Origin of the sequence: Achromobacter sp. Marseille-Q4954 (genome assembly GCF_943737025.1) — a bacterium.
Lineage (GTDB): Bacteria > Pseudomonadota > Gammaproteobacteria > Burkholderiales > Burkholderiaceae_B > Achromobacter > Achromobacter bronchisepticus_A.
The window spans coordinates 965,466-1,191,792 of the sequence record NZ_CALSFQ010000001.1; the positions used below are offsets into that span (position 1 = coordinate 965,466).

Below are 226,327 nucleotides of genomic sequence, written 5' to 3' on the forward strand. Positions count from 1 at the left end.
GACGAGGCCGTAATCTCCGAATAATGATATCCAAACGGGTTGATGAGAAATGAATCCTCGCCCGGCACTCTGGCGGAAATGTGGTTGTAGATCATGTCCAGCATTCCGAACATGTCCACCAGGCGATAGCAGGCGGCCAGATCGACTCGCAGTGCCCACTCTTCATCAGAGAACGTATGCATTGTGCCTCTCCCTTTATCGAGCCACGTTCATCGTGGCCAGCAACTTCTCGATGCGCACTTTCTCGCTGGCCTGCAGTGCGGCCATCTCCTGCGGAGTCGACCCGACCGGCTCGCTGCCCTGAGCGATCAGCCGCTCACTGACCTCCTTGTCCCGCAAGGCATCCTGGACCGCCCGGGACAGTACGGCCGTCCGTTCATCCGAGACATCGGCCCGCACCGCGATGCCGAACCACAGCGGCAACTGATAGCCCTTCAAAGATTCACTCATTGTGGGTACGTCGGGCAGCACGTCCGACCGGACATTGGTGGTCACGGCCAGTGGCCGGACATTGCCTTCCTTGACCTGGCCGACCACCTCATTGATGGGCGAAAAAACGAAGTCCAGCTGGCCGCCAAGAAGATCCGTCAGCGCCGCGGCGCCGCCTTTATAGGGAATGTGCGTCATCTCGACCGACGCCATATCGGCCAGCAGGCTCGCGGACATATGTTGAACGGTGCCGTTGCCGGCGGAGCCATAGTTCAGTTTTCCGGGATTCTTCCTGGCGAATGCGACGAGATCGTCGACCGACTTGAAATCCGATTTCGCATTCACGACCAGCACGATCGGAAGATTCGTCAGCTGCGATACGGGACGAAAATCGCGCTGCATATCGTAGTCCACGGATTTGTCCATGACTTTATTCACGATATGAGATGCCGACGTCACCAGCATGATATAGCCGTCGCTGGGCGCGCGCTTGACATACAGAGCCCCGATCCCGCCGCCGGCCCCTGGCTTATTCTCGACGATGACGGGCTGACCGATCTTCTTGCTCATGCCTTCGGCAACGAGGCGCGCGGTGGCGTCCGTGCTGCCTCCCGCGGAATAAGGAACAACCAGCGTCAGCGGCTTCTCGGGGAAATTCTGAGCCTGGGCGCCGACGGAAACGCCAAGCATGGACACCATAAAAACAAGGGAAGAGAACGGCACTTCCATGGACCTGTCTCCTATTTTCTATGTTCACTCGCAACGGAATCCGGTATTCCGGTAAGCGTGCGTCGACGTATCGGCTATTTCTTCCGACAGCTCTCCTTACGTCGAACCGCAGTCTGGTCAGTCCAGCTTCTCGAGTTCCGAGCTTTTTATGACCTCTGCCCAGTGGTCCTGCTGCGCCTTGATGTAGTTGCTGAAATCCTGGCCTGAACCCAGGAAGGGATACTGGCCGTGCCCCAGCAGGGTCTTCTGCGACTTTTCGGTTTTCAGGATTTCCTGGACGGCCGTCTCGATTTTCCCGGCAATCGCGGGATCCATGCCGGCCGGGCCCACGATGCCGTTCCATGGCCCGATGAGGAAATCAGCTTGGCCAGTGGCCTCGATGACCGTCGGGACCTCCGGCAGAAAAGACACGCGTTCCTTTGTTCCCACGCCGATGGCGCGCAGCTTGCCCACCTGCACCTGCGGCAGCGCCACGGCGCCGCTGATCAGGGCCATATCGATGCCTCCGCTCAGCATGCCATTCACCAGGGCGGCGTCTCCCCCGCTATATGGCACGTGCAACAAGGGCACCCCCATTCTCTTGGCGAACCACTCCCCGGCCAGATGATTGTCCGCCCCCATGCCGGCGGAACCGAACGTCAGCGGCTGTTTGGCCGCCTTTCCGGCCGCGACAAGATCGGGGATGGATTTGACGCTCGACTGGGCATTCACCGCCATCACATACGGATACTGCGCGACGGGAGCAATGATCGTGAAGTCCTTGAAGACGTTGTAATCGATCGATTTGCGGTACATGGGTTCGATAGCCAGGGACCCGCTGCTCGCCAACAGCAGGGTGTAGCCATCCGGTTTGGCCTTTTTCACATACTGCAGGGCGATCAGGCCATTCGCGCCCGGCCGGTTCTCCACCACCACGGCCTGCCCCAGCTTGTCGCCAAGCTGCTGCGCCACATACCGGCCAATCACGTCCGTGGGGCCACCGGCGCCAAACCCGATGACGAGCGAAACGGGACGAGCGGGATAGTCAGCGGCCATGGCCTGGCCGCCGCACATGGCCACCGACATCGAGGCCAGCAGCAAGAAGTTTTTGATCTTTTTCATTTGTCTTCCTCACCCTGGGAATCGCATCAGCGAATGATGCTTTCGAGGTAGTCCTCGCTCAGGCCCACGCTCTTGTAATGGGCGCGACATTTCTCAACACGATCGAATACGTCCGTGTAACCGGTCTGTTTGCCGTTCTCGTCCACGTATATCAAGGCGCCATTGACCAGAAACCACGTCAGCATTTCGCCTTCCTCTTCCGATACCAGCGTATGGGTCTCGCCAGGCGGCTCGAAGACATAGCTTCCTTCCTTAGCCGTCCAGTCATGCTCCAGATAGCGCCACGACCCCTTCAGCACATATCCATGCACCGTCGCGGGATGGCGATGACAGCTGACGACGCCCTTGCGCCGCACTCGCAGGACGCTGGTCCAGTACCCGTGCGTGATGTTGAGCAACAGCGGCTTGAACCACACGTTGTCATGAATCGGAACCCACAACCGGTCATCGCCTTCCAGCACCGGCGTCACGATCTCCTGGCGTATGCCCTTGGGTTGAAGTTCTTTCGGGAATGGCAAGACTGAGTTCATGGTTTTTCCTTCGGTTTTCCGTTTGGATGAAATTTCAGGCGGTGCGACGCTCGAGTTCGAGCATCGCCTGCACGATGTCGTCTTGGAATATCCGCTGCGCTCCACCCGCCAGATAGGGCGCGGTCAATGTCTGCGCCGCCACCTCCGACAGCCGCTCCTTCGAGATGTCCGACACGCCGAAATCCCGCAGGCAGGAGGGCAAGCCGACTGCCTTGACCACTCCCAGCAGTTCGTCGAATTCGTCGCGCTGGCGCTGGCAGGCCAGCACCTGGACCAGGGAGCCATAGGCCACCAGTTCGCCGTGCAGGAAGCGTTCGGTTTCCGGCATGCACGTGAGCCCACGAAGCAAGCCATGCGCCAGCGACAGGCCGCCTCCCTCGAATGCCAGTCCCGAGTACAGGACACAGGCCTCCACCAGTCGCTCGAAGTTCTCGCCCGGCCGTTGCGCCTCGCATTCGCCAATGGCGCTTATGGCGTGGAGGCGGATCAGTTCATAGCATCTGTCGGCCAGCGTCCGCGAAAGCAGCAGGCTTTGCATGCCGAAGGTATTCGGGACGGAATTCGCCACCGAGCAATCCACTTCGAATTTCTTGGACAGGGCATCCCCGATACCAGCGACAAGCAGCCGCCTGGGCGCCTCGGCCAGGATCGACGTATCCACGAGCACCAAGTCCGGATTTCGCGCCAGCACCCTGGAATGCTTGAAGACATGTTCTTCGTAGATCGCAACCAGGCGGCTCGTCGGAGCATCGTTCGAAGCCGCCGACGGCATGATCACCATGGGCAGATTCAGGTTTGCCGCTACGGCCTTGGCGGTATCCAGCGTTTTCCCCCCGCCGAAACCGATCACGCAATCCACGGCAATATTCCGGGCAGCTGCGGTCAGGTCATCGATGGCAGCATCGGAACAGTTTCCCGGGAAGATGAAGGCATGGATCGCCACGCCGGACTGGTTGAAACGAGGCATGTATTGCTCAAGTGCCGCGTCGTAGATCAATAGCGCCGAGTCCGCGCCCAGGCAGTCCCGAAGTATGCCTTTCAGTTCGTTCAACGCGGCAGGCCCCTGCACATATCGCGCAGGAAAGCCCGTCCCATATAGATTTGAGTATGTATTGGCCATGAGTAACGGAAGCAATGGTGTTCCGGGGCGCCTGCGGCCCGGCATCCACTTGGCTCTGGGTTCGCGACGAAACGCGCCTAGCCGAGCCTGGGTTTGGGGCAGTCGTTGATTTCGGCCCAGAAGTCAGTCAGGCTGGACGTGTCCTGCCCTGCCTTGCCCGCCGCCAACGCCATTCTGAAGATGTTCCTGGTCGTGTCGCACACGGGCAGAGCTACCCGACTGCTGGCGCCCGCGTTGGAAGCCAAGGAGATGTCCTTGTATCCCAGCGCCAGATCGAAGCCCGGCGACAAATCTCCTTTCAGCACTTTGTTCGGCCATTTCTCTTTCAGTTGACCGTTGCTGGCAGTCGTGCTGGTGAGCACATTGAACGTATTGTTCAGATCCAGACCCAACGATTGCGCCAACACCAAGGCTTCGGAATTGATTTGGCAATAGCAAAGGACCATCATGTTGTTGATCAGCTTGGTACGCGTGCCGTGGCCCGCCGCACCGCAGTGATAAACGGTGGTCCCCATCTTGTACAGAACGGGCTCGACCTTTTCGAGATACCGCGCGTCGATGCCCAGCATGAACAGGGATTCTCCCTTGTCCGCATGTGCGGCCAGCCGACCCACGGGAGCATCGCCGAACACGATTCCCTTTGCCGTGAACGCCTGGAACAGCGCATCGACGGTATCGACATCGACAGTACTCATGTCGATGTAGATGGCTCCGGGGGCAAGGTTTTCGAGGATGCCGCCCGAGCCGAGCGCCACCTCCTTGACTTGCCTTGGGCCAGGCAGCATCGTGAAGACGATATCGGCATTTCTGCACAGATCGGCCACGTCCGCCGACATATGCGCACCTTCGGCCTGGAGTCTTTTCGCTACCTCTTCATTCAGGTCGAAAACCCAAACCTGCTCGCCCTTGCCGACCAGCGAACGTGCCAGCGAAAGTCCCATCCTGCCCAAGCCAATAAAACCGATCCTCATAGCCCACTCCTTTAGACGGGCAAAGTATATCGACGATCAAAAATGCCAGAGGACGACATTTTTTCTGGCAGATAGTCGTTTTAGGCATACATCCGATCACGCTCCAGCCGCCTGAAAAACAGTCGCGTTGATAGTCGAAAAACGCATGTTTGCCAGAGAAAAAGTGGACGCTCCGCACAGTCGTTGGTTGATAGACTGCGACGAACTCCCGCCCCGCGTTCAATCAGCTGGCCTGCTCGCGCAGATTGCCGGTGCGGCGGCGGGCAATTCCAAAAAGCATATCGAGACGCGGAGATTGAGACATGGAGTATTCGCAATACATAGACGGCGAGTTCCGCGCAGGCACCGGCCAGGCAGAGCTGGTCCTGGTGTCGCCTGCAACGGAAGAGGAACTCGGACGCTACCGCGCCGCTTCGCCAGACGACGTCGAACGGGCGATCGGCGGCGCGCACCGCGCCTACGGCACGTGGCGCAGGACCAGCCCCACGCTCAGGTCTGAACTGCTGCGCAAAGTGGCGCAGGAAATGCGCGGAGACAGCGACAACTTGTCTCGCCAGATCACCCTCGAGCTTGGCAAACCCCTGTCCGAGGCGCGAAAGGAGGTCGACACCGCCGCGGAAATGTTCGAATGGGCCGCGGAGGAAGCGCGGCGCCTGTATGGCCGCCTGATTCCGGCCAGGACGCAAGGCGTGCAGCAGCTGGTCAAACTGGAGCCATATGGCGTGGTGGCAGGGTTTGCAGGATGGAACGCGCCTGCCATCACCCCCGCTCGCAAGATCAGCGGAGCCCTCGCCGCTGGCTGCACGATCGTGCTCAAGCCCTCCGAGGAAACAGCCGGCGTCGCCTTGTTGATTGCGCAGGCCTGCGAACGCGCGGGCCTGCCGCAAGGCGCCGTGAACATGGTGTTTGGCGACCCCGCGTCCATTGCTGATCAGCTGTGCGCCTCGTCGCGGGTGTCCATGATCACTTTCACTGGCGGAACCGAGGTGGGCAAGCAGCTGGGCGCAAAGGCGGCCTTGCACATGAAGAAAGCAACGCTGGAGCTGGGCGGCCACGCCCCCGTCGTGGTCTGGCACGATGCCGATATCGACGAGGTAGCCGCGGCAGGCGTCGCAGCCAAGTTCCGCAACGCCGGCCAGGTATGCACTTCGCCCACGCGCTTCCTTGTGCACAAGAACATCTTCGATGACTTCTGCGAAAGATTCGTCGCGCACACCCGCGCCTTGGCCGTAAGGGACCCTTTCGATCCCCAGTCGAGGATGGGGCCGCTGAAGAACAAGCGCCGCCTGGCCGCCATCGATGCCCTCGTGCGCGACGCGGTCGAATGCGGCGCCACGCTGCTCGCCGGGGGCCGCGCAATCGAGGGGCGCGGCCATTTCTATCAACCCACCGTCCTGGCGCTGCGAGACAGGCGCGCGGAAGTCAGCCGCATGGAGCCTTTCGGTCCTGTGGCCCTGATGATGCCCGTGGAGGACGCCGACGAGGCCATTGCCGAGGCAAATGCGCTGCCCTTTGGGTTGGCCGCCTATGCGTTCACCAACGACATGAAACTGGCGCACCGGCTGGTCAACGAGATAGAGAGTGGCGTCGTCTGCATCAATGATCTGCAGGCCTCGCTGCCGGAAACGCCATTTGGCGGCTTCAAGGACAGTGGATTGGGATCTGAAGGCGGCGAGGAAGGACTGCGGGAATTCCTGCGCGTGAAGTGCGTGCGTCAAGGCGGGTTGGCCTGACGCCTGATATGTTTTTTTGGCATGTTTGTCGGCGCGATTGGAAAAACTGCGCGCACATGCCCCGACTTAAGATCCCCGCACTAAATAGAAACCATTGGGACCGTCATGAATTTCAACCTTTCGGAAGAGTACCAGGCGTTTGCAGATAGCGTCGCGCGATTCGCGCAGGACAAATTGGCTCCTGGAGCGCTGGAACGGGCCCACTCCAATCAGTACCCCTGGGAAACCGCGGCGCTGCTGGCGGAACAGGGTTTGCTGGGCATTGTTTTTCCCGAGGAGGACGGAGGCCAGGGCGGCACCTTGATGCACGCCGTGCTTGCGATCCAGCAAGTGGCGCTGGCGTGTCCGAAAAGCGCGGATATCGTGCAGGCGGGCAACTTCGGACCTATCCGCACCTTCGTCGAGTATGCCAACAAGGAACAGAAGGCCCGCTTTCTCCCTGACCTGCTGTCTGGGAAGAAACTGATTTCGCTAGGCATGACGGAGCCGGGCGCCGGCTCCGCGGTGACCGACTTGAAAACATCGGCGGCGCTCGAGGGAGACCACTACGTCGTCAATGGCAGCAAGGTTTTCTCCACCCACAGTCCCGATGCGGAGCTCTTTCTTGTCTATGTGCGGTTCGGCCCTGGCGTGGAAGGCATCGGGTCCATCCTGATCGAACGAGGCGCGCCGGGTTTCGAGATAGGAAAGCCCTCAAGCTTCATGAACGGAGAGCAGTGGTCTCAGCTTTACTTCGAGCAATGCCGGGTGCCGAAGGAAAATCTGCTGTTGGGTCCGGGCGGCTTCAAGAAGCAGATTTCCGGATTCAACGTGGAACGGCTGGGCAATGCCTCGCGCGCGCTGGCCCTGGGAAGGTACGCCTTCAACATGGCCAGAGACCATGCCACATTGCGCAAGCAGTTCGGCCGCGAGCTGTGCGAGTTCCAGGGCTTGCAGTGGAAGTTTGCCGATATGTGGATGAAGCTCGAGCAAGCTCAGCTGCTGCTCTACAAGGCCGCTCTCGAAGGCGAGCAAGGGCTGCCCTCGGCGCAAAGCACCGCCATGGCGAAACTCGCCTGCAATATGGCAGGCTGGGACACATCCAATGATGCCATGCAGATCATGGGTGGAATGGGTTTCAGCCAGGAAGCATTGGTAGAGTATTGCGTTCGCCGGACCCGCGGCTGGATGATCGCGGGCGGGTCCATCGAAGTACTGAAGAACCGAATTGCCGAGGGTATTTTTGGCCGCTCGTTTTCCCAGCGCGCGCCCAGAGCCTCGCATCAATGAGAGTACGCATGTCCATCATCGAGCATTCCGAGCAGTTGATCAGCCAGGCACTTTTGCATCCGCGCAGCATCGCATTGGTGGGCGTATCGGATGATCCCGGCAAGACGGGCGGCCGCCCCCTGCAATTCCTGCGCCGCTCGCGGTTCGCAGGAAAGATCTACCCCATCAATCCGAATCGCGATCAGGTCCAGGGTGAACAGGCTTGGCCCAGTCTCAGTGCCTTGCCAGAGGTGCCGGAGCATGTCTTCATCCTGTCCTCCACCGATACGGTGCTTCCCGCCGTCAGGGAATGCGCGGAACTCGGCGTGAAGCAGGTGACCATCCTGGCGACGGGTTTCTCGGAATCCGGAGAAGAAGGCTGCCAGCGCGAACGGGAACTTCGCGACTTTGCGCAAGCCTCGGGCGTCAGGATCCTGGGGCCAAGCAGCCTGGGCGTCGTCAATCCCCACAACGGCCTGGTCCTGACCGCGAACGCCGCGTTCGCGGAACCTGACCTGCCCAAGGGAAACCTGTTCGTCGCCTCGCACAGCGGCAGCATGATCGGAGCCCTGGTTTCAAGAGGCAAGGCGCGCGGCGTGGGTTTCGCCGGCCTGGTGTCCGTCGGCAGCGAAGCGGATTTGTGCGTGGGAGAGATTTGCCAGGCGACACTCGACGATCCGACGATCGCGGGCTACGTGCTCTTTCTTGAAAGCCTGCGTCACGGAGACAAATTGAGAGCATTCGCCGCCGAGGCCGCCCGCCGGGGCAAACCCGTGATCGCCTATAAATTGGGCCGTTCGAACGCCGCGGCGGAAATGGCCGCCACGCACACTGGCGCCTTGGCGGGCGAGGACGACATTGCGGACGCGTTCCTGAAAGACCTGGGCGTGGTCCGCGTCGAGATGCTGGAAACCCTCTTCGAGGCTTTGCCGCTGGCAAAAAGAATGCCCGCGCCTGATTCCCGCGCCAAACGGGTGGGCGTGGTTGCCACGACGGGCGGCGGCGCCGCCATGGTCGTCGATCAACTGGGTATTCGGAACGTGACCGTGCAGCCGCTGTCCGAAGCCACGCAGCGCAAGTTGAAAGAGGCACAGATTCCCGGCTCCGCCGGCCGCGTGCTGGACCTGACCTTGGCAGGAACGAAGTATGAGGTCATGAAGAAGGCGCTGCAGATCATGCTGGAAGCGCCGGAGTTCGACCTGGTGGTCGCGGTCGTGGGCTCATCCGCAAGGCTGCAGCCTGAACTGGCCGTCAAACCCATCCTGGAATTCACCAGCGCGGACAAGCCTCTAGCCGTGATGCTGGTACCCGACGCCCCCGAAGCTCTGGGCACGCTGACGCGTGCAGGCATCCCCTGCTTTCGCACGCCAGAGACGTGCGCTGACGCCATTTCCTCGGTGTTTGCCCGACGGAAACTCTCTACCGCCGCCGCAGCCGGATCGCCCCAATTGGCGCAAGCGCAGGCCCTGAGCGAGGCGCAAGCCTATGACGTGCTGGACCGCTTGCAGGTGCCTCATGCCGACTACGCAATCTTCCCATTGAACGGCCAGATCCCGACGCTGCCTTTCGAGTATCCAGTGGTGGCCAAGCTCTGTTCGGCGGAAATTCCCCACAAGACAGAAGTAGGCGGCGTCGTGCTCAACATTCAGGATCCCGCGCAGCTGTCCCGGGCCTTCGAAACGTTACGCACGAATCTGCGACAGAAAGCGCCGCAGCTCGTGTGCGAGCACGTGCTGGTTCAACCTCAGTTGCAGGGAATGGCAGAGGTATTGATCGGCTACCGGGTCGACCCCGATGCAGGGCCCATCGTCATGTTGGCCGCCGGAGGCGTCTGGGCTGAGGTCCTGCGCGACAGGAGCATCCGCCTGGCGCCGGTATCGGTCGAAGGCGCACGGGAAATGATCGAAGAGATCCGAATCCTGAAAACCGTATCGGGTTTGCGCGGCAAACCAAAGGGTGACCTGGAGGCCCTGGCACACGCCATCTCCAAGCTGTCCATGCTCGCGCAACGACCCGAATTGAAGCTACGGGAGGCCGAAGTCAACCCGATGCTGCTGTTGGCCGAAGGACAAGGCGTCCTGGCCGTGGACGCCCTGGTCATGCAAAGCGCGTGACCAGCATGGATCGCCGTCAGCAATCCGGCAACAGGGGCCGGGTCGCTGCGGCTTCCGACAGAATCCAGTCCCGGAACAAAGTTATCTTCCGGGCTTCGCGACGGACCTTGGGTCGCAGCAGGTAGAAGGAAAGGCCTGTTCTTACCGGCTGCTTGAACGGATACAGCAGGCTCCCTTCTTCGATGTCCCCCATCAAGAGCGCCACCTGACCGATCGCCACGCCCAGGCCGTCCATGGCGGCCTGCCACGTCAGCACCGAGCTGCTGAAATTCATCTGGTGGGTATCGGCAATATCGGCCAAGTGCCCGTGCGCCTTTGCCCACATCTTCCACTCCCCCTTGGGCCGATAGTGCGAAACCAGTAGCCGCGTGCGCAGGATGGCTTGGGGATACGCGGTTTCCGGAGCATGCTTTCTCAGAAACGCGTTGCTGCAAACCGGCTCGATGATGTCGTCGAACAATAGATCGGCTTCGGTGTCGGGGTTGCCGCCGCTACCCAACTGGATGCTGAAATCAATGCGGTCCCGCTCGAAATCAATGTCCTTGACCAGATTGATGATCAGGACTGAAAACTCTGGGTATTTCTTCTGGAAGCTTTCCAGTCGCGGGATCAGCCACTTCGCGGCAAACGTCGTATAGGTATGCACGCGTATCTTGTTGTCGTTGCCCTGCTCCATGATGCTATGGGTCGCATCCGCGATCTGGTCGAAGGCCGGAATGATCCGCTCTCCGAGCTCTTCCCCGATATCCGTCAGACTGATGCCCCGCTGTTCGCGCCGGAACAGCTTTACCCCCAGATACTTCTCCAGCACGTCCAGCTGCTTGCTGATCGCCGACTGGCCGACGTGAAGCTCCTTGGCGGCCTTGGTCAGACTCTTGGTGCGCGCGACGACATAGAACGCGCGCAGAGGATTCATGGGGGGAATTTTCTTTGACATGGAATGACTACTGACGATTCACATGGAATGGACGGCCCGCCCAGCTATCGTGAAAAGGTCAGAGACGCGCATGCGATCCGTACCGGCCATGGAGCGCGTTGCGCCCGGCACTTTGCGAGTGGTTCGCATTTTGTCTCCGTGAGTTTTGTTTTGCATGGCGAGCACGAATCATACACAGGGGCCCGGAGTCTTTCGTCGTCTCCCCTCTTGAGGTCCGCCCCATGACTTTCCGGCGCAGGTGCGCTGCCGCCAGCAAGCGTGCAAATGCAACATTCTTGGCTCGCTGCCTGTCCACGATCGGATGAAGCAAGCGACAAAAAGCCCGTAAGAAATGGATTCTTACGGGCTTTTTACTTTCCAGGCGTATGCCTGGAACAAATTCTTGGTGCCGACGGCGAGACTCGAACTCGCACAGCTTTCGCCACTACCCCCTCAAGATAGCGTGTCTACCAATTTCACCACGTCGGCTAACTTCAACCAGAAAAGCGTGCTTTCCTGGAAAGTCGAACATTCTATCACGCAAATCAGGAATCGGGTGGTTCCGTGCTGCTTTGTCGCTGCAACGCCACCAATCCGTCCCCAAGAACGCTTCTGAGGGGCCGCGGACGGCCCCTTCCCCAGCCTATCAGTTGATCTGCAGGTTGGTCGCCTTGACGACCTCGCCCCACTTGCGGGTTTCGCTTTCCATGAAGGCCTTGAACGCTTGCGGCGTGTTGGGCGGCGGGGGCATGAGGAAGCCGTTGGTCTGGTAGCTGGCGGCCAGCGCGGCGTCGGAGGTCAGGGCCTTGTTGATGGCGGCGTTGACCTTCTGGACGATTTCGGGCGGGGTGCCAGCCGGCGCATACACGCCGAACCAGGCCGCCACGTCGAAGCCTTCCACTCCGGATTCGGCGATGGTGGGGATTTCCGGGGCGAACGGCACGCGGCTGCCGGTCGTGACGGCAAGACCCGTCAGCTTGCCCGCGCGCACGTGCGGCAGCAGCGGCGGCAGGTTGTCGAAGATCGAGTCCACTTGTCCGCCCAGCAGGTCGGCCACGGCCGGGCCGCTGCCGCGGTACGGAACGTGCAGGATGTCGATGCCGGTCTTCATCTTGAAGAGTTCGCAGCCCAGGTGCGCGGACGAGCCGTTGCCGGGCGAGGCGCAGGTGAGCTTGCCGGGGTTCTTCTTGGCGTAGGCGATGTATTCCTGCACCGACTTGACCGGCACGCTGGCGTTGACGGCCAGGATGTTGGGCACCACGTTCAGCAGGGCGACGGCGTCCAGGTCCTTGAGCGCGTCATAGGACATCTTGGAATAGAGCGACTGGTTGATCGCGGTGGAAATCGATCCGACGAACAGGGTGTAGCCGTCGGGCGCCGAACGGGCGACGGACTCGGCGCCGATGTTGCTGTTGGCGCCGGGCTTGTTCTCGACCACGAAGGTCTGGCCGAATTCCTTGCCCAGCACGTCGGCGATCATGCGCGCGCTGATGTCGGTGGTGCCGCCCGGGGCGTAGCCCACGACCAGCCGCACCGGCTTGGTCGGATAGGCGCCGGCCTGGGCCTGCGCCGGTCCGCTGGCGATGCACGCCAGCACTGCCGCCACGCCGGCCAGTTTGGTATAGATCTTCTTCATGTTTCCTCCTGTCGAAAACGGATGGGCGCGCATGGAAATGCGCGCCGTTTTTTTGTTGTTGTGCGGGTGCTCCTGCCCGGGGCGGCTGGCGCCGCCCGCGTCAGGCGGTCGCCGCCGGCCGCAAGGGCGCGATCAGGTCCGGGGTGAGGTCGGCCAGCGTCGCGCAGCCGAGCAGCGCCATGTTGGTCGAGATCTCGCTGCGGAATATGTCCGCCACTTTGCGGATGCCGGCGCTGCCGGCCACGGCCGCGCCGAACAATTGGGGCCTGCCGGTGAAGACCATGCGCGCGCCCAGGGCCACGGCCTTGAGCACGTCGGAGCCGCGGCGAAAGCCGCCGTCTACCATGACCGGGAAGCCCGGCGGCACCGCGGCCACCACGTCGGGCAGCGCCTGCAGGGGCGAGATGCAGCCATCCAGCTGGCGTCCGCCATGGTTCGACACGATCACGCCGTCGGCGCCCGCCGCATAGGCCAGGCGCGCATCGTCGGGATGCATCACGCCCTTGAGCACCAGCTTGCCGGGCCAGTTCTCGCGGATCCAGCGGATGTGCTCCCACGACAGCTTGTCGCGTTCGCCGCGAAAACCGTTGGGCGGGTCTTGCGTGATGGGCGGGCCGATTTCTTCGTACAGGTTCGAGAACCTGGGGATGCCGCTGCCCAGCAACGTGCGCAGGAAGACGTTGAAGCTCCAGCGCGGATGGCGCATGCCGTCCAGCATCACGCTGGGGCTGAGCTTGAAGGGCACGGTGAACGAGAGCTTCTGCAGGTTCTCGCGGTTGGCGCCCACGCAGGTGTCGATGGTCACCACCAGCACCGGGATCTCGGCCTGGCGCAGCCGCGCCAGCAGCTTGGCGATGCGCTCGGTATTGCCTGGCAGATAAGCCTGGTACCAGCAGCGCTTGCCGGTGGCTTCCTGCAAACGTTCCAGCGGTACGCTGGAAGCGCCGCTGATGATGAACGGAATCTCGGCCTGCTGGGCGGCCTGCGCCAACGCCAGGTCGCACTCATGCATGACGATGGCGGAGAACCCGGTAGGCGCGAACCCCAGCGGCATGGCGTAGCGCTGTCCGTAGAGTTCGACCCGGCTGCTGCGCTGGTCGACCACGCGCAGGCCGCGCGGCCGGAAACCCACGTCGCCCAGCGCGCGCACGCTCTCGGCAAGCGAAGCGCCGTCCTCGGTGCCGCCGCAGACGTAGCCTTCGACGCAGCGCGGCATGATGCGCCGCGCCTCGCGTTCGAAGTCGCGCATGGACAGGCAACGGTCCAGACGGCTCATGCGGCCACCGGCGAGCCGGCCTGCTCGCGCAGCGCCTGCATGCAGGCGGCCAGCGAACGGTCCTGCGTATCCTGGTAAAGCGCCAGTTCGTCCTGCACCTTGGCGCCCAGGGCCTGCTCGAAAGCGGCCTGGCTGGCGTTCTGCGCGTATTCGGCCTGGGCCTTGTCGCCCAGGTTCGACTGGAAGATGCCGGCCGCGCTGACGGGCAGGAAGTCCTCGTACACCAGCGGCTCGAAGCGGATGTGGCCCTGGGCGATCAGGTCCTGCAGGCCGGCCTCGGGATCCGCGCCTTCCTTGCCGGTCAGGAAATAGCGGAAATAGGCCAGCCCCTGCGCATGCAGCGCGTCGTAGTCATCCGGGAAGGCGGCGAAACAGTCCTGCAGGTTCTGCATGTAGGCCGCTGCATTGCCTTCTTTGGGCGCGCCGCTGATGCGGCTGCGGGCCAGGTCCAGCAACTGGTCGTACAGCGCCCGGCCCTTGCGGGTCAGCGCGACGCCGCGCTGCTCGATCTCGCCGAAGCGCGCCGTGTGGCTGCCGGCCGCGGACTGGCCGTCGGCGCCGGCGAACAGGACCGCTTCCTCCAGCGCCTTGAAGCTGGTCTGGCGCAGCAGGATCGGGCACCTGCGCGGCGGCGGGCCTTCGATCACGGCCTTGGCGGACACGCCGCGGCGGGGCATCTCGGCCTGGGCTTCATCGATGTCCAGCGTGCGCGGGGTCAGGTGGTTGATGTGCGGGCCCTTGAAGGCCACCACGTCGGCGATCAGGCGATGCTGACCATGCAGTTCCTCGTAGTCTTCCAGGCTGACGGTGGCCTCGCTGTGCCAGCGGAAGGTATGCAGGGCTTCTTCCACGAATTCGCGGGCCGCGGCTACATCCAATCCGCCCTGCGCCTCGAAGCGGGCCGCGAGTTCCAGCGTGCGCGCGGTGAAGATCTGGCGCGCGGCCAGGATGCGGGCGGCCTTCTCGCGCAAGGTCTCGTCGGCGATCAGTTCCAGCCGCAGCAGCGAGGTAAAGACGCGGAACGGGCTGGCCTGCAACGAGGCTTCGTGGGTGGCGCGAAAGGCGGTGGAATGCACCGGCACGCCGGCCGGCGACAGATCGTAATAGCCCACCGGCTGCATGCCCATCACGGCGAACACGCGCCGCAGGTTGGCCAGTTCCTGCGCGGTGCCGACTCGGATCGCGCCGTGGCGCTCGATGTCCAGGCGCTCGATCTCGCCGGTGCGCGCCAGCTGCGTGGCCAGCTCGGGCTGCTCGGCCAGCGTCTTGGCGTTGACCTGTGCGACCAGGTCCAGCAGCGTGTCGTACAGCGGCACTTCCGACTTGTACATGTCGGACATGGCGCGGGAGAACCAGGCGCGGATCTGGTCCGGATTGACGAAATTCTGACTCATGGCGGGCTCGGCACATCGGTAAACAAGGATGGCCGCATGAAATCATGCGCTGCGCGCGCAATCAAATGAAAAAAATCGGTTTAATCAGTCCGTTTTTTCATGGATCGCGCGCGCTGGGCGTCGCGCTCGCGCTTGCGTGCGGCCTCTTGTTCCACCCAGGCGACGAACTGCTTGATCTTGGGCACTTCGGCCGAATGCTCGGAGTAGGCGACGAAGTACGCGCCGTCGCTGGGCTGCACATAGTCCCAGGGAATCACCAGCTTGCCGGCCTGCAACTCCTCTTCGGCCAGCAGGCGCGGCGTCAACGCCACGCCGCAGCCGCCCTCTGCCGCACGCACGCACATGTAGAAGGTATCGAAGCGGGGACCGTGGTAGCTGCGGTCGGACTGGAACTGCTGACGCGAGAAGTAGTCGTGCCAGGCTTCCGGGCGCGAAGCGCATTGGATCAGCGCCTGCGCGCTCAGCGCATCCAGGCTGTCGACCCTGTCACCCGGAAGAAAGCCGGGCGCGCACACCGGCACCACCTCTGCACCGAACAATTCCCGGCACTGGGCGCCCGGCAAGGTGCCATGCCCGAAGAAGAAGGAGATGTCGATCTTGGCCTGCATCAGGTCGAAGGGCCGGGTTTCGCTGCGCACCTTGACCTGGATGTCCGGATGCGCGGCCATGAAGCCTTGCAGGCGCGGGATCAGCCAGCGCGCGCCGAAGGTGGGCTGGGTGCCGATGGTGAGCACCTGGGTCTCGCTGCCGTAGGTCAGGATGTAGCGCGAGGACATGTCCACCTGGTTCAGGATGGCCCTGACCTCGGACTGGTACAAGGCTCCCGCAGGCGTCAGTTGCAGGCGCCGCCGCACCCGCAGGAACAGCGGGTTGCGCAGCAGCGCCTCCAGCTGCGCGATCTGCTTGCTGATCGCGCTCTGGGTCATGTGCAGTTCCTCGGCGGCGCGCGTGAAGCTCATGTGCCGCGCCACCGCCTCGAAACATTGCAGCGCCATCATCGATGGCATCAAACGCTTTTCCATGGGGCCGATCCGGGTATGCCTGTGCTGGCCGCGGCCGGCGTCCCATCGCCGGCCGCAGCGCTTGCGGCATTATCGCAGGCCCAGGCTCACCACTGGTATCCGACCCCCGCCGCGCCGCCGAAATCACCGCGGGACGTGCCGTTGGCCGATACCTTGTAGACCCAGCGCCCGCCGCTGGAAACGCGCGACAGGCCCATGGCGTAGCCCGATTCGCCATTCCAGGTGCCGCCCGCCATGGACAGCATGTTGCGGCCCGGCAGATAGGCCTGCGGCAAGGAAGCCGTCGCCATGGCCGCGGCCACGCCCGCGCTCAGCATGCGCTCCTGGGAATCCAGGTCATTGCGCAGGTTCTGCACGGAATGCTCGACGGCGCCCACGCGCGCCTCGCTTGCGCTGCTGGCGGCGCGCAGCTGACCCACGTTGACGGCATCGGTGTCCTCGCTGCCCGCCGCCACGCCCGTCATCTGGCGTCCGCCCACGTTCACCTCGCCGGTGGAGTTTTGGGGCCGCGCCATGCCGTAGGCCTCGTAGCCTTCCTGCGCGCCGCGCGCCGCCGAGGACCCAGCCCCCAGCGCCACGCTGTTGCCCGCGCTGGCCACCGCGCCGGCACCGACCGCGACGCTCTGCGTAGCCGCGGACGAGTCCGCGCCCACCGACACGCTGCGGTCCGCCACGGAACCGCGTCCGGCATTCGAGCCTATCGATACGTTGTCGCTGCCGCGCACGCCCGACCCGGCGGCCGTGCCCTGCGCCACGTTGTTGTTGCCGACGACGTCGCGGCCGGCGGCCAGCCCGCTAGCCGTATTGCCATCGCCCTGCACGCCGTAGCCCGCGTAGGCGCCGGCAGCCATGTTGTTGGCGCCGGTCACGTTCTGCCCGGCATTCTTGCCCTGCGCCAGGTTGCCCTCGCCCTCCACGTTCTGGCCCGCGTTCTGGCCCAGCGCCAGGTTGCCGTCGCCGACGACATTGCGGCCCGCTTCCTGGCCGAATGCCGAGTTGCCGTTGCCGGTGACGTTGCGGCCGGCGTTGGTGCCATAGGCGGCATTGTTGTTGCCCACCGTGTCCGTGCCGGCCCAGAAGCCAAAGGCATCGTTGTAGTCGCCCGTGACGTTCTGCCCGGCGCTGCGGCCGAACGACTGGTTCCAGCCGCCCTGCACGTTGGTGCCGGCGTAATAGCCGATGGCCTGGTTGGCGTTCTTGCCGCCGACCTTGGAGCCCGCGCCTTCGCCGATCGCGAGGTTCCAGTTGGTGCTCACGTCCTGGCCCGCGCCATTGCCCAGGCCGATGTTGTTGCTGCCTTTCACGTTGACGCCGGCGTTCTTGCCTATGGCGTGATTACCCTTGCCCGTCACACCCTGGGCGGCGCCCGGTCCATAGCCGAGATTGCTGCCGTCCCACATCACGGGCGGCGCGGTCTGCGCCTGCGCGGCCGATCCCCCGGCCAGCGCACCCACCAGAACCGCCACCGACAAGCCGTTGGCGGCCAGAATTGCGTATGTGTTCTTCATGATCATGTTGGTAGTTTTTTGTTGCGGATGGCCAGGCGCGCACCCCGATGCGCGCCTGGCCCGCTCATGCCTGGGCCATCACAGATGCAGCGCCATGGCGGGGTCGCTGACGCTCGCGCGGCCGTTCTCCATGCGTCCGGCGAAGCGGCGTTCGAAGCCTTCGGCGGTGACGGTGAAGTCGTACCAGTTGCCGCTTTCCTTGATGGACCAGTGGTGTTCGGCGACCTTGCCCGGCTCGACCGTCAGGGTCCAGGGGCCGTCCTTGCGGTAGGCGTTGGATTGCAGGTTCGCCTGCAGGCTGGCCGTGCCGCGGTTGGACACCTTCACGTAGAGCGCGCTGCCGGCCGGCTCGTAGCAGACCTGCACTTCCAAAGCCGCGCCGCGCTGCGTGTTGCCGGAGAAGGTCCGCACGAAGCCGTTGCTGCTGTACACCCACAGGTCATAGTCGCCGCCGGTCCAGGTGTCCGACAGCGTCTTGCCGGCTTCGACGGTGTAGCGCCGCGGGATCAGGTCCAGGTTGCGCTTGTCGTACACATGGAACACCGCGCCCGCTTCGCCCGTGTTGCTGAACAGCAGTTCGACGGCGCCGTCCGCGCCAAGCCGGGCGCTGGTGTGCAGTTCATAAGGCAGCGCGCGCGACAGCCGCGTGCCGGTCTCCTGGAACAGCGGCTGGGGGATGGCGGGCGCCTGCGTCACGGCAGTGGTGGGCAACAGCTTCTGCGCCGCGTTGATCGCGGGATAGTTGCTGGTGTCGGGCAGCGTGGGCACGCGGGGATCGTTGGGGCTGACGAAGTCGAAGCAGGAGGTCAGGTCGCCGCAAACCGCGCGGCTCCAAGGACTGATGGCGTCGACCTTGATGTCGAAGCGCTGCTCCAGGAACCGGCCCACGGAGGTGTGATCGAACACCTGCGAATTGACCCAGCCGCCCTTGCTCCACGGCGACACCACGTACATGGGCACGCGCGAGCTCAGGCCCCACGGCCGGATGTTGCCGGTGATCTTGTCATCGGCCTTCAGGTAGCTGCCCACCGAGGCATCGAAGTACTCGCCGTCCAGCGGCACGGTGGACTTGCCCATCAGCACGCCGTTGGCGTCATAGGACGGCACTGCCGGCATGGCGGCGTGATCGAAGAAGCCGTCATTCTCGTCGAAGGTCACGAACAGCGCGGTCTTGCTCCAGACTTCCGGATTGGAGGTCAACGCGTCCAGCACGTCGGCAATGAAGTCGGCCGCGCCGGCCACGCCTTCGCTGCTGCCCGGATGCTCGGCCAGCGCCTGGGTGGGCAGCACCCAGGACACCTGCGGCAAGGTGCCGTTGGCCACGTCCTGCTTGAGCTGCGCCAGGAAATTGACGGCGCCGTCGTTCTTCTCGGGGCCGCCCGTCAGGCCGTGTTCATAGATCGGCGAACCCGGCTGCGCGGTGCGGAAGCTCTTGAAGGCCAGGCAGCCATGCATCGCGCCCGTCCAGTTGTTGTTCATGTTCTGGTAGATGTGCCAACTGACCCCGGCGCGCTGCAGCAGGTCGGGCAAGGTGTCCCACTTGAAGGCGCTGTTCTTGTACTTGTAGTTGTAGACGCCCGTCACGGGGTCGACCTGGCCCGAACCGTCGGCCAGTTGCGCGCGGCCCGCGACCCAGTTGGACGGGCTGGGCCAGCAGCGCGAGTTGACGGGCTCCGAATCGGTATCGGTGCTGTTCACGCCCAGCTTGCGCAGTTCGGGATTGGCATTGGCGCCCGACCAGAACACGATGCGGTTGGGATCGGTGCCGGTCAGGATGGAACAGTGATAGCCGTCGCAGACCGTGAAGGCGTCGGCCAGCGCGAACTGGTACGGAATGTCCTCGCGCATGAAGAAGCCCATGGTGGCCTGGTTCTTGTACTGGATCCACTGGTCCATCTTGCCCTGGTTCCAGGCCGCCTGCTGGTCGGGGAAATTGTGCGGCGTGCCCGATCCGATCAGCGCGTTGCTGGTCCTGGAATCGCGGCGGAAGGGCTGGATGTCCTGGCCGCCCTTGGGGTCGGGCTGGAAGAACACCGACTTGCCGCTGGCCAGCGGAATCGGGAAGCGGTCGCCGAAGCCGCGCACGCCGCGCATGGTGCCGAAATAGTGGTCGAACGAGCGGTTCTCCTGCATCAGGATCACGATGTGCTTGATGTCCTTGATGGTGCCGCTTTCGACCGCCGCGGGAACCGCCAGCGCGCGCTGGATCGAGGCGGGCAGCAAGGCCATCGCCGACAGGGCGCCGGCCGCCTGGGCCGAGGCGCGGAAGAACTGCCGGCGGCCCGGCAAGGCCGGGGACACGCTGGCGGAATGCGAGGGGTAGGTCTTGGTCATGGGGCTACTCTTGCGTTGGGTTGAGCGGATCGGGCGTTCAGGGCGCGCAGCGCAGTTGCGGCGCGGGCGGCGGCGTCTCGGGCTGTCCGGTCTCGGGCGGCGCGGTCGCGCCGTCATCCGAGTCGTCATCGCCGCCGCAGGCGGCAAGGGTCAAACTCAAGGCGATGGCCGCAACAAGGGCGCGGCCCAGTGCAAAGTACGGGGTCATGAAAACTCCTGGTCAGGGAACGTTGCCGGGTCCGTCCGGCAGAAAACCTATCGGGGCGCGGCGGCCTGGCTGGCCGCCGCGCCAGCTCAGCTCAAGCGGCGCCGCAAGCGGGCGGCGACCTGGTCCAGCAAGAACACGGTGATGAAGATCACGACGAGAATGGTCCCGACGTGGGCGTACTGGTACATGTCGTAGCGGCCTTTCAGCTCCTGGCCGATGCCGCCCGCGCCCACCAGGCCCACGACCGTGGCCATGCGCACGTTGCGGTCCAGGATGTACAGGGTGTAGCCGGTGAACTTGGGCATGACTTGCGGCAGCACGGCATAGGCCAACACGCGCGGCTTGCTGGCGCCGATCGCGGCCAGCGCCTCTTGCGGCTTGGCGTCGGCCGTCTCGATATCCTCGGCGTAGAACTTGCCCAGGAATCCCATCGAATGGATGGCCAGCGCCAGCACCCCGGCAATCGGGCCGAAGCCGTAGGCCAGCACCAGGAACAGCGCGCAGATCAGCTCGGGCATCGCGCGGAACATGCTGACGATGGCCCGCGCCGCCACGTACAGCAGCCGGTTGGGGGCGTAATTGCGGGCGCTGCAATAGGCCAGCGGCACGCTGCCCAGTACGGCCAGCAAGGTCGCCCAGATGGCTATCTCGAAGGTCTCGACCATCTTCACCGCCACCCGCCACAGATAGCCCAGCGGCTCGACCAGATAGGTCTGCGTGGACACCTCGTCTTCCATCTTCAGCGTGTGCGGATTCAACCGGTTTTCGGTCACCTGCAGCGTTTCCACACGGGCCAGCCACGGCAACTTGTCCGGATCGAATCCTTCTATGCGCGAGGTCTCGGTGCGATAAGAGACCTGCAGCGGGAACAGGTTGTCGGCCAGGGCGCCCAGGCCCGCCGTGACCTGGGACTGCTGCTTCAGGCCCACCGCCGCCAGCGCGCCGTCCAGGGTCAGCGCCGCCATGCGGCCCATCTCGACCCGTTGGCCGGTGTAGAGGAACAACATCAGCGCCGCGATCACGATCAGCAGCGCGCGGGCGCCGTAAGGCGGATCCAGGCGCCAGGCCGCGTTGTCGGCCGGCGTTTTCAATGCCTGCGTGTTCATTGCGCGCCTCCCGCCGACAACACCGCCGGCCGGATCGGCCTGGCCGCGCGCGGCTCGACATGGCCGCGGCCCGCAAGATCGGCAGCGGCGATGCCGCTCTCCGGCTGCGGGGCCCGATACAGGGCGCGGGCGGTGGCCTCATCGAACGCGCCCGCCGGTCCGTCGAACACCATGACGCCATGGCGCAGCGCCACGATGCGGTCGGCGAACTCGCGGGCCAGATCGACCTGGTGCAGGCTGCACAGGACGGTCGCGCCGCGTTCCCGCGCCTGATTGCGCAACAGCTCCAGGATGTCGCGGCTGATGCGCGGGTCCAGGCTGGCCACCGGCTCGTCGGCCAGCAACAAGGCCGGGGCCAGCATGAAGGCGCGGGCGATGCCCACGCGCTGCTGCTGGCCGCCAGACAATTCGCTCACGCGGCGTTGCAGATGTTCGGGCTGCAGGCCGACTTCGCGCACCAGCTTGCAGGCCCGTTCGCGCAATTCCGCGGGGAAGCGCATCAGATAGGCGCGCCATGCCGGCAAGCCGGGCAGCGCGCCCGACAGCACGTTGGTCGCGACCGTCGCGCGCGACACCAGGTTGAAGTGCTGATGCACCATGCCGATCCGTGGCCGCACGGCAGCAAGCGTCGAAGGCTGCACCTGCGTGCCATCGACCCACACTTCCCCTTGGGTCGGCACGGTCAAGCCGTTGGCCATGCGCAGCAAGGTCGATTTGCCCGCGCCCGAGGCGCCGAGGATGACGCAGAACTGGCCGCGCGGCACCTGCAGCGACACCGAGTTCAGGGCCGCGGTCCCGTCGGCGTAGCGCATGCCGACGGCGTCGTAGCGCAGCATGTCCATTTCGCTTGCTCCGGCGATCACCGCTGTGCCGCCTTCTGCAGGATTTCGCCCTTGATCTCGTCGGTCAGCAGGGCCATCTTCGAAGCCGGGCCAGCGAACTGCGCCTCGGAGAACTCGGTGTCGAAGCGATCCAGCTTGGCGCCGCCGTAGCCGCGCACCATGTCCGGGGTCACGCCGGGCGCCTGATGCACCTTGGCAAATGCCTGCTTGAGCGTCGCCTTCAGCGACTCGGGCAGCTTGGTGTTCATTGCCAGCGGCGGATACGGGATGGGTTCGCTCTTGAAGATCACCTTCACGGACTTCGGGTCCACCGCGCCCTGGCGCACCGCCTTGTCGAAGGAATCGAACGACAGCGCGGCCGCGTCGACCTGGCCCTGCACCAGCGCGGCCAGGCTGCTGGCGTGGCTGCCGGTCAATTGCAGCGCCGCCAGGTCCTTGGCCGGGTTCATGCCGTCCTTGATCATGGACGCCACCTGGAAGGTGAAGCTGGAAGCCGAGTTCACGTCGCCGAACGCGGCGCGCTTGCCCTTCAGGTCGGCCAACGTATTGATCGGCGAATCGGCCCGGGCGAACATCGCGGCGTAGTAGGCGGACTCGCCTTTCTGCACGCCCACGGCCAGCAACTGCGCGCATTGGCGCTCGTGCGCCTGCACGTACGAAACCGGTCCCAGGAACGCGACCTCGGCCAACTGGTTGCACATGCCTTCGACCACGGCGCCGTAGGATTGGCCCACCGTCAGTTGGAAATGCAGCCCGGTGCTGCGCGTGATCGCATTGAAGATCGGCGCGTAGTCGGCCTTGGTGCCCGATTCGGTGCCGCCATCGGCAGGTATCAGCAGCACGCGCAACGGACGCTGCTGCGAGCCGTCGGCCAGGGATTGGGCTTGCGCGAGGGGTGCGGCGGCCAGCAGGGAAACCAGCGCCAGGGCGGGCGCGCAATTGCGGATCTTCATTTTTCTGTTCCTAGTCTTGTTGAGGTTGCCATCGGGGCGCTGCGTGCTCGGCCCTGATTCCGGACGCAGATTAGTGATGGCACATGACAGGAAAATGAAAATTGCTCAAATCAAAAAAATGAATTTTTGAATTTTGTTCAGATAGAATCACAGCCGCCGGGCAGGCCCGAACCGTAGCGGGCGCCCACTCCTTTCAACCCTGCACGCGCTTCGACGCCACCACGCCGATCCATGACCCGCATTGCCTGCACTCCTCTCGCTTCCCATTCCCAAGCCCCGACGTCGGAACCGCCCTGGACCGCCCGCTCGCGCGGCCTGATCCTGGATCTGGACGGGACATTGATACGGGGCCATGAAGTGATACCGGGCGCCAGCGAGCTGCTGACCCGCTGGGCGGGACGCTGCGTCATCGTGTCCAACAATTCCACTGACACGGCGGCAGGCCTGGCGCCGCGCTTGCGGGCGATGGGCCTGCCGGTGCAAGCCGAAACGCTGATCCTGGCCGGCGAGCAGGCCGTGCGCCATATCGCCCGGCAGCATCCGCGGGCCGCGGTGCTGCTCTGCGCCTCGGACGCATTGCGCGGCTTCGCCGCCAGCCTGGGGCTGGCGCTGGTGGACCGCGATGCGGACATCGTGCTGCTGGCGCGCGATCTGTCGTTCGGCTACGGGACGCTGCAGACCCTGGCAGGCGAGCTGGCGCGCGGCGCGGCCTTGATGGTCAGCAACGGCGATCTCACCCATCCCGGCCCGCAAGGCGCCATCGTCCCCGAAACAGGCGCGCTACTGCAGTCGGTGCTGGCCTGCGCGCCTGGCGTGCGCCCGCAAATACTCGGCAAGCCGGGAGCCATGCTGTTGGAGGAAGGATTGCGCCGGCTGGGCCTCGCGCCGGCGGACGCCACGGTCATCGGCGACAACGTGCGCACCGATGCGCTGGGCGCGGTGCGCCTGGGCATCGGCTATCTGCTGGTCGGCACTGCGCCTTACGCGGATGCGCCGGACGTGGCGGGGCTGCTGGATGGCGCGCGTCCGCGCAGGCATGCGCTGCCGGCGGACATCGAAGGCGATCAGTAGCGCTTGTTCGACAGCACGTCGAAGGTGCTGCGCAGCGTGGAGACGGCCTTGTCGTAGTCGGACAGGGCCAGGCAGGCGATGAGCGTGTCGATGATGGCCAACTGCGCCAACCGGCTGGTCATGGCCTCGGTGCGGAAACGGGTCTCGCGCGACATGGTGTGCAGCACCACGTCCGCGTGTTCCTGGATCGGCGATTTGCCGAAATTGGTGATGCAGATCGTGCGCGCCCCGGCTTCCTTGGCCAGCCGCGTCGCCAACACGGTTTCATGGGTGCTGCCGGAATGCGAAATGGTCAGCACGGCGACGTCCGGCCCGGTCAGCGACGCGCTGATGGCCTGCACGTGGGAATCGGTCACTGCCGTGGCATGCAGCCCGATGCGCAACATGCGGTAGTGCGCGTCATGCGCGATGACGGCCGAGCTGCCGATGCCGTAGATTTCCACGCGGCGGGCGCCGCGGATCAGTTCCACGGCCGCCGACAGCGCGGCCACGTCCAGCACCGATTCCGTTTCCTGCAGGGTCTGGATATTGCTGTGGAAGATCTTGCTGACGACCTGCTCGGGCGTGTCCTGGGCCGCCAGGTCTTCATGGATGTACTGCACCGGCTGCACGATCTGCTGCGCCAGCGCGATCTTCAGCTGTTGAAAGCCCGTGGCGCCCAGCAGCTTGCAAAAACCCACCACGCTGCCTTCGCTGCACTGGGTGCGCTCGGCCACTTCGCTGACCGACATGTGCACCACCTCGGCCGGGTTGCGTATGACGAACTCGCCGATGCGCTGCGAGGCCGCCCCCATCGAGGGCAGCAGGCTCTGGATGCGCGCCAGCATGGCCTGCGGCGAGCCCCGCTGCTGATCGGCGGCGGTCGGGGTTCGGGGAGTGCGTTTGGATGTGGCCATGGCAGAGATCGAGGAACAGGAACCGGATGCGCAGGCAACGATACCCTACCCGCTGCCGGCGCGGCGACGGCGCATGCTAACGGCCGCCGATGACAGGATATCCGGGCAGCCGCAAGCCGCCCATGAAAAAGGCCGGCATGTGCCGGCCTTTCCGTTTGCTGTGGCTTACTTCGCCGGCGCCGCGGGCGTTTCGGCGGGCTTGTCGCCTGCGGCCGGTGCGGCCGGGGTGGCGGGTGCGGCCGGGACCGAGGGCACCGACGCGTCGGGCTTGGCCGGAGCGGCGGGCACCGAACCCGCGCCGGGAACCGACGAACCAGCGGGAGCGGGCGCTGCGCCCGGCACTTGCGGCACCGAACGGTCGGCCGGGAAGCTTTGCATCACGCCGGAGTCGACGGCAGGGCCGCTATTGCCCTTGTGGCTGACATAAGCCAGGCCGGCGGTGGACGCGAAGAAGACCACGGCGGCCCACTTGGTCGCGCGCGACAGGAAGTTCGCCGCGCCGGTGGCGCCGAACAGGCTGCCGGCCGAGCCACTGCCGAAGGCGGACCCCATGTCGGCGCCTTTGCCCTGCTGAAGCAGGACCAGGACGATGATAGCCAGCGCCGAGATCACTTGGACGGCCAGCAGGATTTTGAGCATCAAGGGCATTACAGACTCCGGAACGGAAACTTAGATAGCGGCGATTCGCAAAAATTCTTCGGCCACGAGCGACGCGCCGCCGACCAGGGCACCGTCGATATCAGTCATGGCGAACAAACTGGCGGCATTGGCAGCTTTGACGCTACCGCCGTACAACACTTGCACCTGCGCCGCGCCCAGCGCGCGCAGGGCGGCGCGGATGGCGCCATGGACTTCCTGCGCCTGCTCGGGGCTGGCGGTGCGGCCGGTGCCGATGGCCCAGACGGGCTCATAGGCCAGGACCATGCGCGAAACCGCCTCGGCGCCCAGCGCCAGGACGGGCTTCAACTGGCGTTCGATCACGGCCAGCGTGTTGCCGGCTTCGCGGTCGGCCAGGGATTCGCCCACGCACACCACCGGGGTCAGGCCGGCAGCCAGCGCGGCCTGGGCCTTGGCGGCCACGGCCTCGTCGGTCTCGCCGTGCAGCACGCGGCGCTCGGAGTGACCGGCCAGGACCCAGCGGCAGCCGAATTCCTTCAGCATGGCGCCGGAGACTTCCCCGGTGTAGGCGCCCTTTTCATGGGCGCTGACGTCTTGCGCACCCCAGGACACGCTGCTGCCGGTCAGGGCCGACGCCGCTTGCGCGAGGTAGGGGAACGGCACACAGATGCCGATTTCGCAGTGGCTCGCAGCATCCGCGGCGCGCAGCTCGGTCAGCAACGCGGCGTTCTCGGCCAGGTTGCCGTGCATCTTCCAGTTGCCCAGCACGAGGCGGGCGCGGTTTTCGACTGAAGTCATGGCGAGGTATCTGTATCGGTTGGACTGGGGCGAGCCAAGGGCTGCGTAGCAACCGCCCACGGGCCTGCCTGGAAAAAATTCCAGGCGAAACCCGTGATTGTATCCTGTTGCGGGACGCTACGCCGAGCGCCCCCCATTTCTTACATGGTCAGGATGATTTTGCCGATGTTTTCACCGCTTTCCATCATGGCATGGGCGCGCGAGGCCTCGGCCAGCGGGAAGGTGGCGTGCACGATGGGCTTGATGGCCCCTTTTTCCAGCAGGGGCCAGGCCTGCTCGCGCAGGGCGCGCGCGATGGCGCCCTTGAAGGCGACCGGACGGGGACGCAAGGTCGAGCCGGTGATGGTCAGGCGGCGGCGCATGACCTGGGCCGTATCCACATTGGCGTGGGAACCGCCCAGCTGGGCGATGATGACGATGCGGCCGTCGTCGGCCAGGCACTGCATGTCGCGGCCGATGTAATCGCCGGCCACCATGTCCAGGATCACGTCCACGCCGCGTCCGCCGGTGGCGTCCAGCACTTCCTTCACGAAATCCTGGGTCTTGTAGTTGATGCCGCGCTCGGCGCCCAGCGCTTCCACGGCGCGGGCCCGGTCGTCGCTGCCGACGGTGGCATAGACCTTGTGGCCCATGGCGCGGGCCAGCTGGATGGCCGTGGTGCCGATGCCGCTGGCGCCGCCATGCACCAGCAATGCCTCGCCTTCGGACAGGCGGCCGCGGTCGAATACGTTGCTCCAGACCGTGAAATAGGTTTCCGGCAGGCCGGCGGCCTCGATGTCGGACAGGCCCTTGGGAATCGGCAGGCATTGCGCCGCGGGCGCGACGCAGTATTCCGCGTAGCCGCCGCCCGCCACCAGGGCGCAGACTTTGTCGCCCAAGGCAAAACCGCTGCCGGCCAGGTCGCCGCCGACGATCTCGCCGGCCACTTCCAGGCCCGGCAGGTCCGAGGCGCCGCGCGGCGGCGCGTAGTTGCCCTTGCGCTGGAACACGTCGGGACGGTTGACGCCCGCGGCGCTCACTTTGATCAGGACTTCACCCGCGCCGGCTTCCGGCGTGGGGCGCTCCACGGGGACCAGGACCTCGGGGCCACCAGGGCGAGAGATTTCTACGGCGTGCATCGCGTGCCTCCTTTGCAGCAAATGGATTATTATTGCGCCCTTTACGGCATATCGTGTTCCCGGCCCGGCAGATTGTTTGCCTGATGGCCGGATCGCCGGAATATACGCAATACCAGGAAGCGTGGCAGAGTGGTCGATTGCACCGGTCTTGAAAACCGGCAACGGGCAACCGTTCGTGAGTTCGAATCTCACCGCTTCCGCCAAGACACCCATGAGTTTCAAAAGGGTTGGGCGGCAGGTTTCATCTACTCCTGAATAGCCAACGACAGGCGATAGGTGCGCTATCCAAGTAGCGATACGCCTCTTCTCCGCACACCTCAATGCCTTGCCGCGATAGCTCGGAGTTGCCGCAGAGCCGCGTCCCGAAGGCCATTCAACGGCCACCTGACCCGTGCACCCAAGTCTGACCATCGGCCAGACCATGGATCCCCACAAAGGGAGTCTGCAAACTGTGTGGCGAGTGGAACACACCCACCCCGCGGACCTGCACCGCCGATCACAATGCCATGCCCCAAATCGCTGTGCGATTCTGCGTGACGAACTATCAGACCAATGGACGCACAACCGCCTGTTACATAATGTTATAACCCAAGCAAGCTCTTTATCTATCGACGTAAGAGTTCCACATCGATTCGTTGCTCATGAACTGAGCCAAGGACACAAACGATGACTTGCGAGTTGGTAGTAGCAAACAGGCTGGGAATAGCGCTAGCAGCTGATAGCGCTGTGACATTTAGCGATTCCAATGGTCAGAGCACATATGCCTCGGGTGCAAACAAGATTTTCCAACTTGCCGTAGATCATCCGATTGCCGTGATGATCTACAACAATGCAAACCTGCATCAAGTTCCATGGGAGCTGATTCTCAAGGCGTATCGGGAAGAGCTAGGAAAGAAGTCATTCCGCAAAGTGGGAGACTATGCAACGGACTTGGTCCGCTTTCTAAATCAGCACGTAGGGCTGCTCCCTCCTGCAATGCGGTACGAGTCCACGCTCGCTGCGTATCGCAAGTTCGTCATTCGCATCTTGCACTCTGCCTTTGAGTCGGCAGACTCGTTGAAAAATGTGCAGACGCCAGCAGTCACCCTCCAAGCGATCTGGACTGCCTTCTTCGCAAAAGTCTGCGCCGAGATTCAAGCTGCCCCGATTCACGCGAATCTATCTTCGGCTGATCGTTGGAAGGCGCTGGAGCGGGATGTCGATGTTCTCAAGACAGACATCATTGAATATTTACAAGCGGAGCATCAACATCTTCTGCCGATCATCAACCCAGTCGACTTGGCTTCCACTGCAATTGAAGCGGCATATTGCGATTGGGAAGATGCCCTGTCATTGGACTACACAGGCGTGGTAATCACGGGTTTCGGATCCGATGACTTCATGCCGAGCTTCCAGAATATTCACGTCCACAGCTTCGTCGGCAGCAAGCTTCTCTGGTCCAAGATCAAAAGCGACGAAATCACATTCGAGGCCAACAAGGGTTCGATGATTCAACCATTCGCTCAAAGAAGCATGGTCGAAACATTCACGCAAGGAGCCAGCCCAGAAGTTTGGCGCACAGTCCGCGAGTCGTACGGCAAACATGCGGCAGATGCTTGCAGGCAAGCGGCAAAAGCCGCCGGGGTAGCGATTCCTGAGGCCGATATTGAGGCTGCCATCGCTCAAAGCGTCCCCGCCTTTACAAAAGGATGGGCCTACGCAACCTTCAACGCACATTTGAGACCTCTCCACTCTGTCGTATCGGGCCTTGCCATCCCCGAGATCGCGGAGTTGGCGGAAACCTTGGTGATGCTAGAATCTTTAAAAGAGAAGGTAACGTCACGCACCCAATCAGTAGGTGGGCCGATTGATGTAGCAGTGATTACGAAGGCTGAAGGACTGGTATGGATCAAGAGAAAGCACTACTTTGAACCGAAGCTGAATTCTCGCTACTTCAACCGCCAGATACGCCCCAATTGAGAACGCTATGTCCCTGACCCACTTCCCCCCGCCTGTAGTCGCTGCGAAGCCGGTGCCAGCTTTGAAGCGCGTCGAAGACGCACAGGTTCAAGAGCACGATCTCAATGCTCTGGAGCAGGCAGGCCTTTCCCAATCGGACATGCGCCTCTATCTTGCTCAGCGAGAAGAATTTGAACGGAGGCAGTTGCCTCAATCGCCAAGCCTTATGGCGATGCATACCCGCCGCTGACACAGCATCATGCCCTTGCACACGCAAGGGCTTCTTATTTTCCTCGCCGGATTCGGACACGGCCCCCTCCCCTAATCTAGATACTGTTCACTGCCCGATCGATGAGTCGCTCGACCGCCTGCGGCATAGCCGCCATGCCGATGTGGCAAAGCCGGCGCGATTCAGAATCTTTGCTGCGGGCTACAGGCTGCCGTACGAATGCAGCCCCGACAGAAACATGTTCACCCCCAGAAAGGCGAAGCTCGTCACCACCAACCCGGCGAGCGCCCAGTAGGCCGCCACCTCTCCTCGCAGCCCCTTGAGCAGCCGCATGTGCAGCCAGGCGGCATAGTTCAGCCATACGATCAGCGCCCAGGTCTCCTTGGGATCCCATTGCCAATACGCGCCCCAGGCGTCGGCGGCCCACAACGCGCCCAGCACGGTGGCCACGGTGAAAAAGGCGAAACCCAGCGCGATGGCCCGGTACATGATGTCCTCCAGCACCTCCAGGGACGGCAGCCGGCGGGCAATGGGACGGCGCAGCGCCAGCACCGCGCCCACGACCATGGCGCCCCCGCCGAAATACAGCATCCACACAGGCGACAGCCGCCGCGAGCCGAAGATCATCGGCTCGGCGCATAGCAGCGCGCCCAGCAGGAAAACTGGAATCAGGCGCTTGCCCGCTGCGCTCTGCCCGTGCAGCTTGACCAGGTAGGCGAAGCCCACCGCACCCGCCAGCGAGAACGTGCCATAGCCCACGAAATTGGCCGGCACGTGCAGCTTCATCCACCAGCTTTGCAGTGCGGGCACCAGCGGCTGGATCTGATGGGCGCCGCGCGTGAGCGAATACCAGGACAGGAACAGGACCATCGAGGCAACCACCAGCATGACGAAGCCGCCCAGCGCTCGCGTGGCGTAGCGGGCCTCGTAGTAGAGGTAGAACAGCGCCGTGACCAGTGCAAAAAAAACGAACACCTCGTACAGGTTGCTGACCGGAATGTGTCCGACATCCGGTCCCAGCAAATGTCCTTCGCGCCAGCGCACCAGCAGGCCGGTCAGCCCCGCCCATACCCCGCCCCAGGTCAGGACCGTGCCCAGCCAGGCGATCGCGGGCCGGGCCAGCCCCGCCCAATAGCAAAGCGTGCCCAGCACGAACAGGCAGCTCATCCAGAGTATGGCCGACTGCGACGACAGCAGATACTTGAGCAGGAAGACGTTTTCGGCGCGCCCCAGGTTGCCCTGCAGCAGCCCTGCCCCGCCCGCATACAACCACGCGGCCAGCAGCGCGCTGGCGCCGCTGGCCAAGAACAGAGGCCGCAAGGGGCGCCACAGCCATCCCAGCCAGGCCAGGGCAGGCACCGCGCCGATCAGCATCGCTTGCTCGTAGCCGTTCAGGAACTGGCCGAACTCCCCCAGCGCATAGGCGCAGCCGGCAAGGCAGATCAGCAGGAACCCGGCGTCGGTCGGGTTCAAGCGCCTGCCGGTCCGGGCAGCGGCATTCGAAACGTCCGACACGGACCGGCGGCAAGTCGGCGGGACGGACCCGGTGGCGGTAAGCGGCATCGCAGCATCTCCATGCGTAACCGTGCGGCCCAGGTTGCCCGCAGGCCGAACGAATCGGATTTTGTCATAGGACAAATTCATTCTAAGAACGACGCGTCCGCGCTGCATAGCGACGGCGCCAGCCCCCACGCTGCGCCGCCATCCCTACCGGAAACGCGGCAACCGTGCTAGACGCCCGCGCAGCGCGCTTCGTCCAGGGACAGGCGGGACGCTGTCCGCTCCGGACAGGATTCCTGCAATTGCCTGCAGGCCGCGTGCACGCGCGCCATGGCCAGGGCGATTTCTCCGGTTTCCAGGCCGGCGTAGCCGAACAGCAGATGCCGGGACTCGACGCCCTCACCCGCGCTGGCGGCGGCCTGGGCCAGCGGATACAGCCTCACGCCCTGCGCCAGTGCGGCCGCGGCGACCGCGTCGGCGCCGGGGCTGTCCGCCGGCAGTTCAAAGGCCAGGTGCATCCCCGAATTCTGTCCGCTGATCCGGCCGCGTCCGCCCCAGACTTTACGGATGCCACGCAGCAGTTCGTCACGCTGCGCCTGGTAGCGCCGCCGCAAGGTCTGCAGGTGGCGGGCGAAACAGTTCTCATCGAAGTAGCGCGCCAGCACGGCCTGCGTCAGCCATGGGCTGCCGTTGTTGAGCAAGGCCTTGCGTTCGGCAAAATCGTCGACCAGCTCAAGCGGGCAGACCATGTATCCCAGCCTCAAGCCGGGCCCCAGCGTCTTGGAGAACGTCCCCAGGTACACGACCTGCCGCGGACTCATCGCGGCCAGCGGCATGGGCAGCACGGACTCATAGCAAAAGTCGCCGTCGTAGTCGTCCTCGATGATCAGCGCGCCGCTGCGGGCCGCCCATTCGAGCAATTGCCGGCGCCGGGACAGGGACATGGCGTAGCCCAGGGGGTACTGGTGCGAGGGCGTCACATAAGCCAGCCTGGCCGGGCCTTCCGGCAACAGGTCGGTGCGCAGTCCCTGCCCGTCCACCGGAACCGGCGCCTCCTGCGCGCCATGCCGCCGCACCAGATTCCTGAACCCCGCATAACAGGGCGACTCGAACACCGCCCGGCCGTGGCGGTCCAGGAAATGCGAGGCGATCAGGCTCAAAGCCTCCTGGCTGCCGGCGGTGATCAGCACCTGTTCGGGCTCGACCTTCAGCGCCTTGGCGGCCGACAGGTAATCGGCAATCTGCACGCGCAAGCCCCACAGGCCGGCGGGCGGCGCATATTCGGCCATGGCGCAGCCCGCATGCCGTAGCAGCTGGTTCGACAGCATGATGAACTGGCGCAACGGAAAGGCGTGGACCGAGGGACGGCCGACCTTGAAGTCATAGCGCGGCGGCATGGGCGGCGACTGGCCGCAGACGCCGCTGGAGAGGGCCTGGCTGACGGCGTCGGCGTAGACCGGCGGACGGTCCTGGACGAAATCGGGACAGCGCGGATTGATGACCAGGCTGCGGTTCAGCGTCACGAAATAGCCGCGGCTGGGCCTGCTCTGGATCAGGCTGGAATCGATCAGCAGTTCATATGCGCCCAGCACGGTGTTCTTCGATACCTGCAGCAGCGATGACATGCGGTTGATCGCCGGCAGCCTGTCTCCTTCCTGCAGCCGTCCGGCGCGTATCAGCGCCTCGATCTGGTCGGCGATCTGCTGCTTGTAGGGTTTTGCATCCTGGCGGGATAGGGAAAGCGGGAGTGAAAACATGGCGGACAACCACAGGACAAAAATGGCGCCGGCCTTTCGAAGCGGCGCGGGCCGGCCGCGCTCCGTTTGCTATCACGGTAGTGCTTTGGCCACATCATTACTTTGTCCTATGTCAAAAAACAAATTGGACCGTAACCATCGCGCAGGCGTGAGCCGTGCCTTATCGGTCCAGTGCCGCGATGACACAGTGCATGTGCCGCAGTTTCGGCAAGAACTTTACGGGAGAGATCGACATGCACACCAAGCTATTGAGCGCGGCCTTGCTGTTCGTCTCGGCCGGCGCCGCCTGGAGTGCGCCGACCGAGGAGTACCTCAAGGCGAATCAGCTGTTCCAGCAGAACTGCGCCGTCTGTCATGGCGCCGACCGCGGCGGCTACATCGCGCCGGGCCTGACCAGCGACCGCCTGGTCCAAAGCGAGGCGGCGCTGCGCGGCACCATCATGACCGGCATCCCCGACACGCTGATGCCGCCCTTCGTGGGCCGCCTGTCCGACGAAGAGATCCGTGCGTTGGCCCGCCTCATCAAAACGCAGACGGCAGACGATCCAAAATGGGGGCTGGACCAGATCCGCGCCAGCGTGCAGGTGGTGGTCGATGAAGCCACCCTGCCCGCCAAGCCGAACTACGCCATCGACACCGTCTACGACCTGATGGTGGTCATGGCGCGCGGGCGCTATGGGCGCGGCGATACGGGCAACAATGCGCGCACCGTGTTCCTGGACGGCAAGACCAACAAGGTGGTGGGCGAGATCGCCACGCCGGTGGCGCCGCACATCATGGATTTCAGCCCCGTGGCGGAACGCTGGGCCTGGCTCAAGAGCGACGACGGCATGGTCTACAAGATCGACCTGTACTCGCTGCAGATCGTGCGTAAGGCCAAGGTCGGCCTGACCGGACCCGGCATCGCCCTGTCCAACGACGGCAAGTGGCTGGCCATCAGTTCGTTCGTGCCCAAGAGCGTCGCCATCCTGAAGGCGGACACGCTGGAACCGGTCAAGTACATGGATCTGGAGGGCGAGGATCCGGACGGCAAATTCGTCAAATCGGCCGGCGGGCCCGTCATCGGCAGCCGGATCAACAACAAGTTCGCCCTGACGCTGCGCCAGGCGGGCCAGATCTGGATCATCGACCCCGACAAGCCCGACATGCCCGTGACCAAGCTGACCAAGGTCGGCCGCATGCTGCATGACACCTTCCTCACGCCCGACGGGCGCTACTCCATGGTCGCGTCCTATGACGACAACAAGATCGTCGCGATCGACTTCAAGGACGACAAGGTGGTGCGCGACATACCCGCCGGCTGCCAACCTCACGTCGGCTCGGGCGCGGTGACCGAAGTCAACGGACGCTTCCTGGCCTTCGGCACCAACATCGGCACCTGCGACAAGGGCTCCGTGGTCACCGTGTGGGACACCAAGGACTTTTCCGTGGTCAAGCAGATCCCGGTGGCGGGGGCCACCGAATCGCCCGCCGCCCATCCAAACGCGCCCTACGTGGCGGTGGACATCATCGACAAGGACAAGCGCGCGGCCTGGATCCAGCTGATCGACAAGAACACGCTGGAAGTGGCCAAGACCCTGGACGTGGGCGGACATGCCTTCTTCCCGGACTACAACCGCACCGGCAATTACCTCTATGTCAGCTCGGGCTACTGGGGCGACCGCATCAAGATCTACGACAGCAAGACCCTGGAACTGGTGGCAGAGCACAAGATGGAAAGCCCCTCGGGCATTTTCTCCCGCGCCCGCACCCGCTGGCTGACCATCGGCCTGTCCGAAACGCGCAAATTCTGAGCCGAGGAACCGACACATGAAAACGCTATTCCGCATACTCACGGCGCTGCTGCTGTCCCAGGCCGCCGCCCACGCGCTGGCCGCCGACGGGCAGCCCGCCCTGGTCGCCGGCGGCAATCCTGACACGCTCTCGCCCCGCGTCTCCGCCATGCTGCCGTTATGCGCCTCCTGCCATGGCGCGGACGGCATCAGCGCCGTCGGCCTGTACCCCAATCTTGCGGGGCAGAAAACCGAGTATCTGGTTAAACAGCTCAATGCCTTCAAGACCCGGGAACGTAATGACCCGGTCATGAGTTCCATGGCAGAGCCCTTGAGTCCCGAAGCCATCCAGGAGCTGGCCCAGTACTTCTCCAGCCGCAAGTAAGGGAGCAGAGCGCCATGAATACGCCATCCGCGATGCTCTTCCCGGTGTACTTCAACCTGGCCGGCCGGCGGGTGGTCGTGGTGGGCGGCGGGGCGGTGGCCGAACGCAAGATCAGGCTGCTGCTCAGGGCCGGCGCCGCCGTTGCCGTGGCGGCGCCGGCCCTGACGTCCTGGCTGCGTGCAGCCGCGGACCAGGACCAGTTCCAGCATGTGCCGGAGGTCTTCTCGCCGGCCTGCCTGGACGGCGCCTGGCTGGCGGTGGCCGCGACCGATCACGGCGGCACGAACCAGGCGGTTGCCGCGGCGGCGGTTGCGCGCCGCATTCCCTGCAACGTGGTCGACGACCCCGTTCTGTCGACGATACAAGTGCCCGCCATCCTGGACCGCTCCCCGCTGGTGGTGGCGATTTCGTCAGGGGGCTGTGCGCCCGTGCTGGCGCGGCGCATCCGCGAACGGCTGGAAGCCTTGCTCGACGAAAGCACTGGAGATCTGGCCCGGCTTGCGGCGCGCTACCGCAACCGCATCGTTGCGCGCTTCCGCAACCTGGACCAACGCCGCGACTTCTACGATTGGATGCTGGACGGTCCGCTGCCCTCGTTGCTGGCGGCGGGAGACGGCAGGCAGGCCGGTCTGGCCCTGGAAGCCGCGATGCAGGCCGATACCCTGCCCCGCGCAGGCAGCGCGACGATACTGGCGGCCGCCGACGGCCCCGCCGACCTGTTGACCCTGCGCGCCTTGCGCCTGTTGAACCAGGCCGACCTGGTTGCGCACGTGCCGGCGGTCAATCCGGCCATCCTGGACAAGGCGCGGCGGGACGCGACGAGGATCGAGTTGAAAGGTCTGGGCCTGCAGCCCGACGCGACCGTAGCCACGGGCACGGGACTGGACTGGCTGGCCCGTCAGGTGCGGGCGGGCCAACGCACCGTCCTGCTGCTGGGAACCGCGCATGACCCGAAGCTGCTGGTGCGACGAATGCTGGCTTGCGGCGTGGCATGCAGCGTACTGTAGCCATCCGGCCCCAGACCAGCGCCGCGATCAGGAACTTGCGTTCCCGGCCTCCTCGCCGCCCGCCAGCGCAGCCGCCAGATAAGCCTGGCCCCGCTCGCTGAAGGACAGCGACGCGGCCGCCTGCCGGCCGGCTTCGTCCATCTTGTGCCAGGTCTTCTGCAGCACCGCGACGACCTTGTCCGGATAACGCTCGCAGAATTCCTCGTACTGGTGCTCCAAAAACACCAAGCACAGCGCGTTCTCCATGCATTGCACGTCGGCATCGCGCTTGATGCCCTGCTTGCGGATGATCTTCAGCACCGCCTGTATGGTTTGCGCGTCATGGCCGGCGCTGGCAAGCAGCCTGGCAGCGACGTCCGCGTGATGTTCCTTGAGCGCATTGCGCCATTGCAGATAGCCTGTCCTGCCGGCCGGACAGGCCTCGCGCGGGACCTCCCAGCGGCCGATGTGCTGGCAGCGGGCGGCCAGGCGCAAGGCAGCGCCGGCCCGCGGGGCCAGCTTCGCCACCCAGCCCTGGAGGAATTGGGCGTGCAGCCATTCGCGCGGCTGCATCGCGCCATTCCAGGCGACCAGATTGGGATCGCGCCGGTTGTACCCATCGAACAATTGCCAGGCGCGTTGCAGCGATGCGTCTTCCGCATTCACCGGGTTGGGCGGGAATTCCATTCACACTCCTGTCTCGTCTTCGGTCAGATAACAGCCGGGATCCTCGGCCCAGAGGTCGCCCGACTGCTTCTGCGCACGGATACGGGTGTTGCCGTTGCAGATGTCCAGGTAGGCGCAGCCGGCGCAGCGTCCCTTGACGGGCCGCGGCCGCAGCCGCAGCAGCTTGAGCAAGGGTTCGGCGGGATCCGACCAGATCTCCGAGAAGGGCCGCAGGCGCACGTTTCCCAGAGTGTAGTGCCACCACATGGTGTCGGCGTGGACATTGCCCCGGTTGTCGATGTTGGCGACGTTCATGCCGCTGGCGTTGCCGCCCCACAGGCGCAGCCTGGCCTCGATATGCGGCGCGCGCTGCGGGAACCGTCGACGCACCCAGTGCAGGAAGAACACGCCGTCGGCATCGTTGTTGCCGGACGTGAACTCACGGGGTTTGCCGGCCACGGCATGTTCCAGGCAGGTCTCGAAGATCCGCTCCATGGCCGCCCGCGTCATGCGGTGGTGACTGTCCTCGCCCCGGTTGCGGCCGCCGCGGCCCGCGTAGTTCAGGTGTGAAAAGTAGAAGCGGTCGACATTCTCGGCGTCCAGCAATGCCAGCAGCCCAGGAAGATCGTCGGCGTTGCCCTGGGTCATGGTGTAGCGGATGCCGACCTTCAGGCCGCGGTCCCGGCACAGCCGGATGCCTGCCAGCGAGGCATCGAACGCACCCGCCTCGCCCCGGAAGCGGTCGTGCGTCGCGCCCAGGCCGTCCAGTGAAATGCCCACGTAGTCGAAGCCGCAGCCGGCGATGGACTCGATGTTGCGCCGGTCTATCAGGGTGCCGTTGGACGACAGGCCTACGTAAAAGCCCATGGCCTTGGCCCGGCGCGCAATCTCGAAAATGTCCGGCCGCAGCAGCGGTTCGCCGCCAGACAGGATCAGCGCCCTGACGCCGTGGGCATGCAGATCGTCCATGACCGCGCAGACCTCGGCGTAGTCCAGTTCGCCGGCAAAGTCCCTGTCGACCGAAGCGGAGTAGCAATGCCGGCAATGCAGATTGCAGCGCCGGATCAGGTTCCAGATCACCACGGGTCCGGCCGCCCCCCGGCGAGGCGCGAGCGGCGTGGGGCGCAGCAGTTCGGAGACGAAGGCAGAGATGCGGAACATGCGGAATTCCTCGCTATGCGTCCGGCCCACGGCCGTCTTTCAGGCGCAGGCCGGTCTTTTTCAGGATGGCCGAGGAAAACAGCACGTCGCGCGCACGCAGGGCGTCCGGAAAGCGCGCTTCCAAGGCCTCGGCGACTTCATCGATGCGCGCCAGCACCGCCGCGCGGTCGGCGCCGTGCAGCATGGCGTAGAGGTTGTAGCGCCACAGCGGCGGATGCCGGGGACGCCGGTAGCAATGGCTCACTTCCGCACGCTGGCCCAGCCAGGCTCCCACGGCGTCGATCTGGCCGTCGTCCACATCCCAGACCGTCATGCCGTTGGCCACGAATCCCAGCGCGTAGTGGTTGGGCACCACGCCGATGCGCCGTATCACGCCGCGCGCGAGCATGTCGCGCAAATGCGCCATCACCTCGGCTTCGGTGACGCCCAGCCGCTCGGCCACGGCCCGGTACGGATCCCGCCGGATCGGCAGCCCGTCCTGCGTGGCGTGGACCAGGGACAGTTCGAACGGAGTCAGGCCGGCTGCGTCCATCTCAGACCTCCAGCTTCATTTCAAGGAAGTACTCGCGTTCCTTCGGAAACGCCAGCACGGGCAGGCCGGTCTCCTGTTCGATGGCGCGCAAACAGGCGGCCACATCGGCGGGATCAGCCGCCGCCAGCACGAACCACATGTTCAGCGCATGCTCGCGGCGGTAGTTGTGCGCAACCTCGATCCGGCGGTTGACCAGGGCCACGACCCGCTCCCATTGCGCCTGCGGTACGGCCATCGCCGCCAGGCAGTACGCACCGCCAGCGCGCTCGATCTGGAACAGCGGGCCGAAACGGCTCAACGCGCCGCACTCGCGCAAGCGGGCCACGCGCGCGATCACGGCGTCTTCGTCCAGCCCCAGCGCCCGCGCGACGTCCGCGAACGGACGCGGGCTGATGGGAAAGCCGCCCTGCAGGCGGTTGATCAGCTTGCGGTCGGCAGCGCCCAGCGCCAGCGGCACGCTCGCGGCAATGTTCTTGGGCCTAACCATGCGCCGCCTCTTCCGGCACGAACCTCGCGCCGCGCTGCTTGAAGCACCTGGTCGAAAACAGCACCGCATGCGGCCAGGCATCCAATCCGAGCCGGCCGGCGATGGCATCGCGCAGCGCCCGCACCGCTTCCCGCTCCTTGCCGTGGATCATGCAGAAAAGGTTGTAGGGCCACTGCGGCAAGCGCCGCGTGCGCCGGTAGCAGAGTGTGACGCCGGGCTCGGCACCCAGCCGCTCCCCCAGCGCATCCACCCGCGCGTCGTCCACGTTCCAGACGCACATCGCATTGGCGCGAAAACCCAGCTGGCGATGCCTGAGCACCACGCCGAAGCGACGGAACAGGCCTGCACGCAGCCAGCGCTCCAGCAGGCGCAGCGTCTCGTCTTCATCCAGCCCCGCCGGCAGTCCCAACCGGCGATAGGGTTGCGCGCAAAGGTCCAACCCATTCTGCACGGCGTGGAGCAAGACCTCTTGCGCGCTGCCGGCGGGCGGCAGCGCGGCTGGACTGCCGCCGCGCTGCGGCGCTGCGCGTTGTTGTGGCGTACTCAGGCTGAAACCCAAGTCGATGTGGTACTCGGCCTCCATGGGCAAGGCCAGCGGCTCGCAGCCGGTGTCTTGCCCGATCCGCGCCAGCAAGCGCTCCAACGCGCCAGGCGTGCGGCAGGCGGCCACAAACCACAGGTTCAGCGCATGCTCGCGCTCGTAGTTGTGATTGACCTGCGGCAGACTGCTGACGTAGGCGGCGACCTGATCCACGCGGCCGGCCGGCACCTGCATGCCCACCAGCGCGCTGGCGAAACAGGACTGGTGTAGCACCGGGCCGATCCGGCTCACCACGCCCGCTCGCTGCCACAGGCGAAAGCGCGCCAGCACCGTGTCTTCATCCAGGCCGACGCGCTCGGCCAGCAAGGCGTAGGGGCGCGAGACCAGCGGGAAGTCGCGCTGCCAGCCATCGAGCAGACGCAAATCTGTAGCGGACAGCTCAGAATCCAATGCGGCCGCTCCTGTTGGTGAAGAAAATGCCGCTGGGCTTGGGAATGTCGAGCGTGGCGCCGCGTTGCAGCGTCCGGGTGTCGTACACCACGACCCGGTCATCGTCGCGTGCCGACAGCCATACCGCCTCTCCGCGCGGCGTGAACTCCATGTGCAGCACGCCGCGGCCCGGCGCCAGCGTCCGGACCACGGCCAGGGTGTCGGTGTCGATGACCTGCACCTGGCCGTTGTCGGGCACCGCGAAGTTGACCCAGACACGGCGGCCATCGGGCTGCGCCATGACGAACACCGGCTGGCCCAACGTGGCGATGCGGCCGGTTTCCTGCCAGGTGGCGGTATCCACCACCAGCACCTCGTGCCTGCCGATGGCGGGCAGGAACAGCCGGCCGCCCGCCGCGCTCCAGCCTCGCAGATGGGGCATCTTGTAGACCGGCAGCGCTTCCTCGCCGCGCCCATAGCCCTGCAGGATCTTGCGCACGCCAGCCTCCGGATGCCAGAGGTCCATCATGGCCAGCGCATCCTCGCCAAACAGCCCGGCGATGTAATAGCGGCCGTCAGGGGTGACGAGCGCATCGTAGGGTTGACGGCCAGCCTCATAGCGCTGCGTGGCCGGGCGGGCGGGGTCCGACAGATCGGTGATCCAGATCTCGCCCGCGTCGAACAGCGCGTAGGCGAACTTCTGTCCGGGCAGGTCCGCCAGGCCGACCACTTTGGAACGCTTGCCCGGCGCATACTCGGCCGGCACTTCGCTGATCTGGCGCAAGGTCTGGGCATCGAATACCTTGATGCCGCCAGGCGTGTAGTTCTGCACCACGATCAGCCGGCCGTCCTGCGAAATGGCGCCGCCGATTGCATTGCCGGACTGGATGATGCGGCGGTCCACGCGCCTCCGCAGCAGATCCACCTTGCTCAGCCCGCCGTCGCGGCCGAAGACGTAGCCGTAGCGGCCATCGCGGGAATAGGCGATGTGCGCGTGGGAAAGATCGCCCAGCCCTTCGACCCGCGCCAGCCGGGTCTGTCCGCTGGTTTCGACGATGGAGACGGCGCCATCGGCACGCTCGATCACCATGCCCAGGTCATTGGTGCCGCGCGGGTCAGTAGCCGCTGCGCAGCCGGCCAGCGCAACGGCGGCCAGGACAAGCAGGAGTTGCAGTTTCATGAACCTTCTATTCCTCAGGAAAGCCTTGGAGCAGGCGCGCGGCGATCCAGGCGGCTTCGTCGGGCGCAAGCATGCCGCGCCACCCGGGCATGGCGGTGCCGGGCAGCCCGTGCAGAATCGCCTGTTCGAGATAGGCCGGCGGCTTGCCGGCAAGCGCTTGCGGCGTCAGCGCCGGCCCCAGGCCGCCACTCAGGCGCAATCCATGGCAGGAGCCGCAGTCCTGCCGCACCAGGTGGATGAGCCGCTGCCGATCGGCGGGATCGAGGTCCGGCGCCGCCTGCACCTGGCCCGCCGCCGCGCCCAGCCCCGTGCAACAGGCCAGCGCCAGGCATGTCAGGCCGCGACCGGGGCGCATGGCTCGGCCGTGTCACGCAACAGCAGCTGTCCCGCCGCGGCGGCGGACCATGCCCGCTGCGCCAGACGTACCACGTCGCCGACCACCAGCAGCGTGGGCGGCTTGAAGCCGGCCACCAGCTGCGGAATCTGGCGCAAGGGGGCCACCGTCCAGTCCTGGGCTTCGGTGGTGCCGGAATGAACCAGCGCGGCCGGCGTATCGCCGCCACGCCCATGCCGCTGCAAGGACGCGACGATCTCGGCGGCGTTGGCAACCCCCATGTAGAACACCAGGGTACAGGTGGGATCGACCAGCGAACTCCAGTCCAGTTCAAGACCAGCATCGTCCCGCAGATGGCCCGTGATGAAACGCACGCTGGCCGCCACGCCCCGATGCGTCAAAGGAATGCCCAACGCTGCCGCGCAGCCATTGGCGGCGCTGATGCCCGGCACGACCTCAACCGGTACGCCATGCCGGGACAGGAACAGCAGTTCTTCGCCGCCCCGGCCGAAAATGAACGGATCACCGCCCTTCAAGCGCACGACGCGGGAGCAAGACCCCGCCAGCGCCAACAGCAACTGATGGATGTCTTCCTGCCGATGCCGGCAGTCGCCCACCATCTTGCCGACGTCATGGAATTGTGCGGCGGGATTGATGAGGGGCAGAATGCCGGCGCCCACCAGCCGGTCACAGACCACGGCATCGGCCTGCTGCAACAGCCGCAAGGCGCGCACCGTCAGCAGCTCGGGATCGCCCGGACCGGCGCCAACCAGGTAAACCGTTCCGCTCACTACTCCCTCCCTTGCAGCCGCGCTGCGCAAATAAGGCTTCAGGAGGAAGTGTAGGTAGCGGGATGACGACGCAGTAGGTACGGTCCGTGCCGCCGCCATGGGTGCGCCGGCCGCGCCCAGCGTATTTTCCTCGCGATTCGCCGAGAGCCGCCACAAGGCGTAGTATGAGGACAGCCGCTGTTCACGCTCCTAGGGCCGCGCGCACTCGCGCCGCCCTCCCCACCCTCAGGAGGTAGTCATGTACAAGCACATACTCATCCCCATCGACGGATCCGAACGCTCATATGCCGGCCTGGCGCAAGGACTGGGCCTGGCCAGCGCCCTGGGCGCAAGCGTCACGGTGCTGACGGTGTACAGCGCCTACCGCCCCACTTCCATGGAAACGGTGCATCTGGAAGGGGTGCATACGGAGTATGAGCGCGAGGCCAAGGAGCTCGCCAGGTCGTACCTGTCGCAAGCGGCCGCGCAGGCCACCGCCGCGGGCGTGTCCTGCACCACCGAAATGCGCGAAAGCAATAACCCGGCGCAGACCATCATCGATATCGCCATGACGCAAGGCTGCGACCTGATCGCCATGGCCTCGCGCGGCCATGGCGGGCTGGCGGCCGTGCTGCTGGGCAGCCAGACGCAGAAGGTGATGGCGCATTCGACGCTGCCGGTGATCGTCTACCGCTAGCGCCGCCCCCTTTCCCGGACTTGCGCTAGACCGGGACGCGCGCCCGGTAGGTCTTCGGTATGCCAGCGGCGGCCACGCCGCTGCGCAGGCTTTCCTGCGGCAGCGCCTGGGCCAGCAAGGGCCGCGCCTGCAACAGCCGCGACAGATCCACGCCCGTGCAGTAGCCCATGCTTTCCAGCATGAAGACCAGGTCTTCGGTAACGATGTTGCCCGACGCGCCAGGCGCGAAGGGGCAGCCGCCCAAGCCGCCCAGGCAGGAATCGAAGGCGCGGATGCCCTCGTCCAGCCCGGCCAGCGCATTGGCCAGGCCCAGTCCCATCGTGTCGTGCAGATGCAGCTTGACCAGCCGCGCGCCCACGGCGTCCTGCGCGGCGCGCACCGCATCGCGCACCAGCGCCGGATGGGCATAGCCCACGGTGTCTGCCAGCGCGATCTCGTCTGCGCCTGCCAACGCGGCGGCGGCGGCCACCTGCGCGACACGGCGCACCGGCACCGCGCCTTCGAGCGAACAGCCGAAGGCGGTGGCGACCGCCGCATCGATGCGCATGGGCCGCGGCTGTGCCCGCGCCCAATCGACAATGGCGGCCATCACCTCCACCTGCGCGTCGGTGCCCTTGCCCACGTTGGCGCGGCTATGCGTGTCGCTGACCGAGACGGGAAACGACAGCGCGTGCGCGCCTGCCTCGTAGGCGGCAATGGCGCCCTTGAGGTTGCAGACCAGAGCGACGACGGTCAGCCCGTCGATCTTCAGGACCTCGGGCAGGACGGCGCCCGTATCGGCCATCTGCGGCACCAACCGCGGCGACACGAAGCTGCCCGCCTCGATCTCGCGCAGGCCGGCATCGGCCAGTTGCCGGATCCAGCGCAGCTTGTCGGCCGCGGACATCATGCCCTTGGCCATCTGCAGCCCGTCGCGCGGACCCACTTCGCAAAGCCTGATTTCCTGGTTCATGTGCTGTCCTTTTCCCGGCCCGCCTACTGCTGCACCACGATGCCCGCGCTTTCGATGGTCTGGCGCGCCTTGGCGATATCCGAATTGATCAGCGCGGCAAACCGTTCGGTGGACACCGGATCGGTTTCCAGGCCTTGCGCGGCCAGCGCCTCCTGCACGTCCTTGCGCGCCAGCAGCTTGTTGAAGTCGCTGTTCAGGCGCGACACGATGGCGGGCGGCGTCTTGGCCGGAGCCAGCACGCCGTAGTAGGTCACCCCGCTGAAATCCTTGTAGCCCAGCTCCGCGACCGTGGGCACCTCCGGCAGCGCCGGATTGCGCTTGGGCGAGGTGACCGCCAGCGCGCGCACCTTGCCGGACTTGATCAGCGTGGCCGCCGACGAGATCGAAGAGCCCGCAAACTGCAGATGCCCGCCCATCAGGTCCGCCAGCGCCGGCGCCGAGCCCTTGTACGGCACGTGCTGCATCTTGAAGCCGGCCGCGTGCTGCAGCATTTCGATGGCGATGTGCACGCCGCCGCCCGTGCCCGAGGTGCCATAGGAGATCTTGTTCGGATCCTTCTTGGCGGCGTCGATCACTTCGGGCAGCGTCTTGTAGGGCGAGCTGTCCGACACCAGCAGCACCATGGGCGTGGTGGCCACCAACGCCACCGGGGCCAGGTCCTTGACCGGGTCGTACGACACCTTCATCAGCAGCGGAATCAGGGTGACGTTGTCGGACTGGCCGATCACCAGGTCGTAACCCTGGGCAGGCGAACGCGCCGCTTCGGCCAGGCCCAGCGCCGTGCCCGCGCCCGGCTTGTTCTCGGGGATGACGGACCAGCCGTTGAGTTCATGCAACTTGGTGCTCATCAGGCGACCGATGTAGTCGGTGCCCCCGCCCGGCGTGGACGGGATGATGATGCGGATGGGCTTGCTGGGGTAGTCCTGGGCGTGTGCGGCACAGGCGACGGCCAGCGCGGCCACCGCGAACAGTTTGCGGATCATCTTGTCTCCTCTTCGATGGAAGTCTTGGCGGTCTGCGCCGCCTCGACCGATATCGGGCGCTACCGCCCGTTCATGCAATGACGCCTGCGCTGCGCAGGGCCTCGATGCGCGCGGCATCCCAGCCCAGACCCTGCAGGATGGCCTGCGTGTCGCCGCCCTGCCGCGGCGGATCGGAACGCTTGCCGGCCTTCAGGCCGTCGAACTCGATAGGCAACGCCGCCGCGGATATCTCCCCGCCGTCCGGCAGCCGGGTCTTCAGCAGCGCGCCGCCGGCGTTCAGATGCGCGTCGTCCAGCAGGTCGTGCGGCTGGCGTATCGGGCCGTACGACAGACCGGCGGCTTCCAAGGCCGCGCACAGTTCGTCGGTCTTCCAGGTCTTCAGGATCTCGCCCACGCCCGGCACCAGCCAGGGCCGCGCCGCCTCGCGGTCGACGGCGGTGGCCAGGCGCGGATCGGCGGCCCATTCGGGCGGCAGGAATTTCTGCGCGAAGTTGCGCCATTGCGCATCGCCCACCACGGCGACGAACACGCGGCCGTCGGCGGTCTCGAACACGTCGTACACGCCCCAGGGCGGCCGGCGTTCCGCCCCCATGGGCTTGGGCGCCGCGCCCGTCAGCTGGTACTGCGCGATGAACTGCGCGACCAGCAGCAGATTGTTCTCGAACAGGCCGGAGCGCACGTGCCTGCCGCGCCCCGTGGCGTGGCGGTCGTGCAGCGCCGCCAGCGCGCCCACCACGCCGAAGGTGCCGCCCAGGATGTCGTTGACCGAGGCCGCCACGCGCTGGGGCGAGTCCGCGCCGCCGTTGATGTAGGCCAGCCCGCCCATCATCTGCACCACTTCGTCGAGCGCGGTGCGCTGCTTGTAGGGACCGGACAGAAAGCCCTTGAGCGACACGTAGATCAGCCCGGGGTTCTCGGCCGACAGCGACTCATAGTCCAGCCCGTACTGGGCCAGGCTGCCGTCGCGAAAATTCTCCACCACCATGTCCGCCTGCAAGGCGAGCTGGCGCACCACGGTCTGCCCTGCGCTTGCCTTCAGGTCGATCGCCAGGCTTTGCTTGTTGCGGTTGAAGACCGGGAAGTAGCCGCTGCCCGAGCCTTTCAGGCGCCGGGTGCGGTCGCCTTCGATCGGCTCCACCTTGATGACTTCGGCTCCCAGGTCCGCCAGCGCCAGGCCGGCCGCCGGGCCCATGATCATGTGGGACAGCTCCAGCACCTTGATGCCGCGCAGCGGCAACTCGGAGTGGTCCATGAAGGGTGAAGCCGGTGTTGCTGCCATCTGCATATCCTCGGGCCTGATGCGCTGAAAAACAGGCGGTGGCAAGATCGATGCATGCCGCCGCCCCATGCCCCCATCATCGGCGGCAAGCCGGATCAGCGGGTAGCGCTCTTTCAGCACGGGGGCATTCTCGTTTGGGAACGTCCGGGAAAGCCCTGAGCCCTGTCGTTTCAGGCGGCGTCCGCCACGCCCAGATGGGCCAACAGCACGCGGGCCGCGGGCGGCAAGGCGTCCAACCCCAGCACGGCGATGCACAAGGAAGTGCTGGACCAGGCTCCAGAAAGCGGAATGAAGCGGATGTCCAGGTTGGCGTGGCGCGCCTTGAGGTACATGGGCACCACGGCCACGCCCATGCCGCGCGCCACCAGCATGCAGATGGTTTCGTGCGAGCTGACCCGCGCGCTGATGCGCCGCGCCACGCCCGCATCCTGCGCCGCCTGCTCGAACACCGCGCTGATGCCGTTGTCGCGGTTCAGTTCGATCTGCTCGAAGGGCAGCAGCTGCGCGTAGTCCAGCGTGTCGCGATCGGCCAGCAGATGCTGGCCAGGCACCACCGCCGCCAGATCGCAGCGGCCGCAATTAAAGACCTGCAAACCGTCATGGCCGAAATCGGAACCCACCGCCACGTCGGCCTGACCGTCCAGCACCGCGCGGAACACCTCCTGCGTGGTGCCTTCTTCCAGCGAGATATCGATCTGGGGATAGGCGCGGCGAAAGGACTGGATCTGCGCCGGCAGTTCGCCGGACAGCGCCGCCACGCTGACCGCCAGCCGGATGCTGCCGCGCACGCCGGTCGCAAAGCCCGCCATTTCGCGGCGCATGCGGTCCATGCTCTGCAGCACCATGCGCACGTGCGTGGCCAGGGCATTGCCCGCGGGCGTGGGCTGCACGCCTTTGACCCCACGCTCCAGCAGTGGCACGCCGAAGGCGTCCTCCATTTCCGACATGCGTTTGCTGACGGCGGAAGGGACGATGTTCTCGCGGGCGGCGGCGCGCGCCAGGCTGCCCTCCTCCAGCGCCGCGAGGAACAGGCGCAGGGAGACGGGATCGATATCGCGAGGATGCGGCGAAAGGGGCTGGACGGGCTTCATGGCGGGAAGTGTCGTGCTTAGTGGCAGCGTCCTGGGATCGGGGTTTTCCCGGTAACATCCGCACTCCCCACGCTCTTGCGGCATTTCCAGGCCGCCACCGCCGCCCATGCAATGCCCCCGCTGCAACTGGCAGAATCCGGCCTCCAACACCCAGTGCTTCAGCTGCAATGCGCCGCTGGCCGCCCCCACAGCGGCCGCGCCTGCCGCGAAGGCTGCGAAGACCGCCAAGGCCGCCCCGGCCCGCGCCGGCAATGCCCCGGTCTTCCCCGGCATCTGGCCGCGGCTTGGCGCCACCGCGATCGACGCCGTCGTGATGGTCACGGCCATGATCGGATTCAGCACCGCCGCCAATCTGACCTACGAATCCCTGGCCGGCGCTGCGCGCCCCGTCCTGCTGGCCATGGCCGCCGGTTTCATCGGCCTGATGCTGCCGGCCCTGATGGACGCCTGGGCCGGCGGATCCCCAGGCAAGCGGGTGCTGAAGCTGCGCGTCGTGAACCGCAATGGCGATCACCCTGGCGTCCTGCGCGCCAGTTGGCGGCACCTGATGAAGTACGTGCTGAACATCGCGCTGCCCGGCATCTTCTACCGCATCCAGAGGACCATCTTCGGCGAACGCGCCATGCACAACTGGATCTCCGGCACCTACGTGGTCTCCAGCCAGGCGGACCCGCGCGCCATCCGGCCCGCCATCGCCAAGACCCGCTCCATCACGGGCGCGGGCAAGTTCATCTTCATCGTGCTCGGCGTGCTGGCGCTGGTCGCGGGCGGCATGATCGTCGGCGCCATCGTCATGGAGCCCAAGCAGGAAGACAATCCCCTGCGCGCCGAGGTGATCCGCCTGGACCTGGTGTCGCAACCCGTGCGCATGCTGGCCGAAAACCACTACCGGCGCACCGGGGCCTACGCCCCGGACATGGCGGCGCTCGGCGTCACCCAGGAATCGTTGAACAGCAGCGGCTTCAGCGCGTTAAGCCTGAATCCGGTCAACGGCGTGCTGCGCTTCACCATCGCTGGCGACCCCGGCGCCGCGGACGGGCCCACGCTGGGCGGCAAGCATCTCGTCTACCTGCCCGAACTGCGTTCCGAAAGGAAAGGCGGCGGCATCCGCCGGTGGCAGTGCGGCAGCGACGACATCCCGCGCGCCGACCGTCCCTACAGCTGCCGCCACGAAGCCGGCGCCTCGGCGCCCTAGCCCTACCCCACGGAATCCCGCGCATGTCCGCCCTGATCGAATCCATCCATCGCGCCGACGACGGCGACGAGCACGCGCAAATGCTGGCGCTGTGTGAACAAGGGTTGCGCGAACAGCCCGCCTCGGCCCTCCTGTGGGCGCTGCGCGCCCGGTATCACGACAAGCGCGGCGCCCACGCTGCGCGCCAGGCCGACCTGGACCGGGCGCTGACCCTGGACCCGCATTGCGCCGACGCCATCCGCGTCCAGGCCACCGCGCGCTACAACGCCGGCGAACGACAGGAAGCCTGGCGCGTCCTGCGCGATGCCCTGCAACGCACGCCTTCGCACTTCGGGCTGCTGATGGCGCAGGCCTATCTGCTGATCAACGACCGCCAGCTGGATGAGGCCATCCAGTGCTGGACCCGCGCCGCGCAGCTGCGCCCATCCGCCGGCGCGCCGCATTGCTATATCGCGTCCAACCTGGCCAACGCCGGGCGACACGCCGAAGCCGAGCCGCATTTCCGGCGCGCGACCTCGCTGGCGCCGGGCAACGGCATGTTCCTGTACGACGCCGGCAACACTTACCGCAGCCTGGGCGACCTGCACAACGCCATCGCAATGTTCGACCGCGCCCGCGCCATCCTGGGCGAGCAGAACGCCATCCAGCACAACCGCGCCTCGTGCCTGCAGGCGCTGGAACGCCACGCGGATGCCGTCGAGGAATGGACCAGCCTGCTACGGCGCGAGCCCGACTGGGACTGGCCCCTGGAAGGCAAGGCGCGGTCCCTGCACCGGCTGGGCCGCGCGGACGAAGCCGCGCCGTTGTGGCATCATCTGGACGCGCTGTCTGACAGCGGCTGGGAAGGCCGCAGGGAACAGGCCCGCGAGTACGTGCGCAGCGGCGATCCGGAGCTGGCCGAGCAGGCGCTCCGGGAGCTGGACCCCATGACCAGCGGCGACGCCCAACTGCTGTTCGTGGCCGGCAACGCGCAACGCGACCAGCGCAACTGGGATGAGGCGCTGGCGTACTACCTGCAGGGCTACGAGCTGGCGCCCGACAGCGACTTCCTGCCCGGCAACGCGGCCGACATGCTGAACCGGCTGGAGCGCCATGAGGAAGCCCTGCCGCTGTCCGAAGTGGCGATCTCGCTGGATCCGGACTGGCTGAAGTGGCGCCGCGCCCGCATCGAGGCGCTGATCCATCTGGGCCGCGCGGACGAGGCTGTGGCCGACGCCGACCGCGCCATGGCGCGCTGGCCGGATGACGGCGCCCTGCACGCCGAGCGCATCAACGCGCTGATCGCCGCCAAGCGCCACGAAGAGGCGCAGGCCGCCTGCGACCGACTGATCGCGATCGATCCGGACTACCGCAGCTGGGCGCTGTTTTCGCGCGGCCAGGCCTACGGTGAAATGGGGCGTCACGCGGAATCCGCCATGGCCTATCGCCAGGCCGCCGCCTCCTATCAGCAGAACGGCAAACCCCAGTACCAGGAACTGTCCTTGAACAATGCCCTGGCCGCGGAACAGGCCGCTGCGGCGCCGCGCGGCTTGCTGAGCCGGTTGTTCCGGCGCAAGTAGGCTGCGCGCCTAGGCGGCACGCTCCCATTCATAGCCATTCAGCAAGGTCAGCAACCCGCGCCTGACCACGACCACCGCCTCGTCGCGCAAGGCGTCGGCGCGCCAGCCCATTTCGATGGCGTACCCCGGCATGGCGACCGGGCAAGGCAGCATGCGCAGGCCGGAAGCGGCGGCCAGGCCGCGCGCCGCGTGCGCTGGCAAGGTCGACAAGGCATCGCTGCCCGGCAGCAAGAAGGCCTGCGCCGAGAAATGCGTGGTCGATGCCTGCACCCTGCGCGTCAGTCCCAGCCCGTGCAGTACTTCATCCACCACGCCGATGAAGCCGCCGGACGACACCAGGATGTGCTGGCGGCGGACGAATTCCTCCAGCGACAGCGAGGTCTGGCCCGGCGCCAGGCTGGCGGGGTCCAGCAGGCAGGCATAGCCGCCCTGTCCGACCGTCACACGCTGCAAGGCCTGCGTGGTCAATCCGCCCGAGGCGATCACCAGATCGGCCTCGCGCGCCATCAGCATGTCGGCGGCCAGGCGGCTGTGGGTCTGCCGGAAAATGATACGCAGGCCCGGCGCGCTGTCCGCCAGGGCGCGGATCGCGTCCCTCCCTAGCGCGATCTCAAAATCGTCCGACAGGCCCAGCGTGACCGAGCGGCCGACGAAGCCCGCCGCGCCCGGCCACGCCAGCGACAGGCTCTGCCGGCACTTGTCCAGGGCTTCGCCGATGACAGGCCGCAGTTCGCGCGCCCGCAGGCTGGGCGTCAGCCCTCTGCCGGTGCGCGTGAACAGCGGATCGCCGTAAAGCGCGCGCAGGCGGCCCAGCGCGGCGCTGACCGCCGACTGCGTTACGCCCAGGCGCAGCGCGGCGCGCCCCGCGCCGCCCTCGTCATAGATGGCCTCGAAGACCTTGAGCAGGTTGAGGTCGGCCGACTCGATATCAATCTGATTCATATCATTTATCTCTGACCAGGATTGATTGATTTTAGGGCCGGCCGGACACTGAAGCCCCGTTGCCACGTTCCCGAGACCCTCGCCATGACCACGAAAATCGTCGCCGCCCTGCAGATCGGCTCCTCCCCCGAAGGCCGCGCCCGCACCCTGGAAAACATCCTCGCCTACGAAGGCGAGATCGCCGCCTCTGGCGCCTCGCTCGTGGTCATGCCCGAAGCGCTGCTGGGCGGCTATCCCAAGGGCGAGATCTTCGGCACCCGCCTGGGCTACCGCCTGCCCGAAGGCCGCGAAGCCTACGCCCGCTATTACGACAACGCCATCGATGTGCCCGGTCCCGAAACCGAGGCGCTCGCCGCCCTGTCGCAGCGCACCGGCGCCAGCCTGGTGGTCGGCGTGATCGAACGGGGCGGCAACACGCTGTATTGCACCGCCCTGTTCTTCGAACCTGCGGCCGGCCTCGTCGCCAAGCACCGCAAGCTCATGCCCACCGGCACCGAACGCCTGATATGGGGCCAGGGCGACGGCTCGACGCTGCCGGTCGTCGACACCGAAGCCGGCCGCATCGGCGGCGCCATCTGCTGGGAAAACCACATGCCGCTGCTGCGCACCGCCATGTACGCCAAGGGCGTGGAAATCTGGTGCGCGCCCACGGTGGACGAGCGCGACATCTGGCAGTGCTCGATGCGCCACATCGCGCATGAGGGCCGCTGCTTCGTGGTCAGCGCCTGCCAGGTGCAGCCCTCGCCCGCCGAGCTGGGCCAGGACGTGCCTGGCTGGGACGCCAACCGTCCGCTCATCAACGGCGGTTCGGTCATCGTCGGCCCGCTGGGAGACGTGCTGGCGGGTCCGCTGCGCGGCAAGGCCGGCCTGCTGACCGCCCAGGTCGACACGGCGGAACTGGTGCGCGCCCGCTACGACTTCGACGTGGTGGGCCACTATTCGCGCCCCGACGTCTTTTCCCTGACCGTGGACGAACGCCCGCGCCCCGCCGTGCGCTTCGTCTCCTGAACGCCCCGTCGCCAGGAGTCCGTAATCCAGGCCTCTGGCCCCGGGATGGTATAGTCTCGCCCGCTGCCGGCCCTTCCGGGGCCGTGCAACGCCCGAGTGGTGAAATTGGTAGACACAAGGGACTTGAACTAATTTGAGCCCTTTGGGGGAAACTCCAAAGGTGTAGCCCGTCAAACTCGGCGAATGCCCTGGACCCGTTCCGAGCCAACGCCGAGCCAAGCCCAGGCCGCATGGCCGGGGAAGGTGTAGAGAGCAGACGGCGGGCACCTAAGGCCGCAAGGCTATGGTGAAGGCGTGCTCCAGACCACGAACAGCGCATCCGCGCTGGCGGCGAAAGCCGAAGTGGTAAGAAAATCCCTCGGCCTCGCGGCCGTACCGGTTCGATTCCGGTCTCGGGCACCACCCCGCCACAGGACAGGCGTCCCCCCTTCGTCGCAAACCGGCGAACGCCTGCCTCGTCAAACTGAAGCGCGCAAAATTCGTCCCGCCGATCTAATCTAGTCCGGTAATCAGGGAGCGCGCCATGATCACCCTCTATTCGTACCCCGGACTCTATGGGCTGGAAGACAACAACCCCTACGGCCTGAAGATCTACGCCTTCCTGAAGCTGTGCCGCTTGCCGTTCGACCATCGGCATACGCTGGACGTGCAGTCCGCGCCGCGCGGCCAACTGCCCTATATCGCCGACGGCGATCTGCGCATCGGCGACAGCGACGCCATCATCGCCCACCTGAAGCGCCAGTACGAACTGACCATCGACGGTTCCCTCACGCCCGAGCAGCAGCGGCAGGACCTGCTGGTGCGCCGCGCGCTGGACGATCTGTACTGGGTCATGTCCTATTCGCGCTGGCGCGACGACCGCTATTGGCCAATCTTCCGCAAGGCGCTGCTGGACGCCCATCCGGACGTCAAACCCGAGCAGTTGGAAGCCGCCCGCCAGTACAACTTCCAGCGCTATCACTACCAAGGCATAGGCCGTTATGCCCCCGAAGACGCCTATGCGCGCGGGATCGCCGACCTGGAGGCTATCTCCAGCCTGCTGGGCGACAACGGCTTCATGTTCGGCCCCAATCCGGGCAGCGTGGACGCGGGGCTCTATGGCTTTCTCGCCAATATCTATTTCTACGCCATCGATACCCCGCTCAAGCAGTGCCTGGTGTCGCGGCGCAACCTGGTGAGCCTGTGCAATGCGGTGCGCGCCGAACTCGGTTAGAGCCTGCCGCCCCTCTTGCGCACGGCAGCCGGCCCCGGGCCGCTTCCAAAAACGTTATTCTTGCGCCTCGTTTTCCACGTTTCCGCCCTGCCTGCCGTGCGCCGGCGGGGCTTCAGACCCCACTTGACCGCCGCTTCCTCCCCCCCGCCCTTCATCGTCCTCGACGCCTGCGTCCTCATGTCCGGCATCCTGCGCCGCCTGCTGCTCAGGCTGGCCGAGGCCGGCGTGTACACGCCGGTCTGGACCGACCGCATCGGCGAGGAATGGCGCCGCAACGCCTCGCGCATCTGGGAGATCCCGCCGGAGGTGATGATGGAACTCTGGGACGACATGAACGCGCGCTTTCCCGGCGCCCGCGAAACGGACACCCAGGTCTACGAGGCGTCCTTGCGCTACAGCGATCCCAAGGACTTCCACGTGATCGCGGCCGGCCTGGCGCGGCGCGCGCGCTGCGGCCTGCAGCAGCCGCCTGTGGTGCAGGTGCTGACCTGGAATCTGAAGGATTTCAATCGTTCCGAACTGCGGCGCCAGGGGCTGGACGTCTACAACCCCGACCGCATGCTGACGCAGTGGTGGCAGGCCGCGCCCGATGCCATCCGCGCGGCGGCGGCACAGGTGCCCGCGGACTATGTGGCGCTGGGGCGCGAGCCCGAGCCGCTGTCGGCGACGCTGCACCGCGAGCGCCTGTACGGCCTGAAGAACCTGCTGGCGCGCGACGCCGCGCAGAACGGCGCCGCCTGAACCGCGCCGGCGCGCTCAGTGGTCGTGGTTGCTGGCGGCAAAGCCCGCCGCGTTCAGTATGTCGATCACTTCCTGGATGTGCTCGTGGCCGCGCGTCTGCAGCACGAAATCCACCTCGACATTGCGCACCGGCAATGACGTGAACGCGCGCTGGTGGTGCACTTCGGTGATGTTGGCCTGCGCGTCGGCGATGAGCTTGGTGGCGTGTGCCAGCGCGCCCGGCAGGTCGCGCAGGTCCACGCGGATACGCGCCAGGCGGCCTGCGCGCACCATGCCGCGCTCGATCAGTTCGCCCAGCATCAGCGGGTCGATGTTGCCGCCCGTCAGCACCAGGCCGATGCGCTTGCCCTTGTAGCGGTCGCTACCCTCTTCCTGCGCGCGCAGCAGCGCGGCCAGGCCTGCGGCGCCCGCGCCTTCGACCACCGATTTCTCGATTTCCAGCAGCACCACGATGGCGTGTTCGATATCGCTTTCGCTGACCAGCTCCAGGCGATCGACCAATTGCGTCACGATGGGCTGGGTCAGCGCGCCCGGCGACTTCACCGCGATGCCTTCGGCAATGGTGTACGCGCCCTGCGGCATGGACACGCCCTTGACGGCCGCGTACATGGACGGGAAGCGTTCGGTCTGCACACCGATGATCTCGATGCCGGGCTTGAGCGCCTTGGCCGCGGTGGCGATGCCGGAGATCAGGCCGCCGCCGCCGATGGCGACGACCAGAGTGTCCAGCTGCGGTTGGTCTTCCAGCATTTCCAGCGCCACCGTGCCCTGCCCGGATATGACCGCCTCGTCGTCGTACGGGTGGATCATGATCAGGCCGCGCTCCTGCGCCAGCTCGTAGCCGCACGCCTTGGCGTCGTCGAAGGTATCGCCGGCCAGCACCACCTCGGCGCCGAAGCGGCGCGTGTTGGCGATCTTGACGGTGGGGGTGAAGCGCGGCATCACGATCACGGCCGGCACGCCCATGCGCTGGGCATGGTAGGCCACGCCCTGCGCGTGGTTGCCGGCGGACACTGCGATCACGCCCTTGGCGCGTTCTTCTTCCGACAGCGTCAGCATGCGGTTGAGCGCGCCGCGCTCCTTGAACGAAGCCGTGAACTGCAGGTTCTCGAACTTCAGCCAGATCTCCGCGCCGAAGATGTCGGACAGCGTGCGGGACAGGGTAAACGGGGTCTTCAGCACCTGGCCGCGCAGGTTCTCGCGGGCGGTCTGAATGGAGGCGATATCGATCACGATGGAAATCCTGTTAGCGCACCGGCAGGAAATTGAACAGCAGCAGGCCCTGCGCGTAGTTGATCCCGATGCGCCGCGTGTTCTCGCCCAGCAGATTCGCGATCAGATCCAGGCGGCCGATGATGGCGCCGAATTCGCGTTCAAAGCTGAGGTTGGTGGCGTTCTGGGACATTTCGTTGGCCAGCAGCAAGGGTTCGCCCTGGGTATTGCGGCGCGACGCCAGCAGCCAGGCGGCTGCCTCGACGTTCCGTGCGGCATTGTAGACCCGCTGCCCGTCCAGCGCGTCGGTGGCGTACAGGCGGGTTTTGCCGTTGTGGGCCGCGATGATGGTGTCGGCCAGGCCGTAGATGAAAGCGCCGACCCGGTCGCCGGAATAGTTGGGGTCCAGGGACACGGCCAGGATCTGGATATCGCGCAGCCCCGCCAGGTCCTTGGGCGGGACGCGGACCTCGATGGAATGCTTGACCAGCGACACCGCCTTGGCCAGATCGGGCGCGCCGGACTTGCGCCACTCGCGCGGATTGCGGCGGTAGAGCTTGTCCAGCAGGACATACAGGCTGGCCAGGTTGTCGCGCACCTCCAGCGTGACGGTGCGGTTGAAGTCGGTCTGGCCGAACTGGTCGGCGGACATGTCTTCGCTCTTGGGACCGCCCTTGCCCGGCGCGGGGCTGCTCATGCAGCCGCTCAGCAAGGCCGCAAGCAGCGCCGCGGCACTGGCGGATCTGGCCCACGCCGTCATGCCTTGCCCATCCGTTTCCCCCTTCTTTGCCACGTCGCGCGGGCCATCCTCCGTGGTCGGGGGGCCGCGCTCTCGCGCAAGACTTTACAGGAAGGTAAGCGCAGTTGGGAGATGTCCGGGGTCTGAAGAAGCAAGAAGATGAATCAGGACCGGCCGTCGCGGCCCAGGCCGGCGCATGAAAAACGGCGCCCGAAGGCGCCGTTTCATACTACCGGTCAAGCAGGCTTATTCAGCTTGCGGTTCCGATTGCGGGGCGGCTTCGGGGGCCGCAGCGGATTGCTGCTGCTCGATGCCGCCGATGGCCTTGATGGACAGGCGCAGGCGGCCCTTGTCGTCGGCCTCGATGACCTTGACGCGGACTTGCTGGCCGACCTTCAGCACATCGTTGATGTTGGCGATGCGGTAGTTGGCGATTTCCGAGATGTGCAGCAGGCCGTCGCGGCCCGGCAGCACTTGCACGATGGCACCGAAATCCAGCAGGCGCAGCACGGCGCCTTCGTAGATCTGGCCCACTTCGACGTCGGCGGTCAGTTCGACGATGCGGCGCTGGGCTTCCTTGGCCTGCGCTTCGTCGACGCTGGCGATCACGATCGTGCCGTCGTCGGAGATGTCGATCTGCGTGCCGGTTTCTTCGGTCAGCGCGCGGATGGTGGCGCCGCCCTTGCCGATCACGTCGCGGATCTTCTCGGGGTTGATCTTGATGGTCAGCATGCGCGGAGCGAAAGCCGAGAGCTCGCCGCGCGAACCGTCCAGCGCTTCCTTCATCTTGCCCAGGATGTGCAGGCGGCCTTCGCGGGCCTGAGCCAGCGCCACTTGCATGATTTCCTTGGTGATGCCCTGGATCTTGATGTCCATCTGCAGTGCGGTGACGCCGTTCTCGGTGCCCGCAACCTTGAAGTCCATGTCGCCCAGGTGATCTTCGTCGCCCAGGATGTCCGTCAGCACGGCGAACTTGCCGCCGTCCAGGATCAGGCCCATGGCCACGCCGGCCACGTGATCCTTGACCGGCACGCCGGCGTCCATCATGGCCAGCGAGCCGCCGCAGACCGAAGCCATCGACGACGAGCCGTTGGACTCGGTGATTTCCGAGACGATGCGGATGGTGTACTGGAAGTCTTCCGGAGCCGGCAGCAGCGGGATCAGCGCGCGCTTGGCCAGGCGGCCGTGACCGATTTCGCGGCGCTTGGGCACACCGATGCGGCCCGTTTCGCCGGTGGCGAACGGAGGCATGTTGTAGTGCAGCATGAAGCGGTCGCGGTACTCGCCCATGAGCGCGTCGATGATCTGCTCATCCTGCTTGGTGCCCAGCGTGGCCACGACCAGCGCCTGGGTTTCACCACGGGTGAACAGCGCGCTGCCGTGTGCGCGGGGCAGCACGCCCAGACGCACGCTGATGGGACGCACGGTCCGGGTGTCGCGGCCGTCGATGCGGGGCTCGCCGTTCAGGATCTGGCCGCGCACGATGGCGGATTCCAGCGAGAACATGATGTTGTCGACAGCAACGGCGTCCGGCGCCGCTTCGCCCTTTTCGGCGGCGGCGGCAGCCAGCTTGGCCGACACGTCAGCCGACACTTCGCGCAGCTTGGTGGTGCGAGCCTGCTTTTCGCGGATCTGGTAGGCGGCGTTCAGGCCTTCCTGGGCAGCGGCGGTGACCGCGGCGATCAGGGCTTCGTCCTTGGCGGGCGCTTGCCAGTCCCAATCGGGCTTGCCGGCGTCCTTCACCAGTTCGTGAATGGCGTTGATGACGGCCTGCATTTGCTGGTGGCCGTAGACCACGCCGCCCAGCATGATTTCTTCGGACAGCTGGTCGGCTTCGGATTCCACCATCAGCACGGCGTTTTCGGTGCCGGCGACGACCAGGTCCAGCTTGGACGACTTCAGCTGCGAGGCGGTCGGGTTGATGGCGTACTGGCCATCGATGTAGCCCACGCGCGCGGCGCCGATCGGGCCGTTGAACGGGATGCCCGAGATGGCCAGCGCGGCCGAGGCGCCGATCATGGCGGGGATGTCGGGATCGATTTCAGGATTGACCGACAGCGTATGGATGACCACCTGGACTTCGTTGTAGAAGTCTTCGGGGAACAGCGGACGCAGGGGACGGTCGATCAGGCGCGAGGTCAGCGTTTCCTTCTCGGAGGGCTTGCCTTCGCGCTTGAAGAAGCCACCCGGGATGCGGCCGGCGGCGTAGGTCTTCTCGATGTAGTCAACGGTCAGCGGGAAAAACGTTTGACCCGGCTTGGCCTTCTTGGAAGCCACGACGGTGGCCAGGACGACGGTGTCCTCGATCGACACCACAACGGCGCCGGAGGCCTGGCGAGCGATCTCGCCAGTTTCCAGGACGACCGTGTGCTGGCCGTACTGGAACGATTTTGTCACTTTGTTGAACATGACGATTATTCCTTACAAATGAAAAACCGTGGCCGTCGCGACATACGTCGCACCGACCACGGTTGCGTCATGGGGAGCCAGCCCCGTCGATCACTTGCGCAGACCGAGTTTTTCGATCAGTGCGCGGTACGAATCGGGATTGCGGCCCTTGAGATAGTCGAGCAGCTTGCGGCGACGGCTGACCATACGGAGCAGACCGCGGCGCGAGTGATGGTCCTTCATGTGTTCTTTGAAGTGACCGGTCAGTTCGTTGATGCGGGCGGTGAGCAGAGCCACCTGAACTTCGGGGGAGCCGGTATCGCCTTGAGCGCGTTGGAATTGCGCGACGATATCGGATTTCTTGATGTCAGCTACAGACATTTATGACCTCTTCGGACATGCGACAGGGCCGAGGCGCCCTGACGTGGTTTGGAAAAATTTTGCGCGAACCTGGCGGAATTCGCTTTCTCACTGCTGCCATTGATGACTCAAACAGAAGCCTGGAACCCGGGTGTGGACGCGGTGTTTCGACACCGGGGCCTGGCACCTGGACCAGCTCTGCGGCCAGCGCAAAGGATGTTGCAAGATCAATACACTTGATAAAGCTCGATGATTATAGCTGATTCGCTAGAATTACCCCAATGAGGGCCGCCTGCCCCGCTGCAGGCCGCGATGCCACATAAGGAGCAAGACATGTCTAAATATTACAAAGGCGCCCGCCTGGCGCTGGCCGCCGCCGCGTTGGCCGGGCTGGCCGCCTGCGCGAACATGGCCCAGATTCCTCCCGGCACGCCCTACGCCGACGTGCTGACCCAGTTCGGCCAACCCAACTTCGAATGCCCGCAAGCCAATGGCGGACGGCGCGTGATCTGGACGCAGCAGCCCATGGGCCAATATGCCTGGGGTACCAATGTCGGCACCGATGGGCGCGTGGGCCAGGTGGTGCCGCTGCTGACGGATGCGCATTTCAAGGTGCTGAGCGAAGGCGAATGGGGTCCCGACCGCGTGCGCTGCGAATTCGGCCCGCCCGCGCGCATCGAGGAAGCCGGCCTGGGCGAGAAGCGCGAGGTGGTCTGGTCGTACCGTTACAAGGAAAACGGGGTCTGGAACTCGCTGATGTACGTGTACATGAGCCGCGACGGCAACAGGCTGACGCACTTCCATCCCGGCCCGGATCCCATGTACGACGACGACCGGTTCATGTGGCGCTGATTCCCCCGCCCTTGAAAGACAAAACCCGCCATCCGGCGGGTTTTGTTTTTAAAGACTGCCGCCAATCACGAAGATTGGTTACGGCGTTCCTGCGTCAGGCGGCGCGCGCGGTTCCAGCGCCAGGCCCACATGATCCAGCCCGACAGGCCGTACAGCACGAACAGGCCGAACAGCACGACCGGAGGATCGCTGGACACGAAAACGAATACGGCCACTACCAGCAGGATGCCCCAGAACGGCACGCTGCGGCCCAGGGCGAAGCTCTTGCCGCTGAAGAACGGCGCGTTCGACACCATGGAAATGCCCGCGTACATGGTCAGCGTGAACGCCGCCCAGGCCATCAGGCTGTCATGGATGGGCAGCTTGTTGTCCACGGCCAGCCAGACGAAGCCCGCCACCAGCGCACCGGCCGCCGGGCTGGGCAAGCCCTGGAAGTAGCGCTTGTCGACCACGGCGATGTTGGTGTTGAAGCGCGCCAGACGCAGCGCGGCGCCGGCGACATAGACGAACGCGGCCAGCCAGCCCCAGCGGCCCAGATCGTTCAGGATCCATTCGTACATGACCAGCGCGGGCGCGACGCCGAAGGAGGTCATGTCGGACAGGGAGTCGTATTGCTCGCCAAACGCGGACTGGGTGTTGGTCAGGCGGGCGACCCGGCCGTCCATGCCGTCCAGCACCATGGCCGCGAAAATGGCGATGGCGGCCACTTCGAAGCGGTCGTTCATGGCCTGCACGACGGCATAGAACCCCGCGAACAGTGCGGCGGTGGTGAACGCGTTGGGCAGCAGGTAAATGCCGCGGTGGCGGTTCTCGGAATCGCGCATGGAAAAATTGGGCATGGTCTCAATAACTTACAACGAACACTGAAAGGTTAACCCATCTGGCCCCGCTTGCGGGGCGAAGCAAGCCGCGTGCCCGGCCGATCGACGGGAAGCCTGCAAAAAAAAGCGGCATGCCCTCGCAGGCATGCCGCTTCGACCCTGATTGCGCGGGGCAAGCCCCGCGCAGTGGCATGGATCAGTTCTTGGACTTGTCCACCAGCTTGTTGGCGGCGATCCAGGGCATCATGGCGCGCAGCTTGCCGCCCACTTGCTCGATCTGCGATTCCGCGTTGATGCGGCGGCGCGAGGTCAGCGTCGGAGCGCCGGCGGTGTTTTCCAGGATGAACTTCTTGGCGTATTCGCCGGTCTGGATGTCCGTCAGGCACTGGCGCATGGCCTTGCGGGTTTCGTCGGTGACGATCTTCGGACCCGTTTCGTACTCGCCGAACTCGGCGTTGTTCGAGATCGAGTAGTTCATGTTGGCGATGCCGCCTTCATAGATCAGGTCGACGATCAGCTTCAGTTCGTGCAGGCACTCGAAGTACGCCATTTCGGGCGCGTAGCCGGCTTCCACCAGCGTGTCGAAACCAGCCTTGATCAGTTCGACGGTACCGCCGCACAGCACGGCCTGTTCGCCGAACAGGTCGGTTTCGGTTTCTTCGCGGAAGTTGGTTTCGATGATGCCGGCACGGCCGCCGCCGTTGGCGCTGGCGTACGACAGGGCCACGTCACGCGCGGCGCCCGACTTGTCCTGGTACACGGCCACCAGATGGGGCACGCCGCCGCCTTGCTTGTAGGTGTTGCGCACGGTGTGGCCCGGGGCCTTCGGGGCGATCATGATGACGTCGATGTCTTCACGCGGCACGACTTGGCCGTAGTGCACGTTGAAGCCGTGGGCAAACGCCAGGGCGGCGCCGGGCTTGATGTTGGCGTGCACTTCCTTGTTGTAGACCGAGGCGATGTTCTCGTCGGGCAGCAACATCATGACGATGTCGGCGGACTTGACGGCGTCGGCGACTTCCTTGACTTCCAGGCCGGCGTTGGCGGCCTTGTTCCACGAGGCGCCACCCTTGCGCAGGCCGACCACGACCTTCACGCCGGACTCATGCAGGTTCTGCGCGTGCGCGTGGCCTTGCGAGCCGTAGCCGATGATGGCAACAGTCTTGCCCTTGACCAGGGAGAGATCGCAGTCTTTGTCGTAGAAAACTTTCATGGTTGTGCTCCAGATTCCAGTATTTTGGATATTTGTTTAATTCAGATGTAGGGTGCGGCTTGGCCTGGAAGGCCGGTCAAATCTTCAAAATCCGTTCACCGCGTCCGATGCCGGACACGCCGGTGCGCACGGTTTCAAGGATTGCACTGCGGTCCAGGGCCTCCAGGAAGGCCTGTACTTTTTCCTGCACCCCGGTCAATTCGATGGTGTAGGACTTGTCGGTCACGTCGATGATGCGGCCGCGGAAGATATCCGCCATGCGCTTCATTTCCTCGCGCTCCTTGCCGACCGCGCGCACCTTCACGAGCATCAGCTCGCGCTCGATGTGCGCGCCTTCGGTCAGATCGACGACCTTGACCACATCCACCAGGCGGTTCAGGTGCTTGGTGATCTGCTCGATGATCTCATCGGAACCGGTGGTCACGATGGTCATGCGCGACAGCGTGGAGTCCTCGGTGGGCGCCACGGTCAGGGTCTCGATGTTGTAGCCCCGCGCGGAAAACAGGCCCACCACGCGCGACAGCGCGCCGGGTTCGTTTTCGAGGAGGACGGAAATCACGTGCTTCATGGGTGGCCTCCTTACAGGTCTTCAGAGCCAAGCAGCATTTCGGTCAGCCCGCGGCCGGCCTTGACCATCGGCCACACGTTTTCGGTGCGGTCGGTGATGAAGTCCAGGAACACCAGGCGATCCTTGTGCTTCTTGAACGCTTCGCGCAGCGCCGGCTCGACGTCCGCCGGGCGTTCGATGCGCAGACCCACGTGGCCATAGGCCTCGGCCACCTTGACGAAATCGGGCAGCGAATCCATGTAGGATTCGGAGTAGCGCGAACCGTAGTCGATCTGCTGCCACTGCCGGACCATGCCCAGGAAGCGGTTGTTCAGGCAGATGATCTTCGGCGTCAGGCGATACTGATGGCAGGTCGACAGTTCCTGGATGTTCATCTGGATGGAGCCTTCGCCGGTGATGACGGCGACGTCGTGTCCAGGATTGGCCATCTGCACGCCCATGGCGTACGGCAGGCCCACGCCCATGGTGCCCAGGCCGCCGGAGTTGATCCAGCGGCGCGGCTTGTCGAACTTGTAGTACTGCGCGGCCCACATCTGGTGCTGGCCCACGTCGGAAGTCACGAAGGCGTCGCCGCCAGTCACTTCCCAGAGCTTTTCCACCACGAACTGCGGCTTGATGACTTCGTCCGAGTTGGCGAACTTCAGGCATTCCTTGCCGCGCCAGGACTCGACCTGCTCCCACCACTTGGCGATCGGGGCGGGCTTGTGCTCGGCTGCAGCAATGTCGTACTGCGCGCTGAGGTCGGCCAGGACGTCCTTGACGTTACCGACGATCGGGACATCCACGCGCACGCGCTTGGAGATCGACGAGGGATCGATATCGATATGGATGATCTTGCGCGCGTTCTGGGCGAAGTGCTTGGGGTTGCCGATCACGCGGTCATCGAAACGGGCGCCGATGGCCAGCAGCACGTCGCAGTGCTGCATCGCCATATTGGCCTCGTACGTGCCGTGCATGCCGGGCATGCCGACGAACTGGCCGCTGCTGGCCGGGTAGCCGCCCAGACCCATCAGGGTGCTGGTGCAAGGCGCGCCCAGTTGCGACACGAGCTTGTTCAGCTCGGGCGCGGCGTTCGACAGAATGACCCCGCCGCCCGTGTAGATCATGGGCCGCTCGGCGGCCAGCAGCATCTGCACGGCTTTCTTGATCTGCCCCTGGTGGCCCTTGTTGACGGGCGCGTAGGAGCGCATCGAGATCTCGCCCTTGGGCGGCGTGTACTTGCACTGCGCGATGGTGATGTCCTTGGGGATATCCACCAGCACCGGGCCGGGACGGCCGGTGCGCGCGATGTAGAACGCGCGGCGCATGGTTTCGGCCAGGTCCTTGACGTCGCGCACAAGGAAGTTGTGCTTGACGCAGGGACGCGTGATGCCGACGGTGTCGCATTCCTGGAAGGCGTCCTCGCCGATGGCCGCAGTGGGCACCTGCCCGCTGATGATGACCATGGGGATGGAATCCATGTAGGCGGTGGCGATGCCGGTGACGGCATTGGTCACGCCCGGTCCGCTGGTCACGAGGCAGACGCCGACCTTTTGCGACGAGCGCGAATAGGCATCGGCGGCGTGCACGGCGGCCTGCTCGTGACGAACCAGGATATGCTGGAATTTGTCTTGCTTGAAAATCGCGTCGTAGATGTAAAGCACCGCGCCGCCGGGGTAGCCGAAAACGTGTTCCACGCCTTCATCGGCCAGGCAGCGCACGACGATATCGGCGCCATTCAGTTCCATGTTGTCATTCCTTTCAGTACCGGCCCTGCAACCCTGACTGCTGCTCGCCCGGATACGGCGGCAACTGAACCCATACCGGTCCCGACAACATGATCCGGCGCTTTGCGGCTCACGGAGCCACGCCACCCGGACACCTTGCCGACCCGGCACACGCTCGACAGAACGCAGTGCAAACGCCCCTTGGGGACGCTGGAGGTCGAAATGGAAGCCTTGGCAACACACGCTTGTGGCGCGGCCAACGGCAGGTGTAACTGCTGCGGGATGGCTGGGAGGTGACCCTGGCAATCCGCCTCAACGCACCGGTTTCGGATAGGCAGACCGATGCAAGTGGAGCAATTTACCGCGTTGCGTCAAAGGTAGCAAATCGACCTTTCCCGCAGCGTTGCGCGGAAGGTTCGGTAACCATCTGGCCCCGGAAAAACCCCCACGCTGCGCGCTACGCGCTTGCTGCCCCCCAAGGGGGCGTTTTTTGCCTTGGGGCGGCCGGGCGGCAAAAAATATGGGACAGTCTCTCTATACTTGTTTCGTCGTCCTGAACCGAGCCCCTGCCCATGGATTTGCGCATTGCCAGCATCCGCCGCTTCCTCTACAGCCACTACTTCTTCGGAGGGGTGCGTCAGGGAGTGGGAATGCTGTTGCCCGTGCTGGTGCTGGGCGGCCTCTTCGGCAACTACACCACCGGACTGGTCGCGACCTTCGGCGCGCAATGCCTGGCCATCATCGACCAGCCGGGCGGGCCGCAACGCCACCGCACCAACGAGATGCTGGGCGGCGCGGCGCTGGGCACGCTGACGGTCGTCATCACCGGCTTCGCATCCTCGCACCCCGTGCTGATCTGGCTGGCGGTCATCGCGCAGTGTTTCGTCTATTCGATGTTCACGGTGTTCGGCAAGCGCGGCGGGCTGATCGGCTTTGCCGGCCTGCTGCTGATGACCCTGACCATGCACTCCCCGCTGGCGCCGCACGAGGTGTTGGCGCACGCCGCGGCCACCCTGGGCGGGGCGCTGTTCTATGTCGCGTTCAGCCTGGGTTTCTCGCGCCTGTTCTGGCTGCGCGAAGAGCAGCAGGCCATGTCGGTGGCGCTCTTCGCCACCGCCGACTACGTGGCGGCGCGCGCCACTTTCTACGATGAAACCGCCGACCTGGACGACGCCTACCGCGAGCTGATCCAGCGCCAATCCGTCATGACGGAAAAGCACCAGGCGGCGCGCGACATGGTGCTGCGCGCCCTGCCCCGAGGCAAGGGGCTGGGCGACCGCCAGCGCGTGATGATCTGGAACATGTTCGTCGACATGCTGCAGCTGCTGGACACGCTGGTGGCCACGCACACCGACTACGCGGCGCTGCGCCGCGCGCTTGCCGGCAGCGACTGCCTGATGTTCATGCGCGACGCGCTGGTGAAGATGTCGCTGGAGCTCAACCGCATCGCGCTGGACGTGTCGCGCGGGCGCAAGGTGCAGTACCGCAGCAGCGCCAAGGCCGAACTGCGCGCCATCGAATACGAGATCGAACAGCTCAAGCAGCAGGGCCTGGGCGAACGCGAGCCCGAGATGCTGGCGCTGATCGTCCAGGTGCTGCGCCGGCTGCGCAATTCGGCGCGCATCGTCGACCGCCTGGCCGACCACACCGCCGCCTCGCCCGACGCCAAGCCCACCGACGTGCTGCGCATCAACAAGTCGCTGACGCGCTTCATTTCGCGCCAGGAATTCCGCGTGGGGCTCCTGACCAGCAACCTGCGCCTGGACTCGCCGCACTTCCGCTACGCGCTGCGCGTCACGGCGGCCGCGGCCATCGCGATGACGCTGGCCAGCCAGTGGCTGTCGCCGGCGTTCTCCGCGCACAACTACTGGATCATGCTGACGATCGTCATCATCATGAAGCCGGGCTTCGCGTTGACGCGACAGCGCAATAGCTGGCGCCTGACGGGCACGCTGATCGGCTGCATCCTGGCCTTGCTGCTGTTCAACCTGACCGACCGGCCCGAACTGCTGTTCGCCGCGCTGCTGGGGGCCTGCATCATGGGCAACAGCCTGGTGCAGCTGAACTACATGGCCAGCGCCACCTTCAACACGCTGTTCGTGGTGCTGGTGTTCCACTTCGTGTCGCCGGGCACGGTGTCCATGTCGGTGATCGGCGAACGCGCCATCGACACGCTGATCGGCTGCGCGCTGGCGCTGATCTGCAGCTACATCCTGCCCTGGTGGGAAGCCCGCTACCTGAAACCGCTGGCGGCCGCGGCCACGCGCGCCAACCGCGAATACCTGATCGCCGGTCTGCGCTACGTCGAGGCCATGCAAGCCCACGGCGCGCCTGTGGGCGCCGCCGCCGGCGAGACTCCGGCGGTCACGGACGCCGACCTGGCCTGGCGGCTGGCGCGCAAGAACGTGCACATCTCCTTCAGCAATTTCGCCGAGGCGTTCTACCGCATGATGAGCGAGCCCACCTCGCATCAGGTAAGCGTGCCGGAGCTCAACAACCTGCTGATCCAGAACCACATCCTGGCCTCGCAGATCACGGCGGCCATCCCCATTCTGGCCGGCCTGCCGGCCACGCCCGAAGCCGTGCAGCGGGCGCTGACCGGCATGGTGGACCTGCTGGACGAGAATCGGGTGCAGGCGCCCACCGGTCTGCCGACCCAGTTCGACACCGAAGGCGAACAGGCCGCGCTGGTCTATCCGGTCAAGCAGATGCTGAAGGCGACGCACATGATCCGCCAGGAACTGCACGCTCTGGCCGATCCCACGCACGCGCCGCCGGTGGCGGCGGCTGCGTGACTGCCGCCGCTTGATCTGGCGGAATGGGAAGAATCCGGGCGCGAGGCCCGGGACCGGATCAGACCTTGCGGCGGAACACCAGCTTGTCTTCCGACGAGGCGGAGGCGTCGAACTTGTAGCCTTCGAGGTCAAACCCCTGCAGGCCTTCGGGCTTGGACACCTTGTGCAGGATCGCGTAGCGCGCCATCAGGCCGCGCGCGCGCTTGGCGTGGAAGCTGATGACCTTCCAGGCGCCGTTCTTCCAGTCCTGGAACACGCATTGCACGACACGCGCCTTCAGCGTCTTCAGGTCGACCGACTTGAAGTATTCCTCGGACGCCAGGTTGACGATCACGGGCGCCTTCTGGCCGGCCTGCCGTTCGTTGAGATAGTCGGCGATGGCCGGGCCCCAGTACTCGTACAGGTTCTTGCCCTTGGGCGTGGCCAGGCGCGTGCCCATTTCCAGGCGGTACGGCTGCATCAGGTCCAGCGGACGCAGCACGCCATACAGGCCGCTCAGGATGGCCACGTGCTCCTGCGCCCAGTCCAGCTGCTTGGCCGACAGGGTGGCGGCCTCCAGCCCTTCGTAGACGTCGCCGTTGAAGGCCAGCACCGCCTGGCGCGAGTTGGCCTGCGTGAAGCTGCGCTTCCAGTGGGCGTAGCGCTGCACGTTGAGTTCGGACAGCGCCGGGCTCAGGCTCATGAGCTCGGAGATATCCTCGGCCGACTTGGTTTTCAGCACCTTGATGAGGCCGGCGGCCTGGTCCACGAACAGCGGCTGGGTATGCGTCTCGATGTGCAGCGGCGAGTCGTAATCCAGCTTCTTGGCGGGAGAAAGCAAAAACAGCATTCCGGAATTCCTTTTTAGCGTGCCGTCCAGCCGCCATCGACCGAGACGGACGTACCTGTGATTTGCGCGGCGGCATCCGAAGCCAGGAACACGGCGGTGCCTCCCAGTTGCTCCGGCGTCACGAATTGCAGCGACGGCTGCTTTTCGCTCAGCAGTTCGCGTGCGGCGGTTTCCTGATCGACGCCATCCTTTTCCGCCAGCGCGGTGATCTGCTTTTCAACCAACGGCGTACGCACCCAGCCCGGGCAGATGGCGTTGGCGGTGATGCCCTGGCCGGCCGTTTCCAGCGCGGTCACCTTGGTGAAGCCGACCACGCCATGCTTGGCGGCCACGTAGGCCGACTTGTTGGCCGAAGCCACCAGGCCATGGGCCGAGGCGATGTTGATGATGCGGCCGAAGCCCTGCTTCTTCATGTGCGGCAAGGCTGCTGCGGTGCCGTGGAACACGGCCGACAGGTTCAGCGCCAGGATCGCATCCCATTTTTCGGCGGGGAAATCTTCGATCAAGGCGGTGTGCTGGATGCCGGCGTTGTTGACCAGGATGTCGATGCGGCCCAATTGGCGCACGGCGTTCTCGACCAGCTCGCGCACGGCCGCGCCCTTGGACAGGTCGGCGCCGTCGTAGATGACCTTCACGCCATGCTTGTCAGCCAGGCTGGCGCGGAGCTTTTCGATTTCGGCGGCATCGCCGAAGCCGTTCAAGACGATATCGGCGCCTTGCTGGGCAAAGGCAGTGGCAATACCCAGGCCGATGCCGCTGGTGGAACCGGTGACAAGGGCGACTTTTCCTTTAAGCATGAGCATTCTCCTGTGGTCGGGCACATTGGACGGGCCAAGCAAGGGTCAAGTGTAGCTGCCCGGCATGACGGCAATCATGCCATGCCCGCACGGCCCGCAGGGTCAAGCAGCGGGCGGAGTGTCGCGCGGCGCAGGAGGTTTCGGCGCCTCGTCCTGGGCCGATTCCGCCGTTGGCAGATCGGCCATGCCGCCCCGGTTTTCGGGTATGCGTTCCAGCAGCTTGATCAGCATCGGCACCACGCCCATCGAAATCGCCACGATGACGGACAGCACGTCGCGCTGTTCCAGGTTCACCAGATTGTTGTCCCAGGCTTCATTGAAGATGGCAAAGCTGAACTCGCCGCCCTGCGCCAACGCCAGCGCAAACAGCAGCCGGTGATAGCGCGGCAACCCGAGAAAGCGGGAAAATCCATAAAGAATCAAGGCCTTGACCAGTAGCAGCGCGAGTACGCCCGCGGCGATGAACGGCCAGTGGTTGGCCACCACCTTCAAGTTCACGGACATGCCGATGGCCACGAAGAACAGGCCCAGCAACAAGCCCTTGAAGGGGTCGATCGCCTTTTCCAGATCGTGCCGGTAGCGCGATTCGGCCATCAGCACGCCCACCAGGAATCCCCCCAGGCCCGCGGACAGGCCGGCGAAGTCGAACAATTGGGCAGCGCCCACCACCATCAACAAGGCGGCGGCAGTAAACAATTCGTTCAGTTGCGCCTTGGCTGCCCAGCCCAGCAGGCGCAGACGGTAAGCGGCGGCGACCACCAGCACGGCGATCAGCGCCTCCTTGAAGGACGGCGCCGAGGTGCCGTCGGAGCCCAGCAAGCCCGCCGCCACCAGCATGGGGATCGCCGCCATGTCCTGGAACAGCAGTATTCCCAGCGCCGACCTGCCCAGCGGCGTGCGCGTCAGCACGCGTTCGTCCAGCAGCCGCAAGGCCACCGCTGTGGACGACAGGGCCAGCGACAGGCCGCAAAGGATCGCCGCCTGCCACTCCATGCCGGCCAGGTGCCGCAGCGCCGCGCCGAACACCACCGCCAGCAGCAGCCCGCAAGCCAGCATCTGCAAGGAACCCAGCACGAAGACTTCGTTGCGCATGGCCCACAGGCGTTTCGGCGAAAGCTCCAGCCCGATGATGAACAACATCATCACCACGCCCCACTGGGACACATTGATCATGGTGTCCACATTGGTGACGAGCCTGAGGCAGGACGGCCCCACCAGCACGCCGGCCAGCAAGTATCCCGGAATGGCGCCCAGGCCCAGCAGCTGGGTCAAGGGCACGCACAGCACGGCCGCAAGCAGAAGGATAAGGATGAGATCCATGGGACTAGCGGTTCCGGGATGAGCGCCGAGACGAGAAGAGTGCCGGGCAGGGACGCCGGGCAAGTGGAATTCTGGGCAAAGATCGCAGCCACTGAAAGCCAGTTGAAACCCGCTGTGGGGGACTTTCAACTACCCCCTTTACACAAACAAAAAAAATCCTGTAGAATTGCGGGCTTCGCTGCTTCGACAACGAGATCCTTCCGACCAGGGGTCTTTAGTGGAAGACCCGGCTCTGGGGCAACCCGGCCAGGACAACCGCCGTTACGAAACCCAGCAAGGAGAGGTGGCAGAGTGGTCGAATGTACCTGACTCGAAATCAGGCGTACGGTATCCCCGTACCGTGGGTTCGAATCCCACCCTCTCCGCCAGTATTCAAGCACTGATGATGAACTCAAAAGTGCGACTCAAAAGCCCCTTTCGAGGGGCTTTTGTTTTTCTGCGCCAGCCCCTTTCGAGGGGCTTTTGTTTTTTCTGCGCCAGCCCCTTGAGAGGGGCTTTTTTCGCGTTTCCCGGCTAGTAGGCCGCGAGCTGCAAGGCCGCCGGCGCCGCAACGGCGACGCCCGCCCGGCTACTCCCCGGCAACTTGAACGCACTGACCGCCCGGGTCAGTTCCGCCGTCTGATCCTGCATGGACCCTGCGGCAGCGGCGGCTTCTTCCACCAGGGCAGCGTTCTGCTGCGTCACCTCGTCCATCTGCGACACGGCCAGATTGACGTGCCCGATGCCATCGGCCTGCTCGGCGGAGGCCGCGGCAATCTCACCCATGATGTCCGTCACGCGCCGCACCGCGCCGACGATCTCCTGCATCGTCGAGCCAGCGCGCTCCGCGCTGCCGGAGCCCTGCTCGATCTTCTGCACGGTGTCTTCGATCAGGGTCTTGATCTCCTTGGCGGCCTGGGCGCTGCGTTGCGCCAGGGTGCGCACCTCGGCGGCGACCACGGCGAAGCCCTTGCCCTGTTCGCCCGCGCGCGCCGCCTCCACGGCCGCGTTCAGGGCCAGGATGTTGGTCTGGAAGGCGATGCCCTCGATCACGGAGACGATGTCGGCGATCTTGACGGAACTGGCCGAAATCGCGCTCATGGTGCTGACGACTTCGGTGACCGTCGAGCCGCCCAGCGCCGCGGTTTCAGACGCAGCCGAAGCCAGCTGGTTCGCCTGCACGGCGCGGTCGGCGTTCAGCTTCACGGTGGAAGACAGCTGCTCCATGGACGCGGCGGTTTCCTCCAGGGACGCAGCCTGCTGCTCGGTCCGGGAAGACAGGTCGGTGTTGCCCGCGGCGATCTCGCCTGAAGCGGACGCAATGCTGTCCACGCCCGCCCGTATCCTGGCGACGGTGCCGGCCAGATTGGCGTTCATGGATTCCAGCGCCCGCATCAATTGCCCGATCTCGTCGCGCGAAGTCACGCTTATGGCACTGGTGAGGTCGCTGGCGGCCACCGTGCGCGCCACGCGCACCGCCTCGGACAGCGGGCGCGTGATGCTGCGCGTCAGCAGGACTGCCAGCAACAGCCCGCTGATTACCGCAACGGAGCCGATGATGATCATCCAGAGATTGGCCGTGCCGTAGGCGCCTGCTATGTCGGCCGCGCGGGCGTCGATTTCCGCGCGCTGCAGACTGGACAGACGCGTGATCTGATCGATGAACTGGCGCGTGGCCGGCAGGAACTCCCGATTGAAAATCGTGTCGGCCGCCTGCACATTGCCTTCCTGCTTGGCCTTGAATATGCCGTCGCGGGTGCGCAGGTAGTCCGCCCGGGATTTCCGGATGCCTTCCCACAGCTCCTTTTCCTGATCGCTCTGGATCAGCGGCTCGATCTGCTGCTGCAGCGCCGAGGAATTACGGGTGGAGGTCGCCGCTTCTTCCGCGAAGAAGCCGGCCAGACTCGCATCGGCGCTCTTGGCGATCGCAGTGGTGCGGGTCACCCCGGACTGGATATTGCGGGCCCAATCGTTGATCAGGCGTTCCTTGATCAGGGAACGCTGCGTGACGGTCTCGACCGATTCGTTGATGTTGGCCAGACTGACCAGACCCACCACGCACATGACGATGATCATGGCCAGCAGGATGGCGAATCCACCCGCAAGACGGGTTCCAAGCTTCATGTTGTTCATATTGCTCCCGGCTACTCCCGGAGCAAGCACGGATACGCACCCAGGCAGAAGCTCGGCGCCGGGCAGTCCCCGCCGCCAATGCAAGCCAGATGCCCGTAAGCCCCTGGATATCCGCCCCCAAATTTATGTCCGTTGTATATGAAAAATGCCGCCGAAAGCCTCGGTTGCGAGAGCAGACGAGACAGCCGGCGGAATGCTAACAGCGCGGATTTGGCCCGCATCGGGAGAAATGAAGAGCGAATTGACGCAAGCTCTTCCCTTTGCGTCGCCGGCGCCAGGCTGCCGGCCATCAATCTCGCATCCTTAGCGGTGCGCGGCCTTGACGCCACGCAAACGGACCGCCGGGAAGCCTGTCTCTTTCAGCTCGTCGTCCATAAAAAAAGGCGGCTCAAACGAGCCGCCATTTTCCTCAGCAATCCTGGCGTGTCACAACGGCGCCGTCGGCCGCGCCAGCTGGAACAGGTCCGTGCTGCGCGCGTACCAGCCGCCGCCGTGCATGCGCGCGATCAGCCCCATGGCCGGCGTGTCCATGTAGCCGCGTTCGGCGTCCAGCACGTAGGCATCATCGACATGCGCGCCCAGCACCCGCCCGATCACCACGAGCTGGCGCGGGCCGGTCACGATGGTCGCCTGGCTGACGCATTCCAGCGACACCGGGGAGCCCTTGATCAGCGGAGGACGCACATGGGACGCCGGCAGCGCGGTCAGGCCGGCCGCGGCCATCTCGTCCACGTCCGCCGGGTAATCGGCGCAGGTCTGGTTCATCTGCGCGACCAGCGACTCCGGCACCAGGTTCACCACGAACTCGCCGTTCTCGATGATGTTGGCGCCGGAGTCCTTCAGTTCTCCGCTGGCATGGCGCATCAGGCCGATGGCGACCGTCGGCGGCTGATGCCCCATGACGTTGAAGAAGCTGAACGGAGCCGCGTTGACAACGCCTTTGCCGGAAACCGTGGTGAGCCATGCGATCGGGCGCGGGGTGACGGTCGAGGTCAGCACGTTGTAGACCGTCTGCGCCGGCAAGGCGCTGAAATCGAAATGCATGGATCAGGCCTCCTGCTGCCCGGCATTCAGCGCCGACACGGCGCGCTTTTCGCGCGTGTCGACCTGCAGCTGGAACACGTCCGGACGGGCATAGTGGCCGGAAACGTCGAAGTCATACTTGCCGCGCAGGACCTGGTTGGGATTGATGTCGGCGTACAGGATGGTTTCGGCGGAAAAATCCGGACCCGCCAGCACTTCGCCCAGCGGATCGATGATGGCGCTGCCGCCGCGCATCAGCACGGTATCGGGCGCATCGCCCAAGGCGCATTCGAAATCGTCGGGATAGGCATCGCGGCGCAGGTGCTGGCAGGCCGTGAGGACGTAGCAGCGGCCTTCCAGCGCGATGTGGCGCATGCTGGGAATCCAGGAATCGCGGTCATCGGCGGTCGGCGCGCAATACAGCGCCACGCCCTGGCTGTACATGTACATGCGCAGCATGGGCATGTAGTTTTCCCAGCAGATGACGGCGCCGATCTTGCCATAGGGGGTGTCGAAGACGGGCATGGTGGAGCCGTCGCCGAAACCCCAGATCAGGCGTTCGCCGGCGGTGGGCATGAGCTTGCGGTGCTTGCCCGCCAGCCCTTCGCGGCCATTGAAGTACAGCACGGTGCAGTACAGCGTGCCGCCGTCGGCTTCGATGCAGCCCATGACCACGAAGCTGTCGGTGTCGGCCGCGGCCTGGGCCACCAACGCGACTTCCTCGCCGTCCAGCCGGATGGCCTGGTTGTGATAGCTGGCGAAGGCGTCCCGGCCTTCAGGCTTGCGCATGCCGATGGGCGCGCCGAAGGAGTTGCCCTTGGGGTAGCCGCCCAGGAACGCCTCGGGGAACACCAGCACGCGGGCGCCCTGCTCCGCCGCCTGCCGGATCAGGGCTGCCGCTTTCTGGGCGCAGGCGACGCTGTCGGTGGGAATGGACGCCGCCTGGATGACGGCAGCCTTGAAGCTCTGTTGCGTGGACATGTCTCTCCTTTTTTCTCAGTGTGCAGCGTCTTCGTCGATGGCGCGGGCACGGGTGTTCGGCAGGAACAGGCTGCCGATGACGCCGACCACCGCGGTCACCACGACCGGATACATCAGGCCGCCAAAGATATTGCCGCTGGCCTGGGCCAGATAGGTGGCGGTAAAGGGCACGATGCCGCCGAAGATGCCGGCGCCGATGTGGTACGGGAAGGATAGCGCCGTATAGCGGATGCGGGCCGGGAACAGTTCGACCAGATAGGACGCCACCGGGCCGTAGACCATGGCGACCACGGCCGTCATCAGCACCAGGATCAGGATGATGGTCGTGCGGTCGACGCGCGCGGGATCGGCGCGCTCCGGATAACCGGCGGCCGTCAGCGCGCTGGTGTAGGCGGCGCGGTCAAAGCCGTTGACGGTCGTGCCGCCCACGCTCATGGCGATGCTCTGGCCGGGCAGCGGCGCGGCGTATTCAAAGTTGATGCCCTTGCCCACCAGGAATTTCTTGGCCTGCACGCAGACCTTCTTGTGGTCGGCATGGCTGCCGATCATGGCGGCCTGCAGCCCGAAGTCGCAGGCGCCGCCGCTGGTATCGGCATGCACGCGCACCGGCGTGCTCTGCATGGCTTGCGCCAGGGCCGGGTTGCCCGCCTTGAGCAGCACGTCGAACATGGAGTGGTAGCCGATGGCGGCAACGAACAGGCCGACCATCATGATCCACTTGCGGCCGATGCGGTCCGACAGCCAGCCGAACAGCACAAAGGTCGGCGCGCCGATGATGAAGCCGATCAGGATCAGCGTGTAGACGCTGGTCTGGTCCAGCTGCACGGCCTGCTGCATGAAGATCATGACGTAGAACTGGCCGGTGAAGTAGGTGGCGCCCTGGCCGGCGGTGACGCCGATCAGCGCCAGCAGCACCAGCCGCAGGCTGGACCATTGGCCGAAGGTCTCCTTGACCGGATTCTTGGACAGGCGGTTCTGCTGCTTCATGCGGGTGAACACGGGCGACTCGTGCAGCTTGGCGCGCACGTAGATCGAAATCGCCAGCATCACGATCGACAGGATGAACGGCAGGCGCCAGCCCCACTGGCGGAAATCCTCGGCGCTCATGGACGCCTGGGTGCACAGGATCACGATCAAGGACAGGATCAGGCCCGCCGACGAGGTGATCTGGATCCAGCCCGTCAGCAGCCCGCGGCGCTTGGGTTCGCAGTGTTCGGCCACGTAGATGACCGCGCCGCCGTACTCGCCGCCCACCGCCAGCCCCTGCACCACGCGCAGGGTCAGCAGCAGGATCCACGACAGGTGGCCGGCTGATTCATAGGTGGGCAGGCAGCCGATCAGGACGGTCGCGCCGCCCATCATCACCACGGTGATGAGGAAGGTGTACTTGCGGCCCAGCTTGTCGCCCAGGTAGCCGAACATCACCGCGCCCAGGGGCCGGATGATGAAGCCTACCGCCAGCGCGCCCAGCGCGGCCAGCAGCGCCACGGTGGGGTTGTCCTGCGGGAACAGCACCTGGCTCATGAAGACGGCCAGGGTTCCGTAGATGAAAAAGTCGTACCACTCGAACAAGGTGCCCAGGGTCGAGGCCACCACCACCTGGCGTTCCTCTTTCCTGCTGAGCGTCGGACCGGCGTCGATCCGCTGCATTGCCACATTCGCTTCCATGCCTGCTTTCCCCAATCGCTTTAGATTGATAATGCTGTAGTCATTAACTATTATCAAACTTAAACCAAGGCCTGAAAAAGCTAGGGAAAACCCGGCGCGACGGTCGCGCCTCCTGGCCGGAAGCGCGGCGCCCCGCTGCTACACTCGCGCCAGAAAAACAGTGGAGGCAGCAATGGCAAGGCCCGCCGGCAAGATGGAAAAGAACGCGGAACAGGCGCCTGCCGCCGCGCGCAGGGGCATCCAGTCGATCGAAGTGGGGTTCCGGATCCTGGACGTCATCCGCAAGGCCGGCCGTCCCCTGCCCCTGAAGGAAATCGCGGACGCCTGTGAATTGACGGTGCCCAACGTCCACTACTACCTGGTCAGCTTCCAGAAGGTGGGCGTGGTGCAGCAGCACGCGGATACCGGCCACTACGGCCTGGGGCCCTATGCCCTGCGGCTGGGCCTGGCGGCCCTGGAACAGTTCGACGTATTCACCACCGCCCGGCCCATCATGGCCGAAGTGGCCGCGATCACCGGCCACACCGTATTCCTGGGCGTGTGGGGCAACAAGGGTCCGACCATCGTCTACCGCGTCGAAGGCGCCCGCAGCCGCCCCCTGCTGGAACTGCGCGTGGGCAGCGTGCTGCCGCTGCTGTCCTCGGCGCTGGGCCGCAACTTCCTGGCGCACCTGCCGGAAGCCAGCACGCGCGAACTGCTGGAACAGGAAATGGCCTCAGCCGGCTCGGACGGGTACGGCGGCAAGTCCTATACGCAAAAGGACGTGCAGGCCATCCGCGAGGAAGTGCTGGAGCACCACCTCAGCCGTTGCCGCGACGCGCTGCTGCCGCACTTCACGTCGCTGTCCGCGCCCATATTCGACATGCTGGGCGAGATGAAGGCCGCCATTACGCTGATGGGGCCGGTGGGCGCCATCGACGACGACCTGCAATCCGATACCGCGCGACTGCTCAGCGAGAAGGCGCGCTCGATCTCGGCGACGGCGGGCTGGGTGGAGCCGCAGGCGCGCTGAGCGGCGTGCGGCAGGTGTCGCCGCCGCACCTGACACAAGGGCTCAAAAACAAGGGCTCAAAATCGTTGCGAGATGCCAAAGGCGAGCGTCGTGGTCGTGGCGCCCATCTCCCGCGGAACGTTGGCGGCGATGCCAAAAGCGGACCCTGAGCTATTCAAGAAGCCCGCCATCCGCGTGTAAACGCTAACCCGCTTGGACAGCTGATAGTCGTAGCCGAGCACCCCGCCAAAGGTGCGATCTGATCGGCCATTGATGGTCCGGTACAAAAGCAACGCTCGAAACACGTGCGGGCCTTGCAGCAGCAAGGAGCCGACCGACATCATCTGAGCGCCGTATGTGCCGGGCACGTTGGAACTGATCCTGCCGTATCCAATGGATGTCTGCAGCGCGCCCGTCGTATGGGCGGCGCTGATGGCGATCACATCGGTACGGGACGAATCCAGCGGAACCTTGTTACGCCCCACAGGATTCGCCGGCCTTATCGCACCGTAGGATGCGCCAAGCGACCACGGACCGCGCGAGTAGTTCGTCTGGATGCCCGCATAGCCATTGACGAACTTGTCGCTATTGCGGCTGATTTCGCCTGTGCCTACATTCCCGGAGTACCGCGGGGCATACACCGCATATATGACTACCCCGTCCATCGATGGAGTCTGGTAGGAAATCGCATTGTCGATCCGCTGCGGCAGCGGGGCGATGCCTGCCCCAAGATCTGTCACGAGCTGGGGGAAGAACGCCACTGGCGAGAACCGTTGAACGAAGAAGAACGGGTCCACCGACACGGGTAGCGCGGCGGGATATTGCCTGCCCAGCCTGAGCGTGCCCCAGGCATCCGAACTGACCGCTATGTTTGCCTCGCGGTTGTACGTACTGGTGGGATGCAATTGCCTGCCGTTCGTCGTATCGACGTCGCCTTCCAGACGAAAACTGACACGCACCCCGTTGCCCAGGTCTTCGACGGTCCGAATGCCCCTGAACGAATCAGAGACGCCGCCAGAGCCCATCCGGACGGTCCCCGTTCCGCCATTGCGTCCGTGCATCATGAACGTATCGACAACGCCATACAGCTGCACCGTGGCCGCCCTCGAATCCGCCCAAGGCGCGCACGACAGGACCGGGATTCCGCACAGAAGCAATTGCAGTAACAGGCGCCGAGGCTTAATGCCGCCCGTTCGAACATCAATGGCGCAACGGCCTATTGCGCCGGCAATCGCCATTACCAGCGCAGCAAAAGCAGCTATCCGGCAAACCATGACGCCAACGCCGGCGACAAGCATGGGTTCGAACCCAGCATGCACAAGCAGCGGCAACCTACAGCCGGCGCAATCCTGTTGCGTTGGCAAACCTGACCGGGGCAACTGCCCCCACTGACGAATGGCTACATCTTGGCGCACGCATGTCTCCCGAGATTTGTTGTGGTCAGCCATATCGACAACGCCAGCAACGGCCCTCCTCCACCTTCGCCGCCCATCAAGCTGTCGTGGCCCGCCAGTTCAGAATGTGAATTCTGATTCTATTATTCCGATTTGGCAGACGTGAGAACAATGCGGGATTTCCCGAAGCGATGAAAACGGCACGGCACGGATCCAGGCGACCGATCAGGACAAAGCCGCGCCCCCCGGCCTCACCTCCGCGCGTCGGGCAGCCGGCTGGGCGGCGGCGTGCTGGCCACGTTTTTCTTGTAGTACGCGATGAACTCCGGCGCCGGCATGGGCTTGCCGTACAGCCAACCCTGGCCGAAATCCACCTCGCGCGCTTTCAGGTGGTCTTCCTGTTCCTGGCGCTCGATGCCTTCGGCCACAGTCAGCAGGTTCAGCGACTTGGCCATGTCGATGATGTGGTCCGTGACCTTGTGGGTCGCGGAATCGGTGCCGATGGTGTCGACGAAGGACTTGTCGATCTTCAGCGAGTCGAGCGGCAGCCGCTGCAGATAGGACAGGCTGGAGTAGCCCGTGCCGAAGTCATCGATGGCCACGGCATGGCCTTGCGCACGGGCCTGTTCGATGACGCTGCAGGCCTTGTCCACGTCCATGAAGCCGCGCTCGGTGGCTTCCAGCCAGATCTGCCGCGGATCGATGACCGTGCCTTCCAGCATGCGCTGCAACACCCGCAATGCCCCGCCATCCTTGAGATCGCTGGCGCTCAGGTTGACGGAGATGTGCGCTCCCCGGTCCTCGCCCAGCAGCTCCTCCATATCCCGGATCACCAGGCGAAACACCTCTTCGGTGATGCGGGCCATCAGGCCGTTGTCTTCGGCGATCGAGATGAACAGGTCGGGTCTCAGGGTCTTGCCGCCGCGCCGGATCCAGCGCACCAGCGCCTCGGCGCCGATGCAACGGCCTGTGCGCAGGTCGATAATGGGCTGGTAGTGGACGACGAATTCCCGCCGCCTGATGCCGGCGGCCAGTTCGCCCGCGATCGACAGGCGCCGGCGCGATAGCCAGACGACCAGCGCGATCATGGCGGCCGCGACCAGCGTCCCCATGGGCAGCCAGAACAGGCGCTCGCGCGGCAGCATGTCCAGCGCTTCCGTCTGCGGTTCGAGCAGGACGACGGCCAGGTCCGCATTGCGCGCGACGGCGCTGAGGTAGGCCTCGTCGATGTCCAGCTTGCCGCCATTCAGCGCCTGCGACACCAGCACGAGATCGGGGTCGTTGCGGGTTCCCAGCATGCCCACGCCCGGCAGGACCACGGCGAGTTGCGCGCCGTCCGTGAGCGCCTTTTCAGTGAACCGGCCGGGTTCGAACAAGGCGCTGTAATCGCCGTGGCGCACCGCCACCATCCTGATGCCGGGACTCAAGACGGGCACCGCATCCAGCAACAGGCGTCCGCCGTTGGCCAGTTCGACCTGGGCCGGAACCAGCGGCTCTTCGTAGCTGGGCACGCCCCAGGTAGTGCACTGGACGATCCCGCCCGCCACATAGGACAGATCGTCCACGGCCCGGTCCCGCAGGGCCAGCGCCCGCATATGGCGGATGTGCTGGGGCGAACAGGGCTCGAATGCCAGCTCGTCCAGATCGCGTAGCGTGGCCACGGTCTGGTCCAGCAGATCCTGGGTGTCCCTCAGGATGCGCTGAGCCTGGTCGTCCAGATAGCGCTGCTCGCCCGCGACGGCGCGGGACCAGGACATGTGCAGCGCGAAGCCTATGGGCAACAGGGCCGCGGCGGCGGCGAGAGCGATGGCGATGCCGATTACAAGCTTGCGCGGCATCGAGGCCGTCCCCAGGGATCGCCGGCTGGCGAGGTTATATCTTTTTACACTTTTTGGGGGGCCAATGTCTCCATCAATTTCCGCTCACTGGCGCCGCCTCAGCCCTCCGCCACGATCTTCGCGTCGCGTATGGTCTGGGCGTACTTCTGCTGCTCCTGCTTCATAAAGTCGGCAAAGCGCTGGACGCTGCCGCCGCCGTCCTCCGCCCCCACCTGCGCCAGCTTTTCCTGCACGTCCGGCATCGCCAACACCCGGTCGATGTCCTGGTTCATGCGCTGGACCATGGCGGCGGGCATCTTGCCCGGACCGACCATGCCGAACCAGATGCTGGCCTCGAATCCGGGATAGCCCTGTTCGGCCACGGTCGGCACGTTGGGGTGGCTCTTGGAGCGCTGCTGCAAGGTCTGCGCCAGCGCGATCACCTTGCCGGACTGCACCAGCGGCGTGGCGGTGGTCATGCCTTCGAAGCAGTACTGCACGTGGCCGCCCAGCAGGTCATTCATCAAGGGAGCCGAGCCCTTGTAGGGCACGTGCAGCACGTCGATCCCCGCGCGGGCCTTGAAGATCTCCAGCGCCAGGTGCTGCGCCGAACCGCTGCCGGCCGAACCGAACACGATCTTGCCCGGCTGCGCCTTGCACAGCGCAACCAGCTCGGGCAGCGTCTTGGCGGGTTGCGAGGCGCCGCCAAGCAAGATGGTGGGCGTCTTGCCGACCAGGGCGATCGGCGTGAAGTCGCGCTCCACCGAATAGGCCAGCTTGGGCTGCAGGCCCGGCGCGATCCCATGGCTGTTGACGTGCGCCATCAACAGCGTATTGCCGTCGTTGGGCTGGCGCGCCACCTGTTCGGCGGCGATGATGCCGGCCGCGCCCGCGCGGTTTTCGACGATGACGGGAATATTCCACATCACGCCCAGCTTCTGCCCCAGCAGGCGCGCCAGCACGTCGGTGCCGCCGCCGGCGGGAAAGCCCACCACGATCTTCACCGGCCCCTGCGGCAGGTCTTGCGCCCGCGCCGTCGCCGGCAGGACCAGCGCGGCCCCCAGCGCCGCGGCGCCGGTCATGAATTGCCTACGTTGCATTGCTGTCTCCTCGCGCGCCGGTCCGATGGCCGGCGACTGGTTCTTGGAATACTGTCACTGCTCACCGCTGCCGGCCGTCTGGCGCGGCCTGGCTGCGATGCTCCTGCGCTGCGGCGCGCGGCCGGCAGGCCGCGCCCCCTACCCTCAGCCAGCGACCCGGCTCCACTTGCCGTAGCGCTCGACCATGCGCTCGTCGAAACCGAAGCCCAGGCCGGGCTCCTGATGCAGCACCACGCGTCCCTGCTTGTGCGTCAACTGGCGGTCGACCAGTCTGCGGAAGTTCAGGACCTGATCGTCCCAGAAGAATTCGACGTAGCGCGCATTCGGCGTCGCGGCGACCAGCGGCGCATGCACGTCATGGAACCAGTGCGGGCAAACCACGACGCCGTAGCTGGCGGCGGTGGCGGCGATGCGCTTCCATTCGGTGATGCCGCCGCAGACGGCGGCATCGGTCTGCAGGATGCCTGCGGCGCCCTTGTCCAGCAACTCCTTGTGATACCAGCGGCCATAGCCGATCTCGGCGGTGGCGATGGGCAGGCGCGTCAGGCGCGCCAGCTTGGCATGGCTGTCGATGTCGTCGGGGCCGAAGGGTTCTTCGATGAAGTACGGATCGTACTGTTCGAAGCGGCGGATGTACTGCATGGCCTGCGTCACGTCCTGCCAGGCGTTGTTGCAGTCCATCATCAACTCGACGTCGGGGCCGATGGCCTCGCGCGCCGCCTTCAGACGCGCCTCTTCCTCGGCCGGGGACAGGCGGCCCGTCTTCATCTTGACGGCGCGAAAGCCCTTATCCACGTAGCTCGCCATTTCTTCGCCCAGGTGCTGGGGCGTCTTGCCGTCGAGGTAGTAGCCGCCGCTGGCATAGGCCGGCACGGTTTCGAGTTCGACCGCGCCCAGATACTTGTGCAGCGGCAGGCCGACGGTCTTGGCGTTCAGGTCCCACAGCGCGATATCCAGGGCGCTCAATGCGCGCATCACCGTGCCTTGCCGGCCTTGCAGCAGGGCTTCCTGGTACATCGCCTGCCACAGGCCTTCGACGGCGAGCGAATCCTTGCCCAGCAGCACCGGACCCAGCAGGTTCTGCACCGCGGCCTCAAAGATGGCGCCGCCGGCGCTGCCCACGTAGCAGAAGCCGATGCCTTCCACGCCGTCGGAGGAACGGACCTTCACCAGGCCGTAGTGCCGCGTCGACACGGTGCGATTCGAAAACGAGGTGACCTTGTCCAGGGGCACCGCGGCGGCGCACACGTCTATGGATTCAATGATGGGCACAACTGGCTCCTTGGTAATCGGGATGGTCGGGCGGGGCCGGCGCGGCATGCGGGGCCTCAACGCTCTGACCGTATTCTTGCCGTGGCCAAAGAAAACAACAATTATCTTCATCCATCTTTAGAATATGGAAAAAGCATCTTTTAAGGAGGGTCCGGCCCGTGGATTCGCGCTTTCTGCAAACCTATGTGCACGTGGTGGAACTGGGCTCCATCGCCCAGGCCGCGCGCCACCAGGGGCTGACGCCCGCCACGGTGCAGCAGCGCCTGCGCGCGCTGGAAGCGGACATGGGCAGCGCCTTGATCGCGCGCTCCGGCCGCACGGTGAAGCCCACGCAGGCCGGCGTGCGGATCCTGGAGCGTGCCCGCGCCGTCCTGCGCGACGTGCGCGACCTGCGTTCGGCTGCGTCCGACACCGAACTGCCGGCCGGTCCGCTGCGCCTGGGCGCCACGCCCACCGCGCTGACCGGCATCATGCCGCCCGTGCTGCGCGCCTGGACTGCGCGCCATCCCCATATTGAAATCTACATAGAACCGGCGCCCACCACCCTGCTCTACGGCAAGGTGCTGTCCGGCGAACTGGACGGCGCGCTACTGGTGCATCCCTTGTTCGCCATCCCCAAGACCTGCGCCTGGCGCGACCTGCGGCAAGAGCCGCTGGTGCTGGTCACGCCGGCCGATATGAAGGTGCGCGACCCTCTGGAAGTCATCGCGCGCGAACCCTACATCTGCTATGACCGCAGCGTGGTGGGCGGCAAGATGGCCGACGACTACCTGCGCGCGCGCAGCCTGCGGCCGCACGTACGCTTCGAGCTGGATGGAATCGATTCCATTGCCAAGCTGGTGTCGGAAGGATTGGGCGTGGCGCTGCTGCCGGATTGGGCGACCATCGGAGAACCGTCAGCCCGCGTCAGGCGCTGGCCTCTGCCGCCGCCCTGCCCGGTGCGCACCGTGGGCGCGATCTGGCTGCGCTCCGGCGTGCGTTCGGCGCTGATGCAGGCCTTCGTGGAAATGGCCGAGACTCAGCTCGGCCTGGACTAAGCCCGGAAGATCAGTCCTGTGCGTTTGCGTCGCGGCCGTCGCGGGCCACGACCACGCCGCCCGACACCACCAGGCGGCGCGGCGCACGCGTCGCCACGGCTTGCGCAATACAGCTGGCGTCGACCAGCACCAGATCCGCGCGCGAACCCGGCGCCAGGCCATAGTCCGCGAAACCGCAGGCGCGGGCCGCCGCCGCGGTCACGCAATCGAACGCCCATTCGACCTCGTCGTCGCGCCGCAGGTCGTTGCGCAGGCCGATCAGCATGGCGCGCGCCAGCATGTCGGGGCTGCCGTAGGGAGTCCAGGTATCGCGGATGCCGTCGTTGCCGCCGAAGATCGTCACCCCCGCCTCGCGGCAGGCGCGCACGGCCGGCACGGGCCGCGACGGCGGCGCCGTCGTCAGCAAGGCCACATCCAGCGCAGCCAGCCGCCGCAGCAGGCCGTCCAGCCGCTTGGCGTCCACGCCGCCCAGACAGAAGGCGTGGCTGATGACGACCTTGCCCTGCATGCCCAGCGCCTGGACGCGGTCCAGGATCAGGTCCAGGGTAAAGGCGCCCAATTCGCCCGGCTCGTGCAGATGGATATCAACAGGCTTGCGATGCTTGTCCGCCAGGCCGAACAGCACGTCGAGCGACCTCGCCGGATCGCGGTCTATGGCCGAGGGATCCAACCCGCCCAGCACGTCCGCGCCCTGCGCCAGCGCCTGGTCCAGCAGTTCGGCCGTACCGGGCCGGATCAGCAGGCCCGACTGGGGAAAGGCCACGGTCTGGATCTCGACACGTCCGGCCAGCTCCTGGCGCGTGGCATGCACGCCCTCCAGGTGGCGCAGCCCGGCATCGGTATCGATATCCACGTGCGTACGGATGCGGGTCGCGCCTTCGCGCAGGAAGGCCAGCGCCAGGGCGCGCGAATGGCTGGCCGCGTCATGACCGCTGCGGGCGCGCCAGACGCGTTCGTTCTCGATGCGGTCGGTCAGCGCCGGGCCCACTTCGTTCACGTACCAGGGCGAATCCCAGGTGGTCTTGTCCAGGTGCGTATGGCCTTCGACCAGGCCGGGCAGCAGCAAGGCGCCGGCGCCGTCCTCGACAGGCACGCCGGGCGCGGCGGCGAGGCCGGACCCGATGCTCTGGATACGTCCGTCGCGCACCAGCACGTCCACCGCGCCGCCTTGCGGGGCGCGGACATTCTTCAAAAACAGATCGGTCATGGCAGGATTCCAGGCGCCGCGCGTGGCGGCCGGCCTTGCGCAGACCAGGCGGCACGCGCCATCAAGCTCAGGCTTGGGGCGGTTCTATCCAGAAGAAGCGTTCACCCTGGCGGACCATGTCGGCCACGCCTTCGGCGCCGATGCGGTAATCCGTACCCATCAGCGTGGCGCCGCCATCCTCATGGATATGAATAATGGCGAGCGGGTCGTTTGCCATGGTGTACCAGTAGTAACCCGGCTTGAGATCATGCAGGTTCGTAGTCATGTTTCGAGTATACAAACATCCCCGCGCCGTATTCAAAAAGACACATAAATCCAGGTCATGCCTGACATGATGGCGTTGAGGCGGCATACTTCCCGATTCCAGGCCCAAACCGCCCGCACAGTAGGCATGCGTCGACCAGGCTGTCGCCGCATTGGCGCATATGCTTTGATCGTTGGAGGAACCGCGAGCGTATGAAAAGGCAGTCTCTTCAATTCAGCGAGCCGCTTAAACAAGCTGTTTTGGACGGCCGTAAAGTGCAGAGCCGGCGCATCCTCAAGCCGCAACCGACCAAACTGACCACGGTCTGGTATGCGGACGCTGCGGATTCCGGCAGATGGGTAGCCATGGGCCCGTCGCTGGATCATCCATCCGAATTGCGCAAAACCTCCAGCTGGGTCAGGTGTCCATTTGGAAAATCCGGCGACAGCATCGAATTGACCGACGAAGCCGGCAATACCTTCGCCACCGCCGTTATCGTGGGGGTGCGCGTCCAGCGCCTGCAAACGCTGTCCGAAGCCGATGCCCGCGCCGAAGGCACGCAAGCCCTGTACCAAAGCTCCGCCCTGCTGCCGGGCGTGCCGCTGCAAACCGCCTTCGCCTTGACCTGGTGCGAGCGTTACGGCTCGCATGCCTGGGCTGCGAACCCCTGGGTCTGGGTGGTCGAATTCCGCCGCCAACAGGTCGACGGGGAACAGGACGCCTAGCCCCGCCCCCAAAAACTGGTGCGCCCGCGCAACGTCGTTACGCGGAAACAGGGGCGGATGGTGACTGCCTGTAACCTGGCCATCCGGCTTCACCTGATTCCAGGCGATTTCAATCCATTTCAATCGCGGCCGCGTCAGAGCGGACCTGCGCTGCTGCGTGGCAGCAAGCCCCATGCCACCTGGACGGGGACGGTTGCGGATTGTCGCGATTGAGGCCGGCCCGCTTACTTCTGCCAGCGCAAAAAGCCCGAAAATAAGCTCAACGAATACTCAACTTTGCTGCGTCACGCGGCAGGCAGGTGCAAGATGAAAAAATGGCTTATCGCTGGTGCTGGTGCCGCTGGTCTGCTGATCTCCAGCGTCGCCCTGGCTCGGGTGGACGTCGGCATCTCGATCGGCATACCGGGGGTCGTGTACCCCGCGCCGGTCTACGTCGCGCCGCAGCCGGTATACGTGCCGCCCCCGCCGCCCGTCTATTACCGCCCCGCGCCGGTGTACGTCGCACCGCCGGTGGTCTATCCGGCGCCGGTGTATTACCGCGGCGGCGGCCGCTACTATGACCGCGGCTACTACTATGGCCGCGGGCGCGGACATGGACACGATTATTACCGCGGCCGGGGCCGCGGACACGACCACGACGATTAAGCTGCGGGCCGCGCGTCAAGCGCAGGCCGGTTGCCCCGGAAACGACAAAGGCCACTCGCAAGAGTGGCCTTTTTTTCTGCGGGCAATGTCCGGTGCCCGGTGAAATACCCCTCAGGCTGCGGGCGCCTGCACGGGTTTGCCAGCCAGCACGGCCGGTTGCTGCGGGGTTTTGCTGGCCTTGCCATCGCTCCACCGCGGCGTTTCCTGAACGAGATCGATCCAACGGCGGGGCTCGCTCGACGACCGCCACCAACCATTATGCGGACGCATGGGCAAACTCCGGTTCACCGTTGAAACGCACGCCGTTGATGCCTTGGAACAGTTGCAGGCTTTCCTGCTCGGCTTCGTGCAGGCTCGAAAACGGCGCCTGTCCGGGCACGGTCCAGCATTTTTCCGGCGCGGTGCCGCCAACACGGCGGGTCCATATCTGCACGCGGTAGCCCTGCTCGTCTTCCTGAGCCACGGAGCATCTCACACGAAAATCTCCAATCATTCTTGAAGTCATGGGCAACTCCTTGTTATTTAAGTGAATGAAGCGTGTAGCACACGGGGCATATTGTGCCGTAACTATCCGGCCCTTTTATTGGAATACACAATTGCTCACATCATAATCAAACACTCGCGCGGTCAGCTTAATGGCGTGAGGCGACAGGAATATGTACAGATAATAAAAAAAAACGGAGCCCGAAGGCTCCGTCTTTTACTCCGTCAAATGGCGGATGGACAGCTGAAAAACGTCAGGCTTTCGGCACCGGATTCAGCACCGTCAGGCCGCCCATGTAAGGCTGCAGCGCCTCCGGAATCAGCACGCTGCCGTCGGCTTGCTGGTGGTTTTCCAGCACGGCGACCAGCGCGCGGCCCACAGCCAGACCGGAACCGTTGAGCGTGTGCACGTATTCCGGCTTGCCCTGGGCATTGCGGAAGCGCGCCTGCATGCGGCGGGCCTGGAAAGTTTCGCAGTTCGACACCGAGGAAATCTCGCGCCAGGTGTTCTGCGCCGGCAGCCACACTTCCAGGTCATAGGTCTTGGCCGAACCAAAGCCCATGTCGCCCGTGCACAGCAGCACCACGCGGTACGGCAGGCCCAGCAGCTGCAGCACGCGCTCGGCGTGGCCCACCATGTCTTCCAGCGCCTCGTAGGACTGATCCGGCTGGGTGATCTGCACCATTTCGACCTTGTCGAACTGGTGTTGGCGGATCATGCCGCGGGTATCGCGGCCGCCGCTGCCGGCTTCCGAGCGGAAGCACGGCGTGTGCGCCGTAAGCTTGAGCGGCAGGTCGGCGGCAGCCTGGATGGTGTCGCGCGCCACGCTGGTCAAGGTGATTTCCGAGGTGGAGATCAGGTACTGGTCTTCACGCACGTACGGCTTGCCCTGATCGTCGACCTTGGGATCGTCGTCGCCGCCGCCCTTGGACACGGCGAACATGTCGTCCTTGAACTTCGGCAGCTGGCCCGTACCGTACAGCGTCGAGGCGTTGACGATGTAGGGGGTGTAGCACTCGGTATAACCGTGCGTGCCCGTCTGCAGGTCCAGCATGAACTGCGACAGCGCGCGGTGCAGGCGGGCGATGGGGCCGCGCATGAACGAGAAGCGGGCGCCGGACAGCTTGGCGGCCATGTCGAAATCCAGGCCCAGCGGTTCGCCGATGGCGACGTGGTCGCGGGCCTCGAAGGCCAGGGCCGGCGGATTGCCGTCGGCGCCAGCCGCGCCCGGCAGCCAGCGGCGCACTTCGACGTTGTCGTCGGCGGATTCGCCCAGCGGCACGCTGGCGTGCGGCAGGTTGGGCACCGACATCAGCAGTTCGTTGAGCGGCTGCTGCAAGGCGGCCAGCTCTTCTTCCAGCTGCTTCAGGCGCACAGGCACGGCCTGCGATTCGGCCATGACGGCGCTGGCGTCCTCGCCCTTGGCCTTGAGCTGGCCGATCTGCTTGGCCAGCGCGTTGCGGCGGGCTTGCAGGGACTCGGTTTCGGTCTGGACGGCCTTGCGGCGGGATTCCAGCTCATTGAACCGTTCCGTGTCGAAGGACACGCCACGGCTCTTGAGGCGGTCTACGACGGTTTGCAGGTCTTTGCGCAGCAGTATCGGGTCTAGCATGGTGATATCGGTGAGGTTGCGTGAAGCAACGGGCGGCGCCCGTTACCGTTTCTTGGCGCGTTCCTGCGCGTCCAGCTCGCGCAGGAATGCCAGCTTTTGCTGGATTTTAGCCTCCAGGCCGCGATCGGTCGGCCGATAGAAGGAGGGATTGAGTCCATCGGGGAAATATTGCTCGGCGGCGGCGTAGCCGTGCGGCTCGTCGTGCGCGTAGCGGTAGGCCTTGCCATGGCCCAGCTGCTTCATCAATTTGGTAGGCGCGTTGCGCAGATGGATCGGCACCGGCGCGCTGCCGTGCTCGGCCGCGAACTTGCGCGCCTGGTTGTAGGCGTTGTAGACGGCGTTCGACTTGGCCGCGCAGGCCATGTAGACCACTGCCTGCGCCAGCGCCAGCTCGCCTTCCGGCGAACCCAGGCGTTCATAGATATCGGCGCCGTTCACGGCCAGGTCCGTGGCGCGGGGATCGGCCAGGCCGATGTCCTCCACCGCCATGCGCACCAGGCGGCGCGAGAGGTACTTGGGATCGGCGCCGCCGTCGATCATGCGGCAGAACCAGTACAGCGCGGCGTCGGGGTTGGAGCCGCGCACCGACTTGTGCAGGGCGCTGATCTGGTCGTAGAACGCGTCGCCGCCCTTGTCGAAGCGGCGCAGGTTCTGCGACAGCGAGATCTCCAGCCAGGCCGCGTCCACCGTGTCGCGGCCGGCGGCTTGCGCCGACTCGGCCACCACTTCGACCGCGCTGATCAGGCGGCGCGCGTCGCCGTCGGCCCAGGCCGCCAGTTGTTCACGCGCGTCGGCCTCGACATGGATGCGCTCGCCCTCTTCCAGCCCGTCGTTCAGGGCCTGCACGGCGCGGTCGACCAGTTGCTGCAGCTCCTCGACGGTAAGCGATTGCAGCACGTACACCCGCGCCCGCGACAACAACGCCGAATTGACCTCGAACGAGGGGTTTTCGGTGGTGGCGCCGATGAAGGTGAACAGCCCGCTTTCCACATAGGGCAGGAAGGCATCCTGCTGCGCCTTGTTGAAGCGGTGCACCTCGTCGACGAAGAGGATGGTGCGGCGTCCCTGGCCCTGCGCCACCTGCGCCACCGTGACGGCATCGCGGATGTCCTTGACCCCGCCCAGCACCGCCGAGATGGCGATGAACTGCGCGTCGAAGCCGTCCGCCATCAGGCGCGCCAGCGTGGTCTTGCCCACGCCTGGCGGCCCCCAGAAGATCATGGAGTGCGGCCGGCCCGAGTCGAAGGCGACGCGCAGGGGCTTGTCCGGCCCCAGCAGATGCGACTGCCCGACCACGTCGGACAGCGTCCGCGGGCGCAGCCGCTCGGCCAGGGGCACATAGGGCCGATGCGCAGGATCGGCCGCGAAGAGATCGTTGCTCATTGGCAGAAGATGAGGGGAGACAGCAAGTAATTCAAGCCAGCATTACACCATGGCGCGGGCCTGCCTCCCCCGCACGGCCCTAGGCCAGTCCCGGCGGCGCGAAGCGCCGGTTCGCCAGCACCGGCAATACCTTGCGGGCATGCGCCAGGCGTTCGGGGTCGATATCGGCGAACACCAGCGCCGGGGCTTCGCCCGCCCGCGCCGTCACCACGCCCAGCGGATCCACCACCATGCTGCAGCCGATGTTGCGTTCGCCGCATTCGCCCGTGGCCGCCACATAGCAGGTGTTCTCCAGCGCGCGCGCCGTGACCAGCACTTCCCAGTGCATTTCCTTCAACGGACCGCGCACCCAGGCGGCCGGCAGCACCAGCAGGTCCGCGCCGTCCAGCGCCAGGCGCCGCGCCAGTTCGGGGAAGCGCACGTCGTAACAGGTCATGAGGCCCACGCGCAGGCCGCCGATGTCCAGCAGCGGCGGGATGTCGACGCCGGGCGTGACGTTGGTGGATTCCTTCATGTTGAAGGCGTCGTACAGGTGCAGCTTGCGGTATTGCGACAGGATCTTGCCATCTTGCAGCGTCACCAGCGTGTTCCAGACCCGCCCTTCCCCGGTCGGCACGTGCACGCACATCATGGTCGCCAGTTGCGAACCGCGGCTGGCTTCCAGCAGGCGGCTCATGAAGGGGCCGTCCAACGGCTGGGCGGCCTTCAGGACGATCTGCGGATCGGTGATGTCGCGGGCCAGGATGCCTTCGGGCAAGACCAGCAGGCCGGCGCCGCCGGCGCGGGCACGTTCCATCAGGTCGATGCAGACCTGGGCGTTTTCTTCCCAGACGCGGCTGACGGCGAACTGGCCCAAAGCAACTTTCAGCATGACGCTTCCTTGTGTCGGAGGTTTTCCTATTGTCGCGCCAACCGCCGGCCAGCGCCGACTACGGGAAACTCCTAACTCCCGCTTGTAAATTCTTTTCAGGATAATGAAAAAAACCAGGTTTGACGTAAATATTTTCCATAGCAGGCGCCCCATGACGAACTCCTCCTTCCCCGCAGCCCCCCTGGACATGAACGGCAAAGGCCTGGGCGCCTTTCCGGAATCCTGTACCACCGCCGGCGTGGCGGCGCTGAACTGGAACCTGCTCAATGAGGACGTCAGCCTGCCCGTGGCGGTGCTGTACGAAGCCCGCGTGCGCCACAACCTGCAATGGATGCAGCGCTTCATGGAAGCGTACAAGGTCAAGCTGGCGCCCCACGGCAAGACCACCATGAGCCCGGCGCTGTTCCAACGCCAGATCGCGGGCGGCGCCTGGGGCATCACGCTGGCGACCGCACCGCAGGTCCGGGCCGCCTACCAGCATGGCGTACGCCGGATACTGATGGCCAACCAGTTGGTGGGCCGCGCCAACATGGCCATCATCGCGCGCCTGCTGCGCGACCCGGCCTTCACCTTTTTCTGCATCGTGGACTCTCCCGCCAACGCGGCGCAGCTGGGCGCCTACTTCGGCGAACAGGGCCTGACCCTGCCGGTGCTGATCGAACTGGGTCCCCAGGGCGGCCGCACCGGCGTGCGCGACGACGCCCAGTTGCAGGCGCTGGTCGACGAAATCGGCAAATGGCCCGGCCTGGCCCTGGCCGGCATCGAAGTCTACGAAGGCGTGCTGCAGGAAGAAAGCGCCATCCGCGCCTTCCTGCGCCGCGCCGCCGACGCCCTGCGCGGCCTGGCCGCCGCCGGCCGCCTGCGCAAGAACGGCCCGGCGCTGATCTCCGGCGCCGGCTCCGCCTGGTTCGACGTGGTGGCCGAGGAATTCTCGCAGCTGGACATTGGCGCGCCGCTGGAAATCGTGCTGCGCCCCGGCTGCTACCTGTCGCACGACGTCGGCATCTACCGCTCGGCCGCCGAGCGCATCAACGCCCACAATCCGGTCGCGCAAAAGATGGAACCCGGCCTGCAGCCGGCCTTGCAGGTCTGGGCCTACGTGCAGTCGCTGCCCGAACCGGGCCGCGCCATCGTCGCCATGGGCAAGCGCGACGCCGCCTTCGACGCCGGCCTGCCCACGCCCGCCGCGCTGTACCGCCCCGGCCGCGACGCCGCGCCGGGCCAGGCTCCTGCCCACTGGAAGCTGAGCGCGATGATGGACCAGCACGCCTTCATGCAGATCGGCGAAGGCGACGACATCCAGGTCGGCGACATGATCGCCTTCGATATCTCCCACCCCTGCCTGACCTTCGACAAGTGGCGCCAAGTGCTGCTGGTGGACGAGCAATACCGCGTCACCGACGTGGCCGAAACCTTCTTCTGAACGGCCCTGTCCGCCGCACCGCGCCGGTACCCGGCGGGCAGGAGGAATCGCGGGATTCCGGCGCAAACCTCTAATTACTACAAGCAAAACCCGTTTTTGACCCTCTGGAGAGAGAATCATGAACTTCCGTACCTCCCGGCGAGGCGGTGGGCTCAATAGCCTGCTGCTGGCCGGCGCAATTGGCTTGACCGCATTGTCGACCCCCGCCCTCTGTGCCACGCCGATCAAGGGAGGCACGATCTCGGTTGCCACCATAGGCGAGCCGCCCACGCTGGATCCGATGACCAGCACGGCCGACCTGGTGGGCATCCTGACCCAGCACTTCTTCGAAACGCTGTACACCTTCGACGGCAAGTGGAACCTGACCCCGCTGTTGGCCGACAAGCTGCCGGAAGTCTCGGCCGACGGGCTGACCTACACGATCCCGCTGCGCCAGGGCATCACCTTCCACGACGGCTCCAAGATGGACTCGTCGGACGTGCTGGCCTCGCTCAAGCGCTGGACCGAGACCGCCACGCGCGGCAAGATGGCCGCCAAGATCATCACCGGCATCGAAGCGCCGGACGCCAACACCATCCGCATCACGCTCAAGCAGCCCTATGCGCCCCTGACCGCGCTGCTGGCCATGAACAACAGCGCCGCCGTCATCATGCCCAAGGGCAAGATCGCTCCGGCCCTGACCGAATTCGTCGGCACCGGCCCCTACCAGCTGAAGGCGCGCGTGCCTGACCAGTACATCCAGCTGGTCCGCTTCGAAGGCTACAAGCAGCGCGAAGGCGAGCCCGACGGCTTCGGCGGCGCTCGCAAGCAGTACCTGGACGAGATCCGCTTCGTGCCGGTCAGCAACGCCAACACCCGCGTCGAAAGCGCGGTGGCCGGCCAGTTCGACTACGTCGACTCGCTGCCGGTGGAATCGCTGCCCAAGCTCAAGAACGGGCGCTCCGACCCCGTCATGCTCAAGCCCTTCGGCTGGCCGCGCCTGGTGCTCAACACCAAGCAGGGCATCATGTCGAACCTGGCCGTCCGCCAGGCCGTGCAGCTGGCGCTGAACGAAGAAGACATGCTGTACGCCGCCTTCGGCGACAAGAACTTCTACAAGCTCAACGGCGACCTGTATCCCGAGGGCTATCCCTGGGCCACGTCCCTGGGCGGCAAGGTCTACAACAAGGGCGACGCCGCCGGCGCCAAGAAGCTGGTGGATGGCGCCAACGTGCAGGACCGCAAGATCCGCATCCTGACCAGCCAGCAGTACGAGTTCCACTACAAGATGGCCCTGGTGGCCGCCGAATACCTGAAGGCCGCGGGCTTCACCGTGGACATGCAGGTGGTGGACTGGGCCACGCTGACGCAGCGCCGCCAGGACCCGGCGCTGTGGGACATCTTCATTACGCACAGCCCCTTCCTGCCGGAGCCTGCCCTGATCGACTTCCCGTCCAAGGACGCGCCGGGCTGGTGGGACACCCCGCGCCGCAACCAGGCGCTGGACGCCTTCAACCAGGCTGGCAACCAGGAAGAACGCATCAAGCGCTGGGCTGACGTGCAGCAGGCCGTGTACGACGAAGTGCCCTTCATCAAGGTCGGCGACTTCAACGCCCAGGCCGCCCGCTCGCCGTCGCTGCAAGGCACCAAGGCCGTGCCGTGGCCCTACTTCTGGAACGCCTGGAAGTCCAAGTAATGGCGTAGCGCGGCAGGACAAAGGCGCCACACAAGACCTCCTGCCGCGCTCCACGCATCAACGCATGACCCGCAGAGCGCGCCCTTCCAACAAGCGCGCCGCCTCTCCCCACGATACGACGCTTTTTTAGGACATCCATCGTGTTGCGTTATCTCTTAAACCGGCTGGTCGGGCTGGTGGCCGTGATGTTCATCGTCGCGACCATCGTCTTCGTGATCATCCGCGTCACGCCGGGCGACCCCGCCGCCGTGATGCTGGGTCCGCAGGCCAGCCAGCAGGACATCGCCGCCCTGCGCACCCAGCTCGGGCTGGACCAGCCGATGGCTGTGCAGTACGTGTCGTGGCTGGGCAAGCTGGCCCAGGGCGACCTCGGCCAATCCATCTTCATGAACAAACCGGTGCTGTCGGCCTTGGCCGACCGCGCCGAACCCACCATCCTGCTGACGCTCATGTCGCTGCTGATCGCCAGCGCCATCGCGCTGCCGGTGGGGATCCTGTCCGCGGTCAAGCGCGGCACCACGCTGGACCAGTCGGTGCTGTCGTTCTCGATGTTCACCTCCAGCGTGCCCAGCTTCTGGCTGGGGTTGCTGCTGATGCAGGTGTTCTCGGTCAAGCTGGGATGGCTGCCCGTGGCCGGCTATGGCGGCCCCGACGCCTCCCTCATGACCCGCCTGTCGCACCTGATCCTGCCCGCCGTGGTGCTGGGCCTGGTGAACTCGGCGCTGATCACGCGCTTCATCCGCGCCAGCATGCTGGACGTGCTGCGCGACGACTATGTGCGCACCGCGCGCGCCAAGGGCCTGCCGGAAAGCAAGGTGATCCTGAAGCACGCCGTGCGCAATGCGCTGATCCCCATCCTGACGGTGCTGGGCCTGACCACGGCGCTGCTGATCAGCGGCGCGGTCGTGACCGAAACCGTGTTCGGCCTGCCCGGCGTGGGCAGCCTGGTGGTGTCGGCGGTGCTGCGCCGCGACTATCCCGTCATCCAGGGCGCGCTGCTGATCATCGCGGCCATCTATGTCCTGATCAATCTCATCATCGATCTGCTGTACCTGCTGGTCGACCCACGGGTTCGTTATTGATGATTAAGCCCACCCCCGAAGCGCCTGTGGCGCTTCCCCCTCAAGGGGGCGCCGCCTGCGGCCCGGCAAAGCCGGCTCCGCGCGGCCCCGATTCGATGCACCGCAAGTGGAGCAATTGAAATGACAACCGGGACTACCGTGAATTCCGGAACCGACCGCTGGCAGGTGCTGCGCCTGCTGGTGTCGCGCAAGACCGTGCTGATCAGCCTGATCGTGATCGTCGTGCTGGTCCTGGCCGCGCTGCTGGCGCCCTGGATCAGCCCCTACGATCCGTTCAAGCTGTCCATCATGAACCGGCTGAAGGCGCCGGGCGCCGCGCACTGGTTCGGCACCGATGACTTCGGCCGCGACGTGTTCAGCCGCGTCATCCACGGCGGCCGCCTGTCGCTGATGGTGGGCTTTTCCGTGGTGATCGTGTCCAGCATCCTGGGCATCGCGCTGGGTCTGATCGCGGGCTTCTTCCGCACGGCGGACAAGTTCGTGTCGCGCTTGATCGACGCCATGATGGCCTTTCCCGACATCCTGCTGGCGATCTCGCTGGTGGCCGCGCTGGGCCCGTCGCTGGTCAACGTGGTGATCGCGCTGGGCATCGTCTACACGCCGCGCCTGGCGCGCATCGTGCGCGCCTCGACCCTGGTGATCCGCGAACTGCCCTTCGTCGAAGCCGCCCGCGCGCTGGGCGTGCCCACCTGGCGCATCGTCACCGTGCACGTGCTGCGCAACCTGGTGTCGCCCATCCTGGTGCAGGGCACGTTCATCTTCGCCTACGCGATCCTGGCCGAAGCCGGCCTGTCGTTCCTGGGCGTGGGCGTGTCGCCCGACATCCCCACCTGGGGCACCATGATCAACGCCGGCCAGCAGTACATGGGCTCCGCCGACTGGATCATGATCTTCCCCGGCATCGCCATCGTCCTGTCCGTGCTGTCGCTGCAACTGGTCGGCGACGGCCTGCGCGACGTCCTCGATCCGCGCCTGCGCAAGGAGCTGTAATCATGACCGCAAGCACCCGAGACGTCGTGCTTTCCGTGGAAGGGTTGAAGACCTGGTTCCACAGCCGCGACGGCATCGCCAAATCCGTGGACGGCGTGACCTTCGATCTGGCCCGCGGCGAAACGCTGGCCATCGTCGGCGAGTCCGGCTCCGGCAAGTCCGTGACCAGCCTGTCCATCATGGGCCTGCTGCCCAAGCCGGCGGGCCGCATCGAGGCCGGCAAGATCCTGTTCCGCGACCGCCAAGGCGTCCAGCACGACCTGGCCCAGGCCGCGCCCGCCACCCTGCGCAAGATCCGCGGCGCCGAAATCGCCATGATCTTCCAGGAGCCCATGACCAGCCTGAATCCGCTGTACACGGTGGGCGACCAGATCGCCGAAGCCGTGCTGCAGCACGAGGGCGGCTCCCACGACGCGGCCATGCGGCGCGCCCGTGAAATGCTGGAGCGCGTGGAGATCCCGGCGGCCGAGCGGCGCATCAACGAGTACCCGCACCAGATGTCGGGCGGCATGCGCCAGCGCGTGATGATCGCGCTGGCCCTGGCCTGCAACCCCGCCGTGCTGATCGCCGACGAGCCCACCACCGCGCTGGACGTGACCGTGCAGGCGCAGATCCTGGACCTGTTGCGGCGGCTGCAAGCCGAGATGAACATGAGCATCCTGTTCATCACGCACAACCTGGGCGTGGTGGCCGAGATCGCGCATCGCGTGGCGGTCATGTACGCGGGCCGCGTGGTCGAGGACGCCGGCGTCTACGACCTGTTCGAAAAGCCCACGCACCCCTACACCCGCGGCCTGCTGTCCTGCATCCCCACGGCCGCCCTGCTGGCCTCCGGCGAACGGCTGCGCGCCATTCCGGGCAACGTGCCCAGCGTGCTGTCGCTGCCGGCCGGCTGTACTTTCGCGCCGCGCTGCCCCCTGGCCGCCGACGACTGCCGCGCCGCCGTGCCCGAACTCCTGCCGGTGCAGACCGACCACCGCGCGCGCTGCATCAAGGTGAATCCGATATGACGAGTAGCCCCATTCCCATCCGCGCCGAAGAGCCGCTGGTGCGGATCCAGGACCTGAAGGTCCACTTCCCCACTTCGCAGGCGCGCAACGCCCCGATGGTGAAGGCCGTGGACGGCGTCAGCTTCGACGTGCCGCGCAACACCATCGTCGGCCTGGTCGGTGAATCCGGCTCCGGCAAGACCACCACCGGCCGCGCCCTGCTGCGGCTGTTCGCGCCCACCGCCGGCCGCATCCTGTTCGACGGCCAGGACATCACCAAGCTGTCCGAAAAGCAGATGCTGCCCTGGCGCCGCCGCATGCAGATCGTGTTCCAGGATCCCTACGCCAGCCTCAACCCCCGCATGACGGTGGCCGAGATCCTGGGCGAAGCGCTGGACACTCACAAGCTTGCCCAGAACCGCCGCATGGCCCGCATCGGCGAACTGCTGGAACGCGTGGGCCTGAACGCGGACCACAGCCGCCGCTATCCGCACGAGTTCTCCGGCGGCCAGCGCCAGCGCATCGGCATCGCCCGCGCGCTGGCGGTCGAGCCCGATTTCATCGTGGCCGACGAGCCGGTGTCCGCGCTGGACGTGTCGGTGCAGGCGCAGGTGCTGAACCTGCTGCAGGACCTGCAGCGCGACCTGGGCCTGACCATGCTGTTCGTGGCCCACGACCTGGCGGTGGTGGACTACCTGTGCGACGAGGTCGTGGTGATGTACCTGGGCCGCGTCATGGAGCGCGGCCCGACCAGCGAGGTCTATGCGCGCCCCCGCCATCCCTATACCCGCGCGCTGCTGTCCGCCGCGCCGGTGCCGGACCCGCGCGCGCCGCGCTCGCGTATCCTGTTGAAGGGCGACATCCCCAGCCCGGTCAATCCGCCTTCCGGCTGCGTGTTCCGCACCCGCTGCCCCTACGCCATCGAAAGCTGCGCGACCACCGAGGCGCAGGCCGCCAACGTCGGCCCGGGCCACTATGTGGCGTGTTCGCGCATCGGCGACGCCGAGCTGGCCGCCTGATCGCCGCCCAGTCCAGAACAGACCCAGGAAGCCCACATGAACATCATCCGCGACATCGTCTTCCAGATACGCAGTCGGCGGGACTCGCTAAGCGTGACCGAACGCAAGGTCGCCGACGCCATCCTGGACGACATCATCTGGGGCGCCAGCGCCACCGTCGACCAGCTGGCGGCCAAGGCCGGCGTCAGCATCGCCACCATCTCGCGCTTCGCGCGCACGGTCGGCTGCGACGACACCCGCGACCTGAAGCTCAAGCTGGCCCAGGCCAGCACGGTGGGCAGCCGCTTCCTCGATCCCAGCGCGCCGACCGAGGAAAGCACCTTCTACGCCCGCATCTACGCCGACATCGAAAGCACGCTCCGCGCCCACCTGCCCAACTTCACCGAGCAGCTGTTCGAAGCGGCCGCCGGCATCGTCGACGGCGCGCGCATGATCTATGTCTTCGGCATGGGCGGCGCGTCGGCCGTGCTGGCGCAGGAAGTGCAGTCGCGCCTGGTGCGCCTGGGCTACCCCATCGCCGTGTACAGCGACGCGGTGCTGCTGCGCATGGTCGCGGCCACCCTGGACGAGCGCGACGCGGTGCTGATCCTGTCGGCCTCGGGCCTTACGCCGGAAATCGTGGGCGCGGCCCGCATCGTCAAGCAGTACCAGGCGCGCATCGTCGCCATCACCGACGCGACCTCCGCCCTGGCCGAACTGGCCGACGTGGTGCTGCCCATCCGCACCGACGAAACCGACTTCATCTACAAGCCCTCGGCATCGCGCTACGCGATGATGCTGGCCATAGACCTGCTCTCGACCGAACTGGCCATGCTGAACCAGGAAGAAAACCGGGAGCGCCTGCGCCGCATCAAGCTGGCGCTGGACGAACACCGCGGCGGCCCGAACCGCCTGCCGCTGGGCGATTGAACTGGAACACAAGATGTACGACACCCTCATAGGCAATGTGCTGGTCCTGGACGGCACCGGCGAACCCGCCTACCGCGCCAGCGTGGCGCTGGCCGACGGCCGCATCGCCGCCATCGGCGACCTGCCGGGCGCGGCGGCGCGCCAGATCATCGATGGCACCCGCCTGGCGCTGGCCCCGGGTTTCATCGACGTGCACACCCATGACGACACCAACGTCATCCGCACGCCAGACATGCTGCCCAAGCTTTCCCAGGGCGTGACCACCGTGGTGGTGGGCAATTGCGGCATCAGCGCCTCACCCGTGGCCCTGCGCGGCGAGCCGCCGGACCCGATGAACCTGCTGGGCGCCCGCGCCGACTTCAGCTACCCCACCTTCGCGGACTACACCCGCGCCATCGAAGCCGCGCGGCCCGCCGTGAACGTGGCAGCGCTGGTCGGCCATACCGCGCTGCGCAGCAACCACATGGACCGACTGGACCGCGCCGCCACGCGCGAGGAAGTGCTGGCCATGCGCGAGCAGCTGCGCGACGCGCTGGCCCATGGCGCCATCGGCCTGAGCACCGGCCTGGCCTATGCCTCCGCCTTCAACGCGGACACCGAAGAGGTCAAGCTGCTGGCCGAGGCGCTGGATGAATTCGGCGCGCTCTACACCACCCACCTGCGCTCCGAGTTCGCCGCCATCCTGGAGGCCATGCAGGAAGCCTTCGACATCGGCCAGCATGCCCGCGTGCCGGTGGTGGTGTCGCACCTGAAATGCGCCGGCGCCGGCAACTGGGGCCGCACGAAAGAAGTGCTGTCAGCGCTGGAAACCGCCGGCCGCCTGCAGCACGTGGGTTGCGACTGCTATCCCTATTCCGCCAGTTCGTCGACCCTGGACCTGAAGCAGGTCACGGACGAGTTCGACATCGACATCACCTGGTCCGTGCCGCATCCGGAGCAGGCCCGCCGCAAGCTGGCCGACATCGCCGCCGACTGGGACGTGACTTTGCTGGAAGCGGCCGCGCGCCTGCAGCCGGCCGGCGCCGTGTACCACAACATGCATGAAGACGACGTGCGCCGCGTGCTGTCGCACCGGCTCACCATGGTGGGTTCCGACGGCCTTCCCAACGACCCCATGCCGCACCCGCGGCTCTGGGGCGCGTTCCCGCGCGTGCTGGGCCACTACAGCCGCGATGTGGGGCTGTTCCCGCTGACCGAGGCCGTGCACAAGATGACGGGCCTGTCCGCCGCCCGCTTCGGCCTGGCCGAGCGCGGCCTGGTGCGCGAGGGCTACCACGCGGACCTGGTGCTGTTCGATCCGGCCACGGTCATCGACCGCGCCACCTTCGCCGCGCCGGTGCAGACCGCCGCCGGCATCGAGGCGGTCTGGGTCAATGGCGCGCTGTCCTACCGCCAGGGCGAGGCCACCGGCGACCGCGCCGGCCGCTGGCTGCCGCGCAGCGGCGACCTGCGCAAGAACTTCCAGTAAGCAACGGGCGAAAACCCGGCGCAAAACCGGCCATTCATTTCAAGGAGAGAACCATGAGCAATGCTCCCACCGCCGACAGCAACGGCATCACCCGCTACGGCGTCGCCGGCGGTACGGGCCAGGGCGGCTCGCACATGCCCTTCGCCCGCGCGGTCGCGGCCGACGGCTGGCTGCACGTGTCCGGCCAGGTGCCGATGGACAACGGCGAAGTCGTCGAAGGCGGCATCGTGACCCAGTCGCACAAGGCCATCCAGCAGGTGCTGGCCATCCTGAAGGAAGCCGGCTACGGCCCGGAACACGTCGTGCGCTGCGGCGTATGGCTGGACGACGCGCGCGATTTCGCGTCGTTCAACAAGGTGTTCAAGGAATACTTCGGCGAGAATCCGCCGGCCCGGGCCTGCGTGCAGTCGTCGTTGGTGGTGGACGCAAAAGTCGAGGTCGACTGCATCGCGTACAAACGTCCTTAAGCGGACGCCACATAAGAAAAAGCCTGGCGTTGCCAGGCTTTTTCCATCACATCTTCACTACATCCACACCCTTCGGCGCGACGAACTGGAATTCCTTGGCCGGCAGCTGCGGGTTGGCGGCAATGCCGGACAGGTCCACGCGCGTGGTTTGTCCAAACGAATCCAGCAGCTCCACGCGCACCGGCAGATTGTCCTTCATGCCGATGTCCACGCGCGAGAAACCCGCATCGGCGGTGCGCGGCTTGGCGCGCAGCCAATCGATCCCGTCCTTGGACGGCAGGGCCGAAACGTCGAACGACTGCTCCAGCGAACCCGAGCCGAACAGGATGGCGGCAGGCGAGGTGCCGATGGCGGCATCGACCTTGCGCTCGGTCACCTGGGCCAGGTCCGGATCGAACTGGAACACCTGGCGGCCGTCCGACACCACCAACTGTTCATAAGGCTTCTGCACCGCCCACTTGAACTTGCCGGGACGCTGGAACGAGAACACGCCGGTCTGGGCGGGCTGCGTGCGGCCCTGGTTGTTCACCGTGTATTGCGAAAACGAGCCCGTGGCCGCGGTCACGGTAGCCACGAAAGCGCGCAGCTGCTCCTGCGCGCTGGCGGCGAACACCATGGCGGGCGCCAGGCTCAGGGCCGCCACGGCGGCCAGTCGACGGAACATCTTCATCAAGCTTCCTCTCGGGCGGCAGCGGCCGCGGGAACAAGGATCTCGCGGTTGCCATTGGACTGCATCGCCGACACCATACCCGATTGCTCCATCTGCTCCAGTAACCGGGCCGCACGGTTGTAACCAATGCGCAGGTGGCGCTGCACCAGCGAGATGGACGCGCGGCGGTGCTTGAGCACCACCTCGCAAGCCTGGTCGTACATCGGGTCGGATTCGGCGTCGCCGCCGATGCCGGTGACGCTGCTGGCGCCTTCGCCCGCGTCCCCATCCAGGCCGCCTTCCAGCAGGCCTTCGATGTAGTTGGGTTCGCCCTGCGCCTTGAGGCTTTCCACCACGCGATGCACTTCGTCATCACTGCAGAACGCGCCGTGCACACGCACCGGCAGGCCGGTGCCTGGCGGCATGTAAAGCATGTCGCCCTGGCCCAGCAGGGTTTCGGCGCCCATCTGATCCAAAATAGTGCGCGAGTCGATCTTGGACGACACCTGGAAGGCGATGCGCGTCGGGATGTTGGCCTTGATCAGGCCGGTGATGACGTCCACGCTGGGACGCTGCGTGGCCAGGATGAGGTGGATGCCGGCGGCGCGCGCCTTCTGCGCCAGACGGGCGATCAGCTCTTCGATCTTCTTGCCCACCACCATCATCAGGTCGGCAAGTTCGTCGATGACCACCACGATGGTGGGCAGCGGCGACAGCGGCTCCGGCGCGTCCGGGGTCAGCGAGAACGGATTCGGAATGGGTTCCTCGCGCTTGATGGCGTCGCGGATCTTGGTGTTGTAGCCCGCCAGGTTGCGCACGCCCATCTTGCTCATCAGGCGGTAGCGTTTTTCCATTTCGCCCACGCACCAGTTCAGCGCGTTGGAGGCCTGGCGCATGTCCGTGACCACCGGCGCCAGCAGGTGCGGAATGCCTTCGTAGACGCTCATTTCGAGCATCTTCGGATCGATCAGGATCAGCCGGGTGTGGGACGCGTCCGCCTTGTACAGCAGCGACAGGATCATGGCGTTGATCCCCACGGACTTGCCCGAACCGGTGGTGCCCGCCACCAGCAGGTGGGGCATCTTGGCCAGGTCGGCCACCACCGGGTTGCCGGCGATGTCCTTGCCCAGCGCCATCGTCACGACGGAATGGCTGGCGTGATAGGTTTGCGAGCCCAGGATCTCGGACAGGCGCACCATCTGGCGGCGCGGGTTGGGCAATTCCAGGCCCATCAGGTTCTTGCCCGGAATGGTTTCCACCACCCGGATGCTGACCAGGCTGAGCGCGCGCGCCAGGTCCTTGGCCAGGTTGACGATCTGGCTGCCCTTCACGCCCGTGGCGGGCTCGATCTCGTAGCGCGTAATGACCGGGCCGGCCTGCGCCGCCACCACGGTGACCGACACGCCGAAGTCGGCCAGCTTCTTTTCGATCAGGCGCGAGGTGAATTCGATGGTTTCGGCCGACACCGTTTCCTGGTTGGTCAGGGGCGGATCCAGCAGGCTGATCGCCGGCAGGTCGCCTTCGGCGCCGCCCGAGGGCGCGAAGAACAGCGATTGCTGCTTTTCCTTTTCGACCCGTTCGGACTTGGGTACCACGGTAATCGCGGGTTCGATCCGCACCGGCTGCTCGTGGACCAGCTTTTCCTGCTTGGCCACGACCTGTTCGGTGCGCACGGCCTTGGCGACCTCGCCGACCTTGCGGTCTTCGCGGGCGGCGTAGGAATCGCGCACGCGGCGCACCAGGCCTTCCAGCCACGAGCCCACGCGTTCGGCGATGGACAGCCAGGAAAACGAGAAGAACAGGCTCAGGCCGATGGCCAGCATGACCAGGAAAGCCAGCGTGCTGCCGGTGAAGCCGATACTGCGGCCGATCAGGTCGGCCAGCGTCTGGCCGATCACGCCGCCCGCGCCGCTGGTGTTCTCGGAGGCGCCGGGCAGATGCGTGCCGCGGCTGGCCAGGCGCAGGGCTTCCATGCCCAGCGACCCCACCAGCAACAGGAAGAAACCGATGCCCTCTTCCCAGTGGACACGGGGCAACACTTCCGGCTGCTTACTATTGGTAACGCGAAGATGGCTGGCCAGGCGGCGGTAGCCCGCGCGCACCCGGTGCAGCAGCAGGATCACCCACCACCAGGCGGAAAAGCCGAACAGATAGAGCAGGATGTCCGCCAGATAGGCGCCCAGGGTCCCGCCCTTGTTGTGGATGGCGCCGGCGGGGACGGAATGCGACCAGCCGGGGTCGGCCGCGTTCCAGGTGGCCAGCACCAGCGTCAGCCAGGCCGCCAGGGCGGCGAAGAGGATCCAGCGGGCTTCGCGCAGCAACGCGGACAAGCGCGTCTGCAGGGGGGAAGGCCCGTTACGGGTGTTGCGCGAGGCGCGCGGAGAAGCAGTCGAGATACGCGGCATGCGGCTCATTATAATTGGGCGTTAACCTAAAGATACCCGCCCATGTCCACGCCCAAGCACGCTAAAGTTTTGATACTCGGTTCCGGCCCTGCCGGTTACACGGCGGCCGTCTATGCGGCACGCGCCAATCTGAGCCCTGTTCTTGTTACAGGTCTGGCCCAAGGCGGCCAGCTCATGACCACCACGGACGTCGACAACTGGCCGGCGGACGCGGAGGGCGTGCAGGGTCCGGACCTGATGCAGCGCTTCCAGAAGCACGCCGAACGTTTCAACACCGAAATGATCTTCGACCACATTGCCAAGGTCGATGTGTCCAAGCGCCCGTTCACCCTCACGGGCGACACCGGCAAGATCTACACCTGCGACGCGCTCATCATCGCCACCGGCGCCTCGGCCAAGTACCTCGGCCTGCCGTCTGAAGAGACCTTCATGGGCCGCGGCGTGTCCGGCTGCGCCACCTGCGACGGCTTCTTCTACCGCAACCAGGACGTGGTCGTGGTCGGAGGCGGCAATACCGCCGTGGAAGAAGCGCTGTACCTGTCGAACATCTGCCGCAAGGTCACCCTGATCCACCGCCGCGACAAGTTCCGCGCCGAGCCCATCCTGGTCGACAAGCTCATGAGCAAGGTCGAGAACGGCAACATGGAGCTCAAGCTGTTCCATACGCTGGAAGAAGTGCTGGGCGACGACAGCGGCGTCACCGGCGTGCGCGTGCGCCACGTCGACACCGGCGTCACCGAGGACATGGCGGCCACCGGCGCGTTCATCGCCATCGGCCACCAGCCCAACACCGAAATCTTCCAGGGCCAGCTGGAAATGAAGGACGGCTACATCGTCACCAAGAGCGGCCTGTCCGGCATGGCCACGATGACCTCGGTCCCCGGCGTCTTCGCCGCCGGCGACGTGCAGGACCACGTCTACCGCCAGGCCATCACCAGCGCCGGCACCGGCTGCATGGCCGCGCTGGACGCACAACGGTGGCTGGAGAATGCGGGGCAGTAAGGTCGGCCTGGCCGACCTGAAACGCCTGAAGAAAGACCTGCAGGCCGAGCGCGAACGCGCCGCCCAGGCCCAGCGGGTGGCGGTGCTGAAAAAACCGGATACCGCCCCCGTTGACGACATGGCGGCGTTCAAGCGCACCATGCAGTCAGTCACGCCGATCAAGCAGGCCGCCCGGGTGGAGCACAAGCCCGTGGCGCAGCCCGCGCCCGCGCTGCGCCGCGCCAACGCGCTGGGCGAAACCCCCACGCGCGCCGATGCCGGCGTCTCCGACGGCGGCGAAATCACCCATCTGCTGTCCGAAGGCGGCACCGCCTTCGTACGCAGCGACGCCGCGCCCGACACCGCGCGCAACCTGCGCCGCGGCCAATGGCGCGCCGGCGCCGAACTGGACCTGCATGGCCTGCGGGTGGAACAGGCCCGCCACGCCCTGCTGTCGTTCCTGGACGAATGCCAGGAGCACGGCATCCGCTGCGTGCGCATCGTCCACGGCAAGGGCTATGGCTCACAGGGGCTGGAGCCGGTGCTCAAGGACAAGGCCCGCACCTGGCTGGTGCAGAAGAGCGAAGTCCTGGCGTTTTCCGAAGCGCCCGAGCGCGAAGGCGGCGCGGGCGCCCTGCTGGTGCTGCTGCGGCAATCCGAGGGAACACGCAAATGAAGTGGCTCTACCTGGGCATAGCCATCATCGCCGAGATCTTCGCCACCAGCGCGCTCAAGGGGTCCGAAGGCTTCACCCGCCTGGCGCCGTCCATCGTGACGGTGTTCGGCTACCTGATTTCGTTCTATTTCCTGTCGCTGACGCTGCGCGAGATCCCGGTGGGCATCGCCTACGCCATCTGGTCCGGCGTGGGCATCGTGCTGATTTCCATCGTCGGCGCGGTGCTGTTCAAACAGCACCTGGACACGCCGGCGCTCATCGGCATCGGCCTCATCATCGCCGGCGTGGTGGTGATGAACGTCTTCTCGAAATCCGTTTCGCATTGAAGCCCCGCGACGGGTCGACGGCGAGTTCCCGGATCCGCCGCTGGCTGGCGGCCTGGCTGTGCCTGGGCTGCCTGGGCCTGCTGCCGGCCGGCCATGCCCTGGCCCAGGAGTTCAACCGCGCGGCCGAGCTCGCGCGCTATCGGACCTGGCTGAGCGCTTTCAAGCAGGACCTGGACCAGTTGTCCGCCATGCCCGGCCCCTTGTCACAAGCCCAGCTGGAAGCGATGTTCGCCCGCACGGTGGTGCCCGGCTCGCGCGGCGCGGGGTTCATCCGCCAAGCGTTCACGCAGCGTGGCAGTGAAGGCGCCTACTTTCCGAAATCCGGCCCGCGCGCCGTGCTCATGGCCGTGCTGGACAGCGCCATCCCGGCCGGCCAGGGCGGCTTGTATCCGGAAACGGAGCGGCCCTGAACGTCGCGGACCTGACCGTCTGGTACCTGCATGTGGATGTCGGCGACATGACCAATACCTACCTGCTGTCGGGCGAACACTTCACGCCCTACAGACTGCCGCCTCCAGGCAAGCTGGAACGCAACGCCTACCCCTTCCTGCTGATGGACACGCGCGATGACGCCTTGCGCCTGGGCGGGATCAGCAGCGAACTCTGGGGGCTGATCGCCTACCTGCACAATGCGGCACTCTGATTCCGCACGGCGTCTGCTTGCGCTGACCGCGCTTTCCCTTGCGCCGGGGCTGGCCAGTGCGCTGTGCGAACCGCTGGCCGCGTCCGCGCAGCGCCACACCGGGGTAATGGACATTTCCCTGGACGACACCAATACCTTGCTGGCGCTGGACGGCTCGCGCATCCGCTCATGGTTGCCTGGCGTCGCCATCGACGCCGGCGAGCGCGCCTTGGCCACCATATGGGCAGAACGGGTGGACTGGTCCGTCTACGCCGCCGCGCCGGACGCCCGCATCGGCGTCACCATGCTGCGCTGGGAAAGCGCCCCCGACGGCCGCCAACATTTGTGCGGCATCGCCCGTTACAGCGCCGGCGCCGTGCACGAAGCCCGCGCGTCGGGCAAGGCCGCGCTGCCCCCGCCAGACGCCGAAACGCGCTTCTACTATGACGCCGCCGGTCGGTTGACTGGCTACGAGGAACGTTCGCGCGCCTGGGACGGCCGCCGCAACCGGCCGGCGCGCTATTGCCTGCGCTACGACACCCACGGTTGGCTGGCCGAGCTGGGCGCCAACGATTGCGCGGCGCCTTCCCGGCCCATGACCCGCTACGTGCATGACGCCGCGGGCCGGCTGTTGCGCACGATTTCCTATCAAGACAAATCCGAAGATGCGTTCGAAGTCGTGACGCATGACGCTCAGGGCCGCAGGGCGCAGCGCTACTTGCGCCAGCGGACGGCGTGGGCGGACGGACCTGCCGTTCTGGGACTGCCCTACCGCGCAAGCGCGGATCCCTACGCCTCCCTGGTGCTGCCCGGCCCCGCCTGGGAAGCGCCCGAGCTGGACTCGTACAACTACGACTGGGCCATCGTGCAGCCCAAGAAGACGGCCGAGGGGGTTGCCAGCATCTATGCCGCCAAGCGGGATCCCTCGCAGATATTGGCGCAAGGCAACAGCGGCGACCAGCGGCGATTCATCATGACCGCCGCGCAACGCAAGCGAATCTGGGAGGCGGCCGGCAAGACGCCGGGCGGCGTGCAATGGCTATGGGCGCCCGGCCAGACCTATACCTTGCTGCAAGCCATGCCCGCGGCGGCATGGGCTTCCTGCATCGATCCGGAAAACCGGAACGCCAACGCCTGCGGAACGCCTTAGCCGCGTTCGCCCTGCGGCTTGGGCGCGCCCGGATGGCGCAGGTAGTCCACCAGCGCCAGCGTGGCGCGGTCCGGCGGCGGCGTCAGCAGCGACACCACGATGATCGTCAGGAAAGCCACCGGCGCGCCGAACACGCCCGCCGCGATCGGCTGGATGCCCCACCACAGGTCCACGGGCTGGGTGCGTGAAATGCCCAGCACCCATTCGCGCAACCAGGGATGCGTGTGCGTCATGTAGGCGAACGTCGCCGCCAGCCCGGCCGCCATGCCCAGCGTCGCGCCCCATTTGTTGGCGCGGCGCCAGAACACGCCCATGACCAACGCCGGGAAAAAGGATGACGCCGCAAAGGAAAACGCGGCCGACACCATGAAGAGAATGTCCGCGGGCTTGCGCGCCGCCACCCAGGCGGCGCCGAAGGCCACCAGCAGCAGCAGAATCTTGGACACCATCACGCGGCGCGCCGCCGACATGCGCGGCGACACCATGCGATACCACATGTCGTGCGACAGGGAGTTGGACAGGGTCAGCAACAGGCCGTCGGCGGTGGACAGCGCCGCGGCCAGCCCGCCCGCCGCCACCAGGGCCGATATCACGTAGGGCAGTCCGCCGATTTCCGGCATGGCCAGCACCACCACGTCGGCGCCCATGCTGATCTCGCTCAACTGCACGATGCCGTCGCGGTTGACGTCGGTCACGTCCAGCAGATTGCTGTCGACGGCGCTCCAGGCATGCACCCAGTTGGGCAGGCTAAGAAAGCTGGACCCCACCACCTGGGTATAGACCTCGTACTTCACCAGCAGCGCCAGCGCCGGCGCCATGAAATACAGCAGCAGGATGAACAGCAGCGACCAGCACACCGATTTGCGCGCCTCGATGACCGAGGGCGTCGTGTATGAACGCATCAGGATGTGCGGCATGCCCGCAGTGCCCAGCATCAGGCAAAGCACCAGCGCCAGGAAATTGACGCGCATGTTGCGCTGCTCTTCTGGATCCTTGGACGGAAACGGTTCCGCATGCGGCGTGGCCGGCGCCGCTCGCGCCTCGAACGCGGCCTTGGCCTGCGCCCAGGCGATACGCGCCTCTTCCACGCCGGCGGGATAGCCCGCCAGCTCGCGCTCTGCCGAGCGGATCTCGACCATGGGCGCATCGTTCGCAGTCAACTGCGCCAGCCGGCTGCGCAGCTTGTCCTTTTCCAGTGTCCAGGATTCGGGCAATGCCGCCATCCGGCGACCCATCTCGTCGGCGCGCTCCTGCCACAGCCTGCGCACCTCGATTTCGGACGGGTCGTTCTGCAGGTAGACCTCTTTTTCGGTCACCTGCTGCAGCACCACGCCGGCCGACAGCTGCGGCACGGGCATGTTGGTGTGCTTGATGGACAGCCAGACCACAGGCACCAGATAGGCGATGACCAGGATGATGTACTGCCCCACCTGCGTCCAGGTGACTGCGCGCATGCCGCCCAGGAACGAACAGACCAGCATGCCGCCCAGCGCCACGAAGATGCCGAGCTCGAAGGAGATGCCGGTCATGCGCGTGGTGATGATGCCCACGCCGTAGATCTGCGCCACCAGGTAGGTGAAGGAACAGAGTATGGCGCAGGCCACGCCCGCCAGGCGCGGCATATTGCCGCCATAGCGCGCGCCCATGAAGTCGGGAATGGTGTATTGGCCGAAGCGGCGCAGATAAGGCGCCAGCAGCATCGCCACCAGCACATAGCCGCCGGTCCAGCCCATGATGTAGGCCAGCCCGCCATAGCCCGTCAGGTAGAGCGTGCCGGCCACGCCGATGAAGGAGGCCACCGACATCCAGTCGGCGGCCGTGGCCATGCCGTTGTAGATCGCGGGCACCCGCCGGCCCGCCACGTAGTACTCCACCTGATCCGAGGTCCGGCAGACGATGCCGATGCCGGCGTACAGGCTGACCGTGACCAGCAGGAACACATAGCCGATCCAGTTGCGCGGCATGCCCAGGATCTCGGCCAGCGCCATCAACAGGATCATCAACGCGAATCCCGCCGTGTACAGCACGTAGATGCGGCGCAACCGGACTCTGAATTGCTGGGGCGTGTCTCCGCTGAAAAACGGCATCAGCGGTGCCCTCCCACGTCTTCGGAGCGCTCATCGGCGCGATTCATGATCCGGGCGTAGATGCCGATGATGACCAGGTAGGCCAGCGGCGCGCCATAAGCGGCCATCCAGAACGCGAACGGCCAGCCGATGAAATCGAAATTCAGGCTGCGGGCAAAAAAAGCGGGAATGAAGGTCAGTGCGGCCCATACGACGAGCAACACCAGGATCAGCCACAAGTTGCGGCGCCAATAGGGAGTCGTGGCGGGTGTCGAGGATGAAAGGCGCGATTCCGACATAGCTGGGATGAGCGAACCCTGTCTGATTATCGCGAAACGCGGCGCTTGAAAAGCCTTTGCGCTTGAAATGCCGGCTTTTTATGCGACAACGGCTGGCACTACCTGGTGCCAGCCGTTGTGCGTTTTGCTTTTTTTGGGTACTGCTTTACTTTTTTTATGTACCGGTGCCGCCGGTATTTGCCCATGCAGGGCTTTGTCTCCTCACCTGCATGGGAAGAGATTCTGCACCAGATGCGGGATTGTCACACTAGGGGAATGCCCTAAGAAGGAGCATTCATTTACATATTTCCCGCACCATATTGGTGCAATATAGGTTTCGGGTTCTAAATATTGGGATTTTTCGGCCGTCTTGCGGCCATTCCTGACCCCGCCTGCCTGGCCCCCGCTTCCCGCCGCTTGGCAGCTCCGGCTTGGGCCCGCGACCGTGCGCGCGCCATGCCCGCCTTTGGGCGGCTGCGAGAACCTGGCCCCATTTACGTTTCATTTACACCCCCCTCCCAAACGTATACCCCGTTTTTACCCCCCGCTCCGTAACCTGCCGGTGTCCTGATTGGTCACTACGCCTGCCCGGCGCGCATCCCTATTTGCCGTGCAGGCCCGTCGTTCGAAGGGAGCGCCGCTCCCGGGAGGAAAAACGTGGATGCCTTGTATATCGCCATCTTTGCCGTCATGGCCGGGCTGACCTTCGCCCTGCTGCGGTTCTGCGAAACCTTGTCTGCGGGAGAGCAGCCATGAACTGGCTCTATTGGCTGAGCGGCCTGACGGCCGCCCTGTTGTTCGTGTACCTGCTGGTCGCGCTGTTCAAACCGGAGAAATTCTGATGACTGCCGAATTCGTCGGATTGCTGGTCGTATACCTGGCAGTCCTGCTCGCGATCGCGCCCCTGCTCGGGCGCTACATCCGTATCGCCATGGAAAACGGGCAGTCCCGGCTGACCGCCTGGGGCCGCCCCATCGAGCGCGGCATCTACCGGCTGGCGGGCATAGACCCGCAGGCCGAGATGGGCTGGAAGCGCTACGCCGTGGCGGTGCTGACCTTCAACATCATCGGCATCGCGGCCGTCTACGCCCTGCAGCGCCTGCAGGGCGTGCTGCCGCTCAATCCTGCCGGCATGGGTGCGGTGTCGCCGGACTCGGCCCTGAACACCGCCATCAGCTTCGTGGCCAATACCAACTGGCAAGGCTATGGCGGCGAATCGACGATGAGCTACCTGACGCAGATGCTGGCGCTGACGGTGCAGAACTTCGTCTCGGCCGCCACCGGCATCGCCGTGCTGTTCGCGCTGATCCGCGGCCTGTCGCGCCATTGCTCGGCCACCGTGGGCAACTTCTGGACCGACATGGTGCGCAGCACGCTGTACGTGCTGCTGCCGCTGTCCCTGGTCCTGGCGCTGGCGCTCGTCAGCCAGGGCGTGATCCAGAATTTCAGCCCCTACCAGGAAGTCCAGACGGTCGAAGCCGTGCACTACGACCAGCCTCGCGTAGACGCGCAGGGCCAGCCCGTGCTGGACGCCCAGGGACAGGCAGTGACCGATCCCGCCGTCAGCAAGACCCAGACCCTGGCGATGGGTCCGGTCGCTTCGCAGGAATCGATCAAGCTGCTGGGCACCAACGGCGGCGGCTTCTTCAACGCCAACTCCGCGCATCCGTTTGAGAACCCCACGCCGCTGGCCAACTTCCTGGAGATGCTGGCCATCCTGGCGATTCCCGCCGCGCTGTGCTTTTCGTTCGGCGAGATGGTGGGCAGCCGGCGCCAGGGCATCGCAATCCTGGCGGCCATGACCGTGCTGTTCGCGGTGTTCGCCCTGTCCGCCGCCTACTTCGAACAGCAGCCCAATCCCATGGCGGCCCAGGCCGGCGCCGACAGCGCGCTCAGCGCGTTCTCGCCGGGCGGCAACATGGAAGGCAAGGAAACCCGCTTCGGCATCGCCGCCACCTCGCTGTTCGCCACCGTCACCACGGCAGCGTCCTGCGGCGCGGTCAACGGCATGCACGATTCGCTCAACGCCATGGGCGGCCTGACGCCGATGCTGTTGATGCAATTGGGCGAGGTGGTCTTCGGCGGCGTGGGTTCGGGCCTGTACGGCATGCTGGCCTTCGCCATCCTGGGCGTCTTCATCGCCGGGCTGATGATAGGCCGCACCCCGGAATACCTGGGCAAGAAGATCGAAGCCTATGACATGAAGATGGTCTCCATCGTCATCCTGGCGACCCCGCTGCTGGTGCTGGTCGGCACGGCGCTGGCGGTCTCGGTGCCGGCCGGCCAGGCTGGTGTGCTCAATCCAGGCATCCACGGTTTCTCCGAAATCCTCTATGGCCTGACGTCGGCCGCCAACAACAACGGCAGCGCCTTCGCCGGGCTGTCCGCCAACACGCCCTTCTACAACGTGCTGCTGGGCATCGCCATGTGGTTTGGCCGCTTCGCCATCATCGTCGCCATCCTGGCGATGGCCGGCTCGCTGGCCGCCAAGCGCCGCCTGCCCGCCGGCCCCGGCAGCATGCCCACCACCGGCCCGCTGTTCGTGGTGCTGCTGATCGGCGCGGTACTGCTGGTGGGCGCTTTGACGTATGTGCCCGCGCTGGCATTGGGTCCTGTCGCAGAACATCTGCAAGTGAAAGGCTAGGAATGAAAATGGCCAAGATTGAAACCTCTACTACCGGCGCCGGAGGCGGTGCCGCCCGCGCCGCATCGCACGCCGCGCATGAACGCCAGTTCGGCATGTGGTCGCGCGCCCTGGTCGGCCCTGCGGTGCTGGACAGCCTGCGCAAGCTCTCGCCTGCCGCGCAGCTGAAGAACCCCGTGATGTTCGTCGTCTACGTCGGCAGCATCCTGACCACGGTGCTGTGGGTCATGGCCCTGCGCGGCCAGGCCGAAGCGCCCGCCGGCTTCATCCTGGCGATCGCCGTGTGGCTGTGGTTCACCGTGCTGTTCGCGAACTTCGCCGAAGCCCTGGCCGAAGGCCGCGGCAAGCAGCAGGCGGCCACCCTGCGCGGCCTGCGCACCACCATCGACGCCCGGCTCCTGAAGGGCTTTCGCGATGCCGACGCCAGCACGGCGCAACCCGGCGCCTGGCGCAGCCAGGCCGTCAGCCAACCCTCGGGCCTGCTGCGCCGGGGCGACGTGGTGCTGGTCGAAGCGGGGGACATCATCCCTGGCGACGGCCAGGTCATCGCCGGCGTGGCATCTGTGGACGAAAGCGCCATCACCGGCGAATCCGCGCCCGTGATCCGCGAATCCGGCGGCGACTTCTCGTCCGTTACCGGCGGTACCCGCGTGCTGTCGGACTGGATCTTCGTGCGCATCGCCGCCGATCCCGGCGAGAGTTTCCTGGACCGCATGATCACCATGGTCGAAGGCGCCAAGCGCCAGAAGACGCCCAACGAGCTGGCCCTTACCATCCTGCTGGTGGGCCTGACCGTGGTCTTCCTGCTGGTGGTCGTGACCCTGATGCCGTTCTCGATCTATGCGGTCAGCGCCGCCGGCGGCGGTTCGGTCGTGACAGTCACGGTGCTGGTCGCGCTGCTGGTCTGCCTGATCCCCACCACCATCGGCGGCCTGCTGTCGGCCATCGGCGTGGCCGGCATGAGCCGCATGATGGGCGCCAACGTCATCGCGACGTCCGGCCGCGCCGTCGAAGCCGCCGGCGACGTGGACGTGCTGCTGCTGGACAAGACCGGCACCATCACTTTCGGCAACCGCCAGGCCTCGACCTTTCTGCCTGCCCCCGGCGTGTCCGCGCGCGAACTGGCCGAGGCCGCGCGCCTGGCCTCGCTGGCCGATGAAACGCCGGAAGGACGCAGCATCGTGGCGCTGGCCGACAAGTCCATCCACGCGCCCGCCGCCCCCACCCCGCACGCCGAATTCGTGCCCTTCACCGCGCAGTCGCGCATGAGCGGCGTGAACCTGAACGGCCGCATGATCCGCAAGGGCGCGGTCGACGCCGTGCAGGCGTGGCTGGCCGAGCAGGACTCGACGGTGCCGGAGCAGGCGCTGCGCCTGGCCGAAGACGTGGCGCGCCGCGGCAGCACGCCGCTGATGGTCAGCGACGGCAACCGCGCGCTGGGCGTGGTCGAGCTGAAGGACATCGTCAAGCCCGACATTCAGTCGCGCTTCGCGGAATTGCGCCGCATGGGCATCAAGACCGTAATGATCACCGGCGACAACAAGCTCACGGCCGCGTCCATCGCCGCCGAGGCCGGCGTGGACGACTTCCTGGCCGAAGCCACGCCCGAAGCCAAGCTCAAGCTGATCCGCGCCTACCAGGCGGAAGGCCGGCTGGTGGCGATGACGGGCGACGGCACCAACGATGCGCCCGCGCTGGCGCAGGCCGACGTCGCGGTGGCGATGAATTCGGGCACCCAGGCCGCCAAGGAGGCGGGCAACATGGTGGACCTGGATTCCAACCCCACCAAGCTCATCGAGATCGTCGAGATCGGCAAGCAGATGCTGATGACCCGCGGCGCGCTGACGACCTTCAGCGTGGCCAACGACGTCGCCAAGTATTTCGCCATCATTCCGGCCGCCTTCGCCACCGTCTATCCGCAATTGAACGTGCTGAACATCATGGGCCTGGCCACGCCGGCCTCGGCCATTCTGTCGGCCGTGATCTTCAACGCGCTGATCATCGTGGTGCTGATCCCGCTGGCGCTCAAGGGCGTGCGCTATCGCGCGCTGGGCGCCGCCGTGCTGTTGCGCCGCAATCTGCTCATCTATGGCCTGGGCGGCCTGCTGGTGCCGTTTGCCGGCATCAAGCTGGTCGACATGGTGCTGGCCGCCCTGGGCTGGGCCTGAGCCTCAAACTGCAAGGAACCCATCATGAAAAATTCCGCCACCCTGCCGCGCCAAGGCGGCATCCTGCGCCCCGCGCTGGTCGTCTTCGCCGCGCTATCGCTGGTGACCGGCCTGGCCTATCCCTTCCTGACCACGGGCATCGCCGCAGCCGTCTTTCCGCACGAAGCAGCCGGCTCGCTGATCAAGCAAGGCGACCAGGTCGTAGGCTCGGAGCTGATCGGCCAGTCGTTCAGTTCGCCCGGCTACTTCTGGGGCCGCCCGTCGGCCACCGCGCCCATGCCGTACAACGGCGCCGGCTCCGGCGGCTCGAACCTGGGACCGCGCAATCCCGCGCTGGCCGATGCCATCCAGGCCCGCATCGCCGCCCTGAAGGCGGCCGACCCGGACAACCCGGTCCCGGTGCCGGTGGACCTGGTCACCGCGTCCGGCAGCGGCCTGGATCCGCACATCAGCCCGGCCGCCGCGGCCTACCAGGCAGCGCGCGTGGCGCGCGCTCGCGGCCTGCCGCAAGCGCAGGTCGATGCCCTGATCCAGGCCCATACCGAAAAGCCCTGGCTGGGCGTGCTGGGCGACCCTGCGGTCAACGTGCTGACGCTGAACCTGGCGCTGGACCAATTGCGTCCGGCGCGCTGATGCCGCGGCGTATAGTATTGCCAGCCGTTCCCTCACACCTACTGCGCGTTCATGGCTGATATCGCTGGCGAGCGTCCCGACCCCGACGCGCTCTTGAAGACCCTGGACGACGCCGCGCGCCAGGCGGTGCGCGGCAAGCTGCGCGTCTACTTCGGATCATCGGCCGGCGTGGGCAAGACCTACGCCATGCTGGTGGCGGCGCGCGCGCAGGCCGCCCAGGGCGCCGACGTGCTGGCCGGCATCGTCGAGACCCACGGCCGGCGCGAAACCGCCACGCTGCTGGAAGGCCTGCCTGTCCTGCCGCTCAAGGACGTGCCGTACCGCGGCCACGTGCTGAAGGAATTCGACCTGGACGGCACGCTGGCCCGCCATCCCGACCTGGTACTGGTGGACGAGCTGGCGCACTCGAACGCGCCAGGTTCACGCCATGCCAAGCGCTGGCAGGACATCCACGAACTGCTGACTGCCGGCATCGACGTCTGGACCACGCTGAACGTACAGCATCTGGACAGCCTGAACGAAGCGGTGGGCAGCATCACCGGCGTGCGCGTCTGGGAGACCGTGCCCGACGAGGTCTTCGACGCGGCCGATGAAGTCATTCTGGTGGACCTGTCGGCCGACGAGCTGCTGCGCCGACTGAAGGAAGGCAAGGTCTATCTGCCGGAACAGGCCCGCCACGCCAGCCGCAATTTCTTTCGCAAGGGCAACCTGATCGCGCTGCGCGAGCTGGCGCTGCGCCGCACCGCCGACCACGTCGACGACGACGTCCAGGCCTATCGCCGCGACCGCGCCATCGAACCCGTGTGGCGTACGCGCGAAGCGGTGGTCGCCTGCATCGGTCCGGACGTGGACGCCGAGTACGTCATCCGCAGCGCGCACCGCCTGAGCCAGCAGCTGGAATGCGATCTGCACGTGGTCACCATCGACACGCCGCGCGCGGCCCCGCCGCCCCAGGCCGAACAGGAACGCATCCAGCGCAGCCTGGCCCTGGCGGATTCACTCGGCGCGCGCAGCGAAACCCTGGCCGGCAGCGACATGGTCGACGCCGTGGTGCGCTACGTGCGCCGCCACAACATCACCAAGGCCATCATCGGCCGCACCCGCGCCAGCGGCCTGCAGCGCCTGCGACTGTCGCTGTCCGCCGTGTTGACCGCGGCCATCTCGCCGGGCTGGCTATGGCGGCGCCACAGCTTTGCCGACATGCTGGCCGCGGGCTGCCCCGAAATCGACATCATCCGCCTGGGCGCGCCGCCGCTGCCGGCCGCGTCCGCGCCGGGACGCGACCCGCTCACACTGGGCCGGCGGACGCGCCAGGCCGCCGACGAGCGCAATGCCCGGCCGCTGGCGGGCTATGCCTGGGCGCTGTGCTATTGCGCCGCCGCCACCGCGCTGTCCATGCTGGCCTTCCCGGCGCTGCACCAGACCAATATCGTCATGCTGTTCCTGCTGGCGGTGGTGGCCGTGGCGCTGCGTCACGGGCGCGGACCGGCGGCGCTGGCCTCGGTCATCAGCGTAGGGCTGTTCGATTTCTTCTTCGTGCAGCCGCTGGCGTCCTTCGCCGTATCGGACGTGCAGTACCTGCTGACGTTCGGCGTGCTGCTGTCGGTGGGCCTGCTGATCGGCCAGCTGACGGCCGGCCTGCGCTTGCAGGCGCAGGCCTCGGTCAAGCGCGAGGCCGATGCCCGCAGCCTCTACGAGTTCGCGCGCGAACTGTCGTCCGCGCTGCTGCCCGAGCAGATCGTCACCCTGGCCAGCGCCTTCGTGCATGCCACCTTCGGCTCGCGCTGCGCGCTGTACATCCTGGGCATGGACGACCGCCTGAAGCTGGCGTCCCCCGCGGCGGACGACATGCCGCCGCTGGAATCCGCGCTGGCCCAATGGGTCTACGACCACGGACAACCCGCCGGCGCAGGCACCTCCACCCTGTCCAACAGCGAACTGCTGTACCTGCCCCTGAAGGCGCCGATGCGCACCCGCGGCGTGCTGGCGCTGGCCGCCCCGCGCCGCAGCCTGTTCCTGAATCCCGACTCGCGCCGCCAGATCGAGGCCTACGCCACCCTGATCGCCATCGCGCTGGAACGCCTGCACTACGTGGAAGTGGCGCAGCAGGCGCTGGTCAGCATGGAATCCGAGAAGCTGCGCAACTCGCTGCTGGCGGCCGTCTCGCACGATCTGCGCACGCCGCTGACCAGCCTGGTCGGCATGACGGACACGCTGATGCGCCAGCAGGCGACGCTGCCGCCCGACATCCACGACACCGTCCGCGCCATGCGTGACCAGGCCCAGCGCATGCACGCGCTGGTGGTCAATCTGCTGGACATGGCGCGGCTGCAGAACCGCGACACGCCGCTGCGGCTGGAATGGCAATCCATCGAGGAGCTGGTCGGCGCCTCGCTTGCCGCCATGCGCGAACCGCTGGCCGCGCACCGCGTCACCGTGGACAGCCTGTCGCAGCTGCCGCTGGTGGAATGCGACGGCGTGCTGATCGAGCGCGTGCTGTGCAATCTGCTGGAGAACGCGGCCAAGTACACGCCTGCCGGCAGCACCCTGCGCCTGCACGCGGACGTACACGAGGGCGAACTGCGCGTGGCAGTCAGCGACAACGGCCCGGGCGTGCCGCCGGGCGCGGAGCGCCGCATCTTCGAAAAATTCACGCGCGGCGACCGCGAGTCCGCCACGCCAGGCGTCGGCCTGGGCCTGGCCGTATGCGAGGCCATCATCGCCGCGCACCATGGGAAAATCTGGGTCGAACACGCGCCGGGCCAGGAATCCGGCGCCCAGTTCGTCTTCACGCTGCCCCTGGGCGCGCCACCCCCGATCCAATCCGAAACCCCTTGAACGCCGCAACGCATGTTCGACTACCAGCCTACCGTCCTGATCATTGAAGACGACGCCAACATCCGGCGCTTCGTGCGCCAGGCCCTGGAAAGCGAGGGCTGCGTCGTGCACGAAGCCGAAACCGTCAAACGCGGCCTGATCGAAGCCGGCACCCGGCAGCCCGACGCGGTGGTGCTGGACCTGGGCCTGCCCGACGAAGACGGCATGACCCTGATCCGCGAGCTGCGCGGCTGGACCGAGGTGCCGGTGCTGGTGCTGTCCGCGCGCAGCGCCGAAGCCGACAAAGTCGCCGCGCTGGACGCCGGCGCGGACGACTACCTGACCAAGCCTTTCGGCGTCAGCGAATTGCTGGCGCGCCTGCGCGTACTGCTGCGGCGGCACGCCAGGGGCGGCGCGGGCAATGCTTCCGAGATCAGTTTCGGCGACGTGCGCGTGGATTTCGCCAAGCGCGTGGTGGAACGCGGCGGCCAACACGTGCACCTGACCGCGATGGAATACCGGCTGCTGGCGGCGCTGCTGGCGCATCGCGGCAAGGTCATGACGCACCGCGAACTGCTGCGCGAGGTGTGGGGACCGTCGCACGTGGAAAGCAACCACTACCTGCGCATCTACATGGGCCACCTGCGCCAGAAGCTGGAAGCGGACCCGGCCCAGCCCGTCTACCTGCTGACCGAGATCGGCGTGGGCTATCGCTTCGCCGGCTGAAGCGCGCGTAGCGGGCGCGCATTGACGCCGCGTTTATGCGCAGCCCGCAAGTCTTGTCTCGGCCTTTATGCCGTTCCTCCTATTGTTGCGGTCCGATCCAACATTAGGAGCCCCTCATGCCCCGCCGCACCTTGGCCGCGCTCGCGCTGCTGACCCTGACCGCCGCGCAAGCCGGCAACGCGCTGGCCGCCGATGCGCCCGCCGACGCAGCGCCCGCCGCTTCCGATTTCACGCTGACGGCCAACCTCACCCTGGCCAGCCAGTACCGTTACCGCGGCCTGATGCAAAGCAATAACAAGCCAGCCATCCAGGGCGGATTCGACCTGGCCCACTCCAGCGGCTTTTACCTGGGCAACTGGAACTCCAGCATCAGCTGGCTCAACGACAGCAATAGCGAGGTGTCCGCGCCCGTCGAAATGGACTTCTACGGCGGCTACAAGGGCAATCTCGCGCAGGACGTGCCCGTCGACCTGGGCGTCCTGCAGTACTACTACCCTGGCGACTACCCCTCCGGCTACACCAGCCCGGACACCACCGAGCTGTACGCCGGCATCGGCTACGGGCCGCTGATGTTCAAGTACTCCATTTCTCTGACCAACCTGTTCGGCTTCGCCGACAGCAAGCACAGCCAATACTTCGACCTGTCCGGCAACTTCGACACCGGCGTCTGGGGGCTGACCGTGAACGCGCACGTGGGCCGGCAACTGGTGCGCAACGTCGACAACGGCAACTACACGGACTGGAAGCTGGGGCTGACGAAGGACTTCGGCCAAGGCCTGTCGGTGTCGCTGGCCTACCTGGACACCAACGCCGACCGCGCCGTCTACACCAATACGCGCGGCCGCGACATGGGCCGCGCGACGGGCCTGCTATCGCTGACCAAGACGTTCTGAGAGCGCCCGGGCGTTGACGCGTTTTTTACGCGCCGCGTCCGCTTTTATCGGCAGGATTTACGGCGCGCTTCCTATAGTGGAACCGTCATCAACCAACCGGATCCCCGGAACGCCGCAAGCGGCGCCTCCGGCCCCGCTACCCGTCATGATCCCCCGACTGCAAGCCTGCCACGCCCCCATGCCCGACTTCCTGCCCGCGCAGCCTACGCACGCCCGCAACGAACGGGTCGCGCTGACCATCAGGATAGACACGATGGACGCGCTGAACGTGCGCCTGGCGCTGCACCGCGCGTTGGGCGAGCGCATCGGCGTCTACATGCTGTCGGTGGACCATGCCCATGCGCAAAGCGTGCTGCAACTGCAATGCGAACGCGAACAACTGGATGCGCTGATGCACGCGGTGATGTCCGGCCTGCCCCGCGCCGAGTTCGGCCCGGTGCTTCCCGCGTACGCGATGATGGGGCAGTAAGCCATGGACGCGCCACGCAAGACCGCATTTGAAGGCATCTGGCTGCCCATGGTCACGCCGATGCGCGGCGGCTATGTGGACCTGGACGCCGCACAGGCGCTGGCCCGCTACTACCGCAACGCCGGCATCGCGGGCCTGGTGCTGTTCGGTTCCACGGGCGAAGGCAATCTGCTGAGCGTGCCGGAGAAGATCGACATGATAGAAGCCGTATCGAGCGACCCGCACGCGCTGCCGCTGGTGTTCGGTGCCGGCGGCGTGGACACGCGCGGCGTCGCGACGGCGATCCGGCGCCTGGACAAGTACCAGCCGGCCGGCTACCTGGTGCCGCCGCCCTACTACCTGGGCCCGTCGCAGGCCGGCATACTGTGGCACTACCGCCAGATCGCCTGGGCCACGCAGCGGCCCATCATCCTGTACAACATCCCCAAGCGCACTGGCGTGACCATGACGGTCGAAACCATGGAGGCGCTGGCCGCGCTGCCCAACTTCAGCGCTGTCAAGGAATGCAATCCCGCGGTGCTGGCGGCGTTGAACCGGCGCGGCACGCTGACCCCGCTATGCGGCGAGGACCTGGCCCTGCTGGACCACTTCCTGGCCGGCGGCCTCGGCGCCATCCCCGCCGCCGCGCATATCTATCCCGAGCGCTATGTCGAGGTCATGCAATTGGCCCGCGACGGTCACGCGGAGGCCGCGCGCGAACTCTTTGAGCCTCTGCGCGGCCTGATCCGCCTGCTGTTTGCCGAACCCAATCCCGCGCCGATCAAGCGCGCCCTCTCGATGCAGGGCCTGATCACCGACGAGTTGCGCATGCCCATGACCAGCGCCAGCCGTGAACTCGGGCAGCGCCTGCAGCGGGCCATGAGCGTGGTGCAGGGCTCGCCTAGCCGGCTGCAGACAGCTTGAAGACGGACACCGCGTTCGCCAGCTCGCCCGCCTGATCGCGCAGGGCGCCAGCCGACGCGGCGAACTCTTCCACCAGCGCGGCGTTCTGCTGCGTCACGCCGTCCAGATGCGTCACGGCCTGGTTGATCTGTTCGATGCCCACGCTCTGCTCGGCCGAGGCCGTGGCGATCTCCCCCATCAGCGGCGCACTGGTGGCGGCCGATTCCAGCACGTTGCCCATCGTCGCGCTGGCCTGCTCGACGCGCTGGCTGCCACGTGCCACCGAATCCGCCGACGCTTCGATCAGCGTCTTGATCTCCTTGGCGGCGGTGGCCGAGCGCTGAGCCAGCGCGCGCACCTCGCCCGCCACTACGGCAAAGCCCCGGCCCTGCTCTCCGGCCCGCGCCGCTTCCACTGCGGCGTTCAGCGCCAGGATGTTGGTCTGGAACGCGATCTCGTCGATCAGCCGGATGATCTCGTCGATGCGCTGCGAGCTATGCGAAATCTCGCGCATGGCGTCGATGGCGTGCTGCGTTTCATCGCTGCCCTGCCGGGCCAGTTGCGCTGCCTGGCCGGCCAGCGCGCTGACCTCGCGCACGTGTTGCGCGCTCTGCTGCGCGGTCGCGGTGATCTGCTCCACGCTGGCGGCCGTCTGCTCCAGCGCGGCGGCCTGCTTCTCGGTGCGGTCCGACAGGTCCATGCTGCCCGCCGCGATCTGCCGCGAGGCCGCGGCAATGGATGCCGTGGAATGCACGATGCTGCGCACCGCCCCGTCCAGGCGTTGCTGCATCCGCGCCAAGGCGTCGAACAGGCGGCCGATCTCGCCGCGCTGATTGCGCGGCACGCTGCCCGACAGGTCGCCGTTGGCCACGCGCTCGCACACCGCCACCGCCTGGTCCAGCGGACCCAGGATGTGCCTGCGGAAAAAGCGCAGCGCCGCCGCCAATAGCAGCACCAGAAGGCCGAGCGTCACGCCGCCCTGGCGCCACAAGGTGGCGTGGAACGCCTGGTCGACGTCATCCACGTACAAGCCCGTGAACAACAACCAGCCCCAATCGGCGTCATAGGCGGCGTAGCTGATCTTGGGCAGCGCCTGATCCGTTCCCGGCCGCGGGAACTGGTAGCGCGTATAGCCGCCGCCGGCCTTGCCCTGGGCATAGAGGTTTTCGAAGATCGGCTGCCCGGCGCTGTCCTTGACGGCCCGGACGTTGGTGCCGACCAGCTTGGGATCGGGGTGCACCAGCAGGTCGTAGCCGTCGCCGAAGGCGCCCACGTAGCCGTCCTCGCCATAGCGCAGCTGCGCCAGCCGGCGCGCCACATTGCGCTTGGCCTCGTCCAGGGGCATGCCCTCGCCTACGCTTTGCTTGCCGTTGCGCACGATGCTGGAGGCCAGATCGAGGACGTGGCGCAGCTCGGTCTTGCGCTCGGCCACCATCTCGGCGCGCCGCTCCCAGGCGTCCCAGGAGCCCAAAGCCAGCACGGCGGCGCCGACTGCGAACACAAACCACAGCAGTTCCCTGCGCAAGCTGGAATTCTTCATAGTCCTCTCATCCTTCTTCACCCGGCCAATGAAACCAATCAAGGCAGAATGTGACGGTTTATGTATGTGTTCCGTCAGAATAAGGGACAGCACCAGGGTTTTCACCAAGACTGCGCGGGGCGCTTGATCTAACGCAAGGCCCATAAAAAAAACGCAAGGCGCGCTTGCCTTGCGTTCTTTCGTCGTGGCGGCTTTTGAGCCGCGCTGTCGATTACATGTTTTCGATCATCACCTGGCCGAAGCCCGAGCACGACACCTGGGTCGCGCCTTCGAGCAGGCGCGCGAAGTCGTACGTGACCTTCTTGGACAGGATGGATTTTTCCATGCTGGAGATGATCAGGTCCGCGGCTTCGGTCCAGCCCATGTGGCGCAGCATCATTTCGGCCGACAGGATTTCGGAACCGGGGTTCACGTAGTCCTTGCCCGCGTACTTGGGCGCGGTGCCGTGGGTGGCTTCGAACATGGCGACCGAATCAGACAGGTTGGCGCCCGGGGCGATGCCGATGCCGCCCACTTGCGCGGCCAGCGCGTCCGAGATGTAGTCGCCGTTCAGGTTCAGGGTGGCGATCACGTCGTATTCGGCCGGACGCAGCAGGATCTGCTGCAGGAAGGCGTCAGCGATCACGTCCTTGACGATGACTTCGCGGCCCGTCTTCGGGTTCTTGAACTTGCACCACGGGCCGCCATCGATCAGGGTGGCGCCGAATTCCTTCTGCAGCAACGCGTAACCCCAGTCGCGGAAGCCGCCTTCCGTGAACTTCATGATGTTGCCCTTGTGCACCAGGGTCAGCGACGTACGGTCATTGTCGATGACGTACTGCGCGGCCTTGCGCACCAGGCGCTCGGTTCCTTCGCGCGACACCGGCTTGATGCCGATGGACGAAGTGTTCGGGAAGCGGATCTTCTTCACGCCGAGCTTGGTCTGCAGGAACTGGATCAGCTCCTTGGCCTGTTCGCTTTCGGCCATGTATTCGATGCCGGCGTAGATGTCTTCCGAGTTCTCGCGGAAGATCACCATGTTGGTCTTTTCGGGTTCGCGCACCGGCGAAGGCACGCCCTTGAAGTACGCCACCGGACGCAAGCAGACGTACAGGTCCAGCTGTTGGCGCAGGGCCACGTTCAGCGAACGGATGCCACCGCCCACCGGCGTGGTCAGCGGGCCCTTGATGGACACCACGTAATCCTTGACGACGTCCAGGGTCTCGTCAGGCAGCCACACGTCCGGGCCGTAGACCTTGGTGGCCTTTTCGCCGGCATAGACTTCCATCCAGTGGATCTTGCGCTTGCCGCCATAGGCCTTCTGCACCGCCGCGTCGACGACCTTGATCATCACCGGGGTGATGTCAGCGCCCGTGCCGTCGCCTTCGATGTAGGGGACGATGGGCTGATCGGGCACATTCAGCGAGAAATCGGCGTTGACCGTGATCTTCTGGCCGCCAGCGGGAACCTTGATATGTTGGTAGGACATGAATGCTCCATTTGCTCCGAGTGGTTTTTCTGCACGCGCCGGCATCGGGAAGCGTCCGTTCCAGCGGGGAAGATCGCCCTCAGGAACCACGCACTGGATGGCCGATAGCAACCAATTCTATATCGCAAAGAGGCCAGCAGGCCTGACGGCCCGCGCGCGGCGGTAAAATAATGCATCACCAGCCCGCTTTTCAGCCCCTTCAGATGTTCAATCCCTCACGCGACCAAGTCCGCGAATTCTTTATCGAAACCTGGCGCAAGCATCGCGCCTCCGAAGTGCTGACGCCGCTCGAGGCCATCGCGCTGGACTGGATCATCGAACATCCCGAGTACCACGGCGACCTCGAAAACCCCGAGGCCATGACGGCTGAATACTCGGTGGAAAAGGGCCGCACCAATCCCTTTCTGCACCTGTCCATGCATCTGGCCATTGCAGAGCAGCTGTCCATCGACCATCCGCCGGGAATCCGGCAGGCCTACCAGCAGTTGGTGGCGCGCAGCGACGCGCACCAGGCCGCGCATGAAATCATGGAATGCCTGGGCCAGGTGGTCTGGGAAGCGCAGCGCCTGGGCACCCCGCTGGACAGCGACACCTACATCGACCTGATCCGCCAACGCGCCAGCCGCTGAGCGCCGCCCCCGCGTCCAAAAGAAAGGCCCCCACGCTGCGCCTTCGGCTTGCTGCCCCCCGAGGGGGCTTTTTTTCCTTGGGACGGCCCGGCGGAAAAAGAAAAGCCCCCACGCTGCGCCTTCGGCTTGCTGCCCCACGAGGGGGCTTTTTTTCCTTGGGACGGCCCGGCGGAAAAAGAAAAGCCCCCACGCTGCGCCTTCGGCTTGCTGCCCCACGAGGGGGCTTTTTTTCCTTGGGACGGCCCGGCGGAAAAAGAAAAGCCCCCACACTGCGCCTTTGGCTTGCTGCCCCACGAGGGGGCTTTTTTTCCTTGGGACGGCCCGGCGGAAAAAGAAAAGCCCTCGACTGAGGGCTTTCTTGTTTGCGGAACGGTTCCGGCCGGCTTACCTGCGCACGCCCAGGTCGCTCGGCTGCGCCGACAGCCAGGCCGCCACATTGGAGATGTCCTGGTCGGACAGCTGGGTCGCGAACGCGCCCATGATGGGGTTCTTGCGCACGTTGGCCGTGGCCGCGCTGCCGGAGGCGCCGCGCTTGTAGGCCTTCAGGGCGTGGACCAGGTAGTCCGCGTGCTGGCCGGCCAGCGTCGGATAGGCCGGATCCACGGCCGTCTTGGCGTCGGCGCCGTGGCAGGAAGCGCAGTTGAATTTGTCGAAGACGGCCTTGCCGGCCGCCAGGTCCTGCGCCTGGGCGGCAACGCCCGTCATGGCCAGGGTCGCGCCCGCAAGGGCAAGCATGTAGCGATTCATGTGTTTGCCCCCTTACTTGAGATTCGAGTAGTACGCGGCCAGATCGGCGATGTCCTGGTCGGACAGGCTGCCGGCAATGGCGTCCATCGTGGGATGGCTGCGCGCGCCTTTCTTGTACTCGTTGAGGGCGGTTTCGATGTACTTGGCGTTCTGCCCAGCGATCATCGGCACGTGGTACAGCTCGGGAAACGTTGCCTTGTAGCCTTCGATGCCGTGGCAACCGATGCACATGGAAACCTTGTCGCGGGCGTTCTGGACATTACCGACCACTGCTGCGTCTGCAGCAACAGACTGGCCGGCGATCGCACAGGATGCCATCGCGGCCAACACGGATACCGTGTACTTCAGAGAGGTTCGCAACTTCATTGGAATGGCTCTTCTTGGTATGGCTAAGGACTAGGGCCTGCTCACACGAAAAGGCCCTCGGCAAACACGTTGCGGGTCGAACCCAAAGCAAAACCGCCTGATTGTACGATAATTGCTCAGGATTAATACCTTTACCATGGTATTGATCACCGTCAAATCTCAGAAGCCATCAGACCATGTCCGCAGCCCAGTCCGCTACTTCCGCCTCGCCAGACCGCTTCGACGGGACCGACAACTATGTCGCCACCGATGACCTGAAACTCGCCGTCAATGCCGCCCTCACCTTGCAGCGTCCGCTGCTGATCAAGGGCGAACCCGGCACCGGCAAGACCATGCTGGCCGAGGAAGTGGCGCGCGCGCTGGGGCGGCCGCTGCTGCAGTGGCACATCAAGTCCACCACCAAGGCCCACCAGGGCCTGTATGAATACGACGCGGTGTCGCGCCTGCGCGACTCGCAGCTGGGCGACGAAAAGGTCCGCGACATCCGCAACTACATCGTGCAAGGCACGCTGTGGCAGGCCTTCCAGTCGGCCGAGCCGGTGGTCCTGCTGATCGACGAGATCGACAAGGCCGACATCGAATTCCCCAACGACCTGCTGCGCGAACTGGACCGCATGGAATTCCACGTGTACGAAACGCGCGAGACCATCTCGGCGCGGCATCGTCCGCTGGTCATCATCACGTCCAACAACGAAAAGGACCTGCCCGACGCTTTCCTGCGCCGCTGCTTCTTCCACTACATCCGCTTCCCCGACCGCGAGACCATGCGCGACATCGTGGCCGTGCACTATCCGCACCTGAAGCAGGACGTGCTGCGCGCGGCGCTGGACACTTTCTTCTCGCTGCGCGACGCGCCGGGCCTGAAGAAAAAGCCGTCCACATCCGAACTGCTGGATTGGCTGCGCCTGCTGCTGGCCGAAGGCTCGACCGCCGCCGAGATCGACGCGCACACGGCCACGGCCGTGCCGCTGATGGCCGGCGCGCTGCTCAAGAACGAACAGGACGTGCACCTGCTGGAACGCCTGGCAGCCATGACGCGCGGCGGCCAGCGCCGCTGATCCGCCAGCAACGTTCCGCCAGCAACTACCGGCAGCCGCAAATGCTGATCGACTTCTTCTACCATCTCCGGGCGCACAAGCTGCCCGTCTCGGTCAAGGAATACCTGACCCTGGTGGACGCCTTGCGCCAGGATCTCATGGCGCCCACGCTGGACCAGTTCTACTTCCTGGCGCGCGCCACGCTGGTCAAGGACGAGGCGCTCTACGACCGCTACGACAAGGCTTTCGGCGCCTACTACAAGGGCATCGCGGCCGCCCTGCCCCCAGGCAAGGAAATTTCGCTGGACTGGCTCATCAGGCAGTTCGAAAAAAGCCTGAGCCCGGAAGAAAAAGCCGCGATCGAAAAGCACGGCTGGGACAAGCTGATGGAGCTCTTCAAGGAGCGCCTGGAGGAACAGAAGGAACGCCATGCCGGCGGCAGCAAATGGATCGGCACCGGCGGCACCTCGCCCTTCGGCAATGGCGGCTACCACCCCGAGGGCATACGCGTGGGCGGCGACTCGGCCGGCAACCGCAGCGCGGTCAAGGTCTGGGACATGCGCCAGTTCAAGGACTACGACGATCAGGTCGAGCTGGGCACGCGCAACTTCAAGGTGGCGCTGCGCCGCCTGCGGCGCTTCGCAAGGCAAGGCGCCGAGATGGAACTGGACCTGGACGACACCATCGCCAGCACCGCGCGCAATGCCGGGCACCTGGACCTGCGCATGGTCCCCGAACGCCACAACACCGTGAAGGTGCTGATGCTGCTGGACGTGGGCGGCAGCATGGACGACCACATCGGACGCGTCGAAGAACTGTTCTCGGCGGCGCGCAGCGAGTTCCGCAACCTGGAGGTTTACTACTTCCACAACTGCCCGTACGAAAGCCTGTGGCAAAGCAACCGCCGGCGCCAGAATGAACGCTTCGACACCTGGGACGTGCTGCGCAAGTACAACCCGGATTGGCGCCTGATCATCGTCGGCGACGCCACCATGAGCCCCTACGAAATCCTGCAGCCGGGCGGCTCGGTCGAACACTACAACAAGGAGCCGGGCGCCGAATGGATGCGCCGCCTGCTGGACGCCTGGCCCAAATCGGTCTGGCTCAATCCCGAGCCCACCGCGTCCTGGCAATACCGCCAGTCCATCGCGCTGATGCGCGACATCATGCAGGGCCGCATGTACCCCGTCACGGTCGCCGGTCTGGAACAGGCCATGCGCGTGCTATCGAAGTAGGATGGGTGTAGCGCGACAGTCCCCAGGCAAGAACTCCGAAGCCCGTCGCACGCAACCCATCACGCGATGGCAAGACCCGTTCCCGACAGCGATGATGGGTAAACGGGTGTTCATCCATCCACAGGTTGTTCCGGCGTATCCAGCGTCAGCTGGTAGAACGCCAGATCCAGCCAGCGTCCGAACTTGAAGCCTGCCTCGCGGATGGTGCCCGCATGCTTGAAGCCCAGCTTCTCGTGCAGGCGGATGCTGCCCTGGTTGCTCGCGTCGATGCCGCCGACCAGCACGTGCACCTGATTGACGCGCGCCCGCTGGATCAGCTCGCGCATCAGCGCCTCGCCCAACCCCAGTCCGCGAAAACGGCCGTCCACGTACACGGAATGCTCCACCGAATACTTGAAGGCCGGCCAGGCGCGGAAGGTGCCGTAGCTGGCGAAGGCCATCAGCTCGCCGGCCGCGTTCTCGTACCCCAGCACCGGAAAACCACCCTGCCGCTTGGTCTGGAACCAGCCCTGCATCGCCTCGCGCGGCCTCGGCTTGTAGTCGTACAGCGCGGTGGAATTGACGATGGCGTCGTTGAATATGGCCAGTATCTGGTCGGCATGACGCTCATGCGTGCAATCGACCAGGGTTGCGCCATCCGGCGCGCGGGTTTCGGCGTGCGTAGTCATGGCGCAAATTGTAGCGACCCGCGCAGCCTTGCGGCTATTGGGTCCGCGGCCGCTACGGACAAAAAAAACCGGCGGAGCCGCCGGTTCAATTGGATCTTGCCGCTTCTGGCCACTCTCAGGCGGCGCGGCTCTCAGCAGATCGGGCGGCGGGCGGCTCGCCACGCAAGCCGGGGCAGTTGCGCCATGCAAGCTCATCCGCATCCATATCCAGGTCGAACAGATCGTTGGCGGCGGGCCAGGGATGGCTGCGCGCCGCCGCGCCTTCCATTTCCAGCACGTGCCCGGCGAAGCCCCGTGGCGAGCCGCCGCACTCCGCGAAATATCGTTGTGTGCTCAAGTCCACCACATAGGTGGTCATGTCATGGGTCAATATGGCCACGAATTGGCCGTCATCACTGGCATAGGCGTACTGAAACTGTCCTTTGATCCCGTCGCCGCTCAATGGGCTGCCGGTCAATTGGGACAAGGCACGCGTGACGATCTCGGTCAGCATGGGTCGTTCCTCCGGTAAGTGCGCCGGCAGGATGCCGGCGGCGAAGGCGCGAACGACAAGCACCGGCGCCGCGCAAAAAGCGGCGTCTGGCGTTGGACGGGAAGCCTGTGGGCGGGCTGTCGCGCATCCCGTCAGCAACTGGTACTGCGTCCTGAAAAGCTTACACCCGCAGGGCGGGATACCTCAAATCAGCCCGGAAATTCGCCATTCCGCATTGCAGCATCCGGGATTGGCGGCGCTCCTGGCGCCTTATGCCGCCGCAACCGGCGTGGAGCCTGCTTCTGCGTCACCATTTTCGCGTCCGCGCCAGGCCTCGCGCCCGATCCGGTACAGCACATGCCGGCGCAAAGGATGCCCCAGCGGCACGGCGGGATGGTCGAAGCCTTCCGGATCCTCCTTCATGCCCAAGCGGTCCATCACCGCGCGCGAGCGCAGGTTGCCCGTGGCCGTGAAGGCCACGATCTCATCCAGTCCCACCTGCTCGAACCCCGCGCGCAAGGCCGCCTCGGCCGCTTCGCTGGCATAGCCCTTGCCCCAGTGCCGCTGCGCCAGGCGCCAGCCTATCTCCACGCCTGGCGCGAACGGCAGGGTGGGCGCCAGAGGCTTGATGCCGACAAAACCGATGAAAGGCGCCACGCCCGGCGCTTCCACGGCCCAGAAGCCCCAGCCATGCTCGTCGATGCCGGCGGCCAGCCGGTCGGCAAGCGCATCGCTTTCCTGTGCATTCAGCGGCAGCAGGTACTCGGCGACGCGGGGGTCCCGGTTCAGCGCCGCGAAAGGTTCACGGTCGGCGGCGCGCCATTGGCGCAGCACCAGGCGCGGCGTTTCGACTTCCAGGGATAGAGACATGACGGACTTCCTTGCTTGCGGTCCGGGGCCGCGCGCCGCGGACAACACCGCGCCGCGCCCCTGAACCATTGCCAACGTATACACTCCAACGGATTCTGCCATGCCAAAGGAATTGTCTGCCATGCGCCTGTCCCTGTCGAAGCTGCCGCGCCCGCTGAGCGTGCTGCTGTTTTCCTCCTTCCTGGCCTTTCAGGCCGGCGCCGCCAGCCTGCCGGCGGGCGTCTCGGAGGCCGCCTCGATCGAAGGCATCACCGAATACCGCCTGGCCAACGGCCTGAGAGTGCTGCTGGTTCCCGATGAATCCAAGCCGTCCACCACCGTCAACATGACCTACCTGGTGGGCTCGCGCAACGAGAACTACGGCCAGACGGGCATGGCGCACCTGCTGGAGCACATGCTGTTCAAGGGCACCTCGACCACCCGCAACGCCATGGGCGAGTTCTCGCGCCGCGGCTTGCAGGCCAATGGCTCGACCTCCAGCGACCGCACCAATTATTTCGCCAGCTTCGCCGCCAACCCCGACACGCTCAAGTGGTACCTGGGCTGGCAGGCCGACGCCATGGTCAATTCCCTCATCGCCAAGGAAGACCTGGACTCGGAAATGACCGTGGTCCGCAACGAAATGGAAAGCGGCGAAAACAGCCCCTTCCGCATCCTGATGCAGAAGATGCAGGCCGCGGCCTTCCAGTGGCACAGCTACGGCAAGAACACCATCGGCGCCCGTTCCGACGTCGAGAACGTGGACATCGGCCAGTTGCGCGCCTTCTATCACGAGTACTACCAGCCCGATAACGCCGTGCTGATCGTAGCGGGCAAGTTCGACCCGCAAGCGACCCTGGCCGACATCGAGGAAACGCTGGGCAAGCTGCCCAAGCCCGAGCGCAAGCTCCCGCCCGAGTACACGGTTGAACCCGCGCAGGACGGCGAACGTTCCGTGACCCTGCGCCGCACGGGCGGCACGCCGCTGGTCGCGGCCATGTACCACATCCCTGCCGCCGGCAGCGCCGACTTCGTGCCGCTGGACCTGGCCGCCACCATCCTGGCCGACACGCCCTCGGGCCGTCTCTACCATGCCCTGGTTCCGACCAAGCTGGCCTCGGGCGTGTTCGGCTTCACCATGGAAAACCTGGACCCGGGCCTGGCGATGTTCGCCGCCCAGCTGACGCCGGGCAAGAGCCTGGACGCCGCCATGAAGGCGCTGACCGGCACGCTGCAGACCCTGGACAAGAAGCCCTTCACGCAGCAAGAGCTGGACCGCGCCCGCAGCAAATGGCTGACTGCCTGGGAACAGACCTATAGCGATCCCGAACAGGTCGGCGTGGCGCTGTCCGAAGCCATCGCCGCCGGCGACTGGCGCCTGTTCTTCCTGCAGCGCGACCGCGCCCGCAAGGCCACGCTGGCCGAGGTGCAGCGCGCCGCAACTACCTACCTGGTCCAAAGCAACAGCATCGAAGGCCGCTACATCCCCACCGAGAAACCCGTGCGCGCGCCGCAGGAGCAACGCGTGGACCTCACGGCCATCTTCAAGGACTACAAGGGCGATCCGGACTTCAAGGCCGCCTCGGCCTTCGACCCCACGCCCGAGAACATCGATAAGCTGACGCAGCGCAAGAAGCTGGACCTGCCCAACGGCCCCGTGCAGTTGGCGCTGCTGCCCAAGGCCACGCGCGGCAACCGGGTGCAGGCGCAGATGCTGATCCAGTTCGGCAATGAAAAGGACCTGCTCGGCCAACGCGTGAATTCCAGCGCCGTGGCCGACCTGCTGACCCGCGGCACGGCCAAGCTGTCGCGCCAGGACATCCAGGATCGCCTGGACAAGCTGCAGGCTGAACTCGGCTTCAGCGGCGGCGGCACCACGCTCAAGATCGCCATGTCGACCAAGGGCGAAAACCTGCCCGAACTCACCGCACTGGCATTGGACATCGTCCGCAACGCCAACTTCCCCAAGGAGCAACTGGAGGAATATCAGCGCCAGCTTGAAACCTCGATCCAGAACGCCATGACCGAACCGTCGGCGCTGGCCGGACGCGCGCTGGCCCGCCAGGACAACCCGTGGCCCGCCAATGACCTGCGCTACGTGCCGACCTTCGAGGAATCGCTGGCCGGCGTGCGCGCCCTGAACCGCGACGCCCTGGTCAAGTTCCATTCCAAGTTTTACGGCGCCGGCAACATCGAGTACTCGGCGGTTGGCGATTTCGAGCCCGCAGCTGTGGAAAAGGCGCTCAAGACCGGACTGGCCGGCTGGAAGAAGGCGCCCGCCTACACCCGCGTGCCCAACCCGTACCGTGACATTCCCGCCAAGCAGTTCGACATCGACACGCCGGACAAGGCCAATGCGTTCTACATCTCGCGCATGCCGCTGAAGCTGCAGGACACGGACGCGGACTATGCCGCGCTGTACCTGGCCAACTACCTGTTCGGCGCCTCCGAAACCTCGCGCCTGTGGAACCGCGTACGCGAAACCGACGGCCTCTCATACAACGTGCGCAGCTCGCTGTCGGTCTCGTCGTTCGAGCCCTCCGCCAGCTGGACCATGTACGCCATCTATGCGCCGCAAAACCGCGAGCGCCTGGAAAAGGCCATCGGCGAAGAACTGGCGCGCGTGCTGAAGGATGGCTTCACGGACAAGGAAATCTCGGACGGCATCACGGCCCTGCTGAACTACCGCAACCTGGCCCGCGCCCAGGACGACGTCCTGGCCAGCACCTGGCTGGATTACATGCAGCGCGGCCGCACCTTCGCCTGGTCGGCCGACATGGACAAGAAGATCTCTGCGCTGACGGCCGATTCGGTCAATGCCGCTATGCGCAAGACCCTGCGTGCGGACGGCTTCAGCACGGCGGTTGCCGGCGACTTCAAGAAGAAGGCGGCGCCCTGAGCAAGCCTGTCCCCTCTGGAAAGCCCCGCTGCGGCGGGGCTTTTTTTGGCTTTCCGACCTGGGCCAGTTCACCAAAATTCACTGGAACGCCCCCTGACTATGCCAAAAATGGATGAAATCATAAAAGCGAACATGATTACTCGATTATTTGGAAAGATGTTTTCAAGGAATACGGGTTTATCCCAGGTGGGATAGCGATCACAATTCAGTCATCGGGAACACACAACGAACCACGACGGAGGGCCGCCGGATTCGGTCCCCAACCAAGACGAATTGGAGGTCTACCATGAAAACCCTAACCACCACCCTGCTGCTATCCCTGGCCCTGGTTGGCGTTGGCGCCCAAGCCGCCGGCGTTGAACAAACCAAGAGCAGCGCCCAGGTCGCCACTGAACTGCAGCAAGCCAAGATCAGCGGCCAGTACACCTTCGGCGAGCTGGACTACCCGCCCGCCCTGCCCCAGACCACCAGCCTGAGCTCGCAGGAAGTGCAAGCCCAGCTGCAACAAGCCAAGATCAGCGGTCAATACACCTTCGGCGAACTGGAATACCCGGCGGCCGTATCCGCCCCCGCCAGCGCCAAGAGCCGCGCTGAAGTCCAGCAGGAACTGGCGCAAGCCAAGGCCAGCGGCCAATACACGTTCGGCGAACTCGAGTACCCGCCGATCACCCGGTGAGCTGCTTGCTGTGGCCCGGCCGGCCTCGGACGGCATCATGGTTTGAGGCCGGTTTTTATCGGCGACAGCGGCGGTAGAAGTAGCAGTAGAAGCAGTAGTAGCTGTGAAAGTAGCAGTAGAAGCTGAAGTTTGAAGTTGAAGTTGCAGTACTCGCAGTAGCAGTAGCAATGGACCGCGGCGCAAGCCGCGGTCTTCTCATATGCGCACCGCCCGTGCCTCGACGTCCTCTTCAGGCAAAAAAAAGCCGCGATCATGATCGCGGCTTTTTGCATGCTTCAGCCAGTTCAGCTGAAGAATTCCTTCACCCGGTCGGTCCAGGACTTGCTTTGCGGCGAATGACGGTCGCCGCCATCATTCAGCGAAGCCTCGAACTGGCGCAGGATGTTCTTCTGGTCGTCGCTCAGGCGCACCGGCGTTTCCACCACCACGTGGCAGTAGAGGTCGCCCGGATAGCTGCCGCGCACACCGCGGATGCCCTTGCCGCGCAGGCGGAAGGTCTTGCCGGACTGCGTGCCCTCGGGGATCGAGATCTCGGCCTTGCCGCCCAACGTCGGCACCTGAAGCTCGCCGCCCAGCGCCGCCGAGGTGAACGGGATGGTCAGTTCGCAATGGAGGTCGTCGCCGTCGCGCTGGAAGATCTTGTGCTGCTTGATGTGGATTTCCACATACAGGTCGCCCGGAGGGCCGCCGTTGATGCCGGGCTCGCCGTTGCCGCTGGAGCGGATGCGCATGCCGTCGTCGATGCCGGCCGGAATCTTGACCTGCAGCGTCTTGTTGCGGCGGATGCGGCCCACGCCGTCGCAAGCGGGGCAGGGATCGGTGATTTCCTTGCCGTTGCCATGGCAGGTCGGGCAGGTCTGCTGCACGCTGAAGAAACCCTGCTGCATGCGCACGGCGCCCGAGCCGCCGCAGGTGCGGCAGGTCTTGGGCGAGGTGCCGGCCTTGGCGCCGGAACCGTGGCAGGTGTCGCAGTTTTCCCAACTGGGCACGCGGATCTCGGTGTCGAAGCCGGCCGCGGCCTGCTCCAGCGTGATTTCCAGCGCGTACTTCAGGTCGGCGCCGCGGTAGACCTGCGGGCCGCCGCCGCGACGGCCACCGCCGCCGCCGCCGAAGATTTCGCCGAAGATGTCGCCAAAGGCGTCGGCGAAACCGCCACCCATGCCGCCGCCCATGCCGGCGGAGTTGGGGTCCACGCCCGCGTGGCCGTAGCGGTCGTACGCGGCGCGCTTCTGATCGTCACCCAGGACCTCGTAGGCTTCCTTGGCTTCCTTGAACTTCTCTTCGGCTTCTTTGCTGTCCGGATTGCGGTCCGGATGGTACTTCATGGCCAGCTTTCGATAGGCCTTCTTGAGGTCGTCGTCCGAGGCGTTCTTCGCAACGCCCAGGACTTCGTAATAGTCACGTTTTGCCATGATCCGTGGGCTCGAAAACGAGCCTTCTTTTCAGTGCTACAGAATGAGTACGCCCGGTAGGCGGATTTCTCCGGCTACCGGGCGGCAGAGGCAGGTCAGCGCCCGGCCATTATTGGTCGCGCTTGACTTCCTTGAAGTCGGCGTCGACGACATTGTCGTCCACCGGCTTCGCGTTGTCGGCCGCTTGCTGCTGGCCGGCGGCTTGCTGCGCCTGCATGTCGGCGTACATCTTTTCGCCCAGCTTCTGCGAAACCGTCGACAGGGCTTCCACCTTGGCGTCGATCGCGGCCTTGTCGCCGTCCTTCAGCGTGTCTTCCAGTTCCTTGATGGCGGCTTCGATGCCTTCCTTTTCGGAAGCCTCGAGCTTGTCGCCATACTCGGTCAACGACTTGCGGGTGGCATGCACCAGCGCATCGGCCTGGTTGCGCGACTGAGCCAGTTCGGCGACGCGGTGATCTTCCTCGGCGTTGGCCTCGGCATCCTTGACCATGCGCTGGATCTCGTCTTCCGACAGACCCGAGTTGGCCTTGATGGTGATCTTGTTTTCCTTACCGGTGCCCTTGTCCTTGGCGGACACGTGCAGGATGCCGTTGGCGTCGATGTCGAAGGTGACTTCGATCTGCGGCATGCCGCGGGGCGACGGCGGGATCCCTTCGAGGTTGAACTCGCCCAGGGCCTTGTTGCCCGCAGCGATTTCGCGCTCGCCCTGGAACACCTTGATCGTCACGGCCGGCTGGTTGTCGTCAGCGGTCGAGAAGGTCTGCGAGAACCGGGTCGGGATGGTCGTGTTCTTCTGGATCATCTTGGTCATCACGCCGCCCAGGGTTTCGATGCCCAGGGACAGGGGGGTGACGTCCAGCAGCAGCACGTCCTTGCGGTCGCCCGACAGCACGGAGCCCTGGATGGCGGCGCCAGCGGCGACGGCTTCATCGGGGTTCACGTCCTTGCGCGGATCCTTGCCGAAGAATTCCTTCACCTTTTCCTGGACCTTGGGCATGCGGGTCATGCCGCCGACCAGGATCACGTCGTCGATGTCGGAAACCTTCACGCCGGCGTCCTTGATGGCCACGCGGCAGGGCTCGATCGTGCGTTCGATCAGTTCTTCGACCAGCGCTTCCAGCTTGGCGCGGGTGATCTTCAGGTTCAGGTGCTTCGGACCCGAGGCATCCGCCGTGATGTACGGCAGGTTGATTTCGGTCTGTTGCGCCGAGGACAGCTCGATCTTGGCCTTTTCAGCGGCTTCCTTCAGGCGTTGCAGGGCCAGCACGTCCTTGGACAGATCAACGCCCTGTTCCTTCTTGAACTCGGCAATGATGTAGTCGATGATGCGCTGGTCGAAGTCTTCGCCGCCCAGGAAGGTGTCGCCGTTGGTCGACAGCACTTCGAACTGCTTTTCGCCGTCCACGTCGGCGATTTCGATGATGGACACGTCGAACGTGCCGCCGCCCAGGTCATAGACGGCGATCTTGCGGTCGCCCTTTTCGGTCTTGTCCAGGCCGAACGCCAGCGCCGCAGCGGTGGGTTCGTTGATGATGCGCTTGACTTCCAGACCGGCGATGCGGCCGGCGTCCTTGGTGGCCTGGCGCTGGCTGTCGTTGAAGTAGGCGGGCACGGTGATGACGGCCTCGGTCACTTCTTCGCCCAGGTAGTCCTCGGCGGTCTTCTTCATCTTGCGCAGCACGTCGGCCGACACTTGGGGAGGCGCCATCTTCTTGCCGCGCACTTCCACCCAGGCGTCGCCGTTGTCGGCCTTGACGATGGCATAGGGCATCAGGTTGATGTCCTTTTGCACCGCCTTCTCTTCGAACTTGCGGCCGATCAGGCGCTTCACCGCATACAGGGTGTTACGCGGGTTGGTCACGGCCTGGCGCTTGGCCGGCGCGCCGACCAGGGTTTCGCCATCGTCCATGTAGGCGACGATGGAGGGGGTGGTGCGAGCGCCTTCCGCGTTTTCAATGATTTTGACCTGCCCGCCGTCCATGACAGCCACGCAGCTGTTGGTCGTGCCCAGGTCAATGCCAATAATCTTGCTCATGGTCGGTTACCTTGATTGAATCTATGAAAATAGGGAGAAACTTCTTGTCCCCACATAACTGGGGCTGCCCGCAGGGTTTTTCAAGACGCCTGGCCGGATTTTTCTACAGCCGTTTCCTGCAGGCGGCGCATGGCCGCGGTGAACTGCGGCAGGCCGGGCCAGCCGGTGACGCGGCCCAGCCGCTTGCCGGCGCGGTACAGCACGAAAGTGGGGACGCCATGCAGCGAGAAGCGCCTTCCCAGCGCTTCGTCCGCGTAGACATCGGCTTCGAACCAGGTCAGCCCCAATTCCAGCAGCGCGTCCCGATGCAGCAAGGCGGTCTGCTTGAAAATATTGCAGTTATAGCAATCCTGTCCCCAGAGGAACACGCAGCGCAGATCCGTCCCCGGCGCCTGCACCACCGCCGCGTCGAATCCCTCGGTGTCGACATGGCGCATGCCGAACACCTGGAATATCTGGGCGGGGTCGAACCGGGGATCCGTCATGGCGCGCTGCCTGTTCAGCCCTGGCCGGCGGACACCACGACCAGCGCGGGACGCAGGGTCCGGTCGGCGATGGCATAGCCCTTTTGCAGCAGCTGGACCACCGTATTGGCGGGCTGCTCTGCGGGGATGGACGAAATGGCTTGGTGCTGGTGCGGATCGAACTTGTCGCCCTGCGCCGGCGCGATTTCCTTGAGCAGATTGCGCTCGAAGGCGGCCGTCAGCTGCTTCAGGGTCACTTGGACGCCTTCGCTCAGGGTTTCAACGGTTTGCTCGGGCTGGGCCAGGGCAGCTTCCAGGCTGTCCTTGACCGGGACCAGGCTTTCCGCGAACGACTCGATACCGAACTTGCGCGCCTTGGACACATCTTCCTGGGCGCGGCGGCGCACGTTTTCGGCTTCGGCCCGAATGCGCAGAAGCTGGTCCTGCTGCTCATTGACGGTAGCCTGGGCCGCGTCCAGCTGGGCGCGCAACTCGTTCAGCTCGGCCTGCACGGCGTCCTCGGCGGCGGAGGCCGCATCGGCGTTCTGGCCGACTTCGGGCGTCTGATCTACAGGCTCGTTGGGTGCCGTCATGGGGAATCCTCCAAAAAGTATGGCTTTCGCAGACATGAATGGGGGCCAATACCCCTATTTCAAGCCCGGGAAAGCAAATATTCCCTGACGGCGCCGGGTAAGAGAGGCATGCGGAATGTAGTCAAAAATCCGCCCAATTTCTGCCAATTGCCGTCAAATATCAGACTGCAAGCATAAATTCAGCACTTCCCGACGCCATCCGGCAAATGGCGGACGCCCTCCGGCAGGCTACTTCTTGTGGGGCTGCGCGGGCGCGGCGGGATCGCTGGCGGGAAAACTGTCCTTCAGGGCGCGGTCCACGTCGCGATCCTCGTCCGGCTCCGGGCTGATTGCGATGGGATCGCTGGCGGGGAAGGTCTCGGCAAGCGCCTCATCCAGCTCGTGTTCCACCTGATCTTCGTCCACCGGGGTACTGACCCGCCCCTTTTTGACGACCTTTCCAGTCTTGGGATCATGCTGCATGCGCCTTCTCCTTCAAGTCCGTGATTTGCGTAGGCCACCCCTGCAAGTGGCGTGCCACCAGGTCGGCCAGCCCTGCGATCCAGGCCGGATCGTCGTTGATCGCCGGAATGTAGCGGAAACGCTTGCCGCCGGCCTCGATAAAGGCGTCGCGGCATTCCAGACTGATCTCTTCCAGGGTTTCCAGACAGTCTGCCACAAAACCCGGGCACACCACATCGACCTCGGTCACGCCGGCGGCGGCCAGCGCCTTCAGGGTGGGTTCGGTATAGGGTTCCAGCCAGCGGGCGGTGCCGAAACGGCTCTGGAAGGTCACTTCGATCTGTTCGCGCGGCAGCGACAGACGCTGGCCCAGCAGGCGCGCCGTTTCCATGCAATCGCGGTAGTACGGATCGCCCAGTTCGATCGAATAGCGCGGCAGGCCGTGAAAGCTCATGACCAGCTTCTGCGGTTTGCCGTGCTCCTGCCAGTAGCGCTCGATGCGGCCGGCCAGCGCGTCCAGATAGGCCGGCTCTTCATGGAAACGCTTGATGAAGCGCAGCTCGGGCTGGTCGCGCAGGCGGCCTGCGTGGCGGGTGACCGCATCGACGACCGTGGCGGTGGTGCTGGCGGCGTACTGCGGATAGAGCGGCACGGTGAGTATGCGTTCACAGCCCTGCCGGCGCAGCCGAGAAATGGCGTCGGGGATCGAGGGGTTGCCGTAGCGCATGCCCAGCTCCACCACGGCGCCGATTCCAGCCTCGGCCAGGCCTGCGCGCACGCCATCGGCCTGGCGCTGGCTGTACACCATCAGGGGCGAGCCTTCCTTCATCCAGACGCCGGCGTAGCGCGGCTCCAGCTTCTTGGGCCGCATCGTCAGCACGAGGCAATGCAGGATGGGCTTCCACAGATAGCGCGGGATCTCGATCACGCGCGGGTCGGACAGGAACTCGCCAAGGTATTTGCGTATGTCCTGCTTACCCGGGGTGTCCGGGGTGCCCAGGTTCACCAGCAGCACGCCGACCTTGGCCGGCCCGCGCGGCGCGGGGTCTTCGTTGAAGGGGTCCTCCTGCTCGGGTTCCGGCAGATAGCGCTCAGGCCACAGGTACTTGAACAGGCGAAGAAACACAAACACTCCCCTTCCTCCGCAAGGAGGACGTAGCTTCGGATGGACCTACTGGTTGTGGCTGAGGGCGTTGGACAGCAAGCGCGCCGTGATATCCACGATGGGAATGACGCGTTCGTAGGCCATGCGCGTGGGACCGATCACGCCCAGGGTACCCACGACCTTGCCGTCCACGCCGTAAGGCGCGGTGATGACCGAGACCTCTTCCATCGGCACCAGCTGCGAATCGCCGCCGATGTAGATCTGCACGCCCTGGGCCCGGGTGGACACGTCCAGGAGCTGCAGCAGGTCGGTTTTTTTCTCGAACAGCGAAAACATCTTGCGCAGGCGGTCCATGTCGGAGGCGATGTCGGTCACGTCCAGCAGCTTGCGCTCTCCGGAGATGACCATGGCGTCGCCGTCTTCAGCGGCTTCCGCGCTGGCTTCGACCGCGGCCTGCATCAGGCGCGAGATATCCTCGCGCAATTGCGCCAGTTCGGTCGACAGGGTTTGCCGCACGACATTGAAAGACTTGCCGGCGAAATGCATGTTGAAGAAATTGCCGGCTTCCAGCAGTTCCGCTTCGGCATAGTCGCGCTGCACGAAAAGAATTCGGTTCTGGACATCGCCGTCGGGCGTGACGATGATGAGCAGCACGCGCTTGTCGGACAGGCGAATGAATTCGATCTGGCGGAAAACCTGGGCGCGCTTGGGCGTGAGCACCACGCCCGCGAACTGGGTCAGGTTGGACAGCAGGGCCGCTGCGGCGTTGACGGCGCGCGTGGGTTCGGCGGCCGCCAGCATCTCGCCCATGTTGTGCGGTTCGAGCTGGTAGGACTGCACCGCCAGCAACGAATCGACGAACATGCGGTATCCCCGCGGCGTGGGCACGCGGCCGGCGGAGGTGTGCGGGCTGTGGATCAGTCCCAGTTCTTCGAGATCCGCCATCACATTGCGGATCGTGGCCGGGGACAAGTCGAATACTTTCGATAGCGTCCGCGAGCCGACTGGCTGCCCATCGGCGATATAGCGTTCGATCAACGCTTTCAGTAGTGCGCGTGCGCGGTCATCCATAGCAAGTATTTTAGGGAATCTTTTTCAATTGAGGCGATTTTTGTCCCGCAAGCACATATGCGGCCCCATATAATCGGCTAAACCGCCCATTCCGGGCAGGTTTCGGCTTCTGGTCCGGCCTTTTTTGATACGCAAGCAGCCATGCATTTTCCTACCGTAGCCCTGATCGGCAGATACCAGGACACCGGCCTGGACACACCGCTGAGAGCACTCGCCCACGCGCTGACGCAAGCGGGCCGGCAGGTGCTCATCGATGCGGACACGGCGCGCAACACCGGGCTGACCGAATACCCCGTCGCCACGCTCGAGGAAATCGGCAAGACCGCGTCGCTGGCCGTCGTCATGGGCGGCGACGGCACCGTGCTGGGCGCCAGCCGCCACCTCGCTCCTTATGGCATGCCGCTGGTCGGCATCAACCACGGACGCCTGGGCTTCATCACCGACATCGCGTTGCAGGACGCGCACGGCGCCCTGGCGCGCGTGCTCGAAGGCAGCTTCCAGATCGAGGAACGCATGCTGCTCGAAGGCGGCGTGTGGCGCGGCGACCAGAAGATGTACTCCGCGTCCGCGCTGAACGACGTGGTGCTGAACCGCGCGGGACGCGGCGGCATGATCGAAGTGCGGGTCGAGCTGGACGGCGCGTTCATGTACACGCAGCGCGCCGACGGCCTGATCATCGCCACCCCCACGGGCTCCACCGCGTACGCGCTGTCGGCCAACGGCCCCATCCTGCATCCGGGCATGAACGCCATGGTGCTGGTGCCCGTGGCGCCGCAGACGCTGTCCAACCGCCCCATCGTCATTCCCGACAGCGGCGTGCTGAACATGACGCTCACGGCCATGGGCCGCGTGGAAGTCGGCGCCAGCGTGCATTTCGACATGCAGACCTGGTCCGACCTGCAGCCGGGCGACCGCATCGTCGTACAGCGCGCGCCCTATACCATCCGCTTCGTGCATCCCGAAGGCTACAGTTTCTTCTCCACCCTGCGCCGCAAGCTGCACTGGAACCTGATGCCCGAAGCCTCCGACAACGTAGAGTAGTAAGCGCCCCGACATGCTGCGCACCCTGCATATCCGCGACTTCGTCATCGTCGAACAGACCGAGATCCATTTCGGCCCCGGCTTCACCGTCTTTTCCGGCGAGACCGGCGCGGGCAAATCCATCCTGGTGGACGCGCTGGCGCTCGCGCTGGGCGAACGCGGCGACGCCAGCATGCTGCGCGAGGGCGCGCCGCGCGCCGACATCACCGCGGTCTTCGATACCCCCAAGGGCCTGATCGCCTGGCTGCAAGAACGCGAGATCGACGCCGACACGGAACTGTCCTTGCGCCGCGTCATCGATGCCCAGGGCCGCAGCCGCGCCTACATCAACGGCACGCCCGCGACCGTGGCGCAATTGCGCGAACTGGGCGACAGCCTGGTCGATATCCACGGCCAGCACGCGCACCAGAGCCTGATGCGCGCCGACGCCCAGCGCGATCTGCTGGACGCCCACGGCGGCCACGGCGAATTGCGCACCGCGGTCGGCCAGGCCTGGAAGCAATGGCGCGCGCTGGCGCGCCAGCTGGAATCCGCCGAAAAGGACGCCGCAAGCCTGGCTACCGAACGCGACCGCCTGCAATGGCAGGTCGACGAGCTCGACCAGCTGAATCTCGGCCCCGACGAATGGGATGCGCTGCAGTCCGAGCACACGCGCCTGTCGCACGCGCAATCCCTGCTGGACGGCGCCAACCAGATCCTCGAAGGGCTGGACGGCGAAGGCGATTCCGCGCACCACCGGCTCACCTCGGCCAACCACCGCATCCAGCAGATGCTGCGCCACGATCCCGGCCTGCAAGGCGTCTACGACGAACTGGAATCGGCCCGCATCGCGATCAGCGAGGCCGTCTCCGACCTGAACAACTACGTCAGCCGCGTCGATCTCGATCCGCAGCGGCTGGTGGCGGTCGAGGCGCGCCTGGGCCTGGTATTCGAAACCGCTCGCAAATTCCGCGTCGAGCCCGACGCGCTTTGCGAGCTGCGCGACACGCTGCACGCCCAGCTTGCGGCGCTGCAGGCCGCAGGCGACATCGACGCCCTGCGCGCCCAGGCGCAGGCCGCACAGGCGCAATACGACGCCGCGGCGGCCAAGCTGACGACCGCACGCCGCAAGATCGCCAAGGACCTGGGCAAGCAGGTCACGCGGGCCATGCAGACGCTGGCCATGCAGGGCGGCAAGTTCGAACCCACACTGGCCGAATCGGCGCCCTCCGCGCATGGCAACGAACAGGTCGAATTCCTGGTGGCCGGCCATGCCGGCACCACGCCGCGGCCGCTGGCCAAGGTGGCCTCGGGCGGCGAACTGTCGCGGATTTCGCTGGCGCTGTCCGTCATCGCCAGCCGCGCCGCGCGCGTGCCCACACTGATCTTCGACGAAGTCGATAGCGGCGTGGGCGGCGCGGTGGCCGAGGCCGTCGGCAAGCTGCTGCGCGAACTCGGCGAACGCCATCAGGTGCTGTGCGTGACCCACCTGCCCCAGGTCGCGGCCTGCGCCAACAACCAGTTCCTGGTCAGCAAGGCGGAATCGCGCGGCGCCACCCGCTCCAGCATCGAAGAACTGGACGCGCCCTCCCGCGTGGAGGAAATCGCGCGCATGCTGGGCGGAATCAAGCTCACCGCGACCACCCGCGAACACGCCCGCGAGATGCTGGAAGGTTTCGGGCAGAACTGAAGCGCTGGCCGGCCTTGTTACGGCGGGGCACAGAAAAAAGGGCCGATTCGCGCCATAAAAAAATCCCCTTCATATTGAAGGGGATTTGGATCTTACGGACCCGCCGCGAGCGTAGCCGCGGGTCGTATGCAGGGCCGGGTCAGCGGCCCTTCATGCAGCTGCCGCAAATGCCGTACAACACCATGGCGTGGCTTTCCAGCGCGAAGGCGTTGTCCTTGGCAATCTTTTGTTGGCGCTTCTCGATCTCGGGATCCGAAAACTCGACCACCTTGCCGCAATTCGTGCAAATCAGGTGATCATGGTGATCGCCGTCGTTGAGCTCGAACACCGCCTTGCCGCTGTCGAACTGGCTGCGGGCAAGGATGCCGGCCTGTTCGAACTGGGTCAGGACGCGGTAGACGGTTGCCAGCCCGATTTCGACGTTTTCGCCGATCAGGGCGCGATAGACGTCTTCGGCGCTCAGGTGCCGTTGGTCCGATTTCCGGAAAATATCAAGAATTTTCAGGCGGGGAAACGTCGCCTTCAAACCCATGTTCTTCAGTTCGCTTTGGTCGCTCATGGTGTAATCGCTCTCCGTCCGCGTTGGCATGGGCAGGATAGGTTCACCGCGAGCCGGCTCACCGAAATCATGCCGCCACGCGGAACTATCCTTATGAAACCTTTATGATAACGGTTTTGTCTGCTTCCAAATAATAGGGGCGCGTAGTGTCCATGATTGCACGAATTCCCTCCCGCTCGCTGAAGACCGGCCTGGCAGTGGCCGCTCTGGCCGTCGCCCTGGCTGGATGCTCGGGGGACAAGTGGGGCTTCCCCTACAAGGCCGGCGTCCAGCAAGGAAACTGGATCACCCAGGAACAGGTCGCCCTGCTGCAGCCTGGCATGACGCGCGAACAGGTGCGCTTCGCCCTCGGCAGCCCGACGCTGACCAGCGTGCTGCACGCCAACCGCTGGGACTACCCCTACTACTACAAGCCTGGCTACGGCGACGCCCAGGAACGCAAATTCACCGTCTGGTTCGAAAACGACCGGCTGACCCGCTGGGAAGGCGACAAGCAGCCTGAGCTGCAGCCTTACCAGATCAATACGCCCGACGCCGTCGCCGACGAAAAGGCGGACAAGCGCCTCATCGAAGACGAAACCCGCCAGAAGGAAGAGGAAGACCAGCGCAAGCGCGACTCCGCCGCCCCGGTCAGCCCCCTCAACCAGTACCCTGGCCAGCCCGGCAACGCCCCCGAGCCGCTCAAGTAACACCAAGGACTATCTATGCGTATCGCAATTGCCGGCGCCAGCGGCCGTATGGGCCAAATGCTGATCGAAGCCGTCCTGAACGCCTCCGGCCTGCAGCTTGCCGTGGCGCTGGACCGCCAGGGCTCGGCGGCGCTGGGCCAGGACGCCGGCGCGCCGCTGGGCAAGCAGACGGGCGTGGCCATCACCGATGACCTCGACGCTCTGGCCCTGGCCGACTGCCTGATCGACTTCACCCGTCCGGAAGGCACGCTCGAACACCTGCAGGCCTGCGTCAAGCACGGCGTGAACGCCGTCATCGGCACCACCGGTTTCGACGACAACGGCCGCGCCGCGATCGAAGTCGCCGCCCAGAAGATCGGCATCGTCTTCGCTCCCAACATGAGCGTGGGCGTGAACGCCACGCTCAAGCTGCTGGACATGGCCGCGCGCATCCTGAACTCCGGCTACGACGTCGAAGTCTTCGAAGCGCACCACCGCAACAAGGTCGACGCGCCTTCGGGCACCGCGCTGAAAATGGGCGAAACCATCGCTTCGGCCTGGAACGTGGCCCTGCCGGACGTCGCCACCTGGAGCCGCCATGGCGATACCGGCGTGCGCAAGCCCGGCACCATCGGCTTCTCCGTGCTGCGCGGCGGCGACATCGTCGGCGACCATACCGTGTCCTTCTGCGGCACCGGCGAACGCATCGAGATCACGCACCGCTCGGCCAGCCGCGCCACCTACGCGGAAGGCGCCCTGCGCGCTGCCCGTTTCCTGGAAGGCAAGCACAACGGCCTGTACGACATGCAATCGGTGCTGGGCCTCTGAAGCCCTCGCCTGCAAGAAAAAGGACCCTGCGGGGTCCTTTTTCTTGCCCGGCCCAAACGGCCTCACACCACCACGGGTTCCGGTTCAAGCCGCACGCCGTAGCGCTCGGACACCGCCGCCTGGATGGCATGCGCCAAGCCCATGATGTCGGCTGCCGTGGCCCCCCCGCGGTTGACCAGCACCAGGGCCTGGCGCTCATGCACGCCTGCGGCCCCCAGCGAGCGGCCCTTCCAGCCGCATTGGTCTATCAGCCAGCCGGCTGCGAGCTTGTAGCCGCCATCGGGCTGGGCGTACGACACCAGGCCGGGAAAACGCTCCAGCAGCCCGTCCCGCACTTGCGCCGACACGATGGGGTTCTTGAAAAAGCTGCCTGCGTTGCCCGTCACCGCCGGATCGGGCAGCTTGGCGCGGCGGATCTCACACACCGCGTCGAAGATGTCTCGGGCGGCTGGCTGCCCCGCCGCCAGCCGCGCGTGGCGCTGCAGGTCGGGGTAACCCAGCACCGGCCGCCACGGCCGGGGCAAGGCGAAACGCACGCTCACGATGACCCACCGTCCGGGCTCGTCGTGCTTGAACACGCTGTCGCGATAGGAAAAGCGGCAATCGGCCGCGCTCATTTCGACCTGGCGGCCTGCGCGCACGTCCCAGGCGGTCAGGCTGTGGAAGCGTTCCTGCAGTTCGACGCCGTAGGCGCCGATATTCTGCACCGGCGCCGCGCCCACCGTACCCGGGATCAACGCCAGGTTTTCCAGCCCGTCCCAGCCCTGGTTCACGCAGGTTTCGACAAAGCCGTGCCAGGTCTCACCGCCCGCCGCCTCGATCAGCCAGGCATCCGGCCGGGCTTCCAGCAGGCGCACGCCCTTGAACGCGACGCGCGCCACCAGTCCCGGCACCTGGCTCGGCAACACCAGATTGCTGCCCCCGCCCAGCACCAGCAGGGAGGACGCCTCGTGCGCCAGCTGCGACAGCGCCGGCAGCTGCGCCGCATCCTCCAGGGTCACAAAGGCCCCGGCCCGCGACGCCAGGCCCAACGTATTCAACCGGGTGAGATCCTGGCTGACGGGAGACAAGTCGGGGGACGGAAGGACTTTGGCGGAAGAATTTGACATGGATGCTGCGGATTGCTATAGTTTCTGTCTTCGCTCATATTACTTGATTGAGTGCTTGCCCTGAATTTCGGGCTTTGTTCGAAAACTGCTTGCAGTGAACAAATCCAAATAAGTCCAGGCCAAGACAAGCTCAAAAAAATCATGTAGAATGCGCGCCTTCTGATCGATAACCAAGTTGATCAGAGTGAATAAGAAAACAGGTTCTGGCTGTTCAAGTGCAGAACCCATGCGGGAGTAGCTCAGTTGGTAGAGCGCAACCTTGCCAAGGTTGAGGTCGCGAGTTCGAGACTCGTCTCCCGCTCCAATTTAGGATCTACAGACTTCCACTGATGTCTGTAAGTCGTTGAAAAAAGGGGCTTCGGCCCCTTTTTTCATTCCAGGGCCGTCCACCGAAATCCACCGGCAGCCAGTGTTTTTAAGGCCAAAATTGAGGCCAAAGAATACGGGTGGATCCAGGACCGGATTGTTGCTGGGCCAGGAGTGGAACCGTGACGAGCATTGAGCCTAAGTCTCAACTTAGGAGCTCGATGATGGCACTCTCTGATCTGATCGTCCGCCAGGCCAAGACCACTGGCAAACTCTACAACCTCCCCGATCTTGATGGCCTCGGCCTGGTAGTCTCACCAGTCGGTGGAAAGTCGTGGCACTTCCGTTACTACTGGCTAGGCAAGCAAAAACGCATCTCACTGGGCAACTATCCTGAGATCGGTTTGCGTGATGCTCGCATCCTGCGTGACGAAGCTAGAGCCCTGCTGGCCAAGGGCATCAATCCGCACACCGATCGCAAGCAGAAGCGGCACGCCATTCAGCTTGCCGCCGAGCATACCTTCAAGGCGGTCTTCGACGCCTGGGTGGAGCATCGCCGCAAGGAACTCAAGGAGGGTCGTCAAAGCACGCTCTCGCAGATTCTGCGGATCTTTGATCGCGACGTGCTGCCGAGCCTGGGCAAGATGTCGATCTTCGACATCCGGCGACCTCAGCTTCTGGGGGTCCTGGCAAAGATTGAGGAACGCAAGGCTTTCACCACTGCGGAAAAGGTTCGAACCTGGTTCCGGCAGATGTTCCGCTATGCCCTGGTGATCGCCGAAGGAATGGAGGTCAATCCGGCCTCAGATCTTGACGTGGTTGCGGCCCCCAAACCGCCGACGGCCCACAACCCCTATCTGCGCCTGCATGAGCTGCCCGAGATGCTCCTGAGGCTACGCGACTATCGTCGGCGTGGTCTGCAGACGCAGTTGGGCATCCGCCTCCTGTTCCTGACGGGTGTGCGCACCGGAGAGCTGCGCCTAGCGACCCCCGATCAGTTTGACCTAGATCGTGGCCTGTGGATCATCCCGCCTGAGTTCGTCAAACAACTGCAGGACGAGATGCGCAAGGCTGGCAAGCGGCCCCAGGATGTTCCGCCCTATGTCGTTCCGCTGTCCCTGCAGGCCATTGAGGTGGTGCGCTATCTCCTCGGTGAAATGAAGCCGGCTCAGCGCTATCTCCTTGCACATCGCAGTGAGCTCAAGAAACGCATCAGCGAAAACACGCTCAACAGCGCTTTGCGCCGGATGGGCTATGAAGACCAACTGACCGGCCATGGCATCCGTGGCACTCTGTCGACGGCGCTCAATGAGGTTGGATATCCCAAAATCTGGGTGGACGCCCAGTTGTCCCATTCCGATCCGAACAAGGTCAGCTCTGCGTACAACCATGCCAAGTATGTGGAACCACGGCGCCGGATGATGCAGGACTGGGCCGACCGCCTGGACCTTCTGGAGCAGGGGCAGGTGGAGGCTGCGAGCACGCATCTGACGATCCACATCGAAGGTGTGCCGACGATGGCTGACGACGAGAAACTGGCCGAGGCTGCGATCGTAGCGGCAATGGGTGGTGTGCCGTCCGCGGATGGCGTACCCATTGTTGTCAGTGCTGGGAGTCAAGGCGTCGCGTTCCAGCGCCTATCTCCTGTGCCCATCGTGCAGGCCCCGGTGGCGCGGGAGCCTGCGGTGTCGGACATCCAGCGCGAGCGAGAGGAGATGCTGGAGATCTACGAGGCGTCGAGCAGCTTGCCCGTGCCCCTATTCGCCAAGCTGGCGGGCAAGTCCAAGGACCAGATAAACCGCGAACTGAAGGCGGGCAAGCTGCTGTCCATCAGCATTGGCAACCGCGGACAGCGAGTGCCCGACTGGCAGTTGGTGCCGCTCAAGCTCAAGCTTGCGCAGGTGATGCTGAAGCGCGCCTCACACGCCGAATCATGGGCGCTGTATCACCTGTTGACAAAACCTCAGCCTGGGCTGGGCGATCGCGTAGCCATCGACTTAGTGACGCCGACCAACCTGGATAAGGTAGTGCAGGCATTGCTGACCGCAGCACAACCCGCATTGGAGGTTCCTATTGATTCGCCTGAGTTCCCGGATCCGGTTCGCGAAAGCGTGAGGCGTCTCGTGGACAGAGCAGCCGTGCTCGAGGTTGGGTAGGATTGTGCTGAGCGAGGGGCTAGAACGCATCGTTGTCCCTCGCCCAGCAATCTTCAATAGTTAGGCCATATTCTCCGTCTGCTGGACTGCGCGCCCTTCCGAAAGTTGACCAAGCTGGCTCAGTTTTCCGGCGAAGGTTCTTCCGCATCGTTCAGTGCTTCACCTAATTTGGGAAGAATCACCGCACTGAGTTGGGACTTCGCCCATTCGCTTCTTGCGTGGGTCTCGAAGGCCGCAAGGACCCCGAGTGCCGTATGAACCCGCGAGAGCAAGGCGATTGAGCCTGAATGGGCCGCAGTCGCGACCCAGTTGTCCGCCTGATCCTCATCGCCGGAAAGATAGTCTAGGATGCCGAGCGTGATCGGCTCAATGATCCCCGCTTCTGAATCCACGATTGATATACCATTGGGTAAGTCTACCGTGGGTAGCATTCGAAGCGATTGCGGGCCACGATTTCCTCGAAGAGGCATTGGGCACGTCGCAATCTGCAGGAGCAGGTTCGGGTCTTCTCTGCGCGCCCCATGTTCTCCTTCCACCTCGAAAGGCGTGGATGCCACGTGAGACAGAATTAGCCATGGGTGGATGTTTTTGTAGGCGACCTGTTCATCATCACCGAGATCAATCTCGTGATGAACCCCCTCAATGACCACAAAGGCTTTGCCATCGAGCTGGTGCTTGATGTCCACCAAAGTGCCATCAGGCAGCGCCAGTGCATAGTGGCCACCTGCATCCAGTACCTCGCGTTCGGGCGGTATGTCCACCAGGGCAGTGATGAGGCCGACGGGCAGGCCGCTTGGCCGTTTGGCCGCATCGACAAGGGCTTGAGCCGCAACCACTTCACCGAGTGGAAGATTACTTGCCGCGCCGGAGATCCAGGCAGCAGCTTCGTGCAGGTCGTTCTTTGACCGCTGCACGATTTCGTCTGCCAGCGCGTGTGCCATCTCGCTTGCCAGCAACTCTGGCAGTCGAATCAAAATCGTAGCTCCTGCGACGTCGTGCATGTCAGGGCGAACGAATCCATGATCAATCAGCCACTGAAGATCATCGGGTTCAAGCTCCGCCCTTACCGCAGCACGGCGGATTACACCCATCTCCATTTGTTGGAGCGCAATTTCTGGTGGCCGTGTTCTGTCTTGTGCATCCGCAATCATCGAGCGCGCTAAGCCCCTGAACCTCCGCCGCAGTTCGTGGTCGTTTGCGAAACGTGTTCGTACGAGCTGCATCAACCGTGGCCCGAGCAGCGAGGGCAGTGAGAGGGCCTGCGTATCTGGCTTGCCTGTGAGTGCTGCATGACCATATCCGCTGATCGCCCGCAGCACCCATGGTTCTCGATACTCGGGGGTCATATCAGCGCCATGCATCAAGTACAGGCGGCGCTTTCCCAAAAGAGCATGAGCAAGCTTGAACTCCCGGTCACTCAGATATCCGACGCGCACTACCTTGGATCGGCGCCCCAATGGAGAAAGAGAGCGCTGGTTTGGTGCTTTGAGCACGCTCTGCGCCACAGTGTCATCCATCGCGAGCACGACTGACAGCGACGCGCCAAAAGTGCTGGAGGTGAGATCTTCGATCTCGCGCAGGGACGTGGTGTCGGCCACGTGCAACCCGTCAAACGCCAAAACCAACCTCACGCCGTCGTGTTTTGAGACACGGATCAGCCAGTTACGGGCCTCTTGAGGGGACACGGGCCAACTCAGCGATCGCGAGAGGGCATCGGCCAGTGTTTGGAGCGCGCCGCCTCCAACACCCGTCTCAACGTACAGGATAGCGAGCGTATCGCTTTGCTCTGTGCGTGCGCAAAGTTCGCGAAGCACGTTGCTTTTTCCAGTGAGAGGCGAGCCTTCTAGAATCAGCAATCGCTCACCCGTAACCAAGCTCCGCCACAACTGATGTGTTGCAGCACGTGGAGCTAGGAATTCAGCAGCGAACGGAAGAGCTGGTTCGTCCCAGGACGCTGTGAGCTCTGCGATCGTCTCCGAGGACACGAGGCGAACGGCCTGCATCCATACAGTCGGTGTGGTACCCATCAAGGTATCGACGGCATGCCGGACGTCGGCACCTGCGACGCGGCTCGCTTGCGTTATGAGGTCCTGGAACGCATCTTCTGTCGGGGTTGCTGGTTGCCAGGGATTCCCCGTGGAGGTTTCAAGGATCCTGACGGCGGTGCCGTTAGTGATCACCACAAGCGGCGCCGGAGGCTGGACCAATCGTGCATACGACAACCCTTGTGCGCTGTCGTCATCGGTCAGGGTGATGCCGGGTCTCTTAAGCTCCATGATGGCCAGAGGCTTTTCATCCTTCTCCAGAAGGATGTCTAGTCGGGCCTCGGCACGGGATTTCCCGGCATCGACCTCCAGGGTCTGGCGTCCGAATTTGAAAGTGAACTTGATCTGGTGCTTGATGGCGCCGTCTGGCATCCAAGGAAATGCCACTTTGATCGCCGCCCGGACGCGTGCTTCCAGATCGGCTTCCGTCTCTTCAGTTGTCGCTCGTTTGCTTGGCATAGTGCTTCCTTGTGTGCCCAGGTTCATTTTCCATGTTGGCCAGCTTAACCAACTCCAGAGGTTGGCGCCCGTCGCATCGCTCCCTGGCAGCGGTCTAAGTTCGCCGATGTTGGCAAGCCCATGTCATAGTTCTGTCAATTGATGGAGTTGACAAACTGCTTTGGGGCTTCCGTATGGGTTTTATATGCGCTGATTGTGTTGGAGAGACGTATCTACAGCGGCTGGTGCGAGACGCCGCGACATCCGAGAACTCTTGCGAGTACTGCGATGGTGATGCACCTGCAGCAGACCTTTGGGAGGTCGCCCAACTTTGCGGGGAAGTTATCGATACGTTTTTTGAGGAATCTAGCCACACCATGGCGGTGATCCACTTCGGCCGAACGCCGGCCGGGAATGACCTGCAGGCCACGATTTCGGAGCTGACCGGCATTCCTCAGGAGGCCGTCGAGGTGGTCGTCGAACATCTCGGCACGCTATGGTACGACGCTGACTCGGGAGAGTCTCGCTACGGCGATGACGACCCCTGGTTTGTCCTCAGGTCTTCTATGGCGGAGCCGCTCGGGCACGCATGGCGCGAGATGGAAGACAGCCTGCGCTCTGACATACGCTACTTCAATCCCAAGGCGCTAACATTGCTCAGCACGATCTTCGGCGAGCTCATCAATGATCGAGACAAAGAGGGCCAGCCGGTCGTTATCGATGCGGGACCACATACATCATTGAAGACGCTCTACAGGGGGCGAGTATTCCAAACTGACGAAGCACTTGTTGCCGCGCTTCGTTGGCCTGAACGATTTCTGGGGTCACCTGCGGCGGGACTTGGCGCTGCCGGCCGAATGAACGGGCAGGGCCAGCCTGCGTTCTACGGCGCCACGGATCCTGATATTTGCATTGCCGAGGTACGCCCACCAGTGGGCAGCCGGATTGCTATGGCGGCATTCGAGGTGATTCGCCCGCTGCGCTTATTGGATCTTCGGCGACTGGCTAACGTCGAGCTGCCACCCGGTACAAGCCTCTTCGATCCGGCGACACGTGCCGCAGCGCAGCGACGCGACTTTCTGAGGACGTTGGGCGAGCGCCTGTCGGCACCTGTGGTCCCTGAACTGCAAGATCGAGACTATCTCGTGACGCAGGCCGTTGCCGACTATCTTGCTGCCCATCATAAATTGGCTGTCGACGGCATCATCTACCCATCGGCGCAAAGCCGTCGCCCAGATGAGCCGCCGGCAGGAGATAACGTTGTGTTGTTTCGAAAAGCCTGCGATGTAACTCTCTCCGATGCCGAGGACGCGACTGCCCAAATCGCGCTATGGGAGTATGAGGAGGATGGGCCTGGCCGCTGGTTCCGTCCATCGATCAATTTCATGGACCGGAACGCGTCGCGGCATGGGCACCGTGCGGTGCATCCGGCGCTATCGTTGAGACGGGACTCGATTGTCATTCATGAAATATCAGCCGTACGTTACTACAGCAAGCCGCATCCCGTGGAAAGCGTCACTTCACTCAATGACCGACATTATGGATGATTGGGTTTTTGCAAATCGAACTGTATTAACAGTCGCTGAGATCGTCGCCCAGCTCCCTGAGCGCGCGGTCTACAAATCCTGTCAAGCTTTCTGGCGTGTCCTCACGCATCTTTCGAAGTAGGAATGTTGTCAGCATTGGGCTTTGCATGGATATTGGGCGTGTGACGACGTCGGAGCATTTGCAAGCGTCCGATTGAGGGGTGGTAACAAACCCAACACCATATCCGGCAGCTACCAACGTCATGAGCATACTCAAGGAGGTTGCTTGCCCTATAAAATTGGGCTGAACGCTAGATCCGCGCAGTAAGTTTTCGATGCTATGGAAATAGCCTTCACACACCTCCGGGTGGCACCCTACTAATGGGTATCGAAGCAGTTCCTCAAGTGGCACTCTTGCGTAGGCAAGTAATGGATGTCGCCTAGGTATGGCCAGCACGAGCCTTTCTTGCCATAGAGGCAATGAAACGATGTCGTCGCCGGTGCTGCTCATGCGAGAAAACCCAATATCAAAGGTGCCATCGCGAAGTCCTCGCAATTGTTCAGCTAGGGTCACCTCTGATATTCGTACTGAAATCTCAGGTTGCTCCTCTCTTAGATTTGCAAGAAATGCTGCAAGTCTCGGCTGAGTAAGCCCGTCGCAAATCGCAAGGTGATAAGAGTTTGCCTGGCCTGCTGCGGCAGCTTTTGCTTCTTCAATCGCATTTTCCAGTGCTAGGAAGACCCGCCTCGCTTCTCGCTGGAAGGCTTCTCCAGCTGGCGTCAGATACGTCCCGCGCCGGTTGCGTTCAAACAAGCGTGCACCAACGTGCTCCTCAAGCTCCTTGATGGCCCTGGACAACGGGGACTGCTCAATGTGAAGCCTCGCTGCAGCCCTGCAAAAGTGCAGTTCTTCGGCCAATGCCATAAAGCAACGCAAATGTCGTAGTTCCATTCGACTCCATTGAGCCCCTCGGGGCTTGATGAGCATGACCGTGCTTCCCGCGCAGCGGGCGCGCGCAGTCTCCAGAGGCGCTCCGTGTCAGGCCAAAGTGCTTGCGCTGCGCGCTCCGCGACCAGGCATGTGTCAGACGCCGCGCAGTCAGCGCTGCTCCACGAGTGGCAGAGCAACAAGCAGCACTTGGCACATGATTCAAGCTTGTAACTGTACAGGATGTAATGTACAGTCTCAACCTGCATGAACCGCATGCAGTCTCGTGAAGGCTGCTGCGTCGTCTCACTTCGGAATTCAGAACAATGGAAATAGCAACCCTCTCAACATCAAGGCGATGGCTCCTGCTGGTCACCGTTGCGGCGGGCCTCCTGCTGGTCACGGTCGACTATTCAGTGCTCTACACAGCGCTGCCAATACTGAGCCGTGAGCTGCATGCGTCTCCGACGGAGGGCTTGTGGATCATCAACGCTTATCCGTTGGTCATGGCCGGGCTGCTACTGGGGGCCGGAACCCTCGGCGATCGACTTGGTCATCGGAGGATGTTCCTCGGGGGGTTGGTCATTTTCGGCATCGCGTCGATAGCTGCCGCCTTCGCCCCAAGCTCTACCGTCTTGATCGGTGCCCGCGCTGCCTTGGCTGTAGGTGCTGCGGCAATGATGCCGGCAACGCTTGCGCTGATACGTATCACCTTTGTCGACGAGCGAGAGCGCAATATTGCGATATCGATCTGGGGCTGCATCGCCATCGTCGGTGCGGCACTAGGTCCGATCATTGGTGGACTCCTTCTGGCGCGGTTTTGGTGGGGGTCGGTCTTCCTCATCAATGTCCCGGTAGTTGTGGTGGCCATCATCGGGACGTTGATTTTTGCCCCGTCAGGTTCAATCGAAAAAGAAAAGCCCTGGGATCTTGCTTCCTCGTTACTTGCGCTAGTCGCCTTGTCGGCGCTGACCCTCGGGATCAAGCATCTTGCCCAGGCCCATCCTGATTGGCTTGGGGCTGGCGTTGCTTGGTTGGTTGCAGTTGGCGCGGGGTATGTCTTCGTTCGTCGGCAAACTCAATTGCCTCATCCGCTGCTCGACTTCTCAATCTTTCGCAATCCAGCGTTCTCCGCAGGGGTCATCGCTGCGGCCCTGACCATGTTCTCAGTTGGGGGTACCCAGTTGGCGACCACCCAGTACTTCCAGCTGGTCGCAGGCTTTACCCCCTTGCAGGCAGGCTTGCTTGTGTCCGTAGTCGTGGTTGGCACGGTTCCAACGGCTCTGCTTGGCGGAGCATTTCTGCACAAGCTCGGTTTGCGCATGCTGATTTCCAGTGGCCTAGCCATTGCGGCGCTCGGTGCTTTCGCGACATCGGCAGGTCTTCACTACGGAATCGGTTGGCTGATAGCCGGCATGGTCTTGAACGGTGCTGGACTCGGCCTCGTGATGGCCGTGGCGTCCGCAGCTATTGTTGGTAATGCCCCTCCCGAGCGGGCTGGCATGGCCTCATCAGTCGAAGAGGTTTCCTACGAGTTTGGCGGCCTCATCGCTGTCGCGCTGCTCGGCAGCCTATTGGGAATGCTGTATTCCACAGGCGTGGAATTTCCGCCAGGAACACCTGACATTGCTGCTTCGGGCGTTGCGCAGGCTTTTGAGCTCGCCACGCAGGGCGGTCAGACAGATCAAGAGATTATTGAAGCCGCGTCATTGGCATTTGCAAATGCCTACGTCGTAGTGCTGTGGGTTGTTGGGGGAATCCTGGGCATTGGCGCAGTCGTCGCACGCCGCATGCTGCGTGCGTATGGGCCAGGCTCATCTGCGTCCTCAATTCATTAATGGAGTTTCGGTATATGCGCTCAAGCAATCGTACAAAAATCCTCGACGCGGCGATTCGTGTCGTCAGTCGAGAAGGAATAACCGCTCTCGCCTATGAGTCAATCTCCGCCGAAGCCGGGTTGACCCGAGGAGGCATGCTGTATCACTTCCCATCGCGTGAAGCCTTGCTGTTGGGGCTTCACGAATATGTTTCCCAGCAATGGGAAAGCGGCCTGGAAGCCGCGGCCGGAAAAACTGCAGCGGAGGCTACGGCACAGGAGCGCTTCGCAGCATATGTGAAGGTGGCCACCCAAATGAGCGCCACTCGCGTGGAGCTGCAGTTCATGCTGGAGGGCTCTACCAGTCCTGAGCTGGCGGCCCCTTGGACGGATGTCATTACTCGGTGGGCACCGGGATTGGCCGGTGAAGCAACGGATGACGATGCGATGCACTGGATTGTCCGCCTGGCCGCCGATGGTCTTTGGGCATATGAGTCAATTACGAACCAGGCCATCCCTGCGGAATTGCGGGAACGTATCAGCAAGCAACTGTTAAGCATGCTCCCTGGAGCGTCCGTCTCCGACAAAGACGGGAAGGGCTCCGTATGACTTACAAGCCTGGCGATCAAGGCGCTAGTACGCCACGCCTGTGCGCCTCTCGGAGGTCTCCAGGCGCTACGCCTCTCGGCACTGTTGCCGCTGGGGTTTTGATTAGCTTGCTTGCCGGCTGCACCTCTATGGCCCCGCCGGATGCAACTCCGCCGCTGCCTGTTCCCAATGCGTGGCTGGATGTCAGCACGCGACCGGGCAGCGTAGGCCGACAAGCAACTGAGCTTGCTTGGGATCAGTACTTTGCCGACCCACTTCTGCGCCAACTGATTGCGACAGCGCTGGAAAACAATAAGGATCTGCGCTCTGCGGTACTTCGTGTCGAAGAGGCTCGTGCAGCCTTCCGCATCCAGCGCTCCGAGAGTTTTCCGGGGATCGGTGTTGGAGGGAAAGCAGCACGGTCAAGAGTCCCTGCAGACCTCAACCCACCAGGTGTACCCCAGGTGGGCGGGGAGTACCGAGCTGAGGTAGGCCTCAGCAGTTGGGAACTTGATCTCTGGGGGCGAATCCGTAGCCTTAATCGGTCAGCGCTGGAAAGCTGGTTGGCCACGGATGCAGCGCATCAAGCTGTACGGATCGCCTTGATCACGCAAGTCGCAGACGGCTATCTAGGGCTGCGAGAACTGGACGATCGGGTCGCGATCGCCCAGCAAACGGTCGCCAGTCGCGAAGAGTCCTATCGCATTTTCGAGCGCCGATATCAGGTTGGATCGACCTCCAAACTTGCTCTCACCCAAGTTCAGACGCTCCTGAACCAGGCCAAATCTCTGCAGGTACAGCTCGCCAAGCAGCGGGCGAATCAATACCACGCCCTGGCGCAGCTGCTTGGCAGCGGTACTGACCTCGAGTGGCCGGTAAAGCAAATGCCTGAGCCTGCGGACTTCATCGAATTGACGCCTGGGCTACCGTCGGAGTTACTGGTGAACCGCCCCGATGTTCTTTCAGCCGAACATCGCTTGCGTGCGGCGAATGCCAACATCGGTGCAGCACGTGCCGCCTTCTTTCCACGTATTGCCTTGACCGGCACGTGGGGCACTGCAAGCTCACAGCTCAACGACTTGTTCGAGTCAGGTAGTCGAGCGTGGGCGTTCGTCCCCACAGTTTCCCTGCCCATCTTCGACGGTGGGCAAAGGCGGGCCAGTCTCGATTTGTCCGAAGTCCGGCGGGACATGGCGATCACAAGCTATGAGCAGACTGTCCAGACCGCCTTTCGGGAGGTTGCTGATGCGCTATCCGACCAACGATGGCTTGCCGATGAGCTGAGTATCGCGCGCACTTCTTTGGATGTTCAGCAAGAACGTGCGCGCCTTGCACAACTGCTCTACGACAACGGCTCTGCAGCCTACCTGGAAGTGTTGGACGCACAGCGCGACCTGCTTGATACCCAGCAGTCACTCATCCAGGTGCGTCGCTCGTTCCTCTCCAGTCAGGTGGCGTTGTACGCCGCGCTTGGTGGTGGAGCAGATCTTCAATCTCGCTCCATGCCTGTGCACCCCGCACAGGCAGAGACTCCTTCCTCCATTCGGTGAATGACGCACATGACTATGTCTATTTCCTTGAAAAATAAAGTTGTACCGGCAGTGCTGATAACAGGCGCGCTCCTGGCCGGCTGGTGGTACTGGTCGTCACAATCTGGCGATGCCTACGGCGAAGGATTCGTCAGTGGCAACGGGAGAATCGAAGCGATTCAAACGGACATTTCAACCAAGCTCGGAGGGCGCATCGAGCAGGTGTTGGTGCGCGAGGGGCACGTGGTCAAAGCTGGCGACCCGTTGGCGAGGATGCAAGTGGACATCCTGCAAGCACAGCGCGCGGAAGCGGATGCGGGGCGCCAGAGAGCTGAGCATGCGGTCAGCTCAGCAGAAGCCCAAGTGGCACTGAACAAGAGCAACCTGGTTGCCGCGCAAGCCGTGGTTGCGCAGCGAGAAGCTGAACTGGACGCGGCACGTCGCCGCGTCGCGCGGTCGGAGGTCCTGTCGAAAGAAGGTGCCTCGTCGGTTCAAGAGTTGGATGACAACAGAGCGACTGTGCGTGGTGCTCAAGCGGCTGTCGCGGCTAGCGTCGCGCAGGTGTCGGCCGCGCAGGCCGCGGTCAAAGCGAGTGAAGCGGATGTGGTGGGCGCTCGATCCGCCGTCGTTGCAGCCCTCGCCACGGTCAGCCGCATCGATGCCGACATCAACGACAGCGAGTTGCGTGCGCCCAGAGATGGCCGCGTGCAGTTTCGCGTTGCCGAGCCGGGTGAGGTACTAAGCCCTGGCGGGACGGTGTTAAACATCATCGACCTGTCCGATGTTTATATGACCTTCTTTCTTCCGGAGAAGGCAGCAGGACGTATCGCACTTGGCAGCGAAGTTCGCATTGTTCTGGATTCAGCCCCCGACAATCCGATCAAGGCAACGGTCTCCTTTGTTGCCAGCAATGCTCAATTCACACCTAAATCCGTAGAAACCGCCAGCGAACGCCAGAAGCTGATGTTTCGGGTGCGTGCCCAAGTCTCCGAAGACTTCTTGCGTCGCCATGCCAAGGAGGTCAAGGCAGGTGTGCCAGGCGTCGCTTGGGTAAAACTCGATGCCGAGTCTCCTTGGCCCACTCCACTTGCCATTCGCGCGCAGGAGTGATCCATGAACGTTGGGGTGTCTAACAAGGCCGTTGCGCGGGTGGGTGGACTCAGCCTGCGCTATGGCTCCACGGTCGCGCTATCCGCTCTGGATCTTGAAGTACCGTCCGGATGCATGGTCGGCTTGATCGGCCCCGACGGCGTCGGTAAATCCAGCTTGCTGTCTCTACTGGCCGGTGCGCGCGCAATCCAGGATGGACAGGTAGAGGTATTGGGCGGTGACATGCGCAGCAAGGCGCACCGCGATCTCGTATGTCCTCGCATTGCGTACATGCCTCAGGGGTTGGGAAAAAACCTCTATCCGACCTTGTCGGTGGAAGAGAACCTGCAATTTTTTGCCAGGCTCTTCGGCCATTCGGAGTCTGAAAGGCGTAGACGGATTGACGATTTGACGCAGAGCACCGGCCTGAAATCGTTCCTGAACCGCCCTGCGGGCAAGCTTTCCGGCGGAATGAAACAAAAGCTGGGACTGTGTTGCGCACTGATTCACGACCCTGACTTCTTGCTACTCGATGAGCCAACAACAGGCGTCGACCCGCTAGCCCGCGCACAGTTCTGGGATTTGATTGATCGCATTCGCAGTGAGCGCCCTTCCATGAGCGTCATTGTGGCCACCGCTTACATGGATGAGGCCCAGCGCTTCGACTGGCTGGTTGCAATGGACGACGGTGGAGTGCTGGCCACTGGCACGCCCAAAGATATCTTGGAGCGTACAGGTAGTCCAAGCCTCGAAGAGGCATTCATCAGGCTGCTTCCAGAAGAGAAGAAGCGTGGTCACAAACCGGTAGAAATCCCACCGCTTCAAACGGATGCGGATGACATCGCGATCGAGGCCAAGGATCTGACGATGCGGTTTGGTGACTTCACCGCCGTAGACCACGTGTCCTTCCGTATTCGCCGTGGCGAGATATTTGGCTTCCTTGGCTCCAACGGCTGCGGAAAGTCCACGACGATGAAGATGCTGACCGGGTTGCTGGTCGCCACCGAAGGTAATGCATGGCTGTTCGGGCATGAAGTAGATCCCCGGGACATCGATACGCGACGGCGCGTTGGGTACATGTCGCAAGCGTTCTCTCTGTACAGCGAGTTGACTGTTCACCAGAACCTGGTGCTTCACGCTCAGCTATTCCACGTCCCTGCTGGCGAAGTCGCTGGGCGCGTCGAGGAAATGGTTGAGCGGTTTGGCCTCGCTCCTATCCTCGACAGCCTTCCAGACAGTGTGCCCCTTGGCATGCGCCAACGTCTGTCGCTGGCTGTGGCAATGGTGCACAAGCCGGAATTGCTGATTCTGGATGAGCCGACCTCTGGGGTGGATCCGGTCGCACGCGACGGCTTCTGGCATCTGTTGGTCGAACTGTCGCGTCGTGATCACGTGACGATTTTTATCTCTACCCACTTCATGAACGAGGCAGCGCGCTGCGATCGCATGTCGATGATGCACGCAGGAAAGGTGCTCGACAGTGACGCACCAGCCCGGTTGGTGGAGAAGCGCGGCGCCAAGACTCTGGAAGAGGCGTTTATTGGATATCTGGTCGATGCAGGCGGTAGTGCCCCTGGCAACGAATCCGAGGGGGATGACAAGGCTGAAAAGAGCACTGAGAGCAAGCCACACTCGGACGCAGTGAGCCCTAAATCCTTCAGCTTGCAGCGCCTCCTGAGCTACGCCTGGCGTGAGGTGCTGGAGTTGCGAAGAGATCCCATACGGGCGACGACGGCGTTGGTGGGCTCTTTGCTGCTCATGGTCATGATGGGCTTTGGCGTCAACATGGACGTCAACCAAATGCGCTTTGCTGTTCTGGATGGCGACCAAAGTGCCGCCAGCCGGAGTTTCATACAGAGCTTGTCGGGCTCTCGCTACTTCCTGGAGCAGCCGCCAATCAGTTCTCAAGGCGAACTGGATCGACGGATGCGGCGCGGCGAACTGACAGTCGCCATTGAGATTCCTCCCGGTTTTGGTCGAGACCTGACCCGTGGGCGCAAGGTGGAAATCGCTGCCTGGATTGACGGTGCAATGCCATCACGCGCTGAGACAGTAAAGGGCTATGTGAACGGCGTGTATGCGCATTGGCTGGTCGAGCAAACGGGTCTGCGTTCGAACTCCGTGGCTCCTGGCCAGGCCTCGATACAGGCACGCTACCGCTACAACCCAGATGTTGAAAGCATCAAGGCCATGGTGCCTGCCATCGTCGCTCTGCTGTTGCTGATGCTGCCGGCCATGCTGACTGCCCTGGCGGTGGTGCGTGAGAAAGAGTTGGGTTCCATCATCAATCTCTACGTCACACCGGTCACCCGCACAGAGTTTCTCATCGGTAAGCAGCTTCCGTATGTAGGCCTGGGCATGGTGAATTTTCTGTGCATGTGCTTGTTGTCGGTCACCCTCTTTCAAGTTCCGATCAAGGGCAGCTTCATCACTCTCACGTTATCGGCCCTGCTGTTCTGCATCGTTTCAACGGGCATGGGTTTGTTGGCATCCGCCATCACGCGCAGTCAGATCGCCGCGCTCTTCATTGCTGTGATCGGCACGCTCATTCCGGCGATGCAGTACACCGGCCTCATCAACCCGGTGAGTTCTCTAGAAGGAAGCTCTCAAACTTTTGGGGAGATGTATCCAGCAACGCACATGGTGCTGATCAGTCGCGGGGTTTTTAGCAAAGCGCTGGGCATGAATGATTTGTACCTGACGGTGATCGCGATGGGCATTTCCATCCCACTAATCCTTGGCACCGCAATTTTCTTTTTGAAGAAGCAGGAGAGATGAGATGCGCAGCCTCATGAATATCCTCCGGCTTGGGCGTAAGGAGTTTTGGAGTCTGATACGAGACCCCATCATGCTCCTGCTGACAGCGTACATATTCACGCTCGATATCTATAGCGCAGCAACGCTTGTACCGGAGCCACTCCATAACGCATCCATCGCCATTGTCGATGAAGATCAATCGTTGCTCTCCGAGCGGATCTCCTCGGCGTTTTATGCACCGCAGTTCACACAGCCACAGCGGATTTCCGTGGCGGAAATGGATGCCGGCATGGACCGCGGGAAGTTCACCTTTGTTCTGAATATTCCTCCCAGTTTTCAGCGCGATGTCCTTGCTGGAAGAGTTCCGGAGATCCAGCTCAATATCGACGCTACCCAGATGAGTCAGGCCTTCATTGGGCATCAGTACGTTGAGCAGATTGTCTACGCGGAAATTGAAGAGTTCGTAAAGCGCTTTCGCAATGCGCCCGAGCAGCCGGTCGAGTTGGTTGTGCGAGCACGCTTCAACACAATGCTGGAGGCATCTTGGTTTGGCAGCGTTGCGGAACTGATCAACATGGTTGCGATGCTCGCCATCATTCTGACCGGCGCCGCACTGATCCGTGAGCGCGAACATGGAACGATCGAGCACCTGCTGGTGATGCCTGTCACGGCCGGCGAGATCATGATTTCGAAGATCTGGTCCATGGGATCAGTGGTCTTGGTCTGCACAGGGCTGTCGCTCATCCTCGTGATACATGGAGCACTGCAAGTCCCTGTCCAAGGGTCATTGCTTCTGTTTTTTACCGGCGCAGCCTTGTGCATATTTGCCATGACTGCCTTGGGCATCTACATGGCAACCCTTGCGCGAAGCATGCCTCAGTTCGGGCTGCTTCTGATGCTCACGCTTTTCCCGCTACAGATGCTGTCTGGCGGCATGACGCCTCGTGAGTCAATGCCTGAGCTCTTGCAGAACCTCATGCTGCTCGCGCCGACAACTCATTTCTTTGAATTAGGCCAATCCATCCTCTTCCGCGGTACCGGATTGGAGGTTGTCTGGACGAATTTTCTGGCGTTGCTCGTGATAGGGACAGCTCTGTTCGTAATGTCACTGCGACGCTTTCGGAAGACGATCAGCCAAATGGGCTGAGAGCCGCCCGCACGGGCATAACCTAGGAAAACCACAGAGGAAATGACCATGAGTATCGAAGCCCTTCCCTTGAATCTGTACAAGGCCAACACCGAACTTCAACTGCGGCTGACCCGGTTGGTGCAGGAAAGTGGTCATCGCTGGCTTGAAGCCACTCAGCAGGCCAGTAGCGAGAACATCTCTGAAACGACTGCTGAGATCGAAGGCCTGTTGCGGTCGGCCAATTGGCAATCGTTGACTACTCTGCCAGCCGAAAGCTTCTGGAGGCTCTTCCAGTCGCGCATCACAGATGCACAGACGATCAATCAGATCGCAGTCAAGAATCAAGCAGCCTTCACCGTTGGTGTGCAGCAAGCGCTGGAAAGCTGGCAAAAGTCTGTGACGGAGGTGGTGGGAGCCACCACTGCTGCACAGCCTCTCCAGGACATTTTCAAGCAATGGGGCGCCATTTGGCAGCCCGCCGCTGCAAACACCAGAACCAAGGCTGAGAAGGCGGGTTGAGCCATGAGCGCGGAAAAACGTACCGCCCTTGTAACGGGGGGCATGGGAGGTCTTGGCGAGGAGATTGCGCGTTCACTGCATGACGCCGGGCACACCGTGTTAGTGACTTACTCGCCGCAGAACAGCCATGCCCAGGCTTGGCTCGCACAGCAGTCGGCCCAAGGTTATGCATTCACTGCCTACGAGGCGGACATCAGCAACGATGTGGCGTGCCAAGCCATGGCCGACAAGATCCACGCTGATGGCCATAAGGTCGACATCCTCATCAACAACGCCGGCATCACTCGCGACGGGACGCTTCGCAAGATGACCAAGGAAAGTTGGGACGCGGTTCTGCGAACCAACCTCGACTCGGTCTTCAATGTCACTCGTCCACTGGTTGACAAGATGTTGGACCGTGGCTGGGGCCGTATCGTCAACGTGTCCTCCATCAATGGCAACAAGGGGCAGTTCGGTCAAACGAACTACTCGGCTGCTAAGGCAGGCATACATGGATTCACTAAGGCCTTGGCCCAAGAGGTGGCGCGCAAGGGAGTAACCGTCAACACGGTCTCACCCGGCTACTTGGAAACCAAGATGGTCACGGCGGTGGCTGAGGATGTTCTGAAGCAGATCGTCGCGGCAATCCCCATTGGACGCCTGGGCAAGCCCAAGGAAATTGCGGCGTTGGTCGCATTCATCGTGAGCGATGCCGCTGCTTTCATGACCGGCAGCAACGTATCGATGAACGGTGGACAGCACATGTATTGACTGATGGCTTCACTGCCAGGGGGCGCTGGGCCCCCTGGCAGGGCCCTTACCAATTTGAACAAGGCTCGGAACATGATGGATATCGCAATCCTGGCAGCTACGCGTACTGCCATTGGCAGTTTTCAAGGCAGTCTCTCTGAGATTCCTGCTCCACGACTTGGAGCCCTTTTGATTCAGGCCATCCTGCAACGCACCGGTGTGGCTGCCCAAGAGATCGACGAAGTCATTCTCGGGCAGGTGATCACAGCCGGCAGCGGCCAGAACCCGGCTCGCCAAGCTGCGCTTGCTGCAGGGCTGCCGCATCAGGTATCAGCACTGACTATCAACAAGGTATGCGGTTCGGGCCTGAAGGCGGTTCAGCTGGCGGCGCAAGCCATCCAGGCGGGCGATGCCCAGTTGGTACTGGCGGGCGGCCAGGAAAACATGAGTCTCGCACCCTATGTGTTGCCCAAAGCGCGAACAGGCCTGCGGCTTGGACATGCGCCATTGCAAGACAGCCTGATTCAAGACGGCCTGTGGGATGCATTCAACAACTACCACATGGGCATTACTGCAGAGAATCTCGCGGAGCAGTTCAGCCTAACGCGTGCTCAACAGGATAGCTTCGCCGCCGCCTCGCAAGAAAAAGCTGCCGCAGCCATCGCGGCCGGTCGCTTCAAGGATGAAATCACACCTGTGAGTCTCCCCCAGCGCAAGGGCGATCCGATTGAGTTCAACACCGATGAGCAACCGCGCGCAGGTACGACGGCGGAGGCTCTTGCCAAGCTGAAACCCGCTTTCATGAAGGACGGTACGGTTACCGCCGGAAATGCCTCCACGATCAACGACGGTGCAGCAATGCTGCTGCTGGCCAGCGCCGACAAAGCACAAGCGTTGGGGCTGCCAGTGCTGGCTTGGATCAAGGCATGGGGAACCGCTGGTGTCGATCCCGCCATCATGGGGATCGGACCTGTCCCGGCAACTCGGCGTGCGTTGGAAAAGGCAGGCTGGGCGCTTCAGGAGCTGGACTTGATCGAGGCCAACGAGGCATTTGCCGCCCAGGCGCTTGCCGTGTCCCATGACCTGGAACTTGATGCATCGAAAGTCAACGTCAATGGCGGCGCGATCGCATTGGGACACCCGATCGGAGCATCAGGCGCTCGCATCCTCGTAAGCCTGGTGCATGAGTTGATCCGTCGCGATGCCCACAAAGGATTGGCAACGCTGTGCATTGGCGGGGGCCAAGGTATCGCTTTGGCAATCGAACGGCGCTAAGCGCGTACTAACCACGGTACTGGACCTAGGAGATTGTCATGAGCAATGAAACATTCAATACCCAGCAGTGGACCTCGCTCATGAGCAGTCCCTGGGCCCTAACGCAGGCCGCAGCATCGTATACGGTCGATGCTTGGCAAAGGGCGATCCTGTACAGCGATGTTCGGCGACAACGGGGTGATCAGTACCGCGCGCATTTGCTCGAAGAAACCCCCAACGTTCTGGACTTCGCTAGCGAATTCGTAATGTCTGGTCTAGATCTACCGCGGCCGGTCAATTACGCGATGGTGCGAATCCTGCCAACCATCGACCAACCGACTGACGAGGGCAAACGTCCTTTCATCGTATTCGACCCGCGCGCAGGGCATGGCCCAGGTATCGGAGGTTTTAAACCCGACAGCGAAATTGGCGCGGCACTGAAGGCTGGCCATCCGTGCTACTTCGTCGGTTTCCTTCCAGATCCTGTACCTGGTCAAACCATTGAGGACGTCACTCGCGCAGATGCTGAGTTCGTGCGTAGAGCGAGCGAACTGCATCCCGAGAGCGTAGGGAAGCCCGCTGTGATTGGCAATTGCCAGGCCGGCTGGCAGGTTCTGATGGCTGCCGCACTATGGCCTGACCTTTTCGGTCCCATCATCGTGGCTGGTGCGCCACTTTCGTATTGGGCGGGCAACAATCCGATGCGATATGCCGGCGGCTTGTTGGGTGGGAGTTGGCTCACGGCAATGACAAGTGACCTTGGTGCTGGCCGGTTCGATGGTGCTTGGCTGGTGCGCAATTTCGAAAGCCTTAACCCCGCGAATACATGGTGGGGTAAGCAGTACAACCTGTACGCAAACGTAGACACCGAGGCTTCACGCTATCTGAGCTTTGAGAAGTACTGGGGCGGGTACGTTTTTCTCAATGATGTAGAGATGCAATACATCGTGGACAACTTGTTCATTGGCAACAAGCTGTCCTCGGCAGAGATGATTACCTCTGATGGCATGCGCATTGATCTGCGCAACATTCGCTCGCCCATTGTGGTTTTCTGCTCGTATGGGGACAACATAACCCCACCACCACAGGCGCTGGGTTGGATCACGGATCTTTATCGAGATGATTCGGACGTACTAAGCCACGATCAAACTATTGTGTTTGCAACGCATGAGAGCATCGGCCATCTCGGCATCTTCGTGTCAGGCAGCGTAGGAAGAAAGGAACACCGGGAATTTACTGCCGGTATCGACATCATCGACCTTCTTCCTGCTGGAGTCTACCGTGCAGACGTGGTGGACGCTGAGACGCCAGAAGTTGCTGCCGATGGCAAATACACGATGCTCATCCGGCCCAGTAGCGTGGATGAGGTGCGGTCTATCGTTAAACCAGATCCGCAAAGTGACCGCCGATTCGCTGCCGCGGAGCAGATATCCAATATCAATCTTGGTCTCTACCGTACGTTCCTTCAACCTTGGGTGAAGGCGTGCTCGTCGAGTTATTCGGCGCAGTGGATGCAAGCACTCCACCCACTGCGACTGTCCTACGGATGGTGGTCTAGTGCCCATCCTTTGGCAGAAACAATCCAGCAAGCTACGCGGCAAATTGAAGAGCTACGCTGCCCCGTGGATGACACCAACCCGTTCTTGGTCGCCGAAAAGGAGCTGTCGAGATCCGTTGTATTTCTACTGGACCTTTATAGAGATCATCGAGACCAACTTCAGGCGTGGATCTTTGAAAGCATCTATGGATCGCCATGGGTTCAGGCGCTTGCGGCACAGGGTCACTCAAATAACGAGAGTATTCGGCCGCATCCTGGCGACTCCCCCGAACACCGTGAATTCATGGAGTATGAGCTAGGCCAAGCTCAAGCTCGTATGTTGCAAGGAGGTTTGCTGGAAGCTGGCGTGCGAGCCTTGTTCTATGTACTTCGCAATCGCACTGAAGGCAACGCGACACGCTATCGCCATGCTGCGCAGCTGCGCGACCCGCGACATGAGCATGAACGCTACGACATGGCCGAGTGGCGCCACCTTGTACGCGGCCAGGCGCTGCTGCTGGCATATGACATGGATGCGGCTATCTCAGCAATCCCAACATTACTCGCAAGCGCGAGCGCGGATGAAATCCGCTTATTGGCTTCATCTGTTGAGCAGATGATTCATCTCGCTGAAACCGAACTCTCCGACGACGAACGAACGTCGCTCGCACGCATGCTTACCGTATTTAGCGTTGCTGCGGAACAGCGCAACTTAAGTGCTCTACCTTCTGAAAGTACGCTATCTGAGACAACTGAGACCGGGGCGTTTGGCGGAGTGCAGAAATCAAAACAACAGGTCGGTTCTAAACGAATAGCTGCGCAACCTAAAGCTCCAAGATCACCTGCTCAGCAAAAACCTAAGGCTCAAGTCAAGCAACCTCCGGCCAAGCGAGTGCCGGTAAATCGCAGAGGACGGTCGTGATGCAAGATGTCTCCGTATTGCGCAATCGGATTTTCGATGACTTGGCTATTGGTGATGTCGCCAGCATTGAACGCACTCTAACCGCTCAGGACGCTCAGCTCTTCGCGATACAGTCCGGTGGCTTCGAGCCGCCCAACGCTGATCCGAAGTCTGATGTATTTCCCAAGTGGCAAGGTGTTCTTGCCCATAGCATGTGGGCAGCATCACTGATCTCCGGACTCCTGGGCACTCGCCTGCCTGGCTTTGGCTCGACCTATCGACGTCAGAACTTTCAATTTCTGCAGCCCATCAGGATTGGAGACTCGCTGCGAGTCACGGTGGAGATTCTTCGCCTTGATCCGACGGACCTAGGTGTCGTTCTAGACTGCCAATGCGTTAACCAGGATGGAGTCGTTGTGATCGAGGGCGAGGCCGAGATTACCGCCACGCGAGAACACATTGTGGTTGACCGCACAGCGCTGCCTGAAGTGCGACTATTGACGAGCGCAAAGGCAGGCTCGAAGGCGCTTATCGACTATGCGAAGCCACTCGGCCCGATCCGGATAGCCGTCGTGCATCCCTGCGATGCCCTGAGCCTCTCAGCAGCGCTGGACGCGCAGAAGGCTGGTTTGGTCGAGCCGATCTTGGTGGCACCTGCTGCGCGATTGCAAGCCATCGCCGCTGAAGCTGCGCTTGATCTAACGAGCCTGTCCATTGTCGACGTCCCTCATAGCCATGCCGCAGCAGCACAGGCAGCCAAGATGGCAGCACAGGGCGAAGTACAAGCTCTGATGAAGGGAAGCCTGCATACCGACGAGCTCATGGCTGCGGTGCTGACGTCATCAGCGGGGCTTCGCACCAAGCGCCGCGTGAGCCATTGCTTCTTGATGCAGACGCCATTTTACCCGCGGCCGTTCATCATCACTGATGCAGCAATCAACATTGCTCCTAGCCTGCAGGACAAAGCCGACATCATCCGAAATGCGATCGACCTGGCGCATGTCATCGGTGTTGAGCGGCCTCGCGTCGCAATACTCGCTGCAGTGGAAACCATTAATCCATCCATGCCAGCCACGCTCGAAGCCGCCGCGCTATGCAAGATGGCAGACAGAGGTCAAATCAGTGGCGCAGTGCTGGACGGACCATTGGCTCTCGACAACGCGGTGTCGCTAGCTGCAGCGCAAATTAAAGGGATTCGATCCGAAGTCGCTGGACAGGCAGACGTGTTGGTTGTCCCCGATTTGGAGAGTGGCAACATGCTCGCGAAACAAATCGAGTACATGGGTGATGCGGCCAGCGCCGGCATCGTTATGGGTGCGAAGGTGCCGATCGTGCTGACCAGCCGCGCGGACTCTCGCGAGGCAAGAATCTCCTCATGTGCCATCGCCGTGATGCTGGCCAGATATTACGAAAACTCGCCGCCATGAGCACGCCACTATCCAGAACAGCAAAGTCATGACGCTGATGACTCCATGCATCAGCAATAAGCTCTTCTTGTTCATTCATATTTGAAAGGCTTAATTTTCTATGAATCAAATTGCAGACGCTTTAATTCTTGTCCTCAACTGCGGATCATCGAGCATTAAATTTGCCGTGTTCGATGCATCGCTTCCCGTTATCCCTCGTAAACCGCTGTGGAATGGAAAGGTGCAAGGTATAGGAGAGGAACGTCCGGACTTTGGTGAGACAGGGACGGCACCGTATCGCATCAATCTCAACGCTGAGCACCCGTTTCGAGATGCGTTGGAACATATCCTTGAGCAGGTCTTCCATCGACTGAACGGACGAGAATTATGCGGCATTGCGCATAGAGTGGTCCATGGTGGAAGCAAGTACTTTTCGCCGGTGCGCATTGACGCTGATGTGTTGGCTGATTTGAAAAGTTTCATTCCATTAGCGCCCCTGCATCAGCCAGTCACAGTTCAAGCCATAGAACATCTATTACGTCAGCACCCTGAGATTCCGCAAATAGCGTGCTTCGACACGGGGTTCCATCATTCCATACCAAAGCTCGAACAGGTGCTGCCGCTCCCGTATGAGGCTTGGCAACGGGGTGTTCGCCGCTATGGCTTTCATGGTTTGTCGTACGAGTTCATGTCGACCACTTTGGCCGAACAGTATCCTCAGACAGCACGGGGGCGCACGATTGTCGCGCACCTTGGAAATGGTGCCAGCCTATGTGCAATGCTGAATCTGGAGAGCGTTGCGACCACAATGGGATTCTCTGCCCTTGATGGGCTGATGATGGGGACGCGTACGGGCGCTGTCGATCCAGGTGCTGTTCTTTACTTGATGAGTGCAGACAAACTCTCACTTGACCAAGTCAATGATGTCCTGTTTCGCAGATCCGGCTTGCTAGGTATTTCCGGCGTTTCGGCAGAGCCACGAATAATTCGTAAGCATGAGTCTGACCCCGGCGAGGCCGGTGAACGCGCTCGCCTGGCGCTAGATCTCTATGTACGGCGGATTGTTCGAGAGATAGGCGCTCTAGTTGCCGTTCTAGGTGGACTTGATCTCTTGATCTTTACTGCTGGAGTTGGTGAGCACAACGACTTTATTCGTGATCGCGTCTGCCGTGATCTTGAATATCTTGGGGTGAAGATTGATGTACAAGCGAACGCCATAAATTCGCGAGTGATCTCATGCGCAGATAGCCGAGTCGTCGTAGGCGTCGAACCAACCAATGAAGAATGGGTGGCCGCACGCCATGTTCGCCGCCTGTTGCGTTTGCCTTTTCATCGTCCTGACTCATGGAAAAAAGCTATGTACTCTCGAATCCTGGTTCCCCTAGATAGCAGTGAAACTTCCCATCACGCGATGGAGCATGCCGCCGACCTAGCAAAAACGAATGGTGCCATGGTTGTTCTTTTGCATGTGATCGAGGAACTGAGACTCAGCAGCGGATATGAACCGCCAAAAGTCTACATCGACGAAGTATTTCCAGGGTTCTTGTCCAGAGGTCAGGCAATGCTTGATCAAGCTGCAACCCGCTTGCGGCAGGATGGGATCGCTGTCGAGACAGCGCTGATCGTCAGCAAGGGAGAGCGCGTTTCTGATTTGATAGTGGAGCAGGTCGAGACCACTCGTTGTGATGTCGTGGTCATTGGTACGCATGGTCGTAGAGGGCTTGATCGTGTCCTCATAGGCAGTGATGCAGAGCAAGTAGCGCGCCTTGCACCTGTTCCAGTACTGCTGGTTCGACAGTCCCATCCGGCGACAGCAAATCCACCGGCACTGCGAGAGCAATAAAGAACTCCACTGAAGTCTCTGAGGAATTTCTGGGCCTACCCAATTCAAATCGCTCGAAACTCAGTGGGCCAGCCCGGATATTTTAGATAAAAAGACTGATATTAGGTGCGTCGCCAATTTAACACTGGCGCGCTCTAGGTATGTATTTGCCAGCAGCCTTGTATAAGCGCGCGGAGATATCCCATGACTCAACACGACAAAGATGCGCATTCGAAAAAAGACGACGGCGAGTTCCATGCGGCGTGGGCGAAAGCTTGGTCACATTTTTCACCTGAATCAGGAGTTCTTGCCTGGCTGGACTGGTCTCTACATCTCGCATCAAGTCCGGCCAAGCTGAACGATTTGATTAAGTTGGGGGATGACCATGCCCGGCATCTGTCCAATTTAATCATGCAGTCTTGCATTAACGTAGCTCAAGGCGATCCATTGCCTCAGCTGCCCATCACTCCAAACCAACGTTTAACTGATCCCGCTTGGGATGAATTTCCCTACAGTCTATTCCGCGAAGCGTTTCAGCTTCAGTCGAGCTGGTGGGCAGAGGCAACCCAGGGAATATGGGGTGTTGATCCAAAGTCACAACGCATTGTCGAGTTTGCAACGAAACAATGGTTGGATGCCATTTCACCATTCAATGTTGGTTTGTTAAATCCAGTTGTCCAGGAAAGAACACGCGCTGAAAATGGTGCGAACCTGTTGCGTGGATTCTCCAATCTAATGGACGATTTTAATCGCAGCGTTTCTGGAAATCTCCCGCCTGGAGCGGAGAACTTTCAAGTCGGCCGAGATGTGGCTGTTTCGCCTGGCAAAGTGGTTCTTAGGAATCGCCTGATTGAATTAATACAGTACGAGCCCACTACTGAAAAGGTCAACTCAGAACCGCTTTTGATCGTTCCAGCATGGATCATGAAGTACTACATTTTGGATCTGTCGCCGCATAACTCACTTATCAAGTACCTAGTTGAGCAGGGATTCACGGTTTTCTGCATCTCTTGGCGAAATCCGTCATCAGAAGATAGAGAACTGAGCATGGAGGATTACCAAGTGCTCGGTATCCAAGCTGCTCTTTCGGCGATCAATGCCATAGTCCCGAAGCGCCAGGTTCATGCCGCAGGGTACTGTCTGGGGGGAACGCTTCTATCTATTGCAGCTGCGGCCATGTCGCGGGATGGGGACACACGTCTGGCTTCACTCACGCTTTTAGCGGCTCAGACCGACTTCAGTGAACCTGGTGAATTGGGGCTCTTCATAAGCGAGGGGCAGTTGGCGCTTCTAGAAGCTCACATGGCTGTCGCAGGCTATCTTGATTCCCGTCAAATGAGTGGCGCATTTCAAATGCTGCGCTCCTACGATCTTGTGTGGTCGCGCGTAGTCAATGAATACATGCTGGGAGATCGGCGGCCAATGAGCGATTTGATGGCTTGGAATGCCGACACCACCAACATGCCTGCTCGTATGCATTCTGAGTATCTTCGGCGCTTGTATCTCAACAATGATCTGAGCGGAGGACGGTACCTTGTGGATGGGCGCCCTGTTTCGCTAGGAGACATCAACCTACCTACATTCTGTGTGGGCACGACATCTGACCACGTTGCTCCGTGGCAGTCCGTTTATAGGTTGCACCTGTTTTCCCAGGCAGAGATCACTTTTGTGCTCACTAACGGCGGGCACAATGCCGGTATTGTCAGTGAGCCTGGGCGTCCACGTCGCGAGTATTTGATACATAGGCGCCCCGCACGTACTCCGTACCAAGGTCCAGACGAGTGGCGTCAGATTGCGCAAAGCCGCACGGGCTCGTGGTGGCCCGCTTGGGTGGATTGGCTTAACAGCCAGGGTGGAACTCCCGTCAAGCCCCCAAGAATTGGGGCTGTAGGTAAAGGCTATCGTCCCTGCGGGGACGCACCTGGAAGTTATGTCATGGAGCGGGCTTCAGACGTGGGGCACCCAAAGGGCGATGGAGTCAATGACGTCAGTGCTCGCTCGGAGTCTCCACAAAAGTAGGTCCTCAGTTGCTCGCCGCACTTCAAGCGTCTGAGCTTTCTCAAGATAAAACTGAGGCTGGCCGATTTTCTGATACCGGGGTGTTTTTTGGGTGCTTTCTGCACGTTAGAAAGCTGTCATGAAAACGATCTTATTCGACTATTCCGTTGATATTTTCGAAGGGACTACAGAGCATGAATTCATTAAAGGGGCAGTACGCTCTCGTGGTAGGCATTGCCAATCAGGATTCTATTGCGTGGGGCTGTGCAAAGGCTCTGCACCGTTGCGGAGCCAAGGTGGCAGTTACCTGGCTAAATGCAAAGGCGGAGGTATATGTTCGGCCTCTTGCTGAGCAATTGGGCGCGGAGATAATGCTGCCGCTGGATGTCACCAACCCCGATCAATTGGAAGCGGTGTTTTCTGAAATTGATAAGCGATGGGGGAGGCTTGACACTTTGGTGCATTCTATTGCCTTTGCACCAAAAGATGATTTGAATGGTCGATTAATAGACAGCTCTGCAATCGGTTTCTCGAAAGCAATGGACGTGTCCGTTCATTCTTTTTTACGCATGCTCCACATGGCAGAGTCACGGATGACCAACGGTGGAACTTGTCTCACTGTTTCTTTTCTTGGTGCGAATCGGGTAGTACAAACCTACAACATGATGGGGCCAGTAAAGGCTGCACTTGAATGCGCCATGCGTTACGCAGCTGCGGAGCTTGGTGAAAAAGGTATTCGTGTGCACGCCCTTTCGCCAGGACCCATAGCAACAAGGGCCGCATCCGGCATAGATGATTTTCATGAGCTGATGAAGAATGTCATCAGGCAAGCACCAACGCATCGCTTGGCCACAATTGAGGATGTCGGGGAGATGGCCGCGTTTCTGGCCTCACCTGAGGCAGGGAATCTAACAGGCGGAGTGCACTATATTGACGGCGGTTATTCCATCGTTACTTGAACATTGGGAAGAATAATGGACATCCCTCGAATATTCAGCATTATGGAGAGCGCGCACCGGATTCATAATCCGTTCACCTCCGACAAGTTCGAAACGTTGGGTTTGGCGTTGCGTCTTGAACCTGGGACGCGAGTGCTCGATTTAGGTAGTGGGTCCGGTGAGATGCTGTGCACTTGGGCCCGTGATCACGGCATCGTCGGTACTGGCATTGACATGAGTCCGTTGTTCACTGAGCAAGCAAAGCTGCGGGCGCACGACCTAGGCGTGGCTCAACAGGTTGAATTCATCCATGACGATGCAGCTGGCTACGCCTCTGAGGATAAGTTTGACGTCGCTGCTTGCGTAGGGGCTACTTGGATAGGTGGAGGAGTCGCCGGCACTATCGAGCTTCTCGCGCAAAGCCTGAGGACTGGAGGAGTCATTCTGATCGGCGAGCCGTATTGGCGGCAGTTGCCACCGACAGAGGACGTGGCCAAGGGATGTCTTGCTAACTCGATCTCCGACTTTCTTGTGCTTCCAAGACTTATCGCCTCGTTCGGCCAGATTGGCTATGACGTAGTTGAAATGGTTCTGGCCAATCAAGATGGTTGGGATCGTTACGAAGCTGCCAAATGGATCACTATGCGCCGTTGGCTTGAAGCGAATCCTGAGGATGAACTGACTGAGGTGGTCCGCTCCAAGTTGACCTCAGAGCCGGAGCGTCATACCACATACACCCGCGAGTATTTGGGCTGGGGGGTATTTGCCTTGATGTCACAGCGTGCGTTCGAAAATAATTAAGTTACCTGTTTGGGGTTCTTCAGCGACAGATTTCAAAATGGGCGGTTCGCAGCGACGAAAGTACATCGGTCACACCACCTGAAGATACGGATTATTCGGGGGGCATTCGTCAAATACTTGCGCGGGGTCCTCCAGTAGATAGCCATGCAGTTTCCGTGACCTCCGTGGGCCAACCACCTCACATGTCCAAATGTTCAATCCGCTTTGTTGTTTGCGGTGGATTTGAAGCTTCTCAAATTGTTTTTGAATCCATTGCCAATCCTGCTGTTTTTCTGCTTTTGCCATTGATGAAATCACAGGATGTTCCTGTGCATATCGTTGAAACACACCCGGACTAACGAGGTATGCGGTCTCAGCGACGGTGTGCACAAGGGCCTTCGCATCATTTATAAGAATTTTGTGCGACTGAAGGCCTTCCTTTAGCCAGGAAATAAAGTGCTTTCCTGAAGGCAGAGTGGCGGGGGTAGGAGACTGTTGGAATGGTATCTCTTTAGATGATACTGGCCGTTTATCGTGTGAGAGAGACTGTTTTGGAGGTGGTGACGAATATTTCGCAGTTCCTTCTTCTTGGGAGGAGAAAAGTGACAACAGATCATCCACCACTTGTGTGTCGGGAGAGTTCTGTCCATCAATTGATACAGCCTCTCCATCATCGGTTGTCGTCCCGTGTGCGGTAGCGTCGGAATGGATCGGTAATGCTGTCATTGTGGACGGCAAAGGAATCTCTGCTTCGATGCCCTCCTGATCATCGAGAGCAGTCACCGTTCCTGAGAATGATAGGGGGCGTTCGTTAGCTTGCCAAAACAATGCTGGCGAAAGCTGCAGCAAAGTAAAGCTATGCGACCATCCAGCATTGTTATTGACTGCCGCACGCCAGATTGCCCGATCATCTTTTGTGGGAACCAATAAGCCATGCTCTTGAAGTACGTTGAAGATGGCAGTGTTATTTGACGGAATGCCGTCCATACCTTGAGATAGCAAATGTGCGCGGAGCTTGTCAGAAACGGTCTTGCTCACGAGCCACAAGGCATTTTGAGTTATCCAGCCGTCAGAAGCCTCCGACTGGTTCAGCTTTAGTTCGTGCTTGACTAGGTAACGCAATCCATCCAACAGCTTGCGCTGAAGAGCATGTTTCGGTGCTGTTATTGCTCGTGCAGGGTCGCCGCCAAGTTCTTGTGCCACTGATGCGCGGTCTGCTTGTACGACTAGCTCACCTAGAACACCAGCATGCTCATACTGCCCGGCCAGAACATACAGCAACGCCGACCACAGCGTCGGATACCCACTGAGCCAATCGAGAATTTCTCGATTGAGAAGCTGGTTGTATAACAGTCCTGTCGCAGCGCTATGCAAGTGGTACTCACGATTCTCGCGGTACCGAAATCGATACGGTAACTGCAAGGGTCCATGCCAGGGATGCCACGTGGCGCCATCTGACTGCTCGACGCTTATATCCACTGCAAGCTTACCTATGTCGTGCAATAGGGATGCATAGGCTGTCGCCGCAGTCCAGGCCTCAGCCTGCTCAGCTTGGTCTTCTGGTGTTGAACCGGTGGGCAGTAGATACGACTGCCGAAGCTTCAGGGCATATGCAACGATCTCAAGACCATGATCGAGCATGCCTCCGTGGTAGGCATGATGATGACTTTCAGATGCAGGAAACTGCTGGACTAGTTCGGCGTAGCGGTTCAAAGGGGCCTGATAGAGCGAGGCGAATTTTTCCCGCGGCAGTGAAGTACGTTGCCAGATGTGCTCAAGTAGCTTCTGGCGGCGTGGCGTGGCGAGCAGTACCGCGGCTCCCTTTGGATTCGTGAATCCGTTGACCGTATCGGCCGTCTCTACCACTTCGGTGCGGGGTACTGCTGGTGGCTTTCTCTGGAACAGGTTAAACATCGCGGACCTCAAGGGAGTGGGCTGCAACGGGCCTTTTCCTTTTTCGGGTAGGCCCATTCCCCTTGGCATCCCTTCCATTCACCCTTCGAACCCGTTTGCTGACAGGATCCGTCAAGGTGTCAAGACAAGGCAAGGCTCTATACGCAATGCCGTTTCCCCTTTTGTCGGCATCTAAGGCGCTTGCTTTGCGGGTCGCATAATTGCCATAAAGCAATGATGTGAGGCCTGGGGCCGCTACTTCCGAACACTCTTAAATGCAGCATCAAGCATGTCGGCTTGAAGCAGTAGATCGCCTGGCCTGCTATCCATGAATTTCAACAAATTTGATAATTTCCAGCGCAGCGCGGGGAGTTGCTCCGCATGCTGGCACTGCAGCAGAGCCCAGTCAGGTTGCGCACGCGCCAGCCCACGCAGAAAACTCTCGTGCTTGCTACTCAAGCGTTTAGGCAACTCATGTCTCAACCTAGCTCGAGTGCGTATTAGTTGCTCGAGCGGACAATCAAGTTCTGTCATACCGACGAACGCGCGCTCAAACTCATTGGCGATGTCTTTGTCGTTGCCGAACAGCACTTCATGGATCGGACGGTTGTGGCCCGCAAGGTAGACAACGAAGCATTCAACCATCTCGTCGGTGATACCTCCCGTCTCGAATAGGCGCCAGACGTCAAATAGATCTCGCGGGTGCTGACGATCGAGAGCTGCAACCAGTTTGCCGGCGTAGAGTTCGGCCACGTCCAACGTGGGCACGCTGAACTCCACACCGAACCGGTCACTGGTTTTGGTGCCCAAGGGGCGTTGGGCAACAGGTAGGACGGTGCCTCGGAACACAACGTTGACCTCCACTTTCACCTGGCTGGTCTCGTCCTCGGCAATCAGCTTGGTGTCACCCAGCTCCTTGCTGCGAATCAAACGGGCTTGGATGCCCAGTGGCTCGACGCGTTGGGCGATCGCGGCTAGCTCTTCATTGATGGCCATTAGCGCCTCATCCCGAGGAACTTGCCAGGGAAGATAGACGACATCGATGTCGACCGACAGGCGTGGCATGTCCTGAACGAACAGGTTGATGGCCGTTCCGCCCTTCATCGCGAAGATGTCGTTGGCGAACACGTCGGGGGTGATGTTAAGTAGTAGGCGGACGGTGTCCGCGTATTGCTTATCCATGAGGCTTGAGGCTCAGTAGGGTGCCGTCGTCCATGCGGCTCATCCAACGCTTGCTGCTGCCGGTGCGTAGCGGGTATTGCTGTACCAGTGCATCGACATCAACCACGCCGGTCTCGCGAGCCCAAGTCAGGAACAGGCGTACGGTTTTGACACTGGTGCAACAAGACAGGAGCTGGCCCAGTATTTCCTTACGGGGCGAGCGCAAACCGTCGAAAAGGTTGCGAACCTCTTCCAGACTCTGTCGGGTTCCCGCTTCGTACAGCATCTCGAGTACGGCGCGTTCGGGCACCGCCACTTGCAGTTCCTTCGGCTGGCCCGGAGGCGTGTGCAGAGTCTTGTTGGCCACGCCTGTGTCAGGCCAGTCAAACAGCCGCGCGTTGACATACCTGGCAGGAAAGCGTGCACTGAACCAAGCCGGCAGGCTGAAGCGCGCCTCTCCCCACAGCACTAAGACTTCGCGTGTGCTCAGGTTGTGCCGCACCCCTTGCATAGCCAAAGCACTTTTGCCGCCTACGTGCAGGCCTGCGACGCGCTGTTGGAGGAAGCGCAGCGCGCCGGTGACGTCAAAGTTGTCGTTGGGAAACGCGTATGTCCCGTGGCCAAGGCGCACCAGCCATCCGCTTTCTACGTAGCGGGCGGCAAGCTGGGGCGAAACGCCGAAGGTTTCGAGCAGCTGCAGATCGAACGGTGCCCCCCTGGGAAGGTCCGCTTGCAGATGCTTGATTACTTGATGTCTAGAAAATCCACTCATGAGTTAAATATACGTAAAAATCCAATCAGACTCCAGGTCGAAACGCAGAAATGCAGAAAAAGTAGCCTCTTGGTTGAATTTGACGTATAAATCTAATCATGGATGTCATCTTGATGATCCCTATTGCCTTGGGCACCTGAACCGCGCGGTGCCAAAATCGCATTGATGCTCTGCGCGCAACGGCGTGCAGGGCAAACTGGAGCAAACATATAGCGCACGACAGGTGACCGCCATGAACGCAAAGACACATCGCAGCTTCCCCGAACGCTTAGGCCATTGGCTCGGCTGCGCCTGGCGTGCGGGCGCGCGCATCGAACGGCAACTATCGTCTTGGCTGTTGGGCAAAGGCGTGCCCAAAGGTCTCGCTTTGGCGTTGCTGTGGGCGGTGAAGTTGGTTGCCGCGGGTGTCATGCTGTATGTCGCGACTGGGCTTGCGGTCATCCTGCTCTTCGCCATCGCCGCAGCATGGGTAGCGCGTAATTCGGAGGCTGCGTCGAGGCCCGAGGCGGAGTGGAGAAACGGCCCTGCCGGTTTCGGTCTCTACACATATGACGGGTTTCGAATCGATCCTCACGTTTCGGATGACGACTAAACGTCAGGCAAGGGTTACTTCTTGGTGACTGCGCCCATGGCCGCTCCGGCACCTTTGCCGCCCGCAGCTTTGGCATCTCCTGTTCCGCCGGCAAGCCCCTGAAGAACGTTTCCGGTGCGAATGCCAGCCCAGCCCAAGGCCATTACCCAAAAAGTGGGTAGCACGATGAACATCGACGCCATGACGAAATTCAACAGCATGTCGCCGAAGGCGTTGTTCAAGCCCATCACCGGATCGAAGTTCGAGTGCGGTCGGTTCCAGCCCCACCCCCATCCGTACAGCGCGTCTAGGATGGTGCTGTCGATCCATCGGGCGAGCTGGAGCCAGAAGTCCACGAAGAACAGAGAGAACTGCACCACGCTGATCGTCACCACCGTCTTCAGATCGTAGGTGCCGACCACGAGCACCAGCGGGATGCAGATGACCAGGGCCATCTTCAGCAGTGAGAGCACCATCGGCAGCGCCTGCCGTACCACGTCCATAGCGGGGAAGAAACCCAGCGAGCCCACCGCCAGACCCACGTCGCCGGCCGCGCGGGTGACGATGTTCGGCAGCGTCTTGTCGATCTGACCGCCGTAGTCGGAGTAGACCGCTCCCTGATTAAGCTTCTGCTGGCGCGGCGAGGCGATCGCACGGATCACCGAGTCATCTACTTGGGCGCGGCTCAGGAAACCCGCCCAGCCGGCCAACCGATTCATGAGGGTTGGATCAACTTCGGCAAGCAACCGGGCACGCAGGCCATTGCCGCCATCGCTCCACCACTGGCGGCACGTCGGGTAGCCAGCACCGCTGGGCACCTGTGTCAGACCCGCATCGCGGTTGCTGTCATAGGCCCAACTATCCTGAGGTGTGCTGGCACGGTAAGTGTCGTAATAGCCGCCGGTGTTGACGAAGTAGTTGGAGCCGATCCAGGTGACATCGTGCATCTGGGACTCGTCTAGGCTCGGGCGACTCATGAAGAGCTTGGCCCGTGCTGGCCCGTAGCAGTCGTGGGTAAAGTCCGCCACCTCTTGGGCCAGCACCGGATCGTCAATGCGCGTGGCGTCGATCTCCATCCTCATCTGCCGAAGATCCGTGCCGCACGGGATGGCGGCCACCGAAGCGCCAGTGACCGCGCGCGAAAGCGTATGGATGAAGGCCCACCAGACGGGCACCTTCGCGCTCTGGTTATTGAGGGCGGTAAAGGACTGGCTCCAGCCCGTTTCTGAAGGCTGGGGCACACTGACCTGGCATTGCTGGGAGCGCGAGTCGTCCAGTCGGACCATATTGAGATCGACGTCGATGAAGGGGATGCCGGCAAACATCACCACGACGATTGCCACCCAGACGCGGTTCTCAATACGCATGGACGACAGCACACCCTTATTGCCCTCGTCTGCGCCCTCGGCCCGGGCCTTCAGCCATTCTTGGATGATGATGGCCACAAAGGGAATGGCGAACACGCCGCTGGAGACCAGGACGGACCAGATCCCGTTGTGCACGATCCAGCCTACCAAGGTCAGGTAATACTCGAGGTAGTCGGTGGTGAAGAGTGTCATGTTCCGAATCCCTCGTTACGTCTGCAGTAGCAGGCTGGCTTCCAGGGCAACGATGGCAATCACGCCTGCCACCTCCACGCGAACCAGACGGTGACGCGCGTCGGAAGATGCCTCGCGCGTGAGCAGCCGCCGACGCATCCATAACCAGCCATAGACGGTGGCGGCGTAAAGGCAGATCCGCCAGGCCAGGAAGTAGCCAGCTGATGCAGACATCCAGCGTTCCCAGCCCGCCACACTGCCAACCAGGTAAATGCCGGTCACATTGGCAGCCACCGCCAGGCCCAGCAGGACGATGGCCCATGCCAGTGCCTTCGCGTTGCGCCGGTTGAACAGCCACCTCATGCGCAGCCACCGGGTGCTCATGGGGTAGCACCGGGTGCCCGCCGCTGCAGACGGTTGAGCCGGTCGGGCGTTGGGTCACCCTCGAAGACACCGCGCGAACCGGATGCCCGAGTGCCATGGCGTTGGATGATGGTCATCGGTGAGTTGTTGGCCAATTCGCGGCGCAGATCGAGTTCGGTTTTGAGGTTGAGGATCTCTCGATCTAGCGTGTCGCTCTCGTGGTTCACCGCCTCGGTCGCCAGCTGATTGGCTGCGACGTTGGGCTCCTTCTTACCCGTGAGCAAGGTGCGCTGCAGCAACAATGCTTTTTCCAGCACTGACGCAAGCGCCACCTCGGATGCAAGGCGGCGTGCGAGGATGTCCTGGTCCGGTTCGTCGCGCAGGGCCTCGACCACCCCACGGGTGATCGGCAGCGACATGCTGCCGGCGGCGCGCAGGTTTTCCACAGTGGTGTTGCGAGTGCGGCTGATGAGTTCCTGTAGCACTTCCAGCTTCGTCTCGTACTCTTCCTGGATCAATGGCGTCAACCCGACGCCCGGTATGGTCTGGGTCTTGGTGCAACTCTCGCAGGTGCGTTGCTCTTTTTCGCCCAGGACCCGTGTTGCCCAATCTGCCGCAGCCTGAGGCGTAGGCCAGGTCGCGCAGGCCAGGCTGTTGCAGTTGGCAGCGGAGATCGACGAGGTATCGGCCACGCCACGGCCATTGACGAGGTTGTAGCCTGCACGAGTCACGTCGCCGACTACCTTGATGGACGGTTGGCCGGAGCCACCAGCATTGTTGCCGCCCACCCAAGGCACACCATCGTTGCCGCGGCTGCTCTCCGCCTGCTCGATGGCTGAAACCGCGTCTGTGCTAGCCACCGCTTGGCGCAGGGCCATGCCTTCGGCGATCTGGTTCCAACCGAGCTGTCCGCCAGCCGCGTCCGCCATCCGTTCCGCCATCGCACGACAGGTCAGTTTGGAACGGTCGAAGTCCAGACGCGCTTGCAGGACGCCGTTGGTCAAGAGGTTGTACAAGCCCGGATCAGCACGCTGGATGATCAGGGCCGGCAGCGAGGCGACCGCGCTAGTCGCGCTCTGGATCACGTTGCTCATGATGTTCTGGAAGCCGTTCGTGAGCCCGTTGAGCTGGTTCTGGATCGTCGTGCTAATGCTCATGTCACCGCAAATCAGGTTGCTGTTCCAACCCATACCCACGCCGATTGAGCGCATGCCAGCGGCACCGCTCATCGAGACAGCGTTGCCACCCCCAATCGAATACATGACCTCGTCACCTATCACGCTGCCGCTGTTCTGAAAGCCGGATTGAGCCCAGACCAGTCCGGTCGCCAGTACCAGCGCACTGGCGAGCAGCGAGGACTGCCTGCGCACGGACAGACGGCGGAACGGGTGGAAGTTGTCTTGGCAGTTCATGGTAATGGCCTCAGTTGAAGTCGACGCTGCCAAGAAAGACCTGGCCCCGCCGCTGGCAGCAGCTGTAGGGGCGCCACAGCGCCCAGGCGTAGTCACCTTGCTGGGCTTGGGTGAGCGGACCGTGGTTCGGGAACACCGCGCAGGACGAGGACAGGCGCGGTGTCAGTTCCTGCCACTTGCCGGTCGAGGCGTCGCTTTCCATCAGTGCCCCGGCCGGCCAGTAGCCATCGCGGCTGTTGGCGAGGAGGGGTTGATAGACGTGCAGTTGGCCGCGGCGGGTGACGACATCGCCGGCGCGCTGTGCGACCACAGCGCCGGACTTGTGGTCGTCGGCCTGGTGCAGGAAGCCGCCCCGGGGATAGACCGCTCCCCACAGATTCAGGCTGGTGCGGGCACCAATCTCGCGCATGCCCGGAATCAGCGCTTCGGGGTACACAGCCTCCGGCACGTTGTACCGCCAAGCGATGGTGTCCAGCGTGCTGAGCAGGTAGGGCATGAATGCCGTGCCTGCCCCCTCGCACGCGTAGCCCGACGAGCTCGCGAACTGGCCGAACACTTGACCTCCTGGATGGCCGATGACATCGGCGTTCTTGAACTTCGCAAGGTTGTTCTCGTTGTCGTGGTTGGTCGTGCCATCCCCGCCCGCCTGTGCAGTCGGGTTGGGCGTGCTCATTGCACGAACTTCAGTCCAGGGGTTCTCGCCCGTGTTGGAATAGCTGGAAACCACGGCGTCGGGAATGTAGTGCCGCACCTTGATCGAGGTGCGCACTGTGCATCCTGTCCAAGTGCAATGGAGCCAGTAGCAGATGCCGACCACCCGGTACTCCAGGCAGTCGGGCGAGAGCGTAGAGGACACGATGCTCGCGGTGTTGAGCGCGAAGCTCGATGTGGCGCCACAAAGCAGCGCAACAGCGGCAGAGATTCGCAGTCGGCGGGGGACACGGGGCCTCATGGTGTGTCCTTGCGATGCTGTGCGACGCGCGCCAAGGCTTTGTCGAGATCAGATTCGCCGTAGACCACGTAACGCTGGTCCACAACGACGGCCGGGAGTGTGGTGATTCCGAGGCTCCAGGCGTCGGCCACGCCTTGGTAGGCATCCAGCATGCGCTTTTGCAGGAGCTGGCCGCCTTGCTGCAGACGCTGTTGGACCATCGCGGCGGCACGCTGCGGATCGCTCGGCAACTGCGCAGCCAACTCAGCCTCGAAGCGCTGCGGGGTGTCCAGCTCAATGAGGCGGTGGACAGTGGCTTTTCCGGTCACGCGATGGCTCGAATCGGTGACGATCCAGACCTCCTGGGCGCTGGCCGCGCCGGCGACTGACATTGTCATACCGAGTAGAGCTTGTCGCAGCAGAAGGTAGAGATTTCGCATGGTATGCGGCCTGGCAGTTAGAAACCCCTGTAGTCCAACGCAAAGCGCCGACTAGTGCCACGAACAATGCGTACTGCCCCGAACCCTCATTTCCCGCGCTGGTGCGGCCGGATCGTCCATTCCTCGGTCAGGACTGCGGTAAGGTGACGGGAGACAAAGATTGGAGAGAGGAACCGATGCCCTATGTGATTCAGCCGTGGGAGGCCATTGCCCCGAACTACCGAGGCACCGCCATATTGGGAAATGGCGCCAGCATTGCGGTGAGCCCGAGTTTTTCCTATGGCTCGTTGTTGGAACATGCCCGAACGAACGAGCTGATCGCCCCGGACGTCGAGCGGTTGTTCGCATTCTTCGGGACGACGGACTTCGAGCTGATCCTGCGCATCGTGTGGCAGGCATCGAATGTCAATCGATCACTGCTGATCCCGGACCAACGAACGCATGAGGCATACCTTAGGGTTCGGGACTGCCTCATCCAGAGTGTCCAGGACATCCATCCCGAGTTCGACCAGGTCAGCGGGCATTTGCCGGCGATTTACCGATTCATAAAGCACTTCGATACGGTTGCGTCGTTGAATTACGACCTCATCGTCTATTGGGCCTTGATGTATGGCTATGACCATGACGACGAGCACGCCATCAAAGATTGCTTCGGTGCGGGCGGGGTGTTCCAGGATGATTGGCGCAGGCTGAGAACGCCGATTCGGCGCCAGCGATCGACCACGCTGGTGTTTTATCCGCATGGCAGCCTGGTGCTGTGCCGCAATCGCGTCGAGCAGGAGCGCAAGATCTACAACGCCGATGCGGGACTGCTGGAGGCCATCTTGACGCGGTGGCGCAGCGAAGAGGTTGTGCCGCTGTTCGTGAGCGAGGGGACCTGGCAGCAAAAGGTGAGTTCGATCCAGAACAGCTACTACCTCTCCACGGTCTATCGGGAGGTGCTGGGTTCTGAGCGCGAGACGCTCGTCATCTATGGATGGGGGTTGGGCGAGCAGGACATACACCTGCTACAGCGGATGCGAGGCACCGGCATCCGCCGCGTTGCGGTTTCTGTGTACGGCGCAGACCAGATCTACTGCAATCGGGTGATGGCGATCATCCAAGGAGCCTTGGGTGCGGTGCCAGTAGAGTTTTTCGACAGTCAAAGCGCCGGCTGCTGGAATCACCAGGGTGCGTAGTGTCAAGTGCGACAGCCGTCATATCTGGCAGCACCATGCATGCCGGCATTTCCGGGCCTGCTCGGGAAGAAGGTGGCCTCGGACTGTGGGCAGCAAGGCTACTTCGCGTCTGTGTCGACGGCCTCTGAAGGCATCTGGGTTTCCTGCGCTTTATCAGGTTGGTCAGAGGCCAGATAGTCCAGGGCAGACAGCAGGGCATCACCCACGATCGGCCCGCTGAGCGTCATCGACCGATCAATACTGCGGTCGACTAGTCGAATGGTCGGGGTGGCATTGAGTCCATCTTTGCGCGCCTGATCTGCCTGTTGGCGCACCGACTGCCCAGGTCGCTCGCTGTTCAGGCAGGCTTGCACCGCTGCATCATTGGGATAGGCCGTGCCAGGCGGCAATCCCTGGCCGCCGCCACGCGTGTGTTGATACACCCAGGCGATAGCCTCCCAGAAACGTGCATGTCCGAACGTCTCTCCCACGCACTCAACCCAACGTGCTTGCTCGCTGGCAGCCGGCTCATGCGTCGTGAGCGGAAGGTGATGCCACTGCAGGTTGACGTCGGGATGTCCGTCGATCCAGGCTCGTAGTACCGGAGTGTAGGACTGGCAGAACGGGCACTCCAAATCGGCGTAGACAATGATCGTGAAGCGCGCCGAGACGGGGCCGTAGCGCCACGGCGGACCTGGCGCTTTCTCGACAGCGGCCTGCTCAACGGCGACAGGATTTTCAGGCTGGAACGATGCGAGGAATCCCCATGCCGACGCAGCAAAGACTACGCAGGCTGCAGCAAGCCACCAAGCGCGCCGGAATTTCTTGGCAACGGGATGCGATGTGAGAGTCATCCCGCTTCTCCGGCGAACACGTCGTCGTATGGCAGCGGGTTGATACCGCGCGCGCGATCGATCTTCTCGGCGATCTTGAAGGCGGCTTCGAGTTCACCGATGCCGTGCTGCTGCATGAGTTGGAAGCGCTCGGCCTTCTCTTCAGGCTCCGTTTGGGCCAATGCCAAATACAGGCTGGGCGGCACTGCACGAAACAGCACCTCCATCGACTTGGAAAGAATGACGCCCTCGCTGAACTTGCCCGCTTCCTTGCGGGCCGAGAGCATCAGTGCCTTCTGTGCGGGTTTCAGTTCGCGAAAACGCGCGATCTTCTCGACCTCATCCGGTGGCATCGACAGGCAGATCCACCACTCGATCATGTTGAGCATGGGCTCGGCGGACTTGGGTAAATCATCCACATTCTGTGTGGCGAGCCAGAACCAAGCCCCCAGCTTGCGCCACATCTTGGTGATCTTGACTACGTAGGGCGAAAGCAATGGGTTCTTCGTGATGATGTGGCCCTCGTCGGTCACATTGACGATGGGCCGCCCGAGGAACTGGTCACGCTCGGCGATGTTGTTGACCGTGCTGATCAGCGAGATGTAGGCGATGGACAACTGGGCGTTGTAGCCCTCGCGGGCGTAGGTGGCCAGGTCCACCACAGTGACGTCGGCCTCTGGCCATGGAGTTCCCGGCCTGTCGAACATCTCGCCGTCTGTGCCCTGGCAGAACATGTCCATGGCATCGGCCATTTCGAGCAGTCGAGAACGCCGGGTCTCGGGCAGTGTTGTGTCGCGGCCGCGTTCGCGCAGCGCGTCGCGCACATCGCGAGTTAATACGGTCCGGTTGTCCGCGACACAGCGCTGCGCGGCCTCGAGGATGCACTGGCGGATCAGCGACCGGTCGGCGCGAGTCATGCGTGCCTCTTCCTTGTCTTCCCCGCCAGTGATCATCAAACGCGCGGTGATTTCCAGTTCGCCAAGCACGTCACGTTGCTCGTCGGCCTCATTCGTGGTCGGCCCAGGCTGCTCTTCATCAAGGGCGTCGGCGTCGAGGGTTTGCACGGCGCTGGGCGTCTCGATCAAGCGACGTGCATCCGCAAACGGTGCCAGACTGACTCCGGAGCCCGGAGAGAGCTTGACCCGGTTGACAGTAAGACCCAGCCGCTTGGCGAAGTCGCCGAATAGGCCAAAGGAGTTACCTGCTTCGACGATGAACATGCGTGGGCGGTAGATCGCTGCGACCTGGTTCAGGATGTTGTTCAGAGTTGCTGACTTGCCCGAACCGGTCGGGCCGAACAGGAACAGATGGGCGTTCATCTGCCGGTCCAGGCGGTTGAAGGGGTCGAAGGTAATCACACCGCCGCCACGGTTGAAGAACGTGATGCCGGGGTGGCCCGTGCCTTGGCTGCGTCCCCAGACAGGCGACAGGTTTGCAGCATGCTGGGCGAACATCAGTTGGGTGTACCACTGTCTGCGGTCCGCGCTAGGGTTGTACAGACACGGCAACCAACGCAGGTAGCTGTTGAGCGGTGCCACCTCGTCTTCCTCGCGCACCGGTTGCAGGCCGGCGTTGAGCATGACATTGGCGAGCTGCAGCCCGCGCTGATCCAACTCGGCTTCGTCACGGCCGCGCAGGTAGAACGCCAGCGTGCCGCGGTAGAGCTTGTGGGAACTCCCGATCAGCGAGCGGGCCTCGTGGACATCTTTGAGTGTCTGTTCCGATGCCAAGGTTTCGCCCACGGCCTTCTTGGCGAGGTGGTTGAGGTGGGCTTCAAGCACGTCCTGTGGTGTAGCGACCAGCGTTAGGCACAGCGTGGTGTCTTCCGGCATCTGGTCGAACAGTGTGTTGATCGCATCGCCCTTGCGTGTCTCCCCAGTCAAGTGTCCGGTGACCGGCGGCGTGCGCAGCCGGTCAGTGACCAAGACGCGATGTGGCATACCATCGAAGTACCACAGCCCCTGGTCCACGTCCGAGCGCGGCTGCCCGAAGAACAGGCGTTGACTGAAGTCCGTGCCACTGGCCAACTCGATTTCGTCAGCCTCGGGGGTCTCCGGGTAAGCCGCCAGCTGGTAGAAGCGCTCACGGTCCTGCGAGTCGGGACCCAGTATTGTGGGATAGGGATTGAACCAGCGCAGCAGCCAGGCATGGATCGCTGGCGCATTCAACCGGCGAGCCTGGATGCCGGCGTTGCTCAATCCTCCTGCCAAACGATCGCATACGGTGTTGATGGCTTGCTCGGGCGTCTGGCCGCGCCGACTGCTTGGACCTACCGCACGCCGATACACCACCAGGCGCACGCGACGACTTTGGCCACGCCAGCGTAGGCGGGTCACCACGGTGTCTTCGAAAAGGCCGCCAGGTTTGGCGACGGCGCTCAGGTGGTGAGCGAAGAACTTAAGGTAGAACTCGCTGAAGCGTGAGTCCTGCGCCCGTGGCTGGATGTAGCGGCGCAGAGCATCCAGGTATTGGGCGAAGCTTGCTTCGTCCTGGGCGTAGAGCTGGACAACCCAGGGATTCTCATCCAGTTCGTCAAAGCTGTCTTGCAGCGCGTTCTCCAGTGCGTCACGTGCCTGCGCTAGCCAGGCGGCCTCACGGCCCTCAGTACCCAGGGGCGTGAGCTCGAAGAAGGCAGCGACCGATTGGCCGTCTTCGAGCAGCATGCAGCCAGACTCGGGCAGGTATTCCACCCACGGCAGGAGAGAGACGAACGATGGCGCTACGTCGTAGAGGGCCTGCTCATCAGTCGTAGTTGCGGCACGCACACCCTGAACGGCCTCGCCAGGCGGCTGTACGCCTCCATCTCTCAGCGCATGGATATGGCGCTGCCAGCCATCTGGCTGTGCTTGCTCAGAGGATGAAGCGCCGGGTTCCGTCCGGCGGCGCCAGGGCAGCGTCCAGGTCATCAATAGTCCTCCACACGCTCGCCCGGCATGGCGTATTGGATGCGCTGGTACAGCGGGAATACCGTGGTATAGCCTGGCACCGGCACAGGATCCGTTCCCGCGAGATGCGGGAATACGTACATCACTAGATCGGGGTTGGGAAGCCGATGAAACTGACGGTAGATCTCGTTCGCCGCGGTGCGGGTATAGCGGGCCTGCTCGGCAGGTGCGGCGGCGATGTCCGCTTCGAGCAACGGTCGGCGCAGGGTCTGACGCGCATCGAGCAATTGGCGCCGGGCCGCCTGGCCGGTGCCCCCGTCGCCAGCCTCCTGCTGCCAGATGACCTGCATGGTCCGCCCACCGTGGGTGAGCAGCTCTTCCTTGTTGGTGGCGCAGCCGGCGAGTGCGCCCACCGCGAGTGCCAGTACAAGAGACTTAGTCCAGTTCGAGCGCATGGGATTCTCCTGCACGGTGATTGACTTTGCGGCCCTCTGGGTCGTAGTCGATGGCGAGTGGCTTCTCCAGGTGGACGGCCACCTTGGCTCCCGGCGGCACATACACTGCGGCGAATGCCTGCCCGTAAAGCTTGTTGACCCAGCTCGACATCTCTTGGACGCCGCCAGCCAGGATCCGACCGACAGCTTCCTTGCCACTGATGCCAACAGTTCCGATGGAACCATCTGCGCCGACATAGGACGACCGCCCGCTGTCAGACTTGATCAGCGAGGCCGCGCCGGCACCTGCGGCCGTGATCAATGCCTGGGTGCCCAAGTACTGCTGGGCATTGCTGCGGCGGTCGCCGCTGACGCAGGGAATACCGTGCGGATCGCTGATCCAGCCTAGGCCGTCTTGCTGGTTGTTGTTTTGCTGGTTTCCATCGCGGTCTTCGGGAATGGTGCGGATCGTGCCGTCGTTGAAGACGAAGGTGATGCTGCGCACTTGGCCACGCACACACGAGAGCGTCCAATCGCCGGCTGCAGTACCGCTGAAAACTGCGCCTGCCACGTCAGGGATATCTATGCCGTTGGCGGTCAGGTTGTCCGGCCCGACCAGAACCTTGAACGGATACGGATCGTTCACCGTGCCATCGATGGGCACGCGGCCAATCAGTGCGGTCATCGCCACCGAGCCCATTAGCGTCGAGTTGGTCGGTACGGTGTAGACCGCCTTGGCCTTGCTGATCCCAGCGGCTTTGGTGCCGGCATTGGCGACCGAGTCGGCGGTGGCTTCCAGGGTGCGTTGGGCCGGGCCGAAACTGGTGGGGAAGCTGAGCGTGCTGCCGCTGCTCCGGCCCCGTCCATCGGTTTGTTTGGCGTCGTCGGGCTCCACCCAGCGCATACCGCTCGTTGCGCTCCGCATGCCGTCTGAATCGCCCTCACCCAGGCCCAGCCCCACTGGCAGATCGGAATGGCCATTGCTGCGGTTACCGATGTTCTCAAGGCGGCGTTGTAGGTCTTCCAGCAAACCTTCGGCCTGCTGGCGCTCGCTGGCGATCTGCTTCTGGTCGCGGCGAAGACTAGCGCGTTCGGACTCTAGGGCGGTGCCGATGCGCTGGTCGATCGCCGATTCCCGCTGACGCAGGCGCTGGTTCTCTTCGCGTTGCGTCTTGTTGTCCGAGGTGGCCGTCTGCAGTTCTGTACGAAGTTGCTTTACCTGGGCGACCAGAGTTGCGACTGTGTCGCGTGGTGTGTCGCCTTCGATCCCCAGTGCCTTCATTTCTTCAGGCGTGAGCTGGGCACTGGCGTCGACACTGGCGGGGGCTTTGCCGCCGTTACTGGAAAACAGCCGGATGCCAAAGAACAGCACGATCAGCGCCACCGGAATCATTAACCACTTGAGCAGACCGTTACTGCGCATGGACGTCTCCTTGCGTCGATGTGGTTGGCTCGGGCAGATTCACCGCTGGATTGAAGCGTTGGATGGCTGGCAGCAGGGACTGTGGCAGGCCATGGCGTCGTGTCACTAGATACACCATCGTGGTGTCTTCCGGTCGGCCTTTCGGCCCCAGTGCAGGGTGCTGAAAGGTCGCTGTCAGGATGTCGCCTTGCAACGTGCGCGGATCCAGATCGACCCAGACGTTGCTGGTGTTGGTGACGCGGACCGCCGTAACCCAGTGGTCCTCTAGGCGCCAGGAAGCAAGCGCGGTGGATTTGACCGGCAAAGTGGGCAACAACGTGTCGAGCGCCAGATTGCGTCTCAGGTTGACACGCATGATGCCGGGAGCGGGTTCGACCGTACGTAACGGCGCGTAGAGGTTCTGGGCTGCATAGCGTGTGAGCACCACGGCAATCGGGGTTTCACGCAGGCTCTGCGCGGGTTGGGTCCTGTCTGGCACGGCATTGCCGCTTTCGGCTGTTTGCTCGCCATAGCGCGTTGCAGCGCTGGTGCCATCCACGATGCGCACCGGCTCCAACGGCGAAGCACCTTCGCGTGCGGGCTCGGCAGCGATGTCCAGCAGGATTAGCGTGCCCGTATCGGCGTCCTGCAGTTGCAGTCGCGTTGGCTCGATGGGCTCGATAGCGCGCAGATACACCGCGCCTCCGGCGCTCTGGATACGCAGACGCTCACCCACATTGGCCGGTACACCGACGCGCACATTGCGATCGATGAACACGATTCGCTCCTGGCCCACGACCAGAGGCACCGCCAGCGGCAGCCGTTCCCAGCGAAGAATCTCCACCGCATGAACCAGAGGTGCGATCGCGACCACTACGGCAGCACTCAGCCAAAGGGGGACTTGCTTTCTCATGGCGTTTCTCCTTGGACGCCCAGACCACCGCGGGCGGGAGGATGAGGTGGTGTCTCGGGTGCGGCAATGCGCTGCGGCGCGCCGTCGTAGCAATCGAGTGCCAGTCCGAACGGATTCCGAGCGGGATCCACATCCGCCCGAACCACCTTGATTGGATAGCGAACGAGCGCACGCTTGATTTGCTCGGAGCTGTAGTACTCGTCCGCGCTGATGTCCAGGGTCACTACCCAGTCGCGGTCCGAGACGACCCGCACGCGTGCGTTGGGGTTGTCGCCGTAGCCACGACCGGGAATCTCATAGATTCCGCGCACGCGTTGGCGCAGCTCACCTGCGTTGCGGCGATAGTCGTAATCGGCTTGCAGGAAAGCTCGGCACGCGGGAGTGAAGTAAGGCGAAAGTGCGTGAAGGTTTCGCGCGTAGTCATCCTCACCGTTGGTCGGCCAGCGGTTGAGCTGCTGGAACACGTAGAAGGTAAAGGCATACACCGATTCCGGTGGAACCTCCCACCACTTGCGCGTGCTGCCCGAGCGCAGATCCGGTGGCACATGGACGGTGAGATCGCGCGGCGAGCTCCACCACCCCCCGCCCATGACCAGCGCAAGAAGCAACAACGCTACGGCGCCCATGCGCAGGGTCTTGATGTGCGCCTGCAGGTGCGCAACCTCGTTCTTGAACCGGCTCATCGCGACGCCCTTCGTACCGACCAGAAGCCGGAGCGAGTGATCAGCGCCCGCCCGCCGATCCTGTCCGAGACGATGGGGTGATGCGTCGTCAGCCACCATTGCAGATGGCGGTACAGCCAGGTGTCGGGTCGGCCGCGCTTTTGGCGGCGCAAGATGCCGCCGCCAACGAGCACACCGAGCACCACACCTACGACGACGAATGTCGGTGCTAGCGCGATGGTCGAGAACATCCACGACAGTGGCGCACCGAACATCAGCCCGGCAGCTCCGGACAGCCCGCAGCAGATCCAAAGTTCGTCTGCAGTCAGGCCGCGCACAACCACCGGATGACGGTTGAGCCGGTGCGGCAGGAAGGACACCGTGCCGTCCTCCCGCACATGCTGATGCTCGGACATGGCCAAGCCTCCTTACAGGATGCCGGTGGCTTCGGTGAGCAGCCAGATGCCGATCACGAGAAGTACCGCGCCGATGGCCACCGTGAGGCCAAACTGGCCCCAGGTCTTGCGGCCGGTGTGGATCTCGGCGTATGTGCCGTAGGCGTGATAGCAGACGCCGATGAACATGGAGGCGACCACGAGTAGCGCGACAAGCAGCACGATGTCGTAGCCGTAGTTGCGAATGGTCTGCATGATGCCGTTGCCGGTGCCACGCGAGGGGTTCTCCAGTGTGGGCAGGCCTTGGGCAAACGACACCACCGGCAGCGTCAGCACACCGAGGACGAGTGTCGAGAGCCGGAGGCGTTGGGTGGGGGAACTGCTGGTCTTCATGATTGGCCCTTTCGAAGTCAGGAGATAAGGAAAAACGTCAGCACGATGTACATGGCAAGAAACCGCACAAGGACGCCGAGGAACTGGCGCTGGTTGATTCGGCTTTCTGCCCAGCCCACATAGGCTGTACGGATCGCCCAGACCCCCCATAGCAGCAGCACCGTAAATACGGCGCCTACGAGCACGGTGGCCATCACTGCAGGCGTGAAACCGCTGTTGGCTTGAAATGCTGAGAGCTGAGCACCATTCATGGCTTGGGCTCGCTACCGATTGGATAGTCGGAGGCTTCTTGTTCGGTGCGGTACTGGCCGGTCAGCTCGGCAGGATCTCGAGGCTGGGCGCGCGGTGGCGTTAGGTAGTCTTGGAGACCGCTTCGCACGCGGGTTAGGTCATTGCGTAGCCGGGCGTAGTCAAAGTGGTAGCGCTCGCCCGGCGTAATCCTGACATTGGCAGCGCTGTGAGCTACGAGGTGTTCCAGAGTCTCAAGCTGGCGGGCAGCGGCGGCTAAGTCCTGGCGCTGCGCTGGCGTGTCAGCGTTGGCGGCCAGGGGTAGTCCTGTCATCAGGAGGGTATTCAGCAGCAAGTAGGCGCCGCTGCGTGCAACGCCGGGACGGATTGGCAGCACCATCGCGCTATGTCCTAGTCAGATCAGCAATGGAGTGATCGTGGCAAGGCGAGCGTCCCTTGGCTGCAAACAATGAGAAATGCGGGCTACCGGATTTGAGGCGCTAGGACGACACGGTGGATAGATTGTCCGGATCGGTTCCAGTCTCGCCGTCCGGACCGGGTGATAATCAACGTTGGGACTGAACTGAATGGGGTAAGTATGAGTTTTGTAGCGAAATCGCTCGCCTTCGATGGGTTGCTAGAAGAGTTTGATCTATTGATCAATAATTTTAGAAAATTAAGGTTGAAGATTGGAAAAGGCGCACCGATTGAAAGCACAAAGTTGTGGGGCTATCGGAAAAAGCTGGACGACCTTGAAAAAATGGACGAGATGGAGGTTGCGGCGCTCATTGGAATAGTCAACAAATATCGTTCGATCAATGCTCTGTTCGATGTCGATAGTAAAATCATCGTCCCGCAACAGAAGTTGCTTGACTTGCTCGATGGGGGGCACACCCTTGCTGATGAGGATGAGAGATACAACGACGCATTCTTCGAGCTTGCCATGGCAATCAGATTCGCAGCAAGTATGGGTGACGGAGTGGAAATCGACCTCTCTACCGAATGCGATGTGGTCTTGTGTCGACAAAAAATAGCGATTGAGTGCAAGTACCTACACAGCGAAAGAAAATTCAGACATGAGTTTTCTGATGCCATAAAACAGCTGGACAAACGCATAAGTAACGGGCAGGCAGAAGTGGGGTATGTTGCATACGACTTAACTAATTTGGTTGACAAGGTCCGCATTTTTGAAATGGCGCGCTCTATTTTTGATTCTTTCGCCGCCAACTACGAACGTCTAGAGCAGAGTCGAGGTGTATTTTCTCAAAACATCAAGGAACAAGGTTTACTTCGTTCTATTCTCGTCAATCGAAACTTTCAAGCAATAATAAGCAACTTTACGGCCCACCATTTGGAGTCAGTTTTTTATAGCAACTTCAAGAAATCCGAGATGGAGAAGCTTGATTCTGAGAAAGTTGCCGTCATTTTCCAGTTGAGCCACTGCCTTATATTTGAGTACGATAATGAGGTTATTCCGGTGCCGGCCAGGGCTATGAATTACTACATCAACGATGGCCTACCTGAGATACGCCAAGCAGAAATAAAGAAATTCATTCACTCCTTGGCTGTTGGAATCTAGAGCCGAGAGTCTGTCACAGATACTTCTTGAAGCTGCCAGCGGTGAGATTCATGGCCAGCCCAAGAAGAGCCGCACTCGGCAGCAGAATGATCAGCGGGTGAACCGAAACTGGCAAAGCCAGGTAAATCACCCAAGGCAAGATTGCCAGTGGCATGAGCGAGGCTTTGGCGCGATGATAGAGAAAACCGGACTCCCGCCCTGCACCGAATTTGCGTACGTCGCGGCGAACCAATCCATCCACGAAGCCTACGAATGCTGCTGTTACGAACAAAGGCAGGGTCAGCACCAGCACAAGTAGTCGAACCAGGTACGTGAGCGTCGTAAAGGCAGCGGCAATCAAGTAGCTTTCCGCCCACACGTAGGCTTGGCTGATGAAGTAGCGGAAGTCTCGTGTGCGATGCTGACTGGGCGCGCGGGCGCGGTCAGCCGTTTGCTCCATGCGCGCCAGCAGACCAGTGCGCACGAACATCCAGCGGTAGCCTGTATCCACGAGCTCATGCGCTGTGCGCGTGGGCTCCGTGACGATGGCACTGCGAGTGAAATGCCCAGACAGGTGGGTCAGCTCGTACTGCAGCATAGCCTGAGAGTGACGCCAGCCCTGATCCTTCCAAAAGAAGTGCATCCCCACGCATTCGATCACGATCGAGATCAGCAGCGAGCCGATCAAGACGCCGAACAACCTGAACGGCGTGCTGATCAAGCCGACAAGCAGTCCTTCACGGCGGGCCTCCTGGCGCTTCGCGGTGCTGACCGCATCGCTCATGGCAACTGCTCGCTGCCGGCAGCTTCGGGCGGGATCGTGTCATCGGTCAGATCCTCCGGCAGATCTTCCTCCTGCAGGCCTGGTGATCCAGTGTTCTCCCACCACTGTGCTGCCTCGCTATAGCTCTGGCGCATATAGCCGGCTAACTGCTGTAGATCCTTGGGCATGACCTCATCGGGGTCGGGTGCAGGCAGCGGCATGCGGATCTTCCACAAGTTGCCGCCTTGCAATAGAGCAAAGCACTGCCCCTTGGGAAGTCCAACCACCTGCGATGGTTCGATCATCGGCACGCTGGACATGCTGATGCGATCCTGGGTATTCGATGTGAAGTCGGTGGCACCGCGGATGTCTGAGCTGTCGGTGGCACCGCTGACGATGGTTGTGGAGTAAACCTCCACCTTTGGCAACTGGCGGGTCAGCAGTTCCGCAGTGGCCGTCTCCCGCACACGCAGCATGAACAGGTTGTTGAAGTTGCCCACAACCTGGCCAGCCTTGGCGCGATTGCCAATGCGCGCCTCGATGTCGCTCAGTGTCTGTGTGTATGCGGTGACCTGAATACCGGCACCACCGCCCTTGTTGACCATGGGGATAAATTCGTCGCCCATCAGCTCATTGAATTCATCCGCATGGACATTGATGGGGACCTTCGCTCCCGGATTTGCGTCTGGCAAGCCATCATCGACGCCAAACTTGTAGATGTGACCTGCCACCGAGACCATGTCCGAGAACATTGAATTCCCCACTGCGGCAGCAACCTCCGCGTCTGACAGGGCATCCAGACCGACATAAACGACTGCGCGCTTGCGGATGATCTGCATCCAGTCGAAGATCGGACGCGGATCTTCGAGGTCGGAATAATTCGGCGCCAGCAGCTGAGCGATTTTCCCGCTGGTCAGCTTCTCCAACAGCGGCAACAATGACGCAACAATCTTGTCGAAGTAGGTCTTGTCATAGCGCACCGCGCTGCGCAGTCCGTCCAGAACGGGATCGTAGTTGCGCACCTGACTTAAATACTGCTCTAAGGCCACTACACGCTTCTCACGGCCGATCATGTTGCGTGGAATATTCTTGTCGTTCAGCCGCCCCTCAAGTTGGACGATAACCTCCCAAGCCTTGGGCTCGTGCTTGGCGAAGTAGTGCTGCGCATACTCGATGAACAAGGCATCAATGTTGATGACGTGCCGCTGGATCAGCAGGTAGTCGGGGCGCTGGCCCAATTCGATGAGTGCTCTCGCAATAATGTTTACGAAGCGCCAAGCGAATTCCCGGAAGGCGGCGCTGTTGCCCTCGCCCGAGAGTTGCCCGGCGATTCGAGTGGCAACCTCGGAGATGCGCCCGAATCGCCCCACTGCGTTGTAGCGCGAGCTGATCTCGGGCCAGCCCAGGTGGAAGAGGTAAAACTCACCTTCGCGCCCAGCCCGCTTGGCTTCTACGTACATGCGTTTGAGCAGATCGGCATCACCTTTCGGGTCGAAGACGATAACCACCTCATGTTCACCGGTAGCGCTCTTGCGCCGTATGTCCTGGGTGATGAATAGCTCGGCCAATCGCGTTTTGCCGACACGGGTGGTTCCCAGCACCAGCGAGTGACCAACACGCTCGCCAAGCGGCAAACTGACGTCGACCTCATCTGGCTCAATGCCGTGTAGGCGCGGTAAACCGCCAACCGGTGGCAATGGGCGAAAAGGATTGAGCGAGATGTCCCAGGCAGTGATCCTGACCAAACGCGAGAGCGGGAACGGCGCAAACTCCAGGCGCTCTTCCAAACGTCGGACCATCATGTAGGCTGGCGTGGGTTCGACATGGCGTCGGAACTCCGGACGATAGGTTTGCATCAGCCGGTGCGTGTGCTTCTGCTCCCAGAGAAAGCCTCTGCCGATAAACAACCGCTGCTGGCTGATTGGTACGTCTCGGCTGATCATCACGTAGCGGGGAAGGCGTCGGATGTTGCGGCGGTATCGGAGGATCGCGTGGGCCTGTCTCAGGCGGATCGCACCGAAGGCCAGGAATGCCAGCGCACTGCCAATCCCCATGGCCGGACTTAGCGCGAGCGACCATGGAGCTACTAAGGACAAAAACGCCGCGCCGGCGCAAGCCGCCACGGTGTAAAGCTCCACCGCTGGGCGCAGCAGGACTTCTACAGGCTGGGTCTGGCCCATGGCGTCATTGCTCGATGCCGGTGCTGGTGATCAGCACGGGGTAGTGCCGAACGCCAAGCCGGTCAGCCAGATCGTCGGCAGCTACGGGGGCGAGCTGGATACCGGGTGCGAGAGCCCGCAGACGGGTGAGCCCCTGCATCGAGTCTACATTCACGACTAGACCCACGGCGTTGCGCTCACGCAGAGAGGCTGCATGGCGGAACAACCAAGCATGTGAGGCTTCATCGTCTCCGATCAAGAAGAACGGCTGCAGCCCTGGTGCCTCGATGACACGGCGATTAACCGTGCCTGGCGTTAGCTTGGTACTGCGCACCGGCAGCATGTTTGCTTCACCGCCAGCCTTGGATGGTGGCACGGGCATTACGATGGGAGGCTTTGGCGTACCCGACATACGCGGCAGCAGGTTGAGCGCTTCGTAGTAAGGCAGCGCTGAAGTGCCACCGTGGTCTTGGACAACGACTAAGGGCTTGGCCGCATGTAATGGAGTAGCCAGTATGGTCAGCAGAACGACCAACCCGTGTGCAGCCGAGAGGTGGGAGAGGTTCATGGTGGGGTCTCCTTGCGGACATCAGATGCTGCGCGTGACGAGGCTTGCACGCGCTCCAGATGTTGGGCGACGCTGCGCCGGTAGCGCGCGGCAGGTGCACCACCAGCCGGTCGGTGGTAGCGACCTATCGCCAGTAGCCAGTCCTCGCCCGGGGTGTGCTGCTCGCGCAAGATCTGCGCGGCGATCGCCAAATTGGCGTAAGGATCGAGCAAGTCGCAGGGGCGGCCATAGCGATGCTTCTGATAACCAAGATTGATCTGGCCCAGGCCTGCGTCCACGCGTGTTGGCGGAACTTGGCGCAAGGCCAGCTGCAGGCCGGCGCATGCTTCGACACGGGTGGCGAACCGCTGAGACTCGCCCGCGACGTTCAGGGACCAGGGCCAGGGCACAACGCGTCCATTGCGGCGCATGCCGCTTTCCTGCAATGCGACGGCGTACAGCACAACGGAGGGAATTCCAGCCTGCCTGGCGGCCAATTGGTAGGCCGGCGGCGGGATCTCTTGGGCCACGGCGGTCTCGCTGATCACCCCACCGACCAGCCACAGCATCAGGGCTTGTCGGGCCAGGCCTAGGGCTGCCGTTGCCATTGGCCATCCACCTGCCGTACGACAGCGGGCAGTTCACCTGGCAGCCCGAGGGCCAGCCAGCGACCTGCATCGTGATTGAGGGTGATCGTGCGGGCACGAACGCGGGACGGGTCGATCTTGGTCCGGCGTGCCCAGTCGCGAATGCGGGCATCGTCGGCTCGGCTACCTACAACGTATACGTCGAAGGCCGAGCCCGACGCTTGCAGCCGCGCGATGGCTTGGTCACAAGGGGCACAGTTGTCACGCACGAAAACGGCGGTGCGTCCGCTTCCCTGAACTGAGGCGTTGGTTTGACGCGGGCCAGCGTCTGGCAGGTTGACGCGCTGGGCATTGGGCTGCAACCGTTGCCAAGCTTCGTCATAAGCGCGTTGGTAGGCCAGTAGTTTTTCCACGCGGCGTGCTTCAGCTTGCACCTGGAGCTCGGCGTAGCGCCGTCGCTCCTCGTCGGAACGAGCTTCTGTTCCGAGGGCGGAAAGGGGATCCAGATTGGGCGAGTAAATGCCAAGGGGACCGGCCATCAGCTCTCGGTAGCGCGTCCACTCTTCCCGGCGCAGCCCCCAGTCGCGGGCCAGCTTGTCGTCCTGACTGTGCTCGATCTGGCTCTGGGTAGTATGCGACGGTGTAGCCGGTGTTTGCTGTGCCCAGGCTGGTTCGTTGAGGGCTGCCAGAAGCATTGCGGTGAGCAGGAGTGGCTGCTTCATGGGATAGTCCCTCAGGGAATGGCCACGCGACGGATCTGCTCCCCGGCACGAAACACGGCGGTGTTTCGGTCGATATCTTGCAGACGCCAATGGCCGATGCTTTCGCCAGGCAGTAGCACCTGGATTTGAGAGGCGGAGAGAGCGCCACCTGCCGGTGCGACCGATACCGTGCGCTGGCCTGCACGCAGTTCCGAGCCAATCACTCGAAATGGCATGGGAGCCTCCGCTGGCTTGACTGCTGCCTGCTGCACGGGATGGGGCTTGCTCGCTACGGTGCTGCTGCGTGCTGTCGTTTGGCGCGATTTGATTTGTTCCAGATCCGCCCGCAATGCAACAAGATCCTCTTGGCTGGCAAGCGTGACCAATGCCTGGTCCAGGGAATCAGCGCGGGATTTCAATGACTGGTGCACCTCCTGTAGTGCCGTAGCGGTCGCCGGCGCAGGTCGCTCTTGCAGAGCACGATTGGCCTGCACAATCTCACCCACGCGTGACTCCAGTGCTTGCAGACGCTGCACGGAGCTGTCGAGCTGAGACTGTCCAGCAAGCTCGCCGGTTATCTGGAGCGCGACCAAGACCAACGCCGTCAGGCCCACAAGCCACGCCCACAGCAATATGTGGGCGAGAGATGGGGCGCGCGATGACTTCGCCGCGGGAAGGGGGTGTGATGTGGTCATGGCTGGGAACCCTCTTCAACCTGGATAGGCGGGATTGCTCCGGTGGGCGGTAGTTCTTGGATGGGTAGAGCCCCCTGGGCTCTTGGCTGGACGAAACACACCTGCCGTGAGCGGTCATCCACTTCCAGATCCCAGACCGGCCCGATAAGGGTGAGCAGCGCGTCACGCAGCGTCATGGGGCCCAACTGCAGATGGGCGGCGGGCATTGGGAGCGAATACAGCTGGATGACCGCGTGTGCCGTCTCGCACATCTGGTAGCCGCTGCGTTTGAGTACGTGGCGCAGACCATCGCCTATGCTGGCTCTGGCCTCTTCCGGCATCCGCACGTCAATCACCTGCTGAAGCAGGTCACGCTGCGCTGTGAGCGGTGCCAGTTCGACGAGGGTGTAGCGGCCGTAGCGCGCCACCGGAATGAACTCCGGCTCCAGTTGTACGCGAGCAGAGATCGCCGCTTCGTCCGGAACCGACTCGATGACAGCAGGCGCTGAAGCGGTGGCGCAGCCGCCAAGCAGTGTGGCGATGCTCAACAAGCCACACGCGACCGCGCGGGGGACGAGACTGAATGTTTGCATGGATCGGCTTCCTGTTGCAGTAAGCCGATACCTTCGCCGGGCGCCTCGACCCAGTCAGCAAAGAATGCGCAATGGCGCGCGCCCAGTTTTTACGGGATGTCGGTCGGCTACCTCAGGCAGCCGACCTGGAGGTGGGCTTGCTGGAAGTTGTTACGCTGGGATCTGCGTACGACTCCTTCTTGACCCGTTCCCATTCGTCCTTGAGGATCTTCTGAGACTTGGCGATCAGCTGTTGCTTGATCGTTCCGAAGACCTTCTGAATGTCTGCAGGCGGAAGCGAACTCGCGGTACGTTGGAACAGGATGGTGGATGTCTCCAGCTCCTTCATGAGGTTTTTGAGTTCCTGATGATCCACTTCTGTCATATTCAATCGCAACTCGATACGCAACTGCAGTTCCAAGGCCTCCAGGCGCATTTCGGCGATAGGCTGCTTGAACGCGTTGAGCGCTTGGTCGGAGATCTCCTCGGTCCGGGGTTCGCTCACGATGGCATCCCACCGATAACATATCTCCTGCCATAGCGACAGGTATCTGGCGATGTCTTTTCGCAACTCGTCAATCCATATCTGCCGCTTTGCAGAGACGTTGGCGTTTGCTATTCGACGCGATGCGAGTTCCTGCATGGACAGTTGCTCGCTGAGTGCTTGCTTCTGCTGAAGCTCTAGCTGAGCGGCCAACCTTAGCTGTGTCTTACGCTGCGATCGAGCTACCAGCATTTGCGTGAACGAGGCGACAAGAGCGGCAAAAACGGACACAACTACGGCAGCGCCCGCGATCCAAACCTTGTTGATGAACTCGGTGTTTTGCATCGCATCGTGCACGATTCTCTGGATCGCGGCGACATCATCTGGACTCATCTTCTTTTCCTCCGATATGAACGTTTTTCCAATCCGAGACAGCGTTTTTCCAAAGCAGCAGCCTAGCGACTCCCGGCGCGTTGTCAGTGATGCCGCACTCAACTTTTTTCGTAATCATCACCTTAGCAATCGCAGCAGATTGCCTTCTGCGAGTAACCTAATCGACTCAGTTTACCTATCGCCGACAGGGTTACGCGATTAGGTGATTCGTGCACGAAAAAATGCCGGCACCCGAGGGCGCCGGCATACAAAGACCATCAAGCAGCAACAAGCTGTCTGGCCAGGGCGACCTCTACCGAATCACCGTCTTGGTTGAGCACGTCGAGCCCGGATTCCGGGACGTCGCCTGACGTGCTCTGGGACACCAGGATCTTCTTGGCCATCAAGGCCAGGCACGTCATCTGCGACGTGGCCGCGTACCCCAGGTAGATCACCCGCACGTGCAGCTTCTGGCCGATGCGCCACGAACGGCGGGCGGCCTGCTGCAACGTGTAGATGTTCCACCCCGACTGCATGAACACAATCGTGGGGAACTCCAGCAGATCCAGCCCCGTCTTGACGAGCTCGGGGTTGGTGATGAGGACATCGATCCCCCGGTCGAGCTGCTCGGCGATCCAGTCTTCTCGGCGGCTCGCATCCACGCTTGCGCGCAACACAGCGACCTTGAAGCCTTCCTGCTCCAACAGCCCTTTCAAGCGCGACGTGGTGTCGCGCGTACCGGTATAGACCGAGTAGACCAGGGTCTTGCGACCCGCTGCCTTCTCCTCGCGGCAGATGTCGATCAGCTCACGCTCTTTCGGCATGATCTCCAGCTCGTTGAACTGAGCCGGTGTGAACGCCAGGACCTGGCGCGTGCGTGGGTGACGCACGGTTTCTGCACGGAAGCAGCAGTCGGACCAGGCCAACAGCACGTTGAGCACCACACCCAACAAGGTGGTATCCCGCTTGCGCAAGGCCTCCTTGAGTTCCGCGGTCAGGCGCGTGGCCAGGTCGCGGTAGGCGTGGGCCTGTTCGGCATCCATCGCGATTTCCCGGAACTCCTCGTCATACGGCGGCAGCATGCCCCCGATGTCGCGCAGCTTCAGGAAGATCGTGAAAGGCAGGACGCAGCGCAGGACACCTTTCGGACCAAAGCCCGGTGCCTTCACCGTTCGGACTGTGATCTTCGAGCCTTTGGCCGTCTTGTGGGCTGGCCCGTCGCTCTCGGAGTAGATGTCCTTCAGGACGCCGTGGTCCCGCATGAACGCCATGGCGGCCGCGTTCATGCTGCCGTTACTGCTGGGACGGTATCCGTCCTCGATCATGCGCGTGGGCAAAGCCCGGAACAGCAGATGAAAGAGGTCGTCTGCGTAGCCCCCCATGAGGGTGCCGGTGAGCAGCAAGGTCTTGCGGACCTTGGCTGCGATGACGCCCATGGCCTGGCCTTGCGCGGAACCACCCGTCTTGTACTCATGGGCCTCATCGGCGATGAGCAGGTCGAAGGTGCCCTGCGGGAGATAGCGCTTGACGTACTCGGAGGCTTGGTAGCCGCCTTCGCCAAAGCCGAACTCCATGCTGGACATCGCGCGTTCCATGCGCTGTGCCTGGCGATCGGAAAAGACCAGTTCTCCCCGGTCGTCCATCAGATTTATGAAGTTGTGGAGGTTGTCGCCAAGCATCGAGGCCAGGAAGCCATCTCCGAACGTCTTCATCAGCTTCTGCGCAGTGGCTTCGCCGATCGTCGGGATACGCTTCAAGGCCCGCAGCACGGCCGAGTGCTGATCGCTGCCGGACAGGGTTCGCGGGCGAACCAGTGTCCACATAGCGGTGTTGCAGACGCCACACCTGCGGCGGACTTCCTCCGCCTCCAGCTCCAGAGCATTGATCGGCTCGCCGTCAAGGTTGTTGACGACCGTCCCGCAGTGCGGGCAGGCCCCCATGACGCCGTACCGGGTGCGCTTGCGTGTGAATGCGGGCCTCCAATGGAAGCCCATGCGCATGCGCACCCTGCCGATGATGAAGAACTCCTGGCCAGCGGCCGGCACACCCAACTGCTCGCGCAGCTTGATGAGCTTGAGCAGCGTGTCAGGGCCGTTGAGCACCCAGACCTTTGCGCCTGCGACAGTTTCCAGAATCTCCCGCCTCCACTTGTAGACCAGGTGTGGCGGACTGAGGACGAGGGTGCGGCGATAGCCTTCGGCGTGGAGAACGGCCGCCAGCGCGATGCCGACGGTGGTTTTGCCCGTACCCATTTCGCCATTGACGATCGCCGCCCGCTCGCCATGGTTGGCGAGCAGCTCGGCGGCGGCATGGACGACTTCGGCCTGGGCTGGGAACAGCTTGCGCTTGAGACCGGCTAGCACGAGCTGACGGTGGGCGTGCGGCGTACCGCTGTAGACGGGTGGATTGGCCCGGTTGAGCGAGTCCAGCAATTCGTCGCCGAACTCGGCGACGAAGTCTTGCAGGCTCAGGGAGAGCTCGCTGGATGCGGGATCGAAAAGGTCGTCGGTCGTGGGCGAGGTGTCTGCGGCGGGCGCCGCTTCGAGTTGCATGGTCATGGTGATGCTCCAAATAAAAGGGGCACGCACCGTCCCTGAGGGCTGATGAATGCCCCAGGGGGATGAAAGCGAAGTTGCGACCTATGGCCGCCGTGGTTGGATCAGTACTCGCTGGGTAGCAGCAGCGTGGTGACGCTGCGATCCCACTCGGTGATGACCCAGATCTTCAGGTCGGTGGTGACCTGGTAGGAAGAGAACAGGCGATCTTCACCCGATTGCAGCGCGGCGTCGTTCTGTTGCCGGTCGCTGTCATCGAGATCGCCCCAGTCACCGCTGAGATGGCGGCGCAGGTACGGGGTGGGATTGAGCCGACCCTGACGGATCAGCGCATCCACGCCTGAGGTCACGACCATCTGGCCGGGGTTGAAACGCCGCGTGGGACTGGCGCTGAGGGAAACTGCTTCGGTTGCCATGGGGCCTCCTGGATAGGGAGAGCGGGGCCATGGCACCCCATCGGGGCGACATGGCCCCAGTGGGTTGATGAATGGTGCGGGTCTACCGAGTCAGTTCTCGGAAGCCAGCACGATGTGGGTGGCACTGCGATCCGCTTCGGTGAAGATGCGGATGCGCTGGCCGTTGGTTGCAACATAGAACGATTCGAGCTTGGCCTCGGATTGGATTCCCGCGATGTTCGCTTCCCATTGGTCAGCGGGGACATCGCCCCAATCGCCGCGGGCGTGACGCCGCAGAAACTGGAACGGTTCTTCGGTGCCGGCACGAATCAGGCGATCGACGCCTTTGCTGATGATCAGCGCCCCGATGGGGAACTGCAGTTGGTGGATGTAGGTGTCAATCCTGATCGACGCCATCGATAGTCCTCCTTGGTGATTTCATTGGGCCACAACAGCGCGTCCGCCTTCGAGCGCGCTACAGCCTTGTGCTCAGTGGATGGTGATGACTTGCCCCAGTGAGGCCGAGTCGGGAGACAGGTCCCATGCGCGGATGACCGGCACGAACTTGTCCGTGAGGATGCGTGTCTCTGCGATGGAGCCATCGTCGCGCTCACGGTGCTCGACGGCGGTGGCCTTGCGCTTGTAGGTGTCGCCCTTGACGGCCAGGATGCGGCCGCTTTTGGACTGCACGACACCCGAGATGGCGCCAGCCGCAAGGGCCAGTGCCAGGTGCCAGTGGGACAGAGCACGTGCCGGGGCACGCAGGGATTGCTGGGCAGCACCAAGGTGTGTCTCGAATGCGGGCCAAAGGCCCTGCAGCCGGTTCACTTCCTCGGCGAACTGCGCCGGCTCCATGCTGATCCGGTAGAAATGCTCCGGCTCGACCGAGGTCGTGGGAACCACATATGGCAGCGATGTCCACTCGGACGGAAGTTCATCCGCCTCGACTTCACCTTGCCCGATCTGTAGCAATCGGGCCCGGACTGCCTTGGTGTCGTCACCGACCAGCTCGCGCTGGCGGATCCGACGTCCAAATACGACCACCTGCTTGAACTGCGTATCCACCGCACGGTGAATGCTCAGATCGGTGAAGTGTCGCGTCAGCCACCCGACCAGTTCGGCGTCGAGCACATAGGACGGCACGATGAAAACCAGGATGCCTTCGTACTGCAGCAGCTGCAGCGTCTTCTGATAGAACAGCTTCTCCAGCCTGGCGCGGCCCTTGCCTTCGTAGCCGATGTTGCCATTGGCATCCTTGGACAGGTCGCCGTAAGGCGGGTTGAGCCACAGCAGGCTGAACGACTGGCGCGAGACCAGCGTGTCCATGAGGTCACCGTGGATGCAGTGATCGACCAGAAGCCGCGCGTGATTGGCACGCTCCTGGTCGTACTCCACGGCGTACGCGCGGACCTGCGCATGCCCGAGGGCATGCGCGGCTTCCGCGATGGCCACACCTTCACCTGCGCAGGGATCAAGGATGCACATCGGCCCATCGCTGGGCGCCAGTGCGCTGAGCGCTCGTTCGAGCGTGGATTCGTCGGTCGGGTAGTACCCGTTCTTGGCGAAATTGCGGGCGAGCCGCGGGAACATCAGTGCCATGGCAGTCTCCTTATTGGCGGGGGGATAAAGGTCGGATGCGCGCGCAGAGCGCACATCCGTGACGGGCGGATCAAGCCATCGCTTCCATTGGCAGCTCGGCGTGAGCCGGTACCGGGTAGGCGGTCAGGACGCCGCGGCGGATCAGTTCGCCCAGGGCATCGGTGAGAACCGGGACATCGAGCCCGATCCGGAAGCCCTGCAGCGGACCAAGGGCCACCGTCAGGGTTTGGAGCATGTCGCGCTCGCGCAGCAGCGCCAGTACCGGCGCTTGCCAGTGGTCCAGCAGCGGCAGTGGACATGTGTCCTTGACCAGGTGCCACAGGCGCAAGGTGGGATCGGCCGAGGCACGCGGCAGCAGCGTGAGCGCGCTGGCCGTGGCTTTGTCCGGACGGGTGCAGCGCCGGTCGAACAGCCATAGATTGACCATCGAGCCGAACAGCGTGCGGCGATAGGAGCGTGTCAGGCGCTTTTCCAAGCGGTCGACCGATCCGACGAACACGGGGATGGAGCCCCCTTGATCGGTGATGAGGTGGAATTGCTCCAGCCCATCTTCGTCGCGGCCCAGCGTCAGCCGGGCCAGAAACTGCTGGATCGCGGTATCCCGCGCCCAGATTGAGAGAAAGATCAGATCGCCCTGATCGCTGCAAACGCATGCATCGGCCATGAGGTCGCTGCATTCATCGATGCGGTACAGGGGGTTGGGAGATAAAGGTTCAGGCATGGTGGTGTCCTCGATGAAATGAGGGGCAGCACCGCCCGCAGGGGCAGTGATGCCCCGGAAGGAATGAAGGAATGCGGACTACTCCGGCTCGAAGTCCCTGGCGTGCGGGTTGAAACGCAATGCACGTTCTGGGGTACGAATCGGCGTGAAGTCCTGGTGGTACACGTTGATGAGATAGCGGTCGCGGTAGCCGATGGCTTCCCGCGCCTGTGCGTCGGTCAGGCCGGCCTGGATGAAGTCCTCAACCAGTTCCTCGTCTGAGGAAACCTCGTTGTTGGACAGCTGGTCTTCGACCTGGCCCAGCAGCTCGGGCGAGAGGGATTGCAGCGAAGTGTCCATCGCGTCCTCCTTCAGGCCACGGCCAGTTGCGACGAAGCTGCCGGCCGGCGCCGCTGAGCGTGATAGGCCCGAACCTTCTCGCGCCAATCGGGCGAGATCTCTTTGGCCATCTCGAGATAGCGCAGCGGGCAGGTGAAGTAGTACGGTGACACGGACTCGTCCATGCCCTTGTACCCCCACTGACCGCCACTGCGTTGGAGCAGGTCGCAGCGGATGTAGCACATGGACTCGCCGGGCGCGAGTTCCTGGTGAACGCCTTCGGCCTTGGCCGTGATCTCGACAACGGACCACAACACGTTGCCACGCAGCGTATGCGCGATGATGCGGACGCTGGCGCGCTCGCGCTCTTCGGGTTGGATGAGGTCCCGGATCAGTTCTGACCGGGTGCGTGATGAGAAAAGCCAGCCCATGATGAAGTTCTCCTGCAAGAAAATGCCGGAGTCCTCCCTGGCGGGACGGAGCCCCGGCGGGTGGATGAAGATGCCGCGGATGCGGCGAGGCAGATCAGGCGGCCTGTTGTTCCGGCCGGTTCCACTGCTGTGACTTGAAGTCGAGGGCGTAGCCCAGTTCGCCCAGCCGGGCGATCTGTGCACGCAGGGTGCGGCGGTCGATGGTCGAATCCAGTTTCACGGAGTCGCCCAGCGGCCACAGCAGGCCGAACAATGCGGCATCGTCACTGTCGGGGCCGCCGGAGGCAGCCACGGTCGCAGATGGCGCATCCACACCAAAGGGCGTGGTATCGATCAGCGGATCGGCCGAGGCCTGCACAGGATCGGCAGCAGGCTTGACCGCTGGCGTAGCCGATGGCTGAGTCACGTCCTCGTCCAGCGGATCGACCTCTTGCGTGGCGAAGCTGCGAGCCTCGTCCTTGCTCAGCCGGTCCAGGCCCGAGAGGGTCATGCCGTCCAGGTTGGCGCGGATCTCGAAACGCATTCCGCCGGCCGTGGGATAGGCCTTGGGATAGATGAAGCGGATGTGGAACTCCCCGTCGTACTTGCCTTCGGGGTACTGCTCCAGCTCTGCATCCTTGACGGCGAACTCACCGATGGCGGTGACCAGGCGGCCGACATTGAACCGGCCATTGCGGCCGTTGATGGTGCGCAGCGTGAGCTGCCCGGGGACGATGAGGGGTGCGCTGGACTTCGGGGCTGATTTGGCCGCCATGGTGTGCTCCTTCGATGATTGGGGGGATCGTGAGATCCAAGGGAAAAAGAAACGGACCGCACCCGCGAGGGGTGTGATCCGTGCGGCGCTAGGCCTTCAGTTGGCGCATGCCATCGGCCAGCATCCACAACGCCCGGTTCAGGCGCAGGTTCTGGTCGATGCCTTGCACTTCGCGGGTGCGCTGCCGGCGTCCATTGGACGTGCGTGCCGTCAGGCCACCCTTGACCATGTTTTCCTGGATGCGGTTGAACACCGACCACAGGTCCGGTCGTCGATCGTCGAAGCGCCGGGGCGCAAGCAGTTGAGTCTCCGTGACAGGCGCAGGCCTGGTCGGATCGTCGTACTTGAGCGCCAGTGCGGAGCGCGCGAGGATTTCTTCTTCCCCTGTTTCCAGGGTGATGACGCGCATGGCGTCTCGCGACGCCTGCACCTGCTCGAAGCCCTGGAGGACCTCGTAGGCGCCTTCGATCACCTCACCGGCCACGTCGCCCTTGTGGGGGACACGGATGTCGGCAGTGGTTTCACCGCAGACCAGGCCGTTGTGGCAGACGAAGCGGAACATGCCGGCCAGCATCTGATAGCTGCTGGTGCCGTCATGGCTATTGAGCAAGATGATCTCGTTGGCTTCCGAGCCGTTGATCTGGCTCGCATGGCGCATGCGGATCATGTGCTTGGTGAACTCGCGCCGGTCTTCGTTGCGGACACGGGTCTGGCACACCATGAAGGGCTCGAAGCCCTCCTGACGCAGCTTGGTCAGCACGGTCGCGGTCGGTATGTAGGCATACCGCTCGGATCGGCTTCCGTGGGGAGCGTCAGCGAAGATGGAAGGGGCAACAGCACGGATCTGGTCGTCCGACAAGGGACGATCCGCGCGCAGCACCGGGGAACGATGGGCAAAGCGGGTTGCGAGAGACATGGCAATTCTCCTGAGATAAGACGTGCATCTGCCTGGGCCGGATGGCCTGGCTTGACGCTAGGGATGAAAAAGCGCGAACGCGTGCACCTCCCCGAGGGGAGGGCACGGATCAGGTGGGAGAAACGATCAGGCCCCGGAGTGGAGCCTGACGTGGGTCAGAACGAAGCGGCCATTGCCGGTTCGTGCTCGACCGCTTCAGCTTCGTGCTCGCGCGGGGCGGGCTCGGTGGGCTTGGCGGCGTCGCCGATTTCGGCAGTGCTCTTGGCCTTGGGCGCTTGTGCGTCCGGGGTTGCAGGTGCTTCGGTTTTGTCCGCAGGAGCCGGATAGACCTGCTGGCCATCGACCTTGATCAGACCGATGTGGATCAGCGTGGACTCCAGGCTCACGCCCGGTTCGCCGGCTCGTTCGCCCTTGGTGCGCACGTACGGGTCAGCCCGCATGTCGTTCAGCCGGAAGGCGATCAGGACCTTGCGTTCAGCCTCGATGGCCTGAACGCAGCGACGCACCAGGTGCTGGGCGTCGGTGGTAGCGACGATGGTGTCGAAGTAGCGATACTCCGGCTCATCGACCGGACCGGTCAGTGCGCCGATGGTGCACGACAGGAACGGATCGCGGTCCTTGGGAGTGACCTCCTTCGGACGGCTCAGGTAGCCGATGCCTCGGGTGATGAGCTCGTGCTGCTCGATCTTAGCCAGTTCGGCGCGATCGATCACCTCGGCTTTCAGCAGGCGCCCCTTGAGGCTCGCTGCCACTTCACCCTGACGTTCACCGCTGGGGCGGATGAACGCATCGCCCCAGAGGTCGCCGAGCCGGAAACGGACCAGCGGACGCTGCTTGGGATCATCGATGCCGACGTACGACTGAACCAGCTTCTTGGCCTCGGTGCCGGACACCTTGACGTCGAAGTAGCGGATGGACGGCTCCTTGGCGGAACCAACCAGGGCGGCGATCGTGCAAGCCAGGAACGGCTGTGCGCGGCGACCTCCCTTGACGGGAACCTCACGGGCACGCTGCAGGTAGCCGATGCCGGAGGTGTGAAGGTCGAAATAGGATTTCTCGTTGGACGTGGTGCTCATGGTGAATCTCCATAGGAAAAGAGCGGAGACACACCAACCCCACGATGCGGGGAGAGGTGCGTAACCCCGCGATGGGTTGAGAACGGCAAATGCATCCACCACCGGCGAGCCGGTGGCCGTTCGCGCATGGATGCGGTGCGAACTGGTGTGGTCACGCAGCGGGTGCTGCGCCGCAACCTCGAAGACCGATGGTTGCCTGGCATGTCGCTGACAACGTCAGCAAGCATGGACGCAGCGTCACACCATGCGCGCCGGGCCGCCACGACCAATAGGAAATGCCCCGAGCCCGTTTTGCGCAGGCCCAAGAAAGAGAGCCTTCGACTGGCGAAGGCTCTTGGGATGCAGGGTCAGTGTTCTGGTGCGGTAGGTGCCACGGCCTGCAGCGACAGGTGCGTGGGCGTGGCCGACAGCATCAGGTCATCGGTGCTGTTCAGGATGCGTGTGAGCACGACTTCGTTCGGGTCGAAGAACTCGCCGAAGTCGTCGCCGCCCAGCTCGATGCGCGCCAGTTCCCACCAGTCATCGAACGGATCGACATCCGGGTCGCAGCCAACTGCATAGGCAATCAGCTTCTGGCGCTTGTCGGGCCTGCGCTCACCGTGTTCGGCGAGCCAGTACACGCCATGATCCTTGACCAGGATGACGCGGCATTGGTTGGTAATGGCTTCGGCCAGGACGGGTCGAAGCGCGCTGCCTTTGAAGAGCAGAGTCATGAGAAATTCCTTCACGGGATTGGATGAGGGGCGAGCACGAGCCACCACCAGGGTGGGTGGCTCGGTCGCGGTCGGGTAGTTAGTGGGAGGTGGCCTTGCGACCGGAGATGGACTGAACTTGGATGCGGCGCCAGGAGCCATCGTCGATCAGATGTGCCAAGGTGTCGCCTAGCATGTCGAAGTACACTTCGTCGCGCCGCTCGACGCATACGCCATCGCGGTGCATTTCGATGGCATAGACGTCGTCGCCGCGCAGATACAGCACGCTCACGCGCCCGACGAACTTGCCGGTAGTCACGTTGAAACTGATCGTCGGCGGAGTGCGGATGATGTCCTTCGGTGACGGGTCGACCAGTGCGAAGTCGCTGGCGTGGGCATCGACCAACATGTGGCTGATGGTGCGATGCCTGTCTGGTGCGGGCATCGACTCCAATTGCTCGATGAGCTGCTGAAGTTCAAGGCACTCCGGCTTAGCGATCGGCAAATGTGCAGGTGCCGAGCCGAGGATCAGGCGGGTGACCTTGTATGGCGTACCGTCCGAGGAGTGTTCCACGACTTCTTCCGGGGTGTCCGCGCGCAAGCCATCGAAGCGACGGCGTGCGTAGGGTTGGACAGCGACCTTGGCCCCTTCGACCGGGATGTTCGTGACCAGTTCGCGGTCCAGCACGGCGAACTGTGTGCGGCCGATCTTGACGACGATGGCTTCATCGGTGGTCGCAACGACCTTGCCTTCGAAGGGCTTGGGGTCGATGCGAAAGCCCAGGGCGGATTCCTTGGGCTGGCCGTCGAAGATGTTGAACTGAAAGCTACGCGCTGTGCGTGGCAGGTGGCCGGCGACCAGCGAGGGAAGCTGCTGGCGAATGGCTTGGTGATCCATGGTGGAGTCTCCTGAAAAAAAACGGGACTCCCCAACCGCAAGGGATGGATTGTCCCTTGGGGTGGATTGAATGTAGAGCGGCGAACGTTCCGAGGATTGATGCAGCCAGCACACCGATGGCGTGCCGCGGTCTTGATGGCCTTGACCGCCTGGGATGCTGCCGGCTACGCCGACGAACATATACGCAGCGTGAACCCAGACACCTCCAACGTCACTCGAAAACCGAATCTCATGTCTTCGCATTGTTGGCAGCACCTTCGAGGTGCATGGGGAGAATGGTCTCTAGTGGTGGAGCCCCGGCCTCGGCATGCATATCGGATCATCAGAGGGCTCGCCGGCATTTTCTGCAGGTTGTGCCTGACATATCATAAATATGATGGCCATCTGGGGAATGTTCCAGTAATCACGGGGTTTCAAAAGGCTGTCGAAAGAGGATTATGAATGCTGCGCCTTGCTTCTTTGTTGGTTTTCTCTAATGTGGCTGTTGCCTCCATTCTCATTTTTGGGGTCTCGCTGAGCCTAAAAAACAGCCGCGATGCGGATATATACGAGGCGCAACAGGCCGCGGCGAATCTTGCGAACAGTTTGAGTATTGAGATTGGTGCGCAAATGCACTTGATCGAGAACTCTTTATCGACCATTGCTTTGAGAGTGAGTGATGTCCACTCAGAGGAAGAGCGTAATAGGATTGTGACGAAAGAACTGGCGGAGCAAGGGATGTTGCTGCCGCAAGTATCTAATCTCAGGTTTGCCGACGCTTCGGTAACAGTGGGGATCGAGGTGAACGGAAAGGCAGTGGATGTCTCTAAATCCTCACACTTTCTATCAGCTGCGCATGTGGAGAAGATGGTTTTTTCAGAGCCGGTTTTGTGTGATGACTCGAATGAGTGGTGCATTGTTTTGGCTCGCGGGCTCCGAACTAAAAATGGAAACTTCTACGGCATCATTTATGCTGAGGTCAGGTCGGATGCACTGATGACGAGATTTTCCCGTCTGGATATGGGGGATGCTGGTGCGATCGCTTTACGAACAAACTCTCTAAATCTAGTTGCTAGATTTTCTAGGTCTGATCCCTGGTCAAAAAAAGGGGTTGGTGAAAAAATCGTTTCAGACGAGCTTTTGGATCAATTGAGCAAGGGAGATGAAAGGGGCTGGTATATCACGCCAACGCCGCTTGATCATATCGAGCGAATCACTGCGTATTCTCGAATCGAGGGCTATCCGCTTATCGCTCTTACGGGTTTGGCTACGGATGAATTTCTTAAAAACTGGAGGGCTGAGGCTCTTCGTCAGGCTCTTCTTGTCCTTATGGTTCTAGGAATTACTGCAGCCTACTCCTACTATCTTTTCCGTACGCAGCGAGCAGAGAGAAAAGCTCGGCTTGAGGCTATTGGCGTTGTTCAAGAACAGAGCCTGATGCTTGAGAATAATCTCGTTGGAATGATGAGGGTGCGCGAGAGGAAAATAGTCTGGGCGAATATGGCGACGTCGCGCATATTTGGGTATGAAAACGGGCAGCTGGATGGGCAGCCATCACGGCATCTGTACTTGAACGATGAGGATCATCAGCGTATTGGAATTGCTGGGTACACAGCGCTCCGCAATGATGGTCGATATTCAGTGCAGCTGCAAATGCAGCGACAGAATGGTGACGCTATTTGGATTGATCTAAGTGGTGCAGCAGTGTCTGAAAAAGAAAGCTTGTGGATGATGGTAGACATTGACTCCATAAAGCGCAGTGAAAAGAATGCCCAGGATTTGGCATTAAGCGACGCACTTACCGGAATTGCAAATCGGAGATCGTTTGATTTACGCCTTGAGGGCGCTTTGTCCAATGCCCGCCGCAACAAAAAATTTATTGCAGTTTGCTACATGGATCTTGATGGGTTCAAGAAAATCAATGATGTCTACGGCCATGATGCCGGTGATACCGTACTGTGTCAGACGGCTAAGCGATTGACGGAAGCCATCCGCGGTAACGATGTAGTCGCACGGCTTGGAGGAGACGAGTTTGCTGTCCTGCTGAACTCTGTCGAAGGCACTGCCGGAGCAACGGTAGTAATACAGCGCTGCCTTGAGCAGATTCGCGAGAGCATTGAGATTGCGCCTGGTAAGTACGTGCAAATCGACGCAAGTATTGGAATAGTTGTTGGATCCGGGGACTCTGCTCCGCAAGACTTGCTGCGAAGTGCGGACGAAATGATGTATTCAGTAAAAAAAGGAGGCAAAGGCCGGATCCAGGCGGTTGCGATTAAGTCTATTGCTGCAAACACGGAAGAGGCTAAGTGACTATTTGCACGCTCGATCGAGCTTCGCTACCGGGAGGTCGATGGCCAGCGCGCGGGCTACTACAGGGAGCGTGGCGTCTGACGGTGACCCAGAAGAGTGATCGGTTCAAATTTGGCCAATAAAAAAAGGGCCCCTCGTTGGAGGGGCTCGGAGTGGGTTGGTGGTTGACGCGGTGGTAAGGGTCTATGCTCGTTCCTCGATGACCGACAGTCCTTCCAGAATGGAAGCGTCCGCATCGAGGATCAACATGCGCACGTCAGCCTGGCCAGCTAGGTGCAACAGGTCGGCCAGTTCCTCTGGCACACCCTTTGCGCGGTGTTCCGCACGCAGTTCGGTAGCGGTGAGGCCTTCGACCTGTTGCAGATTCGTATCCGTCCAGGGGGTGGCGATCAGCTTGATGCCGATGGCCGGGCTGTAAGGAATGCGAAATGCGACGAAGAGAAGCGCCGTCGGTGTTGCGATGTCGGCGAGTTCGAAAAGGAATCGACCCGCATCCTCGGTAATGTGCACAGTGCTGATTTCCCAGCACCGGCTGTAAAAGCCGGTCTCGAATGCAAGCGTACGCACAACCTCCTGCGCAGATTCCCGGGTCTGGCTGTCGCCAATATGGATGAGCGATCCTTCGACATTCTTGCCGTAGATGCTATGAAAAACCGCCAGGATGGTTCCGCTGCCACCGCAGGTGGCATCCAATTCTTCGGCTACCACCTGGTCGTCAGTGACCAGCGCATACTCCTCGTTGAATATGCCGGCATGCAAGGCCACCTGGTTATCAGGCAGGTGGCGCTGAGAGGGGTGCAGCGGAACGAAAATTTGCGGATGGCGATCGTCATAGCTGATCACCGCTACGCGTCGAATCTCGAAGCCGTAGTAGCCGCGAGCAAAGGGATTGATCTTCTGGATCATGGTGCCATTCTCCGGTGAGGGTTGAAATGGAGCCAACCCCCACCGGGGCTTGGCCCCGAGGGAAGGAAATTCACCGCGCTCAGGCGGTGTGTGAGGTGGATACCCAGCGCCGAATGGCGCCGATTTCAGTGCAGCAGTGCGGACATCCGCTTTTGCGTCTGAGCTCGCACCGATGCGTCCTGAATGCCTGCAAGCAAGCGGTGGACCTCGCGCGTGAAGTGGTTGGCGACCGCTTCCAGGTCTTGTTTGAGTAGTGCTTGGCGAACCGAATCGCCAAACTGCAGCGCCTGTCCGGAAGCGCAGTACGCTTCGAACTCTCGGCTAAAGAACTGCGCATCGCCTCCGAAGTTGAAGAGGCGCGGCTTGCTGCAGTGCCAGCAGCCCTCGAAGCGGATTTCCTGAAGGCCGTGGCCGTCATCGAATCGCGTGGCGATCAGGAACAGCGCATCAAGGTCTGCGGCGTCCTCAAACTGATGGTGCTCGATGAGATGCGCCAGCGCTTCGTCCTGGTCGGTTCCGAAATGTCGAGACAGGGTCTCCAGCAGCGGTTCCACTGCCAGCGGATCATCGGGTAGCGGCAGGTCGAGCGAGGTGGCCAGCTCCGACAGTCCTTCGCAGAGGTCTTCCCAACTCGGGTTGTGGTCCTCGGCAACGAGCGCGATGTAGGCTTGTCCCTCGCTGGGGAAGGAAGCGTCGAGCTTGAAGCCGCCGAACAGCGCGGAGATGACGGGGGTCACCTGGTTGAGGACGAGAACGCCGGTGGCGTCGTAGTAATTGTTGGCCATGATTGGCTCCTTGAGGTTGGAGCGGAGCCAGCCCCTTGCGGACGTGGCATCCGCGGGGACGGACCTGATGCTCGTCGCATCGGGCCAAGAGGTAGAAGGCGAATCAGTCGCCGAAGTCGGTGGTGTCGCCCAGTGCCTTCTGCACCTCGATGAGGCCGCAGTTGGCAATGACGTAGAGTTGGTTGTAGTCGTCGCCCGTCGGTGACTGTTCGGCGGCATTCAGGCGAGCATCCAGGTCGACGATCTCCTCACGTACCGAGCGGGCGAGGGCTAGAGGCTCGGGCATTTTTTCGGCGATTGACTCGCCCAGTGCCGTCAGGATGCTCTGAGGAGACAGGGCGTCTGGAAGAGATTCGAATACTGTTGGCGTGTCGCTGCGACAGATGGCTTCGGCCGTGCTCTGGCCGATGTCAAACCGCGTGATCTCGTCATCGTCGGCGCCCTCGGTGTCGTAGTCCACGACAACAAATGGCGGCAGCGGTAGGTGGCGTGGCCAGTCTTGTACGACGATGGCTTGGACCAGGCCACCTTCGAGGACTATCGCAAAGGAGGGGGTTCGGGACATGGTGTGGCTCCTGTAGAAAAGGGAGGGACACCGCCCCGAAAGGACGGATGTCCCTCTTGGGTGTGGAAAATGGATGCGGAGGTCGGCTTTGGTGACTTACCAGCCGCTGTAGTTCAACACCAGGTCGGCGATGACCTGACGGCGCTCCAGATCCAGGCCGCCGAGATCGGCAAGCCCTTCAAATCCACAACGACGCAGCATGGCAGCGCCCTCAGGGGCGTTGTAGAAGCTGACCATTGCGGACAGGAACATGCGTTGGCCGCTGCTCAGAACGCCGAGGGCTTCGTTGAGCATCAGCATGTTGGGCCGAAGGTCCCATTTGCTGGTGGCGTGCTGCAGGCCTTCGCAGGTGCCGTTGCCAAACCACTCGGGCCCCGCAATTTCGGCGCCGCGTTTCCAGGCTTGAAAGAATGCGTCTGGAGCGCATGCGAAATGCCGCTCTTCCCGCACGATCTGCTCGACGACTTCCGGGGGCAGAAGCTGGTTCATGGATTCTCTCCTAGCTGATGGATCAGGGGTTGGGCAACTGGGTCCAGCCGCCTCTTTCGAGGGCGCGCTGAGCGGTGGCCGCGCTTCGGAAGTACTCGATCGATTCGCGAGACACAGGGCCCTCGCTATCGCGTGTGCCGATGTAGTGGCCCGCCGCGCTTTGCATGACTTCAAGCGGCAGGAACTTGCCGACATAGACCAAGGCCAGATGACCAAAAGAGGCACGGTGAGACATGGACGGCTCCTAGGTGACGGCGAGACGGCCTTGTCCCTGTCGGGATGGCAGTTCCCGCGAGGGGTGAAGAAAGAAAGTTGCATCGACGCCTGGATGGCGTTCGTCCGCGGAACCGATGCGATGGCGGACTGGTGGATCTCAGGGCGGGGATTCCCTGCGCAGCCGGAGGATCCTTGCTGCTGGCATGGTGCTGACAACGTCAGCGACACATGCGGGCAGCTTTGCCCATGCAGCATTTGGCGTCTGGGAGAAATGGGAACCCAGGTTGGACCGGATTCATGCCATCCCGATGCTAGGTGTGCCTCTTGTCGCAAAAAAAAGCCCCCGGAAATCCCGGGGGCGCAGTGGTTGGTGGACGGCAGTGTCAGGCGGTGACTGCTGCCAGTCTTCCTTCAGCATCGAAGGTCAGATGAACAACGGCACCTGCCAACCTTGGTTGCATTGCATACCGCAAGGTGACGGGCAGCAGGGCCTGCACAACACCGGCCGGAGACTGCGAACACCCTACTGCGATGAAGGTGTCGATGGTCCTGCCGTCTTCGTCCTCGCGATCCTCGTCATAGCGATCATCGAAGATGTAGTCGGAGACCAGCGCAGTCGCACCGCCTGCATCGGCAGTGAGGAACAACGTCACGCCTTTGCGAATGGCGCCGACCGCAACGTCCGGCTCGCCTTCGATGCAGACGTTCAGGCCGTCGGCCAAGGTCAATTCGACCTCGTAGTCGGCCAGACACAGGCTGGCGTCATGATGCAGGATGGCACCTGGGCGGACCTGGACTTCCTCCGGCGTGATGGGCCTTACAAGCCCCAGTAACCAGTGCCCGGCATCGATCCCGCTTTCATCGAGCAAGAACGCTTTGCGAGCCTCCAGGTACACCTCAGCCGTGGGCGCGTCATCGCCATCCGATTCGATCCGCCAAGCGCCAGTTTCTTCCAGTACCTCCCGAGCCACGATGCCCTCGGCCAAGTGGCGATCCCAGTAACGGCGGAATCCGGACGGTTCAAGGGCCCAGGATCGGAACCAGGCTCGTGGAACGAAGGGAACGTCGTTGAGCAAGTCGGCGTTGGATGAGTCCATGCAGATGCGCGCGTAGTGCACGATGAAGTCGCTGGTCGAGAGGCGCTCCTTGGTCTCGATCAATGCTTGGCGAAAGGCGCTGTCGATCGCGACTTGGATGCGCTTGTGGTCTTCCGCTTCATTCAACAGATGCTGGCGATCGGGAAGCCTGGCGAGCGTGTTGTTTGGCAACTGGACGACGTGGTGCCTGCAGGTTGACGGTGATCGGCCGATCGGAAGCCCCTGGAGGAAGCATCGCCACTGCGTGCGTGAAGCAGACAGGTCCAGCAGGATCTGGCCCATGGGCGTCTCACGCCATTGCAGCGCGGGGTCCGCCAGGGGCCGAAGCACAGCGTGGCCATTGAGCCAGATGGGAACTGGAAAGGCTTCGCACAGTGTGCGCAGAAGGCGTTCAGCCCAAACAGACAGGGTCTCCCCGGGCTGTGTCGGCTGGATGCCATCCAATCGGATTTCCGTGCCCTCAACCAGATCCCAGGGGATCACCTGAATCGGCTCGCCCCGGATGATGTCCACGGTCGCCGCACTGAATGCCTTCCCACCAGACCGGACGGTCAGGCGCTCGGCGAAGTACAACGTGGACAACACGCCCATGCCGAAAGCGTTCTCGCACGTCTGGGTTTTCTCGTCCCAGCCGGACTCGGCAATGTGGATGAGGGTCTGCAGGTTGGCGATGCCGCTGCCGTTGTCGCGGATGGTGAGACTGCTGTCGTCCACGGTGAAGTGGATGGCGCTCGCTTGAGCTCGCCTGGCGTTCTGCAGCAGCTCTCCGAGCATCGAGCTCTGGTTGAACGCATGGCGCAGGTTGGCGATGAGACGGTTCTGGTTCGTCTGAAGACGGATGGTGGTCATAGGAAACTCCTTAGAAGGTTCAGCGCCCTTGGACGCGTGGAGGGTGGAATGCCGGAAGGCGAACGGAAGCACCGCGTACACACGGAGGTGGTTGGCTTGAGCTTGAAATGGATGGGAGGACCCGACGGATTGCGATGCATCACCGCCCTGGCGGGCGGGCATCCGCGGCACGATGCGATGCGGACGGGGATGGTCGACACGCCTAGGGCGTGGCGCAGCCTGGGGCGACCTTGGCTGCTGGCGGGTTGCTGATGAATCAGCGAGCCAATGCCAAGGATCTTGGTCGGGGCTGGTCCTGTCGTCGGGAAATGGGAACTGAGACGTTCCGCGATGGTGTGCGATTGATTGGGTGCGCTACACGCCTGGGTTCGGCATGAGGAGGTGCCGGAGGCCATCTGGCCTCCGACTCAGGACAAGGTCACCACCCATGGGCTGCACAGGGTTCGGTCGTCGGTATAACCGTCCGCTGTCTCAGCGTTCACATCCGACCCATATCGTGGCTGGGGTCGGTATTGCCTGGCGCACATCCGCGCACAAAAGGCGCCCGTTGATTCGCCGGCGGGCTCCGGCGCTGAATACCATCGACCCGGAGGGATCTCCTGGTAGCTCGCTGCAACGCATGCCGGCAAGCGACCAGGAGACCCCTCTCTGCGGATGGAAGAGAAGCCGATCAGGAGAATGCGCGGGAACGCGATTCAAGTAAAAGTAGCCTTCTCGCCCCATGGACCGCAGGGCCCGCTGGGGCGCGCACACCGTTGCAGAAGGAGTCGCGCGCTGGTTGTCCCGCTGGGCTGCGGGACGGACTGCCATGTCGCCGGCTGCGGGCCGACATGGTGGTGGGATTCAAGCTTTCGGCTTGCCGCCACGCTTGCGACTTGCACCACGAGCGCGATTGCCCGTTTCGACGGGCAGCGTGCCCTTGCAATCCGGATACCGGCTGCAGGACCAGAATGGTCCACTTTTGCCGGTACGTTGGCGGGTGGAGGTGCCGCACTCGGGACACGCCGGCCCCTGCGGTACCTTGATGGCCAGACTGGTGCCGCGATACTGCTGGATCAGCTGGGCGATCCAGGACGACTGCTTCTCAATGAAGGTATCGAGGGTCAGTTGCCCCGACTCGATCATGTCAAGAGCCTGTTCCCAGATTGCCGTGGTTCCTGGGTCCGCGATGGCGGCCGGTACCGTCTCAATCAGAGTGAAGGCCGCATCCGATGCACGGATGGCACGGCCCTTCTTCAGGAGGTATCCACGTCCGAGCAGGCCTCCGATGATGTTGGCACGGGTGGCTTCGGTGCCGATACCCACGGTGTCCTTGAGTTTCTGCTTCAACCTCGGATCCGAGACCAGCTTGGCCACGCCCTTCATCGCCTTGACCAACTCGCCCTGTGTGAAGGGCTTGGGCGGCGTGGTCTTCATGGCCTTGATCTCCGCCTGCGCGACCCGGCACTGCATGCCGTTCGAGAGCGCTGGCAGGATTTGAGCCCGCTGGGCCGGCTCGTCGTCCGTGGCGTCCGGGCCGCAGTTGATCAACGCGAGGCGCCAGCCCAGCGCGACGACCTGCTTGCCCGTGGCCTGCAACGATTCTCCGGCCGATGACAACAGCGCGACAGTGCGGTCATATTCGTGGTGTGGCATGAACTGGGCAAGGTAGTGGGCGCGAATCAGGCCATAGACGGCTTGCTCTTTCTCGGACATGGCAGACAGCTTGGCTGGCTCCATGGTGGGAATGATGCCGTGGTGAGCGGTGACCTTGCTGTCGCTCCAGGCGCGGGACACCTGGGCAGGATCGAGCTTGGCGACGATCGCGCCGAGCGTCGGATCGGTCGCAACCAAGGCGCTCAGCACGGCAGGCACTTCAGCCAGCATGGATTCGGGCAGGTAGCCTGAATCCGAGCGGGGATAGGTAGTGGCCTTATGCGTCTCATAGAGCGATTGCGCGATATCCAGCGTTTCCTGCACGTCGAGGCCGAACTGACGAGAACAGACCTCCTGCAAAGTGCCCAGGTCAAACGGCAGCGGCGGGGCCTCCCTGACGCGCTCGGTTTCCACTGAGCCAACCTTGGCCAAACCCGCTGCACGGATGCGCTCCAGTGCCTGCCGGGCGACAGCCTCTTGAAGGCAGCGACCGTTCGGATCACAGACAGCGGGCGGTGCCTGCCAGTTGGCCGTGAAGGTGGCCGACCCAGCGTTCAGCGCTACCTCGACAACCCAGTAGGGCACAGAGACGAAGCGTGCGATCTCACGATCACGGTCCACGACCAGTTTCAACGTGGGCGTCTGCACGCGCCCCACGGAAAGCACACCCTCGTATCCGGCTTGCCGGCCCAGGACGGTGAACAGTCGACTGAGGTTCATGCCGATCAGCCAGTCTGCACGAGAGCGCGCCAACGCTGAGAAGTACATCGGTAGCGTGTCTGCCGATGTTCTGAGGGAGGTCAGTGCCTTGCGGATGGATGCGTCGTTGAGCGCCGATAGCCACAGTCGCTGGATGGGGCCTTGGTAGCCGCACAGTTCGATGATTTCGCGGGCGATCAATTCGCCTTCACGATCCGCGTCTGTTGCAATGACCAGCTCCGTAGCCTGTGCAAGCAGTTGCTTGACTGCCTTGAACTGCGTCGCCGTCTTGGGTTTGACTTCGACGCGCCAACGCTCTGGAATGATGGGCAGTTGCTCTATCGACCATCGTTTGTACTGCTCCCCGTAGGACTCGGGTGGAGCGGCTTCCACAAGATGACCGATGCACCAGGTGACGGTGACGCCGGGGCCGCTCAAGCAGCCGTTGCCACGCTGTGTGGCGCCCAGGATTCGCCCGATGTCCTTACCCTGAGAGGGCTTCTCGCAGAGAAATAGCCGCATGTTGCCTCACCCGCACGATGTTGTTCATGGGCGCAAGCATGTCGCGAGCTTGAGGGTGAGGCAGCAAACAACGCGGATGCCGGGCGATCGCGTTGTGTCTGCGGCTTGGTGCGTGAAATCGCTCTCTAACTACACGGCGACGGAGTCGCCGTGACGCGAGATCAGCTGCTGCGGCGAGCAATTCGATTCTGCAGCAAGAACCAGCACATATTGAGTGCGAACGATCGCCCCAAACGGGCCATCTGGTTTTCGGGAATACCGACCGGCCGGTGAGCGCCAGGGCTGAGGAAACCAAAGACGCCAGCCAAGCCTTTTTCCTCTTCGAGCGTGATCTCTCCGCTGCTTCGCAAGAAGCCAATGACCTCGCCCCATTTGGCGGGGTTGTAGGAGGCGTTTATCTGCTGCTGGTGGACAACTTCTGCTGCGACATCCACCGAGAGCGCTTCGAGCGCGACGCGTGCATTGGTCAGCGCTGCGTTGTAGTCAGGCGGCGCGGCCCGGAATGCTTCGGCCGAGTCGTTTATCTTGTCGATGATCGCGTCCCGTTGTGGCGATCCAAAGCCACGCAATGCGGTGATCAGATCGTCTTCGACAGGTGCCGCGTCGGCGATGGACGGGTCCGTCTGCAGCAACTTCTTATCCTGCGCAATATAGCCGTCTATCAGCAGACACTGTGTCAGATCATGCATGCGCTCCTCGAAAAGCGTCTTCGGGGACACCTTAGCGCGAAGGTTTCCAGGCGTTGCAACAATCTCCTGTAGTACCTTGAGCAGGGTTCGATCATCCTGGTCACGGACGGTATTAACGATGCTAGGCAGCAACTGGGCTGGATACAGCGCGAGATGCTCAACGCCGTACTTGCTGAACAGCGCGATGGAGACAGAGGCTTCTTGGATCGAGAGAAACTGGGCAAGCGAATAGCGGGTTCTATGGCTGATCACGGATGAAATCTCCTGAATGAAATTCCATCAGTATGCCGGTGAAGATGAGTCCTATCGAGTGGCGAGATCGCCTTGAAGCTCTGATCCATGGCCGAAAGCTCTGCGGCGTTCGCAGGAGCTTCTGCTGGCCCGCCAGAAAATCCTCAGTAGACGTTAGTGGAGTAATCCCCAGGGGATGGCATTGCCCTGGGGGGCGAGGTGCGGGACTAGGACGCACTGCACCGCTCCGATGGATCATTTGGCTTCGTTGTCCTGCTCGTTCGCGGGCCTGGCGCTTAGCTTTACCGACTCGATACGGAACGGAAGAATGCCGACGCGCCGGGCCTCGATCTTGAACGTGGTGCGCTCGTTTTCATCGGCATCCTCCCATTCGTCCTTGACCGTACGTCCCTCGACCATGACACGCATGCCTTTCTGATACAGATCCTTCCAGTGGCCGGTATCGCGGTGCCAGATTTCCACCGGCGCCCAGAACCCACCGCGGTCCTCAAAGGTTCCGTCCTTCTTCGGCACCGGGTTGTCGAAATAGACGTTCAGCCGCAGAAGACGGTTAGGCTCGTCGTTTCCGTTGGCGAACTCGCGGAAGTCAGGGGTGGACCCGATGTTGCCTTCGCCGTAGAAGTGGGTGCTCATGTCGAAATCTCCTTGGTGGGTGAAGTGCCCGCCTGGCCTATGGCCAATGCGAGAGGGGCGCGATTGGCGGTCATGGGAGCAGCATATTTGCTGACCGTGCGGTGGTAGTTGTGCCCTGCACTCGGCGCATGTACGCGAGTTCGGCCTGAGTCATCTTGCTGGCGCACTCCTGTGCCTGGCGGCCCAGCGTGTGCAACAGGCTGATCTGCATGTTCAGCACGATGCGCTGCTGTTCCAGGGCATACAAGTCTGCGAGCAGGCTGACTGGGGTGGTGGCGCTGGCGATGAGCTCCTGCCACAGCGCTACGCCCATGGCCGAGCGGTCCGGCCTGCGCCAGCGCAGAAAGGTCGTCCCTGCGCCAGTTTTCTGCTGGGCCAGTTCCGCGGGCAACAGGTTGAAGGGATGCCCTGCTGCTTGCCGCAGCACGCGGCGTTGCGCCAGGGCGATAAGCTGGTCCCTTTGCTCGTGACAACGGATGGCCCAGTCCTCAAGAGTCCCCTTACCTTTAAAAGGTCTTAAAAGGCCTTTTAGATAGGCTGCCTGTTCCAGCTTGATGAAGTCCGCCTGTTCTAGTGGACGAAAGTGGGCGTATTGCCCCAGGCCAGGATCCGTCATGCTGGTTCGTCCTCTGCATCTGTGCCGGACGCGGGCGGCACTAGCGCCGTGCCGGCGCTCTCGACTGCAGCTGGCTCCGTGGGCTGGGAAGCCTCGCGCTGCTGCAGACCACGGCGCGAAATCGGCGGCGCAAAGCGCGAACGGCGTGTGCCTTCCAGCACGTCCTGCGGCAGCTCGCCTAGTTTTTCCATTGCCGCGCGCGCTGCAGCATTCTTCGCGGCAAAGTCATCGCGCGTCGTGCCTGAGTACCGGAACTGCTGCGCCAGCGAGAAGAGGCTGCGCAAGGCATGTGCGCCGTCATTCAGCCAGCGCTCGAGCGTGCTGCGATCAATCAGCGCGGTGTGATGGGCCAGGATCAGTTTGCGGGCGATGTCGTCGTAGTCAGCCAGCAGATAGACCGCGGCAAAGCCCAATTGGGCATTGACGAACAGTGGAAGCTTGACGGGCTGCACATTGAGGTTCTCGCCGAGTGTCAGTGCTGTTGGCACACCGGCCAGGGCCTGATCAACCTGCTCGCGCAATGTCTGCAGGGTCTCCTTCGTCTGATCGAGCTTCTCTTCAATGCGCAGCATCCACCAGTCTGAGTAAGGGTCATCCTGCTCGGCGCCGCGTTTCATCTTGTTCATGACCGAGACGTAGCCGTTGAGGCCAACTATCGCCGCTCGGCCTTCACCTGCGGCACGCCCATGCCAGATGCGAGAGGCGTGGTGGGTGTGCAGCGTCAATGACATTGCGCTGCGAAGTGCCCCTAGATTCAACTGCAAAGGTTCGTTGGTTGCCATGGTGTGGACTCGCTATTGGGGAAACGAGTCGACAGCTTCGCGTGGGCAGAGAAGGCCGTCTGTCAACAAACCGAACCTGGTGCTTCCCAGCTTTGCGATGAGCCCCCTCACCCTGGTCCATCCCCAGGGGATAGCTCCAAGGACATCCAACAACGTGCCGCAGCTCATGGTCCGGGCTGTTGTCGACGCCCAGTGTCAGAGCATCTGCAACCGTCAACCCTTGCTACTGCAAAGGTAAGACTTGGACAGCCGCCAGTGCGACCTGATAACATACCGTCCAGACGGTACTAATTCTAATTATGGGAGCACGATTTTGGCCGACAAAAAAAATGCTGAGCCTAGTGATGATGCTGTTGCTCCGTCTTCAGCTCGAGCGAAACAAACACGTGAACGCATCCTTCAGGCCGCACGTGATGTGGTCGTCCAAGAGGGGGCGAACCGCTTGACGATCGACGCGGTTGTTGCGCGGGCCTGTCTAAGCAAAGGGGCATTCCTCTATCACTTCAAAACAAAGCGGGACTTGCTCCTTACGCTGATCGACGACCAGGTGCATGCCTTTGACTCCTCACAGGAAGAGCGCGAGCGGAAATTCGCCGGTGACCCGGACCCTTGGCTATCCAGCCAGGTTGCGTCAATGCCCAACAATGAAATGGAAAAATTGGGTGCGGCGTTGTTAGCGGCTGTGGCAGAAGACCCGACATTGCTTGAGCCCATTCGCGCTTGGTACAGGCGGCAATATGCGAGAGCGCGCATTTCCGCGAGAAGTGTTGAAGTGGCTGCACTCGTCCTAGTTGCTCTGGATGGTGCCTTCTTCGCGGAGATGATGGGTTTTCCCACGCTTGAGCTCGAAGAGCGCCATCGTCTACTGCGAACTCTTCAAGGGCTGGCTTCAGGTGAGCTTGAACTCATACCGTCCAAGCAACGCTGACACTAGAGGCTAAGCAATGAATCCACTACGCAGATTTATCCTTGCGGGATCAACGCTATGCGTCGTTGGCCTGATCTCCGGCTGCGCGACTAACGGCATGACTCGCTCCCCGTTTCTCGGCGATCGCGAGATTCTCGTTCCAACGCAGTTTGAAAATGTTTTGCTATACAGGGCGCCCGGATTCAGTTGGGGGTGTTGCACTGAAGTAGTCGTAGATGATGCCTTGGTCGCAACGAACTCGGGTGTCATAACGGGGCTAGACGCGGAACAGCAACGAGAGATCCTAGGCTATACCTCTGCAGAGCTGCGATCGTACTTTGCGGCATCTCTTGCTACTAGTGCATCAGATCGAATCCGAATACGTGTGGCGATCACTGAACTGCAGACACCTAACAGAGCAGTCAATGCGCTTACAACACTACTTGTTGGGCCTGTGACAACGGGTGGTGCAAGCCTGGAGTTTTTGGCAGAGGACGATCGAACAGGTCACCGCGTATTGGCTGCCAGCTGCTTTGAGCATGGCAGTCCAATTGCAGATTTTGCTTCTTCCTACTCATTGTTGGGCCATGCGAAGAATTCAATTCGTGCATGTATCGAACACGTCGGTAGCGTCTGGCGCGATGAGAGCCCTTGACACATGGACAATAAGCTAAATCTCTTCCGCAGTTGCAAAACACCTCGTTCTGGCATGCTGTGCGCGAGAATCCTGACTGTTGCTGCCCTGGGGATTTTGAGTGGCTGCTCTAGCTTTCGCCCCTGGGTCAATGTGGCACAGATAACCGAGGCGCAGCAGGACGACTACAGAACAGGGCCTGTGGTGGTTGCGGTCACGCTGTCGGGAGGCGGAGCACGCGCGGCCGCATTTGGTCTGGGCGTG

General features: G+C 63.2%; 210 protein-coding genes, 4 tRNA genes and 1 pseudogene (2 of these 215 only partly in view). 82 read left to right on the forward strand and 133 right to left on the reverse strand.

Going from position 1 to position 226,327, the window contains the following annotated elements; genetic code table 11:
- From NGK62_RS04440 to NGK62_RS04465, 6 genes are all read right to left on the reverse strand, one after another.
- Positions 1-182, reverse strand: the beginning of a protein-coding gene (locus NGK62_RS04440) for a class II aldolase/adducin family protein (protein WP_059375472.1). The gene continues 580 nt to the left of window position 1, outside the view; 182 of the gene's 762 nt are visible here — the first part of the coding sequence; its start codon is at positions 180-182; the stop codon falls past the left edge of the window.
- 13 nt (positions 183-195) lie between these two features.
- Positions 196-1,158: a Bug family tripartite tricarboxylate transporter substrate binding protein gene (locus tag NGK62_RS04445; RefSeq protein WP_118931761.1), complete on the reverse strand. Its 963-nt coding sequence runs from the start codon at positions 1,156-1,158 to the stop codon at positions 196-198.
- Between the two features lie 117 nt (positions 1,159-1,275).
- Positions 1,276-2,259: a Bug family tripartite tricarboxylate transporter substrate binding protein gene (locus tag NGK62_RS04450; protein WP_059375477.1), complete on the reverse strand. Its 984-nt coding sequence runs from the start codon at positions 2,257-2,259 to the stop codon at positions 1,276-1,278.
- A gap of 26 nt (positions 2,260-2,285) precedes the next feature.
- Positions 2,286-2,789 carry a 2,4'-dihydroxyacetophenone dioxygenase family protein gene (locus tag NGK62_RS04455; RefSeq protein ID WP_059375485.1) on the reverse strand — a complete coding sequence of 168 codons (504 nt, stop codon included), beginning with the start codon at positions 2,787-2,789 and terminating at the stop codon, positions 2,286-2,288.
- A 34-nt stretch (positions 2,790-2,823) separates the two neighbouring features.
- Entirely contained in the window at positions 2,824-3,909 is a 1,086-nt protein-coding gene (locus NGK62_RS04460) for a glycerol dehydrogenase (protein ID WP_251877585.1), read from the reverse strand.
- A gap of 77 nt (positions 3,910-3,986) precedes the next feature.
- A complete protein-coding gene (locus NGK62_RS04465; RefSeq protein ID WP_059375496.1) occupies positions 3,987-4,880 on the reverse strand; it encodes an NAD(P)-dependent oxidoreductase in 894 nt (297 codons plus the stop codon).
- A 302-nt stretch (positions 4,881-5,182) separates the two neighbouring features.
- Between NGK62_RS04465 and NGK62_RS04470 the strand changes: the two genes are divergently transcribed.
- The 3 genes from NGK62_RS04470 to NGK62_RS04480 all read left to right on the forward strand — a co-directional run bounded on the left by NGK62_RS04470 (position 5,183) and on the right by NGK62_RS04480 (position 9,975).
- Positions 5,183-6,613: an NAD-dependent succinate-semialdehyde dehydrogenase gene (locus tag NGK62_RS04470; RefSeq protein ID WP_251877587.1), complete on the forward strand. Its 1,431-nt coding sequence runs from the start codon at positions 5,183-5,185 to the stop codon at positions 6,611-6,613.
- A gap of 105 nt (positions 6,614-6,718) precedes the next feature.
- Complete coding sequence (locus tag NGK62_RS04475) at positions 6,719-7,882, forward strand: acyl-CoA dehydrogenase family protein (RefSeq protein WP_251877589.1); 1,164 nt, start codon at positions 6,719-6,721, stop codon at positions 7,880-7,882.
- An 8-nt stretch (positions 7,883-7,890) separates the two neighbouring features.
- Entirely contained in the window at positions 7,891-9,975 is a 2,085-nt protein-coding gene (locus NGK62_RS04480; RefSeq protein WP_251877591.1) for an acetate--CoA ligase family protein, read from the forward strand.
- A gap of 16 nt (positions 9,976-9,991) precedes the next feature.
- Here NGK62_RS04480 and NGK62_RS04485 read toward each other — a convergent pair whose 3' ends face one another.
- The 12 genes from NGK62_RS04485 to NGK62_RS04540 form a co-directional block, all read right to left on the reverse strand.
- Positions 9,992-10,891 (reverse strand): LysR family transcriptional regulator, encoded by a 900-nt coding sequence (locus NGK62_RS04485; RefSeq protein WP_251877593.1) that lies wholly within the window; start codon positions 10,889-10,891, stop codon positions 9,992-9,994.
- 404 nt (positions 10,892-11,295) lie between these two features.
- Positions 11,296-11,380 (reverse strand) — tRNA-Leu (locus NGK62_RS04490).
- Between the two features lie 157 nt (positions 11,381-11,537).
- Positions 11,538-12,527: a Bug family tripartite tricarboxylate transporter substrate binding protein gene (locus NGK62_RS04495; protein ID WP_192352546.1), complete on the reverse strand. Its 990-nt coding sequence runs from the start codon at positions 12,525-12,527 to the stop codon at positions 11,538-11,540.
- Positions 12,528-12,627: 100 nt separating this feature from the next.
- Positions 12,628-13,803, reverse strand: coding sequence for an alpha-hydroxy acid oxidase (locus NGK62_RS04500; RefSeq protein WP_251877595.1), 1,176 nt, complete (start codon positions 13,801-13,803; stop codon positions 12,628-12,630).
- Positions 13,800-15,197: a 2-oxoadipate dioxygenase/decarboxylase HglS gene (gene hglS, locus NGK62_RS04505; protein WP_251877597.1), complete on the reverse strand. Its 1,398-nt coding sequence runs from the start codon at positions 15,195-15,197 to the stop codon at positions 13,800-13,802. Before hglS ends, NGK62_RS04500 begins: the two co-directional genes overlap by 4 nt.
- A gap of 80 nt (positions 15,198-15,277) precedes the next feature.
- The gene (locus tag NGK62_RS04510) at positions 15,278-16,219 is read right to left on the reverse strand and encodes a LysR substrate-binding domain-containing protein (RefSeq protein WP_251877599.1); all 942 of its coding nucleotides are present in this window, start codon (positions 16,217-16,219) and stop codon (positions 15,278-15,280) included.
- A gap of 86 nt (positions 16,220-16,305) precedes the next feature.
- A complete protein-coding gene (locus tag NGK62_RS04515) occupies positions 16,306-17,727 on the reverse strand; it encodes a YadA family autotransporter adhesin (protein ID WP_251877601.1) in 1,422 nt (473 codons plus the stop codon).
- A gap of 78 nt (positions 17,728-17,805) precedes the next feature.
- On the reverse strand, positions 17,806-20,061 hold the full coding sequence (locus tag NGK62_RS04520) for a phosphocholine-specific phospholipase C (protein ID WP_251877603.1): 2,256 nt from the start codon (positions 20,059-20,061) through the stop codon (positions 17,806-17,808).
- 37 nt (positions 20,062-20,098) lie between these two features.
- The gene (locus tag NGK62_RS04525) at positions 20,099-20,269 is read right to left on the reverse strand and encodes a hypothetical protein (RefSeq protein WP_165867779.1); all 171 of its coding nucleotides are present in this window, start codon (positions 20,267-20,269) and stop codon (positions 20,099-20,101) included.
- An 86-nt stretch (positions 20,270-20,355) separates the two neighbouring features.
- Entirely contained in the window at positions 20,356-21,375 is a 1,020-nt protein-coding gene (gene phnE / locus NGK62_RS04530) for a phosphonate ABC transporter, permease protein PhnE (protein WP_118931733.1), read from the reverse strand.
- Positions 21,372-22,217 (reverse strand): phosphonate ABC transporter ATP-binding protein, encoded by an 846-nt coding sequence (locus tag NGK62_RS04535; RefSeq protein WP_118931732.1) that lies wholly within the window; start codon positions 22,215-22,217, stop codon positions 21,372-21,374. Before NGK62_RS04535 ends, phnE begins: the two co-directional genes overlap by 4 nt.
- 17 nt (positions 22,218-22,234) lie before the next feature.
- Positions 22,235-23,170: a phosphate/phosphite/phosphonate ABC transporter substrate-binding protein gene (locus NGK62_RS04540; protein ID WP_118931731.1), complete on the reverse strand. Its 936-nt coding sequence runs from the start codon at positions 23,168-23,170 to the stop codon at positions 22,235-22,237.
- A 231-nt stretch (positions 23,171-23,401) separates the two neighbouring features.
- Between NGK62_RS04540 and NGK62_RS04545 the strand changes: the two genes are divergently transcribed.
- A complete protein-coding gene (locus tag NGK62_RS04545; protein ID WP_251877605.1) occupies positions 23,402-24,241 on the forward strand; it encodes an HAD-IIA family hydrolase in 840 nt (279 codons plus the stop codon).
- Here the strand turns inward: NGK62_RS04545 and NGK62_RS04550 are convergent.
- From NGK62_RS04550 to NGK62_RS04565, 4 genes are all read right to left on the reverse strand, one after another.
- Positions 24,235-25,137, reverse strand: a complete 903-nt coding sequence (locus NGK62_RS04550) for a MurR/RpiR family transcriptional regulator (RefSeq protein WP_223283221.1) — start codon at positions 25,135-25,137, stop codon at positions 24,235-24,237. The genes NGK62_RS04545 and NGK62_RS04550 overlap by 7 nt on opposite strands.
- A 165-nt stretch (positions 25,138-25,302) precedes the next feature.
- Positions 25,303-25,785, reverse strand: a complete 483-nt coding sequence (gene secG, locus NGK62_RS04555) for a preprotein translocase subunit SecG (protein WP_059375538.1) — start codon at positions 25,783-25,785, stop codon at positions 25,303-25,305.
- A 21-nt stretch (positions 25,786-25,806) separates the two neighbouring features.
- The gene (gene tpiA / locus NGK62_RS04560; RefSeq protein ID WP_251877607.1) at positions 25,807-26,553 is read right to left on the reverse strand and encodes a triose-phosphate isomerase; all 747 of its coding nucleotides are present in this window, start codon (positions 26,551-26,553) and stop codon (positions 25,807-25,809) included.
- A gap of 140 nt (positions 26,554-26,693) precedes the next feature.
- Positions 26,694-27,671 (reverse strand): NAD(P)H-quinone oxidoreductase, encoded by a 978-nt coding sequence (locus NGK62_RS04565; RefSeq protein ID WP_251877609.1) that lies wholly within the window; start codon positions 27,669-27,671, stop codon positions 26,694-26,696.
- A gap of 115 nt (positions 27,672-27,786) precedes the next feature.
- Here NGK62_RS04565 and NGK62_RS04570 point away from each other — a divergent pair.
- From NGK62_RS04570 to NGK62_RS04580, 3 genes are all read left to right on the forward strand, one after another.
- A tRNA-Ser gene (locus NGK62_RS04570) sits at positions 27,787-27,874 on the forward strand.
- Between the two features lie 523 nt (positions 27,875-28,397).
- The gene (locus NGK62_RS04575) at positions 28,398-29,630 is read left to right on the forward strand and encodes a hypothetical protein (RefSeq protein ID WP_251877611.1); all 1,233 of its coding nucleotides are present in this window, start codon (positions 28,398-28,400) and stop codon (positions 29,628-29,630) included.
- A gap of 7 nt (positions 29,631-29,637) precedes the next feature.
- Positions 29,638-29,859, forward strand: coding sequence for a hypothetical protein (locus NGK62_RS04580; protein WP_251877613.1), 222 nt, complete (start codon positions 29,638-29,640; stop codon positions 29,857-29,859).
- 180 nt (positions 29,860-30,039) lie between these two features.
- On the opposite strand, the gene ccsB is transcribed toward NGK62_RS04580, so the two are convergent.
- Positions 30,040-31,401: a c-type cytochrome biogenesis protein CcsB gene (ccsB, locus tag NGK62_RS04585; protein WP_118931729.1), complete on the reverse strand. Its 1,362-nt coding sequence runs from the start codon at positions 31,399-31,401 to the stop codon at positions 30,040-30,042.
- A 167-nt stretch (positions 31,402-31,568) separates the two neighbouring features.
- Complete coding sequence (gene pdxR / locus NGK62_RS04590) at positions 31,569-33,095, reverse strand: MocR-like pyridoxine biosynthesis transcription factor PdxR (protein ID WP_251877615.1); 1,527 nt, start codon at positions 33,093-33,095, stop codon at positions 31,569-31,571.
- Between the two features lie 233 nt (positions 33,096-33,328).
- Here pdxR and NGK62_RS04595 point away from each other — a divergent pair, with 233 nt between their 5' ends.
- From NGK62_RS04595 to NGK62_RS04605, 3 genes are read left to right on the forward strand one after another with little or no spacing between them, the layout of a single operon-like run.
- Entirely contained in the window at positions 33,329-34,888 is a 1,560-nt protein-coding gene (locus NGK62_RS04595; RefSeq protein ID WP_251877617.1) for a nitrite reductase, read from the forward strand.
- 16 nt (positions 34,889-34,904) lie between these two features.
- Positions 34,905-35,252: a c-type cytochrome gene (locus NGK62_RS04600; RefSeq protein ID WP_118931727.1), complete on the forward strand. Its 348-nt coding sequence runs from the start codon at positions 34,905-34,907 to the stop codon at positions 35,250-35,252.
- Between the two features lie 14 nt (positions 35,253-35,266).
- Complete coding sequence (locus NGK62_RS04605) at positions 35,267-36,259, forward strand: precorrin-2 dehydrogenase/sirohydrochlorin ferrochelatase family protein (RefSeq protein WP_251877619.1); 993 nt, start codon at positions 35,267-35,269, stop codon at positions 36,257-36,259.
- A 27-nt stretch (positions 36,260-36,286) separates the two neighbouring features.
- Here NGK62_RS04605 and NGK62_RS04610 read toward each other — a convergent pair whose 3' ends face one another.
- The 8 genes from NGK62_RS04610 to cobA are packed head-to-tail and all read right to left on the reverse strand — an operon-like array spanning position 36,287 to position 42,359.
- Complete coding sequence (locus NGK62_RS04610) at positions 36,287-36,925, reverse strand: DUF4202 domain-containing protein (RefSeq protein WP_251877621.1); 639 nt, start codon at positions 36,923-36,925, stop codon at positions 36,287-36,289.
- Positions 36,926-38,065 carry a heme d1 biosynthesis radical SAM protein NirJ gene (nirJ, locus tag NGK62_RS04615; protein WP_251877623.1) on the reverse strand — a complete coding sequence of 380 codons (1,140 nt, stop codon included), beginning with the start codon at positions 38,063-38,065 and terminating at the stop codon, positions 36,926-36,928.
- A gap of 13 nt (positions 38,066-38,078) precedes the next feature.
- Positions 38,079-38,597, reverse strand: a complete 519-nt coding sequence (gene ahbB / locus NGK62_RS04620) for a siroheme decarboxylase subunit beta (protein WP_251877625.1) — start codon at positions 38,595-38,597, stop codon at positions 38,079-38,081.
- Between the two features lies 1 nt (position 38,598).
- On the reverse strand, positions 38,599-39,084 hold the full coding sequence (locus NGK62_RS04625; RefSeq protein ID WP_251877627.1) for an Lrp/AsnC family transcriptional regulator: 486 nt from the start codon (positions 39,082-39,084) through the stop codon (positions 38,599-38,601).
- Complete coding sequence (gene ahbB, locus NGK62_RS04630; RefSeq protein WP_251877629.1) at positions 39,077-40,075, reverse strand: siroheme decarboxylase subunit beta; 999 nt, start codon at positions 40,073-40,075, stop codon at positions 39,077-39,079. Before ahbB (NGK62_RS04630) ends, NGK62_RS04625 begins: the two co-directional genes overlap by 8 nt.
- Positions 40,065-41,234, reverse strand: coding sequence for a cytochrome D1 domain-containing protein (locus tag NGK62_RS04635; RefSeq protein ID WP_251877630.1), 1,170 nt, complete (start codon positions 41,232-41,234; stop codon positions 40,065-40,067). The genes ahbB (NGK62_RS04630) and NGK62_RS04635 overlap by 11 nt, the downstream gene beginning before the upstream one ends.
- A 7-nt stretch (positions 41,235-41,241) precedes the next feature.
- Positions 41,242-41,589: a c-type cytochrome gene (locus tag NGK62_RS04640; protein WP_118931720.1), complete on the reverse strand. Its 348-nt coding sequence runs from the start codon at positions 41,587-41,589 to the stop codon at positions 41,242-41,244.
- Positions 41,568-42,359 carry a uroporphyrinogen-III C-methyltransferase gene (gene cobA / locus NGK62_RS04645; RefSeq protein ID WP_118931719.1) on the reverse strand — a complete coding sequence of 264 codons (792 nt, stop codon included), beginning with the start codon at positions 42,357-42,359 and terminating at the stop codon, positions 41,568-41,570. Before cobA ends, NGK62_RS04640 begins: the two co-directional genes overlap by 22 nt.
- Positions 42,360-42,597: 238 nt before the next feature.
- On the opposite strand from cobA, the gene NGK62_RS04650 reads away from it, so the two are divergent.
- Positions 42,598-43,035, forward strand: coding sequence for a universal stress protein (locus tag NGK62_RS04650; protein WP_059375544.1), 438 nt, complete (start codon positions 42,598-42,600; stop codon positions 43,033-43,035).
- Between the two features lie 25 nt (positions 43,036-43,060).
- Here the strand turns inward: NGK62_RS04650 and NGK62_RS04655 are convergent, their stop codons facing one another.
- The 4 genes from NGK62_RS04655 to NGK62_RS04670 form a co-directional block, all read right to left on the reverse strand.
- Positions 43,061-43,987 (reverse strand): hydroxymethylglutaryl-CoA lyase, encoded by a 927-nt coding sequence (locus tag NGK62_RS04655; protein WP_251877632.1) that lies wholly within the window; start codon positions 43,985-43,987, stop codon positions 43,061-43,063.
- A gap of 23 nt (positions 43,988-44,010) precedes the next feature.
- Positions 44,011-44,970, reverse strand: a complete 960-nt coding sequence (locus tag NGK62_RS04660; RefSeq protein ID WP_251877634.1) for a Bug family tripartite tricarboxylate transporter substrate binding protein — start codon at positions 44,968-44,970, stop codon at positions 44,011-44,013.
- 70 nt (positions 44,971-45,040) lie between these two features.
- Positions 45,041-46,249, reverse strand: coding sequence for a CaiB/BaiF CoA transferase family protein (locus NGK62_RS04665; RefSeq protein ID WP_118931816.1), 1,209 nt, complete (start codon positions 46,247-46,249; stop codon positions 45,041-45,043).
- A gap of 170 nt (positions 46,250-46,419) precedes the next feature.
- Positions 46,420-47,340 (reverse strand): LysR family transcriptional regulator, encoded by a 921-nt coding sequence (locus tag NGK62_RS04670; RefSeq protein WP_059375554.1) that lies wholly within the window; start codon positions 47,338-47,340, stop codon positions 46,420-46,422.
- A gap of 106 nt (positions 47,341-47,446) precedes the next feature.
- On the opposite strand from NGK62_RS04670, the gene NGK62_RS04675 reads away from it, so the two are divergent.
- Both NGK62_RS04675 and NGK62_RS04680 read left to right on the forward strand, forming a co-directional pair.
- On the forward strand, positions 47,447-48,535 hold the full coding sequence (locus NGK62_RS04675; RefSeq protein WP_251877636.1) for an RDD family protein: 1,089 nt from the start codon (positions 47,447-47,449) through the stop codon (positions 48,533-48,535).
- 23 nt (positions 48,536-48,558) lie between these two features.
- Positions 48,559-50,094 (forward strand): tetratricopeptide repeat protein, encoded by a 1,536-nt coding sequence (locus tag NGK62_RS04680; protein ID WP_251877638.1) that lies wholly within the window; start codon positions 48,559-48,561, stop codon positions 50,092-50,094.
- A gap of 9 nt (positions 50,095-50,103) precedes the next feature.
- On the opposite strand, the gene NGK62_RS04685 is transcribed toward NGK62_RS04680, so the two are convergent.
- Positions 50,104-51,036 (reverse strand): LysR substrate-binding domain-containing protein, encoded by a 933-nt coding sequence (locus NGK62_RS04685; protein WP_251877640.1) that lies wholly within the window; start codon positions 51,034-51,036, stop codon positions 50,104-50,106.
- An 84-nt stretch (positions 51,037-51,120) separates the two neighbouring features.
- Between NGK62_RS04685 and NGK62_RS04690 the strand changes: the two genes are divergently transcribed.
- The 3 genes from NGK62_RS04690 (at position 51,121) to NGK62_RS04700 (ending at position 53,998) form a co-directional block, all read left to right on the forward strand.
- Complete coding sequence (locus tag NGK62_RS04690) at positions 51,121-52,044, forward strand: carbon-nitrogen hydrolase family protein (protein WP_118931713.1); 924 nt, start codon at positions 51,121-51,123, stop codon at positions 52,042-52,044.
- Positions 52,045-52,567: 523 nt separating this feature from the next.
- The gene (locus NGK62_RS04695; protein ID WP_251877642.1) at positions 52,568-53,257 is read left to right on the forward strand and encodes a glutathione S-transferase family protein; all 690 of its coding nucleotides are present in this window, start codon (positions 52,568-52,570) and stop codon (positions 53,255-53,257) included.
- 177 nt (positions 53,258-53,434) lie between these two features.
- Positions 53,435-53,998: a PIN domain-containing protein gene (locus NGK62_RS04700; protein ID WP_240633213.1), complete on the forward strand. Its 564-nt coding sequence runs from the start codon at positions 53,435-53,437 to the stop codon at positions 53,996-53,998.
- Between the two features lie 15 nt (positions 53,999-54,013).
- Here NGK62_RS04700 and NGK62_RS04705 read toward each other — a convergent pair whose 3' ends face one another.
- The 4 genes from NGK62_RS04705 to rpsO form a co-directional block, all read right to left on the reverse strand.
- Positions 54,014-55,231 carry a threonine ammonia-lyase gene (locus NGK62_RS04705; RefSeq protein ID WP_251877644.1) on the reverse strand — a complete coding sequence of 406 codons (1,218 nt, stop codon included), beginning with the start codon at positions 55,229-55,231 and terminating at the stop codon, positions 54,014-54,016.
- Between the two features lie 13 nt (positions 55,232-55,244).
- Positions 55,245-55,907 carry a hypothetical protein gene (locus tag NGK62_RS04710; RefSeq protein WP_410469166.1) on the reverse strand — a complete coding sequence of 221 codons (663 nt, stop codon included), beginning with the start codon at positions 55,905-55,907 and terminating at the stop codon, positions 55,245-55,247.
- A gap of 288 nt (positions 55,908-56,195) precedes the next feature.
- A complete protein-coding gene (gene pnp, locus NGK62_RS04715) occupies positions 56,196-58,358 on the reverse strand; it encodes a polyribonucleotide nucleotidyltransferase (protein ID WP_059373832.1) in 2,163 nt (720 codons plus the stop codon).
- Between the two features lie 90 nt (positions 58,359-58,448).
- Positions 58,449-58,718 carry a 30S ribosomal protein S15 gene (gene rpsO, locus NGK62_RS04720; RefSeq protein WP_006223612.1) on the reverse strand — a complete coding sequence of 90 codons (270 nt, stop codon included), beginning with the start codon at positions 58,716-58,718 and terminating at the stop codon, positions 58,449-58,451.
- Between the two features lie 312 nt (positions 58,719-59,030).
- Here rpsO and NGK62_RS04725 point away from each other — a divergent pair, with 312 nt between their 5' ends.
- Positions 59,031-59,549: a hypothetical protein gene (locus tag NGK62_RS04725; protein WP_059373831.1), complete on the forward strand. Its 519-nt coding sequence runs from the start codon at positions 59,031-59,033 to the stop codon at positions 59,547-59,549.
- Positions 59,550-59,614: 65 nt separating this feature from the next.
- On the opposite strand, the gene pssA is transcribed toward NGK62_RS04725, so the two are convergent.
- From pssA to NGK62_RS04745, 4 genes are all read right to left on the reverse strand, one after another.
- Positions 59,615-60,388: a CDP-diacylglycerol--serine O-phosphatidyltransferase gene (gene pssA / locus NGK62_RS04730; RefSeq protein WP_059373830.1), complete on the reverse strand. Its 774-nt coding sequence runs from the start codon at positions 60,386-60,388 to the stop codon at positions 59,615-59,617.
- Positions 60,389-60,566: 178 nt separating this feature from the next.
- Positions 60,567-61,583 (reverse strand): ketol-acid reductoisomerase, encoded by a 1,017-nt coding sequence (gene ilvC / locus NGK62_RS04735; RefSeq protein WP_013391929.1) that lies wholly within the window; start codon positions 61,581-61,583, stop codon positions 60,567-60,569.
- 76 nt (positions 61,584-61,659) lie between these two features.
- Positions 61,660-62,151 (reverse strand): acetolactate synthase small subunit, encoded by a 492-nt coding sequence (gene ilvN, locus NGK62_RS04740; protein WP_054450173.1) that lies wholly within the window; start codon positions 62,149-62,151, stop codon positions 61,660-61,662.
- A gap of 11 nt (positions 62,152-62,162) precedes the next feature.
- Complete coding sequence (locus tag NGK62_RS04745; protein WP_255423500.1) at positions 62,163-63,932, reverse strand: acetolactate synthase 3 catalytic subunit; 1,770 nt, start codon at positions 63,930-63,932, stop codon at positions 62,163-62,165.
- 497 nt (positions 63,933-64,429) lie between these two features.
- On the opposite strand from NGK62_RS04745, the gene NGK62_RS04750 reads away from it, so the two are divergent.
- Positions 64,430-66,652, forward strand: a complete 2,223-nt coding sequence (locus NGK62_RS04750; protein WP_251877646.1) for an FUSC family protein — start codon at positions 64,430-64,432, stop codon at positions 66,650-66,652.
- Positions 66,653-66,710: 58 nt separating this feature from the next.
- Here the strand turns inward: NGK62_RS04750 and yaaA are convergent, their stop codons facing one another.
- The 3 genes from yaaA to NGK62_RS04765 form a co-directional block, all read right to left on the reverse strand.
- On the reverse strand, positions 66,711-67,481 hold the full coding sequence (yaaA, locus tag NGK62_RS04755) for a peroxide stress protein YaaA (protein WP_054450168.1): 771 nt from the start codon (positions 67,479-67,481) through the stop codon (positions 66,711-66,713).
- A gap of 14 nt (positions 67,482-67,495) precedes the next feature.
- Positions 67,496-68,278 (reverse strand): 3-hydroxybutyrate dehydrogenase, encoded by a 783-nt coding sequence (locus NGK62_RS04760; RefSeq protein WP_059373828.1) that lies wholly within the window; start codon positions 68,276-68,278, stop codon positions 67,496-67,498.
- A gap of 102 nt (positions 68,279-68,380) precedes the next feature.
- Complete coding sequence (locus tag NGK62_RS04765; protein ID WP_118931710.1) at positions 68,381-69,598, reverse strand: cation:proton antiporter domain-containing protein; 1,218 nt, start codon at positions 69,596-69,598, stop codon at positions 68,381-68,383.
- A gap of 277 nt (positions 69,599-69,875) precedes the next feature.
- On the opposite strand from NGK62_RS04765, the gene NGK62_RS04770 reads away from it, so the two are divergent.
- A tRNA-Ser gene (locus NGK62_RS04770) sits at positions 69,876-69,966 on the forward strand.
- 145 nt (positions 69,967-70,111) lie between these two features.
- Here NGK62_RS04770 and NGK62_RS04775 read toward each other — a convergent pair.
- From NGK62_RS04775 to NGK62_RS04790, 4 genes are all read right to left on the reverse strand, one after another.
- The gene (locus NGK62_RS04775; RefSeq protein WP_280015020.1) at positions 70,112-71,701 is read right to left on the reverse strand and encodes a methyl-accepting chemotaxis protein; all 1,590 of its coding nucleotides are present in this window, start codon (positions 71,699-71,701) and stop codon (positions 70,112-70,114) included.
- Between the two features lie 435 nt (positions 71,702-72,136).
- Positions 72,137-72,754, reverse strand: a complete 618-nt coding sequence (locus NGK62_RS04780) for a flavin reductase family protein (protein WP_059373825.1) — start codon at positions 72,752-72,754, stop codon at positions 72,137-72,139.
- Between the two features lie 3 nt (positions 72,755-72,757).
- Entirely contained in the window at positions 72,758-73,714 is a 957-nt protein-coding gene (locus tag NGK62_RS04785; RefSeq protein WP_251877650.1) for a carbon-nitrogen hydrolase family protein, read from the reverse strand.
- Between the two features lie 15 nt (positions 73,715-73,729).
- Positions 73,730-75,382, reverse strand: a complete 1,653-nt coding sequence (locus NGK62_RS04790) for an MFS transporter (RefSeq protein ID WP_251877652.1) — start codon at positions 75,380-75,382, stop codon at positions 73,730-73,732.
- 172 nt (positions 75,383-75,554) lie between these two features.
- On the opposite strand from NGK62_RS04790, the gene NGK62_RS04795 reads away from it, so the two are divergent.
- The gene (locus NGK62_RS04795) at positions 75,555-76,394 is read left to right on the forward strand and encodes an IclR family transcriptional regulator (RefSeq protein WP_059373822.1); all 840 of its coding nucleotides are present in this window, start codon (positions 75,555-75,557) and stop codon (positions 76,392-76,394) included.
- A 56-nt stretch (positions 76,395-76,450) separates the two neighbouring features.
- On the opposite strand, the gene NGK62_RS04800 is transcribed toward NGK62_RS04795, so the two are convergent.
- From NGK62_RS04800 to NGK62_RS04815, 4 genes are all read right to left on the reverse strand, one after another.
- Positions 76,451-77,671, reverse strand: a complete 1,221-nt coding sequence (locus tag NGK62_RS04800) for a porin (protein ID WP_251877654.1) — start codon at positions 77,669-77,671, stop codon at positions 76,451-76,453.
- Between the two features lie 347 nt (positions 77,672-78,018).
- Positions 78,019-79,605: an EAL domain-containing protein gene (locus tag NGK62_RS04805; protein ID WP_251877656.1), complete on the reverse strand. Its 1,587-nt coding sequence runs from the start codon at positions 79,603-79,605 to the stop codon at positions 78,019-78,021.
- Positions 79,606-79,703: 98 nt separating this feature from the next.
- Positions 79,704-80,684: a Bug family tripartite tricarboxylate transporter substrate binding protein gene (locus tag NGK62_RS04810; RefSeq protein WP_059373820.1), complete on the reverse strand. Its 981-nt coding sequence runs from the start codon at positions 80,682-80,684 to the stop codon at positions 79,704-79,706.
- Positions 80,685-80,828: 144 nt separating this feature from the next.
- On the reverse strand, positions 80,829-81,956 hold the full coding sequence (locus tag NGK62_RS04815; RefSeq protein ID WP_054450128.1) for a mandelate racemase/muconate lactonizing enzyme family protein: 1,128 nt from the start codon (positions 81,954-81,956) through the stop codon (positions 80,829-80,831).
- A 158-nt stretch (positions 81,957-82,114) separates the two neighbouring features.
- On the opposite strand from NGK62_RS04815, the gene NGK62_RS04820 reads away from it, so the two are divergent.
- A complete protein-coding gene (locus NGK62_RS04820) occupies positions 82,115-82,993 on the forward strand; it encodes a LysR family transcriptional regulator (RefSeq protein ID WP_059373819.1) in 879 nt (292 codons plus the stop codon).
- 10 nt (positions 82,994-83,003) lie between these two features.
- On the opposite strand, the gene NGK62_RS04825 is transcribed toward NGK62_RS04820, so the two are convergent.
- Together NGK62_RS04825 and NGK62_RS04830 are read right to left on the reverse strand one after the other, a co-directional pair.
- Complete coding sequence (locus NGK62_RS04825) at positions 83,004-84,200, reverse strand: amidohydrolase family protein (protein ID WP_251877658.1); 1,197 nt, start codon at positions 84,198-84,200, stop codon at positions 83,004-83,006.
- A 67-nt stretch (positions 84,201-84,267) separates the two neighbouring features.
- Positions 84,268-84,465 (reverse strand): hypothetical protein, encoded by a 198-nt coding sequence (locus NGK62_RS04830; protein ID WP_013391913.1) that lies wholly within the window; start codon positions 84,463-84,465, stop codon positions 84,268-84,270.
- 191 nt (positions 84,466-84,656) lie between these two features.
- Between NGK62_RS04830 and NGK62_RS04835 the strand changes: the two genes are divergently transcribed.
- Together NGK62_RS04835 and NGK62_RS04840 are read left to right on the forward strand one after the other, a co-directional pair.
- On the forward strand, positions 84,657-85,169 hold the full coding sequence (locus NGK62_RS04835) for an ASCH domain-containing protein (protein WP_059373817.1): 513 nt from the start codon (positions 84,657-84,659) through the stop codon (positions 85,167-85,169).
- Between the two features lie 306 nt (positions 85,170-85,475).
- Entirely contained in the window at positions 85,476-85,814 is a 339-nt protein-coding gene (locus NGK62_RS04840; protein ID WP_059373816.1) for a virulence factor, read from the forward strand.
- Positions 85,815-86,070: 256 nt separating this feature from the next.
- Here the strand turns inward: NGK62_RS04840 and NGK62_RS04845 are convergent, their stop codons facing one another.
- From NGK62_RS04845 to NGK62_RS04860, 4 genes are all read right to left on the reverse strand, one after another.
- Positions 86,071-86,319, reverse strand: a complete 249-nt coding sequence (locus NGK62_RS04845) for a hypothetical protein (RefSeq protein WP_082400638.1) — start codon at positions 86,317-86,319, stop codon at positions 86,071-86,073.
- 232 nt (positions 86,320-86,551) lie between these two features.
- Positions 86,552-87,910: a serine--tRNA ligase gene (serS, locus tag NGK62_RS04850; RefSeq protein WP_118931703.1), complete on the reverse strand. Its 1,359-nt coding sequence runs from the start codon at positions 87,908-87,910 to the stop codon at positions 86,552-86,554.
- Between the two features lie 42 nt (positions 87,911-87,952).
- Entirely contained in the window at positions 87,953-89,293 is a 1,341-nt protein-coding gene (locus tag NGK62_RS04855; RefSeq protein WP_251877660.1) for a replication-associated recombination protein A, read from the reverse strand.
- Positions 89,294-89,372: 79 nt separating this feature from the next.
- Positions 89,373-90,164, reverse strand: coding sequence for a deaminated glutathione amidase (locus NGK62_RS04860; protein ID WP_082400636.1), 792 nt, complete (start codon positions 90,162-90,164; stop codon positions 89,373-89,375).
- 151 nt (positions 90,165-90,315) lie between these two features.
- On the opposite strand from NGK62_RS04860, the gene NGK62_RS04865 reads away from it, so the two are divergent.
- The 9 genes from NGK62_RS04865 (at position 90,316) to NGK62_RS04905 (ending at position 100,186) form a co-directional block, all read left to right on the forward strand.
- Positions 90,316-91,587, forward strand: a complete 1,272-nt coding sequence (locus NGK62_RS04865) for an amino acid deaminase (RefSeq protein WP_251877662.1) — start codon at positions 90,316-90,318, stop codon at positions 91,585-91,587.
- A gap of 118 nt (positions 91,588-91,705) precedes the next feature.
- Positions 91,706-93,262 (forward strand): ABC transporter substrate-binding protein, encoded by a 1,557-nt coding sequence (locus NGK62_RS04870; protein WP_059373813.1) that lies wholly within the window; start codon positions 91,706-91,708, stop codon positions 93,260-93,262.
- A gap of 140 nt (positions 93,263-93,402) precedes the next feature.
- A complete protein-coding gene (locus tag NGK62_RS04875; protein WP_059373812.1) occupies positions 93,403-94,344 on the forward strand; it encodes an ABC transporter permease in 942 nt (313 codons plus the stop codon).
- 120 nt (positions 94,345-94,464) lie between these two features.
- Positions 94,465-95,334 (forward strand): ABC transporter permease, encoded by an 870-nt coding sequence (locus NGK62_RS04880; protein ID WP_059373811.1) that lies wholly within the window; start codon positions 94,465-94,467, stop codon positions 95,332-95,334.
- A 2-nt stretch (positions 95,335-95,336) separates the two neighbouring features.
- Complete coding sequence (locus NGK62_RS04885; protein WP_059373810.1) at positions 95,337-96,344, forward strand: ABC transporter ATP-binding protein; 1,008 nt, start codon at positions 95,337-95,339, stop codon at positions 96,342-96,344.
- Positions 96,341-97,342, forward strand: coding sequence for an ABC transporter ATP-binding protein (locus tag NGK62_RS04890; protein ID WP_251877664.1), 1,002 nt, complete (start codon positions 96,341-96,343; stop codon positions 97,340-97,342). Before NGK62_RS04885 ends, NGK62_RS04890 begins: the two co-directional genes overlap by 4 nt.
- 36 nt (positions 97,343-97,378) lie before the next feature.
- A complete protein-coding gene (locus NGK62_RS04895; protein ID WP_054450103.1) occupies positions 97,379-98,251 on the forward strand; it encodes a MurR/RpiR family transcriptional regulator in 873 nt (290 codons plus the stop codon).
- 13 nt (positions 98,252-98,264) lie between these two features.
- Positions 98,265-99,719 carry an N-acyl-D-amino-acid deacylase family protein gene (locus NGK62_RS04900; RefSeq protein WP_251877666.1) on the forward strand — a complete coding sequence of 485 codons (1,455 nt, stop codon included), beginning with the start codon at positions 98,265-98,267 and terminating at the stop codon, positions 99,717-99,719.
- 53 nt (positions 99,720-99,772) lie between these two features.
- Positions 99,773-100,186, forward strand: coding sequence for a RidA family protein (locus NGK62_RS04905; RefSeq protein WP_118931699.1), 414 nt, complete (start codon positions 99,773-99,775; stop codon positions 100,184-100,186).
- 46 nt (positions 100,187-100,232) lie between these two features.
- On the opposite strand, the gene lolA is transcribed toward NGK62_RS04905, so the two are convergent.
- Positions 100,233-100,856, reverse strand: a complete 624-nt coding sequence (lolA, locus tag NGK62_RS04910) for an outer membrane lipoprotein chaperone LolA (protein ID WP_059373806.1) — start codon at positions 100,854-100,856, stop codon at positions 100,233-100,235.
- Positions 100,856-103,240 carry a DNA translocase FtsK gene (locus NGK62_RS04915; RefSeq protein ID WP_118931698.1) on the reverse strand — a complete coding sequence of 795 codons (2,385 nt, stop codon included), beginning with the start codon at positions 103,238-103,240 and terminating at the stop codon, positions 100,856-100,858. The genes lolA and NGK62_RS04915 overlap by 1 nt, the downstream gene beginning before the upstream one ends.
- Before the next feature lie 42 nt (positions 103,241-103,282).
- Between NGK62_RS04915 and trxB the strand changes: the two genes are divergently transcribed.
- Genes trxB through NGK62_RS04945 form a run of 6 tightly spaced genes read left to right on the forward strand, consistent with a single transcriptional unit; the run spans position 103,283 to position 106,995 of the window.
- Positions 103,283-104,242 carry a thioredoxin-disulfide reductase gene (trxB, locus tag NGK62_RS04920; RefSeq protein WP_059373804.1) on the forward strand — a complete coding sequence of 320 codons (960 nt, stop codon included), beginning with the start codon at positions 103,283-103,285 and terminating at the stop codon, positions 104,240-104,242.
- Positions 104,229-104,897 carry a Smr/MutS family protein gene (locus NGK62_RS04925; RefSeq protein ID WP_251877668.1) on the forward strand — a complete coding sequence of 223 codons (669 nt, stop codon included), beginning with the start codon at positions 104,229-104,231 and terminating at the stop codon, positions 104,895-104,897. Before trxB ends, NGK62_RS04925 begins: the two co-directional genes overlap by 14 nt.
- Positions 104,894-105,223, forward strand: a complete 330-nt coding sequence (locus tag NGK62_RS04930) for a DMT family transporter (RefSeq protein WP_054450090.1) — start codon at positions 104,894-104,896, stop codon at positions 105,221-105,223. The genes NGK62_RS04925 and NGK62_RS04930 overlap by 4 nt, the downstream gene beginning before the upstream one ends.
- On the forward strand, positions 105,220-105,633 hold the full coding sequence (locus NGK62_RS04935; protein WP_251877670.1) for a hypothetical protein: 414 nt from the start codon (positions 105,220-105,222) through the stop codon (positions 105,631-105,633). Before NGK62_RS04930 ends, NGK62_RS04935 begins: the two co-directional genes overlap by 4 nt.
- 47 nt (positions 105,634-105,680) lie before the next feature.
- The gene (locus NGK62_RS04940; RefSeq protein ID WP_251877672.1) at positions 105,681-105,866 is read left to right on the forward strand and encodes a hypothetical protein; all 186 of its coding nucleotides are present in this window, start codon (positions 105,681-105,683) and stop codon (positions 105,864-105,866) included.
- Positions 105,853-106,995, forward strand: coding sequence for a hypothetical protein (locus NGK62_RS04945; RefSeq protein ID WP_251877674.1), 1,143 nt, complete (start codon positions 105,853-105,855; stop codon positions 106,993-106,995). Before NGK62_RS04940 ends, NGK62_RS04945 begins: the two co-directional genes overlap by 14 nt.
- Here the strand turns inward: NGK62_RS04945 and NGK62_RS04950 are convergent.
- On the reverse strand, positions 106,992-109,082 hold the full coding sequence (locus tag NGK62_RS04950) for a sodium:solute symporter family protein (RefSeq protein ID WP_059373800.1): 2,091 nt from the start codon (positions 109,080-109,082) through the stop codon (positions 106,992-106,994). The genes NGK62_RS04945 and NGK62_RS04950 overlap by 4 nt on opposite strands.
- Complete coding sequence (locus NGK62_RS04955) at positions 109,082-109,360, reverse strand: DUF4212 domain-containing protein (RefSeq protein WP_059373799.1); 279 nt, start codon at positions 109,358-109,360, stop codon at positions 109,082-109,084. Before NGK62_RS04955 ends, NGK62_RS04950 begins: the two co-directional genes overlap by 1 nt.
- A 731-nt stretch (positions 109,361-110,091) precedes the next feature.
- On the opposite strand from NGK62_RS04955, the gene kdpF reads away from it, so the two are divergent.
- The 9 genes from kdpF to NGK62_RS05000 all read left to right on the forward strand — a co-directional run bounded on the left by kdpF (position 110,092) and on the right by NGK62_RS05000 (position 120,592).
- Entirely contained in the window at positions 110,092-110,181 is a 90-nt protein-coding gene (gene kdpF / locus NGK62_RS04960; RefSeq protein WP_013391886.1) for a K(+)-transporting ATPase subunit F, read from the forward strand.
- Complete coding sequence (gene kdpA, locus NGK62_RS04965) at positions 110,181-111,983, forward strand: potassium-transporting ATPase subunit KdpA (protein ID WP_118931694.1); 1,803 nt, start codon at positions 110,181-110,183, stop codon at positions 111,981-111,983. The genes kdpF and kdpA overlap by 1 nt, the downstream gene beginning before the upstream one ends.
- An 8-nt stretch (positions 111,984-111,991) precedes the next feature.
- On the forward strand, positions 111,992-114,151 hold the full coding sequence (gene kdpB / locus NGK62_RS04970) for a potassium-transporting ATPase subunit KdpB (protein ID WP_059373797.1): 2,160 nt from the start codon (positions 111,992-111,994) through the stop codon (positions 114,149-114,151).
- A 24-nt stretch (positions 114,152-114,175) separates the two neighbouring features.
- On the forward strand, positions 114,176-114,784 hold the full coding sequence (kdpC, locus tag NGK62_RS04975) for a potassium-transporting ATPase subunit KdpC (protein ID WP_059373796.1): 609 nt from the start codon (positions 114,176-114,178) through the stop codon (positions 114,782-114,784).
- A 51-nt stretch (positions 114,785-114,835) separates the two neighbouring features.
- The gene (locus NGK62_RS04980; RefSeq protein ID WP_251877677.1) at positions 114,836-117,622 is read left to right on the forward strand and encodes a DUF4118 domain-containing protein; all 2,787 of its coding nucleotides are present in this window, start codon (positions 114,836-114,838) and stop codon (positions 117,620-117,622) included.
- A gap of 12 nt (positions 117,623-117,634) precedes the next feature.
- The gene (gene kdpE / locus NGK62_RS04985; protein WP_059373794.1) at positions 117,635-118,327 is read left to right on the forward strand and encodes a two-component system response regulator KdpE; all 693 of its coding nucleotides are present in this window, start codon (positions 117,635-117,637) and stop codon (positions 118,325-118,327) included.
- 116 nt (positions 118,328-118,443) lie between these two features.
- Positions 118,444-119,220: a TorF family putative porin gene (locus tag NGK62_RS04990; protein WP_118932858.1), complete on the forward strand. Its 777-nt coding sequence runs from the start codon at positions 118,444-118,446 to the stop codon at positions 119,218-119,220.
- A 145-nt stretch (positions 119,221-119,365) separates the two neighbouring features.
- On the forward strand, positions 119,366-119,689 hold the full coding sequence (locus tag NGK62_RS04995) for a hypothetical protein (RefSeq protein ID WP_251877679.1): 324 nt from the start codon (positions 119,366-119,368) through the stop codon (positions 119,687-119,689).
- Between the two features lie 3 nt (positions 119,690-119,692).
- Positions 119,693-120,592 (forward strand): 4-hydroxy-tetrahydrodipicolinate synthase family protein, encoded by a 900-nt coding sequence (locus NGK62_RS05000; protein ID WP_059373791.1) that lies wholly within the window; start codon positions 119,693-119,695, stop codon positions 120,590-120,592.
- On the opposite strand, the gene NGK62_RS05005 is transcribed toward NGK62_RS05000, so the two are convergent.
- Positions 120,570-122,111 (reverse strand): methyl-accepting chemotaxis protein, encoded by a 1,542-nt coding sequence (locus NGK62_RS05005; RefSeq protein ID WP_118932859.1) that lies wholly within the window; start codon positions 122,109-122,111, stop codon positions 120,570-120,572. The genes NGK62_RS05000 and NGK62_RS05005 overlap by 23 nt on opposite strands.
- Before the next feature lie 211 nt (positions 122,112-122,322).
- The gene (gene icd / locus NGK62_RS05010; protein ID WP_054450062.1) at positions 122,323-123,579 is read right to left on the reverse strand and encodes an NADP-dependent isocitrate dehydrogenase; all 1,257 of its coding nucleotides are present in this window, start codon (positions 123,577-123,579) and stop codon (positions 122,323-122,325) included.
- 203 nt (positions 123,580-123,782) lie between these two features.
- On the opposite strand from icd, the gene NGK62_RS05015 reads away from it, so the two are divergent.
- On the forward strand, positions 123,783-124,208 hold the full coding sequence (locus NGK62_RS05015) for a DUF1841 family protein (RefSeq protein WP_042796603.1): 426 nt from the start codon (positions 123,783-123,785) through the stop codon (positions 124,206-124,208).
- A gap of 384 nt (positions 124,209-124,592) precedes the next feature.
- Here the strand turns inward: NGK62_RS05015 and NGK62_RS05020 are convergent, their stop codons facing one another.
- Entirely contained in the window at positions 124,593-124,955 is a 363-nt protein-coding gene (locus NGK62_RS05020; protein WP_054450058.1) for a c-type cytochrome, read from the reverse strand.
- 12 nt (positions 124,956-124,967) lie between these two features.
- Entirely contained in the window at positions 124,968-125,321 is a 354-nt protein-coding gene (locus tag NGK62_RS05025; RefSeq protein WP_013391872.1) for a c-type cytochrome, read from the reverse strand.
- Positions 125,322-125,497: 176 nt separating this feature from the next.
- Between NGK62_RS05025 and NGK62_RS05030 the strand changes: the two genes are divergently transcribed.
- The gene (locus NGK62_RS05030) at positions 125,498-126,379 is read left to right on the forward strand and encodes an AAA family ATPase (RefSeq protein ID WP_059373789.1); all 882 of its coding nucleotides are present in this window, start codon (positions 125,498-125,500) and stop codon (positions 126,377-126,379) included.
- Positions 126,380-126,420: 41 nt separating this feature from the next.
- A complete protein-coding gene (locus NGK62_RS05035; protein WP_251877681.1) occupies positions 126,421-127,593 on the forward strand; it encodes a vWA domain-containing protein in 1,173 nt (390 codons plus the stop codon).
- A 110-nt stretch (positions 127,594-127,703) separates the two neighbouring features.
- Here NGK62_RS05035 and NGK62_RS05040 read toward each other — a convergent pair whose 3' ends face one another.
- From NGK62_RS05040 to NGK62_RS05050, 3 genes are all read right to left on the reverse strand, one after another.
- Entirely contained in the window at positions 127,704-128,261 is a 558-nt protein-coding gene (locus tag NGK62_RS05040) for a GNAT family N-acetyltransferase (RefSeq protein WP_118932862.1), read from the reverse strand.
- 115 nt (positions 128,262-128,376) lie between these two features.
- Positions 128,377-128,754 (reverse strand): hypothetical protein, encoded by a 378-nt coding sequence (locus tag NGK62_RS05045; RefSeq protein WP_054450052.1) that lies wholly within the window; start codon positions 128,752-128,754, stop codon positions 128,377-128,379.
- Positions 128,755-129,003: 249 nt separating this feature from the next.
- A complete protein-coding gene (locus NGK62_RS05050; protein WP_251877683.1) occupies positions 129,004-129,603 on the reverse strand; it encodes a GNAT family N-acetyltransferase in 600 nt (199 codons plus the stop codon).
- Between the two features lie 121 nt (positions 129,604-129,724).
- On the opposite strand from NGK62_RS05050, the gene NGK62_RS05055 reads away from it, so the two are divergent.
- Positions 129,725-132,481 (forward strand): M16 family metallopeptidase, encoded by a 2,757-nt coding sequence (locus NGK62_RS05055; RefSeq protein WP_251879529.1) that lies wholly within the window; start codon positions 129,725-129,727, stop codon positions 132,479-132,481.
- Positions 132,482-132,767: 286 nt separating this feature from the next.
- Positions 132,768-133,157, forward strand: a complete 390-nt coding sequence (locus NGK62_RS05060) for a DUF4148 domain-containing protein (protein ID WP_251877685.1) — start codon at positions 132,768-132,770, stop codon at positions 133,155-133,157.
- 284 nt (positions 133,158-133,441) lie between these two features.
- Here the strand turns inward: NGK62_RS05060 and dnaJ are convergent, their stop codons facing one another.
- The 7 genes from dnaJ to hrcA form a co-directional block, all read right to left on the reverse strand.
- Positions 133,442-134,569, reverse strand: coding sequence for a molecular chaperone DnaJ (gene dnaJ / locus NGK62_RS05065; RefSeq protein ID WP_059373782.1), 1,128 nt, complete (start codon positions 134,567-134,569; stop codon positions 133,442-133,444).
- Positions 134,570-134,678: 109 nt separating this feature from the next.
- Positions 134,679-136,604, reverse strand: coding sequence for a molecular chaperone DnaK (gene dnaK / locus NGK62_RS05070; protein ID WP_054450039.1), 1,926 nt, complete (start codon positions 136,602-136,604; stop codon positions 134,679-134,681).
- 80 nt (positions 136,605-136,684) lie between these two features.
- Complete coding sequence (locus NGK62_RS05075) at positions 136,685-137,089, reverse strand: thioredoxin family protein (protein ID WP_059373781.1); 405 nt, start codon at positions 137,087-137,089, stop codon at positions 136,685-136,687.
- A gap of 14 nt (positions 137,090-137,103) precedes the next feature.
- On the reverse strand, positions 137,104-137,661 hold the full coding sequence (gene grpE / locus NGK62_RS05080) for a nucleotide exchange factor GrpE (protein WP_059373780.1): 558 nt from the start codon (positions 137,659-137,661) through the stop codon (positions 137,104-137,106).
- Positions 137,662-137,889: 228 nt separating this feature from the next.
- The gene (locus NGK62_RS05085) at positions 137,890-138,123 is read right to left on the reverse strand and encodes a hypothetical protein (RefSeq protein WP_118932865.1); all 234 of its coding nucleotides are present in this window, start codon (positions 138,121-138,123) and stop codon (positions 137,890-137,892) included.
- Positions 138,113-139,228, reverse strand: a complete 1,116-nt coding sequence (gene hemH, locus NGK62_RS05090; RefSeq protein ID WP_251879531.1) for a ferrochelatase — start codon at positions 139,226-139,228, stop codon at positions 138,113-138,115. The genes NGK62_RS05085 and hemH overlap by 11 nt, the downstream gene beginning before the upstream one ends.
- Before the next feature lie 45 nt (positions 139,229-139,273).
- On the reverse strand, positions 139,274-140,278 hold the full coding sequence (gene hrcA, locus NGK62_RS05095) for a heat-inducible transcriptional repressor HrcA (protein ID WP_054450033.1): 1,005 nt from the start codon (positions 140,276-140,278) through the stop codon (positions 139,274-139,276).
- A 141-nt stretch (positions 140,279-140,419) separates the two neighbouring features.
- Between hrcA and NGK62_RS05100 the strand changes: the two genes are divergently transcribed.
- Together NGK62_RS05100 and recN are read left to right on the forward strand one after the other, a co-directional pair.
- On the forward strand, positions 140,420-141,319 hold the full coding sequence (locus tag NGK62_RS05100) for an NAD kinase (protein WP_251877687.1): 900 nt from the start codon (positions 140,420-140,422) through the stop codon (positions 141,317-141,319).
- 13 nt (positions 141,320-141,332) lie between these two features.
- Positions 141,333-142,988 carry a DNA repair protein RecN gene (gene recN / locus NGK62_RS05105; protein WP_059373777.1) on the forward strand — a complete coding sequence of 552 codons (1,656 nt, stop codon included), beginning with the start codon at positions 141,333-141,335 and terminating at the stop codon, positions 142,986-142,988.
- 139 nt (positions 142,989-143,127) lie between these two features.
- Here recN and fur read toward each other — a convergent pair whose 3' ends face one another.
- On the reverse strand, positions 143,128-143,547 hold the full coding sequence (gene fur, locus NGK62_RS05110) for a ferric iron uptake transcriptional regulator (RefSeq protein ID WP_013391855.1): 420 nt from the start codon (positions 143,545-143,547) through the stop codon (positions 143,128-143,130).
- Positions 143,548-143,699: 152 nt separating this feature from the next.
- Here fur and NGK62_RS05115 point away from each other — a divergent pair, with 152 nt between their 5' ends.
- Both NGK62_RS05115 and dapB read left to right on the forward strand, forming a co-directional pair.
- The gene (locus NGK62_RS05115; RefSeq protein WP_059373776.1) at positions 143,700-144,236 is read left to right on the forward strand and encodes an outer membrane protein assembly factor BamE; all 537 of its coding nucleotides are present in this window, start codon (positions 143,700-143,702) and stop codon (positions 144,234-144,236) included.
- 15 nt (positions 144,237-144,251) lie between these two features.
- Complete coding sequence (gene dapB, locus NGK62_RS05120; protein ID WP_118932867.1) at positions 144,252-145,043, forward strand: 4-hydroxy-tetrahydrodipicolinate reductase; 792 nt, start codon at positions 144,252-144,254, stop codon at positions 145,041-145,043.
- 62 nt (positions 145,044-145,105) lie between these two features.
- Here the strand turns inward: dapB and murB are convergent, their stop codons facing one another.
- Entirely contained in the window at positions 145,106-146,152 is a 1,047-nt protein-coding gene (murB, locus tag NGK62_RS05125; RefSeq protein WP_059373774.1) for a UDP-N-acetylmuramate dehydrogenase, read from the reverse strand.
- Between the two features lie 228 nt (positions 146,153-146,380).
- Between murB and NGK62_RS05130 the strand changes: the two genes are divergently transcribed.
- Positions 146,381-146,456: transfer RNA gene (locus NGK62_RS05130), tRNA-Gly, on the forward strand.
- A 226-nt stretch (positions 146,457-146,682) separates the two neighbouring features.
- Positions 146,683-148,614 (forward strand): tyrosine-type recombinase/integrase, encoded by a 1,932-nt coding sequence (locus tag NGK62_RS05135; RefSeq protein ID WP_023098570.1) that lies wholly within the window; start codon positions 146,683-146,685, stop codon positions 148,612-148,614.
- A 119-nt stretch (positions 148,615-148,733) separates the two neighbouring features.
- Here NGK62_RS05135 and NGK62_RS05140 read toward each other — a convergent pair whose 3' ends face one another.
- Positions 148,734-151,118 carry a type I restriction endonuclease gene (locus NGK62_RS05140; RefSeq protein ID WP_023098571.1) on the reverse strand — a complete coding sequence of 795 codons (2,385 nt, stop codon included), beginning with the start codon at positions 151,116-151,118 and terminating at the stop codon, positions 148,734-148,736.
- Between the two features lie 356 nt (positions 151,119-151,474).
- On the opposite strand from NGK62_RS05140, the gene NGK62_RS05145 reads away from it, so the two are divergent.
- Entirely contained in the window at positions 151,475-152,644 is a 1,170-nt protein-coding gene (locus NGK62_RS05145) for an RES family NAD+ phosphorylase (RefSeq protein WP_074198449.1), read from the forward strand.
- A 25-nt stretch (positions 152,645-152,669) separates the two neighbouring features.
- On the opposite strand, the gene NGK62_RS05150 is transcribed toward NGK62_RS05145, so the two are convergent.
- Complete coding sequence (locus NGK62_RS05150; RefSeq protein WP_023098573.1) at positions 152,670-153,611, reverse strand: LysR family transcriptional regulator; 942 nt, start codon at positions 153,609-153,611, stop codon at positions 152,670-152,672.
- Positions 153,612-153,877: 266 nt separating this feature from the next.
- Between NGK62_RS05150 and NGK62_RS05155 the strand changes: the two genes are divergently transcribed.
- From NGK62_RS05155 to NGK62_RS05230, 16 genes and pseudogenes are all read left to right on the forward strand, one after another.
- Positions 153,878-155,389, forward strand: a complete 1,512-nt coding sequence (locus NGK62_RS05155; RefSeq protein WP_023098574.1) for an MFS transporter — start codon at positions 153,878-153,880, stop codon at positions 155,387-155,389.
- A 14-nt stretch (positions 155,390-155,403) separates the two neighbouring features.
- On the forward strand, positions 155,404-155,976 hold the full coding sequence (locus NGK62_RS05160) for a TetR/AcrR family transcriptional regulator (RefSeq protein ID WP_023098575.1): 573 nt from the start codon (positions 155,404-155,406) through the stop codon (positions 155,974-155,976).
- Positions 155,973-157,505, forward strand: coding sequence for an efflux transporter outer membrane subunit (locus tag NGK62_RS05165; RefSeq protein WP_023098576.1), 1,533 nt, complete (start codon positions 155,973-155,975; stop codon positions 157,503-157,505). Before NGK62_RS05160 ends, NGK62_RS05165 begins: the two co-directional genes overlap by 4 nt.
- Before the next feature lie 9 nt (positions 157,506-157,514).
- Positions 157,515-158,594, forward strand: a complete 1,080-nt coding sequence (locus tag NGK62_RS05170) for an HlyD family secretion protein (protein WP_023098577.1) — start codon at positions 157,515-157,517, stop codon at positions 158,592-158,594.
- A gap of 3 nt (positions 158,595-158,597) precedes the next feature.
- Positions 158,598-161,351, forward strand: a complete 2,754-nt coding sequence (rbbA, locus tag NGK62_RS05175; RefSeq protein ID WP_023098578.1) for a ribosome-associated ATPase/putative transporter RbbA — start codon at positions 158,598-158,600, stop codon at positions 161,349-161,351.
- Position 161,352: 1 nt separating this feature from the next.
- On the forward strand, positions 161,353-162,477 hold the full coding sequence (locus NGK62_RS05180; RefSeq protein WP_251877689.1) for an ABC transporter permease: 1,125 nt from the start codon (positions 161,353-161,355) through the stop codon (positions 162,475-162,477).
- A 48-nt stretch (positions 162,478-162,525) separates the two neighbouring features.
- The gene (locus tag NGK62_RS05185; RefSeq protein ID WP_023098580.1) at positions 162,526-162,978 is read left to right on the forward strand and encodes a phasin family protein; all 453 of its coding nucleotides are present in this window, start codon (positions 162,526-162,528) and stop codon (positions 162,976-162,978) included.
- 3 nt (positions 162,979-162,981) lie between these two features.
- Positions 162,982-163,728 carry an acetoacetyl-CoA reductase gene (phbB, locus tag NGK62_RS05190; protein WP_023098581.1) on the forward strand — a complete coding sequence of 249 codons (747 nt, stop codon included), beginning with the start codon at positions 162,982-162,984 and terminating at the stop codon, positions 163,726-163,728.
- Positions 163,729-163,800: 72 nt separating this feature from the next.
- On the forward strand, positions 163,801-164,982 hold the full coding sequence (locus NGK62_RS05195; RefSeq protein WP_031629828.1) for an acetyl-CoA C-acetyltransferase: 1,182 nt from the start codon (positions 163,801-163,803) through the stop codon (positions 164,980-164,982).
- A 38-nt stretch (positions 164,983-165,020) separates the two neighbouring features.
- Complete coding sequence (locus tag NGK62_RS05200; RefSeq protein WP_023098583.1) at positions 165,021-167,420, forward strand: DUF3141 domain-containing protein; 2,400 nt, start codon at positions 165,021-165,023, stop codon at positions 167,418-167,420.
- Positions 167,420-168,826: a bifunctional enoyl-CoA hydratase/phosphate acetyltransferase gene (locus NGK62_RS05205; protein ID WP_023098584.1), complete on the forward strand. Its 1,407-nt coding sequence runs from the start codon at positions 167,420-167,422 to the stop codon at positions 168,824-168,826. Before NGK62_RS05200 ends, NGK62_RS05205 begins: the two co-directional genes overlap by 1 nt.
- Before the next feature lie 100 nt (positions 168,827-168,926).
- Positions 168,927-170,123 (forward strand): annotated as a pseudogene (locus NGK62_RS05210) (acetate/propionate family kinase); the annotation flags it as partial.
- A gap of 39 nt (positions 170,124-170,162) precedes the next feature.
- Positions 170,163-170,648 (forward strand): universal stress protein, encoded by a 486-nt coding sequence (locus tag NGK62_RS05215; protein WP_172863320.1) that lies wholly within the window; start codon positions 170,163-170,165, stop codon positions 170,646-170,648.
- A 183-nt stretch (positions 170,649-170,831) separates the two neighbouring features.
- Positions 170,832-172,646 (forward strand): PHA/PHB synthase family protein, encoded by a 1,815-nt coding sequence (locus NGK62_RS05220; RefSeq protein WP_023098586.1) that lies wholly within the window; start codon positions 170,832-170,834, stop codon positions 172,644-172,646.
- A gap of 173 nt (positions 172,647-172,819) precedes the next feature.
- Entirely contained in the window at positions 172,820-173,584 is a 765-nt protein-coding gene (fabI, locus tag NGK62_RS05225; RefSeq protein WP_023098587.1) for an enoyl-ACP reductase FabI, read from the forward strand.
- Between the two features lie 15 nt (positions 173,585-173,599).
- The gene (locus tag NGK62_RS05230; RefSeq protein WP_023098588.1) at positions 173,600-174,364 is read left to right on the forward strand and encodes an SAM-dependent methyltransferase; all 765 of its coding nucleotides are present in this window, start codon (positions 173,600-173,602) and stop codon (positions 174,362-174,364) included.
- Positions 174,365-174,433: 69 nt separating this feature from the next.
- Here NGK62_RS05230 and mobH read toward each other — a convergent pair whose 3' ends face one another.
- From mobH to NGK62_RS05245, 3 genes are all read right to left on the reverse strand, one after another.
- A complete protein-coding gene (gene mobH / locus NGK62_RS05235; protein ID WP_023098589.1) occupies positions 174,434-176,257 on the reverse strand; it encodes a MobH family relaxase in 1,824 nt (607 codons plus the stop codon).
- A 234-nt stretch (positions 176,258-176,491) separates the two neighbouring features.
- Positions 176,492-177,418: a nucleotidyl transferase AbiEii/AbiGii toxin family protein gene (locus tag NGK62_RS05240; RefSeq protein ID WP_023098590.1), complete on the reverse strand. Its 927-nt coding sequence runs from the start codon at positions 177,416-177,418 to the stop codon at positions 176,492-176,494.
- Positions 177,411-178,169 (reverse strand): type IV toxin-antitoxin system AbiEi family antitoxin domain-containing protein, encoded by a 759-nt coding sequence (locus NGK62_RS05245; RefSeq protein WP_023098591.1) that lies wholly within the window; start codon positions 178,167-178,169, stop codon positions 177,411-177,413. Before NGK62_RS05245 ends, NGK62_RS05240 begins: the two co-directional genes overlap by 8 nt.
- A gap of 232 nt (positions 178,170-178,401) precedes the next feature.
- On the opposite strand from NGK62_RS05245, the gene NGK62_RS05250 reads away from it, so the two are divergent.
- On the forward strand, positions 178,402-178,761 hold the full coding sequence (locus tag NGK62_RS05250; RefSeq protein WP_031629833.1) for a DUF3742 family protein: 360 nt from the start codon (positions 178,402-178,404) through the stop codon (positions 178,759-178,761).
- Between the two features lie 14 nt (positions 178,762-178,775).
- Here the strand turns inward: NGK62_RS05250 and NGK62_RS05255 are convergent, their stop codons facing one another.
- Genes NGK62_RS05255 through NGK62_RS05275 form a run of 5 tightly spaced genes read right to left on the reverse strand, consistent with a single transcriptional unit; the run spans position 178,776 to position 183,424 of the window.
- On the reverse strand, positions 178,776-180,299 hold the full coding sequence (locus tag NGK62_RS05255) for a conjugal transfer protein TraG N-terminal domain-containing protein (RefSeq protein WP_023098592.1): 1,524 nt from the start codon (positions 180,297-180,299) through the stop codon (positions 178,776-178,778).
- A 15-nt stretch (positions 180,300-180,314) separates the two neighbouring features.
- Positions 180,315-180,662, reverse strand: a complete 348-nt coding sequence (locus NGK62_RS05260) for a hypothetical protein (protein ID WP_023098593.1) — start codon at positions 180,660-180,662, stop codon at positions 180,315-180,317.
- Positions 180,659-182,053, reverse strand: a complete 1,395-nt coding sequence (locus tag NGK62_RS05265) for an integrating conjugative element protein (protein ID WP_023098594.1) — start codon at positions 182,051-182,053, stop codon at positions 180,659-180,661. Before NGK62_RS05265 ends, NGK62_RS05260 begins: the two co-directional genes overlap by 4 nt.
- Before the next feature lie 10 nt (positions 182,054-182,063).
- A complete protein-coding gene (locus tag NGK62_RS05270; RefSeq protein ID WP_023098595.1) occupies positions 182,064-183,005 on the reverse strand; it encodes a TIGR03756 family integrating conjugative element protein in 942 nt (313 codons plus the stop codon).
- Positions 183,002-183,424, reverse strand: a complete 423-nt coding sequence (locus tag NGK62_RS05275; RefSeq protein ID WP_023098596.1) for a TIGR03757 family integrating conjugative element protein — start codon at positions 183,422-183,424, stop codon at positions 183,002-183,004. The genes NGK62_RS05270 and NGK62_RS05275 overlap by 4 nt, the downstream gene beginning before the upstream one ends.
- Before the next feature lie 176 nt (positions 183,425-183,600).
- On the opposite strand from NGK62_RS05275, the gene NGK62_RS05280 reads away from it, so the two are divergent.
- Positions 183,601-184,602: a DUF4917 family protein gene (locus tag NGK62_RS05280; protein ID WP_023098597.1), complete on the forward strand. Its 1,002-nt coding sequence runs from the start codon at positions 183,601-183,603 to the stop codon at positions 184,600-184,602.
- Between the two features lie 98 nt (positions 184,603-184,700).
- On the opposite strand, the gene NGK62_RS05285 is transcribed toward NGK62_RS05280, so the two are convergent.
- The 10 genes from NGK62_RS05285 to NGK62_RS05330 are packed head-to-tail and all read right to left on the reverse strand — an operon-like array spanning position 184,701 to position 193,126.
- The gene (locus tag NGK62_RS05285) at positions 184,701-185,435 is read right to left on the reverse strand and encodes a DsbA family protein (protein ID WP_023098598.1); all 735 of its coding nucleotides are present in this window, start codon (positions 185,433-185,435) and stop codon (positions 184,701-184,703) included.
- Complete coding sequence (locus NGK62_RS05290; protein WP_023098599.1) at positions 185,432-188,320, reverse strand: conjugative transfer ATPase; 2,889 nt, start codon at positions 188,318-188,320, stop codon at positions 185,432-185,434. Before NGK62_RS05290 ends, NGK62_RS05285 begins: the two co-directional genes overlap by 4 nt.
- Positions 188,320-188,754, reverse strand: coding sequence for a TIGR03751 family conjugal transfer lipoprotein (locus NGK62_RS05295; RefSeq protein ID WP_023098600.1), 435 nt, complete (start codon positions 188,752-188,754; stop codon positions 188,320-188,322). Before NGK62_RS05295 ends, NGK62_RS05290 begins: the two co-directional genes overlap by 1 nt.
- Complete coding sequence (locus tag NGK62_RS05300; RefSeq protein WP_023098601.1) at positions 188,735-190,156, reverse strand: TIGR03752 family integrating conjugative element protein; 1,422 nt, start codon at positions 190,154-190,156, stop codon at positions 188,735-188,737. Before NGK62_RS05300 ends, NGK62_RS05295 begins: the two co-directional genes overlap by 20 nt.
- The gene (locus tag NGK62_RS05305) at positions 190,146-191,048 is read right to left on the reverse strand and encodes a TIGR03749 family integrating conjugative element protein (RefSeq protein WP_023098602.1); all 903 of its coding nucleotides are present in this window, start codon (positions 191,046-191,048) and stop codon (positions 190,146-190,148) included. The genes NGK62_RS05300 and NGK62_RS05305 overlap by 11 nt, the downstream gene beginning before the upstream one ends.
- Entirely contained in the window at positions 191,045-191,731 is a 687-nt protein-coding gene (locus tag NGK62_RS05310; protein ID WP_023098603.1) for a PFL_4703 family integrating conjugative element protein, read from the reverse strand. The genes NGK62_RS05305 and NGK62_RS05310 overlap by 4 nt, the downstream gene beginning before the upstream one ends.
- A complete protein-coding gene (locus NGK62_RS05315; RefSeq protein WP_023098604.1) occupies positions 191,728-192,126 on the reverse strand; it encodes a TIGR03750 family conjugal transfer protein in 399 nt (132 codons plus the stop codon). The genes NGK62_RS05310 and NGK62_RS05315 overlap by 4 nt, the downstream gene beginning before the upstream one ends.
- A gap of 12 nt (positions 192,127-192,138) precedes the next feature.
- Entirely contained in the window at positions 192,139-192,498 is a 360-nt protein-coding gene (locus tag NGK62_RS05320) for a TIGR03745 family integrating conjugative element membrane protein (RefSeq protein ID WP_023098605.1), read from the reverse strand.
- A 17-nt stretch (positions 192,499-192,515) separates the two neighbouring features.
- The gene (locus NGK62_RS05325; protein ID WP_023098606.1) at positions 192,516-192,749 is read right to left on the reverse strand and encodes a TIGR03758 family integrating conjugative element protein; all 234 of its coding nucleotides are present in this window, start codon (positions 192,747-192,749) and stop codon (positions 192,516-192,518) included.
- Entirely contained in the window at positions 192,746-193,126 is a 381-nt protein-coding gene (locus NGK62_RS05330) for an integrative conjugative element protein, RAQPRD family (protein ID WP_023098607.1), read from the reverse strand. The genes NGK62_RS05325 and NGK62_RS05330 overlap by 4 nt, the downstream gene beginning before the upstream one ends.
- Before the next feature lie 198 nt (positions 193,127-193,324).
- Between NGK62_RS05330 and NGK62_RS05335 the strand changes: the two genes are divergently transcribed.
- Complete coding sequence (locus NGK62_RS05335) at positions 193,325-194,305, forward strand: hypothetical protein (protein WP_023098608.1); 981 nt, start codon at positions 193,325-193,327, stop codon at positions 194,303-194,305.
- 13 nt (positions 194,306-194,318) lie between these two features.
- On the opposite strand, the gene NGK62_RS05340 is transcribed toward NGK62_RS05335, so the two are convergent.
- From NGK62_RS05340 to NGK62_RS05435, 20 genes are all read right to left on the reverse strand, one after another.
- On the reverse strand, positions 194,319-195,068 hold the full coding sequence (locus NGK62_RS05340; protein ID WP_023098609.1) for a TIGR03747 family integrating conjugative element membrane protein: 750 nt from the start codon (positions 195,066-195,068) through the stop codon (positions 194,319-194,321).
- Positions 195,065-197,227, reverse strand: a complete 2,163-nt coding sequence (gene traD, locus NGK62_RS05345; RefSeq protein ID WP_023098610.1) for a type IV conjugative transfer system coupling protein TraD — start codon at positions 197,225-197,227, stop codon at positions 195,065-195,067. The genes NGK62_RS05340 and traD overlap by 4 nt, the downstream gene beginning before the upstream one ends.
- Positions 197,228-197,231: 4 nt before the next feature.
- Entirely contained in the window at positions 197,232-197,774 is a 543-nt protein-coding gene (locus NGK62_RS05350; RefSeq protein ID WP_023098611.1) for an integrating conjugative element protein, read from the reverse strand.
- Entirely contained in the window at positions 197,771-198,361 is a 591-nt protein-coding gene (locus NGK62_RS05355) for a transglycosylase SLT domain-containing protein (protein WP_023098612.1), read from the reverse strand. The genes NGK62_RS05350 and NGK62_RS05355 overlap by 4 nt, the downstream gene beginning before the upstream one ends.
- A complete protein-coding gene (locus NGK62_RS05360) occupies positions 198,343-199,062 on the reverse strand; it encodes a TIGR03759 family integrating conjugative element protein (protein WP_023098613.1) in 720 nt (239 codons plus the stop codon). Before NGK62_RS05360 ends, NGK62_RS05355 begins: the two co-directional genes overlap by 19 nt.
- An 11-nt stretch (positions 199,063-199,073) precedes the next feature.
- The gene (locus tag NGK62_RS05365) at positions 199,074-199,736 is read right to left on the reverse strand and encodes a hypothetical protein (protein ID WP_023098614.1); all 663 of its coding nucleotides are present in this window, start codon (positions 199,734-199,736) and stop codon (positions 199,074-199,076) included.
- Positions 199,733-200,308, reverse strand: a complete 576-nt coding sequence (gene pilL2, locus NGK62_RS05370; protein WP_023098615.1) for a PFGI-1 class ICE element type IV pilus protein PilL2 — start codon at positions 200,306-200,308, stop codon at positions 199,733-199,735. Before pilL2 ends, NGK62_RS05365 begins: the two co-directional genes overlap by 4 nt.
- Before the next feature lie 112 nt (positions 200,309-200,420).
- Positions 200,421-201,164, reverse strand: a complete 744-nt coding sequence (locus NGK62_RS05375) for a hypothetical protein (protein ID WP_023098616.1) — start codon at positions 201,162-201,164, stop codon at positions 200,421-200,423.
- Positions 201,165-201,421: 257 nt separating this feature from the next.
- Complete coding sequence (locus NGK62_RS05380; RefSeq protein ID WP_023098617.1) at positions 201,422-203,701, reverse strand: DEAD/DEAH box helicase family protein; 2,280 nt, start codon at positions 203,699-203,701, stop codon at positions 201,422-201,424.
- A 101-nt stretch (positions 203,702-203,802) separates the two neighbouring features.
- Positions 203,803-204,114: a hypothetical protein gene (locus tag NGK62_RS05385; RefSeq protein WP_023098618.1), complete on the reverse strand. Its 312-nt coding sequence runs from the start codon at positions 204,112-204,114 to the stop codon at positions 203,803-203,805.
- 90 nt (positions 204,115-204,204) lie between these two features.
- Entirely contained in the window at positions 204,205-204,510 is a 306-nt protein-coding gene (locus NGK62_RS05390; protein WP_023098619.1) for a hypothetical protein, read from the reverse strand.
- 72 nt (positions 204,511-204,582) lie between these two features.
- A complete protein-coding gene (locus NGK62_RS05395; RefSeq protein WP_225321758.1) occupies positions 204,583-205,746 on the reverse strand; it encodes a DUF6094 domain-containing protein in 1,164 nt (387 codons plus the stop codon).
- 16 nt (positions 205,747-205,762) lie between these two features.
- Positions 205,763-206,413 carry a hypothetical protein gene (locus tag NGK62_RS05400; protein WP_023098621.1) on the reverse strand — a complete coding sequence of 217 codons (651 nt, stop codon included), beginning with the start codon at positions 206,411-206,413 and terminating at the stop codon, positions 205,763-205,765.
- Between the two features lie 78 nt (positions 206,414-206,491).
- Complete coding sequence (locus NGK62_RS05405) at positions 206,492-206,752, reverse strand: hypothetical protein (protein WP_023098622.1); 261 nt, start codon at positions 206,750-206,752, stop codon at positions 206,492-206,494.
- Between the two features lie 11 nt (positions 206,753-206,763).
- A complete protein-coding gene (locus NGK62_RS05410; protein WP_023098623.1) occupies positions 206,764-207,162 on the reverse strand; it encodes a hypothetical protein in 399 nt (132 codons plus the stop codon).
- Positions 207,163-207,256: 94 nt separating this feature from the next.
- The gene (locus NGK62_RS05415; RefSeq protein WP_023098624.1) at positions 207,257-207,916 is read right to left on the reverse strand and encodes a DUF3275 family protein; all 660 of its coding nucleotides are present in this window, start codon (positions 207,914-207,916) and stop codon (positions 207,257-207,259) included.
- 88 nt (positions 207,917-208,004) lie between these two features.
- The gene (locus NGK62_RS05420; RefSeq protein ID WP_023098625.1) at positions 208,005-208,832 is read right to left on the reverse strand and encodes a DUF932 domain-containing protein; all 828 of its coding nucleotides are present in this window, start codon (positions 208,830-208,832) and stop codon (positions 208,005-208,007) included.
- A 155-nt stretch (positions 208,833-208,987) separates the two neighbouring features.
- Entirely contained in the window at positions 208,988-209,908 is a 921-nt protein-coding gene (locus NGK62_RS05425; protein WP_023098626.1) for a DUF3577 domain-containing protein, read from the reverse strand.
- A 347-nt stretch (positions 209,909-210,255) separates the two neighbouring features.
- A complete protein-coding gene (locus NGK62_RS05430) occupies positions 210,256-210,621 on the reverse strand; it encodes a DUF3085 domain-containing protein (RefSeq protein WP_023098627.1) in 366 nt (121 codons plus the stop codon).
- Positions 210,622-210,700: 79 nt separating this feature from the next.
- Positions 210,701-211,498 (reverse strand): hypothetical protein, encoded by a 798-nt coding sequence (locus tag NGK62_RS05435; protein ID WP_023098628.1) that lies wholly within the window; start codon positions 211,496-211,498, stop codon positions 210,701-210,703.
- Between the two features lie 441 nt (positions 211,499-211,939).
- Here NGK62_RS05435 and NGK62_RS05440 point away from each other — a divergent pair, with 441 nt between their 5' ends.
- On the forward strand, positions 211,940-213,787 hold the full coding sequence (locus NGK62_RS05440) for a bifunctional diguanylate cyclase/phosphodiesterase (protein ID WP_023098629.1): 1,848 nt from the start codon (positions 211,940-211,942) through the stop codon (positions 213,785-213,787).
- 183 nt (positions 213,788-213,970) lie between these two features.
- Here NGK62_RS05440 and NGK62_RS05445 read toward each other — a convergent pair whose 3' ends face one another.
- The 11 genes from NGK62_RS05445 to NGK62_RS05495 form a co-directional block, all read right to left on the reverse strand.
- Positions 213,971-214,693, reverse strand: a complete 723-nt coding sequence (locus tag NGK62_RS05445; RefSeq protein ID WP_023098630.1) for a DUF5983 family protein — start codon at positions 214,691-214,693, stop codon at positions 213,971-213,973.
- 125 nt (positions 214,694-214,818) lie between these two features.
- Complete coding sequence (locus tag NGK62_RS05450) at positions 214,819-215,478, reverse strand: hypothetical protein (RefSeq protein WP_023098631.1); 660 nt, start codon at positions 215,476-215,478, stop codon at positions 214,819-214,821.
- A gap of 103 nt (positions 215,479-215,581) precedes the next feature.
- Positions 215,582-216,043: a hypothetical protein gene (locus NGK62_RS05455; protein ID WP_023098632.1), complete on the reverse strand. Its 462-nt coding sequence runs from the start codon at positions 216,041-216,043 to the stop codon at positions 215,582-215,584.
- A 96-nt stretch (positions 216,044-216,139) separates the two neighbouring features.
- A complete protein-coding gene (locus NGK62_RS05460; RefSeq protein ID WP_023098633.1) occupies positions 216,140-216,532 on the reverse strand; it encodes a hypothetical protein in 393 nt (130 codons plus the stop codon).
- A gap of 22 nt (positions 216,533-216,554) precedes the next feature.
- The gene (locus tag NGK62_RS05465; RefSeq protein WP_023098634.1) at positions 216,555-216,767 is read right to left on the reverse strand and encodes a hypothetical protein; all 213 of its coding nucleotides are present in this window, start codon (positions 216,765-216,767) and stop codon (positions 216,555-216,557) included.
- Between the two features lie 364 nt (positions 216,768-217,131).
- The gene (locus NGK62_RS05470) at positions 217,132-218,694 is read right to left on the reverse strand and encodes an ATP-binding protein (protein WP_023098635.1); all 1,563 of its coding nucleotides are present in this window, start codon (positions 218,692-218,694) and stop codon (positions 217,132-217,134) included.
- An 843-nt stretch (positions 218,695-219,537) separates the two neighbouring features.
- A complete protein-coding gene (locus tag NGK62_RS05475; protein ID WP_023098636.1) occupies positions 219,538-221,550 on the reverse strand; it encodes a DNA topoisomerase III in 2,013 nt (670 codons plus the stop codon).
- 161 nt (positions 221,551-221,711) lie between these two features.
- Positions 221,712-222,491, reverse strand: a complete 780-nt coding sequence (locus NGK62_RS05480) for a hypothetical protein (RefSeq protein WP_023098637.1) — start codon at positions 222,489-222,491, stop codon at positions 221,712-221,714.
- 234 nt (positions 222,492-222,725) lie between these two features.
- Positions 222,726-223,124: a single-stranded DNA-binding protein gene (locus NGK62_RS05485; RefSeq protein WP_023098638.1), complete on the reverse strand. Its 399-nt coding sequence runs from the start codon at positions 223,122-223,124 to the stop codon at positions 222,726-222,728.
- 70 nt (positions 223,125-223,194) lie between these two features.
- The gene (locus tag NGK62_RS05490) at positions 223,195-223,740 is read right to left on the reverse strand and encodes a DUF3158 family protein (protein ID WP_023098639.1); all 546 of its coding nucleotides are present in this window, start codon (positions 223,738-223,740) and stop codon (positions 223,195-223,197) included.
- Positions 223,737-224,522: a PFL_4669 family integrating conjugative element protein gene (locus tag NGK62_RS05495; protein ID WP_023098640.1), complete on the reverse strand. Its 786-nt coding sequence runs from the start codon at positions 224,520-224,522 to the stop codon at positions 223,737-223,739. The genes NGK62_RS05490 and NGK62_RS05495 overlap by 4 nt, the downstream gene beginning before the upstream one ends.
- Positions 224,523-224,835: 313 nt before the next feature.
- Here NGK62_RS05495 and NGK62_RS05500 point away from each other — a divergent pair, with 313 nt between their 5' ends.
- The 3 genes from NGK62_RS05500 to NGK62_RS05510 form a co-directional block, all read left to right on the forward strand.
- Entirely contained in the window at positions 224,836-225,450 is a 615-nt protein-coding gene (locus NGK62_RS05500; RefSeq protein ID WP_079280447.1) for a TetR/AcrR family transcriptional regulator, read from the forward strand.
- Between the two features lie 97 nt (positions 225,451-225,547).
- Positions 225,548-226,084 (forward strand): DUF3313 family protein, encoded by a 537-nt coding sequence (locus NGK62_RS05505; RefSeq protein ID WP_225321760.1) that lies wholly within the window; start codon positions 225,548-225,550, stop codon positions 226,082-226,084.
- A 3-nt stretch (positions 226,085-226,087) separates the two neighbouring features.
- Positions 226,088-226,327 carry the 5' portion of a patatin-like phospholipase family protein gene (locus NGK62_RS05510; RefSeq protein WP_023098642.1) on the forward strand. The gene runs 1,161 nt beyond the window's last position, so 240 of the gene's 1,401 nt are visible here — the first part of the coding sequence; it begins with the start codon at positions 226,088-226,090; the stop codon falls past the right edge of the window.

Coding starts and splice junctions, on each gene's coding strand:
- NGK62_RS04445 (WP_118931761.1), bottom strand. CDS start 1,158: ATGGAAGTGCCGTTCTCTTCCCTTGTTTTTATGGTGTCCATGCTTGGC.
- NGK62_RS04450 (WP_059375477.1), bottom strand. CDS start 2,259: ATGAAAAAGATCAAAAACTTCTTGCTGCTGGCCTCGATGTCGGTGGCC.
- NGK62_RS04455 (WP_059375485.1), bottom strand. CDS start 2,789: ATGAACTCAGTCTTGCCATTCCCGAAAGAACTTCAACCCAAGGGCATA.
- NGK62_RS04460 (WP_251877585.1), bottom strand. CDS start 3,909: ATGGCCAATACATACTCAAATCTATATGGGACGGGCTTTCCTGCGCGA.
- NGK62_RS04465 (WP_059375496.1), bottom strand. CDS start 4,880: ATGAGGATCGGTTTTATTGGCTTGGGCAGGATGGGACTTTCGCTGGCA.
- NGK62_RS04470 (WP_251877587.1), top strand. CDS start 5,183: ATGGAGTATTCGCAATACATAGACGGCGAGTTCCGCGCAGGCACCGGC.
- NGK62_RS04475 (WP_251877589.1), top strand. CDS start 6,719: ATGAATTTCAACCTTTCGGAAGAGTACCAGGCGTTTGCAGATAGCGTC.
- NGK62_RS04480 (WP_251877591.1), top strand. CDS start 7,891: ATGTCCATCATCGAGCATTCCGAGCAGTTGATCAGCCAGGCACTTTTG.
- NGK62_RS04485 (WP_251877593.1), bottom strand. CDS start 10,891: ATGAATCCTCTGCGCGCGTTCTATGTCGTCGCGCGCACCAAGAGTCTG.
- NGK62_RS04495 (WP_192352546.1), bottom strand. CDS start 12,527: ATGAAGAAGATCTATACCAAACTGGCCGGCGTGGCGGCAGTGCTGGCG.
- NGK62_RS04500 (WP_251877595.1), bottom strand. CDS start 13,803: ATGAGCCGTCTGGACCGTTGCCTGTCCATGCGCGACTTCGAACGCGAG.
- hglS (WP_251877597.1), bottom strand. CDS start 15,197: ATGAGTCAGAATTTCGTCAATCCGGACCAGATCCGCGCCTGGTTCTCC.
- NGK62_RS04510 (WP_251877599.1), bottom strand. CDS start 16,219: ATGGAAAAGCGTTTGATGCCATCGATGATGGCGCTGCAATGTTTCGAG.
- NGK62_RS04515 (WP_251877601.1), bottom strand. CDS start 17,727: ATGAAGAACACATACGCAATTCTGGCCGCCAACGGCTTGTCGGTGGCG.
- NGK62_RS04520 (WP_251877603.1), bottom strand. CDS start 20,061: ATGACCAAGACCTACCCCTCGCATTCCGCCAGCGTGTCCCCGGCCTTG.
- NGK62_RS04525 (WP_165867779.1), bottom strand. CDS start 20,269: ATGACCCCGTACTTTGCACTGGGCCGCGCCCTTGTTGCGGCCATCGCC.
- phnE (WP_118931733.1), bottom strand. CDS start 21,375: ATGAACACGCAGGCATTGAAAACGCCGGCCGACAACGCGGCCTGGCGC.
- NGK62_RS04535 (WP_118931732.1), bottom strand. CDS start 22,217: ATGGACATGCTGCGCTACGACGCCGTCGGCATGCGCTACGCCGACGGG.
- NGK62_RS04540 (WP_118931731.1), bottom strand. CDS start 23,170: ATGAAGATCCGCAATTGCGCGCCCGCCCTGGCGCTGGTTTCCCTGCTG.
- NGK62_RS04545 (WP_251877605.1), top strand. CDS start 23,402: ATGACCCGCATTGCCTGCACTCCTCTCGCTTCCCATTCCCAAGCCCCG.
- NGK62_RS04550 (WP_223283221.1), bottom strand. CDS start 25,137: ATGGCCACATCCAAACGCACTCCCCGAACCCCGACCGCCGCCGATCAG.
- secG (WP_059375538.1), bottom strand. CDS start 25,785: ATGCCCTTGATGCTCAAAATCCTGCTGGCCGTCCAAGTGATCTCGGCG.
- tpiA (WP_251877607.1), bottom strand. CDS start 26,553: ATGACTTCAGTCGAAAACCGCGCCCGCCTCGTGCTGGGCAACTGGAAG.
- NGK62_RS04565 (WP_251877609.1), bottom strand. CDS start 27,671: ATGCACGCCGTAGAAATCTCTCGCCCTGGTGGCCCCGAGGTCCTGGTC.
- NGK62_RS04580 (WP_251877613.1), top strand. CDS start 29,638: ATGTCCCTGACCCACTTCCCCCCGCCTGTAGTCGCTGCGAAGCCGGTG.
- ccsB (WP_118931729.1), bottom strand. CDS start 31,401: ATGCCGCTTACCGCCACCGGGTCCGTCCCGCCGACTTGCCGCCGGTCC.
- pdxR (WP_251877615.1), bottom strand. CDS start 33,095: ATGTTTTCACTCCCGCTTTCCCTATCCCGCCAGGATGCAAAACCCTAC.
- NGK62_RS04595 (WP_251877617.1), top strand. CDS start 33,329: ATGCACACCAAGCTATTGAGCGCGGCCTTGCTGTTCGTCTCGGCCGGC.
- NGK62_RS04600 (WP_118931727.1), top strand. CDS start 34,905: ATGAAAACGCTATTCCGCATACTCACGGCGCTGCTGCTGTCCCAGGCC.
- NGK62_RS04605 (WP_251877619.1), top strand. CDS start 35,267: ATGAATACGCCATCCGCGATGCTCTTCCCGGTGTACTTCAACCTGGCC.
- NGK62_RS04610 (WP_251877621.1), bottom strand. CDS start 36,925: ATGGAATTCCCGCCCAACCCGGTGAATGCGGAAGACGCATCGCTGCAA.
- nirJ (WP_251877623.1), bottom strand. CDS start 38,065: ATGTTCCGCATCTCTGCCTTCGTCTCCGAACTGCTGCGCCCCACGCCG.
- ahbB (WP_251877625.1), bottom strand. CDS start 38,597: ATGGACGCAGCCGGCCTGACTCCGTTCGAACTGTCCCTGGTCCACGCC.
- NGK62_RS04625 (WP_251877627.1), bottom strand. CDS start 39,084: ATGGTTAGGCCCAAGAACATTGCCGCGAGCGTGCCGCTGGCGCTGGGC.
- NGK62_RS04635 (WP_251877630.1), bottom strand. CDS start 41,234: ATGAAACTGCAACTCCTGCTTGTCCTGGCCGCCGTTGCGCTGGCCGGC.
- NGK62_RS04640 (WP_118931720.1), bottom strand. CDS start 41,589: ATGCGCCCCGGTCGCGGCCTGACATGCCTGGCGCTGGCCTGTTGCACG.
- NGK62_RS04650 (WP_059375544.1), top strand. CDS start 42,598: ATGTACAAGCACATACTCATCCCCATCGACGGATCCGAACGCTCATAT.
- NGK62_RS04655 (WP_251877632.1), bottom strand. CDS start 43,987: ATGAACCAGGAAATCAGGCTTTGCGAAGTGGGTCCGCGCGACGGGCTG.
- NGK62_RS04660 (WP_251877634.1), bottom strand. CDS start 44,970: ATGATCCGCAAACTGTTCGCGGTGGCCGCGCTGGCCGTCGCCTGTGCC.
- NGK62_RS04665 (WP_118931816.1), bottom strand. CDS start 46,249: ATGGCAGCAACACCGGCTTCACCCTTCATGGACCACTCCGAGTTGCCG.
- NGK62_RS04670 (WP_059375554.1), bottom strand. CDS start 47,340: ATGAAGCCCGTCCAGCCCCTTTCGCCGCATCCTCGCGATATCGATCCC.
- NGK62_RS04675 (WP_251877636.1), top strand. CDS start 47,447: ATGCAATGCCCCCGCTGCAACTGGCAGAATCCGGCCTCCAACACCCAG.
- NGK62_RS04680 (WP_251877638.1), top strand. CDS start 48,559: ATGTCCGCCCTGATCGAATCCATCCATCGCGCCGACGACGGCGACGAG.
- NGK62_RS04685 (WP_251877640.1), bottom strand. CDS start 51,036: ATGAATCAGATTGATATCGAGTCGGCCGACCTCAACCTGCTCAAGGTC.
- NGK62_RS04690 (WP_118931713.1), top strand. CDS start 51,121: ATGACCACGAAAATCGTCGCCGCCCTGCAGATCGGCTCCTCCCCCGAA.
- NGK62_RS04695 (WP_251877642.1), top strand. CDS start 52,568: ATGATCACCCTCTATTCGTACCCCGGACTCTATGGGCTGGAAGACAAC.
- NGK62_RS04700 (WP_240633213.1), top strand. CDS start 53,435: ATGTCCGGCATCCTGCGCCGCCTGCTGCTCAGGCTGGCCGAGGCCGGC.
- NGK62_RS04710 (WP_410469166.1), bottom strand. CDS start 55,907: ATGAGCAGCCCCGCGCCGGGCAAGGGCGGTCCCAAGAGCGAAGACATG.
- pnp (WP_059373832.1), bottom strand. CDS start 58,358: ATGTTCAACAAAGTGACAAAATCGTTCCAGTACGGCCAGCACACGGTC.
- rpsO (WP_006223612.1), bottom strand. CDS start 58,718: ATGTCTGTAGCTGACATCAAGAAATCCGATATCGTCGCGCAATTCCAA.
- NGK62_RS04725 (WP_059373831.1), top strand. CDS start 59,031: ATGTCTAAATATTACAAAGGCGCCCGCCTGGCGCTGGCCGCCGCCGCG.
- pssA (WP_059373830.1), bottom strand. CDS start 60,388: ATGCCCAATTTTTCCATGCGCGATTCCGAGAACCGCCACCGCGGCATT.
- ilvC (WP_013391929.1), bottom strand. CDS start 61,583: ATGAAAGTTTTCTACGACAAAGACTGCGATCTCTCCCTGGTCAAGGGC.
- ilvN (WP_054450173.1), bottom strand. CDS start 62,151: ATGAAGCACGTGATTTCCGTCCTCCTCGAAAACGAACCCGGCGCGCTG.
- NGK62_RS04750 (WP_251877646.1), top strand. CDS start 64,430: ATGGATTTGCGCATTGCCAGCATCCGCCGCTTCCTCTACAGCCACTAC.
- yaaA (WP_054450168.1), bottom strand. CDS start 67,481: ATGCTGTTTTTGCTTTCTCCCGCCAAGAAGCTGGATTACGACTCGCCG.
- NGK62_RS04760 (WP_059373828.1), bottom strand. CDS start 68,278: ATGCTTAAAGGAAAAGTCGCCCTTGTCACCGGTTCCACCAGCGGCATC.
- NGK62_RS04765 (WP_118931710.1), bottom strand. CDS start 69,598: ATGGATCTCATCCTTATCCTTCTGCTTGCGGCCGTGCTGTGCGTGCCC.
- NGK62_RS04775 (WP_280015020.1), bottom strand. CDS start 71,701: ATGAAGCTTGGAACCCGTCTTGCGGGTGGATTCGCCATCCTGCTGGCC.
- NGK62_RS04780 (WP_059373825.1), bottom strand. CDS start 72,754: ATGCATTTCGATTTCAGCGCCTTGCCGGCGCAGACGGTCTACAACGTG.
- NGK62_RS04785 (WP_251877650.1), bottom strand. CDS start 73,714: ATGTCCACGCAACAGAGCTTCAAGGCTGCCGTCATCCAGGCGGCGTCC.
- NGK62_RS04790 (WP_251877652.1), bottom strand. CDS start 75,382: ATGGAAGCGAATGTGGCAATGCAGCGGATCGACGCCGGTCCGACGCTC.
- NGK62_RS04795 (WP_059373822.1), top strand. CDS start 75,555: ATGGCAAGGCCCGCCGGCAAGATGGAAAAGAACGCGGAACAGGCGCCT.
- NGK62_RS04800 (WP_251877654.1), bottom strand. CDS start 77,671: ATGCTTGTCGCCGGCGTTGGCGTCATGGTTTGCCGGATAGCTGCTTTT.
- NGK62_RS04805 (WP_251877656.1), bottom strand. CDS start 79,605: ATGCCGCGCAAGCTTGTAATCGGCATCGCCATCGCTCTCGCCGCCGCC.
- NGK62_RS04810 (WP_059373820.1), bottom strand. CDS start 80,684: ATGCAACGTAGGCAATTCATGACCGGCGCCGCGGCGCTGGGGGCCGCG.
- NGK62_RS04825 (WP_251877658.1), bottom strand. CDS start 84,200: ATGACCGATCTGTTTTTGAAGAATGTCCGCGCCCCGCAAGGCGGCGCG.
- NGK62_RS04830 (WP_013391913.1), bottom strand. CDS start 84,465: ATGACTACGAACCTGCATGATCTCAAGCCGGGTTACTACTGGTACACC.
- NGK62_RS04835 (WP_059373817.1), top strand. CDS start 84,657: ATGAAAAGGCAGTCTCTTCAATTCAGCGAGCCGCTTAAACAAGCTGTT.
- NGK62_RS04840 (WP_059373816.1), top strand. CDS start 85,476: ATGAAAAAATGGCTTATCGCTGGTGCTGGTGCCGCTGGTCTGCTGATC.
- NGK62_RS04845 (WP_082400638.1), bottom strand. CDS start 86,319: ATGACTTCAAGAATGATTGGAGATTTTCGTGTGAGATGCTCCGTGGCT.
- serS (WP_118931703.1), bottom strand. CDS start 87,910: ATGCTAGACCCGATACTGCTGCGCAAAGACCTGCAAACCGTCGTAGAC.
- NGK62_RS04855 (WP_251877660.1), bottom strand. CDS start 89,293: ATGAGCAACGATCTCTTCGCGGCCGATCCTGCGCATCGGCCCTATGTG.
- NGK62_RS04860 (WP_082400636.1), bottom strand. CDS start 90,164: ATGCTGAAAGTTGCTTTGGGCCAGTTCGCCGTCAGCCGCGTCTGGGAA.
- NGK62_RS04865 (WP_251877662.1), top strand. CDS start 90,316: ATGACGAACTCCTCCTTCCCCGCAGCCCCCCTGGACATGAACGGCAAA.
- NGK62_RS04870 (WP_059373813.1), top strand. CDS start 91,706: ATGAACTTCCGTACCTCCCGGCGAGGCGGTGGGCTCAATAGCCTGCTG.
- NGK62_RS04880 (WP_059373811.1), top strand. CDS start 94,465: ATGACAACCGGGACTACCGTGAATTCCGGAACCGACCGCTGGCAGGTG.
- NGK62_RS04885 (WP_059373810.1), top strand. CDS start 95,337: ATGACCGCAAGCACCCGAGACGTCGTGCTTTCCGTGGAAGGGTTGAAG.
- NGK62_RS04890 (WP_251877664.1), top strand. CDS start 96,341: ATGACGAGTAGCCCCATTCCCATCCGCGCCGAAGAGCCGCTGGTGCGG.
- NGK62_RS04895 (WP_054450103.1), top strand. CDS start 97,379: ATGAACATCATCCGCGACATCGTCTTCCAGATACGCAGTCGGCGGGAC.
- NGK62_RS04900 (WP_251877666.1), top strand. CDS start 98,265: ATGTACGACACCCTCATAGGCAATGTGCTGGTCCTGGACGGCACCGGC.
- NGK62_RS04905 (WP_118931699.1), top strand. CDS start 99,773: ATGAGCAATGCTCCCACCGCCGACAGCAACGGCATCACCCGCTACGGC.
- lolA (WP_059373806.1), bottom strand. CDS start 100,856: ATGAAGATGTTCCGTCGACTGGCCGCCGTGGCGGCCCTGAGCCTGGCG.
- NGK62_RS04915 (WP_118931698.1), bottom strand. CDS start 103,240: ATGCCGCGTATCTCGACTGCTTCTCCGCGCGCCTCGCGCAACACCCGT.
- trxB (WP_059373804.1), top strand. CDS start 103,283: ATGTCCACGCCCAAGCACGCTAAAGTTTTGATACTCGGTTCCGGCCCT.
- NGK62_RS04925 (WP_251877668.1), top strand. CDS start 104,229: ATGCGGGGCAGTAAGGTCGGCCTGGCCGACCTGAAACGCCTGAAGAAA.
- NGK62_RS04930 (WP_054450090.1), top strand. CDS start 104,894: ATGAAGTGGCTCTACCTGGGCATAGCCATCATCGCCGAGATCTTCGCC.
- NGK62_RS04940 (WP_251877672.1), top strand. CDS start 105,681: ATGACCAATACCTACCTGCTGTCGGGCGAACACTTCACGCCCTACAGA.
- NGK62_RS04945 (WP_251877674.1), top strand. CDS start 105,853: ATGCGGCACTCTGATTCCGCACGGCGTCTGCTTGCGCTGACCGCGCTT.
- NGK62_RS04950 (WP_059373800.1), bottom strand. CDS start 109,082: ATGCCGTTTTTCAGCGGAGACACGCCCCAGCAATTCAGAGTCCGGTTG.
- NGK62_RS04955 (WP_059373799.1), bottom strand. CDS start 109,360: ATGTCGGAATCGCGCCTTTCATCCTCGACACCCGCCACGACTCCCTAT.
- kdpF (WP_013391886.1), top strand. CDS start 110,092: ATGAACTGGCTCTATTGGCTGAGCGGCCTGACGGCCGCCCTGTTGTTC.
- kdpA (WP_118931694.1), top strand. CDS start 110,181: ATGACTGCCGAATTCGTCGGATTGCTGGTCGTATACCTGGCAGTCCTG.
- kdpB (WP_059373797.1), top strand. CDS start 111,992: ATGGCCAAGATTGAAACCTCTACTACCGGCGCCGGAGGCGGTGCCGCC.
- kdpC (WP_059373796.1), top strand. CDS start 114,176: ATGAAAAATTCCGCCACCCTGCCGCGCCAAGGCGGCATCCTGCGCCCC.
- NGK62_RS04980 (WP_251877677.1), top strand. CDS start 114,836: ATGGCTGATATCGCTGGCGAGCGTCCCGACCCCGACGCGCTCTTGAAG.
- kdpE (WP_059373794.1), top strand. CDS start 117,635: ATGTTCGACTACCAGCCTACCGTCCTGATCATTGAAGACGACGCCAAC.
- NGK62_RS04990 (WP_118932858.1), top strand. CDS start 118,444: ATGCCCCGCCGCACCTTGGCCGCGCTCGCGCTGCTGACCCTGACCGCC.
- NGK62_RS04995 (WP_251877679.1), top strand. CDS start 119,366: ATGATCCCCCGACTGCAAGCCTGCCACGCCCCCATGCCCGACTTCCTG.
- NGK62_RS05000 (WP_059373791.1), top strand. CDS start 119,693: ATGGACGCGCCACGCAAGACCGCATTTGAAGGCATCTGGCTGCCCATG.
- NGK62_RS05005 (WP_118932859.1), bottom strand. CDS start 122,111: ATGAAGAATTCCAGCTTGCGCAGGGAACTGCTGTGGTTTGTGTTCGCA.
- icd (WP_054450062.1), bottom strand. CDS start 123,579: ATGTCCTACCAACATATCAAGGTTCCCGCTGGCGGCCAGAAGATCACG.
- NGK62_RS05015 (WP_042796603.1), top strand. CDS start 123,783: ATGTTCAATCCCTCACGCGACCAAGTCCGCGAATTCTTTATCGAAACC.
- NGK62_RS05020 (WP_054450058.1), bottom strand. CDS start 124,955: ATGAATCGCTACATGCTTGCCCTTGCGGGCGCGACCCTGGCCATGACG.
- NGK62_RS05025 (WP_013391872.1), bottom strand. CDS start 125,321: ATGAAGTTGCGAACCTCTCTGAAGTACACGGTATCCGTGTTGGCCGCG.
- NGK62_RS05030 (WP_059373789.1), top strand. CDS start 125,498: ATGTCCGCAGCCCAGTCCGCTACTTCCGCCTCGCCAGACCGCTTCGAC.
- NGK62_RS05035 (WP_251877681.1), top strand. CDS start 126,421: ATGCTGATCGACTTCTTCTACCATCTCCGGGCGCACAAGCTGCCCGTC.
- NGK62_RS05040 (WP_118932862.1), bottom strand. CDS start 128,261: ATGACTACGCACGCCGAAACCCGCGCGCCGGATGGCGCAACCCTGGTC.
- NGK62_RS05045 (WP_054450052.1), bottom strand. CDS start 128,754: ATGCTGACCGAGATCGTCACGCGTGCCTTGTCCCAATTGACCGGCAGC.
- NGK62_RS05050 (WP_251877683.1), bottom strand. CDS start 129,603: ATGTCTCTATCCCTGGAAGTCGAAACGCCGCGCCTGGTGCTGCGCCAA.
- NGK62_RS05055 (WP_251879529.1), top strand. CDS start 129,725: ATGCGCCTGTCCCTGTCGAAGCTGCCGCGCCCGCTGAGCGTGCTGCTG.
- NGK62_RS05060 (WP_251877685.1), top strand. CDS start 132,768: ATGAAAACCCTAACCACCACCCTGCTGCTATCCCTGGCCCTGGTTGGC.
- dnaJ (WP_059373782.1), bottom strand. CDS start 134,569: ATGGCAAAACGTGACTATTACGAAGTCCTGGGCGTTGCGAAGAACGCC.
- dnaK (WP_054450039.1), bottom strand. CDS start 136,604: ATGAGCAAGATTATTGGCATTGACCTGGGCACGACCAACAGCTGCGTG.
- NGK62_RS05075 (WP_059373781.1), bottom strand. CDS start 137,089: ATGACGGATCCCCGGTTCGACCCCGCCCAGATATTCCAGGTGTTCGGC.
- grpE (WP_059373780.1), bottom strand. CDS start 137,661: ATGACGGCACCCAACGAGCCTGTAGATCAGACGCCCGAAGTCGGCCAG.
- NGK62_RS05085 (WP_118932865.1), bottom strand. CDS start 138,123: ATGCAGCATGATCCCAAGACTGGAAAGGTCGTCAAAAAGGGGCGGGTC.
- hrcA (WP_054450033.1), bottom strand. CDS start 140,278: ATGGATGACCGCGCACGCGCACTACTGAAAGCGTTGATCGAACGCTAT.
- NGK62_RS05100 (WP_251877687.1), top strand. CDS start 140,420: ATGCATTTTCCTACCGTAGCCCTGATCGGCAGATACCAGGACACCGGC.
- recN (WP_059373777.1), top strand. CDS start 141,333: ATGCTGCGCACCCTGCATATCCGCGACTTCGTCATCGTCGAACAGACC.
- fur (WP_013391855.1), bottom strand. CDS start 143,547: ATGAGCGACCAAAGCGAACTGAAGAACATGGGTTTGAAGGCGACGTTT.
- NGK62_RS05115 (WP_059373776.1), top strand. CDS start 143,700: ATGATTGCACGAATTCCCTCCCGCTCGCTGAAGACCGGCCTGGCAGTG.
- dapB (WP_118932867.1), top strand. CDS start 144,252: ATGCGTATCGCAATTGCCGGCGCCAGCGGCCGTATGGGCCAAATGCTG.
- murB (WP_059373774.1), bottom strand. CDS start 146,152: ATGTCAAATTCTTCCGCCAAAGTCCTTCCGTCCCCCGACTTGTCTCCC.
- NGK62_RS05135 (WP_023098570.1), top strand. CDS start 146,683: ATGGCACTCTCTGATCTGATCGTCCGCCAGGCCAAGACCACTGGCAAA.
- NGK62_RS05140 (WP_023098571.1), bottom strand. CDS start 151,118: ATGCCAAGCAAACGAGCGACAACTGAAGAGACGGAAGCCGATCTGGAA.
- NGK62_RS05145 (WP_074198449.1), top strand. CDS start 151,475: ATGGCGGTGATCCACTTCGGCCGAACGCCGGCCGGGAATGACCTGCAG.
- NGK62_RS05150 (WP_023098573.1), bottom strand. CDS start 153,611: ATGCTCATCAAGCCCCGAGGGGCTCAATGGAGTCGAATGGAACTACGA.
- NGK62_RS05155 (WP_023098574.1), top strand. CDS start 153,878: ATGGAAATAGCAACCCTCTCAACATCAAGGCGATGGCTCCTGCTGGTC.
- NGK62_RS05160 (WP_023098575.1), top strand. CDS start 155,404: ATGCGCTCAAGCAATCGTACAAAAATCCTCGACGCGGCGATTCGTGTC.
- NGK62_RS05165 (WP_023098576.1), top strand. CDS start 155,973: ATGACTTACAAGCCTGGCGATCAAGGCGCTAGTACGCCACGCCTGTGC.
- NGK62_RS05170 (WP_023098577.1), top strand. CDS start 157,515: ATGACTATGTCTATTTCCTTGAAAAATAAAGTTGTACCGGCAGTGCTG.
- rbbA (WP_023098578.1), top strand. CDS start 158,598: ATGAACGTTGGGGTGTCTAACAAGGCCGTTGCGCGGGTGGGTGGACTC.
- NGK62_RS05180 (WP_251877689.1), top strand. CDS start 161,353: ATGCGCAGCCTCATGAATATCCTCCGGCTTGGGCGTAAGGAGTTTTGG.
- NGK62_RS05185 (WP_023098580.1), top strand. CDS start 162,526: ATGAGTATCGAAGCCCTTCCCTTGAATCTGTACAAGGCCAACACCGAA.
- phbB (WP_023098581.1), top strand. CDS start 162,982: ATGAGCGCGGAAAAACGTACCGCCCTTGTAACGGGGGGCATGGGAGGT.
- NGK62_RS05195 (WP_031629828.1), top strand. CDS start 163,801: ATGATGGATATCGCAATCCTGGCAGCTACGCGTACTGCCATTGGCAGT.
- NGK62_RS05200 (WP_023098583.1), top strand. CDS start 165,021: ATGAGCAATGAAACATTCAATACCCAGCAGTGGACCTCGCTCATGAGC.
- NGK62_RS05205 (WP_023098584.1), top strand. CDS start 167,420: ATGCAAGATGTCTCCGTATTGCGCAATCGGATTTTCGATGACTTGGCT.
- NGK62_RS05215 (WP_172863320.1), top strand. CDS start 170,163: ATGTACTCTCGAATCCTGGTTCCCCTAGATAGCAGTGAAACTTCCCAT.
- NGK62_RS05220 (WP_023098586.1), top strand. CDS start 170,832: ATGACTCAACACGACAAAGATGCGCATTCGAAAAAAGACGACGGCGAG.
- fabI (WP_023098587.1), top strand. CDS start 172,820: ATGAATTCATTAAAGGGGCAGTACGCTCTCGTGGTAGGCATTGCCAAT.
- NGK62_RS05230 (WP_023098588.1), top strand. CDS start 173,600: ATGGACATCCCTCGAATATTCAGCATTATGGAGAGCGCGCACCGGATT.
- mobH (WP_023098589.1), bottom strand. CDS start 176,257: ATGTTTAACCTGTTCCAGAGAAAGCCACCAGCAGTACCCCGCACCGAA.
- NGK62_RS05240 (WP_023098590.1), bottom strand. CDS start 177,418: ATGGATAAGCAATACGCGGACACCGTCCGCCTACTACTTAACATCACC.
- NGK62_RS05245 (WP_023098591.1), bottom strand. CDS start 178,169: ATGAGTGGATTTTCTAGACATCAAGTAATCAAGCATCTGCAAGCGGAC.
- NGK62_RS05250 (WP_031629833.1), top strand. CDS start 178,402: ATGAACGCAAAGACACATCGCAGCTTCCCCGAACGCTTAGGCCATTGG.
- NGK62_RS05255 (WP_023098592.1), bottom strand. CDS start 180,299: ATGACACTCTTCACCACCGACTACCTCGAGTATTACCTGACCTTGGTA.
- NGK62_RS05260 (WP_023098593.1), bottom strand. CDS start 180,662: ATGAGCACCCGGTGGCTGCGCATGAGGTGGCTGTTCAACCGGCGCAAC.
- NGK62_RS05265 (WP_023098594.1), bottom strand. CDS start 182,053: ATGAACTGCCAAGACAACTTCCACCCGTTCCGCCGTCTGTCCGTGCGC.
- NGK62_RS05270 (WP_023098595.1), bottom strand. CDS start 183,005: ATGAGGCCCCGTGTCCCCCGCCGACTGCGAATCTCTGCCGCTGTTGCG.
- NGK62_RS05275 (WP_023098596.1), bottom strand. CDS start 183,424: ATGCGAAATCTCTACCTTCTGCTGCGACAAGCTCTACTCGGTATGACA.
- NGK62_RS05280 (WP_023098597.1), top strand. CDS start 183,601: ATGCCCTATGTGATTCAGCCGTGGGAGGCCATTGCCCCGAACTACCGA.
- NGK62_RS05285 (WP_023098598.1), bottom strand. CDS start 185,435: ATGACTCTCACATCGCATCCCGTTGCCAAGAAATTCCGGCGCGCTTGG.
- NGK62_RS05290 (WP_023098599.1), bottom strand. CDS start 188,320: ATGACCTGGACGCTGCCCTGGCGCCGCCGGACGGAACCCGGCGCTTCA.
- NGK62_RS05295 (WP_023098600.1), bottom strand. CDS start 188,754: ATGCGCTCGAACTGGACTAAGTCTCTTGTACTGGCACTCGCGGTGGGC.
- NGK62_RS05300 (WP_023098601.1), bottom strand. CDS start 190,156: ATGCGCAGTAACGGTCTGCTCAAGTGGTTAATGATTCCGGTGGCGCTG.
- NGK62_RS05305 (WP_023098602.1), bottom strand. CDS start 191,048: ATGAGAAAGCAAGTCCCCCTTTGGCTGAGTGCTGCCGTAGTGGTCGCG.
- NGK62_RS05310 (WP_023098603.1), bottom strand. CDS start 191,731: ATGAGCCGGTTCAAGAACGAGGTTGCGCACCTGCAGGCGCACATCAAG.
- NGK62_RS05315 (WP_023098604.1), bottom strand. CDS start 192,126: ATGTCCGAGCATCAGCATGTGCGGGAGGACGGCACGGTGTCCTTCCTG.
- NGK62_RS05320 (WP_023098605.1), bottom strand. CDS start 192,498: ATGAAGACCAGCAGTTCCCCCACCCAACGCCTCCGGCTCTCGACACTC.
- NGK62_RS05325 (WP_023098606.1), bottom strand. CDS start 192,749: ATGAATGGTGCTCAGCTCTCAGCATTTCAAGCCAACAGCGGTTTCACG.
- NGK62_RS05330 (WP_023098607.1), bottom strand. CDS start 193,126: ATGGTGCTGCCAATCCGTCCCGGCGTTGCACGCAGCGGCGCCTACTTG.
- NGK62_RS05335 (WP_023098608.1), top strand. CDS start 193,325: ATGAGTTTTGTAGCGAAATCGCTCGCCTTCGATGGGTTGCTAGAAGAG.
- NGK62_RS05340 (WP_023098609.1), bottom strand. CDS start 195,068: ATGAGCGATGCGGTCAGCACCGCGAAGCGCCAGGAGGCCCGCCGTGAA.
- traD (WP_023098610.1), bottom strand. CDS start 197,227: ATGGGCCAGACCCAGCCTGTAGAAGTCCTGCTGCGCCCAGCGGTGGAG.
- NGK62_RS05350 (WP_023098611.1), bottom strand. CDS start 197,774: ATGAACCTCTCCCACCTCTCGGCTGCACACGGGTTGGTCGTTCTGCTG.
- NGK62_RS05355 (WP_023098612.1), bottom strand. CDS start 198,361: ATGGCAACGGCAGCCCTAGGCCTGGCCCGACAAGCCCTGATGCTGTGG.
- NGK62_RS05360 (WP_023098613.1), bottom strand. CDS start 199,062: ATGAAGCAGCCACTCCTGCTCACCGCAATGCTTCTGGCAGCCCTCAAC.
- NGK62_RS05365 (WP_023098614.1), bottom strand. CDS start 199,736: ATGACCACATCACACCCCCTTCCCGCGGCGAAGTCATCGCGCGCCCCA.
- pilL2 (WP_023098615.1), bottom strand. CDS start 200,308: ATGCAAACATTCAGTCTCGTCCCCCGCGCGGTCGCGTGTGGCTTGTTG.
- NGK62_RS05375 (WP_023098616.1), bottom strand. CDS start 201,164: ATGAGTCCAGATGATGTCGCCGCGATCCAGAGAATCGTGCACGATGCG.
- NGK62_RS05380 (WP_023098617.1), bottom strand. CDS start 203,701: ATGACCATGCAACTCGAAGCGGCGCCCGCCGCAGACACCTCGCCCACG.
- NGK62_RS05385 (WP_023098618.1), bottom strand. CDS start 204,114: ATGGCAACCGAAGCAGTTTCCCTCAGCGCCAGTCCCACGCGGCGTTTC.
- NGK62_RS05390 (WP_023098619.1), bottom strand. CDS start 204,510: ATGGCGTCGATCAGGATTGACACCTACATCCACCAACTGCAGTTCCCC.
- NGK62_RS05400 (WP_023098621.1), bottom strand. CDS start 206,413: ATGCCTGAACCTTTATCTCCCAACCCCCTGTACCGCATCGATGAATGC.
- NGK62_RS05405 (WP_023098622.1), bottom strand. CDS start 206,752: ATGGACACTTCGCTGCAATCCCTCTCGCCCGAGCTGCTGGGCCAGGTC.
- NGK62_RS05410 (WP_023098623.1), bottom strand. CDS start 207,162: ATGGGCTGGCTTTTCTCATCACGCACCCGGTCAGAACTGATCCGGGAC.
- NGK62_RS05415 (WP_023098624.1), bottom strand. CDS start 207,916: ATGGCGGCCAAATCAGCCCCGAAGTCCAGCGCACCCCTCATCGTCCCC.
- NGK62_RS05420 (WP_023098625.1), bottom strand. CDS start 208,832: ATGTCTCTCGCAACCCGCTTTGCCCATCGTTCCCCGGTGCTGCGCGCG.
- NGK62_RS05425 (WP_023098626.1), bottom strand. CDS start 209,908: ATGAGCACCACGTCCAACGAGAAATCCTATTTCGACCTTCACACCTCC.
- NGK62_RS05430 (WP_023098627.1), bottom strand. CDS start 210,621: ATGACTCTGCTCTTCAAAGGCAGCGCGCTTCGACCCGTCCTGGCCGAA.
- NGK62_RS05435 (WP_023098628.1), bottom strand. CDS start 211,498: ATGGATCACCAAGCCATTCGCCAGCAGCTTCCCTCGCTGGTCGCCGGC.
- NGK62_RS05440 (WP_023098629.1), top strand. CDS start 211,940: ATGCTGCGCCTTGCTTCTTTGTTGGTTTTCTCTAATGTGGCTGTTGCC.
- NGK62_RS05445 (WP_023098630.1), bottom strand. CDS start 214,693: ATGATCCAGAAGATCAATCCCTTTGCTCGCGGCTACTACGGCTTCGAG.
- NGK62_RS05450 (WP_023098631.1), bottom strand. CDS start 215,478: ATGGCCAACAATTACTACGACGCCACCGGCGTTCTCGTCCTCAACCAG.
- NGK62_RS05455 (WP_023098632.1), bottom strand. CDS start 216,043: ATGTCCCGAACCCCCTCCTTTGCGATAGTCCTCGAAGGTGGCCTGGTC.
- NGK62_RS05460 (WP_023098633.1), bottom strand. CDS start 216,532: ATGAACCAGCTTCTGCCCCCGGAAGTCGTCGAGCAGATCGTGCGGGAA.
- NGK62_RS05465 (WP_023098634.1), bottom strand. CDS start 216,767: ATGTCTCACCGTGCCTCTTTTGGTCATCTGGCCTTGGTCTATGTCGGC.
- NGK62_RS05470 (WP_023098635.1), bottom strand. CDS start 218,694: ATGACCACCATCCGTCTTCAGACGAACCAGAACCGTCTCATCGCCAAC.
- NGK62_RS05475 (WP_023098636.1), bottom strand. CDS start 221,550: ATGCGGCTATTTCTCTGCGAGAAGCCCTCTCAGGGTAAGGACATCGGG.
- NGK62_RS05485 (WP_023098638.1), bottom strand. CDS start 223,124: ATGAGCACCCACTTCTACGGCGAAGGCAACATCGGGTCCACCCCTGAC.
- NGK62_RS05490 (WP_023098639.1), bottom strand. CDS start 223,740: ATGACGGATCCTGGCCTGGGGCAATACGCCCACTTTCGTCCACTAGAA.
- NGK62_RS05495 (WP_023098640.1), bottom strand. CDS start 224,522: ATGGCAACCAACGAACCTTTGCAGTTGAATCTAGGGGCACTTCGCAGC.
- NGK62_RS05505 (WP_225321760.1), top strand. CDS start 225,548: ATGACTCGCTCCCCGTTTCTCGGCGATCGCGAGATTCTCGTTCCAACG.